This window comes from Prevotella herbatica (genome assembly GCF_017347605.1).
In the GTDB taxonomy this organism is placed as follows: domain Bacteria; phylum Bacteroidota; class Bacteroidia; order Bacteroidales; family Bacteroidaceae; genus Prevotella; species Prevotella herbatica.
Genome location: NZ_AP024484.1, coordinates 1,899,559 through 2,120,000 on the forward strand (window position 1 = coordinate 1,899,559; position 220,442 = coordinate 2,120,000).

At 38.7% G+C, this 220,442-nt stretch carries 160 protein-coding genes, 4 tRNA genes, 2 rRNA genes and 1 pseudogene (2 of these 167 only partly in view); 94 read left to right on the plus strand and 73 right to left on the minus strand.

The window, feature by feature from the left end:
- Positions 1-355, minus strand: the 5' portion of a protein-coding gene (locus prwr041_RS06980; protein WP_207153118.1) for a glycoside hydrolase family 3 C-terminal domain-containing protein. Its footprint begins 1,985 nt before the window's first position; the window shows 355 of its 2,340 coding nt (coding positions 1-355); its start codon is at positions 353-355; its stop codon lies off the left edge, out of view.
- A 359-nt stretch (positions 356-714) separates the two neighbouring features.
- On the opposite strand from prwr041_RS06980, the gene prwr041_RS06985 reads away from it, so the two are divergent.
- From prwr041_RS06985 to prwr041_RS07000, 4 genes are all read left to right on the plus strand, one after another.
- Entirely contained in the window at positions 715-1,038 is a 324-nt protein-coding gene (locus prwr041_RS06985; RefSeq protein WP_207153119.1) for a CD225/dispanin family protein, read from the plus strand.
- Positions 1,039-1,087: 49 nt separating this feature from the next.
- The gene (locus prwr041_RS06990; protein ID WP_237072170.1) at positions 1,088-1,429 is read left to right on the plus strand and encodes a DUF2752 domain-containing protein; all 342 of its coding nucleotides are present in this window, start codon (positions 1,088-1,090) and stop codon (positions 1,427-1,429) included.
- A gap of 19 nt (positions 1,430-1,448) precedes the next feature.
- Positions 1,449-1,778, plus strand: coding sequence for a TM2 domain-containing protein (locus prwr041_RS06995; RefSeq protein WP_207153120.1), 330 nt, complete (start codon positions 1,449-1,451; stop codon positions 1,776-1,778).
- Positions 1,779-2,648: 870 nt separating this feature from the next.
- The gene (locus prwr041_RS07000) at positions 2,649-2,837 is read left to right on the plus strand and encodes a hypothetical protein (protein ID WP_207153121.1); all 189 of its coding nucleotides are present in this window, start codon (positions 2,649-2,651) and stop codon (positions 2,835-2,837) included.
- A 163-nt stretch (positions 2,838-3,000) separates the two neighbouring features.
- On the opposite strand, the gene prwr041_RS07005 is transcribed toward prwr041_RS07000, so the two are convergent.
- Complete coding sequence (locus tag prwr041_RS07005) at positions 3,001-3,393, minus strand: hypothetical protein (RefSeq protein WP_207153122.1); 393 nt, start codon at positions 3,391-3,393, stop codon at positions 3,001-3,003.
- Between the two features lie 118 nt (positions 3,394-3,511).
- Here prwr041_RS07005 and gpmI point away from each other — a divergent pair, with 118 nt between their 5' ends.
- From gpmI to prwr041_RS07020, 3 genes are read left to right on the plus strand one after another with little or no spacing between them, the layout of a single operon-like run.
- Positions 3,512-5,035 (plus strand): 2,3-bisphosphoglycerate-independent phosphoglycerate mutase, encoded by a 1,524-nt coding sequence (gpmI, locus tag prwr041_RS07010; protein WP_207153123.1) that lies wholly within the window; start codon positions 3,512-3,514, stop codon positions 5,033-5,035.
- Positions 5,036-5,043: 8 nt separating this feature from the next.
- Positions 5,044-5,709: a uracil-DNA glycosylase gene (ung, locus tag prwr041_RS07015; RefSeq protein ID WP_207153124.1), complete on the plus strand. Its 666-nt coding sequence runs from the start codon at positions 5,044-5,046 to the stop codon at positions 5,707-5,709.
- 33 nt (positions 5,710-5,742) lie between these two features.
- The gene (locus prwr041_RS07020) at positions 5,743-6,330 is read left to right on the plus strand and encodes a DUF3109 family protein (protein WP_207153125.1); all 588 of its coding nucleotides are present in this window, start codon (positions 5,743-5,745) and stop codon (positions 6,328-6,330) included.
- Positions 6,331-6,342: 12 nt separating this feature from the next.
- Here prwr041_RS07020 and prwr041_RS07025 read toward each other — a convergent pair whose 3' ends face one another.
- The 5 genes from prwr041_RS07025 to rpsT all read right to left on the minus strand — a co-directional run bounded on the left by prwr041_RS07025 (position 6,343) and on the right by rpsT (position 13,065).
- The gene (locus tag prwr041_RS07025; protein WP_207153126.1) at positions 6,343-7,218 is read right to left on the minus strand and encodes a helix-turn-helix domain-containing protein; all 876 of its coding nucleotides are present in this window, start codon (positions 7,216-7,218) and stop codon (positions 6,343-6,345) included.
- A 59-nt stretch (positions 7,219-7,277) separates the two neighbouring features.
- Positions 7,278-8,201, minus strand: coding sequence for an alpha-L-rhamnosidase (locus prwr041_RS07030; protein WP_207153127.1), 924 nt, complete (start codon positions 8,199-8,201; stop codon positions 7,278-7,280).
- The gene (locus prwr041_RS07035; RefSeq protein ID WP_207153128.1) at positions 8,201-10,558 is read right to left on the minus strand and encodes a glycoside hydrolase family 95 protein; all 2,358 of its coding nucleotides are present in this window, start codon (positions 10,556-10,558) and stop codon (positions 8,201-8,203) included. Before prwr041_RS07035 ends, prwr041_RS07030 begins: the two co-directional genes overlap by 1 nt.
- Positions 10,559-10,627: 69 nt before the next feature.
- Entirely contained in the window at positions 10,628-12,598 is a 1,971-nt protein-coding gene (gene gyrB / locus prwr041_RS07040) for a DNA topoisomerase (ATP-hydrolyzing) subunit B (protein ID WP_207153129.1), read from the minus strand.
- A gap of 212 nt (positions 12,599-12,810) precedes the next feature.
- Complete coding sequence (gene rpsT / locus prwr041_RS07045; RefSeq protein ID WP_207153130.1) at positions 12,811-13,065, minus strand: 30S ribosomal protein S20; 255 nt, start codon at positions 13,063-13,065, stop codon at positions 12,811-12,813.
- A gap of 245 nt (positions 13,066-13,310) precedes the next feature.
- Between rpsT and recO the strand changes: the two genes are divergently transcribed.
- Positions 13,311-14,036, plus strand: a complete 726-nt coding sequence (gene recO, locus prwr041_RS07050; RefSeq protein WP_207153131.1) for a DNA repair protein RecO — start codon at positions 13,311-13,313, stop codon at positions 14,034-14,036.
- Positions 14,037-14,115: 79 nt separating this feature from the next.
- Here the strand turns inward: recO and ftsZ are convergent, their stop codons facing one another.
- From ftsZ to mraZ, 13 genes are all read right to left on the minus strand, one after another.
- Entirely contained in the window at positions 14,116-15,447 is a 1,332-nt protein-coding gene (gene ftsZ / locus prwr041_RS07055) for a cell division protein FtsZ (RefSeq protein ID WP_207153132.1), read from the minus strand.
- A 46-nt stretch (positions 15,448-15,493) separates the two neighbouring features.
- The gene (gene ftsA / locus prwr041_RS07060) at positions 15,494-16,939 is read right to left on the minus strand and encodes a cell division protein FtsA (RefSeq protein ID WP_207153133.1); all 1,446 of its coding nucleotides are present in this window, start codon (positions 16,937-16,939) and stop codon (positions 15,494-15,496) included.
- A gap of 19 nt (positions 16,940-16,958) precedes the next feature.
- Positions 16,959-17,894: a cell division protein FtsQ/DivIB gene (locus prwr041_RS07065; protein ID WP_237072171.1), complete on the minus strand. Its 936-nt coding sequence runs from the start codon at positions 17,892-17,894 to the stop codon at positions 16,959-16,961.
- Positions 17,895-17,972: 78 nt separating this feature from the next.
- Positions 17,973-19,349, minus strand: a complete 1,377-nt coding sequence (gene murC, locus prwr041_RS07070) for a UDP-N-acetylmuramate--L-alanine ligase (protein WP_207153135.1) — start codon at positions 19,347-19,349, stop codon at positions 17,973-17,975.
- Positions 19,349-20,455 (minus strand): undecaprenyldiphospho-muramoylpentapeptide beta-N-acetylglucosaminyltransferase, encoded by a 1,107-nt coding sequence (murG, locus tag prwr041_RS07075; protein WP_207153136.1) that lies wholly within the window; start codon positions 20,453-20,455, stop codon positions 19,349-19,351. The genes murC and murG overlap by 1 nt, the downstream gene beginning before the upstream one ends.
- A gap of 97 nt (positions 20,456-20,552) precedes the next feature.
- Positions 20,553-21,818 (minus strand): FtsW/RodA/SpoVE family cell cycle protein, encoded by a 1,266-nt coding sequence (locus tag prwr041_RS07080; protein ID WP_207153137.1) that lies wholly within the window; start codon positions 21,816-21,818, stop codon positions 20,553-20,555.
- A gap of 41 nt (positions 21,819-21,859) precedes the next feature.
- The gene (murD, locus tag prwr041_RS07085; RefSeq protein ID WP_207153138.1) at positions 21,860-23,191 is read right to left on the minus strand and encodes a UDP-N-acetylmuramoyl-L-alanine--D-glutamate ligase; all 1,332 of its coding nucleotides are present in this window, start codon (positions 23,189-23,191) and stop codon (positions 21,860-21,862) included.
- A gap of 5 nt (positions 23,192-23,196) precedes the next feature.
- Positions 23,197-24,465, minus strand: coding sequence for a phospho-N-acetylmuramoyl-pentapeptide-transferase (locus prwr041_RS07090; protein ID WP_207153139.1), 1,269 nt, complete (start codon positions 24,463-24,465; stop codon positions 23,197-23,199).
- A gap of 34 nt (positions 24,466-24,499) precedes the next feature.
- Positions 24,500-25,957: a UDP-N-acetylmuramoyl-L-alanyl-D-glutamate--2,6-diaminopimelate ligase gene (locus tag prwr041_RS07095; protein ID WP_207153140.1), complete on the minus strand. Its 1,458-nt coding sequence runs from the start codon at positions 25,955-25,957 to the stop codon at positions 24,500-24,502.
- A 23-nt stretch (positions 25,958-25,980) separates the two neighbouring features.
- Positions 25,981-28,137 carry a penicillin-binding protein gene (locus tag prwr041_RS07100; protein ID WP_207153141.1) on the minus strand — a complete coding sequence of 719 codons (2,157 nt, stop codon included), beginning with the start codon at positions 28,135-28,137 and terminating at the stop codon, positions 25,981-25,983.
- On the minus strand, positions 28,134-28,616 hold the full coding sequence (locus prwr041_RS07105; protein WP_207153142.1) for an FtsL-like putative cell division protein: 483 nt from the start codon (positions 28,614-28,616) through the stop codon (positions 28,134-28,136). Before prwr041_RS07105 ends, prwr041_RS07100 begins: the two co-directional genes overlap by 4 nt.
- The gene (rsmH, locus tag prwr041_RS07110) at positions 28,613-29,575 is read right to left on the minus strand and encodes a 16S rRNA (cytosine(1402)-N(4))-methyltransferase RsmH (RefSeq protein WP_207153143.1); all 963 of its coding nucleotides are present in this window, start codon (positions 29,573-29,575) and stop codon (positions 28,613-28,615) included. Before rsmH ends, prwr041_RS07105 begins: the two co-directional genes overlap by 4 nt.
- Before the next feature lie 27 nt (positions 29,576-29,602).
- The gene (gene mraZ / locus prwr041_RS07115; RefSeq protein ID WP_207153144.1) at positions 29,603-30,055 is read right to left on the minus strand and encodes a division/cell wall cluster transcriptional repressor MraZ; all 453 of its coding nucleotides are present in this window, start codon (positions 30,053-30,055) and stop codon (positions 29,603-29,605) included.
- Between the two features lie 261 nt (positions 30,056-30,316).
- Between mraZ and prwr041_RS07120 the strand changes: the two genes are divergently transcribed.
- Both prwr041_RS07120 and prwr041_RS07125 read left to right on the plus strand, forming a co-directional pair.
- The gene (locus tag prwr041_RS07120; RefSeq protein ID WP_207153145.1) at positions 30,317-31,144 is read left to right on the plus strand and encodes a glycerol acyltransferase; all 828 of its coding nucleotides are present in this window, start codon (positions 30,317-30,319) and stop codon (positions 31,142-31,144) included.
- Between the two features lie 20 nt (positions 31,145-31,164).
- Positions 31,165-32,160 (plus strand): GNAT family N-acetyltransferase, encoded by a 996-nt coding sequence (locus prwr041_RS07125; protein ID WP_207153146.1) that lies wholly within the window; start codon positions 31,165-31,167, stop codon positions 32,158-32,160.
- 356 nt (positions 32,161-32,516) lie between these two features.
- On the opposite strand, the gene prwr041_RS07130 is transcribed toward prwr041_RS07125, so the two are convergent.
- The 3 genes from prwr041_RS07130 to dgt all read right to left on the minus strand — a co-directional run bounded on the left by prwr041_RS07130 (position 32,517) and on the right by dgt (position 35,865).
- The gene (locus prwr041_RS07130) at positions 32,517-32,705 is read right to left on the minus strand and encodes a hypothetical protein (protein ID WP_207153147.1); all 189 of its coding nucleotides are present in this window, start codon (positions 32,703-32,705) and stop codon (positions 32,517-32,519) included.
- 731 nt (positions 32,706-33,436) lie between these two features.
- A complete protein-coding gene (locus tag prwr041_RS07135) occupies positions 33,437-34,516 on the minus strand; it encodes a C1 family peptidase (protein WP_394370786.1) in 1,080 nt (359 codons plus the stop codon).
- Positions 34,517-34,527: 11 nt separating this feature from the next.
- Complete coding sequence (gene dgt / locus prwr041_RS07140; RefSeq protein ID WP_207153148.1) at positions 34,528-35,865, minus strand: dGTP triphosphohydrolase; 1,338 nt, start codon at positions 35,863-35,865, stop codon at positions 34,528-34,530.
- A 156-nt stretch (positions 35,866-36,021) separates the two neighbouring features.
- Between dgt and dut the strand changes: the two genes are divergently transcribed.
- The 4 genes from dut to prwr041_RS07160 are packed head-to-tail and all read left to right on the plus strand — an operon-like array spanning position 36,022 to position 40,841.
- The gene (dut, locus tag prwr041_RS07145; protein WP_207153149.1) at positions 36,022-36,459 is read left to right on the plus strand and encodes a dUTP diphosphatase; all 438 of its coding nucleotides are present in this window, start codon (positions 36,022-36,024) and stop codon (positions 36,457-36,459) included.
- A 21-nt stretch (positions 36,460-36,480) separates the two neighbouring features.
- Positions 36,481-38,259 carry a tetratricopeptide repeat protein gene (locus prwr041_RS07150; protein WP_317194509.1) on the plus strand — a complete coding sequence of 593 codons (1,779 nt, stop codon included), beginning with the start codon at positions 36,481-36,483 and terminating at the stop codon, positions 38,257-38,259.
- Positions 38,260-38,282: 23 nt separating this feature from the next.
- Positions 38,283-39,182, plus strand: a complete 900-nt coding sequence (locus tag prwr041_RS07155; protein WP_207153150.1) for a DUF4292 domain-containing protein — start codon at positions 38,283-38,285, stop codon at positions 39,180-39,182.
- Positions 39,183-40,841, plus strand: coding sequence for a murein hydrolase activator EnvC family protein (locus tag prwr041_RS07160; RefSeq protein ID WP_207153151.1), 1,659 nt, complete (start codon positions 39,183-39,185; stop codon positions 40,839-40,841).
- 16 nt (positions 40,842-40,857) lie between these two features.
- On the opposite strand, the gene prwr041_RS07165 is transcribed toward prwr041_RS07160, so the two are convergent.
- On the minus strand, positions 40,858-41,919 hold the full coding sequence (locus prwr041_RS07165) for a M20 family metallo-hydrolase (protein WP_207153152.1): 1,062 nt from the start codon (positions 41,917-41,919) through the stop codon (positions 40,858-40,860).
- Positions 41,920-41,996: 77 nt separating this feature from the next.
- Between prwr041_RS07165 and prwr041_RS07170 the strand changes: the two genes are divergently transcribed.
- Genes prwr041_RS07170 through prwr041_RS07185 form a run of 4 tightly spaced genes read left to right on the plus strand, consistent with a single transcriptional unit; the run spans position 41,997 to position 45,619 of the window.
- The gene (locus tag prwr041_RS07170) at positions 41,997-43,805 is read left to right on the plus strand and encodes an AMP-dependent synthetase/ligase (protein ID WP_207153153.1); all 1,809 of its coding nucleotides are present in this window, start codon (positions 41,997-41,999) and stop codon (positions 43,803-43,805) included.
- Positions 43,806-43,808: 3 nt separating this feature from the next.
- Positions 43,809-44,936 carry a peptide chain release factor 2 gene (prfB, locus tag prwr041_RS07175; RefSeq protein WP_207153154.1) on the plus strand — a complete coding sequence of 376 codons (1,128 nt, stop codon included), beginning with the start codon at positions 43,809-43,811 and terminating at the stop codon, positions 44,934-44,936.
- Between the two features lie 33 nt (positions 44,937-44,969).
- Positions 44,970-45,119: a hypothetical protein gene (locus tag prwr041_RS07180; RefSeq protein WP_207153155.1), complete on the plus strand. Its 150-nt coding sequence runs from the start codon at positions 44,970-44,972 to the stop codon at positions 45,117-45,119.
- Entirely contained in the window at positions 45,119-45,619 is a 501-nt protein-coding gene (locus prwr041_RS07185; protein ID WP_207153156.1) for a CYTH domain-containing protein, read from the plus strand. The genes prwr041_RS07180 and prwr041_RS07185 overlap by 1 nt, the downstream gene beginning before the upstream one ends.
- Here the strand turns inward: prwr041_RS07185 and prwr041_RS07190 are convergent.
- Positions 45,579-45,971: a VanZ family protein gene (locus prwr041_RS07190; RefSeq protein ID WP_207153157.1), complete on the minus strand. Its 393-nt coding sequence runs from the start codon at positions 45,969-45,971 to the stop codon at positions 45,579-45,581. The two genes, prwr041_RS07185 and prwr041_RS07190, sit on opposite strands and share 41 nt — an antisense overlap.
- A gap of 75 nt (positions 45,972-46,046) precedes the next feature.
- Between prwr041_RS07190 and prwr041_RS07195 the strand changes: the two genes are divergently transcribed.
- From prwr041_RS07195 to prwr041_RS07205, 3 genes are read left to right on the plus strand one after another with little or no spacing between them, the layout of a single operon-like run.
- Positions 46,047-47,405 (plus strand): sodium-dependent transporter, encoded by a 1,359-nt coding sequence (locus prwr041_RS07195; protein WP_207153158.1) that lies wholly within the window; start codon positions 46,047-46,049, stop codon positions 47,403-47,405.
- A gap of 9 nt (positions 47,406-47,414) precedes the next feature.
- Complete coding sequence (locus prwr041_RS07200; RefSeq protein ID WP_207153159.1) at positions 47,415-48,764, plus strand: sodium-dependent transporter; 1,350 nt, start codon at positions 47,415-47,417, stop codon at positions 48,762-48,764.
- A gap of 1 nt (position 48,765) precedes the next feature.
- Positions 48,766-49,665, plus strand: a complete 900-nt coding sequence (locus prwr041_RS07205; protein ID WP_207153160.1) for a helix-hairpin-helix domain-containing protein — start codon at positions 48,766-48,768, stop codon at positions 49,663-49,665.
- A gap of 1,426 nt (positions 49,666-51,091) precedes the next feature.
- Here prwr041_RS07205 and prwr041_RS07210 read toward each other — a convergent pair.
- Positions 51,092-51,164, minus strand: a tRNA-Pro gene (locus tag prwr041_RS07210).
- Between the two features lie 122 nt (positions 51,165-51,286).
- Between prwr041_RS07210 and prwr041_RS07215 the strand changes: the two genes are divergently transcribed.
- Positions 51,287-51,359: transfer RNA gene (locus tag prwr041_RS07215), tRNA-Phe, on the plus strand.
- 380 nt (positions 51,360-51,739) lie between these two features.
- On the opposite strand, the gene prwr041_RS13645 is transcribed toward prwr041_RS07215, so the two are convergent.
- Positions 51,740-52,108: a porin family protein gene (locus prwr041_RS13645; protein WP_237072172.1), complete on the minus strand. Its 369-nt coding sequence runs from the start codon at positions 52,106-52,108 to the stop codon at positions 51,740-51,742.
- 11 nt (positions 52,109-52,119) lie between these two features.
- A complete protein-coding gene (locus prwr041_RS07225; RefSeq protein ID WP_207153161.1) occupies positions 52,120-53,436 on the minus strand; it encodes a UDP-N-acetylmuramoyl-tripeptide--D-alanyl-D-alanine ligase in 1,317 nt (438 codons plus the stop codon).
- 132 nt (positions 53,437-53,568) lie between these two features.
- Between prwr041_RS07225 and folP the strand changes: the two genes are divergently transcribed.
- The 5 genes from folP (at position 53,569) to prwr041_RS07250 (ending at position 58,657) form a co-directional block, all read left to right on the plus strand.
- On the plus strand, positions 53,569-54,420 hold the full coding sequence (gene folP / locus prwr041_RS07230) for a dihydropteroate synthase (RefSeq protein WP_207155615.1): 852 nt from the start codon (positions 53,569-53,571) through the stop codon (positions 54,418-54,420).
- Between the two features lie 12 nt (positions 54,421-54,432).
- Positions 54,433-55,209 carry a diadenylate cyclase CdaA gene (gene cdaA, locus prwr041_RS07235; RefSeq protein ID WP_207153162.1) on the plus strand — a complete coding sequence of 259 codons (777 nt, stop codon included), beginning with the start codon at positions 54,433-54,435 and terminating at the stop codon, positions 55,207-55,209.
- Between the two features lie 124 nt (positions 55,210-55,333).
- Positions 55,334-56,347, plus strand: a complete 1,014-nt coding sequence (gene pta / locus prwr041_RS07240) for a phosphate acetyltransferase (protein WP_207153163.1) — start codon at positions 55,334-55,336, stop codon at positions 56,345-56,347.
- Positions 56,348-56,367: 20 nt separating this feature from the next.
- Positions 56,368-57,576 (plus strand): acetate kinase, encoded by a 1,209-nt coding sequence (locus prwr041_RS07245; protein WP_207153164.1) that lies wholly within the window; start codon positions 56,368-56,370, stop codon positions 57,574-57,576.
- 61 nt (positions 57,577-57,637) lie between these two features.
- Positions 57,638-58,657, plus strand: a complete 1,020-nt coding sequence (locus prwr041_RS07250) for a sugar kinase (protein WP_207153165.1) — start codon at positions 57,638-57,640, stop codon at positions 58,655-58,657.
- A gap of 100 nt (positions 58,658-58,757) precedes the next feature.
- Here prwr041_RS07250 and prwr041_RS07255 read toward each other — a convergent pair whose 3' ends face one another.
- The 3 genes from prwr041_RS07255 to prwr041_RS07265 are packed head-to-tail and all read right to left on the minus strand — an operon-like array spanning position 58,758 to position 64,371.
- Complete coding sequence (locus tag prwr041_RS07255) at positions 58,758-60,308, minus strand: DUF6850 family outer membrane beta-barrel protein (protein ID WP_207153166.1); 1,551 nt, start codon at positions 60,306-60,308, stop codon at positions 58,758-58,760.
- Positions 60,298-61,572 carry a DUF4876 domain-containing protein gene (locus tag prwr041_RS07260; protein WP_207153167.1) on the minus strand — a complete coding sequence of 425 codons (1,275 nt, stop codon included), beginning with the start codon at positions 61,570-61,572 and terminating at the stop codon, positions 60,298-60,300. Before prwr041_RS07260 ends, prwr041_RS07255 begins: the two co-directional genes overlap by 11 nt.
- 18 nt (positions 61,573-61,590) lie before the next feature.
- The gene (locus tag prwr041_RS07265) at positions 61,591-64,371 is read right to left on the minus strand and encodes a TonB-dependent receptor (RefSeq protein ID WP_207153168.1); all 2,781 of its coding nucleotides are present in this window, start codon (positions 64,369-64,371) and stop codon (positions 61,591-61,593) included.
- Between the two features lie 251 nt (positions 64,372-64,622).
- On the opposite strand from prwr041_RS07265, the gene prwr041_RS07270 reads away from it, so the two are divergent.
- Positions 64,623-64,943: a metal-sulfur cluster assembly factor gene (locus tag prwr041_RS07270; RefSeq protein ID WP_207153169.1), complete on the plus strand. Its 321-nt coding sequence runs from the start codon at positions 64,623-64,625 to the stop codon at positions 64,941-64,943.
- 25 nt (positions 64,944-64,968) lie between these two features.
- Positions 64,969-65,736, plus strand: coding sequence for a UDP-2,3-diacylglucosamine diphosphatase (locus prwr041_RS07275; RefSeq protein WP_207153170.1), 768 nt, complete (start codon positions 64,969-64,971; stop codon positions 65,734-65,736).
- Positions 65,737-65,754: 18 nt separating this feature from the next.
- On the opposite strand, the gene radC is transcribed toward prwr041_RS07275, so the two are convergent.
- From radC to efp, 3 genes are all read right to left on the minus strand, one after another.
- Positions 65,755-66,483 carry a RadC family protein gene (gene radC / locus prwr041_RS07280; protein ID WP_207153171.1) on the minus strand — a complete coding sequence of 243 codons (729 nt, stop codon included), beginning with the start codon at positions 66,481-66,483 and terminating at the stop codon, positions 65,755-65,757.
- A complete protein-coding gene (locus prwr041_RS07285) occupies positions 66,446-67,495 on the minus strand; it encodes a glycosyltransferase (RefSeq protein WP_207153172.1) in 1,050 nt (349 codons plus the stop codon). The genes radC and prwr041_RS07285 overlap by 38 nt, the downstream gene beginning before the upstream one ends.
- Before the next feature lie 121 nt (positions 67,496-67,616).
- Positions 67,617-68,183: an elongation factor P gene (gene efp / locus prwr041_RS07290; protein ID WP_207153173.1), complete on the minus strand. Its 567-nt coding sequence runs from the start codon at positions 68,181-68,183 to the stop codon at positions 67,617-67,619.
- 311 nt (positions 68,184-68,494) lie between these two features.
- Here efp and rpmH point away from each other — a divergent pair, with 311 nt between their 5' ends.
- From rpmH to prwr041_RS07335, 9 genes are all read left to right on the plus strand, one after another.
- On the plus strand, positions 68,495-68,650 hold the full coding sequence (gene rpmH / locus prwr041_RS07295) for a 50S ribosomal protein L34 (RefSeq protein ID WP_207153174.1): 156 nt from the start codon (positions 68,495-68,497) through the stop codon (positions 68,648-68,650).
- A gap of 267 nt (positions 68,651-68,917) precedes the next feature.
- A complete protein-coding gene (locus tag prwr041_RS07300) occupies positions 68,918-69,616 on the plus strand; it encodes a PASTA domain-containing protein (protein WP_207153175.1) in 699 nt (232 codons plus the stop codon).
- A gap of 10 nt (positions 69,617-69,626) precedes the next feature.
- The gene (locus prwr041_RS07305; protein ID WP_207153176.1) at positions 69,627-70,691 is read left to right on the plus strand and encodes an RluA family pseudouridine synthase; all 1,065 of its coding nucleotides are present in this window, start codon (positions 69,627-69,629) and stop codon (positions 70,689-70,691) included.
- A gap of 15 nt (positions 70,692-70,706) precedes the next feature.
- Positions 70,707-71,702 carry a D-alanine--D-alanine ligase gene (locus tag prwr041_RS07310; RefSeq protein ID WP_207153177.1) on the plus strand — a complete coding sequence of 332 codons (996 nt, stop codon included), beginning with the start codon at positions 70,707-70,709 and terminating at the stop codon, positions 71,700-71,702.
- Positions 71,703-71,706: 4 nt separating this feature from the next.
- Positions 71,707-72,858 carry a 1-acyl-sn-glycerol-3-phosphate acyltransferase gene (locus prwr041_RS07315; protein ID WP_207153178.1) on the plus strand — a complete coding sequence of 384 codons (1,152 nt, stop codon included), beginning with the start codon at positions 71,707-71,709 and terminating at the stop codon, positions 72,856-72,858.
- Positions 72,855-73,523: a NigD1/NigD2 family lipoprotein gene (locus tag prwr041_RS07320; RefSeq protein WP_207153179.1), complete on the plus strand. Its 669-nt coding sequence runs from the start codon at positions 72,855-72,857 to the stop codon at positions 73,521-73,523. The genes prwr041_RS07315 and prwr041_RS07320 overlap by 4 nt, the downstream gene beginning before the upstream one ends.
- A 56-nt stretch (positions 73,524-73,579) precedes the next feature.
- Positions 73,580-75,307: a hypothetical protein gene (locus tag prwr041_RS07325; protein ID WP_207153180.1), complete on the plus strand. Its 1,728-nt coding sequence runs from the start codon at positions 73,580-73,582 to the stop codon at positions 75,305-75,307.
- Between the two features lie 143 nt (positions 75,308-75,450).
- The gene (locus prwr041_RS07330; RefSeq protein WP_207153181.1) at positions 75,451-75,819 is read left to right on the plus strand and encodes a DUF3244 domain-containing protein; all 369 of its coding nucleotides are present in this window, start codon (positions 75,451-75,453) and stop codon (positions 75,817-75,819) included.
- Between the two features lie 307 nt (positions 75,820-76,126).
- Complete coding sequence (locus prwr041_RS07335) at positions 76,127-77,032, plus strand: hypothetical protein (protein ID WP_207153182.1); 906 nt, start codon at positions 76,127-76,129, stop codon at positions 77,030-77,032.
- Between the two features lie 1,182 nt (positions 77,033-78,214).
- Here prwr041_RS07335 and prwr041_RS07340 read toward each other — a convergent pair.
- From prwr041_RS07340 to prwr041_RS07420, 17 genes are all read right to left on the minus strand, one after another.
- A complete protein-coding gene (locus tag prwr041_RS07340; protein WP_207153183.1) occupies positions 78,215-79,237 on the minus strand; it encodes a threonine aldolase family protein in 1,023 nt (340 codons plus the stop codon).
- Between the two features lie 16 nt (positions 79,238-79,253).
- Positions 79,254-80,216, minus strand: coding sequence for a Rossmann-fold NAD(P)-binding domain-containing protein (locus tag prwr041_RS07345; protein WP_207153184.1), 963 nt, complete (start codon positions 80,214-80,216; stop codon positions 79,254-79,256).
- Positions 80,217-80,228: 12 nt separating this feature from the next.
- The gene (locus prwr041_RS07350; protein ID WP_207153185.1) at positions 80,229-81,476 is read right to left on the minus strand and encodes a glutamate-5-semialdehyde dehydrogenase; all 1,248 of its coding nucleotides are present in this window, start codon (positions 81,474-81,476) and stop codon (positions 80,229-80,231) included.
- A 6-nt stretch (positions 81,477-81,482) separates the two neighbouring features.
- On the minus strand, positions 81,483-82,556 hold the full coding sequence (gene proB, locus prwr041_RS07355; protein ID WP_207153186.1) for a glutamate 5-kinase: 1,074 nt from the start codon (positions 82,554-82,556) through the stop codon (positions 81,483-81,485).
- 19 nt (positions 82,557-82,575) lie between these two features.
- Positions 82,576-84,252: an AMP-binding protein gene (locus tag prwr041_RS07360; RefSeq protein WP_207153187.1), complete on the minus strand. Its 1,677-nt coding sequence runs from the start codon at positions 84,250-84,252 to the stop codon at positions 82,576-82,578.
- A gap of 14 nt (positions 84,253-84,266) precedes the next feature.
- Complete coding sequence (locus prwr041_RS07365) at positions 84,267-84,821, minus strand: helix-turn-helix domain-containing protein (protein WP_207153188.1); 555 nt, start codon at positions 84,819-84,821, stop codon at positions 84,267-84,269.
- Positions 84,822-84,972: 151 nt separating this feature from the next.
- Positions 84,973-85,758 (minus strand): pyrroline-5-carboxylate reductase family protein, encoded by a 786-nt coding sequence (locus prwr041_RS07370; protein ID WP_207153189.1) that lies wholly within the window; start codon positions 85,756-85,758, stop codon positions 84,973-84,975.
- Positions 85,759-85,765: 7 nt separating this feature from the next.
- Positions 85,766-86,908 carry an aspartate aminotransferase family protein gene (locus prwr041_RS07375; protein ID WP_207153190.1) on the minus strand — a complete coding sequence of 381 codons (1,143 nt, stop codon included), beginning with the start codon at positions 86,906-86,908 and terminating at the stop codon, positions 85,766-85,768.
- A 17-nt stretch (positions 86,909-86,925) separates the two neighbouring features.
- Positions 86,926-87,927, minus strand: a complete 1,002-nt coding sequence (argC, locus tag prwr041_RS07380; RefSeq protein WP_207153191.1) for an N-acetyl-gamma-glutamyl-phosphate reductase — start codon at positions 87,925-87,927, stop codon at positions 86,926-86,928.
- A gap of 2 nt (positions 87,928-87,929) precedes the next feature.
- Positions 87,930-88,121: a PspC domain-containing protein gene (locus prwr041_RS07385; RefSeq protein ID WP_018464339.1), complete on the minus strand. Its 192-nt coding sequence runs from the start codon at positions 88,119-88,121 to the stop codon at positions 87,930-87,932.
- A gap of 104 nt (positions 88,122-88,225) precedes the next feature.
- Positions 88,226-89,425: an argininosuccinate synthase gene (locus prwr041_RS07390; RefSeq protein WP_207153192.1), complete on the minus strand. Its 1,200-nt coding sequence runs from the start codon at positions 89,423-89,425 to the stop codon at positions 88,226-88,228.
- 18 nt (positions 89,426-89,443) lie between these two features.
- A complete protein-coding gene (locus prwr041_RS07395; protein ID WP_207153193.1) occupies positions 89,444-90,034 on the minus strand; it encodes a GNAT family N-acetyltransferase in 591 nt (196 codons plus the stop codon).
- Positions 90,035-90,109: 75 nt separating this feature from the next.
- Positions 90,110-90,580, minus strand: coding sequence for an arginine repressor (locus prwr041_RS07400; RefSeq protein ID WP_207153194.1), 471 nt, complete (start codon positions 90,578-90,580; stop codon positions 90,110-90,112).
- Positions 90,581-91,040: 460 nt separating this feature from the next.
- A complete protein-coding gene (locus tag prwr041_RS07405; RefSeq protein ID WP_207153195.1) occupies positions 91,041-91,991 on the minus strand; it encodes a peptidoglycan DD-metalloendopeptidase family protein in 951 nt (316 codons plus the stop codon).
- 219 nt (positions 91,992-92,210) lie between these two features.
- The gene (gene recG / locus prwr041_RS07410) at positions 92,211-94,313 is read right to left on the minus strand and encodes an ATP-dependent DNA helicase RecG (protein ID WP_207153196.1); all 2,103 of its coding nucleotides are present in this window, start codon (positions 94,311-94,313) and stop codon (positions 92,211-92,213) included.
- Positions 94,314-94,325: 12 nt separating this feature from the next.
- Positions 94,326-95,006 (minus strand): 2-C-methyl-D-erythritol 4-phosphate cytidylyltransferase, encoded by a 681-nt coding sequence (locus prwr041_RS07415; RefSeq protein WP_207153197.1) that lies wholly within the window; start codon positions 95,004-95,006, stop codon positions 94,326-94,328.
- Positions 95,007-95,009: 3 nt separating this feature from the next.
- Positions 95,010-95,576, minus strand: a complete 567-nt coding sequence (locus tag prwr041_RS07420) for a DJ-1 family glyoxalase III (RefSeq protein ID WP_207153198.1) — start codon at positions 95,574-95,576, stop codon at positions 95,010-95,012.
- A 63-nt stretch (positions 95,577-95,639) separates the two neighbouring features.
- Here prwr041_RS07420 and prwr041_RS07425 point away from each other — a divergent pair, with 63 nt between their 5' ends.
- The 13 genes and pseudogenes from prwr041_RS07425 to prwr041_RS07485 all read left to right on the plus strand — a co-directional run bounded on the left by prwr041_RS07425 (position 95,640) and on the right by prwr041_RS07485 (position 117,982).
- Complete coding sequence (locus prwr041_RS07425; protein ID WP_207153199.1) at positions 95,640-96,467, plus strand: NAD kinase; 828 nt, start codon at positions 95,640-95,642, stop codon at positions 96,465-96,467.
- A gap of 25 nt (positions 96,468-96,492) precedes the next feature.
- Positions 96,493-98,163 carry an ABC transporter ATP-binding protein gene (locus prwr041_RS07430; protein WP_207153200.1) on the plus strand — a complete coding sequence of 557 codons (1,671 nt, stop codon included), beginning with the start codon at positions 96,493-96,495 and terminating at the stop codon, positions 98,161-98,163.
- A gap of 57 nt (positions 98,164-98,220) precedes the next feature.
- Positions 98,221-98,940 carry an ABC transporter ATP-binding protein gene (locus tag prwr041_RS07435; protein WP_207153201.1) on the plus strand — a complete coding sequence of 240 codons (720 nt, stop codon included), beginning with the start codon at positions 98,221-98,223 and terminating at the stop codon, positions 98,938-98,940.
- A gap of 13 nt (positions 98,941-98,953) precedes the next feature.
- Positions 98,954-99,484: pseudogene (locus tag prwr041_RS07440) on the plus strand (ABC transporter permease); the annotation flags it as partial.
- A gap of 86 nt (positions 99,485-99,570) precedes the next feature.
- Positions 99,571-100,815, plus strand: coding sequence for an ABC transporter permease (locus tag prwr041_RS07445; RefSeq protein ID WP_207153202.1), 1,245 nt, complete (start codon positions 99,571-99,573; stop codon positions 100,813-100,815).
- 30 nt (positions 100,816-100,845) lie between these two features.
- Positions 100,846-101,970, plus strand: coding sequence for an efflux RND transporter periplasmic adaptor subunit (locus prwr041_RS07450; protein WP_207153203.1), 1,125 nt, complete (start codon positions 100,846-100,848; stop codon positions 101,968-101,970).
- 1,634 nt (positions 101,971-103,604) lie between these two features.
- Positions 103,605-104,942 (plus strand): glycoside hydrolase family 28 protein, encoded by a 1,338-nt coding sequence (locus prwr041_RS07455; RefSeq protein ID WP_207153204.1) that lies wholly within the window; start codon positions 103,605-103,607, stop codon positions 104,940-104,942.
- A gap of 108 nt (positions 104,943-105,050) precedes the next feature.
- Entirely contained in the window at positions 105,051-108,050 is a 3,000-nt protein-coding gene (locus tag prwr041_RS07460) for a SusC/RagA family TonB-linked outer membrane protein (protein WP_207153205.1), read from the plus strand.
- A gap of 18 nt (positions 108,051-108,068) precedes the next feature.
- Positions 108,069-109,676 carry a RagB/SusD family nutrient uptake outer membrane protein gene (locus tag prwr041_RS07465; protein ID WP_207153206.1) on the plus strand — a complete coding sequence of 536 codons (1,608 nt, stop codon included), beginning with the start codon at positions 108,069-108,071 and terminating at the stop codon, positions 109,674-109,676.
- Positions 109,677-109,755: 79 nt separating this feature from the next.
- Positions 109,756-110,493, plus strand: coding sequence for a hypothetical protein (locus prwr041_RS07470; RefSeq protein WP_207153207.1), 738 nt, complete (start codon positions 109,756-109,758; stop codon positions 110,491-110,493).
- Complete coding sequence (locus tag prwr041_RS07475; protein WP_207153208.1) at positions 110,468-111,973, plus strand: glycoside hydrolase family 28 protein; 1,506 nt, start codon at positions 110,468-110,470, stop codon at positions 111,971-111,973. Before prwr041_RS07470 ends, prwr041_RS07475 begins: the two co-directional genes overlap by 26 nt.
- Before the next feature lie 8 nt (positions 111,974-111,981).
- On the plus strand, positions 111,982-114,549 hold the full coding sequence (locus prwr041_RS07480) for a GH92 family glycosyl hydrolase (protein WP_237072174.1): 2,568 nt from the start codon (positions 111,982-111,984) through the stop codon (positions 114,547-114,549).
- Between the two features lie 31 nt (positions 114,550-114,580).
- The gene (locus prwr041_RS07485; RefSeq protein ID WP_207153209.1) at positions 114,581-117,982 is read left to right on the plus strand and encodes a GH92 family glycosyl hydrolase; all 3,402 of its coding nucleotides are present in this window, start codon (positions 114,581-114,583) and stop codon (positions 117,980-117,982) included.
- Positions 117,983-118,081: 99 nt separating this feature from the next.
- Here the strand turns inward: prwr041_RS07485 and prwr041_RS07490 are convergent, their stop codons facing one another.
- From prwr041_RS07490 to prwr041_RS07515, 6 genes are all read right to left on the minus strand, one after another.
- Complete coding sequence (locus prwr041_RS07490; protein WP_237072175.1) at positions 118,082-119,998, minus strand: glycoside hydrolase family 97 protein; 1,917 nt, start codon at positions 119,996-119,998, stop codon at positions 118,082-118,084.
- Between the two features lie 245 nt (positions 119,999-120,243).
- Complete coding sequence (locus prwr041_RS07495; protein ID WP_207153210.1) at positions 120,244-120,978, minus strand: Bax inhibitor-1/YccA family protein; 735 nt, start codon at positions 120,976-120,978, stop codon at positions 120,244-120,246.
- 87 nt (positions 120,979-121,065) lie between these two features.
- The gene (ispF, locus tag prwr041_RS07500; RefSeq protein ID WP_207153211.1) at positions 121,066-121,539 is read right to left on the minus strand and encodes a 2-C-methyl-D-erythritol 2,4-cyclodiphosphate synthase; all 474 of its coding nucleotides are present in this window, start codon (positions 121,537-121,539) and stop codon (positions 121,066-121,068) included.
- Positions 121,539-122,705 carry a type IX secretion system outer membrane channel protein PorV gene (porV, locus tag prwr041_RS07505; protein WP_207153212.1) on the minus strand — a complete coding sequence of 389 codons (1,167 nt, stop codon included), beginning with the start codon at positions 122,703-122,705 and terminating at the stop codon, positions 121,539-121,541. The genes ispF and porV overlap by 1 nt, the downstream gene beginning before the upstream one ends.
- A 32-nt stretch (positions 122,706-122,737) precedes the next feature.
- Positions 122,738-126,283 carry a type IX secretion system sortase PorU gene (gene porU / locus prwr041_RS07510; RefSeq protein WP_394370787.1) on the minus strand — a complete coding sequence of 1,182 codons (3,546 nt, stop codon included), beginning with the start codon at positions 126,281-126,283 and terminating at the stop codon, positions 122,738-122,740.
- 36 nt (positions 126,284-126,319) lie between these two features.
- Positions 126,320-126,937 carry a fumarylacetoacetate hydrolase family protein gene (locus tag prwr041_RS07515; protein ID WP_207153213.1) on the minus strand — a complete coding sequence of 206 codons (618 nt, stop codon included), beginning with the start codon at positions 126,935-126,937 and terminating at the stop codon, positions 126,320-126,322.
- 265 nt (positions 126,938-127,202) lie between these two features.
- On the opposite strand from prwr041_RS07515, the gene prwr041_RS07520 reads away from it, so the two are divergent.
- From prwr041_RS07520 to prwr041_RS07565, 10 genes are all read left to right on the plus strand, one after another.
- Positions 127,203-128,288 carry a glycoside hydrolase family 43 protein gene (locus prwr041_RS07520; protein WP_237072342.1) on the plus strand — a complete coding sequence of 362 codons (1,086 nt, stop codon included), beginning with the start codon at positions 127,203-127,205 and terminating at the stop codon, positions 128,286-128,288.
- 134 nt (positions 128,289-128,422) lie between these two features.
- Positions 128,423-131,725, plus strand: coding sequence for a SusC/RagA family TonB-linked outer membrane protein (locus tag prwr041_RS07525; RefSeq protein WP_207153215.1), 3,303 nt, complete (start codon positions 128,423-128,425; stop codon positions 131,723-131,725).
- 12 nt (positions 131,726-131,737) lie between these two features.
- A complete protein-coding gene (locus prwr041_RS07530) occupies positions 131,738-133,744 on the plus strand; it encodes a RagB/SusD family nutrient uptake outer membrane protein (RefSeq protein ID WP_207153216.1) in 2,007 nt (668 codons plus the stop codon).
- A 404-nt stretch (positions 133,745-134,148) separates the two neighbouring features.
- Positions 134,149-137,289: a SusC/RagA family TonB-linked outer membrane protein gene (locus prwr041_RS07535; RefSeq protein WP_394370788.1), complete on the plus strand. Its 3,141-nt coding sequence runs from the start codon at positions 134,149-134,151 to the stop codon at positions 137,287-137,289.
- A gap of 20 nt (positions 137,290-137,309) precedes the next feature.
- Positions 137,310-139,256: a RagB/SusD family nutrient uptake outer membrane protein gene (locus prwr041_RS07540; RefSeq protein ID WP_207153217.1), complete on the plus strand. Its 1,947-nt coding sequence runs from the start codon at positions 137,310-137,312 to the stop codon at positions 139,254-139,256.
- 36 nt (positions 139,257-139,292) lie between these two features.
- Complete coding sequence (locus prwr041_RS07545) at positions 139,293-142,295, plus strand: SusC/RagA family TonB-linked outer membrane protein (RefSeq protein WP_207153218.1); 3,003 nt, start codon at positions 139,293-139,295, stop codon at positions 142,293-142,295.
- Between the two features lie 17 nt (positions 142,296-142,312).
- Positions 142,313-144,019, plus strand: a complete 1,707-nt coding sequence (locus prwr041_RS07550) for a RagB/SusD family nutrient uptake outer membrane protein (protein WP_207153219.1) — start codon at positions 142,313-142,315, stop codon at positions 144,017-144,019.
- A 16-nt stretch (positions 144,020-144,035) separates the two neighbouring features.
- The gene (locus tag prwr041_RS07555; protein WP_207153220.1) at positions 144,036-144,911 is read left to right on the plus strand and encodes a discoidin domain-containing protein; all 876 of its coding nucleotides are present in this window, start codon (positions 144,036-144,038) and stop codon (positions 144,909-144,911) included.
- A gap of 7 nt (positions 144,912-144,918) precedes the next feature.
- Complete coding sequence (locus tag prwr041_RS07560; protein WP_207153221.1) at positions 144,919-146,358, plus strand: family 16 glycosylhydrolase; 1,440 nt, start codon at positions 144,919-144,921, stop codon at positions 146,356-146,358.
- Positions 146,359-146,509: 151 nt separating this feature from the next.
- A complete protein-coding gene (locus prwr041_RS07565) occupies positions 146,510-150,433 on the plus strand; it encodes a hybrid sensor histidine kinase/response regulator transcription factor (protein ID WP_207153222.1) in 3,924 nt (1,307 codons plus the stop codon).
- Between the two features lie 1,279 nt (positions 150,434-151,712).
- Here the strand turns inward: prwr041_RS07565 and prwr041_RS07570 are convergent.
- Positions 151,713-151,811, minus strand: coding sequence for a DUF6486 family protein (locus tag prwr041_RS07570; protein WP_154650163.1), 99 nt, complete (start codon positions 151,809-151,811; stop codon positions 151,713-151,715).
- Positions 151,812-151,905: 94 nt separating this feature from the next.
- A complete protein-coding gene (locus prwr041_RS07575; RefSeq protein WP_237072176.1) occupies positions 151,906-152,358 on the minus strand; it encodes an HU family DNA-binding protein in 453 nt (150 codons plus the stop codon).
- 621 nt (positions 152,359-152,979) lie between these two features.
- Here prwr041_RS07575 and prwr041_RS07580 point away from each other — a divergent pair.
- The 9 genes from prwr041_RS07580 (at position 152,980) to prwr041_RS07620 (ending at position 163,894) form a co-directional block, all read left to right on the plus strand.
- A complete protein-coding gene (locus prwr041_RS07580; protein WP_207153224.1) occupies positions 152,980-155,892 on the plus strand; it encodes a DEAD/DEAH box helicase in 2,913 nt (970 codons plus the stop codon).
- A gap of 3 nt (positions 155,893-155,895) precedes the next feature.
- On the plus strand, positions 155,896-157,758 hold the full coding sequence (locus prwr041_RS07585) for a DNA methyltransferase (protein ID WP_207153225.1): 1,863 nt from the start codon (positions 155,896-155,898) through the stop codon (positions 157,756-157,758).
- A 94-nt stretch (positions 157,759-157,852) separates the two neighbouring features.
- Positions 157,853-158,746, plus strand: a complete 894-nt coding sequence (locus tag prwr041_RS07590; protein WP_207153226.1) for a hypothetical protein — start codon at positions 157,853-157,855, stop codon at positions 158,744-158,746.
- The gene (locus prwr041_RS07595; RefSeq protein ID WP_207153227.1) at positions 158,739-159,596 is read left to right on the plus strand and encodes a hypothetical protein; all 858 of its coding nucleotides are present in this window, start codon (positions 158,739-158,741) and stop codon (positions 159,594-159,596) included. The genes prwr041_RS07590 and prwr041_RS07595 overlap by 8 nt, the downstream gene beginning before the upstream one ends.
- Positions 159,568-160,110: a hypothetical protein gene (locus prwr041_RS07600; RefSeq protein WP_207153228.1), complete on the plus strand. Its 543-nt coding sequence runs from the start codon at positions 159,568-159,570 to the stop codon at positions 160,108-160,110. Before prwr041_RS07595 ends, prwr041_RS07600 begins: the two co-directional genes overlap by 29 nt.
- A gap of 198 nt (positions 160,111-160,308) precedes the next feature.
- Positions 160,309-160,596, plus strand: a complete 288-nt coding sequence (locus prwr041_RS07605) for a DUF3127 domain-containing protein (RefSeq protein WP_207153229.1) — start codon at positions 160,309-160,311, stop codon at positions 160,594-160,596.
- Between the two features lie 111 nt (positions 160,597-160,707).
- Positions 160,708-161,058 carry a hypothetical protein gene (locus prwr041_RS07610; RefSeq protein WP_207153230.1) on the plus strand — a complete coding sequence of 117 codons (351 nt, stop codon included), beginning with the start codon at positions 160,708-160,710 and terminating at the stop codon, positions 161,056-161,058.
- Positions 161,055-163,466: a DUF3987 domain-containing protein gene (locus prwr041_RS07615; protein ID WP_207153231.1), complete on the plus strand. Its 2,412-nt coding sequence runs from the start codon at positions 161,055-161,057 to the stop codon at positions 163,464-163,466. The genes prwr041_RS07610 and prwr041_RS07615 overlap by 4 nt, the downstream gene beginning before the upstream one ends.
- A gap of 50 nt (positions 163,467-163,516) precedes the next feature.
- Positions 163,517-163,894 (plus strand): DUF5675 family protein, encoded by a 378-nt coding sequence (locus tag prwr041_RS07620; RefSeq protein ID WP_207153232.1) that lies wholly within the window; start codon positions 163,517-163,519, stop codon positions 163,892-163,894.
- 98 nt (positions 163,895-163,992) lie between these two features.
- On the opposite strand, the gene nadD is transcribed toward prwr041_RS07620, so the two are convergent.
- Genes nadD through prwr041_RS07635 form a run of 3 tightly spaced genes read right to left on the minus strand, consistent with a single transcriptional unit; the run spans position 163,993 to position 166,053 of the window.
- The gene (nadD, locus tag prwr041_RS07625; protein WP_207153233.1) at positions 163,993-164,565 is read right to left on the minus strand and encodes a nicotinate (nicotinamide) nucleotide adenylyltransferase; all 573 of its coding nucleotides are present in this window, start codon (positions 164,563-164,565) and stop codon (positions 163,993-163,995) included.
- A 37-nt stretch (positions 164,566-164,602) separates the two neighbouring features.
- On the minus strand, positions 164,603-165,175 hold the full coding sequence (gene gmk / locus prwr041_RS07630; protein ID WP_207153234.1) for a guanylate kinase: 573 nt from the start codon (positions 165,173-165,175) through the stop codon (positions 164,603-164,605).
- Between the two features lie 2 nt (positions 165,176-165,177).
- Complete coding sequence (locus prwr041_RS07635; RefSeq protein ID WP_207153235.1) at positions 165,178-166,053, minus strand: YicC/YloC family endoribonuclease; 876 nt, start codon at positions 166,051-166,053, stop codon at positions 165,178-165,180.
- Between the two features lie 88 nt (positions 166,054-166,141).
- On the opposite strand from prwr041_RS07635, the gene tsaB reads away from it, so the two are divergent.
- The 9 genes from tsaB to prwr041_RS07680 all read left to right on the plus strand — a co-directional run bounded on the left by tsaB (position 166,142) and on the right by prwr041_RS07680 (position 180,337).
- The gene (gene tsaB / locus prwr041_RS07640; protein WP_207153236.1) at positions 166,142-166,834 is read left to right on the plus strand and encodes a tRNA (adenosine(37)-N6)-threonylcarbamoyltransferase complex dimerization subunit type 1 TsaB; all 693 of its coding nucleotides are present in this window, start codon (positions 166,142-166,144) and stop codon (positions 166,832-166,834) included.
- Positions 166,831-167,481 (plus strand): DUF4290 domain-containing protein, encoded by a 651-nt coding sequence (locus prwr041_RS07645; protein WP_207153237.1) that lies wholly within the window; start codon positions 166,831-166,833, stop codon positions 167,479-167,481. The genes tsaB and prwr041_RS07645 overlap by 4 nt, the downstream gene beginning before the upstream one ends.
- Before the next feature lie 6 nt (positions 167,482-167,487).
- Positions 167,488-168,798 carry a UDP-N-acetylglucosamine 1-carboxyvinyltransferase gene (gene murA / locus prwr041_RS07650; RefSeq protein WP_207153238.1) on the plus strand — a complete coding sequence of 437 codons (1,311 nt, stop codon included), beginning with the start codon at positions 167,488-167,490 and terminating at the stop codon, positions 168,796-168,798.
- Positions 168,791-169,312 (plus strand): ribosome maturation factor RimM, encoded by a 522-nt coding sequence (gene rimM, locus prwr041_RS07655; protein WP_207153239.1) that lies wholly within the window; start codon positions 168,791-168,793, stop codon positions 169,310-169,312. The genes murA and rimM overlap by 8 nt, the downstream gene beginning before the upstream one ends.
- 21 nt (positions 169,313-169,333) lie before the next feature.
- Complete coding sequence (locus tag prwr041_RS07660) at positions 169,334-170,503, plus strand: 1-deoxy-D-xylulose-5-phosphate reductoisomerase (RefSeq protein ID WP_207153240.1); 1,170 nt, start codon at positions 169,334-169,336, stop codon at positions 170,501-170,503.
- A gap of 15 nt (positions 170,504-170,518) precedes the next feature.
- Entirely contained in the window at positions 170,519-171,913 is a 1,395-nt protein-coding gene (gene rseP, locus prwr041_RS07665; RefSeq protein WP_207153241.1) for an RIP metalloprotease RseP, read from the plus strand.
- A 221-nt stretch (positions 171,914-172,134) separates the two neighbouring features.
- Entirely contained in the window at positions 172,135-176,640 is a 4,506-nt protein-coding gene (gene gltB, locus prwr041_RS07670; RefSeq protein WP_207153242.1) for a glutamate synthase large subunit, read from the plus strand.
- Positions 176,641-176,666: 26 nt separating this feature from the next.
- The gene (locus prwr041_RS07675) at positions 176,667-178,010 is read left to right on the plus strand and encodes a glutamate synthase subunit beta (RefSeq protein ID WP_207153243.1); all 1,344 of its coding nucleotides are present in this window, start codon (positions 176,667-176,669) and stop codon (positions 178,008-178,010) included.
- A gap of 74 nt (positions 178,011-178,084) precedes the next feature.
- A complete protein-coding gene (locus prwr041_RS07680) occupies positions 178,085-180,337 on the plus strand; it encodes an inorganic phosphate transporter (RefSeq protein ID WP_207153244.1) in 2,253 nt (750 codons plus the stop codon).
- 112 nt (positions 180,338-180,449) lie between these two features.
- Here the strand turns inward: prwr041_RS07680 and prwr041_RS07685 are convergent, their stop codons facing one another.
- From prwr041_RS07685 to prwr041_RS07695, 3 genes are all read right to left on the minus strand, one after another.
- Positions 180,450-180,734: a hypothetical protein gene (locus tag prwr041_RS07685; protein ID WP_207153245.1), complete on the minus strand. Its 285-nt coding sequence runs from the start codon at positions 180,732-180,734 to the stop codon at positions 180,450-180,452.
- 97 nt (positions 180,735-180,831) lie between these two features.
- Positions 180,832-181,611, minus strand: a complete 780-nt coding sequence (locus prwr041_RS07690) for a glycosyltransferase family 2 protein (RefSeq protein WP_207153246.1) — start codon at positions 181,609-181,611, stop codon at positions 180,832-180,834.
- Positions 181,608-182,882: a glycosyltransferase family 4 protein gene (locus tag prwr041_RS07695; RefSeq protein ID WP_207153247.1), complete on the minus strand. Its 1,275-nt coding sequence runs from the start codon at positions 182,880-182,882 to the stop codon at positions 181,608-181,610. The genes prwr041_RS07690 and prwr041_RS07695 overlap by 4 nt, the downstream gene beginning before the upstream one ends.
- Before the next feature lie 146 nt (positions 182,883-183,028).
- On the opposite strand from prwr041_RS07695, the gene prwr041_RS07700 reads away from it, so the two are divergent.
- Together prwr041_RS07700 and prwr041_RS07705 are read left to right on the plus strand one after the other, a co-directional pair.
- A complete protein-coding gene (locus tag prwr041_RS07700) occupies positions 183,029-185,500 on the plus strand; it encodes an outer membrane beta-barrel family protein (RefSeq protein WP_207153248.1) in 2,472 nt (823 codons plus the stop codon).
- Between the two features lie 587 nt (positions 185,501-186,087).
- A complete protein-coding gene (locus prwr041_RS07705; RefSeq protein ID WP_237072177.1) occupies positions 186,088-187,143 on the plus strand; it encodes a glycoside hydrolase family 43 protein in 1,056 nt (351 codons plus the stop codon).
- Between the two features lie 307 nt (positions 187,144-187,450).
- On the opposite strand, the gene prwr041_RS07710 is transcribed toward prwr041_RS07705, so the two are convergent.
- Positions 187,451-188,158: a hypothetical protein gene (locus prwr041_RS07710; protein ID WP_207153249.1), complete on the minus strand. Its 708-nt coding sequence runs from the start codon at positions 188,156-188,158 to the stop codon at positions 187,451-187,453.
- A 309-nt stretch (positions 188,159-188,467) separates the two neighbouring features.
- Positions 188,468-188,824, minus strand: coding sequence for a P-II family nitrogen regulator (locus prwr041_RS07715; RefSeq protein ID WP_207153250.1), 357 nt, complete (start codon positions 188,822-188,824; stop codon positions 188,468-188,470).
- A gap of 339 nt (positions 188,825-189,163) precedes the next feature.
- Between prwr041_RS07715 and dapF the strand changes: the two genes are divergently transcribed.
- The 3 genes from dapF to prwr041_RS07730 are packed head-to-tail and all read left to right on the plus strand — an operon-like array spanning position 189,164 to position 193,512.
- Positions 189,164-190,006 (plus strand): diaminopimelate epimerase, encoded by an 843-nt coding sequence (gene dapF / locus prwr041_RS07720; protein WP_207153251.1) that lies wholly within the window; start codon positions 189,164-189,166, stop codon positions 190,004-190,006.
- 37 nt (positions 190,007-190,043) lie between these two features.
- Positions 190,044-191,279, plus strand: coding sequence for an LL-diaminopimelate aminotransferase (locus prwr041_RS07725; protein WP_207153252.1), 1,236 nt, complete (start codon positions 190,044-190,046; stop codon positions 191,277-191,279).
- A 43-nt stretch (positions 191,280-191,322) separates the two neighbouring features.
- Positions 191,323-193,512 carry a glutamine synthetase III family protein gene (locus tag prwr041_RS07730; RefSeq protein ID WP_207153253.1) on the plus strand — a complete coding sequence of 730 codons (2,190 nt, stop codon included), beginning with the start codon at positions 191,323-191,325 and terminating at the stop codon, positions 193,510-193,512.
- 75 nt (positions 193,513-193,587) lie between these two features.
- Here prwr041_RS07730 and prwr041_RS07735 read toward each other — a convergent pair whose 3' ends face one another.
- The 6 genes from prwr041_RS07735 to prwr041_RS07760 all read right to left on the minus strand — a co-directional run bounded on the left by prwr041_RS07735 (position 193,588) and on the right by prwr041_RS07760 (position 204,282).
- Positions 193,588-195,114: a vWA domain-containing protein gene (locus prwr041_RS07735; RefSeq protein WP_207153254.1), complete on the minus strand. Its 1,527-nt coding sequence runs from the start codon at positions 195,112-195,114 to the stop codon at positions 193,588-193,590.
- 3 nt (positions 195,115-195,117) lie between these two features.
- A complete protein-coding gene (locus tag prwr041_RS07740) occupies positions 195,118-196,647 on the minus strand; it encodes an AAA family ATPase (RefSeq protein WP_207153255.1) in 1,530 nt (509 codons plus the stop codon).
- Between the two features lie 214 nt (positions 196,648-196,861).
- A complete protein-coding gene (locus prwr041_RS07745; protein WP_207153256.1) occupies positions 196,862-198,256 on the minus strand; it encodes an Outer membrane protein SusF domain-containing protein in 1,395 nt (464 codons plus the stop codon).
- A gap of 63 nt (positions 198,257-198,319) precedes the next feature.
- Complete coding sequence (locus prwr041_RS07750; RefSeq protein ID WP_207153257.1) at positions 198,320-199,489, minus strand: SusF/SusE family outer membrane protein; 1,170 nt, start codon at positions 199,487-199,489, stop codon at positions 198,320-198,322.
- 64 nt (positions 199,490-199,553) lie between these two features.
- The gene (locus prwr041_RS07755) at positions 199,554-201,179 is read right to left on the minus strand and encodes a RagB/SusD family nutrient uptake outer membrane protein (protein ID WP_207153258.1); all 1,626 of its coding nucleotides are present in this window, start codon (positions 201,177-201,179) and stop codon (positions 199,554-199,556) included.
- Between the two features lie 22 nt (positions 201,180-201,201).
- Positions 201,202-204,282, minus strand: coding sequence for a SusC/RagA family TonB-linked outer membrane protein (locus prwr041_RS07760; RefSeq protein WP_207155621.1), 3,081 nt, complete (start codon positions 204,280-204,282; stop codon positions 201,202-201,204).
- A 424-nt stretch (positions 204,283-204,706) separates the two neighbouring features.
- On the opposite strand from prwr041_RS07760, the gene prwr041_RS07765 reads away from it, so the two are divergent.
- The 10 genes from prwr041_RS07765 to prwr041_RS07810 all read left to right on the plus strand — a co-directional run.
- On the plus strand, positions 204,707-205,732 hold the full coding sequence (locus tag prwr041_RS07765) for a LacI family DNA-binding transcriptional regulator (protein ID WP_207153259.1): 1,026 nt from the start codon (positions 204,707-204,709) through the stop codon (positions 205,730-205,732).
- Between the two features lie 50 nt (positions 205,733-205,782).
- Positions 205,783-207,105 carry an MFS transporter gene (locus tag prwr041_RS07770; RefSeq protein WP_207153260.1) on the plus strand — a complete coding sequence of 441 codons (1,323 nt, stop codon included), beginning with the start codon at positions 205,783-205,785 and terminating at the stop codon, positions 207,103-207,105.
- A 160-nt stretch (positions 207,106-207,265) separates the two neighbouring features.
- Positions 207,266-209,965 (plus strand): 4-alpha-glucanotransferase, encoded by a 2,700-nt coding sequence (locus prwr041_RS07775; RefSeq protein ID WP_207153261.1) that lies wholly within the window; start codon positions 207,266-207,268, stop codon positions 209,963-209,965.
- Between the two features lie 63 nt (positions 209,966-210,028).
- The gene (locus prwr041_RS07780) at positions 210,029-212,158 is read left to right on the plus strand and encodes a glycoside hydrolase family 97 protein (protein WP_207153262.1); all 2,130 of its coding nucleotides are present in this window, start codon (positions 210,029-210,031) and stop codon (positions 212,156-212,158) included.
- A 10-nt stretch (positions 212,159-212,168) separates the two neighbouring features.
- On the plus strand, positions 212,169-214,076 hold the full coding sequence (gene pulA, locus prwr041_RS07785; protein WP_207153263.1) for a type I pullulanase: 1,908 nt from the start codon (positions 212,169-212,171) through the stop codon (positions 214,074-214,076).
- 6 nt (positions 214,077-214,082) lie between these two features.
- Entirely contained in the window at positions 214,083-215,999 is a 1,917-nt protein-coding gene (locus prwr041_RS07790) for a glycoside hydrolase family 13 protein (protein ID WP_207153264.1), read from the plus strand.
- A gap of 1,388 nt (positions 216,000-217,387) precedes the next feature.
- Positions 217,388-218,917 (plus strand): 16S ribosomal RNA (locus tag prwr041_RS07795).
- A gap of 159 nt (positions 218,918-219,076) precedes the next feature.
- Positions 219,077-219,150 (plus strand) — tRNA-Ile (locus tag prwr041_RS07800).
- Positions 219,151-219,166: 16 nt separating this feature from the next.
- Positions 219,167-219,240 (plus strand) — tRNA-Ala (locus prwr041_RS07805).
- Between the two features lie 182 nt (positions 219,241-219,422).
- Positions 219,423-220,442, plus strand: a 23S ribosomal RNA gene (locus prwr041_RS07810) (it continues 1,878 nt past the right edge of the window).
- Together the 16S and 23S rRNA genes with 2 tRNA genes alongside form the textbook arrangement of a ribosomal RNA operon.

A 220,442-nucleotide genomic window follows, 5' to 3' on the forward strand; every position in this document is an offset into this window, starting at 1 on the left:
GACAAGTACCAACCGGAAATCCTGTAGCATAGAAAGTTTGAGTAGTACCTCCGCGGTGTGAGTCGATGTGGACTCCAGCTGGTCCATCAGCAACAACTGTTGCAGGAATGCCAAGTCTTGGAATGGCAACAGTAATTCCTGCAGCTCCTGCTACAATTTTCTTTTGGTGTCCAAGCATGGAACCTGATCCAACGAAGCCATCGTTGCCTCCACCTACGAGAAGTTGAGCTTTTTCTTCAAGAGTCATAGCCTTAATCACGCTGTCAATGTTCTTAGCATTGAGTTGAGGTGCATTTTGTGCAATCATTGTCGTTGATAATAATAAGGCTGTGCAGCCTATAATGATTTTTTTCATTTTAAGGTATTTTGTTGTTTAGCAGTGCAAATATAGTATTATTTATTTCATATACCAAATTTGAATATGCTATTTGTTAGTATTTATAACCAATGATACATATATTATTAACAGATGTAGCATGTTTGATAGTATATGCGTTAACATACTGACAGACAAAGCAATGAATAGTATTTTTAGATAGTATATATATCTTGCAAAAACGAGCTGTTTCTGATTTATAATATGGTGTTGTTAAATGTTTACAATATTTTTATTGGTATTATTGAATATTTTGCTTATATTTGCAAACTAACAATGAGAAATACATATTAAAAATGATTTACTTATTGATTAACGACTAAACTAATTGTAATAATATGGAACAAAATTTTGATTCAAACGAGCATGTAGTTGAACAGACCACAGAACATGAAAATTCACAAGAGCATGTAATCGTAAAACCAGCTAATAATCTTGTGTTAGCTATTTTAACAACAATATGCTGTTGCCTTCCTTTTGGTATTGTAGCCATAATAAAGGCAAGTCAGGTAAATAATCTTTTTATACTGAAACAATATGCGGCTGCGCAGGCTTCTGCTGATGAGGCTAAAAAGTGGAGCTATATTGGTATAGCTACAGGATTGGTCGTATCTATAATATATTTATTGTTTAACCTTGCATGTCATTCTCTAACGAGATAATCATTACTTTGATAATATATTGAGAAATCTTGGCATCGTAATAATCATTTTGGCTGTAGTTTTATTGGGACTTTATTTTCTCAATCCTTGCAGCTATTGGTTTATGCCAAAATGCCCTTTTAAGTTGATTACGGGGCTTAGTTGTCCTGGTTGTGGAATACAGCGTTTTATCTATTCGATGCTTCATGGACATTGGCACGAGGCGATAGCTTATAATTACTATTTGGCATATTCATTGCCCTATGCGTCCCTATTTGCCATTGCATGGATAATGCCACAAGGAAAGGCGAAGGAAAGACTTTCTGATATTATTGAAAACAGATATGTCGTATGGTTTTATATCATAACATTCTTCCTATGGCTTATAATTAGGAATATTCTAAAAATATAATATTATAACAATATAACAAATGGAAGCAGACCAAAAAACTCAGTTGATGGCACTCTATAGCAATAGATTTCCAGTAACTGCCATTAATGAAGTTAACGATAAGTTAGATAACTTGGATTACAGCTTTGCCTGTGCATATCTAGCTCAGATGAAGGATCCAACTATAGCTTTGATTTTATCTATTCTTGTTGGTGCCTATGGGGTAGACAGAATATATGTAGGTGATGTAGGACTAGGAATATTAAAGCTCTTGACATGTGGAGGATTAGGTATCTGGTGGATTGTAGATTTGTTCTATATCAGTGACCTTACAAGGACAAAAAATTATGAAACTCTGATGATGATGTAATTTCTTTGACCAATCTGACAAAAAATCTGATAAGTTCAAACAACTTATTTAATAGCAACCTTTTCTGGCTAAGGGCACAACTCTTAACCAGAAAAAGTTTTTTAATGCCATAACTTTCTTATTTGCGGGGTGGGTGACATTAACGGGATAAAAATGTTTGAGTCTAGATTCCTTTGTGGTAATTTAATTTTTGTACATTTTGGCTGTCTTCTCTGCATTTTTTAGTGTTTTTAGCTACGTAGCTACGGCATCTCTTGCAATGCCTATAAACACTGGGAAAAACGATACGTAGCTAGGTCAATTTAGCTTCGATGAGCTACGTCTTAGCTACGTTACTATTTCTGTGCATATATAATGTACGTACACACACGCGCACACTTAGGGTTTTGAAAAACATAAGTGTCGAAGTGTCAACATAATGAATATCACTATTTTATCGACGAATTTGATTAAATAAAGTGACGGTGATTTGACGGTCAAATATCGGATTTTACATGCGTTTCTATATAGAAACACAACTAGTTCCATATAGAAATGCAAACGTTCCTACGATGTTTCGCCTCCTATTACTTCGTAAAACGCAATGCAATATAACGTAAAACGCAATGCAAAACATCGCAAAACGCCTCGTAATTCTTCGTAAAACGCAATGCGAAATGAAGAAAAACCTCCCTCATATTTTACCGACAAATAGCCGACACTTAATACCACTTGAAAAGTATTCTAACAAATTGAGGCTCAATGGATAGACACTTCGACACTTGTTTTTACGAAAAACCCAGAGTATGCGCATACGTGCGCACGTGTATTATGATGTATAGCACCCAGTAGTTTAAACTTTGGCTAACAGGCTAACCTAAATCTGATTGCATGGACAAAATTTTTGCTGTATCTTTGCCGAGAATTCAGCGGAATTCAGCAGAATATTTAAACAAGCTTGATAATTCTGCTTTCGTTTACAGCATCAATTTAAACATCCTCAGTTCTTCTGCTGCAGCTGACGTTTCTTTGACAAATTCACTCATAGAATACATTTCATCGTTAAAACAGCACAAGTAGACGTAGCTAGAACGTAGCTTGCCGTAGCTAAATTCTATAAGCTACGTTTCGTTACCCTTCTGTTTATAGGCTTTGCGAGAGATGCCGTAGCTTCGTAGCTAAATAAAACAAAAACGCAGGGAAGACACCCTTACTCTTGCATTAAGAGTCACTAAAATAGTAATTAAATGCTAACTTTTTGACTCATAATGAAGTTCATCTTGTTTCTGCGGTCAAAAGAGAAAGTTCCGCTGTTGTGCTCAAGATAATCAAAAAGTTTGTAGGCTTTGTCAAGAAGTAGATCTGATTCAGGCTTTGAATACATGCGTGCCTCACTGTAACATAGTTCAGCAAGCATCTCAATCTTGCCAATTCTGTGTTCTTCATCAACTCCAGCAAGAGCATCAAGTGCTTCGTCTACTGTTGCAGTATGATAAAAAGTATAAGGACCAACGTATTTATCGTAAAGAGTTTGTATCTCCTTGCGTCTAGCTTCAATTTCTGGTTTCTCCAACATTCTCTCAAGTGCTGCCATAAACTCTTGTATAAGGCGCATGATGTAATCTCTTTCTAACATAGATAATATTAATTTTAATTTTGTTTTCGGCTGCAAATATATGAAATATATTTTTGGTAATTCACTCCTTATTCGTATTTTTGCATTTGAAATTCGAATTTTAAGTTTATTATATTTTATGGCAAAGAAAGCTTTATTGATGATTCTCGATGGATGGGGAATCGGCAAACATGGTAAGGGTGACGTTATTTATAATACCCCAACTCCTTATCTTGATTATCTTACAGCAGTTTCTGCACACTCTCAGCTACAGACTTCAGGTGAAGATGTTGGTCTGCCAGAGGGACAGATGGGTAACTCTGAAGTAGGTCACCTTAATATTGGCGCAGGTCGTATTGTTTATCAGGATCTTGTTAAGATTAACAAGGCTTGTCAAAGTGGTGACATTCTAAAGAATAAAGAAATTATAAACGCATATAGCTACGCACAGAAGACAGGTAAGAAGCTTCATTTGATGGGTCTTACTAGTTCTGGTGGTGTACACTCTTCTCTTGATCATCTTTATAAGTTGATAGAGATTGGCAAGGAATACAATCTGAAAGATGTATATGTTCACTGTTTTATGGATGGTCGCGATACTGATCCAAAGAGCGGTAAAGGATTTATTGAGCAGGTTGATAATTGTTGTAAAAACAATGGCGCTCACATCGCAAGTGTTATTGGTCGTTTTTATGCTATGGACCGTGATAAGCGTTGGAACCGTGTTAAAGAGGCTTATGACTTGCTAGTAAAAGGTGAGGGTAAGCAGTCTGACGATATGGTTAAGGCTATGCAGGAAAGTTATGACGAGGGCGTAACTGACGAGTTTATCAAGGCTATCAATAACTCTAAGGTTGACGGAACTATCAGCGATGGTGATGTTGTTATCTTCATCAACTACCGTAACGACCGTGCAAAGGAATTAACACAGGTTCTTACTCAGCAGGATATGCCTGAAGAGGGTATGCAGACCGTAAAGAACTTGCAGTATTATTGCATGACTCCTTATGATTCAAGTTTCAAGGGTGTTCACATTTTATTCCCTAAGGAAAATGTTGAGGATACTCTTGGTGAATATCTTTCTAAAAGCGGTAAGAAGCAACTTCACACAGCAGAGACTGAAAAGTATGCTCATGTAACATTCTTCTTTAATGGTGGTCGCGAGACTCCATACGAGGGTGAGGACAGAATCTTGGTTCCTTCTCCAAAGGTTGCTACTTATGACTTGAAGCCAGAGATGAGTGCTTTTGAAGTTAAGGATAAATTGGTTGCTGCTATCAATGAGAGCAAGTATGACTTTATTGTTGTAAACTTCGCAAATGGTGATATGGTAGGCCACACTGGTATATACAATGCAATTGCTAAGGCTGTATGGGCGGTAGACAACTGTGTGAAAGAGGTTGTTGAGGCTGCAAAGGCTAATGACTATGAGGCTGTGATTATCGCAGACCATGGTAATGCTGATAATGCGATAAACGAGGATGGTACTCCAAACACAGCGCACTCTCTGAACCCAGTTCCTTTCATTTATGTTACAGATAATAATTCTGCAACTGTAAAGGACGGTCGTCTTGCGGATGTTGCTCCTTCTCTTCTTCATATAATGGGAATGGAACAGCCTTCAGATATGACTGGTGAAAATCTTATTTCTGACAATAAGTAATTGTTATTATGGATGTAAAGATTGAAGAAAGTTGGAGAAAGTATCTTGGTGAAGAGTTTGACAAGCAGTATTTTGTTAATCTCACATCAATGGTACGTGATGAATATCTGCATGGAGAATGTTATCCTCCTGGACATTTGATATTCAATGCCTTCAATCTTTGCCCATTCGATAAAGTGAAGGTGGTGATAATAGGTCAGGATCCATATCATGAACCTGGTCAGGCTATGGGATTGAGCTTTTCTGTTCCTGATGGCGTTGTTATGCCACCTTCACTTATTAATATTTTTAAGGAGATCCAGATGGACCTAGGAAAGCCTATGCCGAAAACTGGAGATCTGACAAGATGGGTGGACCAAGGAGTGTTGCTGCTTAATGCAACGCTGACTGTAAAAGCTCACATGGCGAATAGTCATCAGCGACTTGGCTGGACGGAATTTACTGATGCGGCTATAAAGGCTCTTAGCGACAATCGTGAAGGATTGGTGTTTATGCTTTGGGGTGGTTTTGCTCGTGGAAAGAAATATCTTATTGATAATAGCAAACATTTTGTATTGGAATGTGTGCATCCGTCTCCACTATCAGCCAATCGTGGTGGATGGTTTGGTAACCATCAGTTTTCAAAATGTAATGAATATCTAGTAAGTAGGGGAGAGACTCCTGTGGAATGGTGATATTCGCAAATATTCGGATAACGGTTTAAATCTATGGATGATTTACATATAGTTCAGGTGGGAAACGTATTGGTTTCTCCCGATATATTCACAGAAAATTTTTGTTGTGATCTTGATAAGTGTAAAGGTCAATGCTGTGTTGAAGGAGATGCTGGTGCCCCAGTTACTCTTGATGAGATAGGGGGGATTGAGGATTCGCTAGACACAGTGTGGAAAGACATGAGCGCATCTGCCCAAGCTATTGTGGACAAGCAAGGAGTTGCGTATGTTGACCAGGAAGGAGACTTGGTGACGAGTATCGTAAATGGAAAGGATTGTGTTTTTACTTGCTATGAGAACGGGTGCTGTTTATGTGCATTAGAAAGAGCTTATCGTGCTAAAAAAACAGATTTTGTGAAGCCTATATCGTGTGCACTTTATCCTATAAGGGTTAAGGAGTTTAAAAATGGCACTGTAGGAATAAATTATAACCGTTGGGATGTGTGCAAGGATGCTGTGGTAAAAGGTAGAGAACTTAATCTTCCTGTTTACAAGTTTCTTGAAGGACCTCTTACACGTCGTTTTGGTGCAGAATGGTATGCCGAATTATGTGAGGTGGCGGAACAATTGAAAAAGATGTAGCTGACAATTATATCAGCTACGCCTGTATTGTGTAGGTGACATGCCTACGTGTTCTTTGAAATATTTTCCAAGAAAACTTTGATTAGGAAAATTTAAAATCAAAGATATTTCTTTAATGCTTTTTGATGTATTCTTAAGAAGTACTCGAATTTCTAAAGTTACATAATAGTCTATCCACTCATTGGGAGTACGATGACTTATGGACTTAACTGTTTCTGAAAGATATTTGGCTGTGATATTTAGTTGTTTAGCATACCAACTTACACGTCGTTCATTTCTGAAATTATGCTCTACAAGGTTGATATAGTCAAAGAAAATATTCTCTCCTCTTGTACGTTTGCGACTATCATTATTTTGTATACGATAAATCGTATTACTGATATCATAAATAACAGTCTGTAGTAAAGACTTTACGGTCTCAACGCGGAAATGGTGATCCTGAAGATCTACTTTTTCTTTAAGTAGGCGATAGTATTTCTGTAGCATTTCTGACTCATCATTATGAAGTCCGCATACAGGATTATTTTTTGAAAACAAAAAGAGCGACGAAAGTTCATGGATATTAGAAATAATCTCTCTGAAGAATTTGTCAGACGCAAGTATTCCTATACCATCACAATCAGGACTTAGTAGATAGTTGTTTGCAACTTGTCCAGGGCTGACTATAAGCATATCATTTGGATGGACGAAGTATTCTACTGTATCTACTGTGTATCTAGCCTCGCCTTTTGTGCACAGTGCTATTAGCAGACAACCCATTCTTTTGGGCTCGTCTGGGAATGGCAAATCAGCTAAGGAATCAATCAGCAGTAAGTCTTCATCAATGTGACTGCTTTGGTGCAATTCCAATGTTGATGCTATCGTAATTTCTCTACTTAGTGAACTCATTTTACAAAGGTAATGCAAAAAATGGAATTCTTAGCTATCTTTTATTTAAAAATAATGCATCAATATAACCAATTAGCGTGAAAATAAGTATTTATTTCGATTCCTTCCACACTTTGTATTTGGCTTCTTCTGAATTTCTTATCGCCACAGATAATAATGTAATCGCAATATTTATCTGTGAATTTTCTGTATGCCTGTTCATCAAGATCTCCATTGCATGTGTATTTGAGTCCTCCGATATCTAATTTTTCGCCTTTCTTTGCTCCACGTAGCGTGATGCGTACGTAGCCTTGAAATGCAGGATTGAAACAATATACAATGGAGTCTCTGCCAATCCTTTGGCATTCGGGTCGTATTATTCTCGTGACACGTCGAGAGTTGTAGAATGATGCGTAATCAGAAATCGAACTTGTTTTATCTTTGTATTGCAGCTTTGCACTTATCCAGCATGCTGGTTCGTATTCAGAAGAATTCCAAACAGCATCATTTGATGGTGAAATAAATTCTTCTTCACCATCAGTTGTTAATGAAATATTCGCTTTTCTACAGAGCCAATCGTCATTAGCGTTGTAGGAAAACTGTTCGCCATCTGACATTGCTCCGTAATAGTTGAGAGAAATTTGTTGAGATTGAACGTGGGGATATGAAGGACTGTACCATACCGCTATTGTATTGCTGTCAGGACGAAGAAACCTTGTTACATTGAATGTCATGCGTATAGGTTCGTCGTTTTCGCTATATGTACGGAAAGGCAGTCGTGTGTCTGTTGACACATTATATCCGTTTACACAGAGCTCAATCTGCCCTGTTGTCGTTATACTGATGTTGGCTAATTCCGGGCGTTGATTATTTATATATGTCTGCCTGAACCAAATCTGTGATGTAGAGTCAACTTCTGGGTATGATATCCATTTTGGCATAAGAGTTTGTGCACTTATACCATAGGATATCATTAAAAGTAGACCTATCATTATTTCTCTCATTAGATTTTCTTTTTCTTCCCTTTGCTTAGTGTAATGGTCTTTACTTTATTATTGTATATTACTTTAACTGTACCGCCAACAGTACTGAATATCTCAGCATTTATAACCTTTCCGTTTTTCCATTCCATATTTACAATATATCCACCTCTGGCTTTAAGTCCTTTTATTGAACCTGTCTTCCATGAGGCAGGGCATGCAGGAAGAAGTTGTATGGTGTTGCCGTCACTTTGCATCAACATTTCACAAACTCCAGCTATTCCTCCGAAGTTGCCATCAATCTGGAAAGGTGGGTGTGCATCAAAAAGGTTTGGATATGTTCCTCCGCTGTGCTTGCGGTCAGGACCTTTATAGTTGTCAGGACTTACATAGGTGAGTAGTTTTTGGAAAATATGATAAGCCATATCAGCACGATGGAGACGTGCCCACAAATTTATTCTCCAGCCAGTACTCCAACCAGTAGTCTTGTCACCCTTTATTTCTAAAGTGCGTGTTGCCGCTTTTGCAAGTTCAGGAGTGGCTGTAACTGTTATCTGATGTCCTGGATATAAACCAATGAGGTGGCTTTGATGACGGTGCTGGAAATCGTAATCGTCCCAATCATAATACCATTCGTTGATATCACCCATGTGTCCTACAGTGTATGGATGCAGGCGTTTGATAGTCGATGCAAGAGTATCTTGATATGATTTGTCGGTATTAAGTGCTTGTGCAGCCTTCAGGGTGTTTGTGAGAAGTTCACGTATGATAGCTAGGTCGGCTGTTCCTCCATAGCATGTAGTACCATGATATCCTTTGTCGTTTACGTATTCATTTTCAGGACTTGTGCTTGGTGCTGTAATCAGTTCACCTTTCTTTTTGGGGTTTTCTATTAGCCATTTCAGCATAAAGTCACTTGCTCCCTTCATTAATGGATAGGCTGTATCATGTAGGTATTTCTTATCTCTGTTGAAGTCATAGTGTTCCCAAAGGGTATTTACGAGCCATGCTCCTCCCATATTCCAATTGCTCCATTCTGGACTTTCCTGCTTTTCTCCAACAGGATTAGACATAGCCCATATATCTGAATTATGACTAGAACACCATCCTTGGTTTACCCCATAATAGTGTTTGGCAGTATATTTGCCAGTTTTTGCCAATGATGAAATGAAACCGTTTAACGGCATTACCATTTCAGATAGATTTGCTTCTTCTGCGGGCCAATAATTTTCCTCAAGATTTATGTTTACGGTGTAATTTCCACGCCATGGGGAAAATTTATGCGGTGTCCAAAGACCTTGTAAGTTGGCAGGCACGGAAGGTGTGCGTGAACTGCTGATAAGCAGATAGCGACCATATTGGAAGTAAAGTGTTTCCAGATATTTGTTGTTTCCACCATCAGTGGTATAGTCTTTCAACTGTTGCTCGGTAGTTCTTTTGTTATCGTATTTAGCTCCGTTAAGGTTGAGTGAAAGTCTAGTGTAAATCTTTCTATAGTCAGAAATATGACGTTCACGGAACTGCTGGTATGTGTAGTTTACTGTATGCCAGATATCATTAGTGGCATTTTCAATATAATTTGCTCCGTCGTTTACAGGATGCTTATCAAAGCCATTGAAACTAGTCTCGTTTACAAAATATAAGGTTGCTTCATCTGCATTGATAATCTGAAGGGTAGAATCGGTAACTTCAATCTTTCCACCTTTATTGTTTGCTTTAAGGATAGAGCAGAAATGGATACTCTCTTTTGGATCACCAATGGCATTTCCAAGCATGGTTATCTGTTTATCAGAAGCTTTTACCTTGTGTGGTGTTTGTCCGGTTAGAAGGATTTCGCAATTTATTGATGCTTTCTTGCTTGCGCTTAGATGAATGGCTATCAATTTATCAGGATTACTTGAGAAATATTCACGATAGAAATTTACGTCGCCGCGAGTATATCTTATCTTTGTGATTGCACTGTCAATGTCAAGTTCACGATAATAGTTTGATACACTGCCCTTTGCGTAGTCATTTATCTTTAGTGTTGAAAGTGGTTGGTAGTTCTCTGAATTATGTCCTTGAACAAGGTGTTGGAGTATGTCTGCTTCTTTGTAGTTCTCTTTAAACAATTCTTGGCGTATAAGCGGAATATATTTGTAAGCATCATCACCTTCATTAAGATTAACAGGCTTTCCTGTCCAAAAAGTTATGTCGTTGAGATATAAGATGTCTTGGTCAGGATTACCATATACAAGTGCCCCAAGCTTACCATTACCAATTGGTAACGACTCTTCGAAATACTGCGCCGGAGAGTTATACCATAATCTCATAGGCAGTTGGGTAGCAGACACAGTTAGTGATAGTGCTATTACCAGGAATGTGAGTATATACTTTTTCATAATCGTGAATATTAATGAAAATCCCCCTCCTGCAGGAGGAGAGGGATTGAAATATATTTTGTTTATCTTTTAAGCGTCAATATTTGCGTATGTGGCATTTTGCTCAATAAATTCGCGGCGTGGTTCAACGTCATCTCCCATTAACATGGAGAAGATTTCGTCTGCTTCAGCTGCATTCTGAATTGTAACCTGTTTTAGGAGGCGTGATGTAGGATTCATAGTTGTATCCCAAAGCTGATCAGGATTCATTTCACCTAAACCTTTGTAACGCTGTGTATGCAAAGCTTTGTCATCTTCTTTTCCTTCAACATATTTATCGATGAAAGCCTGTCGCTGTTGCTCTGTGTAGCAATATTCGCTGACTTTTCTGTAAGTACACTTATAGAGTGGAGGAGTAGCAATGTAAAGATGTCCGTCTTCAATGACTTTAGGCATGAATCGATAGAATAACGTCATGATAAGAGTGTCGATGTGAGAACCATCGACATCGGCATCGGTCATGATTATAATCTTGTCGTAACGTAGTTTGTCAATGTTAGCTTCACGATCGTCTTCGCCTTCAACACCAAAACGAACTCCAATACTCTGAATGATATTCATTACAGACTCAGCTTCGAATACTCTATGCCATTGAACTTTTTCTACATTAAGAATCTTACCGCGAAGAGGTAAAATGGCTTGTGTATAGCGGTCACGACCCTGCTTTGCAGAGCCACCAGCTGAATCACCCTCGACAAGGAATATTTCGCATTCGTGTGGATCTTTGTTTGAACAGTCTGCCAACTTACCAGGAAGTCCGCCTCCTCCCATAATGCTCTTGCGTTGTACGCTTTCACGAGCTTTACGGGCTGCGATACGTGCAGTAGCTGCAAGAACTACTTTCTCACATATTTTTTTAGCCTCTACTGGGTGTTCTTCCAGATAGTTGGATAGAGCTTCACCCACAGCTTGTTGAACGGCACCTGCAACTTCGCTGTTACCAAGTTTGGTCTTTGTCTGACCTTCAAACTGAGGCTCAGCAACCTTTATTGATATAACAGCTGTAAGACCTTCACGGAAGTCCTCACCAGCAATCTCTATCTTTGCCTTTTCAATCTGTTTTGATATTGTAGAGTCTGAGTCTGCATAATTTTTCAACGTACGTGTGAGCGCAGCACGGAAACCTGTAAGGTGAGTACCGCCTTCAATAGTATTAATGTTGTTTACGTAGCTATGGATGTTTTCAGAGTAATCTGTGTTATACATAATAGCTACTTCAATAGGAGTACCTTGCTTTTCAGTTTTAAGGAAGATTACATCATCAAAAAGATGCTGACGATGGCGGTCTACATAACGAACGAATTCCTTCAAACCGTCTTTGGCATGGAATACTTCCTGACGAGTCTTTCCTTCTTCGTCCTTACGAAGATCAGTAAGAATGATTTTGATACCTGCATTAAGGTATGCAAGCTCACGCATACGACTCGCAACAAGGTCCCATTTAAAAGTCGTTGTTGTGAATATTGTAGGATCTGGCCAAAACTGTTGGCGTGTACCACGCTTGTCAGTTTCACCAACAACTTTAACGGGATAAAGTGGCTTGCCTTTTTCGTATTCCTGTTGATATATCTTTCCGTTGCGGAATACCTGCGAAAGCATGTGGATAGAAAGTGCGTTGACGCAACTTACACCTACACCATGCAGACCACCGCTGACTTTATATGATCCTTTGTCAAACTTACCACCAGCATGCAGTACAGTCATTACGACTTCAAGAGCAGACTTGTGAAGTTTCTTATGCTCATCAACTGGTATACCGCGACCATTATCTTCAACGGAAACAGAACCGTCTTCGTTGATAGTAATCTCAACGTCTGTACAATATCCAGCCATTGCCTCGTCAATAGAGTTGTCGACAGTTTCGTTAATAAGGTGATGAAGACCTTTTTCACTAATGTCGCCAATATACATAGCTGGGCGCTTACGTACAGCTTCAAGACCCTCGAGAACCTGAATATTCGAGGCTGAATAACTTGCCTCGTTGTTTTGATTTTCTACCATTTCTTTGATTAGTAATATTTAGTTGCAAAGATACTAAAAAATAGACATATTACGAAACTTTTATACACTAAAATACTTAAAAAACGAGGTGTATTAATGCTAAAAATGAATGTTTGAAATGATTTGTTTCTAAAGTGGATGTGTCAAAACGAAATAAAGGTCGTAATTCCTTAAGAAATTACGACCTTTACTGAAAAACAAACAAGGTAATATTAACCTAGCTTGCTAATATACAGTGCTAAACCTGATTTGATGTTAGCAGCTTTGTTTGTGTGGATAATGTTAGCTTTAGCCAACTTATCCAACATCTTTTGTACAACTGGGTAGAGCTTAATTGCTTCATCCTTGTCAGAGAGTGTGCGAAGTTTGCGAACTGCGTTACGCATAGTCTTTGCATAATATTTATTGTGCAGAGTCTTTGTCTTTGTCTGACGGATTCTCTTTACTGATGATTTGTGATTTGCCATCTTAAATTATACTTTTTATTTTTACTTGTAGTCCCTAGCAGAGTCGAACTGCTCTTTAGAGAATGAAAATCTCTCGTCCTAACCGATAGACGAAGGGACCATGGCTTAAATTGCGGGTGCAAAGTTAGGACTTTTTCCCCAATCCTCCAAATATTTACAGAATTATTTTAATAGAAAGTGATTTTTTTTGTATTTCTCTCTTTAAATTTTGTTTTTTCGGTCTTTTACATTAACTTTGAATGACAATGATAATAAAGAGTAGAGCCATAGTATTGCATTCTTTTAAATTCGGTGAGGACAAGATTATAGTGGACTTGTTTACCGAAGAGCATGGTCGCGTGTCTTTTGTCGCACCAATTTCTTCATCAGCTAAGGCAAAGATAAAGAAGCAATACTTTCAACCATTTTCTATTCTTGATGTAGAATATGACTATAGACAAAAGCAAGGTTTGCAAAAATTTAAATATGTTGGTATTGCTTTCCCCTTTGTCTCTGTGCCATTTGATCAGTATAAAATGGTCATATCCCTATTTCTTGCAGAATTTACTTTTTATGCCATAAGAGGAGAACAAAAGAATATTCCTCTGTTTGGATATGTAATAAATAGTCTGAAGTGGTTGGATAGTTGTAGTGAAGGCTTTACTAATTTTCATTTGGTTTACATGATCCACTTATTAAAGTTTATAGGTTTTTACCCTAATCTTGATGACTACGAGAAAGGCTGTTATTTTGATTTGAGGAGTGGTTGCTATATAAGTATGCCGCCTTTTCATAGAGAATATTTATCGACTGATGACACTTCGTTATTGTCAACCTTTTGCAGGATGGATTATTCAAACATGCATTTTTTTAAGATGTCACATATTGAAAGAAATAGATTAGTTGATGTCGTACTTTCTTATTATAGGTTGCATGTGCCTAAGTTTCCCGAACTGAAATCGTATGATGTACTAAAAGAATTGTATCGGTAGACGTACAAATATGCTGAATAAAAAAAGCAGCCATAATACTTGAGTATTAAGACTGCTTTTCTTTTTCTATCTATTTGTTCTATGCGAAACTAATTATACCTTGTGTAGGTTCTTGATTGCTCTTCTCGTCGTTGTTATTTGAAGGAGCACCTGATGCTTGATTACGTATCTCATCAAGCATTTGCCTTGTGCGCTTGTAGGTCGGTGTATTCTCAACAGCAAGTATTACATCTTCGTTGTCAAGGTCTTCAGGACGGAAAAGGAATATATGTGGACGGCGTTTGTATTGATTGTTCTTTCCAATGCTGCCATAGTAATGACCGCGTCTTTCTTCTTTTTCAGCCCTTCTTTCTTCCTCTTGTGCTATTCTGTCGGCTTCCTCCTGTGTATGTTTTTTAAGATGGCCATTCATACCATCAACATCTTCTATACCAAATCCGGTAGCAAGGATTGTAACCTTGACATTCTTTCCAAGTTCAGGGTCAATAGCTAGTCCCCATTTGATTTCAAAATCACTTCCGAATTTTGCCATGAAGTCGTTGACATCATTCATCTCCTCCATCATCAAACCTGAATTATCATTCTTCTCATTACAGAAGTTGATACTAAGCAGAATTTTCTTTGAGTTGAAAATGTCATTATCATTAAGCAATGGTGAATTGAGTGCATCTTCAATAGCTTTCTTGACTCTGCCTTCTCCTTCTCCATAGCCTGTACTCATGATAGCAACTCCGCCTTCTTTCAATACAGTTTTTACATCATTGAAGTCAAGGTTTATTAAACCATGGTTTGTTATGATTTCAGCAATACTCTTTGCTGCAATACTTAATGTGTCGTCAGCTTTTCCGAATGCATCAAGGACAGTAAGGTCAGGATATATTTCCCGAAGTCTTTCATTATTGATCACAAGGAGTGCATCAACATGTTTTGACATTTCTTCAACTCCATCTAAAGCTTGATCAATCTTTCTGTCACCTTCAAAGCGGAAAGGTATTGTAACGATACCGACTGTAAGTATGCCTAGTTCTTTTGAAACTCTTGCTATTACAGGGGCAGCACCTGTACCTGTACCACCGCCCATTCCAGCAGTGATAAAAGCCATTTTAGTGCCATCACTTAACATGTATTTTAGCTCTTCAATAGTTTCTTCAGCTGCTTGTCGAGCTTTCGCAGGTTTGTTTCCTGCACCAAGTCCCTCTTTTCCTAACTGCAAATGAACAGGGACAGGAGAGTCATTGAGTGCTTGATTATCAGTATTGCATAGTACAAACGATACGTCGTGAATGCCTTCACGATACATATGGTTTACAGCGTTACCGCCACCACCACCAACACCAATAACTTTGATGATACTGTTTTCTTTCGGTTCACCGAAATCCAATATTGAAGGTTTGCTATTATTATCAGCCATGTTGTCTAATTTAAAATGTGAAACTTAAATTATTATCAGAAGAGAATTACTCGTCTTCAGATATCATCTTTTGGAAGAATCCTTTCAATCCCTTTATAGTCTTGTGGATAGTGCTGGCTTCTTTTTTCTTTTTACGCTCTTCTTCCAATTCTTTGGCTTTTATTTCAGCCTCAATTTCAGCTTCTCTCTTTTTCTTTTCTTCCTCTTCGGCCTTTATCTTTTCAGCTTCAGTTCTAACAACTCCACTTCCTGTTGTTTCTGTGAGAGTTCGAGGTTTGTTATGTATGTCGGCTGTAGTCATTGCAGGTTTGTTTTCAGCAGTGCTACTGAAAAGGTCTGCCTTGATTTCTGTTCCTGCACAGTTCATATCGCCTTTAGCAAGAATACCCAGAATTGTATTCATTTTACCATCGTGAGCATTTATATCCTCATTTGTTGAATTGATAGTTAGTGATACAAATTTGGCGATTCTAATTTTGTCAATTCGGGTATGGTTGCGGAATGCCGTTTCGATATTTTTCATATTCGAACCACCGCCCGTAAGGATTAATCCTCCTAAAAGGTTGTTTGCATATTCAGCTGGAACCTGAAACCATACATTTTCAATAATTTCTTCAAGACGTGCTTCTATAATCTCTATGAACTTACGATTCTCAATCTGTCTATCTAAGTCAATCGGTAACATCAGATTGTTGTCTATGTCACTGTTGTCTGTGTATGCGCTAGCATATTTTATTTTCATCTTCTCTGCATCTGATTCTTCGATCTGCAAAGAAGCGATATCTTTTGTTATATTGTTTCCGCCTAGAGGGATGATTGCCAAGTGGCGAAGTATGTTCTTATAGTAAACTGAAACAGTAGTGCTTTCTGCTCCAAGGTCTACAAGAACACTGCCGGATCTTTTCTCCGCCTCGCTAAGAACACTATCTGCTAGTACCATTGGAGCGAGATACATTTCAGCGATTGCTATGCCTGCCAAATCAAAACACTTGTTTAGATTGCGGTAGAATGTTTTGTGCCAAAGAATATTAAGATAGTTACCTTCTAGTCTGTTGCACTGTATGCCAATAGGATCAAGTTGATATTGCTGGTCTACTTTGTATTCTTGAGTAGCAGCCTCAAGTATTTCCATGTCAGGATAACTCATGGCACGATTGGCATCCATGAGTTCGTTAACCATTTCTTGGGTAACGATTGTGTCTACTGGCAGGTCTTTTACTATAACGTTTTTGACACTACGTATAGATTGTCCTCCCACACCAACATAAACATGTGCTATATCACTCTTAAGAATAGTCTTAAGCCTAGTTATGATATTAGTGAGACACTGTACGGTCTTATCTATGTTATATACCACACCTTTGCGAATGCATTGTGTGGAATCTTCCTTGACAACAGCCAACACCGTAATGCTGCCGTCAAGGTTTTTCTTTCCAGCGATACCGGTAATCTTAGTTGATCCCAGTTCAATAGCAACAATAAATTCTGCCATGCTTTATATCTTTATCAATTCAAATTCTTGTTTTGTTATTTACCTTCTTGTTTGCTGTATTTCCACTTAATTCCTTCTTTGACGAAGTTGTCTTGTTGGCTTCAGGCTTATTACCTTTTTCTGGTGATAGATTTCCTGTTTTACTTACCTCCTGTGACTTTACTGGTATTCCCCCAATATTGTCGCTTACAGCAAGTGCGCTTTCTATGCTCTTGTCATCTTTCTTTTCTTTGAAGACCTTTTTGCATATTATCTGATTGTCAAATTCTAGATTTATGTAACTGTATTTATTCCAACCAGCTTGTGAAAGGCCATACTTGTAGAATTTCTCCAAACGGTTCATCTTTTTGTTTACAAAATCAGATACGATTTTATTCTTCAGCTTTTTATATTTGCAGTAAGGTAGTTGACCGATATATACAATATGATTGCCCACTCTGGGTACAAGTTCTATACCTAAATCAGGCATTACATTGATCTGCTCAATCTGGTTTTTCCATAAGTCGTTTTCCATAAGTGTTTTGCTTAGAGGGGAAATGTAATTAGTGGCAAACCATTTTGTAATATGTCCTGTCGCGATTATGAGGTCAGATGTGTAATGCGAATTAGGCATTATGCAATCGTTATCATCTAGATAATAATCGTCACCTCTATCAGACTTTATTCTCACCACAGGCATTCTTTGAGTCAGAGTAATACACACTTGACCATCCTGTGTCTTGTAACATTCGGCAGTTTTTACAAAAGGACTAGATTTTAACGTCTCCTCTATTTTGCGTGAATTTACATCATCCAAAGGCATTTTGAGCGGATATATATTACCTTTTCTCAAACGGTTCTTAATCTCATGTGTATCAATAAAACCGTTTGTAGCTTCGTCTTGAATATTTATATTCACTTTTGTGCATAACTTAGTCTTTTCATCCGGCTTGTTGAAGGCGGTGAAAGCAAACATCAGATAAATTGCTAGAGCAGAGTCTAATGTTATAATTAATATTTTTTTCCAGTTTATGCGCATTCGTGACTATTGAAACTATTTGCTCTCGATAATCTTTGCTATTTGTGGAACATAATTGTCAAGGTTTCCAGCACCCAAAACTACTAACACGTCGAAATCACGACTGTTCACATAGTTTAGTACGTCATCTTTCTTTATCATGTCCTTTTCAACACCATCTTTTAAATTATCATATATAATCTCACTAGTGATACCAGGAATAGGCTGTTCACGAGCAGGATATATTTCGGTTAGAATCACCTCATCGAAGTTGCTCAGTGCGTCAGCGAAATCTTTATAAAAATCGCGTGTACGAGTATATAAATGAGGTTGGAATATAGCTGATATTTTTCTTCCCTTGAAAAGTTCTTTTAAGCTCTTTGCACTTTGTAAAATTTCCTTTGGGTGATGCCCATAGTCTGACAGTAATACATGCTTTGAGTTCTTAATTTTGAAATCAAAGCGACGATCTACACCTTCATAAGTCTGCATACCGTACTTTATTTCTTCAGCATTACATCCATTCAGCTGTGCCATAGCCATAGCGGCAATACCGTTCTCTATGTTAATAGGAATAGGTTGTCCTAATTTTACATCCTTTATGTTTTCGATAGGAGAAATAAAATCGAAAGAGATTTCTCCATTATCTATTTTTATGTTCTCTGCATGGAAGTTACCTTCCTCGCGGCTGTACTCATAGACTTTTACTCCATCGCTGACATTTGGGATCATCTCAAGATTCTTATGTATGATGAGAGCGCCACCTTCGCGTATTAATTCTGTGTAATGACGAAAGCTATCAAGATATGCCTCTTTTGTTCCATAGATATCTAAATGGTCAGGATCTGTAGCTGTGATAACACTCATCCAAGGACTAAGCCAATGGAAACTGCGATCAAATTCATCAGCTTCAATAACTACGTAATCGCTATTGTCTGATAGAATATAATTTGTTCCATAGTTCTTTGATATTCCACCAAGAAAAGCATTGCAATCAAGATGACTTTGATGCATGATATGTGCACACATTGTTGATGTAGTTGTCTTACCATGAGTGCCAGCAAAGCAAAGTCCTTTATGGCTTCGTGTCAAAGTTCCAAGAACCTGTGCACGTTTCTGAATTTCAAATCCACCATTTCTGAAGAATACTAGTTCTTTGTGTTCTGCAGGTATAGCTGGCGTATAGATAATCAGAGTCGATTTTGCGTCCTTGCATGCATGTGGGATATCCTCAACACTTTCATCATAGTGAACGAGCATACCTTCTTTTTCCAACTGATGTGTTAGTTCAGATGGAGTCTTGTCATAACCTGCTACTACCAGACCTTTGTTTATAAAATATCTTGCGATGGCACTCATTCCAATGCCACCGGCACCAATAAAATATACAGCTTTAATATCTTTTAATTCCATTATCTTGTTGCTAATTTTATAATCTCGTCGGCAATTACGTCGGCAGAGTTTGTCAATCCAAGTTTTTTAATATTCTCACTAAGAGAATTAATTTTATCTTCATCTTTTACTGTGTCTACAGCTATCTGAAGAAGTTTGTCTGCTGCTTCGGAGTCTTTTATAAACATTGCTGCATCCTTGTTGACCAATGCCATGGCATTTTTGGTCTGGTGATCTTCTGCCACGTTTGGTGATGGAACAAGAATAACTGGTTTGCCAATCAGACAGAACTCGCTAATACTACTAGCTCCAGCACGGCTTATTACCAAGTCGGCAGCTTTATATGCTGCTCCCATATCGCTAATAAAGTCTGTAACTTTCAGCATAGGTAAGTTCTTGCCTTCCAACTGCTGCATTATTGAAGTATTATAATATTTACCTGTTTGCCAAATGAACTGTACTCCGCTATTCTCTACTACATCTAGATGCTGCAGAATGCTTTCGTTTACAGTACGTGCGCCTAGGCTTCCACCGACAAGAAGTATAGTCTTCTTTTCAGGATCCAATCCGAACTGTTTGCGAGCTTCTTCTTTTGAAATCGTAGTTTCCAATACATTCTGTCTAACAGGATTTCCTGTCATAATGATCTTTTCAACTGGGAAAAAACGTTCCATACCATCATAGGCAACGCATATCTTATCTGCTTTTTTGGAGAGAAGTTTGTTTGTCACTCCAGCATAAGAATTCTGTTCTTGAATTAGGCAAGGGATACCTTTACTTGCGCATACGTTTAGTGTTGGACCACTTGCATATCCACCAACGCCAACAGCAGCCATAGGTTTGAAATCTTTAATGATTTTCTTTGCCTTGCGCTGGCTCTCCCAAATTTTTAGGAGCACAACGAAGTTCTTTAATAAGTGCTTGCGATCAAAACCACATATTGGTAATCCTTTAATTTCATATCCAGCCGCAGGGACGCGCTGCATTTCCATTCTACCAAGAGCTCCTACGAAGAGTATCTTAGCATCTGGACGTTTAGCTTTGATAGCATTTGCTATTGATATTGCAGGAAAGATGTGCCCTCCTGTTCCTCCGCCACTGATTATGATTCTTAAATCCTTGTCCATTTCTTATAAATTTCTATTATATTGCAAAATTAATCAAATTTTTTATTTTTTTGCCATTTTGCAGTCTATTTATTGTTAAACAGTTCTTTTTACGTTTTTATACAGTTGTATTATCTGTTGTTTCTGCAGTTTCAGGTTTTGTCTTAGCTGATCGGCTTACACTTAGAATAACACCTACATAGATACAGTTTATCATTGTTGATGTACCTCCTTTACTGATAAGTGGTAGCGGTTGACCTGTTACTGGTGCAAGGCCTACAGCTACGCACATGTTGAATAGTGCTTGTGTGACAAGAAGAAGTGCCAATCCCATTGCCAATAACGCAGGGAAATTATTCTCACACCTATTTGCTATTCGTCCAGTTCTGAATAATAGCATTATATATAGGAATGCTACGAATGTAGCACCCTCTATTCCCAATTCTTCTATTATTATGGCATAAATGAAGTCTGAAAAAGCCTGAGAAAGAAAATCTCTTTCGACACTGTTTCCTGGGCCTTTGCCAATTACATTTGAAGATGCAATAGCAATATTTGCATGTGCTACTTGGGCATCTTTGTCTAAGTCAACTTCATCCGGCGAAAGTTCTTTGTTAGACATAAATTTATCAATACGCGATTTCCAAGTATCGGCTCGGTGGAATACTCTTGAGATAAGTCCTTCTTCTTCTTTTGGCTTTTTCTCTAGCTGTTCAGTAAGATTTTCTTTGGTATTCCCCTCTGGCTTGTCCTCTCCCATAATCATCACTAATGCAAAAATTATGACAATAATCAAGGTCGTAATTCCCATTAGTTTACCAATCTGTTTTCCTGGAACGCGTCCTATAATCATCATCAATAGAATTACAAGGCTCAATAATGCTGCTGTAGACAGGTTTTCTAATCCAATTAATGGTATGATAATAGCACAGACACATAATATATATTTAAATGCATTTTTATCTGCTCCATGATCAGTTTGTAGCGCACTGAGTATCTGAGCCGTGGCAAGAACCATTGTGCCTTTCGCTATTTCTGAAGGTTGAAATTGAATGCCAATAAAACTAATCCATCGTTGCGCACCGTTTGTGGATTGTCCCGCAACGAATACCCATATCAGTGTGAAAAATGAAATAATAAGCATGAAAGGTGTCAATATCTTAAAATACTTACATTTCACGTTTAATGTGACAACCATACAGAAAACACCCATAATGAGAATTCCTATGTGCTTGATAAGTGGGGATAGATAGCTTCCGCCCTTGTAAGTTAATTCTGATGAGGCCGAAAAAACTTCAACGACACTGATAATACAAAGGAAGAAAAAAATCATCCATATCACCTTATCACCTTTAAATATGTTGCCAAGAGTCTTATTATTCATTTTTCTTTATTGATAGAATATTATTCTATAGAATCTTATAATTATAAATTTCTTACCAAATTTTTGAATTGTTCTCCGCGATCTTCCATGTTCTTAAACAAATCAAAGCTTGCACAGCATGGACTTAGAAGAACTGTGTCTCCCGTCTTAGCCATCTCATAACACGCAGCAACGCAATCTTTCATATTGTGAGTATCCTTGACTGGTATTCCTAATGAATCGAAGTTATCATGTAGTTTTTTGTTGTCAGCACCAAGGTATACTAATCCAACACATTTCTCTTTAACCAAGTTCTTAATTTGGTTGTAGTCGTTACCTTTGTCTTTACCACCAAGGATAAGAATGGTTGGCGTTTTCATACTTTCAAGAGCATACCAGCACGCATCTACGTTTGTTGCTTTAGAGTCGTTAATATACATAACTCCCCTAACTTTACAAACCTTTTCAAGACGATGCTCTACACCTTGGAAATTGCCTAGACTCTTACGGATAACATCTTTCTTTACACCCACAATATTGGTTGCCAATCCAGCTGCAAGACTATTGTATATATTATGTTTGCCCGTGAGAGATAGCTCTTCTTGCTCCATATTAAATGGTATTGGATATTCCAATTTATATTCTCCATCTTCTATGTAACCGATAGAGCCTTTTTCTTTAATCTCAGAGAAAGGACATGCCACAGACTTGATTTGAAACTTTTCAAGCTCTTTTTTAATAGTAGGATCGTCATTCCAATATATGAAACTATCTTCAGCTGTCTGGTTCTGTATAATGCGCATCTTGGCATCTGCATAGTTTTCAAACTTATTGTCGTATCGATCCAGATGGTCTGGAGTTATGTTAAGTAGAATAGCAATATTTGCACGGAAGTTATACATGTTGTCAAGTTGGAAACTGCTCAACTCAATGATATAATATTTGTGCGGATCTTCTGCAACTTGTAGTGCTAAGCTCTTGCCAATGTTACCAGCCAATCCCACATCATATCCAGCCTCTTTAAATATATGGTATATTAGTGAAGTTGTTGTCGTTTTCCCATTACTCCCAGTAATACATACCATTTTTGAATTTGTATATCTGCCAGCAAACTCAATTTCACTTATTATATGAATACCTTTGGCAATGATTTTCTTAATCATTGGAGCTTCATTCGGTATGCCGGGACTCTTTATAATCTCGTCAGCATTCAGAATTTTTTCCTCAGTGTGTTGACCTTCTTCCCAAGAAATATCGTGAGCATCAAGTAAATTTTTGTATTTATCCTTGATAGCAGACATATCTGAAACGAATACGTCAAAACCTTCTTTCTTTGCCAAAACGGCAGCTCCGGCACCGCTCTCGCCGGCTCCAAGTATTACTATTCTACTCATTTTCCTTATCTTATCTTAAGGGTTATTATTGTCAGCGCTGCGAGGATGATAGTAATTATCCAGAAGCGTATCGTTATTTTTGATTCATGTTTGGCACCATGAGGCACTTTTATAAGATATTTACAATCAGTATCCAGCTGATCGTCGGTGACTCTGAAATTATCATGTATAGGGGTTCGCTTAAATACACGTTGCTTTATGCCCTTGCGCTTACCCAACTTATAATAATATACCTGAATAATTACGCTAAGACTCTCCACGAAGAATATGCCGCAAAGTATTGGCAAAAGTAGTTCCTTATGAATTATTATAGCACTTACTGCGATAATACCTCCTATAGTAAGTGAACCTGTGTCTCCCATGAATACTTGTGCAGGATATGAATTGTACCATAAAAATCCAATTAAAGCTCCTACGAATGCACACATGAACACAACAAGTTCTTCGGAACCAGGAATATACATTATATTTAGGTATGCCGCAAATTGTATATGGCTGCTCACGTATGCTAATATACCGATAGCCACACCTATTATTGCCGAATTACCGGCACACATGCCATCCATGCCATCATTAAGATTTGCACCATTGCTGACAGCTGTAACTACTACAATTGTCATAATGACAAAAAGTATCCAACCTGCTGCCACTTTGTGCTTGCCACAGAAACTCATAATGTCACTATAGCTGAGATTGTGTTCCTTTACAAACGGAATAGTTGTCTTTAGAGATTTGTGAGCTTCTGTAAGATGCTTTACAACTGTTTCTTGTCCTTGGCGTTCAATAGCAATATTTTCATTCATTTTTACGTCAGGTGACATCCACAGCACAAGACCTACAATGAGTCCTATACCTACTTGCCCAACAATCTTATATTTGCCCTTAAGTCCCTCTTTGTCACGGCGAAATATCTTAATATAATCATCCATGCCTCCAAGAAATCCTAACCATAAGGTTGTGATAATCATTAGAATAAGATAGATATTGCGAAGGCGTCCTAAAAGTAATACAGGAACTAGAATAGAAAGAATAATGATTATTCCTCCCATTGAGGGTACACCTATCTTCTTGACTCCAAACGGATCGATAGTCGAATCACGCTGAGTTTCGGTAATCTGTTTGCTTTTTAGATATTTGATAAATTTTTCTCCAAACCATGCTGATATGGCGAGTGAGAGAATCAGAGCCAATAATGCGCGGAATGATATGTATCCCCACATATGTGAACCGCTAATTCCGTATTGTTCTAAAAATCTGAAAAGATAGTATAACATGTTATTATGTTAATTATTTGTAGTATATATATATTTATTTCTCAACATTGAAGATATCATGTAGCACTTCTTTGTCATCAAAGTGATGTTTTATGCCTTTAATCTCCTGATAGTCTTCGTGTCCCTTGCCAGCAACAAGTATTACGTCCCCTTTATTAGCAAGCATACATGCTGTTCGTATTGCTTCTTTGCGGTCAACAATAGCCAATACTTTTTTCATCTGCGTAGCATTGAGTCCGGCAAGCATATCATTGATAATGTCCTGTGGTTCTTCGAAACGTGGGTTATCACTAGTAATAATAACTTTGTCACTTTGTTTTACGGCTTCTTGTGCCATTAAAGGACGTTTGCCTTTATCACGATTTCCTCCTGCACCGCAAACTGTAATAACATTGCCCTTTCCGTTAAGAACTTCATGTATAGCATTGAGTACATTTTCAAGTGCATCTGGTGTGTGGGCATAATCAACGACAGCAGTGTAACCTTCTGGTGAGTGAATTGGCTCCAAACGACCGCTCACACTATTTAATGTACTAAGTATCACTAATATATCTTCAGGCTTTTTACCTAACATTACTGCTGCACCATATACGGCAAGCAGATTGCTTACGTTGAATTTACCTATGAATTGTACTCCAACTTCATGATTGTCAATGTCAAGATACATACCCTCGAAATGGCATTCGATGATTCTTGCGCGGAAGTCAGCCATTGCACGTATAGAATACGTCTTAACGGTAGCCTTGGTGTTCTGCACCATAATCATTCCATTCTTATCGTCTGCATTAGTTATAGCGAAAGCATCTTTTGGTAGTCCATCAAAGAAAGCTTTTTTTGCATCACGATAGTTTTCGAATGTTTTGTGATAATCAAGATGGTCGCGAGTAAGATTTGTGAAAAGTCCACCAGCAAATTTTAAACCACCAATACGTTTTTGATGTATGGCGTGGCTAGAGCACTCCATGAATGTGTATTCACATCCAGCAGCAACCATCTTTGACAGTAGTTCGTTTAACTCAATAGGATCAGGAGTTGTATGGTCTGCGGCTATTGCTTCGCCATCAATATAATTACATACAGTAGACAAAAGTCCTACCTTGTGTCCAAATTTCCTGAACATATTATATAATAAGGTAGCGATTGTTGTTTTTCCGTTAGTACCTGTTACACCTACAAGCTTTAGCTTTTTTGTAGGATCACCATAGAAAATAGTAACAGCTTTACCTACAGCATCCTCTGTAGATTCAACTTGTACGTAAGTAACGCCTTCTACCATTTCTTTAGGTAAGTCTTCGCAGAGTATAGATTTTGCTCCGAGTTCTATTGCCTTAGAAATAAATTTGTGTCCGTCAACTTGTGTACCCTTTATGGCGATAAACAAGTGACCGTTTTGGATTCTGCGTGAATCGATGTTCACACCTGTAACCTCTACTTCGGCATCCCCGATGACTTTCAACGGTTGGATGTTTTTGAGAACTTCGTTTAGTTTCATATTTGTTTTGTATCTATTTTTTCTTATTTTAAGGAGATTTGGCATCTTACACCTTTCTTTATAAAGTGCCCTGGCTCCAAACTCTGCTTTATTACTTTTCCTCTTCCGAGAACCGTTACTCTAACGCCACGGCTTTCTAAAAGATATACTGCATCTCTTGCACCCATACCAGTAACATCTGGTACATATCTGGAACTTCGCATTTGCTTGCGCTCTAGAGAAATGCTTCTACCTCCCTTTTTCTCGGCACATCCCCAAATCGGATTCCCTTCGGTATAACTTCCTCCCCATGCTTTGTTCGTACTTATTCCTAGATGGGAAAGCACATAATCTGCTGCGAGAATATTACCGTTCTTTACATCAGGAACTAAAACCGATGTTGAGTCGCGTGCATCTGTGACATCAAGTTTAAGACTTTGTGCCATTATTCCTTCAGCAATGTCATGGAATACAACTCCACTCATACCTCCACCGCTTGCAGGAAGTCCCGATTTCTGAATACAGACGATACAACTGTATCGTGGTGCGTCTGCTGGGAAATATCCTGCGAAACTAAGCAAATAGTTCGTTCCTCCGTTCTTGTATCCAGCAGTACCCTTTGACATCTGGGCTGTACCAGTCTTACCGGCTACTTTGAATGACTTAGATCCAGCTTTTTTACCAAGTCCCTGACTGACGACGTGTTCAAGAATCGTCTGTAATTCGTGCAGTGTTCTCTCTTTACAGATGCTCTCTCTCATAACTTCAGGTGGAAAGTCCATTATAACTTCTCCATTCTTTATAACCTGTTTAACAAAGCGAGGTCGCATCATCTTTCCGTTATTTGCTATGGCATTATAGAATGTGAGAGTTGAAATCGGTGGAACCTGACTCTCGTATCCAATACTCATCCAAGGAAGTGCTGTTCTACTCCAGTTCACCCATTCTCCGTGACGGTTTTTCCTTGGCATACGTATACGTGCAGGGCATGATCCGACAAGTGGTATTTGAAGATTGTCGGCAATTCCTGTGCGGTATAAGCCACGAACGAATTTTTCTGGATTGTTGCGATAATGGTCGTCAATGATGCGGCTTACACCTATATTGGAACTCATCATAAGAGTTTTTGGTAATGTCAGCAGACCGTAACCACCTCCTCGCCAGTTGTGGTCTTTCATCTCTTTGCCATACATTGGCCAAACACCGCATCCTGTTTCTACTTGATATGAAGTGTCAACTACACCATCGTCAAGTGCAACCATAATTGATGCTGTTTTGAAGACAGAACCTGGTTCCAAAAGATCGCTTACAGCATGGTTGTGTATTTCACGATACTGGTCGTCAACACATTTCTCCATGTTTACTATAGCTTTAACATCTCCTGTAGTAACATCCATTACTATGGCTACACCAACATTTCCGTTTATTAGTTTAAGTTCGTTTATCAGTGAACGCTCTGCAAGGTCTTGCATGCCCACATCTATTGTTGTCACAATATCTGCTCCATCAATAGGAGGTGTGTCCATGATGTCAAGAAATTTGTTTAGCACCTTTCTGCGGTGTATAATACCGTTTGTTCCTCTTAAAATAGAATCATATGATAATTCTAATCCAAAGCGAGCTGTATCTTTAGCTCCAAACATAGCTCCGATTGTACGACCGGCAAGTGAACCATAACTGCGTTTTCTTGCATTGTATTCTTCTACATGAAATCCACTTTTGTATGATGGCAATTTGAAGATAGGTAAAGTCTTTACCTCGGTATATGTATTATAGTCTACACGGCTATTCCAAATAGGCCAATTTCTACTTTGCTTTTTGCGCCCTTCATTTAAATCCCTTTTGAACGCAGCTGCAGTCTTTTCTGGAAATATTTTATTCAATCCACGACAAACAGAATCAACTTTTACATCCCAAAGAGAATCTTTTTTTGCGTCACGCATTGCCTTAAAGTCAACGAAAAGTTTGAACTCAGGAAGTGAACTGGCCATTAGTTGGCCATCGCAACTGAGAATATTGCCACGTATTGGTTTTACGCTGACACTATCTTTCTTTACACGATCTGCCACTTTTGACCAGTAATCATGTTTGGCGGTCATCGTATATAGTGTCTTGCCGAGTACAAAGACAGCAACCAACGTCATTATTATGGCGATGGCACTATATCTTGGCATAACTTTATTACAATCAAATTTGCTCATTCCTCTGGTACATTGATAATGTATGGTGGCTGGTTTGCAATTTTCAGCACACTATCTTTGTTATTGTTTAGCATTTCTAGCACATGACTTTCTCTGCTTTTCTCTGTTAGTTGACTACTGCTAGATAGAGCTTTGTATTTTGCGTCTTGCAATTCATCTTGCAGTTTGTCAATTTCAATAAGGTCTTTTTGAACACTGTATCTGTTAGCAACATATACAATTAGAAACCCTGTTATAAGGAAGAAAACACCGATTTGTCGGCGAATAGTCTGGGTTGTTAAAATATCACCACCAAGAATTTTTCTAAGAGTAAAATTTGAAGATAGAGGCTCTTCGCCTTCAATAGCTTGGTTCTTGATAACTTCTTTTAGTGAAGGCGCCTCTTCTGTATTTTCTGTGGTAACTTCGCTTTTAACGTCAAACTTTGTCTCTTTGACATCCTTGCTCGGTTCCTGTTCCGTATTTTCTTTATCTTTCATCTCTTTTCAGCTATTCTAAGTTTTGCACTTCTACTTCTGGGATTTTTAAGTTGTTCTTCCTCGTCCGGTATTATAACCTTGTTGTTTATCAACTTAAAAGGAGTTTCAATACGTCCGAAGAAGTCTTGCTTCATCTTACCCTCTGCATTACCCGTTTTCATGATGTTCTTCACTATACGGTCTTCAAGAGAATGATATGTTATAACGCTGAGTCTTCCGCCTTTTTCTAGAAGTTCTGTTGCTGATAGTAGCATCTCTTTAAGAGCATCCATTTCATGGTTTACTTCTATTCTTAATGCCTGGAACAGCTTTGCCATATCTTTTTTTTCACGTTCTCTTTTAAATAGAGGCTCAACTGCTTTTATAAAGTCTTGCGTAGTTTCTATCTTCTTTACGTCTCTGGCTTTTATGATGGCTGCTGCTATGCGTCGTGAATTTTTCAGTTCGCCATATAGATAGAAAATGTCAGCTAAAGCTTCTTCTTCGTATTCGTTTACTATATCTGCAGCTGTCATTCCTGCTCGTTTATTCATCCTCATGTCAAGCGGTGCGTCAAAGCGAAATGAAAATCCACGTGTCTCGTCGTCAAAATGATGACTTGAAACGCCCAGGTCGGCTAGTAATCCGTTTATGTGATCAATATTATAATAACGCATCCAATTTTTTAAATAACGGAAGTTGCTCCTTACAAAAGTAAGTCCGCAATTACTGTCTGCGCCTACTGTGCAGCTGTCATTGCTTGCTTCAGCAATAATGTTATTTACATTTTTTTCTGCATCCTCGTCTTGGTCGAAACTGTAGAGGTGTCCATTGCCGTTAATTCTTTTAAGTATCTCGCGAGAGTGCCCTCCGCCGCCAAAAGTTACGTCAATATATATCCCTCCAGGTTTGATGTCCAAGCCGTCAATACTTTGTTTAAGAAGTACGGGTACATGATATGTTTCTGCTATTTTTACCATATTTGGTGAGATGTCTTTACTGTAATATTAAACTTCCTTGTTGCTCATAATCCCTTGCAAGGTTTTGCTGAATTCCTCAGGTTGAAAATCTGGATTGTCGCAGTTGCTTTTACTCCAGATTTCTATAGTGTCATCTACGCCCTTGAACATAATATCTTGTTCTATGTTTACCATTTTCAAATATCTTTTTGGAATAAGAAAACGCCCGTTGCTGTCTAATGCAATAAATTCTGCATCTGATACAAACTGGCGAAACACTTGCCATTCCTGTCTATCCCATCTGTTAAGGCGATTACGTAAAGAATTAAGTTGTTCATTCCAAACGGATTCAGGATATAGTACGAGGCATTTTTCGAATACGTCTTTTCTTAGTATCAGCTTCTCTTCGCCAGATGCCTGCAGCACCTTGCGAAATATAACTGGTAAAAAGGCTCGACCTTTTGCATCAGTTTTAGCTTCTATGTTACCTAAAAAACGCATACGTACATATTATATAGAAAATTCTGCCGTCAAAGTTACATAAAATTCCCCACACTTCGCCACTTTTCGCCACAAAATTTATGTTTTATCTAAAAATAGCAAAATAATTAGATTTGGTGTGATTAAATAAATGATGCATTTTATTTCGTACGTGCCAAGCTAAATGTTTCAAAAACGTGAAAAAATGAATATTTTTAAGTCAAAAAGTAACGTTTTAAAAAAACTTATGTTATTTTTGCAATGTGTAAGCATTTTAACAACATGGATAAAGCGATAGAGAAAACAATAGATATTGATGGAATTCTAAAAAGTAAGATTGGTAGCAAGGTTAAATATGTACCTCGTTTTGCCATATCTTGGCTTAAAAGCATTATTCATGAGGATGAGGTAAATCGCTTTTTGTGGGAGAGCCGTAATCTACGTGGAACAGAATGGCTGACAGAGTGTGTTCATTATCTTGATATGACATTGGAAATTGTTGGCTTAGAGAATCTTCCTGATAAATCTGACGGTAAGTTATACACATTTGTGTCTAATCATCCTCTAGGTGGTGCAGATGGAGTCGCTCTAGGCTCTATTATTGGACAACATTATGATGGTAAATTCAGGTATCTCATTAATGATTTATTGATGAATCTTCCCGGAATACGTCCTGTTAGTATTGGTATTAATAAAACGGGCAGTCAAAGTCGTAATTTTCCGCAGATGGTTGAGGCTGGATTCCAAAGTGAAAATCATATGTTGATGTTTCCTGCTGGAATATGTAGTCGTAAAATAAAAGGAAATATACATGATTTGGCATGGACGAAAACGTTTGTGTCAAAAAGTGTTCAGTATAAAAGGGATGTTGTGCCAATTCATTTTGGTGGACAGAATTCTGACAAGTTTTATCGCATAGCTAATCTTTGTAAAGCTCTTCATTTAAAATTCAATGTTGCAATGCTTTTCCTTGTGGATGAAATGTATAAGAATGTTCACAAAACGTTTCGCGTATCTATAGGGAAGCCTATTCCATGGCAAACATTCGATAAGAGTAAAACTCATAAAGAGTGGGCACGTGTCGTAGAGGATGAAGTCTATAAATTATAAGAAATATACATAACGGATATATGGAAGAAGAGATAATCCAACCTGTTGATAAAAGTTTACTAAAAAGTGAACTCACTCCTGAGCGTCAGCTCAGAATGACCAATAAAAGTAATAATGAAATTTATGTTATTACAGCCCATCAAGCACCTAATGTAATGAAGGAAATTGGTCGTCTGCGTGAAATCGCTTTTCGTACAGCAGGAGGTGGCACGGGGAAATCAATGGATATAGATGAGTTTGATACTATGGATAACTGTTGTAAACAACTTGTTGTATGGAATCCTGAAGCAGAGGAAATAATTGGTGGTTATAGATATCTCTTTGGATCTGATTGGGATATTGATGATAATGGACAACCGGTTCTTGCCACAAGTCATATGTTTCATTTCTCAGATAAGTTTATGAAAGACTATGCACCTTATACGGTAGAATTAGGGCGTAGTTTTGTTTCTTTAGAATATCAAAATATCAGGAAAAATTCAAAGAGTATTTTTGCTCTTGACAATCTTTGGGATGGTCTTGGAGCACTTACAGTAATTAATCCAAATTGCAGATATTTCTTTGGCAAAATGACAATGTATCCTTCTTATATTCGTAAGGGACGTGATATGATTCTTTATTTTCTTAAAAAGCATTTTGACGATAAGGATAGACTTATAATGCCTATTAAACCGTTGAAAATTGAAACTGAAGAGTATGAATTAGCAAATATTTTCAATAAAGATACATTCAAAGAAGATTATCGTATATTGAACAAGGAAATAAGAGAATTGGGATATAATATTCCTCCTCTTGTAAATGCATATATGAGTTTGAGCCCAACAATGAAACTCTTTGGTACGGCAATCAACTATGGATTCGGCGATGTTGAGGAGACTGGTATTCTTATAGCCGTTGATGAAATATTGGAAGAAAAGCGTGTTCGCCATATCGACAGTTTCATAAAAGAGCATCCTGAGGCACTTCAGATAACAAGTGGTGCGAATAATCTTATCTACAAAGAAGAAAAAATATAGACTTATTGATGCCGTCATACAGTGATTGTTGATTCACGAATTGTTTCCATTGATAATACCAATTTGTTAGATATTGTTGATATTTAACTCTTCGTATTAATATTTTTTGAAAACTGGGAGTGATTACACGAGTGTCTACTTAAGATTATTAGCTTTCTGTGTGACGTATTATGAAGTAACTGTTTGAACTTTGATTTCTCTGCAATAATTTTATTTTGTATATTTAGGGTGGCTTCCCTGTGTTCTTGTTTTATTTATCTACGGAGCTACGTAATCTCTCGTAAAGCCTATAAACAGAAGGGTAACGAAACGTAGCTTACGGAATTTAGCTACGGCAAGCTACGTTCTAGCTACGTTTACTTGTGCCGTTTTAACGATGGAATGTATTCTATGAGTGAATTTGTCAAAGAAACGTTAGCTGCAGCAGAAGAACTGAGGATGTTTAAATTGATGCTGTAAACGAAAGCAGAATTATCAAGCTTGTTTAAATGTTCTGCTGAATTCCGCTGAATTCTCGGCAAAGATACTGCAAAATTTTTGTCCATACAATCAGATTTAGATTAGACTGTTAGCCAAAGTTTTAAATACTTGCAACTCCACATCATAATACACGTGCGCACGTATGCGCACACTCTGGGCTTTTCGTAAAAATAAGTGTCGAAGTGTCTATCCATTGAGCCTCAATTTGTTAGAATACTTTTCAAGTGGTATTAAGCGTCGGTTATTTGTCGGTAAAATATGAGGTTTTTTTTTCTTATATAGCATTGTATTTTACGAAATAATTCGATGCCTTTTGCGATGTTTTGCAGTACGTTTTACGTTATATTGCATTGCGTTTTACGAAGTAATAGGAGGCGAAATATCGTAGAAACGTTTGCATTTCTATATGGAACTAGTTGTGTTTCTATATAGAAACGCATATAAAATCCGATATTTGACCGTCAAATCACCGTCACTTTATTTAGTCAAATTCGTCGATAAAATATTGATATTCATTATGTTGACACTTCGACACTTATGTTTTTCAAAACCCTAAGTATGCGCGTGTGTGTAGGTACATTATATATGCACAGAAATAGTAACGTAGCTAAGACGTAGCTCATCGAAGCTAAATGGACCTAGCTACGTGTCGTTTTGCCCAGTGTTTATAGGCATTGCAAGAGACGACGTAGCTCCGTAGCTAAATAAAACAAAAACGCAGGGAAGCCACCCTAAATATACAAAATAAAATTGTCACAGAGAGGTTTAGGCTCAAAACATTTATTTTAAATGTAAATCAATTATGTGGTATCTTGGCTGCGTTCTTGTTCAGAAATATGTATGTGGTGTTGTCGGCAATATAGTCTTTTGCCATATACCAGATTCCTTTATAATCACCTGCTGTGCCCCATGAATTTTTTACTAAATAGTATTCTACACCATTTTCGTCTTTCGCGGTTCCATATATAAGCATCACGTGATCGTAGGTGGCGTCCCAATTGTCAAATCGCATCTGACGACTCTCCTGAGTTGGTTTATTCTTTGGAGCTTCAGCTATACCTGTACGTTCGAAACCATTACCAGAAACATCACCTCCCCATGCAACATTGTAACCGTTCTTTAAAGCGGTGTCGATAATGTGCATCATTTCATTGAGTGGTACATTGTAGCTCATTCGCGGACGCCATTTGTATGGAGCTTCAATGATGAAATTCTCATAGAAAGGATGATGTGTAAAGCTTGTTATACTGATGTAATCATCTAAATTTAGTTTAAGACTTGTCGCGAATGATTGTGGGGTATATTCCTTTCCTTCATACATAAACATTTCAGGACACTTTCCAAGATATGCATCAAGAATATTATGTAAACCTTGAAGCCATGCTGGCGACAGCTTTTTGGAATCGCTACGTGCTATAGCTTTGACATAAGGTTCTAAAACCATGAAAAATTCATTGAAGTTTGCCAATGTGTCACCAATCATGCTGCCGGGTTTTGCCATTGCAGACTCTGGACAGATGCCGTGATTGCGTATCACGTCAAGTACGTCATCACACGATCCACCTTGTGAAAACTTACTGTCGCCATGTTCGCGCACATTGTATATAGCACAGTCAACATAATCATTGTTAGCGACAAACATTTCGCTCAAATCTACGGTTTTACCCGTAGCTCGTAAGATTTCTCCCTCAAAGAAACCACATGTTGCATAATCCCAGCATGTCCCACTGCGGCTTTGGTTTTTAATGCTAGTAATCTTGTTTTCTAAAATAGTGGTAAAAACATGCTTTTTTACATCATCTTTCTTTTCTTGGGCAGATGCTAAAATGCCGATGAAAAGTAGCAAAATAGTAAATGATCTCTTGATAGTTCCCATACTGAAATGCTTTATATTATAGGCAATGACATGCCGTTTATCTTTTGATATATATCCAAAGCGTATATGTCTGTCATTCCGCTTATATAGTCGATTACAGCCATAATTCTTGTTTCAAGATTATCACTGTGTATATCATACTGGCTGCTAACTCTTCGTATTAATTGTTGAGAATAAAATCTGTCAGGATTTCTTGCAGCACCTATAAATACATCCATAAGAGTTTCCATAATTTTGTAACCAGATAACTCTATATCAAGAACAGGTTTGCTATGATAGATCTTCTTGTAAGAAATTTCCTCACAACGTTCGTATGCATTCTTTTGAATAAGGGAGATGTTGTTAATAAGACTCCCGTGGAAAGTACCATTTAAGATTTCTTCTTCATGATCAACGAATGTCTTAACACATTCATTCTCAAGTTTGCCGATAACGCAAGCCCGTAAATACACAACTTTTTCGTTATCATCTGTGACACCATCTTCTTTCATTCTTTTTAATATGTTATCTTTTGTAACATCATCGAAAAAGCCCATTAGAAGTTCGAAAGTCTTTTCGAATGAAAGAATTTTAAGCTTATGAGAATCCTCTATATCCATAATTTCGTAGCAGATATCATCGGCAGCTTCGACAAGATACACCAAAGGATGACGAGCGTATTTTAAAGGTTCGCCTTTATCTGATTTGCAAATAATGCCCAACTCATCGGCTATTTTTTTATAATCTATAGCTTCTGTTTTGAAAAATCCAAATTTTCCATGGTCTCCTGCTAAGCTACTAGCAAAAGGATATTTTACAATACTTGCAAGCATAGAATAAGTCATAACAAACCCGCCTAGTCTTCTTCCCAAGAATCTATGTGTGAGCAAGCGGAAAGCATTGGCATTACCTTCGAAGTGTGTTATATCATCCCAAAATTCCGATGAAACCGATTCTTTTATGGTCTTTCCTTTGCCCTCAGTAAAGAACGTCTGGATAGCCTTTTCGCCAGAATGTCCAAATGGAGGATTACCCATGTCGTGTGCCAAACATGCTGCACTGACAATAGTGCCAATTTCTTCAAAAAGAGTATTAGCTAATTCAGGATGCAAATCTTTTAATTGTCTGCATACGTCATTACCCAAAGATTGTCCCAGACTTGAAACCTCAAGACTGTGGGTTAATCTGTTATGCACGAAGATGCTACCAGGAAGAGGAAAAACCTGGGTTTTGTTTTGTAGTCTGCGAAACGGAGCAGAGTATATCAGCCTGTCATAATCTCGCTTGAACTCCGATCTGTCATCGTGTCTTTCGGCATGTCTATGTTCCTGCCCCAGACGTTTGTTTGATATTAGTTGTTGCCAATTCATGTGGCAAATATAGTGTAATTTAATCTAAATAGTTTCTTTTTATGTTGAAAAATTAAGATATATGCATATAATTCATTATTTTTGCAGATGATAGGCAGACTATATAATATTTTTATTTTCTGTCAGTACATGTTTTGAACATTATAAAATACATTTATGCTAAAGATTAAAGTCGTAAATACCGGACATCAGCAGCTGCCTGCTTATGCTACACCACAGAGCGCAGGCATGGATTTGCGTGCAAATATTGATGAATCAATAGTATTGAAACCATTTGAACGTCGTCTGATTTCTACGGGTTTACATATAGCATTGCCTGTTGGTTTTGAGGCTCAAATACGCCCACGTAGCGGCTTGGCATTGAAACATGGTATAACTGTACTAAATTCTCCAGGTACTGTTGATGCTGATTATCGTGGTGAGGTAATGGTTCTTTTGATTAATTTGTCACAAGAAGAATTTATCATTAATGATGGTGAGCGTATTGCACAAATGGTTATTGCAAGACATGAGCAGGGACTCATGGAACTTGTTGACGAACTGGACGAGACCGAACGTGGTATTGGTGGATATGGTCATACAGGAGTGAAGTAAAAACGAATAATACATTTGGAATTGAAATATACATATAGACATATTGCCTTAATACTAGTTGTCGGTCTTGTAACCGTTTCAACAGTGTTACCTTCATTCGCTAAGAGCAATAAGCGTAAGAAGATGGAACCTTCGACGGCAGTTGCGCCTCTTTCTTATGAAGATAGTGTACGCTATAATTCTTTCTTCATGGAGTCTGTTGTCGCTGCGGGAGCTGGAAGATACGCTTCTGCTTATGACTTATTGAAGCATAGTTTGGAGATTAATCCGAATGCATCCGAAGCATATTATTTGCTTTCTACATACCAGATGGAATTAAAGCAGGATACTTTGGCGATAAAATCGATGGAAAAAGCCGCAGAGCTTTCTCCGACTAATGATACCTATCAAGAGCGTTTGGCACAATATTACATTAATTTTAAGCAGTATGATAAAGCGATAAAGGTCTATGAAAACCTTGCGACTAATCGCCCTGATCGTACAGATGTGCTTGAAGTGCTGATGCAGTTGTATAATCAGCAAAAGGACTATACAAACATGCTCAAAACGATAGATCGTATTGAAAAAGCTGAGGGGACTGGAGAAGAAATAACTTTAGCTAAGGTTAGAGCTTATGAACTTCTTGGTAACAAAAAAGATGCATACAAAGCTTTGAAAAATCTTTCAGATACATATCCTAATGACAATAGTTATAAAGTTATGTTGGCTAACTGGCTAATGCAGAATGATAAGCAAAAGAATGCCTATGATATTTATACTTCAGTGTTAAAGGATGAACCGTCAAATTCTTATGCGCTATCTTCGCTTTATGACTATTATAAGGCCACTGGTGAAAATGATAAGGCAAAAGAAGTAATGACTCGAGTGCTTACAAACAGTAAGACTGACTCAAATAGCAAGCAGGCTATGATTCGACAGTTTATTGAAGAAAATGAACAAGCCGGCGGTGACAGTACCGTTGTTCTTGATATGTTAGATAAAGTCACTAAGCAAAATGCACAAGATGCAGATATAGCAGAACTTAAGGTTGCCTATATGTCATTGAAGAAAATGCCTAAAGATGTTATTGATAGTGCAATCGTTTCTTTGTTGAATGTAGCTCCTGATAATGCTGGCGCACGTCTTCAGCTTATCCAAAATATTTGGGATCAGAAGAATTGGGATCAGATCATATCAGTATGTAAACCAGCATTGGAATATAATCCCGATGAAATGGCTTTTTATTATTTCCTCGGTTTGGCTTATTTCCAGAAGGATAATGAAGATCTCACTTTGGAGACTATTAAAAAGGGTATCTCACAAGTATCAGATAAGAGCAATAAGGATATGGTGTCTGAGTTGTATGCCATTATGGGTGATATACTTCAGAAAAAAGGACAAACGCAACAGGCTTTTGCAGCCTATGATAGTAGTTTGCAATGGAAAGATGACAACATAGGTTGTTTAAACAACTATGCATATTATCTAAGTGAAGATGGGCATAATCTTCAAAAAGCTGAGCAGATGAGTTATAAAACGATAAAGGCAGAGCCCAAAAACTCTACATATCTTGATACCTATGCATGGATACTATTTATGCAGGATAGATTTGCCGAGGCTAAGATTTATGCAGATCAAGCTGTAGCTAATGATACGGATTCCGTTCAAAGCCCAGTCATACTTGAACATACTGGAGATATTTATGCTTGTCTGGGAAAAGCCAATGATGCCGTTGACTTTTGGAAGAAAGCTATCAAAGCTGGTGGAAACAGTGCTTTGTTGAAACGTAAGATTGAACTTAAAAAATATATAAAGAAATAACCAAATCTTTATAAGTATAGAATATGAATAGAATATATATCAAGCTAATGACTTTAGGATTACCATTGATTTTGGTATCTTGTGGAGCAAAGAAAAATTTAGTAAAGGATACTCCAGTAGTCCAAAAAACGGTGGCTAAATCGGACAAAAAGGCTGATGAGGTAGAATTAAAGAAACTATCTTTTGTACAAAAGGTTTCAGATAATTCAGTATATGCAACAAATATAGTAGGTGATTTACGATTCAATATAAAAGCTGGTGGAAAGGATATTACCGTTCCAGGATCTTTGCACATGCGCAAAAACCAAGTTATACGTATTCAATTGTTTATTCCGTTGTTAGGCTCTGAGGTCGGAAGATTGGAATTTACACCTGAGTATGTTCTTGTTATAGATCGTATTCATAAGGAATATATTAAAGCTGATTACAACCAGCTTGACTTCTTAAAAGATAATGGCTTAAACTTTTATAGCCTACAGTCCTTATTTTGGAACCAGTTGTTCCTTCCAGGAACAGATAAAGTCTCAGAAATAGCCTTACGTCAGTTTAACGTAAAGCTTGATGAAATAGGTGAAAATAATCCTGTTTCATGGAAAAATAATAATATGAGTTTTGTCTGGAATGCTAATAAGCAATCTGGTTTGATTGGAGAAACTGACGTGGCATATAGAAGTTTACAGCATGGAACGTCTACGCTAAATTGGAAGTATTCTAATTTCACAAATGTTGGTGTGAAGATGTTTCCTGCAAAACAGAACTTTAAGTTTACTACGACTGCGACAAAACAAAAGCAGACAGCTGAGGTTACTCTTGATATGGAAGAAGTAACAACTAAGGACAACTGGGATGTTAATACTACGATTTCAAATAAATATAAAAAGATAGAAGCCGCGGATATCCTCGGCAAAATCATGAGTTTGTAAATGAAAAGATTATTAGTTATACTCCTTGCCACTGTTATGGCGTTGAATGTTTCTGCACAGAAGAATAAACCTGTGCAGAAAAGCAGGCGAAGTACTGTGGTAACAAAGAAAAGAAAAGCGGTTTCTTCTAATAAAAAGGCTACAATTTATACGAATGCTTCAATAAGAGGCTTGCAGGGACAGCGTTCTAAAATTCAAAAGAAGATAAAAGAACAGGAAAAAGCTTTGCGTCAGAATCAGGCTGATGTTAAACAAAGGTTACAACATCTTATCACTCTGAATACACAGATTGATGAGCGTCAGAAGAATATAGATGGAATTCAGCAGGACATTCACCACATTGAAGGTAATATAGACATTTTAAAGGCTCAGTTGCAGACGCTTGAGAGACAACTAGCCGATCGCAAGGCGAAATATATAAAGTCGATGCGATATATGGCGAGACATAATACTGTTCAAGACAAGCTGATGTTTATCTTTTCAGCTAAAAACCTTGCGCAGATGTATCGTCGTTTGAGATTCGTGAGAGAGTATGCGGATTATCAAAAAGCCCAAGGAGAAATGGTAAAGACCAAACAAGCTCAGGTGACTGGTAAGCATGTCCAATTAGAACATGTAAAAGGTCAGAAGAGTAACCTGTTATATATGGGTAAGAAAGAAAAGACCGCGCTTGTTGGTCAGCAAGATGAGCAAAAGAAAGTTGTTGCCTCTTTGCAGAATCAGCAGCAGACAATACAGAAAGTAATTGCGGAACAGCGTCAGAAAGACGCCGTTATGAATGCTCAGATAGACAGACTTGTTGCTCAGGAAGTAGCTAAGGCTCGTGCAAGAGCTGCTGCTGAAGCTCAAAAACGTGCTGCTGCCGTTGCGGCGTCTAAGCGCCGTGCCGCAGACCTTGCACGTAAGAAAGCTGCTGCAGAGGCTGCTGCTCGTGAAAATGCGCGTAGGGTAGCAGAAGCTAAAGAAAAGGAAGAAAGATTGAAAGCCGAAGCAGAATCTGCTGCAAGGGCTGCTGATGCAGCTCGTCAGGCACAAGCTAATGCAGATGAGTCACGTAAGAAAGCTGCTGCTGAAACGGCTTCTAGGGCAGCAGCCGCAGAACGTAATCGTGCTGAACAGGCTGCACGCGAAGCTCAGGCTCAACGTGTCGCTGCTGAAAGAAAAGCTGCAGTTGATGATGCGCGTCAGAAGAAAATTATAGCAGCTGCAACTAAAGAGGCTGATGATGTTCAGAAGTTTTCTACCGTGGATCGTATGATGAACGGAGGATTTGAAGCTAATCGAGGCCGTTTGCCTATGCCTATAACTGGAGGATATAGGGTAGTAAGCCATTTCGGACAATATAATGTTGAAGGATTGAATGGAGTCACTCTTGATAATAAGGGTATTAATATCAAAGGTAGCCCTGGCTGTATGGCAAGATCAATATATGATGGAGAGGTTAGTGCTGTATTTGGATATTCTGGTAGTATGGTTGTTATGGTTCGCCATGGTGCATACATATCAGTATATTGCAATCTAAGATCAGTATGCGTAAGTCGTGGACAGAAAGTAAGCACGCGCCAGGCTCTTGGTACTGTTGGAACTGATAACATACTTCAGTTCCAACTAAGAAAGGAAACTTCTAAACTTAATCCAGAAGCATGGTTAGGTAGGTGATTAGAAAAATAAAATTTTAAATAATGGCGCCGTCAAGTAGTTGAATATATTGCTTGATGGCGTTTCCTATTTCTCCAATTTCAATGAATTCATCGGCAGAGTGAGAACGAGAAGACTCTCCCGGACCAAGTTTGAAAGACTGAAAACTCATTAAAGCCTGATCGCTAAGGGTTGGACTTCCAAAAGGCTTCATTCCCATTTCAATGCATCTTTTTATTAGAGGATGCTCTGGTGAAATGTGTGAAGAGTTTAATCGGTATGAATGAGCTTTAATTTCGCTTTTGCAGTGTTGTTGTATGAAATTACATATATCTTCGTTCTTGTAAAACTCATTTGATCTTACGTCAATAAGTGCTGTTAGTTTGTCTGGAATTACGTTGTGTTGTGTTCCTGCATTTACTACTGTGACCGTCATTTTTGTCGGTCCAAGTAAATCACTTACTTTTTTAAACTTGTAGTCTCTTATCCACATTAAATCATCAAGGGCCTCGTATATTGCGTTTATGCCTTCGTTTCGTGCGGCATGGCCGCTTTTACCATGAGCAATAAGGTCAATTACCATCAGCCCCTTTTCTGCGATGGCAGGTTGCATACCTGTTGGCTCACCTACAATGGCTATGTCTATTTTTGGCAACAAAGGAAGTACCATACTTATTCCATTTTTTCCTGAAATCTCTTCTTCGGCAGAGGCTAGATAGATGAGGTTATATTTTTGTGGCTTCGCCGATAGATACCTGAATACCTGCAATAGAGAAACTAGTCCTCCACCACAGTCATTGCTTCCCAAACCATATAGAACATTGTTTTCAATGGTTGGCATAAAAGGGTTACGTGTCCACGAGTCAACAGGCTTAACCGTGTCAATATGCGCATTAAGCAACAGTGTCGGTTTGCTAGTGTCAAAATTCTTGTCGGTTATCCATACATCGTTGGCTTCACGCTCATATTCTAAACCATAATTTACGATGGTCTCGGCTATAATATCAGCTGCTTCTTTTTCGTTGCGGCTGACTGAAGGTGTGGCGATAAGATGCTTGAGTAAGTCTATCGCATCGTTGGTGTATTCTTTTTGCGTCATATCGATGACAAAGATAGCAAAATATTTTGTATTTTTCTTAATTTGCACTATCTTTGCATAAATTAAAATAAGCAATTATGCAAACAAGATGTCATCTATCGGTATTGATTCACGAACAGGCAAAGAAGTATGGAAATCGTGAGGCTATTACATTCCGTAACTTTGGAAGTCTAAAATGGGAGAATGTTTCATGGAATCAGTTCTCTTTGAAAGTAAAGCAGGTCAGTAATGCTCTACTTAATCTTGGAGCAAAGCCGCAGGAAAACATAGCTGTGTTCTCACAAAATTGCATTCAGTATTTATATACTAATTTTGGCGTTTATGGAGTGCGTGGGGTGACAATACCATTCTATGCCACTACAAGTGAACAGCAAATCCAGTATATGGTTAACGATGCTCAGGTTCGCTTTATTTTTGTTGGTGAACAGGATCAGTATGATAAGGCACATAGAATATTTGCACTTTGTCCTTCACTTGAGCGAATTATTATATTTGATTCAAGCGTAAGAATTAGTACTCATGACCCTAATGCTCTTTATTTTGACGATTTCCTAGCTTTGGGTGAGAAGCTTCCACGCCAGACAGAAGTAGAAAATTTATGGAAAGAGGCTAGCAATGATGATATCTGTGATATTCTTTATACTAGTGGTACAACTGGAGAAAGTAAGGGTGTCGTTTTAACCTACGGACAGTATCTTGCTGCTATGATTGCGAATGACGAGTGTGTTCCAATTAGTGAAAAGGACAGAGTCATAGATTTTCTTCCATTTACACATATTTTTGAACGTGGATGGGCTTATCTTTCTCTTACAGAAGGTGCACATTTAATAATCAATACATATCCGAACGAAATTCAACAGAGCATGAGAGAGACTCATCCAACAAGTATGAGCTCTGTTCCTCGTTTCTGGGAAAAAGTATATATTGCGGTAAAATCCAAAATTGAAGATGCAAGTCCTTTCCAGCGTAAGTTGTTCAAGCAGGCTCTTACGATAGGTAGAAAGCGTAATATTGAGTATCTTAGTCATGGACGTCATGTGCCATTGACATTGGAATTGCAATATAAGCTTGTAAATAAAACCATATTGAGTCTTGTTCGCAAGCAGATTGGCTTGGATAATTCAAATATATTTCCTACAGCTGGAGCTTATGTTTCGCCAGAAGTTGAGGAATTTGTCCATTCTATAGGAATTCACATGTTGGTTGGATATGGACTTACAGAGAGTCTTGCAACTGTTTCATGTAATCATAAAGGTAAACCTTTCACAGTAGGTTCTGTCGGCTATCCAATTAAAGGTATAGAAATAAAGATAGGTGCTAATGACGAAGTGTTATTAAAAGGTCCTACAATAACTCGTGGTTATTATCATCGTGACTCTGCAAATGCTGAAGCTTTTGATAAAGATGGCTTCTTCCATACAGGTGATGCTGGTTATCTAAAGAACGGAGAACTATTTTTGAAAGAGCGTATTAAAGACCTTTTCAAAACATCAAATGGAAAGTATATTGCTCCACAGATGACAGAGTCTCTTCTTTTGGTAGACAAGTATATTGATCAGGTAGCAATAATTGCAGATCAGCGTAAATTCGTATCAGCACTTATCGTTCCAGAATTCAGAATGATTGAAGAATGGGCTCGTGAGCATCATATAAAATTTGAAAGTCGTGAAGACTTGTGTGCAAGTAAAGATGTATACGATATGATGAAGGAACGTATAGATACTTTGCAACAGCAGCTTGCTCATTACGAGCAGATAAAGCGTTTCACATTATTGCCTCACCATTTTTCAATGGAGAGTGGTGAACTTACAAATACGTTGAAGTTAAGACGACCTGTTATTTGTAAAAACTACAAGGACGTTATAGACAAAATGTTCGAGGAATAATATATGATTACAGCAGAACAGTTGAAAGATGTGTTGGAGCGCACTGATGCACTCCGCAAATATCTTAATATAGACCAAAAAAAAATAGAATTTGAAGAAGAGCAACTGCGTACTCAGGCACCTGATTTTTGGGAAGATCCAAAGCGTGCCGAGGAACAGATGAAACTTGTCAAGAGCATTGAAAAATGGATTAAAGGCTATAGCGAATGTAGACATTTCGCAGATGAATTGCAATTGGCTTTCGATTTCTATAAGGATGATATGATCACGGAGGAAGAGGTTGATGAAGACTATGCAAAAGCAATTAATTCAATAGAAGACCTTGAACTAAAGAACATGCTTCGACAGGAAGAGGATTCGCTTGATGCTGTGTTGAAAATAAACTCTGGTGCCGGTGGTACAGAGAGTCAGGATTGGGCTGCGATGCTTATGCGTATGTATCAGCGTTGGTCAGAGGCTCATGGATATACAGTAAAGATCACTGATATTCAAGACGGGGATGAAGCTGGAATAAAAAGCGTAACCATGACCATAGAGGGTAAAGAATTTGCCTATGGATATTTGAAATGCGAGAATGGTGTGCATCGTCTAGTGAGAGTTTCACCATATAATGCTCAAGGAAAGCGTATGACAAGTTTCGCTAGTGTTTTCGTTACTCCGCTTGTTGATGATACGATAGAAGTTTATGTAGATCCAGCAAAAGTTAGTTGGGATACATTCCGCTCAAGCGGTGCTGGTGGACAGAATGTGAATAAGGTAGAGTCTGGTGTTCGTATACGTTATCTGTATGAAGATCCTGAAACCGGCGAACACGAAGAAATACTTATTGAAAATACAGAAACTCGTGACCAGCCAAAGAACCGTGCTAAGGCTATGCTCCTGTTGAAGTCTCAACTGTATGATCGTGCATTAAAGAAGAAACAAGCTGAACAGGCCAAGGTTGAGGCTGGAAAGAAGAAGATCGAGTGGGGAAGTCAGATACGAAGTTATGTATTTGATGATCGTCGTGTAAAAGATCACCGTACAGGCTTCCAAACCTCTGATGTTGACGCTGTCATGGATGGCAAACTAGATGGCTTCATTAAAGCATATCTCATGGAGTTTGCTGCAAGTGAAGCTGAAGGTGAATAAGCATAATGTTCAATAATCTAAAATAATATAACTATGAGCAGCAATAAAGCATTAAGAAAGGCTAAACATGATGCCTTTCAGAAAAAACAGGAAGAAAAAGGTAAAGAAATTATCGTTTGGATTTTTGGCGGACTTATTTTGCTTGCTATAATCTATATGGTATATGCAGCTATTATGGCATAATGAGTGGACTGGAAATAGAACGTAAGTTTTTGGTAAAGAAAGGCGACGCGTATAAGAACGCCGCCTTTTCAAGTAGCCATATCAAACAGGGATATATTCCTGCAGATGGTGCGACGGTACGAATTCGTATTCGTGATGATAAAAGCTATCTCACGATTAAGGCTAGATCCGTGAATGGGGGAATGACGCGCTATGAATTTGAAAAAGAAATATCAACCGACGAAGCTGAACATCTTATGGCGCTTTGCCAAGGTGGAGTAATTGATAAACGCAGATATCTTGTTAAAAGTGGTAATCATACGTTTGAGGTTGATGAGTTTTATGGTGACAACGAGGGACTTGTTATGGCAGAAGTAGAATTGTCAGATGAGTCAGAATCCTACGAAAAACCAGATTTCATCGGGCTGGAAGTTACAGGTGATAAGCGCTTTTATAACTCTCACATGTTGAGGCTCCCTTTTAAACTTTGGAAAAACACATTGCCAGAAGACTACCGATAATGAATGCCAAACCGACACCAATTGTGTCGGCGGCGAAATCAAGCCATTCTCCGCTTCTCATACCTCCAGTACAATATTTCTGAAGAATTTCTATCAAACCACCCATTAATATAGGCGCAAGCAGTGCCCATATTATAATCTTATTCCATTTAACCCTTTTGTACTTCGCAAGATGCTCTAGCCATATAACTCCGCATGTTCCACCATACATTACAATATGAGTCCATTTGTCAATCATGGAGATTTTGTCAAGTGGAGTTTCTGGTATAGGAATAAAACACAAGATCCAAATAATTAGTACGCAAAGACTAGAAAATGGATGTTTTGTTACTGAATGGAATAAAATATTCATATTTACTTTCTATTTTTCTGCAAAATTAGATATTTTTTTATAATTTTGCAATCGTTTTAGATAAATATATTAATAATGTCTGAAGAAAGAGCAAGTTTTGGAAGTAAGTTAGGCATAATTATGGCTACAGCTGGGTCTGCAGTTGGACTGGGTAATATATGGCGTTTCCCTTATATGACTGGTAAAAACGGTGGAGCTGCATTTATACTAATCTATATTGTATGCGTTATCGTATTGGGTATACCATGTATGATCAGTGAATTTATAATCGGCAGGCACGGAGCTGCAAATACAGCGCGTGCATATACTCGCCTTTCAAATGGTACAATCTGGAAGTTAGTTGGGTATCTTGAGGTGTTGACTGGATTTTTAATAACTGGTTATTATGCTGTTATTTCGGGTTGGTGTCTTAATTATGTATATGCGTCAGTTATGGGCGAACTGAATGGTGATCCTGCTTTTGTAAAAAATTACTTTGTAGAATTTTCACAAGATCCAATACGACCAGTTTTTTGGACAATAGCAATATTTGCAATTACACATTTTATCATCATTCATGGTGTAAGAAATGGTATAGAGAAGGCTTCAAAACTAATGATGCCTACTTTATTTGTGCTCCTGTTGGTTATTGTAGTAGCAGCATGGATGCTTCCAGGAGCATCAAAAGGTATTGATTTCTTATTAAAACCTGATTTTTCAAAAGTTAACAGCGATGTTTTTCTTGGGGCTTTGGGGCAGTGCTTTTATTCTTTGAGTATTGGCATGGGATGTCTTTGCACATACGCAAGTTATTTTAGCCGTCATACCAATATTACTACTTCGGCTATACAGATTGGTTTTGTGGATCTTATGGTTGCATTGTTGGCAGGATTGATGATATTTCCTGCAGCATTTTCTGTAGGTATAAATCCTGACAGTGGACCATCGCTCATATTCATTACTTTGCCTAATGTCTTTAATCAGGCTTTTTCAGGAGCTCCTCTATTGGGATGGGCTGTCTCATTGATGTTCTATGCTTTGCTTTTCCTTGCTGCTCTTACATCATTGATATCTCTACATGAAGTAAACACAGCGTTCTTTTATGAAGAACTTCATATATCACGAAAGGCAGGAGCATGGATTGTTACTGTTTTCTGTTGTATTATAGGTGCGTTATGTTCTATTTCTATAGGTCATAAGAGTGGTCTTTCGTTGTTTGGGTTGGATCTTCTTGATTTGTTTGATTTTGTGACAGGTCAGTTGATGCTTCCTGTTGTTGGATTTTTCATGTGCCTTTTTGTTGGTTGGTATATTCCTAAGCAGATTGTTATTGATGAGTTGACAAATTGGGGAACGCTGAAGTTTAGTTTCTATAAACTATTTATTTTTGTCATGCGTTTTGTTTGTCCTTTGTGTATTTTAGCTATAATGCTCCATCAGTTTGGAGTGATTTAATTTATTTATATGTCTGAAAGAGGTAATTTTGGAACAAAGATTGGAGTGATATTGGCGACTGCTGGATCTTCTGTAGGTTTAGGAAATATATGGCGCTTTCCATATATGACAGGTCAGGATGGTGGTGCTGCTTTCATTATAGTATATTTTGTATGTGTATTAATTTTGGGAATTCCCGGAATGGTAGCTGAGTTTGTCGTAGGCCGTCATTCAGCAGCAAACGCAGCACGTGCATATTACAATCTAGGTGGACGTAAATGGTCGTTGCTTGGATATGGTGGTGCTATCACGTCAATGATCATCTTTGGTTTCTATTCTGTTGTAGCTGGTTGGTGCTTGCAATATTTATTTGCTTCTACAATGGGGCAGCTCAATGGTGATGCTGCTTATGTTCAACATTATTTTAAGGAATTTTCTGCTGATCCTGTAAAACCCTTGTTTTGGACAGTGGCGTTTATCATCATGACTCATCTTGTTGTGGTCAAGGGGGTTAGAAAGGGCATTGAACGTGCTTCGAATATTCTCATGCCAACACTTTTTATATTGTTGCTTATTATTGTCGTTGCGTCTTGTATGTTACCGGGTACAAGAAATGGAGTGGAATTTCTTTTCAAGCCAGATTTCTCTAAGGTCACCAGAAGTGTTTTTCTTGATGCTCTAGGACAGGCTTTCTTCTCGTTGTCATTGGGTACAGCATGTCTTTGTACCTATGCAAGTTATTTCAACCGACAGACAAATCTAGTAAAATCTGCTGTGCAGATTGCAGGAATAGACACTCTTGTCGCCATTCTTGCAGGTTTAATGATATTTCCTGCTGCATTTTCAGTTGGAGTTAGTCCTGATAGCGGACCGTCTTTGATATTTATCACTCTTCCTGCGGTTTTCCAGCAAGCGTTTGCCGGAATGCCTTTGCTGGGGTATATCATAGGAGTCTTATTTTATGGACTTCTTGTATTGGCAGCTCTCACGTCTACAATATCAATGCATGAAATAGGTACTGCTTTATTCTATGAGGAATTGCATATCAGTCGTTCTAAAGGTGCTTGGATAGAGACGATCGTTTGCATAGTTATAGGTGTTTTCTGTTCACTGTCTTGTGGAGCTGTAGACATAACTGTATTTGGTAAGTCGTTTCTTGATTTCTGTGATTTTATTACATCTGATATACTATTACCTTTGGGGGCATTCTTCACCTGTGTGTTTGTAGGTTGGTATGTTCCAAAGAATGTAGTTAAGGATCAAATAACTAACTGGGGCACTATACCATCACGCATCTATGGAATCTGGCTTTTTGTCATACGTTTTATATGTCCTATATGCATAGGCTCTGTATTTTTGCATCAACTAGGAATAATCTAATATGTTTTTAAAAGAACTTCTTTATTTTAATAAATCTGATCGTCGTGTAATACTCTTTTTGCTTACTATTGCAGTATCGGCGTTGGTGGCATTCTTCTTTTTAGGTGGTGATGATATGTCAAGCGCAGGGTATGGTTATAAATCCAATGGTCATAAATATGACAAGAATTACTCTTATAGGCATTATCCACATAAGTATTATTATGTGGCGGGTCAAAAGGCAGAGCTGTTCCCGTTTGATCCTAATACTGCTGATAGTACCGAACTGCTGCGTCTTGGCTTGCGTCCTTGGCAGGTTCGCAACATATATAAATACAGGTCACATGGTGGTATATATCGTACCTCTACTGATTTTGGAAGATTGTATGGACTCACTCAAAAGCAATTCCATGAAATGCAGCCTTACATACGTATAAGTTCTGATTATAAGCCAGCTTCGCTTTTGCCTGAAGTGGCAGCTAGGCAAGCTCGTCATGACAGTATTATTTCTAAATGTTCAATAAAAATAAAGGCTGGTGAACATGTGCAGCTTAATTCTGCTGATACGGCAATGCTGCAACGTATTCCAGGGATCGGTTCGTATTATGCTCACGAAATAGAGATATATCGTCGCCGTTTAGGAGGTTTCTCCAGCGTAGAACAGTTGAAGGAAATAGATGGCTTCCCAGAATCAGCACTTAAATATTTTACGGCAAGTTCCACTGGTGTTGCCAAACTGAATGTAAACAAGTTGTCGCTGAATCAGCTCAAGCGACATCCTTATATATCTTTCTATCAGGCTCGTGATATTGTTGATTATCGTCGTTTGCGTGGACCACTAAAAAGCCTTGATGAGCTTAGGCTACTTAAAGACTTTCCACCAGAAGAAATCGAGAGATTGCGTCCTTATGTGGAGTTCTGATTGCTTCGTGACGATCTTAATTTAGTACATTTGAGCAGGTCTTACTGTTTTTTTTTGTTTTTTAGCTACGAAGCTACGGTATTTCTAGCAAAGCCTATAAACAGAGGGATTGAAGATACGTAGTTTGCTGGATTTAGCTACGTCAAGCTACGTTCTAGCTACGTAAACTTATGTTGTTTTAGGATGATATGTTATTCTATAAGTAAATTTGTCAAAGAACTGTTTGCTGCATCTGAGGGACAGAGGATATTTAAATAGATACAGTAAACAGAATCAGAATTTTCAAGCTTGTTTAACTATTCTGTCGAATTCCGCTGAATTCTCGGCAAAGATACTGCAAAATTTTTGGCCATGCAATCAGATTTAGGTTAGCCTGTTAGCCAAAGTTTTAATTACTAGAGGATACAACACATCGTAATACACGTGCATGCGCATGCCCGCACTCTGGGTTTTTCGTAAAAATAAGTGTCTAAGTGTCTATTCGTTGAGTATCAAATAGTTATAACACTTTTCAAGTGGCATTAAGTGTCGGTTATTCGTCGGTAAAATATGGGAGATATTTTTCTTCATTTCGCATTGCGTTTTATGAAGAATTACGATGCGTTTTACGATGTTTTGCCGTGCGTTTTACGAAGAAATGCATTGCATTTTACGATGCTTTAGGAGGCAAAACATCGTAGAAACGTTTCCGTTTCTATATGAAAACAGTTGCATTTCTACATAGAAACGCATGCGAAACTCGATATTTGACCGTCAGTTCACCGTCACTTTATGACGTCTTTTTTGTCGATAAAATACTGATATTCATTAAGTTGACACTTCGACACTTATATTTTAAAAACCCTAAGTGCGCGCGTGCTTGCACGTACATTATATAAGCAAAGATAGATAACGTAGCTAGAACGTAGCTTAACGTAGCTAAATCCAGCAAATTACGTATCTTCAATCCCTCTGTTTATAGGCTTTGCGAGAAATACCGTAGCTTCGTAGCTAAAAATATAAAAAACGTAGGGATAGCATCCTGAATGTTCGATAAATCAAATCTTCACGAAGTAATCTAGGATATAAATATTTGATTAGCAGTGTGTTATACTTAATGCTCGCTATTTTAAGTAGACACTAGTGTTAATATTAATATGTTGTGTTTTATAGCCATAAAGTATCAATATCCCCCATAATAGAAGAAGAATCTTTCTGATAGAGAGTGAAAGAATTAGTTAATTACATACATGGCTGCAGTTTTATTGCATTAAATAATTTAAAATATGTATGTATAATTATAGTTTAAATTATATTTATAACAAAAATACAAATCAAAATATAGGATGAAACTTAAAATAATAAAGTGGTCGCCGAAAATTCGCCGACCACTTTACTCACGACAACGGCTAAATCATTGATGATTAAATTCTTAGCCTTAAAATTGTCGGGATGAGGCGATTCGAACGCCCGACCCCTACGTCCCGAACGTAGTACGCTACCAACTGCGCTACATCCCGATTATTTAAATCGTTGCGAATGCAAAGGTAATCAAATTTCCTGAAAGCAAATATTTTTTTGAATAAAAATTTGTGAGTGTGGGATAAAAAGCCTATCTTTGCACTCGCAAAACAAAAAGCATGGTGCCATAGCTCAGTTGGTAGAGCAAAGGACTGAAAATCCTTGTGTCCCCGGTTCGATTCCTGGTGGTACCACTTCCTCCTTTCATTAAGCCGTTTAGTCTCATTCGTGAGACTGGCGGCTTTCTTCGTTATCCGAGGTTTGTATAATAAAAATCGCACGTATATAATTTGAAATTTATATACGTGCGATTAAGTTATTGAAGCTCTATCTTATTGAAACAGGAACTTCTTAGAAGTGAAAATAAACAGATGCAACAATATCATGTAGATGCTTACTGACAGAAAAGTAATTATTTGCTTTTGCCACATTAAGCAACCCTGCATTTGCTTCAATTCCTATACGGAATTTACCTGTTTGATACATTATACTAGGTTGTAAGCAGAGATTTAAATTTTTAATTTTATCAGATGTGTCGGCATTTGGCATTGCATCATAATAGTATTGGTCGTTTTTAACACAGAAGGAAAATACAGGTCCTAGTCCTAACACCCCAAGCATTACTTCCTTCCTGAATGTGATATTGCATGATGATAGGAACATCAAGAAATGTGAAATCGTCATCATCCCCTCCTTCGCTTGAGGTGAAAGGCTTAACGACGACTTGACGTAAAGCGACACCTGGCATGATGGACAACTTGTCTGAAAAATAGCAGTTCAGTCCATAGCCAACTTTTATAGACATACCTGTCTCCGTATCTCCAGAGGTTTTGTCTATAAGAATTCCTCCTGATACATAAATGTTATGCTCAAACTTCTTTTCCTGAGCATTTAGTGCTATGCTTGATAGCATTAATAAAGTAGTTAAAATAGCAATTTTCATCTTTTTTTATATTAAAGCAGTTCAGGTAACTGGAATAGTTTTATTCCGTTTGATCCCTTGATGAGTATGTAATATCCTTCTGGGCGTTTAATTGCGATTTCTTCTTTCACTTCTTCAACATTATTGAACTTGCGGTAGTCTGTATTTGTTTTTCCGAATTCTTCACCAACAAGCCAAATCTCTTTGAATCCGTATTCCTTAAGTTGGTCTACTACTTTCTGATGCTCTGCATCCGAAACCTCGCCAAGTTCACGCATATCGCCAAGGATAGCCATCTTCTTGTCAACATCCATCACTTTGAAATTCTCTATTGCGGCAGACATACTAGATGGATTGGCATTATAAGCGTCAACAATCAGCTTGTTGAACTTCGTAACATCAAGTTGACTTCTGTTATTGTCTGGAGTATAACCTTCCAATGCGCTGTTTATCTTCTCGGCTTCCACCCCAAAATGAAGACCTATTGTTATCGCAGCTAGCATGTTATCCATGTTGTAAGCACCAATAAGATGAGTTTGTACCTCGTAGGTCTTTGCTTTAGAATCAGTAGATGAAAGGTCAGTCCAGCTGAATTTCAAAAATGGCGCACAACTAATGACCTCACCCATAACATTGGCATCGTCAGTCTGCCCATAAGTTACAATACGGCTTAGTTCTCTTTTCTGTGCCATATCTACCAAGTCGTCATTGCTCTCGTTGAGAAACAATAAACAATCATGCGCTTTAAGAAAATCGTACAGCTCTCCCTTTGTTGACTTTACACCTTCAAAACTTCCAAACCCAAGCAAATGGGCACGACCTACATTGGTAATCATTCCACATGTAGGTTCTACATATTCAACAAGTTTCTTTATATCTCCAGGATGGCTTGCGCCCATTTCTACAACTGCAATATCGTTATTTTTGTCAAGGCGCAGCAAAGTCTTTGGTACGCCTACATCGTTATTGAAGTTGCCTTCTGTGTGCATGACATTATATTTTGTAGACAAAACAGCAGATACTAGCTCTTTAGTCGTTGTCTTACCGTTTGTACCAGTAATTCCAATAACGGGAATATCAAAATGTCTTCTGTGTTCTCTTGCTATTTCTTTGAAAGTTGTGAGACAGTCGTCTACGAGAATTATATTGTCGTTTCCATCCACAGCATATTCTTTTTCGTCTATGATGGCATAAGAACATCCCTTCTCAAGAGCAGCCTTGGCAAACTTGTTTCCGTTGAAAGACTCACCCTTCAATGCGATGAAAATACTGTCTTTAGGACAATCCCTACTATCAGTAGTAATACAAGGATGCTGCTGGTAGATTTTGTACAATTCTTTTATATCCATGTCGTATAAATTTCTTTAATGATTGCAAAGTTACATTTTTTTCTTTTAAGATGAATAATCTGTTAATTATTTATTGCTAATATTGGAATTTTAATTTGGATAATAGTCAAAAATATGATAACTTTGCATGGTATGAAACATATAGACTATACAATTAATGTTCGTGGAAGGTTGATAGACCTTTCGGCTCCCAAAGTAATGGGAATACTGAACTGCACACCTGACAGTTTTTATGTAGGAAGCAGGAAGCAGACTGAGCGTGAAATTCTGGAAAGATCCACTCAGATTGTGGAGCAGGGCGGTGACATTATTGATATAGGAGCATTCTCTACACGCCCTGGCGCAAAGGAGGTGAGTGAGGAAGATGAGACTGAAAGACTGAGATATGCACTTGGTATCGTAAGGCATGAATATCCTGATATCCCAATTTCTGTTGATACTTACCGCCCACTTGTTGCAAGAAAGTGTATATCTGAATGGGGTGCTGATATAATAAACGATGTAAGTGAGGGCGGAATAACCGGTATCGTTAATACTCCGATAAGCGAAACTGGCAGTATGTTTGATGTTGTTGGCGAATTGAAAGTTCCATATATCTTGATGTCGGTAAAATCTAATATTCACGATATGATGATAGCCTTTGCCGAAGAGGTACAACAGTTGCGTGACCGAGGTGCAAAAGATATAATTCTTGACCCAGGTTTTGGCTTCGGAAAAACATTAGAGCAGAACTATGCTATTTATGCCGAAATGGAGAAACTGCAAGTGTTTGAACTCCCTATACTTGTTGGTATATCAAGAAAAAGTATGATTTTCAAATTGCTTGGTGGAGATCCTACTACGGCTCTAAACGGAACAACGATTCTCAACACGATCGCTTTACAGAAAGGCACTGGAATATTGCGAGTGCACGACGTAAAAGAAGCAATTGAAACTGTAAAGATTGTGTCTGAAATGCGGAGTCAACTCAAAGCTAACATATAATAATATCTACAAATGCCTTTTGAATTTGGAATAAAAGATATCATAGACATTTTTCTTGTCGCACTGATACTATACTACCTTTATCGATTGATGAAGGAAAGTCGCTCGTTGAATATATTTATCGGTGTTATGGTTTTTGTTATCGTGTGGCTTTTTGTAAGTCAAGTGCTTGAAATGCGCTTGTTGGGGGCTATACTTGACAAACTCGTGAGTGTTGGCGTTATAGCCATGATCGTACTTTTTCAAGAGGAAATACGAAAATTTCTTTATACACTTGGCGCACATCAGCGAATAAGACGATTCGCTCGTTTGTTCACGTCTAGTAAAAGGGATAAAGATATGGAAGCTACCCGAGTAACTATCATGCCAATCGTTATGGCTTGTATGAGTATGTCTAAAGGAAAGATAGGTGCTTTGATAGTTATAGAGCGAGGTGCGCCACTTGATGATATTGTTGATACTGGTGATGTGATAGATGCTAATATTAATCAGCGACTTATTGAAAACATATTTTTTAAGAATTCTCCGCTTCATGATGGTGCGATGATTATATCTAATAAAAGAATCACTGCTGCTGGATGTATATTGCCAGTAAGTCATAATAGAGATATACCAAAAGAGCTGGGGCTGCGTCACCGTGCTGCTATGGGAATATGTCAGGAAAGTGACGCGATAGCTGTTGTTGTGAGTGAAGAAACCGGAAGAATTAGCGTAGCTGTAAAGGGACAGTTCCATTTAAGATTGTCAGCAGAGGAGCTTGAAAGTATTTTAACCCGCGAAATAGACTGATTTTATATTTTTTTATCCTTAGCCAACTCCTTGTTTCAATTAATTTTGCTAATTTTGCAAACTGTAAATAGCAATTTAAATATTTTATTTCGAAATTTATATATTATATACATATTAACAAACTATGGACTTATTACAGCAAATAGTTGCGCGCGCTAAAGCTGACAAGCAGCGCATCGTGCTCCCAGAAGCTGAGGAGGAGCGCACTTTAAGGGCAGCCGATAAAGTTTTGGCTGACGACATGGCAGAAATCATTTTGATTGGTAACCCAGACAACATCAAGAAACTCGCTAAAGAGTGGGGACTTGGAAGCATAGGCAAGGCTACTATTATTGATCCAATGAACAACCCTAAGAGTGAAGAATATGCTGAAAAACTTGCAGAACTTCGCAAGAAAAAAGGTATGACAATTGAACAGGCTCGCGAGCTAGTTACAAAAAATAATTTGTATCTTGGTTGTATGATTATAAAAACTGAAGGCGCTGATGGTCAGATAAGTGGTGCATTGAGCACTACAGGCGATACTCTTCGTCCTGCACTTCAGATAATCAAATGTGCACCAGGTGTTACATGTGTAAGTGGTGGATTACTTTTGTTCTCTCAGCAGAAAGAATTTGGAGAGAATGGTGTTCTTGTTATGGGTGACGTTGCAGTTACCCCTGTTCCAGACGCTAGGCAGCTTGCAGAGATAGCTGTTTGTACAGCTCAAACAGCAAAGACTATTGCTGGATTTGCAGAACCTCGTGTAGCAATGTTGAGTTTCTCAACAAAGGGAAGTGCTAAGCATGAGGTTGTTGACAAGGTCGTTGAGGCAACAAAAATAGCTCATGAAATGGCTCCTGATTTGAAACTTGATGGTGAATTGCAGGCAGATGCAGCTCTTGTACCATCTGTTGCTGAGAAGAAAGCTCCTAACAGTGACATTGCAGGCAAGGCAAATGTTCTTATCGTTCCAAACCTTGAGGTTGGAAATATTGGTTACAAACTTGCACAGCGTTTAGGTAATGCCGTTGCAATTGGTCCTGTACTTCAGGGTATAGCCCGTCCTGTAAACGATCTTAGTCGTGGATGTACTGTTGATGATATCTATTACATGGTAGCTATTACAGCTTGTCAGGCTCAGGATGCAAAGAAATAAGAATCATTAAATCAAAATATATGAAAGTTTTAGTTCTTAACTGCGGAAGTTCTTCAATAAAATATAAGTTTTACAATATGGACGATGAGTCTGTATTGGCACAAGGTGGTGTTGAGCGTATTGGTCTTGACAATGCATTTATTAAGGTAAAGCTTCCTAATGGGGAAAAAAAGCAGATAATGGCAGATCTTCCTACACACAAGGAAGGCGTAAGCTTGGTGTTCAAGTGCCTGCTTGATTCTGAAATAGGTGCAATAAAGAGTCTTGACGAGATTGATGCAGTAGGCCATCGTATCGTACAAGGTGGTGACAAATACAAACAGAGTATCATCGTAGATAAGAGCGTAGAAGACGGCATAGAGGAACTTTGCGATCTTGCACCTGTTCATAATGCAGGTCACTTGAAAGGTATTCGTGCTGTAGATTCATTAATGCCTACAACACCTCAGGTTTGTGTATTTGATAATGCTTTCCATAGCACAATGCCAGATTATGCATATCTTTATGCAGTACCTTATGAACTTTATCAAAAATATCACATACGTCGTTATGGTTTCCACGGAACGAGTCATCGTTATGTATCAAAGCGCGTTTGTGAGATGCTTGGTCTTGATATAAATAATTCTAAAATAATAACATGCCATATCGGTAATGGAGCAAGTGTTGCCGCCATACTTAATGGTAAGGTTATAGATACATCAATGGGACTTACTCCTCTTGCTGGTCTTATGATGGGTAGCCGTTGCGGTGATATAGACGCATCAGCTGTTACTTATATCATGGATAAGTTGAATATGAAGCCACAGGAAATGGCAAACTATTTGAACAAGGAGAGTGGTGTGCTTGGTATTACCGGTATATCTAGTGATATGCGTGATATTGAAAACGCAGCTCGTGAAGGTAACGAACGTGCACAGCTTGCACTCAACATGTACAATTACCGCATAAAGAAATATATTGGTGCTTACGCTGCCGCTCTCGGTGGAGTTGACGCTATTGTATGGACTGCCGGCGTAGGTGAAAACCAGACTGGTACACGCGAAGAGGCTTGTGCTAATCTAGAATATCTAGGCATAAAGATTGACGTCGAGAAGAATGCTAAGATTCATGGTGATGAGGCTATAATCTCAACACCAGACAGTAAAGTAAAAGTTGTTGTTGTGCCAACAGATGAGGAAATTGTTATCGCTCGCGATACAAAGGAACTCGTTGAGAAAGCAGGCAAGTAATTTAAGGATATACTACTATAAGCCCTCTCCTTTAAGGAGTGGGCTTTTTTATAATTATATGATGGATAAGAAGATAGTTACTTTCGGAGAAATTCTTTTGCGCTTGTCAAAGGAAAATAATTCCCGCCTTTCTCAAGGGAGGCAGTTTAATGGTGATTTTGGAGGCTCTGAAGCTAATGTTGCTGTCTCTCTATCTGTGTTGGGAGATAATGTGGAGTATGTAACTCGTGTTCCTGATGGTCCTATTGGCAATGCGGCATTGATGCATCTTCGTGAGTTTGGTCTTGACACAAGTCATATAGTAAAAGGTGGTGACCGCCTTGGTACATATTATTTTGAGTCGGCAGCATCTATGCGTAATTCCGTTGTTGTGTATGATCGCAACAATAGTTCCTTTTATAGTTTAAAGCATGGAGATATAGACTGGGCACCGATATTTGATGACGCAAAGATATTTCATTGCTCAGGTATTACATGTGCAATGAGCAAAGACGCTTTGGATACTACGTTTGATGCATTGGAACTCGCAGAGAGGATGGGAGTTGAAATTACATGTGATATCAACTACCGCAAGAATCTTTGGCATTATCCTGGAGCAAACGCAAAGGCGACCCTCCATAAACTGATGGAATATAGTTCATTTATATTTGGTGATCAGAATGAATGGGAAGTAGGCAGTTCGTTGAAGCATATACCTTTTGAGGCAATTGATTCTTCGTATAAGATTGATGAGGATGCTTATATTGCTTATTTCAAGGAATTACAGAAGCAGTTTCCACGATGCAAGCGTATGTTGATAGCTTTGCGTAACCAAATCGCATCAAGTCATCATACTCTTACAGGAGTGCTTTATTCAGATGGTAAACTGTATAAGACAAAAATATATGATATTAATCCTGTCGTAGATCCTATGGGATGTGGCGATGCTTTTGTCGCTGCATTTATTCATGCCCGTATGAAATGGGATGATGATCAACGTTGTCTTGATTTCGCCATAGCTGCCTCTGCTATAAAAAATACCATTATTGGTGACCAGAATTTAGCAATAGAAGATGAAATAATAGAAGTGATGAATCACTAACGATTTACTTCATTATATAATTTAAAAAGTCATACGATGAAAGGTTTAACCTTATCATGTATGACTTTTTTGTTTTTAGCTAAATACTTATTGAAGTAGTCTAGTAGATAATTCCTACGCTGACTCCAAGTGTGTATTTGTTGTATGTTGTATTATCATATTTCTTAGTCTTCAGATAATCACCATATATTTTGACAAACCAATTTGATGTAGTTCCCTTAATTGTTATAGGGTGCTCATAACTCAATTCTCCATGTACGAAACCATAGTCTACGGCATAATATTTCATATCAGGTAACAGAACACCTTGTGCGTATTCATTTGTATTGTCAGCCAGTTTGATACTGTTACGTGTGGAGAAACTATATCCTGCACTGAGGGCATATCCAAATCCTGTGTTGCATAAGTTCATACCTTCCTCAAATGCGATGTTTAAGCGTCCGTATTTTAATTCTGAAGTATTAAGAAGATACTTATTGCTTACATCATTATAGTTGGCTATGAATCCCATGTAAGCAAATATTCTGTCTTTATAAGGAATGTTCATTCTGTAATGTGCATCAAGATTTAGAACTCTTATCTGATACCGCTTATTAAATTTAATCTGGGTATCATATCTATATGAATTGAAACCTGTTAGGGAGTCTGTATTGATAATAAGTTTCTGTCTGTATTCATCAGCAAATCCCTCTTCGTAAGTTGCTTTAAAGTCTATCTGATGAATTAATTTTCCAATTGTCAGTCTATTTTGTGACTGTAATCCATATATGTAATTGTAATAGTGACCAGGGCTATACTTGTATACGCCCAGCACACTTTCACTTCCACGCTGGATGCTTATACTGTTTAGTGAATTTAAAACATAACCTTTATATCCATAAGATAATTCTGTACCAAAGTTATGGTTTACCCATTCACGGCTGAAACCTCCGTAACCACCGATTGTTCCATTCGCATTCTCAAGTCCGCTCATCAAATAATACTTCAATGTAGCGTCAGTCTGCACGGTTGTTACATTCTGTATTTTCTCTTTGCGTCGGTTATACCATGCAGCAAGTCCTATACTGCTGTTGCCGAAGTTATATATTGCAGACGGAGTGAGTTTATATTCAAGAAGTTCTGATCTTGATCTTGGATCACGCAGACGACTTAAATCACCTAGGTTGTAATCAAGGCGTGCACCAAAGTTCCATTTCCCTAATCTGGTTGTACCAATAGCCGCAGTAAGATTTATATTCTGGAAATCGTAGTTTCCATATACTGACGAACCGCTGAAATAAGGGTCGCTATTGTATGGGCGAACAACGTCAGCCCAAGCACGATCTTTCGTTTTACCGTTGTTGAAATCAAACTTACCATATCCATAAAGGATTTTGGAAATCTTTTGATATCTTTCAGTAAAGAACTTTAGATTATGACTTGACGTACCTTCCTGAACACGGCGATAGTCACCACCGTTATATGAATAATCAAAGTTGGCTATTCCGTGGTTGGCAGTCATGTCTATACCTAGTCCTGCAGCATTGTCTGTATTGTGCCAAAGAGCTTTGGTATCAAGATACATGTATTTGCCACGGCTCATAAGGCTGTCTTGTGCAAAGACTGGATTTACAGCCAATGATATTATTAATAAAATATACTTATTCATCATATTCGCGAATCTTGATAGTTGTAGAAGTTTGGAAATCATTAATAGAGTTGTTGCCGTCCTGAAGAATCTTATGCCCGTCAGTTCCGCGACGTGTAGACGTCTTTCTATAAATCACCTCTCCATTATATCCATTTATAGAATTAATATTTATATATCCGCCGTCAGTATCTCCTGACATGTGCTTTGTAGCAATGTCTATACCTGTAGCACTATATTTAAGGATATCAACTCCATCAATGACATATTTCTTTGGGACAATACTATATAGCGTTCCACTTGTCTTTCCGTAGGCGTATGTTGTTTTGAAAGAAGCTACATTTTCTTTTGTGCGGAAGATTATAATACCGTTAGGACCACCATTTAATATATTCATTTTTGAAATACCGCTGAAAGAGGAGAATATAAGGTCCAAAGCGGGTGTGGCAGAATTGTTCACGGTTTTACCTGTAACATCTTTAGCTTCATAATCAGCCGTAAGAAGATTAAATTCATGTACTCCGTTAACAGTGTGATCAATAGCACTGTTAGTTAATATTATAGTTCCACCAGGGGCAATCATATGAGAAGATTTTGTAGGAATGCGGAATATCTGTTTGCATAACACTACGGAATCTTTGTAAACATCTTTGAGATTGGCAAGAGAATAGGCTGGCGTAGAATTAGTTTCTATAAGACCAAGATATAATCCTGATACGTCAATTTCACTGTTTGTCTGATTATATATTTCTAAAAATTGACCAGCTGAATAATTCTTGTTGTTATTATCTTTTGAACCGGCATAGTACATCTTACTTATCAGAAGTGATGCACCTGCAACAAGATTAGTATTCAAGTTTATCTTGTCGGCAGACGTTATTAGTTGATTGTTGACATTCCCTGATATTGTTGCGAAATAGCCTTCACTTGCAACTTTACCTGTAGCTGCAGAGTATTCTGCTTGGTCAATATCCCATGATGCAGATATTGTGTAAACGTCTGGAATTATTTGATTAAACTCTGCCACTCCCTTATCGTCAGTTTTCGCAGTTAAAGTGTTGCCTGTGTTTGAGGTTAGCGTTACTGTGTGATCTGATAAGTTTCCACCCACGGTAAATTCTACAGGTGGATTTATTTGAATGTTAGTTGAAATAGCTTTAGCCTCGTCGTTATAGTCAACGCATCCCATCAGGAGTTGTGTGGGAATGAGCATCAATATATATAGCCATATGCTGCCGTTTGACAGAATATTTAAATGGCTCTTGTTATTCTTGTATATTTTGTTCATATCTGTATGACTTTATAATTATAAATTGAAATAAAGCTCCACGCCATAGCTGAAAGTATTGGTGTTGCGCTGTGATAAAGTTGTTGTAGTGCTTGATTTCAGATACGGTTCATAATACATCATGTTGTTTACATATAATGATAAACCGCCAATATTTCCTAATTCTTTAGTTAATCTTCCAGAAAGGTTCCATGTGATAGGACTCTTTGTTGGAACGGCGTCACTAGGGTTTATGTTCAAGTCACTTATTTTTACGATGCTGGTATTACTAGGCATTGAAGAAAAGTATTTGCCAGTCATGTCAAGATAACCGCTTTGCATATCATTTGTGATATCGTGATAGGCAAGGTCTGGTGTGATATATCCTATAGGACTTGTTTTCGCAACAAAGCTCCTGCTGTAATCATACCATATTGCTTGTGCTGTGAAAGACGCTACCATTCGTAGACTTGGAATGTTAGTTACCAGACGCAACGTGTTAATAAATCTGCGATACATGTTGTAGTCAAGACCAGACGGATATACTACTTTAAACGGAGTTGTGTTATAAGAGGAATAACTTGTTGGAAGGTTAACCACAGCCACACTTCTTGAATTCATATCGGTTGACCATGATTTTGTCTCCGAATATGCACCACTGAAGAATATTGATGTATTTATAGGTTTTATTTCACCTAACTCAAAATCAAATTCTATTCCTTTGTTTACAGTAGTGTTCGTATTGCCTACACGTCCGGTAGTCATGAATATCAAATCTTGTCGTGCAGGCGAATCATAATTGATTGTAGTTGCAGCACCTGGAGTGATAACAAGTCCGCTTTGAGCTGTATAAACATTACTTGCGTAAGTGAAATATTCTGTTGCAGAACCAAATCCGTTAGGAGTTTTATCTCTATAGGCAAGTAAACTGAGCTTTCTGTTACCAGGTAACTTTAAGTCAAGTCCAAGTTCTATCTTTGTTGTAGTGGCATTTTTCAAACCTTTGCTGTATTCCACATTATACACTTGTGTATGATAAGCCAATAGTTGAGCAGCAGCATCATTCTGAGGCATATAGTTGGCTGCAACGCGGTCATCATATTTTCTGTCAGGATACAGATAGTCTAGTCCTGGCGTCTTACTATTCAAACCGATACCTCCACGAATATCCAACCATTTTGTAGCTGAGAAAGATAAGTTGATACGAGGAGAGAGAGAGGTTGTTGATACATTAGAAAACGGTTGCTGCGATGTGAAACGTAGTCCGATATTTGCACGAAGGTAATTAATCTTGTTTATATTCCAAGTAAAATTGTCTTCGGCATAAGCTGCTATTTGGTGTAGAGCGGGAATAGAAGAGAATGCTCGTGGACGTCCATTACTGTTTGGTCTGTATGGCAATGAATCGTTCTCATTATAATATCCCCTGCCGCTGTTCCAGTTTAAACTGTAGTCTGCGCCAATTTTAAAACTCTGTCTTGTTTTTCCTGCTTTGAAATAAAACGAATCGTTTATCTTTGCGAAAATGTTTCCAGGTCTGCTTTCAGTGATGCCTGTAGCCAGATAACTCTTTGTCATCCAAGGTACATTGTAGTATCCTGTTTGCATTGCTGTTATTATAGGTAATAACCCAGAACCACTAGAGATGTAACTAGTATTACTATTGTCAATCTTCGTCATGCTTACTCCTAATGTATAAGATAGCGTACGCATGAAAAGTTTGTCTAATGACAGACGACCGTTGTGAGTAAGTCCGAAAGTATAGTTCTTGTTGCTGCTTGATGTGCCGTCGGCAATTGCATCTGGATCTTTACCGTTCCAATCTTTTGTGTACATGAAGCGTAGCTTCGTATCTGTGTGCCATTTTTTGCTAATGTCATAAGCATAACCTATGTTTAGAGAATAACGTCCATAGCTACGTGTCTTCTGGCGTGGGTCGCTCCATGCCTTTGCATAATCAAAATTAAAGTTAAGTATTCCTGCCTTGTTAAGGTTGAATCCTTTGCCTAATGAATAGTTCTGCAGTTCTGGATTAACCTTACCCTTAAACTGCCAAGGCGTTACACCCATCTTGGAATGAACTATAACAAGTCCACTGGTTAGGTCGCCATATTCGGCTGAAGGAATTCCTCTTACAACCTCTACATTATCAATGTTGTCAGCACTTACCTGACGAAGGTCTGTACCCGTGAATGCTGTACTGGAAAAACCACCTTGTGTCATTGCTGCATTGTTTGACATTGGTACACCATCAATAATGATACTTGAACCAAAAGCACTTGTATTATTGTTTGATAATGTACGAAGTTGAAGATTGCTTTGCTGAGTCAAGTCAGTGTTTCCCATTTCCTTTCCAGGAATTAGCTGCATGATATCTGCAAGAGATGTAGCCTGCAAGTGGTCTATCGCCTGTCGCCCGATAACACTTGTCGTTGATGCTATGGATGATTTCTGGCGAGCCGTTACAACAACTTCTTTTAAAGCGAGAGAAGTTGGAGTCATTTGAATGGCTAGACTTAAATTTGACTTTACGTCAATAGTAGTTTGATATTTCTCATAACCAACATATGATATTTCAAGAACATATCTCCCTTGAGGAACATTCTTGAAAGAAGTCTTTCCGTCAACGTCTGTTATTGCGAATGATGAAAGTGGGTTAAGGTTACAGCTTGCCATCATAATAGCCTCATGGCTACCTTTTTCTGCCACTTTCAGGTTGACTGTGAATTTTGTATTGTTATTATTTGACTGCGCCGAAACATTTGTTGCGTACAGTATTAAAGTTAATAACAAGACAATAATTGTTGTAGCTTTTTTCATCTTTACTTAATACTATTAGAAAATGTTATATTACTGAATACTAATCTTTTTGTTATATTTTGCAAATATATTAAAATTTATTAATATCGACAATACCTTATTGTAGGTATTTTTGTACTTAATGCTGTTTTTAACGTTTTGTTTTTGGAAAATTCTCTTTTTATGCTTGATAATGTTACCAAAAAATAGCTAATGTTTTTGTAGGTTTCAAATATTATATTAACTTTGCAAGAAACCATAAGGGAATATTTATGACACAGACAGAAAAGACCAAGATAGAAGAGCATATCGTAGATGTACTAAAAACTGTTTACGATCCGGAGATACCTGTAAATATATGGGACTTGGGTATGATATACAAAATAGAAGTTCAAGACGATGCTAGTGTGGAACTGGATATGACATTTACTGCACCAAATTGTCCTGCTGCTGATTTTATCCTTGAGGATGTTCGTACGAAGGTTGAAAGTGTAGACAGTGTTACTTCTGCTAATGTTAATCTCGTTTTTGAACCTGCTTGGGATCAAAGTATGATGACGGAAGAAGCTCGTGTAGAACTGGGCTTTGAATGATAATAGAAATTTAGATAAAGTGATTATGAGAAAGAATGTTTATTTTCTCTCAGATGCCCATCTTGGATCATTGGCAATAGAGCATCCTCGTATGCAGGAAAGACGCCTTGTTCGGTTTCTTGATAGCATAAAAGATAAAGCTTCTGCTATATATCTATTGGGAGATATGTTTGACTTTTGGGATGAATATCGTTATGTTGTGCCAAAAGGATATACACGTTTCTTGGGTAAATTGAGCGAACTATCAGACAGTGGAGTGGAAATTCATTTCTTTACGGGTAATCATGATCTTTGGACTTATGGATATCTTGAGGAAGAGTGTGGACTGATTGTTCACAAGAAACCCGTTACAACAGAAATATATGGAAAAGTGTTTTTCCTAGCTCATGGCGATGGACTCGGAGATCCTGATAATAAATTCAAGATATTAAGGAAAATTTTTCATAACCGTACGTGCCAGAAGTTGCTTAATTCTTTTCATCCTCGTTGGGGGATGTCTTTGGGATTAAACTGGGCAAAGCATAGTCGCATAAAGCGTATTGATGGCAAAGAGGTTCCTTTTATGGGTGAGGATAAGGAGTATCTTGTACAATTCACTAATGAATATATGACTACTCATAATGATATAGATTATTTTATCTATGGTCATCGACATATAGAATTGGATTTGAATTTGAGCAAGAAAGTTAGAATGCTTATTCTCGGTGACTGGATATGGCAGTTCACTTATGCCGTATTTGACGGTGAGCACATGTTTCTGGAACAATATGTAGAAGGTGAGACCGAGTTTTAAAGCGCGGTTTTATCTTTTTTACAATTTGCCGCTTTCACGATATGAATAATATTTCCCGTCTGTTATTATAACGTGATCAAGGAAATATATACGCATTAATTCGCATGCATTTTTAACTCGTTTAGTCAGTTGGTCATCTGGTCCGCTTGGGAATGGATTGTTACTTGGATGATTGTGACATATAGCAATAACAGTGGCATTGCAGAGTAAAGCCTCTTTCAATATTATTCTAATGTCTACAGCAGTTTCGCTTATTCCTCCATGACTGATACGCATAACCTTTATCAGTTTGTAGTTTTGATTAAGCATGATTGCCCATGCTTCCTCAATATCAAGGTCTTGCATTCTAGGATGCATATAGTCATATATTGCGGATGCTGAACTTATGTTATGGCGTTCTTCTGCTTTTTCTAAAGATCGCCTTTTTCCAAGTTCACATGCTGCTAGAATCGTTATCGCCTTAGCAGGCCCCAATCCATTATATTTCTCTAGCTGCTGAATGCTGAGTTTCCCTAATGTGTTCAGATTGTTGTTGCAATCGTTTAAAACTCGTTTCATTAAGTCGACAGCACTCTCGTTGGTGTTTCCGCTTCCAATCAGAATACCTAATAATTCAGCATTACTGAGTGAGTTGGCGCCAAGTCTTTCTAGTTTTTCTCGTGGGCGATCTTCAAGTGCCCAATTGGTTATAGTTAGTTTTTCCACTTCTTTATTTGTAGAATGTTTTTTTGTATGCGCTGAATTCATCTTTTCCTCTTACGCAACGTTTCCACCATGAATTAATGAAACCGCAACCATAGCCCGTTAGTTGTACGTAAGCGGCGACTATACTCAGCAGTCCCACTTTTATGCTATTATTAACCTTTGTGGAGTCAGCGAAAATTAGTAAGCAATACAGCATTATAGGCAGGGCTGCACATAAAGTCATGATGCAACCTGTTGTTTGCCATTTCCCTTCAACTGAGGTCAGCATCGTAATGATTCCTGTAATACATAATGTAAAAAGGAAAATCATCCCAACAGTGAACACCATTGGTAATAGATGTACAAGTTTCAGTGATTCAGGATATTTCTTATATAGGTTTATACGAGCTATACCGCTGTTGAAAACCTGTCTCCAGAATTTATTGAAGTCTGTGCGTCGTTTGTGCCAAACCCATGCCTCAGGAAATAGTCTACATTTATATCCAGACTTGAAAATGCGTATGCTGAAATCTATATCTTCGCCGAAACGCATATCGCTAAAGCCGTTTAACTTACTGTAAACATCTCGCTTTATTCCCATGTTGAATGAGCGTGGATAAAATTTATCTAGTTTCTTCTTTCCACCGCGTATTCCTCCTGTTGTGAAAAAGCTTGTCATGGAATATGATATAGCTTTTTGCGTGTTGGTAAATGAATCGTGTGCGCGATCGGGACCTCCGAAAGCATCAGTATCATTGCTGTTGATTTCATCGTCAATGGCTTTGATATAGTTTGATGGTAGCACTACGTCACTGTCAAGAATTATTAGATATTCACCATTAGCTCTCTCCGCTCCGTAGTTCCTACTTTGCCCAGGACCACTGTTCTCTTTCATGAAATACTTTAAGTCAAGTTTTTCAGAATACTTGTCGCAAACATCTTTGCATGTAATCTTTGAACCGTCTTCGACAATAACGACTTCAAAGTTTGTCAAAGTCTGTATTGTTAGGCTTTCAAGTTGTTCGTCAACTTCGTTAGGGCGATTGAAAACAGGTATTATTATGGAGTATTTCATAATTTATATATATAGAGTAACCAAGGTGCATAAAAGCAAAAAGGTAAAAAAGTAAACATTTTATGGTAGTATTTTTACTCCCACGTATTTACTTTTTCACCTCTAAGTATTTGATTTTTAATTATTCCTTTACGCGGCTTAAATAACTTCCGTCACGTGTGTCAACCTGAATAAGGTCACCTTCGTTGATGAACAGAGGTACACGAACTTCAACACCAGTTTCAAGAGTTGCAGGCTTTGTTGCGTTTGTTGCAGTATCACCCTTGATTCCTGGCTCGCTGTGAGCAACATGAAGATTAGTCTTTACAGGCATTTCAGCAAGTAGAATCGTGCCATCAGAAGTATCAGTAACAACTTCAACGATGTCGCTTTCTTTCATGAAGTCAACACCAGTAATCTGCTGCTTTCCTACAGGAATTTGCTCAAAAGTCTCTTGGTTCATAAGAATCATTCCGGTAGTGTCTTCATAAAGATATTGATAAGGACGGCGCTCAACGCGAACATCCTCAAGTTTGAAACCAACCTGGAAAGTACGCTCCAGTACGCGACCATCAGCAACATTCTTTAGTTTGGTTATCATAACAGTGTTACCTTTTCCTGGCTTCCTGTGCTGAAAGTCAATACAAGTCCAAATCTTACCGTCCATGCGAATACATGTACCGATCTTAATTTCTTGTGAATTAATCATTATTGTATTTTTAATGTTTATAATTTCTAAAAACGTTTGATGCAGTGTTTATAACTGAATTTCGGCTGCAAAGTTACTATATTTTTATAAAAAAACATCAATTTGCAACTTAAAAATCTCTTAATTCTTTGGTATTTCGAAAATTATGAGTAATTTTGCAACCCAAAAGGTTTAAACTTGACTTTACTAAAGTGTAGATATTATACTTTGAAGTGTTTTTGACTTTTAATTCAGAAGTGGAGGAATTGCATGCGCGGATAGCTCCGACATCATTTACAAGCAATAAAATAACAAAATAAATACGTAAAAAAATGAAAAGAACATTTCAGCCTCACAACCGCCGTCGTGTAAACAAGCACGGTTTCCGCGAGAGAATGGCAACAAAGAATGGTCGTCGTGTATTGGCATCTCGCCGTGCTCGTGGTCGCAAGAAATTAACTGTATCTAGCGAGAACCACGGTAAATAATCCGTTGTTGGTCGCAGATCACGATAAAAAGCAGCAAAGAAAGTAATTTCCTTGCTGCTTTTTGTGTTATAAAGTCTTATATATTTAACTAGCGTTGGAACAGAGTTGCACTTGTAATAATAAATAAAAACTTTGTTATTTATTTTGTTCTTCTCTCAACTTGCATTATCTTTGCATAAGATAAGGCTGTACTCGGCGAAGCATTCAAGTTAATTTGATGTATTTAACTCGCTTGCAATATCTTAGCAATTAAATTAATGTATATAAATGGAGTCATCAGAATTCGTCAAGAAGTTTAAAAGCTGGTATCTGTGGAAGAATCTTCTAGCCATGGCTACTGTTGTTGTTGCGCTTTGCTTGGGTGTAAAGTTCGGACTTGATGTATATACACATCATGGACAGTCTATTCCTATTCCTAATGTTAAGCATAAATTGTTTAGCGATGCAGAACGTATTCTTGATGATGCAGGACTGAAAATTGTAGTCAGTGACACTGGATACGTAAAGAACCTTCCTCCTGATTGTATCCTAGGACAGACTCCTGGACCTGGTGAAAGAGTTAAGGAAGGGCATGTCATATATGTAACTGTTAACTCTCCTCATACTCCAACGATAACTCTTCCTGATGTTATTGATAACAGTTCTCTTAGAGAGGCGATGGCTAAGTTGACTTCTATGGGATTTAAACTTGGTATGCCGCAGTACATATCTGGTGAGAAAGACTGGGTATATGGTATTCTTGTTCGTGGTCATCATGTGATGGCTGGTGATAGAATTTCTGTTGATGATAAACTTATCATCCAGGTTGGTAATGGTAAGAGAGATGCTGCTGATTCTGTTGATTATGTAGACCCGACTAGTTCTGATGTTGATGAGAGTAATGGAGATGTAGATGGATTTGAAGTTGTGCCAGGCTCGGAAACTACGGAACCGGAACATTCCGAATCAAATAAGACAACACCTTAAAGAATAATAAATGATTGAAGATATAAACGAAATTGAAGAATTTGAAACAGATGATCAACAACTCTATGAACATTGGAAGATAGAAGTTGATCCAGGGCAGACTCAGGTACGTATTGATAAGTTTCTTTCAGAAAAGAATCCGTATCAGAGTCGTAATCGAATTCAGCAGGCTGCCGAAGCCGGGTTTATCCGTGTGAACGGAATGCCGGTTAAAAGTAACTATAAAGTACGTCCTAATGACGTGATAACTCTTGTACTTGATCGTCCTAAGCATGATACAAGTATCGTTGCAGAGGATATTCCGCTAGATATCGCTTATGAAGATGACGATGTCATGGTTGTTAATAAAAAGGCTGGCATGGTAGTTCATCCTGGAGCAGGGAATTTCACGGGGACTCTCATAAACGCTATAGCATGGTATTTGAAGGATTTAGAGGGCTTTGATGCAAATGATCCTGAAGTTGGACTTGTTCACCGAATAGATAAGGACACAAGTGGACTTATTTTGGTTGCTAAAACTGCTGCTGCTAAGACCGCTTTGGGCAAACAATTTTTCAACAAGACCACACACCGTAGCTATAATGCACTGGTATGGGGAAATGTTGTCGAAGACGAAGGAAGAATAGAAGGAAATGTTGCTCGTGATCCTAAAAACAGATTGAGAATGAAGGTATTTCCTACCGATAGTGGAATTGGCAAAACTGCTGTAACTCATTATAAAGTTCTCGAACGCTTTGGATATACTACTCTTGTTGAATGTATACTAGAAACAGGACGCACACATCAGATACGTGCTCACATGAAAAATATCGGTCATCCTCTGTTTGCAGATGAGACTTATGGGGGCAATGAAATTCTTCGTGGCCAACGCAGCGGTACATATAAAGCTTTTATTCAGAATTGCTTTAAACTTTGTCCTCGTCAGGCTCTGCATGCCAAGACATTGGGCTTTGTTCACCCCACAACAGGAAAGCAGATGGACTTTGATTCTGAATGGCCTGCTGATTTCAGTAGTCTCATAGAAAAGTGGAGAGGTTACATAAAAGGGACTACACAAGATACTTTTGCAGAATAAAAAATATATAATAAAATGGAAAATTTAAAGAGAAACATAGCCATTGTATGTGGTGGCGATTCATCAGAGCACGACGTATCTCTGCGCTCTGCTCAGGGATTGTACTCTTTCTTCGACAAAGAACGTTACAATATTTATATTGTTGATGTAAAGGGTACGGATTGGCATATAAACTTTGATAACGGCGATACTGCTGAAATAGACAAGAATGATTTCTCGTTTGTTATGGCTGGTAAATCTGTTTATTTTGATTATGCTTATATCACTATTCATGGACAACCTGGAGAAAATGGAGTAATGCAAGGTTATTTTGACCTTATACATCTGCCTTATTCTACAAGTGGAGTTCTTGTTGAAGCGATGACATTTGATAAGTTTGTGCTAAACAACTATCTTCGTGGCTTTGGGGTAAAGGTTGCAAATAGTCTTTTGTTGCGTCGTGGTGAACAGTATGATGAAGCTGAAATTAGCGAGAAAATAGGTATGCCTTGCTTTGTAAAGCCAGCTGCTGATGGTAGTAGCTTTGGAGTCTCAAAGGTAAAGAATGCTGATCAGCTTGCTCCTGCACTTCGAGTTGCTTTTATGCAGAGCGACGAGGTGATGATCGAAGGCTTCTTGGAAGGAATCGAAATTTCTCAGGGCGTATACAAGACTAAGAATAAGTCTGTAGTTCTACCTGCAACAGAAGTCGTTACAAACAATGAATTTTTTGACTACGATGCCAAATATAATGGTCAAGTTCAAGAAATCACTCCTGCACGTCTTAATCCAGAGACAGCAGCTAAAGTTGCTGAAGAGACAAATCGCATCTATGACATTCTTCATGCAAACGGTATCATTCGCATAGATTATATTATATCTAAGGATAAAGAAGGAAACGATGTTGTGAATATGCTTGAAATCAATACTACTCCAGGTATGACAGCAACAAGCTTTATTCCTCAGCAGGTTCGTGCAGCAGGTCTTGAGATAAAGAGCGTGCTTAGCGATATAGTTGAAAATCAATTCTGAAAATATGATTATACCAAAAGAGTTCGATGATATACGCCCTTGGGAGGAAGAAGATCTCCCGATGGCGTATGACAGATTGCTTTCAAATGAACAGTTTAAAAGCGTTTTAGCTTATTTGTATCCAGGTGTTCCATTTGATGTCGTTGCCAAGAAAATGCGCAGTTGCAAAAATGGTCATGAGTTTCAATTGGCTTTTAGTTATGATTTTGTGAAAAACGTTCTCAAGAAGGGTAGTACTGGATGTGAGATGGATTCTCAAAATATTGATAACACAAAGCGCTACACATTTGTAAGCAATCACCGTGACATCGTACTCGACTCTGCTATATTGGATAAGTTGCTTATTGATGCTAAATTCACTACCACATGTGAGATCGCTATTGGTGACAACCTTCTTTCGCTTCCGTGGATAAAAGATGTGGTTAGAGTTAACAAGAGCTTTATTGTTGAACGTGGATTACCTATGCGTCAGATGCTAATGTCAAGTAAACTATTATCTGATTATATGCATTTTGCCATCAATGAGAAGCATGAAAATATATGGATTGCACAGCGTGAAGGTAGGGCTAAGGATAGCAATGATCGTACTCAGGAAGCTCTTCTAAAGATGATGGCTATGGGCGGAAATGGCAGCATTGTAGAACGTCTTAAAAATTTGCATATCGTTCCTCTTGCTATATCTTATGAATATGATCCTTGTGATTTTCTTAAGGCGCGTGAGTTTCAACTGAAACGTGATGTTGAAGGTTGGAAGAAAGAGCCTCAGGATGATATCGTGAGTATGCAGACTGGTATCATAGGATATAAGGGACACGTACATTACCAATGTGCTAAGTGCATAGATGATTTTCTTGATACAATAATGCCTGATGTTCCAAAAACTGATATTTATAGAATTGTTGCTGAACATATTGATAAAGCTATATATAATGGTTATATGCTTTATCCGGGTAACTATGTAGCTCTGGATATTCTTAATGGTTCTGCAGACTTCGCTGGTAAGTTCTATACTCCTGAACAGAAGGCCCAGTTTGAAACTTATATAGCTGATCAGCTCGCAAAGATAGAACTTCCGTCTAAGGACGAAGACTTCCTTCGTGAACGTATGCTTACAATGTATGCTAACCCATTGAGAAATTATTTATCCGCAAGATGAAAAGAAACTTTATTATAATAAGTGTATTAGTAGCGTTTACTCTTTTTGGATGTAAGGAAGATAACTACGATAGCGGAGATGGAAAGTATTCATATCTCAAGGCTGATTTCGTTGAGGCACATACTATTTCTGCAAAAGAGATAAACTATGTGAAAACTGATGACGGTGATTCTTTGGTGCTAAGTCCGCATGTTTCTGCAGACTGGGCTGCGAAGTCTGACTCAGATTATCGTGCGCTGCTATATTATTATAATAATGTAGGCAATAATACAACAAAAGCATACAGTATTTCGCGTGTGCCTGTTGTTGCATATCACTCTCAAAGTGATTTTAAGGAAATACATACCGATCCTGTTAACTTTGAAAGTGCATGGGTCAGTACAAATCGCAAATACCTTAATATAGGCTTTTATGTCAAGACAGGTCAACAGGATGCATCTACTAATTCTCAAACCATCTCAATTATTAATGATGGGGTGGTATCAAAGTCTGATGGCACACATGAACTGTGTCTTCGTATGTATCATGACCAAAACGGTGTTCCTGAATATTATTCTACTAAAGGCTATATAAGTATTCCTATAGCTAATTTGCCAAAAGGCTATATTATACATCTTTCCATAAACACGTATAATGGAATAATTACGAAGGATTTTGAGATTTAATTTTTTTATATCATAATAATCCTACCATTGTTATAGCCTATATAGAACAATAAGCAATGAAACATCTTGTAATATTAATAATAATATGTATTTGCCTTATAGGTTGTACCAATAATGCACATAATGAAGAGTGGAGTAAAATAGATACTTGCATTCATAACTCTGATACAACAGCATTGACGTTATTACGTAAGATAGGTCGTAATAAAGCTGATTTCACAAAAGCTGATAAAATGAGATATGAATTGTTGCTTGCCAGTGCACACAATAAGTTCTTTATCTCGCTGAAATCAGACAGTACCATGACTGATGTCGTTGATTACTATTTGGAGAATGGCAATGCCAATGAGCGTATGAAAGCGACATTTCTTCTAGGATGTGTATATCGTGACATGGGAGATACTCCTCTTGCAATTAAGTATTATGAAGATGCAATAAAGTATGCTGACATATCGAATAAAGACTGCGACTTTTATACCTTGTCAAGAATTTATGGACAGATGGGAGGTATATTTGAAGAACAAGACTCGTATAATATTATGCTTTCTTATTTTAAACTTGCTAGTAAATATGCATTCATAGCAAAAGATACATTAGGAGCTTTGTCATACTATAAAGATAAAGGCATGGCATATTATTTAATGGGGAAGTACGATTCTGTTTTTATAACAAATAAAAATGTACGTGATTTGTATCGTAGATATGGATATAAAGAATTAGCTGTTCTACCTTCTGATATAGAAATTTACATTTATCTTTTAAAAAAACAGTTTGTTAAGGCAAAATACTACATGGATATTTCTCATAAGTATTTTAGCAAAACAAATATAAATACTAATGAAAATGGTATTAATGAATATTATAAAGGGCTCTATTATTTAGGTATTAATAAAATTGACTCTGCAAAATATTTTTTTGAACACGAACTTTATACTTATAATGATTATAATAACAAGCAAGCGGCAGCTAAAGGATTATTCAATTTATATAAAAAAGAGAAGGAAGCTGATTCTATAGTAAAATATAGTGAACTATGGAACAGTGCTGTTGATTCATCTTATGCACATATGTCCACGCGACATTTGCAACAGATGCATGCCATTTTTAATTATAGCATGTATAAGGATCTGGCACAACAGAAAGAGTACCAACTGAAAATTCGAACAGCGCTTATTATTGTTATTATAATAGTGCTATTTTTACTTTTCCTAATCTTTTATATGCGAAATAGACTTCGTTTCAATAAAATAAAAGAACAAAATACAAGTTATGCATTTGATATCCTTACGCTGCGAAATAGAGAACAAGAATTATCACGCACTCTTAAAAAGAAAGATTCACTAAATAATGAGTTTATAGATCGGCTTCACAATGAGATAGAGAGTCTGCAAGAAAAGCTATCATTACAGCAAAGTGATAAGTTGCGTCCTGATCAATGGGGAATGCGTGATGCTTTTTTCAATGCTCCTATTGTGAATTATTTGCATGCACTATCTCAAAAGGGTCAACAAGCTTCATATTCGGATATTAAAAATTTGCGCTTACATTTTGAGAAATATGATAATGCGTTTTTGTCATTTCTTATAACTAAGGGAAGTGTATTAAAAGAGCGTGAGTTTAGCCTTTGCCTTTTGACAAGATTAAGATTCTTACCTTCAGAAATGGCATGTTTATTAGATGTTTCTCCACAAGTTATAACTAATATTCGTGCTAAATTACTGTTATCTCTTTACAACTTAAAAGGTGGAGCACAAAGTTTTGATGAGAAAATTAGAAAATCATAATCAAACTCTGTTTTTGTATATCGCTCATTATCAGTGATATACAAAAAACGTGTAAAATATGTAAAGGTTAAAATCAATAATATCTAAGTCCTTTCTTCTCATTTTTAATATATTTGCACTACAAAATAATAACGCAAATAATTATGAAAAGGCTTTTAACTTTCTTTTTTTTCATTTGTACTGCGACTATATCTGTAGTGGCAAATAATGGGGTGAATGGTTATGTAATTGATTTGACATGTACGGTTATAGATCCAAGACCTACACCTGTCACTCGTGCACCTCAAGCAATGCCGATTGTTAGTGTTGAAGGAAATACATTGTTTTTAAATAATAGCTTTTTTCAAGATATAGTTGTTCAAATACAAGATAATCAAGGAGATATTGTTTATTGTGTAAATGTACCATATGGAATAAATTCTATTGCAATTCCAACATCACTATCAGATGGAGAATATCAACTGTTTTTGAAAACGTCAACGCAAATATATGAAGGGACTCTAATACTATAATAAGTATTCTTCAGAATATGTAAATAGTACGCATCATTTGGTAGAAACCAGTAGTTGTATAATGAACAGTGAAATGATGATAAATAGTTATTCGCTCGGTTTATAAGCTTTCAAAACTGGTGATAACATAGACTTACTTAACCTATATATATATATACATTTAAAAAGTGAATATTCTGGCAGGAAGTGATGAAAATCCTTTCTGTCGGATATTTTTTTAAATGGAAACAGCTGTTTCTTTTTATAACTTTGTTTTGTATAAATACATGAGCAATAAATAGACTAAGATAAAAAAATGAAATTAAGAATGATTTTATGCACCTCCATTTTGATGGCGATGTTATCTTCTTGTAGTGAAGATGAAAAAATAGACAACAGACCACAGACAAAGCAGACTGTAAAAACGGACTCCGTTAAGGCTGACAGTACTAGTGGTTCTTTGGACTGGTCTCATCTAGAAAACGTGAAGCCATTAGACTATAATTTTTCTACAGCGCGCATACCTGTGTACGATGTAAGTTATAATAATATTTATGTAGGTAACATATTATACGTAGATGCATCGACATTACAATCCCCTAAATTTGTTAGTGGTATTAATTATTTGGAAAAGTTAGATATAATGTGTGAATATGATGCAAACTTTTTATCAGTAACAGACCTGCCGTCTTATGAAGTTACCCATAATATAATAAATAAACTTCCTAATGATTTTGAACAAAACCAAGTTTTTAGTACCTCATCTCCAGAAAAACTAAACTCTCTTAAAGCTCTTCATTTTTATAGTGAAGCCAAATTTGGAATGCCTTTGGATGAAGTCATCTTCTCAGATGGATATAAAAATCATTTAAACGATAATCGTAAATTCCAGCTTTATAGGCTTTATCAGAGTGTCTGTCAAGTGTTCATGGATTATCCTAAGGGTAAACTGTTAAGCAATAATTTTTCTGATGAAGAGAAGACTAATATGGGGATTATTAGTGATATTAATATTGGCAAAACGGCCTATATGATTATTGACAGTGATAATAATTGTGTGATTATCACGTTCGAATCTGATGGCAAAGCTATTATTACTAGAGGTGGGATAGATCTTAAATCATCTTTCTCAACATTATTCAACCAACAGAAATTAAGAATGATTGATTATAATATTCTGAGGCTTTCTGATTATGCAATAGCTGAATTAAAATACCATGTAGATATGCGTTGATTGCATTTCTCTACCAGAAAAAGTTTTTTTAATGTCATTAATGTCACTTTGTCACAACCCCTTTGTTTATAAGGGATGAACGAGTGACATTAAGTGACATTATCGGGATAAAAGTGGCATTAAACTGCAAATCATACCTACTTTTTGCGTTTTTTTTCGCAATTATGCTATTTACAAAAATGGTTCATCCGACAAATTGGTTGAACTAAGCATATAATACTTTTTCAAGTCACTTTGTATTGCCATATTTTTTTTGTCGAGTTTTTAATGCTGTTTCCTACATGTTTTTGCGAAACACATTGTTATACAATATGTTAGCTAATGTATATAAGTCCGTTCTTATACATTTTAGGGAGTGATTAGGCCCTAATCACTCTATTGTCCTACATGCTTTGCAGAGTGATTAGGGTCTAATCACTCAAAGACGCACCGAAAAAGGCGATTTTATTTTTGTTGTGCTTCATACATTTACTTATAATAGGATTTGACTATAAACAATCACAGTTATACTTACTGACTCACTATACATTTTGTTAAGCTGTTACTGATAATCATTATTGTTTCAGAAATCCTTTACTGAAAAGGTTGGCATATCAAAATGCCATATAAATTCGTTTGTTTTTAAAATTTATTTACAAATAGGAACGACATTTCTAGATATATAATTCTCAAGAAAGGCATTGCTGTGATTTGTGTTACTGCCAGAGACACGGCTTAATGGCGTGACTAAAAAAGCGATTTTGGTATTGTGGTTTGATCAAATTCCATCGTTTTAGGTACAAATACGTGCTTATAATGTAGGAACAATGTAGGAAAGATGTAGGAAAATGCACTCTTATACATTAGGTAAACAATTGATAGGTAGGTGCTTAAGTCAAAAATGTAGGTAATGTAGGTAACTTTTCTTTTTTTTCAGGAATCTTTTTCTAGTTAAAGGATAAAACTCTCCATAAATAACCCTTGTTTGTAAGTCGTTTCACACTTGCTCTATTAAAAACTAAACTTTTAATTACCTTGATTTTATTGGCGCTTTTTCATGATTTCCTTAACTCTTTGCGCAAAATAAAAAGCATTTAAGGAATATATAATATCATTATATCTATCAACCGATTTGTCGGATGAACCACTAAAATGTATATTTGTACTTATAAAGTTTTATTCATAAAATAAAAAAAAGCGAGATTAAGTAATCTCGCTTAGTATCTTTAGATCTTCATCTGTTGTAGCCCATGAAGTTACAAAACGGCAAACGAAATTCTTTGCGTCATAAGGCTCCCAATGAGTAAACATAACTTGTTGTTCAAGTTCTATCATCTTATCATTTGGAACTATGACAAACTGCTGATTAGTTGGTGAGTCAAGAAAGAACTTATAGCCCTTTTTCGCAAACAACTGCTTCATCTTTTCTGCCATTTCAATTGCATGTTTTGAAATATCAAGATAAAGGTTGTCGGTAAACAATGCATCAAACTGTATGCCGATAAGTCTGCCTTTAGCCATTAATGCCCCATGCTGCTTTATCGTAGTGAAGAAATGCTTTGGTGCTTTATTCGGGAATACTACAGCTTCTCCGCACAATGCTCCAACCTTTGTTCCGCCAATGTAGAATACATCACAATGTGAAGCAATGAATTTGAGGTCAATATCACTTTTAAGCGACATTATTCCATAGCCCATTCTGGCTCCGTCAATAAACAAGTGGAGTCCGTGCTCTTTACAAACTTTGTATATATTGCTTATTTCTTCTGCTGAATATATAGTACCGTATTCTGTAGGATAAGTAATATATACCATTCCTGGCTGCGCAAGATGTTCTGTGCTTTCATCATTCACAAACCAGTTCATGTAATCACTTAATTCCTTTGCGCTCATCTTGCCATCATGGGCAGGAAGGTCAATTACCTTATGACCTGTAAATTCAACGGCTCCAGCCTCATGAATGTTGATGTGTCCTGTCTTTGCCGAAATAACAGCTTCGTAGCTTTGTAGCATACCATCAATCACAGTCATGTTGGTCTGTGTTCCTCCGCTAAGGAAATAAATCTCAGCTTCTGGTGCATTGCATACATTGCGGATCTTTTCTTTAGCTGAATCGCTCCATTCGTCGAATCCGTAAGTAAGGCTTTGTTTAGAGTTTGTCTCTAGCAAGTGCTGCAAAACTTTTGGGTGAGCACCGTTATTATAGTCACATTCAAAAGATATCATATAATCATTCTTATTATTATAAACTTTCAAGCATACGCTTAATTACAACCTCTGCACTAATCTCACGATTGGCAGCTTCTGGTATAACTAAACTATGGTCGCTTTCTATTACATCATCAGTAACGATAAGTCCTCTTCTAACAGGCAGACAATGCATGAAATAACCATTATTGGTCCAGCTCATGTGTTCAGTGTCTACAGTCCAAGAAGGGTCACTGTTGATAATCTTTCCGTAATCAGCAGGATTGGTTACACCAGGACAACTCCAGTTCTTCGCATAGATAAAATCAGCATTATCAAAAGCCTTTTTCTGGTTGTATTCAATCTTTGCGTTACCAGCAAATTTCGGGTCAAGTTCGTATCCCTCTGGGTGAGTGATTACAAAATCCACATCTGCAGCATTCATCCATTGTGCAAAACTATTTGGAACAGCTTGTGGAAGACTCTTACAATGAGGAGCCCAAGAAAGAACAACTTTAGGACGAGTTGTTTGCTTATATTCCTCAATAGTGAAGAGGTCGGCAAAAGCTTGCAAAGGGTGAACTGTTGATGTCTCCATTGCAAAAACTGGGCGTCCGCTGTATTTCACGAATTGGTTTACAATTGTTTCAGCATAATCATAATCTCTGTCGCTAAGCCCTGCAAATGAACGGATGCCGATGATATCGCAATAGCTTCCCATTACAGGGATGGCCTCAAGAAGATGTTCACTCTTGTCTCCGTCCATAATCACTCCACGTTCCGTTTCTAGTTTCCATGCACCTGCATTGACATCAAGCACAATCACGTTGACGCCAAGATTCATCGCTGCTTTTTGAGTTGACAGACGTGTTCGCAATGAATTATTAAAGAATATCATCAGCAAGGTCTTATTCTTGCCGAGTTCTTGATAACCGAAACGGTTGTTTTTTATTTCTTTTGCCTCAGCCAAAGCATCGTTAAGATTCCCGAGGTCTTCTACATTAAAAAAAGTCTTCATATTCTATTGATTTTATGATCTTATCTGTCCGTGTCCCTCAATAATCCATTTGTAGGTTGTTATTTCCTCAAGTGCCATTGGCCCACGTGCCCCCAACTTCTGAGTACTGATGCCTATCTCTGCTCCAAGTCCGAACTGCGAACCGTCTGTGAAACTTGTTGGAACATTTATGTAAACGCAAGCAGCATCAACCAATGTCTGGAATTTGTGCTGTGCCTCAGTGTCTTCAGATATGATACACTCACTGTGTCCGCTGCCGTATTTGGAAATATGCTGAATTGCTTCATCAAGAGAATCGACGGTTTTGATACCCATTTGCATGCTTAACCATTCTGTATCCCAGATGTCTTCATTTATTTCTTTCAGAAGAGATTCTGGATAGTGTCCGATTAAAGCGTTGAATGCTTTTTCGTCAGCATGGATAAGCACTTTGTTCTCAGCAAGTTTACTACATATTTCAGGCAAGTAGTTCAACCTGTTACTGTTTATAATAAGAGTATCTAAAGAATTGCAGACACTGCATCTGCGACATTTGGCATTATTGATAATGTCTTTGGCAATGCCAACGTCTCCACTTTCATCAAAGTAGCAGTGAACAACTCCTGCACCAGTTTCTATAACAGGAATCTTAGCAGTGTCGCGTACAAAGTTAATCAGTCGCTTACTTCCTCGTGGAATGCATAAATCTATGTATCCTACCGCTGTAAGCATTTCGGCAGTAGCTTCATGAGTAGCTGGTAGTAATTCCACCACAGAAGTATTGATATTGAATTTCCTTAGTACTTCGTGTATAATTCTGATTGCAGCCTTGTTGGATTCATCTGCATCTTTGCTACCTTTCAAAATACAAGCATTGCCGCTTTTGAAACAAAGTGAAAATACATCGAAAGTCACGTTAGGGCGAGCTTCATAAATCATTCCAATCACACCAAACGGTACACTTATCCTACGCAAATGAAGTCCATTGTCAAGCGTTTTCTCTTTTAGAATCTTTTCTAAAGGAGAGGGGAGTGTGCTAACGTGTCTCATGTCGGCAGCAATATCGTGCAGACGTATTTCATTGAGTTGAAGGCGGTCGTACATAGAATCGTCTTTGTCCATGCGAGCCAAATCAAGTGCGTTGTCTGCTATCAGCTGCGGAATATTGTTTTCAATACCGTCGGCAACAGCCAATAGTATATCATTGCGCTTCTCGTCGCTGATGGTAGCGAGCGTCTTGCTTGCTTCCTTTACTCTCTTGAATGTATTTGTAAGTTCCATAGCTGTTTACTGTTCCATGTACAAATAATCATAGTGTATAAGAGGTTTTAAGTCGTGTACGCCGATATTTTCCTTTGCTTCAGAAGCCGAATATCCGCTTCTGCCTACGGCGATAATGTCGTTGTTGCTTCCCACTACATTTATAATATCGTTCTCCTCAAAGTCACCTTCAATAGAAGTTACTCCGACAAGCAAAAGACTCACCGCTTTGTCACCTTTCAGAGCATCTTCGGCATTCTTGTTTATATGAATAATGCCCTTTGCGAAACTCTCGCTATGAGCAATCCACTTCTTAACCTGCGATGCAGGGTTTGGATTAGGACGGAATTCCGTGTGCATAGTCTCTTGAGGCTTTGTGGCTATGTCTATAAGAATATTGTTTGTCTTTCCGTTTGCGATAATAACCCTTATACCTTCTTCGGCTACTTTCTTAGCTATATTCGTCTTTGTAATCATACCACCGCGTCCGAATCCGCTTTTGCTATCTTGAATGTATTCGCCAAGATCACGGTCATAGTTAACCAACGGTATAACTCGCGTGTTAGAGCTCTTAGGATCACCGTTGAAAATGCCGTCTACATTGCTCAGAATAATTAATGTGTCAGCATCCATCATAGAGGCGATAAGTCCAGACAGTTCGTCATTATCAGTAAACATCAACTCGGTAACACTCACTGTGTCGTTCTCGTTTACAATAGGAATAACATTGTTTTCAAGCATTACCGTCATGCAAGCACGTTGATTCAGATACTCACCACGAGTGGAAAAACTATCTTTCATGGTGAGCACCTGACCTACATGCATGTTGTATTCACGAAACAAATCGTAGTAAAGTCCAACGAGTTTCACCTGACCTATTGCCGAATAAAGCTGTCTTTGCCCCACAGAATCCAGTTTGCGATTGACTTTAAGTTCATCACGACCGCAAGCCATTGCTCCCGAAGAAACAAGGATTACCTCAAAGCCGTTGCGCTTCATCCATACAATCTGGTCTACTATGGCAGACATCCTCGTGACATCAAGTTTTCCATCGTCGCGGGTAAGCACGTTGCTACCCACCTTTACTACAATTCTTTTCATGTTGTCTCTATCTCTATATCTATTGTTTATTGTCCTTTTGCCGAATTTCAACTCGACGAATCTTGCCAGAAATTGTCTTTGGCAATTCATCAACAAACTCAATGATACGAGGGTATTTGTAAGGAGCAGTCTCATGCTTCACATGATCCTGTAATTCCTTTATCAAGTCGTCGCCGGCTTTATCCTTGTATTCATCTGAAAGTACGACTGTTGCTTTGACCACCATACCACGTATTGGGTCTGGTACACCTGTTATTGCACATTCTACAACGGCAGGATGAAGCATCAGTGCATTCTCTACCTCGAACGGGCCTATACGATAACCAGAACTCTTTATTACGTCGTCTGTGCGACCAACAAACCAAAAGTAACTGTCCTGATCTCTCCAAGCCATGTCTCCTGTGTGATAAACACCGTCGTGCCATGCTTCTTTGGTTCTTTCCTCGTCACGGTAATAACCCTTAAACAATCCTAAAGGTTTCTCATCACCTATGAGTATGCATATTTCGCCCTTCTCACCGTCTTCACATTCCGTGCCGTCAGGTCTTAATAGTCTTACGTCGTATTGAGGATTAGGTTTACCCATAGAACCTGGTCTTGGTTCTACCCAAGGGAATGTGCCTAATGTCATCGTTGTCTCGGTCTGTCCGAATCCCTCGTATATAGTAACTCCAGTCAGTTCCTTGAACTTGTCTGCAACAGAAGGATTCATTGCTTCTCCAGCTGTTGTGCACCATTCCAAACTGCTCAAGTCATATTTTGAGAAGTCCTCACGTATGATGAAACGATAAATGGTAGGTGGTGCACAGAAAGAAGTGATGTGATATTTTTCAATCTGTCTCATTATCTTCTCTGCTGTAAATTTCTCATGATCATATACGAATACAGCAGCACCCGCAAACCATTGTCCGTAGAGTTTACCCCATACAGCTTTACCCCAACCTGTATCAGCAACAGTAAGATGAAGGCTATTTTCGTTTAGATTATGCCAAAAAACTCCTGTTGTTAGGTGTCCGAGTGCATATAGATAATCATGAGCAACCATCTTTGGTTCGCCACTTGTTCCGCTGGTGAAATACATCAGCATAGTGTCCTCGTTGGTGTTCACGTTTTCTGGGCGTTTGAATTCAGGAGCATTTATCCATTCCTTATGCCAGTCGTGGAATCCTTCTGGTATAGGTTTATCATATTCTGACATTGAATTTACTGCTACAAGCAGTTTCACGGATGGACTTTCAGACATTGCGCTTTGAATCTGTGTCGTTACATATTCGTCGTTAGCACATATAATTGCCTTTATGCTCGCACTCTCGTTGCGATAGATAATATCTTGCTTTGTCAGCATGTGAGTAGCAGGAATAGCAATAGCGCCTATTTTGCACAAAGCCATCATTGATAGCCACCACTGATAATGTCGTTTCAGAATAAGCATCACTTTATCACCTCTGCCTATTCCTAGGCTCATGAGATAAGCTGCAGTGCGATCTGTTTGTTCCTTAAATTCCTTAAAGGTTGTTCTTACTTCTTCGCCACGCTCGCTTGTCCATAGTAGAGCAAGTTTATCTGGCCTTTCCTCAGCCAAAGCGTCCATTACATTATATGCGAAGTTAAAATTCTCGGGTATTTTGAAATGCAGATTCTTTTCGAAGTCTTCTTCAGACACGAACGAAGTCTGTGTTAAAAATCTTTCTAACATTTTCTAATTCTTATTTAGTTTACAACACAAAGAAATTTAGCCGGTTCATTTTCCAGCGCTCTCATGCAGTGAGGTACTTTAGCATCAAAGTAGATGCTATCACCTTTTTTAAGAACTAGAACTTTCTCGTCGATAGTGAGTTCCAACACGCCTTCAAGTACAAAGTCAAATTCCTGACCGTCGTGCGTGTTCTTATTATTTTTCTTGTTTCCTGGCATTGGATCTACCTGCACGAGGAATGGATCCATTTTCCTTCCTTTGAATCCGCTTGCAAGAGTCTGATACATGTATTTGTCTCCACGATCAATTTCGGGAGCCTGTTTGTCTCTTGTAAGATAGTAACTGTTCATGCGTGGTTCTTCTCCGAAAAGGAGAACATCCAAGTCAATTCCGTAACGTTTTGAAATTTTTGATAGTCGATAGACTGAAGGGTCAGCTTCGCCAGCCTCAATCTTTAAGTAGTGCTCAACGGTTATTCCGCAGAGTTTTGCAACTTCTTCTTTAGGAATGTTTAGCACATCGCGAAGACCTCTCAGTCTCTCTCCAATTTGTTTTATTGATTCTTCCATAATTAATGGGTTGATAATTTCGTTACGCCAAAATTACGAAAACTTTTGCTATTAATGTATTTCAAGAGCGTTTAATTTCCAAGCAATGCCAATTAAAGTTTTAATTATGCTCAAATGCTCATGAATGTGCAATCTTTTATTGCCTTATATTCTATTTAAGACCAGCCTTCAGTCCACGAATCACAGCACTTGTAAATCCAGCGTGTTCCATTTCGTTTAGTCCCTTAATGGTTAGTCCACCAGGTGTTGTAACTTTGTCGATTTCTGCTTCTGGGTGATTACCATTAGCTTGAAGTAGTTCTACTGCTCCTTTTACCGTCTGCAACACTATGTCTTTGGCAATGTCAGCCTTAAATCCAAGTTCAACTCCACCCTCAGAAGCAGCCCTAAAATATCTCATTGCATATGCAATACCGCAACTTGCTAGTGTTGTTCCTGCACCAAGATGCTGTTCATCGGTAAGATAAGTCTGTCCAACATTATCAAATATACCTTTCACCATGTTTGTCTGCTCATCACTGGCATTACATGGTACAATGAAAGTCATACTAGCTTTTACTGCTATTGCTATGTTTGGAATTATCTGGAATATAGCTGGTTTTTCTTCACCCTTTGCAGCCCATTCAAACAGTTGTGCGGAAGAAATTGCAGCAGCCATGTTAATAATAATCTGCTTTTTGTAATCAAGTATAGGTTTAATTTCTTCTATTACTTTTTCTACAAGCCAAGGTTTCACTACAATAGCCACGATGTCTGCGTCTATAGCGGCAACCGTGTTGTCTGTAGTTATGCTTGCGCCCATAGAGGCGAATTTCTCAAGTTTGTCTGTATGTGGGTTCGCAACGGTAATGTCGGCTGCATTTATGCTGTCGCTTTTCAGCAATCCTTCAGCAAATGCTCCACCCATTGCGCCAGCGCCAATTATTGATATTTTCATGATGTTCCTATAATTCGTTTAACACTGTTTCAAAACGTTGTATGAAGTCATCCACATTGTCTCTTGTGAGACATAATGGTGGCAGAATTCTTAAAATGTCGGTTGATGCGCAACCTGTGAAACAATGCTGCTCGTAGATTAGTTTGTTTCTTACTTCCTTATGCGGAATATCAAGAACAACACCAACCATAAGACCTTGTCCGCGTACACTCTTGATATGTGTTGTACGTTGCTGAAGCTGTTTAAGTTCATCCATGAGATATTCACCCACTAAGTGAGCATTTTCAACAAGTCCTTCGTTCTCAAACACGTCTAGTACAGCAAGAGCTGCTGTACATGCCAGGTGGTTACCTCCGAAAGTGGTTCCAAGTTGTCCGTAGACAGGTTCAAAGTCTGGTGATATAAGTATACCGCCCATTGGAAATCCGTTGCCGATACCTTTGGCTACAGATATTATGTCAGGACGAATACCCAGCCATTGATGAGCGAAGAATTTTCCACTTCGTCCGTAGCCGCATTGTATTTCGTCACAAATAAGTATAGAGCCGTATTTTTTGCAGGCTTTCTGCAATCCCTGTGCAAATTCAGGCGTAACCATGTTAACGCCACCTACACCCTGAATACATTCTAATATACATGCACATACATCACCTTTTGCTAGTTCTTTTTCCCACGCTTCAAGGTCGTTGAGTGGAAGAAACGTGACATGATTATTATCGTTTATTGGAGCTATGATTTTCGGATTGTTAGTCACCTCCACGGCTAGAGATGTTCGTCCGTGAAAAGCCTTCTCAAAAGAGAGCACACGCTTGCGACCGTTTTTAAAAGAAGCTAGTTTCAATGCGTTCTCGTTGGCTTCTGCACCGCTGTTGATAAGGAAAAACTGATAGTCTTCATATCCGCTTATCTTTCCAAGTCGTTCAGCCAGTTCCACTTGTAACTTGTTAATTACAGAGTTGCTGTAGAAACCAAGAGTATTAAGCTGCTTTGTCATCATCTCAACGTAGTGAGGATGGCAGTGCCCGATACTGATTACGGCATGTCCACCGTAAAGATCAAGATATTCCTGACCTTTGTCGTCCCAAACATTTACTCCTTTACCTTTGACTATATTTATGTCAAAAAGCGGATACACATCAAATAATTTCATATTTTTCTCTCCTTATATTAAAATGCAGAAGGCTTTAGTTTCAAGCCTGTCGTCTGGTCAATGCCAAACATAATATTCATATTCTGTACAGCCTGTCCAACAGCGCCTTTCAATAGATTATCTATGCAGGATGTAACTAGCAATTTATTATCAATCTTTTCGCAGTGCACTAGGGCCTTGTTGGTGTTTACGACCTGCTTTAGATCTAGTGGCTTGTCTACATAATGCGTAAATTTTGCATTCTTGTAGAATTCCTTATATCCATTTACAATCGTGTCGATATCAACATCAGTCTTTATGACTTCAGTTGCAAAAATTCCTCTAGCAAAATCGCCACGATAGGGGATGAAGTCAATGCTAGCATCAAGATAGCTTTGTACTTGCTTTAAGCTTTCCCTTATTTCGGGTATATGTTGATGTTTAAAGGCTTTGTATATGCTTATGTTGTTGTTACGCCAAGAAAAATGAGTAGTTGATCCTGGCTTTTGTCCAGCTCCAGTGCTGCCTGTTATGGCATTCACTGCTACATCATCGTTTATTAATTGCATATTTGCAGCTGGAAGTAGTCCCAACTGTATGCAAGTTGCGAAGCATCCTGGATTAGCTACATGATTTGCATGTGCAATCTTATTTTCATTTATTTCAGGAAGTCCGTAAACGAAGTCATGAGATTTGGAAGTTGGATGCTGTGTGTGAACATTATTCTCAGGGTGTAATCTAAAGTCCTGTGCTAAGTCAATCACCTTTACTCCTTCAGGAATATCATGCTCGCTCATGTAGGCTTCACTTTTTCCGTGTCCAAAACAGAAAAATACTACGTCAACTTTATCAAAATCTGTTTCTGCAGTAAACTCTAAGTCTGTTTCTCCATATAATCCTTCATGAACGTCGGCAACAAGGTTACCGGCATTACTTTCACTGTTGTCAAAAACAATTTTAGCCTCAGGGTGATTTAGCAGAAGGCGAATAAGTTCGCCTCCTGTATAGCCTGCAGCTCCAAGTATTCCAATTCTAATCATATCTAATATTTCCTAGGTACAATCAACCATGCAATTATGTACAGAATCACACCGCTGAAAATTGTTGTTACGGTGAAAAACGCATACACAAGTCTTACTAATGTGGGGTCAAGGTCAAAAAACTCTGCTATTCCACCACATACTCCAGCAATAACACGATCGCTTGAACGATAAATTTTTCTTTCGTTTGACATACTTCTTTTCTTTTTATGTTTATTTTTATTATAGACGTTTGATTAATTAGAAAAGTTGCAGTCATATACTTTATTTATATAAATAATCTCGCTTGAGGTAGATATTATCTCATTTCGTCTGGATGCATCCCGTAGTAAACTCTTAAAGGAGTGGAACTTACCTTTATAAATCCCTTTGCATCTTCGGCTGTCCATCCGTGCTGCATTTCTCCATACTCTCCCAGTTTAGACTTTGTTAGGTCATCTTTTGAGTCTATTCCCACGGTTTGGAAACCATAAGGACGTAGTTTTAGGATTGCTGTACCGTTAACGTTGCGTTGTGATGATATCATCATAGCCTCTATGTCTGGCATTACTGGTTCTAGATATTGGCTCTCGTGTAGGAACATTCCATACCAATTGCCTATCTGGTCTTTCCAATATTGCTGCCATTTACTCAAAGTGCTTTTTTCTAGCAATCTGTGAGCTTCAATTATAAGTTTAGGGGCTGCTGCTTCAAAACCAACACGTCCTTTAATTCCGATAATTGTATCGCCAACATTACAATCTCTGCCAATAGCATAAGCTGCACCAATTTCTTCAATTTTTTGGATTGCCTGTATCTTGTCAGAGAATATTTCTCCGTTTACGGCTGTAATCTCACCTTTCTCGAAAGTAATTTTTAGTTCGCTCTCATCTTCATTTGTAACATGTTTCAGATAAGCTTCTTCAGGAAGCCCCTGTGTTGGATCAAGAATTTCGCCACCACATATACTTGTTCCCCAAATTCCAACGTTGTAGCTGTATTTAAGTTTGGTAAAGTCGGCAAAGAAGCCATGCTCGTTCAGATAGTCCACTTCTTCCTTTCTGCTTAAAGCCTTGTCACGTGTCAGTGTGATAATCTCTACACCTGGTGCCATTACTAGGAACGTCATATCGAAACGTATCTGGTCGTTACCAGCACCGGTGCTGCCATGGGCTATTGCGTCAGCACCAATCTCGTTGGCATATCTTGCTGTAGCGATAGCTTGAAAAATACGCTCAGAACTTACTGATATGGGGTAGCAGTTGTTACGCATTACATTACCGAAAATCATGTATTTAAGACTTTTCTCGTAATATTCGTTCGTAACGTCAAGTGTGATATATTTCACGGCGCCCAACTTATATGCGTTTTCTTCATTGCTCTTCAGTTGTTTTTCGCTGAAACCGCCTGTGTTTGCGCATGCTGCATAAACGTCCCATCCGTCTTGGGTGAGTTTCATAACTGTATATGATGTGTCAAGGCCTCCTGAAAAGGCGACAACTACTTTCTTTTTTGCCATAATTCTTTACTTTAATAATCAGTCATTTATATTCTTGATTCTCTCCAATACGTCTGCTGGAAGCTTTGCGGGTAAATCCCGTTCTGGGTCGAAGAGCATAGCTGTACAAATACAGTAACGACGATTTGTGCGGTGTAGCACGTCGGAGTTTATACATCCCTCGCATCCTCTCCAGAAACTCTCGTCATCTGTAAGGTCATTGAATGTGACAGGAAGATATCCGAGTTGTGTATTCATCTTCATTACAGCTGAACCGCTTGTAAGAGAGAATATCTTTGCGTGTGGCCATCGCTTTCTAGCTAAAGTGAATGTTACATTCTTGATTTTTTTTGCAAGTCCAAGACCACGAAAGTCAGGATGGACTATCAATCCTGATGTTGTTACATATTGTTTGTTTCCCCAGGTCTCAATATAACTGAACCCTGCAAACTTATCACCTTGGAGGGCAATAACCGCTTTGGTTTCCCTCATCTTTGTTGCAACGTATTCTGGTGAACGCTTAGCGATACCAGTTCCGCGCACTTTAGCTGCTTCCGCAATAGTTTCTAGTATGATGTCGACGTACTTGATATGGCTTTCGTCGGCAACCATCACCTTGATTTCTTCCATTTCTTTACTCTTCTGTATTCATTTCCCATACTGATTTATGTTCAGTGGGATCATCATGTTTTGGTCTCTTTCTTCTTAGAGACTTATAATTCCGTTAAGACTCTCTTTAACATCTTCTGGAGTTGCGCCTTCTTTTATTACTATAAATATGGTATCGTCGCCAGCAATAGTTCCGATAATCTGTGGAATATCGCTACTATCTATATTATATGCGATACTACTGGCATAACCAGGGCGTGTCTTGATAATACCCATATTACCAGAAAAGTTAATAGAAACAAATCCTGGAGTTTGCATCATCTCTGTTGGTGACAATGGCTTGTGTATGCGTTTGTACATTGTTTCATTTGGCAGTACGTAGACATATTTGCCATTCATGCTTGCTGCTTTTGCAACTTTCAACTGCTTGAGGTCTCGGCTCAATGTAGCCTGGGTTAGAAGGAATCCCTCAACTTTGAGTGCCTGCAACACTTCTTCCTGATTACTTAGCTCCTTACTTGAAATGAGCATCTTCAGGGCTTCTAATCTGCTAGCTTTTACTTTCATAACGTGTATTTTTATTCAACTTTATGTTTGCAAATATACAACTTTATGTATTAACTTCCAAATAAATTTGCATAAAAATAATGTAAAGGGTGCTATTTTGTCATTTTTAGTCGCTTTTTAGACATAAATATACACGCATATTGTATATTTACACTTGTAATAGTTATGCATTATTCGTATAATGCCATCTAAATTATCTCTTTTCTCACAAGTTATCTTTTGTATTAATTATTAAGCTAATTCTTATCATTCCTTCTAATAAAAAATCAGTATCACTTGTTAAAAGCATTTTAATAAATGGTATAAATATAGTTTATAGCGTACTTTGTAGGGTAGATAGCATTGCATAAAAATAGGGAGAATGTTTAAACACTCTCCCTATTTTTATTTAATACCTAAGTTAATCTTAGGTTGGATAATTCTTAAATGTATCTTTATATAATAAAGTGAAAAATTTGTCTTATGAATATCTTAGGATTTGTCCTGGGCGTACGTGAGATTTTGAACTTAAGTGGTTCAGCTGGCAAATCTTATCAATACTAACACCACGTTTTTTAGAAATAGACTGTATTGTTTCACCAGCCTTAACCTTGTGATAGAGTATTTCAGCACTGTTTTCCTTAATATGCCCACTATATCTGCCTGGTTCGCCATCCTGTACTAGATCACGTGTGTAGCCACCGTTTCCAATCTTACCACGAATACGTGTAGCATCAGCAGATTCTCTGTCGTATGTATTTGAATTATAAACGAAATAGTCTCCTGTAACATCCTGATTGCGGAAATCAAACATTAATGCAGGATTAAGAGCAACTCCACATAGACGAGTTTCAAAGTGTAGGTGTGAACCGGTACTTCTACCCGTATTTCCACCTAATCCAATAACTTCTCCTGCTCTTACTGTCTGGTTTTCGGAAACTAGTTGCTCTGAAAGATGTCCGTAAATAGTTTCCAATCCGTTAGGGTGCCTAATAACAATGTATTTTCCATAGCCTGCGGCTTCGTATCTAACAATTCTTACTTTTCCGCTGAATGCAGCGCGAATAGAGTCACCGATATAAACCTTTATGTCAAGTCCCTTATGTGGGCGTCCCCAACGGCTTCCGAAGTTGCTTGTTACAACTCTACTTGGGGTAGGCATACAAAAATGTCTTAAATCAATTTTAAAAGAATCAGGCATTTCAGTTCTGTGATGTGCGTATCTGTTGTCCCAATCATTATATAAGTCTGCTGCTGGGGACTGAACTTTTTCTCGTTCAATAATACTCTTCAATGCCAATGTGTCCACTGCTTTCAACTTGCGGTCTATCGGAGCCTGACGTGCCAAGAGGTCTTGACCGTGGGATGGTATTGCCGTTAGCGCAAACAATGCGACTATATAAAATTTACTAATATTCTTTTTTAAATTCATAATCTGATTCTTAGGTTTAAAACCAATGATGGATCAATAAAAATTAATCCAAATGGAATTAACGATGTACGGAAAATGAGCACCGTTAAATATCAAAAGCGTTACAAAGATAACAAAAATATTGCAAAGTTGTTTCTCTATTAACGTATTTTATTGCACTTTTAACAATCTGTTTGCTACCGTTGGATAGCAATTCAGCCCCCTAAGAATCAATGTATGCTACGATATTGCAGCCCAATTCACATTAGTTTTTCTTAACTCTTTTAGTCTGTTCCAAAGCATTTTGTATTCTACTTTTTCACATGTGGGGTCATTATCTATTATTTTTTGAGCCTCATCACGTGCCATTTGCACTATCTGACCATCACGAGCGATGTCTGCTATTTTAAGATCGAAAGCTATTCCGCTTTGCTGTGTTCCTTCAAGATCTCCAGGACCACGTAGCTTTAAGTCAGCTTCTGCAATTCTGAATCCATCGTTTGTGTCGCACATAATGTCTATTCGCTTGCGCGTTTCCTCACTAAGTTTGTAACTTGTTACGAGAATGCAGAAAGACTGTTTTGCACCACGACCAACGCGTCCACGAAGCTGATGTAGTTGAGAAAGTCCGAATCTTTGTGCATCAAGAATTACCATTACCGATGCGTTGGGAACATTTACTCCCACTTCGATAACCGTTGTCGCAACAAGAATTTGAGTATTCCCGTTTACGAATTTGCGCATTTCTTCTTCCTTCTCTTTAGATTTCATCTTGCCATGCACCTTGCTTATATTGAACTCTGGAAATATTTCTTTAAGCGATTCATAACCGTTTTCCAGATTCTTGAGGTCGGTCTTCTCATTTTCTTTGATCAAAGGAAATACGATGTAAACCTGTCTTCCTTGGTTAATCTGTTGGCGTATTCCACTATACAGACTTGTCATCTGTGTGTCAAATTTGTGCGTTGTTATTATAGGCTTTCTTCCTGGTGGAAGCTCATCTATTACGCTCACGTCAAGATCACCATAGATGGTCATAGCCAAAGTCCTAGGAATTGGGGTTGCAGTCATGACTAGCATGTGTGGAGGATTCTCGCTTTTAGCCCATAGTCTAGCCCTTTGTGCCACTCCGAAACGATGTTGCTCATCGACGATAGCTAAGCCGAGATGTGCGAATTGCACAGTATCTTCTATCACAGCGTGTGTTCCAATAAGTATTTTCACATCGCCGTTTACTAATCCTTCTAAAACATTTTTTCGTTTTTTTCCTTTGACGATTCCTGTAAGAAGTTCCACGCGGATGTCCATTCCTGCAAGAAATTCCTTTATGGTATTGAAGTGTTGTTCAGCTAGTATTTCGGTAGGTGCCATAATGCACGTCTGAAAATTGTTGTCAATAGCGATAAGCATTGAGAGTAGGGCTACTAATGTTTTACCTGATCCAACGTCACCTTGCAACAGTCTGTTCATCTGTCTTCCACCAGCCATGTCAGCTCGAATCTCGTGCATCACCCTTTTTTGGGCTCCTGTGAGTTCAAACTTCAGATTATTCTTGTAAAAATAGTTGAAATTGCTGCCTACGTGTTGGAATATGTAACCACGATATTTGCGACGATGGTCACTTGCATATCTTAATATGTTGAGTTGAACATAAAACAGTTCCTCGAATTTCAGTCTTAATTGTGCATGTTGCAGTTCGCCAATGCTCTTTGGATAATGGATGTCCCTGAAAGCATTTTCACGTCCGAGAAGATGTAACGGTACGGTTATGAATGGTGGAAGTGTTTCAGGCAAAGAACCTTCAGGAATTTTAGCAATCAGTGTTTTTGTTATTTTTTCTATTGCACGGCTTGTCATTCCGCAGTTCTTCATCTTCTCTGTAGTAGAGTAATATGGTTGCATTCCCATTTCAGAAAGCTGCAGATCCTCTGTCTTTTCTATCTCTGGGTGAGCAAACTGATATCGTCCACCATATACTGTGGGCTTGCCGAACACAATGTATTCAATGCCAACCTTATATGTCTTATATATATATTGTGTGCCGCGAAACCATACTAAGTCAACAACTCCATGACCGTCGGAGAAATGAGCCACGATGCGCTTTCGTCTAGCACCCATTGCAAATTCCTCAAAACTAAGTATTCTTCCCTTTATCTGAACGAAAGGCATTGCACCGTTAAGTTCGTTAATATGATATATCTTGCTGCGATCCACATATTTATATGGATAGCATTCCAGAAGGTCACGCCACGTTGCAATATTAAGTTCTTTACTCAATATATCTTTTCGTTTCGGACCCACTCCGGGCAGATACATTATGTCTTGATCTAGAATACCAGTCAAAATATATATATATTATTTTTGTTGTGCTTTCAACAAAGCCTCTGCAACGATGATGTCAAAAGGCGTTGTGATCTTAATGTTTTCTCGGTTTCCTTCTACCATTGTGGCTTGGCAGCCAAGAGACTCCACGACTGATGCATCATCTGTAAATGACTCTTGATAATCAGCATTGTATGCTTGCTTCAGCAGTTGTATGTCAAACACCTGTGGCGTTTGAACTACCCTATAGTCGCTACGCATAACATTCTTCCCACCACCTTGCTTATCCACATATCTTATAGTGTCAGTAACAGGAAGTACAGGAATCGCAGCGAAGTCGTCTCTTGCCGTTTCAAAACAATTGTCAATGACCTCTTTTGATACGAAAGGTCTCACTCCATCGTGAATACCTGTAACTCCAATTTCTTCGTCAGGAATTGCAGCCAGTCCGTTTCGTGAAGAGTCAAAGCGAGTTTCACCACCGTTAACAATTGTGTGGTTTACTTCAAAGCTGTGTTCTATGCACAGTTGCTTCCAATATTCCTGCTGGCTTTGCGGAAGAACAAGAATGATTCCTAATTCAGAATTGTATTCGTGAAATTTCTCAATTGTGCGCATGAGGATAGGTTTACCACCTATAGGAATAAACTGTTTTGGAATATCAGTTCCCATCCTCATGCCTTTGCCTCCTGCAACGATAATAATGTAATCCATCGCTTACTTATTCATTAAGTGGGCGTATTGCATCTTCTCCTGTAGGTCTTCGGTTGCCTTTTCGCCAACGAAGAAGCTAAGAATCTTATAAGCGTATGGCAATGTTGCTGCAGGTCCTTCACCAGTGATTATATTACCATCTATCTGGAACAGTTCTGCTGTATAATGTGCATCAATCATATATTTCTGAAAGCCTGGTGAGCATGTTGCTTTTTTATTTTTTAGTAGTCCCAATCCTCCAAGTACCATTGGGGCGGCACATATAGCACCTATTCGTTTACCTTTTGCATTTTGTTCAAGCAAAGCCTTTTTCAACAGTTTATGATTGTTGAGGTTTGTTGCCCCAGGCATTCCTCCGGGCAAAAGCATCATGTCGGCATCGTCGAAGTTGCTAATGTCTTCAAATTTCAAGTCAGCCTTGATTGTGACTCCATGAGAAGTCTCAACAAGTTCACTACCCGTAATACTTACGGTTTTAATGTCCACACCGCCTCTTCTGAGGATGTCAACAGGAGCCAGTCCTTCGATTTCTTCGAAGCCGTCTGCCAAAAATTCATATACTTTTGCCATAGTTCTTAATTATTTTCTTTATATTTGCAAAAATAATAATAAAAATTGAAACAACAAAATATTATGTCTGAACGTAAATTGGTATTTGCTGTTTTTGGCAATGAATGCAAGTGTGCCGAGATTGCACAATATATTGAGAGAATAGAGAAGCATTTAGGCTGCCATAATGCTGACGTACTGATAGAGCCTGTTGATTTCGATAATGCCGACTACGTGATATCTCTTGGCGGAGATGGAACGTTTCTTCGTGCTGCCAGCAGAGTTGGTGACCGTCAAATTCCAATTATCGGTGTGAACATGGGAAGATTAGGATTCCTTGCCGATGTTTTGCCTAGTGAGATTGAAGAGACGCTTGATAAAATGTTAGCAGGAAATTATATGATAGAAGATCACACTGTGATAAAAATGGAGACTGACGGTGAACCTATTATGGGTAGTCCGTTTGCACTCAACGATATTGCGGTGCTGAAACTCGACTCTGCATCTATGATCAGCATCCGGTCTCATATTAATGGAGATTTCTTGGTTAATTATCAGGCAGATGGACTTGTAATTTCCACCCCTACAGGTAGTACAGCCTATAATCTTTCTAATGGTGGTCCAATAATTGTTCCTCAAAGCGGTAGTCTCTGTATTACTCCTGTTGCGCCACATAGTCTTAATATTCGCCCAATAGTAATTAATGATACCAGCGTGATTGAACTTGAAGTGGAATCACGTTCACATAACTTCCTCGTTGCTATTGACGGAAGAAGCGAAAAGCTTGATGAATGTACAAAACTCAAAATAATGAAGGCTCCGTATTGCGTAAAGATTGTGAAGTTAAAAAATAAACGATACTTCTCTACGCTACACGAGAAAATGATGTGGGGAGCAGATACCAGACAGTAGTCTGTCTCATAGAATATTTAATGCAATGAAATTAAAGAAACTACTCCGCATACCAGATTATAAATATGACACGAAAACTCTGCTGAAATGGCTTTGGCAGGCTTGGAAAGGCAATCAGTTGCAAGCTGTGCTTAATGCTTCTATTGGTCTGCTTTCTGTCGGTGTTAGCCTAGCTCAGGTGTGGGCAGTTAAGCATGCGATTGATGTTGCTAGTGGTACGTTGGGTGGTAATATCTATTGGTCTGTGGGTATAATAGCCATGTTCATGTTGTGTGATTTTGCATTAAATATTTCGGGAATATGGATAAAGAATATCCTTGGAATAAAAGCGCAGAATAAAATGCAGCAACGAGTTCTCGACCGCATCCTGCGCTCACAATGGCATGGAAGAGAAAGCCATCATTCCGGAGACGTGCTAAATAGACTAGAGTTTGATGTTAACAATGTTGTTACATTTCTCACCGAAACTATTCCAAATACTTTGTCGGTGATTGCCATGTTTCTAGGTGCATTCTTTTATCTGTTCTCAATGGATAAAATCCTGGCAGTAATTGTAATAGCCATATTTCCAATGTTTCTTGCTGTGAGCAAGATTTATGTTGGGCAGATGAGACGACTAACGCGTAAAGTGCGCGACAGCGATAGTAAGGTGCAAAGTGTATTGCAGGAAACTATTCAAAATCGCATGCTTATAAAAACTCTTGAGAGTGATGACGTGATGGTTGATAGATTGGAGAACACCCAAAGCGAACTAAGACAGAATGTAGTAAAGCGTACTAAGTTTAATCTTTTCAGCAATCTCATTGTAAACTTCGGTTTTGCTTTCGGTTATCTTTTTGCATTTCTTTGGGCTGCACTAAGAATGTCTCTGCATACATTGACATTTGGAGGAATGACGGCTTTTCTGCAATTAGTTAATAAAATACAGACTCCAGCAAGAAGTCTAACAAAGTTAGTTCCTGACTTTGTCAGTGTGTTTACAGCTGTTGAACGATTGATGGAATTGGAGGAAGATCCACTGGAGGAGCAAGGTGAACCTGTTGAAATAAAGTCGCCTTGTGGAATAAAATTGGAAAATGTTAGTTACGGATATTCAGATAAGGATGGAAACGTGATAGATAATCTCAGCTTTGATTTCATTCCTGGTAGTTGTACCGCTATACTCGGAGAGACTGGAGCCGGGAAAACGACTCTTGTACGTTTAATATTGGCGTTGCTGCAACCTCAATCTGGTTCTGTTTCTATTTACAATAAACTGCAATCTCAGTCACTTTCGCCATGCCATCGTTGTAATTTCGTGTATGTCCCGCAGGGTAATACGCTCATGAGTGGTACGATTCGAGACAATCTTCGTTTGGGGAAATTAAATGCTACAGATGAAGAAATGCAGGAGGCACTGCATAAAAGTTGTGCTGACTTTGTGGAGGATTTGCCTGACGGACTAAACACGCTCTGCTCAGAACAGGGTGCCGGATTAAGTGAAGGACAAGCCCAGCGCATTGCAATCGCAAGAAGTTTGCTACGTGACCGTTCTATAATGCTTTTTGATGAGGCTACTAGTGCTCTGGATCCTGATACAGAACGTCAGCTTCTTCGCAACATATTAGCATGTCATGATAAGACAGTGATCTTTATCACACATCGTCCGGCAGTTATGAATTATTGTGATCAAACGTTGAAAATAGAGAAAATATAAATATATTTATGTGTCTAAGGCAACTTTTTGCCAAAGTCTCACGTCTAATGAAAGAATATGATTCACTTAAAAGACATCAATAAGACCTACCGTGGAGCACAGCCGTTGCATGTGCTTAAAGGCATCAACCTTGATATTGAGGAGGGAGAGTTTGTCTCTATAATGGGAGCTTCTGGCTCTGGAAAGTCTACGTTACTCAATATTCTTGGTATTCTCGACAACTATGATGGGGGCGAGTATTTTCTCGGCGATACATTGATAAAAGATCTCTCAGAGACTCGTGCCGCAGAATATCGCAACCGCATGATTGGATTTATCTTTCAAAGTTTTAATCTTATTGGATTCAAAACTGCTGTTGAAAATGTAGAGCTACCTTTATTTTATCAGGGTGTTGGACGAAAGAAAAGACACCAGTTGGCAATGGAATACCTTGAACGATTGGGTCTGTTGCCCTGGGCAGAACATTATCCTAATGAAATGTCAGGTGGACAAAAGCAGCGTGTGGCAATAGCCCGTGCGCTAATAACCCAACCACGAATAATTCTAGCTGATGAACCAACAGGAGCTTTGGATAGCAAGACTTCTGTTGAGGTGATGCAATTGCTGAAGAAACTCAATGAAGAAGAACACAAAACGATTGTTGTGGTAACACATGAGAGTGGAGTTGCCAATGAAACAAATAAGATTGTGCACATTACTGATGGACTTATTGGTAAGATAGAGGAAAATCTTGATCATCACGCTTCGCCATTTGGAATAAATGGAGTGATGAAATAAATTGTGATTGCCTATGCGTGATATTATAACTGAAATATGGTCTACTGCCAAGCGCAACAAACTGCGTACCGCACTTACCGGCTTTGCTGTTGCGTGGGGAATCTTTATGCTTATATTCCTTCTTGGTGCTGGTAATGGACTTATCAATGCCACTGAACAAAACTCTGGTAAATTCCTTTCAAACTCTATGGTTGTTTATGGTGGAAGAACTTCCAAGGCTTACAAGGGATTGAAGGAAGGCCGTAGCATTGCTCTTAACAATAGGGATATGAAAACCACTGATGAAAGCTTTCGTGCAAATGTTGACAAGATGGGCGCAAGTATTCAGCAGAATGGTGTGAACATTTCTGTTGGCGATAATTATATCAGTACAACTTTGAGTGGAGTCTATCCAAATGAACAGCAAATTAATAAGATAGAAATGCTTCACGGCAGATATGTAAATGATATTGATAATTCCAATTCCAGAAAAGTTCTTGTTTTGAGTGAGGATCAAGCCAAAGAACTAATGCCAGGACATATTGAAGACCTTATAGGAAGATATGATTATAGCTGGTACGGTAGCTGGACTTATTCCAGCACGTAAGGCGGCTAAAATACGACCTATTGAGGCATTAAGGGCAGAGTAATATGAGATTAGACTTTGATACATACAAGGAAATCCTTGATACGCTGACGCGAAACAAGAGCCGTTCGTTTCTTACCGGATTCGGAGTGTTCTGGGGCGTGTTTATGCTTGTGGGACTTATTGGAGGCGGTAGTGGACTGAAAGAAATACTATCTAATAATTTCGAGGGTTTTGCCACAAATTCTGCAATCGTCTTTGCCCAACCTACCACAAAACCCTATGACGGTTATCGTAAAGGGCGTAAATGGAATATGGATTATAACGATGTTAAAAGGTTGAAGGCTCAGGTGCCTGAACTAGACATTGTAACACCTATGCTTAGTGGATGGGGCAGTAAAGTAACCTTTAAAGATAAAAAAACGTCTTGCTCTGTAAAGGGCTTACTTCCAGATTACGCAAAGGTTGAATCTCCAAAAATTTATTATGGCAGATACCTTAATTCAATGGATATGCAACAGCACCGTAAGGTGTGCGTACTTGGAAAGAAAATCTATAAGAATCTCTTTCCTGGAGGAGGTAATCCTTGTGGACAACTGGTGAGAATAGACTCTATTTACTATAGTGTTGTTGGAATTGACTACAGCTCCGGAAACATGAGCATCAATGGTAGGGCAGAGGAGAGCGTTGTTATTCCGCTAACTCTGATGCAGAAGGCTTATAATTATGGTAATCAGGTTCACCTCATTTGTGTAACAGCTAAACGTGGTGTAAAGATGAGTACAATTACTCAGAAGATGAGAGATGTGATAGCTCGTTCGCATTCTGTTTCTCCGTCTGATGAGAAGGCGATAACTGTATTTAATACAGAGGTCATGTTTGGAATGCTCGATAATCTGTTTTCGGGTGTCAACTTCCTTATATGGCTTGTCGGCATAGGTACTCTACTTGCGGGTGCTATTGGTGTTTCCAATATTATGATGGTTACTGTGCGCGAACGTACTATAGAAATTGGTATTCGACGTGCAATAGGTGCGACACCAAAGAGCATACTTGGACAGATTATCAGTGAGAGTATTATTCTGACTTCAGTAGCTGGTATGAGTGGCATCTTTTTCGCAGTAGTGATTTTGCAATTAGCAGAAATGGCCAATACAACAGATGGCATTGTGACTTCACATTTCCAAATAGGCTTCTGGACTGCTATTGGTGCGGTCGTGATTCTCAGTATCCTTGGCGTACTTGCTGGATTGGCTCCTGCTTTCAGGGCAATGTCAATCAAACCGGTTGACGCCATGCGTGACGAATAATTTATAATAAGAAATCAAGCATAAGAATATATGAAAAAGTATTTTAAGTTTATTGTCGCAGGCATTATTGCTTTGCTTTTTATAGGAACATTTGTTTTCCTTTGGGCTAAGTCACGTCCACAGGCTGTGGAATATGATGAGTTTACCCCTACCGTGAGAGATATCCGAAAGACAACTGTCGTTACTGGAAAGATTGAACCAAGAAACGAGGTGAATGTAAAACCACAGATTAGTGGTATCATTACCCAGTTGATGAAGGAAGCTGGTCAGACGGTACAGGCTGGTGAGATAATTGCTAAGATAAAAGTAATTCCGGATATGGGGCAACTCAGTAGTGCGCAAGCTCGCGTCCGTCTTGCTGGTGTAAATATAAAGCAAACGAAGATTGATTATCTGCGTGAGAAAGCACTCTTTGATAAGGGACTCGTAAGCGCAGACGAATATGATAAGATTCGCCAATCTTATCGTCAGTCACAAGAGGAAGTAAGAGCTTCATCTGATAATTTGGAAGTTGTGCGTGACGGTGTTTCTCGTAGTAACGCCAATACAAGTTCAACGCTCATACGCTCAACGATCAGTGGTCTAGTGCTTAATGTTCCTGTGAAAGTAGGAAATACAGTTATTTTGAGTAATACTTTTAATGACGGAACAACTATTGCAACTGTTGCCAACATGAACGATCTTATATTCCGTGGAAATATTGACGAAACTGAAGTAGGAAGTCTTGTCACGGGAATGCCAATGAAGATTACTATTGGTGCTTTGCAGGATGAAAAGCTTGAAGCCAATCTTGAATATATTTCTCCTAAGGCTGTTGAAAGTAATGGTGCTAACCAGTTTGAATTAAAGGCAGCTGTAAGAGGTGTCGATGGTAATAAAATTCGCTCAGGTTATAGTGCCAATGCAGAGATTGTACTTGCTCAGGCAAACCATGTGTTGTCTGTTCCTGAGAGTGCTATTGAGTTTCAGGGAAATGCTACCTATGTTTATGTCATTAAGATGGTTGGCAAAAACAAGACTTATGAGCGCCGCCGTGTTGTTACTGGTCTAAGTGATGGTATAAATATTGAAATAAAGAGTGGCATCACTTTGAAGGATAAAATACGTGGTCCAAAGAAAGTCGCTGATACTCCTGAGGATTCAGAAGACAAATAGTAGACTATAAGGCGTATTAATAACTAAATTCTTGTAAATTCTTAAAGAGTTTACAAGAATTTTTGTTTTTGGTCACATGGTAAGGTCGTCTAATAATATTTATGTGATACAGCCAAAGATGTAGCTTCGTGGCTAAAAATCAAGGGTTCTTCGTCAGTTAGTGTGTCTTCTCTGTGTTTTTTGTGTTTTTTAGCTACGAAGCTACGGTAACTCTCGCAAAGCCCATAAACAAAGGGGAAACGATACGCAGCTTGTAGAATCTAGCTACGATAAGCTACGTTCTAGCTACGTCTACTAGTGTTGTTTTAACGATGAAATGTATTCTATGAGTGAATTTGTCAAAGAAACGTTAGCTGCATCAGAAGAATAGAGGATGTTTAAATTGATGCTGTAAACGAAAGCAGAATTATCAAGCTTGTTTAAATGTTCTGCAGAATTCCGCTGAATTCTCGGCAAAGATACAGCAAAATTTTGTCCATGCAATCAGATTTAGGTTAGCCTGTTAGCCAAAGTTTAAACTACTGGGTGCTATACATCATAATACATGTGCGTGCGGATGCGCACACTCTGGGTTTTTCGTAAAAACAAGTGCCGAAGTGTCTATCCATTGAGCCTCAATTTGTTAGAATACTTTTCAAGTGGTATTAAGCGTCGGTTATTTGTCGGTAAAATATGAGGAAGATTTTCTTCATTTCGCATTGCGTTTTACGAAGAATTACGATGCGTTTTGCTATGTTTTGCAATCCGTTCTACGAAGAAATGCATTGCGTTTTACGAAGTAATAGGAGGCGAAATATCGTAGGAACGTTTGCATTTCTATATGGAATTAGTTGTGTTTCTATATAGAAACGCATGTAAAATCCGATATTTGACCGTCAAATCACCGTCACTTTATTTAGTCAAATTCGTCGATAAAATATTGATAATCATTATGTTGACACTTCGACACTTATATTTTTCAAAACCCTAAGTGCGCGTGTGTGTACGTACATTAATATATGCACAGAAATAGTAACGTAGCTAAGACGTAGCTCATCGTAGCTAATTTGACCTAGCTACGTATCGTTTTTCCCAGTGTTTATAGGCATTGCGAGAGTTACCGTAGCTTCGTAGCTAAAAAACACAAAAAACACAGAGAAGACAGCCTAAATGTATAAGATTTAAATTGTCACAGATAAATCTAAACTCTAAATAGTTAATTTATAATATGTTACACTAAAAGCTAATCTTTTTAAGTGAGCATTAGTGTTAACGAATATGTTGAATGTCAATATTTTGAGTTGTATTTAACGACAATAAAGTATCTATACTCCATTCCCAAAATTGACGAAGAACCAAATTATGGGATAGGCATAGCCATACGATGATGGCTCACCAAATAAATGCAATGATATTTCTTTTATGTAAGTTGACAAGCCTTGATTTTAAGTACTATTCATCTTTAAATCCATCTGTAGTTTTTTTATACTTTAGTTATATTTTTACTGTTCATGTTTGTTTTACTAACGTTATTAAATTATCACCTAATTTCTCTCAATAACCAATATTTTGTTGTAAATGAAGAAAAACGCAAAAAGTTTGTTGCATTTTTAAAAAAATTGTTATCTTTGTCACCAAACTATCAACATTTGTCCATGATTCGCATTACGAGGAAAACATTTTTACTAACAACAATATTCCTTGTCTTGGCACTTTTCGTCAAGGCAGAGAGTGTTTATAACGTAATGTCTTATGGTGCAAAAGGTAATGGTGTTGCCGATGATGCTTCTGCGATACAAAGAGCAATCGATAAATGTGAGCAAAGTGGTGGTGGAATAGTTTTGTTCCCATCCAATCATGTTTTTATTTCAGGTCCATTCCAGTTAAAGTCAAATGTAGAACTTCATCTTGAGGCAACAGCTACGCTGAAGGCCAATCCTGACGAGACGGTCTATCGTATAAGCGCATTTGGAAAGAATCAAGGTGAGGGCATGTTGTGGATATGGGCAAACAATGCCGATAATATTTCTATCACAGGGAAGGGATGTATTCATGGAAACGGAATAAGTTTCATGGGCAAGGAGCTTAATGATAGTTATGAATTAAAGCCTGTGACAACTTTTGATCCTCGTCCCCATGTTCTTAGCCTTACAGATGTTCGCAATCTCACTATAAAGGATGTTACAATACGTGAAGGCGCATATTGGACAGTGCATCTTATAGGATGTGACGGTGCTGTGATTGACGGAATAAACCTACTAAACAACTTGAAAATCCGTAATGGCGACGGAATAGATATTGACCATAGTAAGAACATTCGTATTGCCAATTGCCACATTACAAGCGGTGATGATGCTATTTGCCTGAAAAATAGACGTGAGTTTCAGCAATATGGTTCCTGTCATGATATCGTGGTTACCAACTGTGTAATGGCAAGTCGCAGCTGCACTGTGAAGATTGGGTCTGAAAATGTGGATTCCATTTACAATGTTACTGTTGATAACTGTATAATTAAAGGCAGCAATCGCGGACTTGGCATACAGAATCGTGACGAAGGGACCGTTACGAATGTGATGTTCTCTAATATCATCCTAGACTGCAAATTGTGGAGTGACGTGTGGTGGGGTAAGGCTGAACCTATCTATGTTACCAGTTATCCACGTGCCAACGGTAACAACAAGGACGCTAACTGGCGATTTCCAAAGGGACAGACAGAAGGTCGCTCTGGAGAAGTGAGCAATATTTACTTTAATAATATTGTAGCAACATCAGAAAATGGATGTTTTATTGGTGGAGACACAAAAGACAAGGTGAACAACATTCATTTTAATAATGTAGTACTGAAAAAAACAAGGCAAACCAAATATGACACGGGCATTTATGATAAACGACCATGTCGTGGAGATGGCTATATATATAATAATCTGGATGCTGTAGTGACGGAGAACGTTACAACATTGGATACAACAGGCGTGAAAGCCTATGGATTCTAATTTTTTTGACGTATCTTAATCTAATCGAAATATAAAATTATGATTGCTGTAATATTACAGTGATACTTTTGCACCTAAAATGATACAATAACTTTTTAACAGACAATTATGCGTAGAGTACAAAACCAAATTCGGAGAAACTGTAAGCGAGTCATCGTCTCAGCTTTACTTCTATTTTTAAGTACAATAGCATTTGCACAAAGTAAAATTACAGGTACCGTAAAGGATGCCAGTGGTGAACCGCTTATCGGTGTAAGTGTTGTTGAAGTCGGAACAACAAACGGAACTGTTACCGACATTGACGGTAACTATGTGTTGAATGTAAAGCCTGGAGCAAAGCTCAGGGTTTCTTATGTTGGATTTAATCCACAGGAAATAAAAGCTGGCAATAATAGTCAGATTATATTAAAAGAAGACAATAAGACTCTTAATGAGGTCGTTGTAGTTGGTTACGGTACAATGCGCCGTAAGGACGTAACAAGTTCTATCACTACAGTTAAGTCAGAAGATTTGAATGTCGGTGTTTTCTCTGATGCAGCAAGTATGTTGCAGGGAAAAGTAGCCGGTTTGGTTGTAACATCAAGTGCTGACCCTAATGGTTCTCCTAGTATAACTCTTCGTGGTGCATCATCATTGCGTACAGGAGATGCTATGCAGCCTTATTATGTAATTGATGGTATTCCTGGTGTAGACATCTCTATGGTTGCTCCTGATGATATTGAGAGTATTGATGTACTTCGTGATGCTACTGCTACAGCCATTTATGGTTCAAAAGCTGCTAACGGTGTTATTATCATTACGACCAAAAGTGGTAAGAATGGTAAAGATAGAACAAACGTAACATATTCTGGCTATGTAGCTTTTGACAATGCATTAAAGACCTTGGATATGGCTACTGCTGATGATATTCGTAATTATGTAACGGCCAACAAGTTGGATTATGCCTATGATGGTAAATCAAGTACAGACTGGCAAAAGCAAGTCCTTCGCACAGGTGTTAGCCATAATCATAATTTGTCTATTAACGGAGGTTCAAATAAGACCACTTATATGGCTAGTGTAAACTTTGCTAATCGTGAGGGTGTTGTTGAGGGATCAAGTATGAATCGTTTGAATTTGCGTTCTTTGATTACAACAAAAGTTCTCAAAGACCGTTTGGAACTGTCTGCAGGTGTAAATAGCCTATACGCAAAGCATAAGGGTGTAGCCAATGGATGGGATGGTGAGTCTGTCCTTGATGCGATGAACTATTATAATCCAACATTGCCTGTTACAAATACAGATGGAACATGGTCTGAAGGTTCTGGTTCGCAAAATTATAATCCACTTTCTTTGATTAATGAGGATACTTCTGAGACAATGTATAAACGTATGCAGTTTATTGGCAAGGCAAGTCTTAAGATTATGGATGGCTTTGTTTGGAATATGAACTATTCTTATGATAATATGCAGAGTACATATAGTTCGTATGATTCTCATAATTCTCAGCTTCCAGGATTGAAAGATTACAATGGTCGTGCAACTCGTAATACATATTTTAATAATTCACAGACTTTTGAAACTTTTGGAAACTATGATAAGACATTCAATAAGGTTCATAAGCTATCATTGATGGCTGGTTATTCTTGGGAAGAGAAAAATAATAATGACGGTTTCGGTCTAACTGTTCACAACTTCTTTGATGATAATTTGAAATGGAACAATCTGACTTACGCAGGTACTATTGATGGAATGCCTGCTGTTCAAAGTGGAACAAAAGAAACGATTCGTAATATTTCTTTCTATGGTCGTTTAAGTTATTCTTATAATAGCAAGTATATGCTACAGGCTACTGTCCGTCGTGATGGTTCTTCTGTATTTGGTAGTGGTCATCAATGGGGAACATTCCCTTCTGTAAGTGCAGCTTGGAATATTACAGAGGAGTCATTCATGAAAAACCAAAAGGTATTCTCTAACTTAAAACTTCGTGTCGGCTATGGTGTAAGTGGTAATGCACTTGGATTTGGCGCTTATTCTGCAGTAAGTACTTATGGTTCATCAGGTTCTTATTTTACATATAATGGAAATAGCTATGTGACACTAGGTGCAACAAAGTTGGCTAATCCAGATTTGAAATGGGAGACAACTGGTATGTTGAATATTGGTTTAGACTATGCTTTAGCTGGTGGTCGTATCAATGGATCTATTGAATTCTATAATAAGAAAACAAAAGATTTGATTTGGAATTATCCAGTATCTTCTTTCATTTATCCTTTTGGAACAATTCAGGCTAATGTCGGCGAAATAACAAATAAAGGTGTTGAATTCTCTTTGAACGCAACAGCAATAAAGACTAAGAATTTCACTTGGAATACAACTCTTAACTTGTCACATAATGTGAACAAGGTAAATAAGTTGTCAAATGATTATTATCAGACATCTACATTTGCACAGGGTGATCCTCGTGTAGCTGGCGTTTCAGCAAATGGTTATACTCAGCGTATTATGGAAGGGGAACCTCTTGGTACATTCTATACTTATGAGTTTGCTGGTTATGATGCTAATGGCAAGTCAACATACTATGTTCATGATGAAGCGACAGGCAAGCGTACTGGTGAAGTAACAAATTCTCCAGCATACAAGGACCGTACTATTACAGGTTGTGCACAGCCTAAGTTGAATCTCGGTTTAAACAATACTTTCAACTATAAGAATTGGAATGCTGATATGTTCTTTACCGGTGTATTTGGCAATAAAATATACAATGGTTCACGTGCTCATTACACAGCTCCAGATTTCTTCTCTGGTGGTAAGAATGTATTGAAGGAATATGTTACTTCTCGTCCTGTTACAGATAACCTTTCAAATATACCATCTGATCGCTATCTTGAGAATGGAAGTTATCTTCGCTTGCAAAGTCTTTCACTTGGTTACACATTCCATAAGTTTAATGATTGGATTCAGTCAGCGCAGGTTTATGTAACTTGCAATAACGTGTTTACCATTACAAGTTATAAGGGTCTTGACCCAGAAGTTAATTTGGGTGGAATTGATCCAGGTGTAGATTATCGTTGGAACAATTATCCTCACACACGTACATTCTTGATTGGTATGAAAGTCAATTTCTAATTATAAAGAGAAAATAATATGAATACAAATATAAAATTATTATTTGCAACTGGCATCCTGACTCTTGCTGTTGGTTGTACTGACTTGGATGTTCCTGTAGCGTCTCAATATACAACATATCCAAGTAGTGAAATCGCTGTCCAGGGCAAACTGGCCAATATATATTTCAAAATGAGGGATTGCTTTGGCCGTCGATATATGGAAGCACAGGCTCTTTCAAGTGATGAAGAAACTGCGGTCGCATATAATGGTGGTTGGGTAGATGGTTTTGCCTATGCTCATCCTAGTCTTCATGATTACACTTATGAGGATGCAACACTAGACTGGATGAGTGTTCTTGGAGAAGGGACTGTAACTGCAAATGAAGTTATCAATAGTGGTGCTGATGTCAAATATGTTGCCCCAGCCCGTGCTATGCGTGCTTTCTTTGAATTTATAATGATGGATTGTTGGGGTGATGCTCCTATCATTGATAAGACCGTAACAGGTATTGATATTCGTGACCGTCAGCCTCGTGCCGATGTTGCAAGATATATAGAAAAAGAGCTTCTAGCAATAATTCCAGACCTTCCTACAGAAGTGAATGGAGATAATTATGGAAAGCCTTCTAAATATATGGCTGAGGCTCTGCTTGCAAAGTTGTATATCAACTGGCCTGTTTATACTGCTGCGTCAGTAGATCAATATGATGCTGCAACCGCAAAGAATGAGAAATTGGATGACTGTATCAAAATTTGTGATGATATCATTAAATCAGGTAAGTTTAATCTTGGTTCAATGGCTTATCGCTTTAAATTTGCGCCAAATAACTCAGATTTGAAGGTTGAGGATTTTATTTATGCAATGCCTTATGACACATATACAGCAACAGGTATGCAATATGGTCGTTCACATTCATATAAGGATGTAAAGAGCATGAATCCTAGCTATTATGGCATGAACCTGTCTAATTCTGGTGGTGGTTACATGACTATGACTCCAGAATTCGCAAGTTTGTTTAATCTACCTGGTGATGAACGCAATAATTGTATCATCGGTGACACGGTTCATGTATACAATCCAACAACACTTTTGCCTACAAGTAAAGTGGCTCTTGATAAATCAGGTAATCCATTGGTTCTGACAAAGAGTATTACTTTGATAAAGCAAGATGAAACTCTTGATGTAGGTGATAATTTAACAGGATGGCGTCAAGGCTATCGTCCAATAAAGTTCTTTGTAACTAATGATGATTTTAAGAATGGACGTAACCAGTCTAATGACTTGCCAATATTCCGTTATGCAGACATCTTGTTGGAAAAGGCTGAAGCTATCACACGTGGTGGAACACCAACAAATGGTGAGACAGCGCAGAGTTTGTTCAATCAGATTCGTTCTTATGTAAAGGCTCCAACAATAGATCATAATCCAACCCTCCAGGAAATATATGAAGAGCGTGGACGTGAGTTCTTTGATGAGAATTGGCGCCGTAATGATATGATTCGTTTCGGTCATTTTGAAGATGAGTATTTCCCTCATTATAAGGGATTCCCAGGTGCAAACTTTGATAAGACTCACCGTATATTCCCAATTCAAAAGAAAGATTTTGATGTGAATCCACGATGGAAACAGAACGCAGGTTATTAAACCTTACATAAAAGATTGATAGGGGTAGAAAAAATCTGCCCCTATTATTTATTTAGAAAATACTATTAATGCTATATTTATGAAAAAAACTATTATTTATTTATGTGCTGTTTGCGGTTTGCTGTCACTAGCACAACCTATATCTGCTAATGAAATAAATGAAAACGCAGATACAACAAACATTATGCTGGTAAAGCAATATGGAAGTTTCATTAAGGATGGACGCCCTGTACAATATTGTGCAGATAAAGGTTTGTTGATTATCGTTTCTCCAGGAAATGATTATACTAAACCTGTGATTGTTTTGCGCAACAAAACGGGTAAGGCTTTTGATTTTAAACCAGAGGGTATAAGTGTTCATGCTCTTGCAATGAAAGGCGTGAAGAGTAAGGACACACGTTATCTTACTACTGCGAAATACATTAAGGATGGAGGAAAAAAAGAAAATGTAGAAAGAGATTCTTTGCCAATCTATTCATATTCAAAATACATAAGTAAAGTACGTAACCAGCAAGCTTGGGGAAATGTACTTGGTGGACTGGCTGATGGTGCTATTGATGCAATGACCTATACTCCTCAGTCAACTACTGATAGAATACTGTTGGATCAGAATAATGAACAGCGTTATAAAGAAAACGCTAAGGAAGATGAAGCCCAGATTAAGAAAATCGTAGACGGTTATTGGAAAGAAAATACGATATTCAATAATACTGAACATTCTGGCTTTATCGCTTTTAAAGGTGTAAAAACTGATAATATTATTTATTCAATATCAGTAAATGGTGAGAAGTATGAATTTACATTCTATTTCAACTAAGGGAATATTGCTATTTTTTATTTGCCTATTCATGGGTGATAATGTATCGTATGCAATAGTTCTTAATACGACAAAATTAAAGATAGCCAATGACGGCAATACATTATGCACGCTGCAATTGCAGCGTGCAATTGATAGAGTCTGTAATAATGGTGGTGGCAGACTAGATGTTACTCCTGGTAAATATCTTACTGGGAGTATAATGCTTAAAAGCGGAGTGGAACTGCATCTCATGAGTGGTGCTGTGATTCTAGGCAGTACAAATCCAAAAGACTATTATTCAATTAAAGCCCAACCTATAGCAGACAAGCGCAATGATAATTCAAACATTGCGCTTGTGTTGGCTTATAACGCTGAAAATATAAGCGTTACTGGTAATGGTACTATTGATGGTCAGGGATTGATGCTTGCACTGAATATAGACAGCCTTTATCATAAGGGAATGCTGAAAGATAATAATTATAATGTCAGGCGAATGCGCCCTAGCGAACAGGTACGCCCAAAGCTATTCTATTTCTATAAATCAAATAATGTCACAGTTTCTGATTTGTGTTTGAAAAATAGTGCGTGCTGGGGATTGTCGTTTGATCTTTGTGTTAATTTGAATCTTAAGAATCTCAATATTACTAATTGTGCATACTGGAATAATGACGGTATTGATATTGATGATTGCCAGCATGTTAAGATCGCTGATTGTGATATTAATTCAGCAGACGATGCAATCTGTCTGAAATCTTATCATGCAAATTCTTCTTGTGTAGATGTTGATGTTCAGCGTTGTAATTTGCGTAGCAGTGCTAGTGGTGTGAAGTTTGGCACAGCTTCTTGGGGAGGTTTTAGTAATATTCATGTGGCCGATATAAAGGTCTTTGATACTTTCCGTTCGGCAATAGCTATTGAAAGTGTTGACGGAGGCAGTATTGACAGTGTATGTGTTGAGCGGATTAATGCTGTTAATACAGGTAATGCGATCTTTCTCAGACTTGGTCAGCGTGCAGGAAGTAAAAACGGTAGTATGAAAAACATTATTCTTCGTGATATTACTTGCACTGTACCTTTTGAAAGACCCGATAAAAATTATGACCTTCGTGGTCCGGAAGTTGATTTTTTCCATAACCCTTTTCCAAGTAGCATTTGCGGAATACCAGGCAACAAGATACAAAACGTTATGCTTGAGAATATCAATATAGTTTATCCAGGTAGGGCCACAAAGGGAATGGCTTATGTTCCGTTGTGGCGTGCTGATAAGATAGACGAGCAGATAATGTCGTATCCAGAATTCTCAATGTTTGGAGAACTTCCTTCATGGGGCTTTTATGTGAGGCATGTTTCAGGGATTACTTTCAGTAATGTGAAATTGTCACTTGCTGATAATGATTTCCGTCCAGCATTTGTATTTGAAGATGCTGCCAACGTTACATTGAAAGACGTTACATTTCCAGGAGACAAAAGCCGCCAAATATATTTCGTTGACAAATAAATTATTTTATGCGCCGTATTCAGTTTATTATATCATTGTTTTTTGCGTTGTCTATTCATGCGCAATACACTAAGTTTGTAGATCCTAAAATAGGCAGTGAAGGACAAGGACGTGTCTTTATAGGTCCGTCAATGCCGTATGGGATGGTTAAGCCTGGTCCTGATTGTGTATCAATGCCAAATGCTGGTTGGGAGAAAATGCCTGAAGCCGTAAAGGGATTCAGTCAGACTCATGTTAGCGGAACAGGTGGTGGACAGAAATATGGCAATATTCTTATCCAACCATTCAAGGGATCAATTCAGAAAACAGAATATCCTCAGCATCGCAGTGCAGAGACAATGTCATTGGGATATTATTCGTGTGATTATATCGAAGGTCCTCACACCGAAATTACTACTAGCGAACGTTGTGCAATCTATCGTTTCAGTGGACTTGACGGTCTGTTTGTTGATGCGCATACCTTCCTAGGTATAGACACCATTCCCGATAAACGTGAGGCGCAGCAGTTTGTTGGCAGTGAGGTAAATATAAATGGCGAATATGAAATAACAGGATACTCCACAGTTAGAGGAGGTTGGAATAATGGTGGACCCTATACAGTGTATTTCTGTCTTAGAAGCGATGTGCCGTTTAAGAAGAGCATGACCCAAGATAACAAATATGCGTGGGTGATGTTTGATAAACCACGTGTGAATATAAAAATTGGAATATCTTTCGTTTCAACAGACAAGGCAAGGCAGAATATCGTTAGTTGTGGATTTGATGATCAATTGGCGCATCTTCGCAGTACGTGGAATGGTTTGCTCTCAAAAATTAAAATAAATGCATCTGAATTGCAGTCACGAATGTTCTATACTGCACTTTATCATACAATGCTGATGCCTGTAGACCGAAGCGGTGAAAATCCTAATTGGACGGCTGTTCCGTATTATGATGATTACTATGCAATATGGGATACCTATCGCACTTCGTCTCCGCTTATCACACTCCTGTCTCCACAAAGGCAGCGTGATATCGTGAACTCGCTTATAAACATATATGACAACGAAGGCTACATGCCAGATGCACGAAGTGGAAACTGTAACGGAAGAACACAGGGTGGAAGCAATGCAGATATTGTAATTGCCGACGCATTTGCTAAGGGACTCTCTGGTATAGACTATGAACATGCATTCAAGGCAATGATAAAAGATGCCGAAGTGGCTCCCATTGATGCTGAGAAGGAAGGACGTGGAGGAATTGCAGAATATAATTCATTGGGGTATATCCCTTATGGAATAGACCGTGCTGGAAACAGAACCGTTGAATACAGTTATGATGACTGGTGTATTGCGCAAGTAGCAAAAGGGTTAGGATACAAAGCTCTCTATGATAAATATATCAAGCGCTCAGGCAACTGGCGTAATCTATGGCGTAGTGATTATCAGTGGCATGGAATGCGTGGATTTATTATGCCTCGTGATGCCGATGGTAATTGGCTGGATTCTGTCGTATGGGGTAAATCCAAAGTCTATCATCCGCTCATTCCATATACTCCTGATACGAAGGTCGCACCGTGGTATATTCCTTGGTGGGGAACATTCTTTTATGAGGCGCTTTCTGCAGAATATAGTTTAAGCATTCCTCATTATGTAAAAGGGCTTATTGAAGCTTGTGGAGGTAAAGACAGGTTTGTAAAGCGACTCGATACATTTTTTGAAAACAATCATTATAATGTGGCTAATGAACCAAGTTTTATGACCCCTTATCTGTATCATTGGGCAGATAGACCAGAACTTAGTTGCGAGCGTATCAGACAGATTATACATGATAATTACAGTGATCGTCCTGATGGTCTTCCTGGTAATGACGATAGTGGGGCAATGTCTTCATGGTTAGTCTGGAATATGTTGGGACTTTATCCTGTTGCAGGTCAGAATCTTTATCTTGTAGGTTCACCGCTTATAAAGTCGTATTCAATAGATTTGCCAAATGGCAGAACATTGAACGTTGACGCAAAAGGCAATAGATGGAAAATGAAATTCATCAGGCATGAGGATATTCTTAAAGGAGGAACATTGCACTTGCCTGATCATAATGCGTTGGCAAAGTCACCGAAAACGAAAGAAGCAGAAAGAACACGTGCTTTTAACCTATCACCAAGTGCAACAACACATCTTTGTAAATTCGTTCTTAATAGGCAGTATCGAAACTGGATTGTCAAGTGTGATTTATCAAATAACGATACATTGCAACTTTTATGTAATAACTCGCTCTATTGCATTCCAAAGACAGTAATCGAGAATGCAGAAGGATTCTGTTGGTATAGTCCACAGAAAGGTAGTGATATTTATAAATGCAATGAAACATTTCTTTTTATTTCATTCAAAGCCTTGAGTGAATTAAAACGTGACGGCATGTTTGTATATAATGGGATTACATGGCGAAAGATTAATGCTGACGCAAATATCATTACAGTTAAGGCTGATGTAGACGGCACGGTAATGAAAATATCTACATCGGCAGAATTGCCATGGGTGGTTGAAATGCGCAATAACCCATTGGGAATAGATTGGAATCTGGAATTAAATGATTAATTTTGCAACCTAACTACATTATGTCCTCTTTATGAAAAAGGCCCTATCTTTATTGTTACTGCTTTTATGCTTCGTCAGTCTTTCTTATGCTCAGAAGTCACGAGAGCAGATGGGCGGTGTTTACTATGCATACCCAGTTCCGCAAAATATCACGTACTCAAAAGTTCCTGAAGGCTATCATGCATTCTATATTTCGCATTATGGTCGTCATGGTTCACGTTGGCTGCCATCAGACTCACGCTACGAATGGGTGAATAGTCAGTTTGCTGACGATTCTAATCTCACTAAGTTGGGAAAGAGCCTTAAAAAACGACTTGCAAAAGTTTGGAAGAATGCCATGGGTAATGGTGGAAAACTCACTGCTCTTGGTGCTTCGCAGCATTGCGGTATTGCCGATAGAATGTATGCAAACTTTCCCGAAGTCTTTAACGGAAATAAAGTAACAGCCCACGCTAGTATTGTTGGGCGATGCGTTAAAAGTATGCAGGTGTTCAGTGACGAATTGAATAAATTGATGATAGGAAAGGCAATTGTTGAACAAACTGCCGATTCTGCTGATATGGCTTGGATTGCTTACGACTCACCAGAAATGAAGGTTCTCTCGTCACGAACAAAAGTTAAGGCTTATATCAATGGACAGCGTTTTGCTGCTGCATTGTTTAAAGATCCTTCAAAGATATCAGATCCAGATAAATTGATGGGAGAGATTCATGCTATTGCTTCTGATATGCAGGATGTTGAATTGAAGATAAGGTTTGATGATGTTATAAACGATGAAGAATGTCGTGCCGTATACGAACAGAACAATGAGCGTATGTGGATTTGCAATGGTCAGTCTCCTGATAATTACAGTGCACCTTCACGTTCTGCATTTAGCCTTTGGAATGATATTGAGACTAAGGCTGATAATGCTGTTGCAAATGGTAATACGTCTGCTGACCTCAGATTCGGACACGATACAGCATTGTATCATCTAATGTCGCTTCTAGGTATTTCAACTCTTTCTGATGAACGTGTTGATAAGATGGACGAGGTCGTTCCTATGGCTGCAAACTTGCAAATGATATTTTATACCAATGGTAAAAATGTAATTGTGAAGCTGATGCTTAATGAGCATGAAGTGAAACTATTTGGACTGCGCCAGGAAAGTCCTTACTTTCAGTGGGATGCTTTAAAGAAGTATGTGCATAAGAGAATGCAGAATGCTTTGTTACATAAACAGATTGAGGCTATCAACACAATGGTTGGAACGGACTTCTCTGTTACCAGTAATTCCACTTATGGTAGGGGTAAAGAGGAACATGGACAGACTCTGCCTGCTGCATTTGAACCTAATGGAATGAACTTCTGGACTCCGCAGACACAAGATACAGAACAGAAATGTCTTGCTCCTTATTATTATCGAGATAAGAAGTTTCAAGGATTCCGTGCAAGTCATTGGATGGTAGGTGGATGCACTCAGGACTATGGTTCTTTCACTCTTATGCCAGAGATGGACGTACTTCGCCTTAAACCGGAAGAGCGTGCTTCACGTTTTAGCCATGCAGATGAAATTTCTCATCCTGATTATTATTCTGTCGTACTGCCTGATGAACACCTTCAAGCAGAAATGACAGGAATGAGCCACACAGCAATGTTCCGTTTTAAGTATAATAAAAGTGGTAAAGCCTATTTTGTCGTAAATGCAAATAGTGACGAGAAAGAAGGCTTTGTTGCTGTAGACACTGCAAGAAACTGCATTTATGGTTACAATCCAGTGCATCGCATTTATCAAGGTTGGGGTGAAAAGGCTGGTTTCAATGGCTGGTTTGCCGTACAGTTTGAGGATCCTATTGTGGAATATGGTGTTAAGGACTCGATAGCTTACGTTGCTTTCGATGTAAATGAAGGCGATGAGATACTAGCCAAGGCTTCAACAAGCTTTGTTGACATGAAGGGTGTATTCAATAATATCGCCCAAGAAGTTCCACATTGGGAATTTTATGACACTCGTTGTCGTGTTGTCTCATCTTGGCAAAGCAAGTTGGCAAAAGTAATTGTAGAGTCTCCCGATACTGCTGCCGTTAACAAGTTCTATGGCGCTTTGTATCGTGCTAGTTTCCTTCCTCGTGCATTCAGTGACAAGGATGGTCGCTATCCGTCTTTCTCTGGTGGGAAGAAGATTATGCAACATTCTCTAGGGACATTTGCTGGCAGACCAATCTATCGTCGCGTTTATCAGGATTTCTCAATGTGGGATACTTATCGTGCATTGTGTCCGCTGAATATTATAATTGATAATAAAACAGGTGGTTATCTGCAAAGTCTTGTTGATATGTATCAGCAAGGCGGTTGGTTGCCTATATTCCCAGCATGGAATAGTTACACTGCTGCCATGATTGGTGATCATTGTAGTGCAGCTCTTGCTGAAGGAATCGTGAAAAATGTAAGTGGATTTGATGAAAAGATTGCTTATGAAGCAATGCGCAAGAATGCCTTTGAGAGTCCAAAGACTTTTGAGGAATACAAGAATGGAATGGGACGCCGTGCCTTGAAGAGCTATTTGAAGTATGGATATATTCCTATGGAAGATAGTGTTATGGAGGCTTTCCACACGCACGAGCAGGTGAGCCGCACTCTTGAATATGCTTATGATGATTATGCCTTGGCTCAGGCTGCAAAGGTCTTGGGCAAGACAGATGATTACAAACTGCTTATGAAGCGTGCTGCTAATTGGAGAAATGTAATTAATCCTGTTACCGGTTGGGCTGACGGACGCTATAAGAATGGTAAATGGCTTAACAATAAGGATATATTGAGTAGGGTGCCATTCATCACTGAGGGAGCAGCAATTCATTATTCTTTCTATGTTCCACATGATGTTTATGGATTGATTAAGGTTATGGGTGGAAAAGATAAATATGTGTCTAAATTGGATTACCTCTTCGGAAAATCTAATACTTCAGACGATTCTACCTTCACAAAATCATATTATTGGCATGGAAATGAACCGTGTCATCAGATTCCTTATATGTATGCCTATGCTGGAGAACCATGGAAGACTCAGCGAATACTTCGCCACATCATGGATAATGAATATTTAGATGTCCCTGGTGGACTAAGCGGTAATGATGATGCCGGACAGATGAGCGCATGGTATATGTTCTCGGCAATTGGATTTTATCCTGTTTGTCCTGCTTCACAATATTACGTAATTGGAACGCCTACATTCAAAAAAGTAGCTATTGGTGAATTCGTAATAGAAGCAGAGAACGTTTCGGAAAAGAATTTCTATATACAGAGTGCAACTTATAACGGAAAACCTTATACTCATAACTACATTACTCACGAAATGGTGAAAGGAAATGGAGTGTTGAAATTTGTTATGGGACCAAATCCTAATAAGAATTGGGGTAGTGCAAGCAACGATTGTCCACCTGACTTAATGAAATAAAGAAATTAAAGGGAAAATAAGATTCAGAACAACACTATACAAAGAAGCCTTGAAAAGTAGAAAATGACTTTTCAAGGCTTCTTTTTTTATTCAGTAAACTTAACGACGAACGACTGCTACAAAACCTCCTCTAGGCAAACAATCGATTTTAATAGTTTGCTGGGCGTTTTTAGCTGCATCGATAGCAAAACTTCTTCCATCAGGACCATCAGTGAAGAGTGTAAATGTCTTGGCGTTTGGTGCAAGTTGCTTTGGATTAAATGTCAACGTCAGCTTTTGGTCAGTTCCATTAATACCTCCCACATACCAAGTATTGTCTTTCCTTCGTGCAATAACTACTGAAGTTCCTGGGTATCCGCTCAAGAGGCGAGTTTCATCCCATACGGTAGGTAAAGTAGTAAACAACTTTTTTACCTGTGCGGGCATTGCTTCATAAGCTGAAGGACGGTCTGGATTGTGTAGTAAAGCCGACTCAAACAAAATAGGAAGAGCCAGTTCATGTGCATGTGTGGTGATATGAGGATACTGAGAATCAGTAAAAGTTCCTGGAGTGTAGTCCATTGAGCCTACTATATTTCGAGTAAATGGCAGTGTAGCATTATGGCTAGCAGCGGCATGAGTCATCTTTCCATTGTTATTGTACCACTCCGCACCATAAACCGCTTCAGTTGTCATAAGGTTTGGATAGGTGCGTTGCCATCCACGAGGCAGGGTTGCTCCATGAAAAACCACCATCAAATGATGACGAGCTGCCGATTTAAGAATGTCGATGCATAGATTCATGTCTTGTGCGTCGTCACCCTTAAAAAAGTCTACCTTGATGCCTTTGACGCCTATCTTTTCCAACCACGAGAATTCTTTTTCTCTTTTGTCGGGGTCGTTGAGTCTATAAAAAGGACCTGGTGCTCCATTGCTCACCCAATTCATACTAGAATTGTACCATACCATTACTCCTATCTTCTTTGAGTTTGCGTAGGCAACAGCATCTTCAACATTACCACCATTGCCCATTTCGTCCCATTCTGCATCAATCAAACTATAAGGCCAATGCATATAGATAGCCAAATCAATGTATTCTTTTACTCTCTTAAAGTCGCGTGAACCATGATTATAAGCCCAATAAATCCAAGACACACTTCCTGGATGAATCCAATCAGTCTTCTTTAGAACATTTGGGTCTGCAACATCGGTCACTCTTGTAGACTGAACTAGTGTAGCCAAGTTGCCAGCAAGTACAACACGCCACGACGATTTCCACTTGTCACCTTCTGTAGATTGTGATGGATCAGCAAACTCCACCTGATAAGCGTCTGGTTTCGTTTGGTTGTTCAATCGAGATGCACAATGATTGTAGGTGATATTTGATTCGGTGAGGAATAGATATAGTCCGTTTGATATTTCCATCAATGCAGGATAAGCCCACAGACGATTGTTTGGTCGGTTGGTATCATATCCAGCTGTCGTAAGGGGATAAAAGGCTTCATAGCTATCTGGAATATATTTTTGAATCCAGCGTTTAGTGCCTTCAGTGATAGGATAGATGGTTAAGTCTTTGAGAATTTTCTCGTCTTGTGAAGTCTTGATTTGATAACGGAAAGCCAAACCATCGTTGGCAAGTTTGAAGACTACCGAAAGCACCTGCTGATTGGCATTGACAAAGTTTATTGTTTGCTCTGTTTCTATCTTTGTGCTATGCGTTTGTTTTCCTTCTAAAAGTGTATAATCAATCTTGTTCTTTTTGCTCTTTCCAACTTCTCCCCATTTCAAGGAGCTAAAGTCTTGTTGGCTAGTGGTTAGTCCCATCTGGGCATTCACTAAAACGTTTTGATAGTTTTCTTTTACTTGTTTGCGGAGCGTAAAAACTGGTGTGCCATATTCCTGGCTACCTTTTTTGTCAATACTTACGTTCACTTCCAACTGTCCGTTGGGCGACGTGATTTTCACATCGGCAAATGCCACTGAAAGGCATCCACTAAAAAGGAATAATAATCCTAATTTCTTTTTTGAAAAAAGCATATTCTTGAACTGTTATTAATGTTACTATTTTAAGGTGTCACAAAGTTAGCATTAAAAATTGATATATTTGTGTCTTTTTATTAGAATTGTAGAAAATTGCAACTCTATATTGAACTTGTGAGTTCAAAATGATATATATATAGAAAACGTAAATAAGATTTGAGAGTATCAGATTGGGCACAAAAAAAGAGGCTGCGAACTTATTGTTCGAAGCCTCTGTTAATGCGTATTTGTAAAAACACTGTTTAATTGTTTCTGCCTCCGAATATTCTCAACAGATAAATAAACAGGTTAATGAAGTCTAGATAAAGGCTTAAAGCACCTGACAGAGCAATCTTCTGTGAACCCTCGCTCATATCCTGAGCCATTGCAAGCTGATGCTTGATACGCTGGCTGTCCCAAGCTGTAAGACCAACAAATAGAACAACTCCAACGTAACTTATTATCAAGTCCATTGTACTGCTCATGATAAACATATTGACAACAGACGCAATGATTAGTCCAATGAGTCCCATAAAGAAAAGGCTACCCAGACTTGTAAGATCCTTTTTAGTGAAATATCCGAAACAAGCCGTAACGCCGAATGTGCCAGCTGTGACAAAGAATGTCTTTATGATAGCGGCAGGAGCGAACGCAACAAAGATATATGACAATGTGGCACCGTTGAGAGCTGCAAATAGCGTAAACATTAATGTCGTTGAAGCAAGAGAGCGATTAGGCTTCCACACGCTGTTGCTGATTTTCCAAACCAATACGAGTTCGGCAATCATAATGCCCCAGAACACTAGTTTGTTAGTGTAGATAACTCTTAATAGGTTAGGAGATGTTGCAACACCATAGGCCACCATCCCGCTAATAGCAAGCGCGAAGGTCATCCAAAGATATACTTTGCGCATCAATGCTGGAAATGCAGCTGAAAACGCAAATTCTCTTCCATATTCTTGTTCTTTAATCTTCCTTTCAAAATCTTGTACTTCCATAATCTTTATTTTTAATTAATGCAAAAATAGTACTTTATGTAAACTATTACAAAAACAATGCCACTTTTTATAGTTTATTTAGTTCCATTATTTTTCAATAAGACAAACTGCATAGGCTGACATCCCTTCCTCACGACCAGTGAATCCGAGTTTCTCGGTTGTTGTAGCTTTAATTGAAATCAGCTCTTCGTCAATACCCATAACCTCTGCCATACATTTTGTCATTTCAGAAACGTGTGGATTAATCTTTGGTCGCTCTGCACACACTGTTGCGTCAATATTACCGATGTGGTAACCCTTATTTGAAATGAGTTCAACAGTTTTTTTCAATATAATCTTGCTGTCCATATTCAGAGTGGCTTCGCTGGTGTCAGGAAAATGATAGCCAATATCACGCATGTTTGCAGCACCCAGAATGGCATCGCAAATAGCATGAATCAATACGTCGGCATCACTGTGCCCTAGCAAACCCAATGAGTGATTAATCTTTATTCCACCCAACCATAAATCTCGACCTTCAACAAGCTTGTGAACGTCGTATCCCATTCCTACTCTTATCATTATTTCTTTTTAAATAAATCTTTTATTCCGTCTAAATCGAATGCAAGTGTAAATCTTAATGTTTGATCAAGAGGATTACTCTTTGCTGTAGCTATCACGTAACCTGCATCTAGGGTGAAAGCGTTCATTTTGAAGCTGGCTCCCACGGTGAAATACTTTCTGTTACCTTTTGTTTCGCTTTCATGATGATAACCAGCGCGCAGAGAGAACTTGTCGTTGTAAGTGTATTCGCCTCCTAAACTCCAGTTTACTTCTTTCATCTCTTCTTTAAAACCACCTGGCGCATCGCTGAAGCTCTTGAATATTCCACTTATGCTCGATACATCGTAATAATCTTTCTGTAGTCGAGCTTCATAATCTATGCTTGACTCATCGTCTCTCTGTACCGGATGAGTTGGTACAAGCAGTTTGTTGGCGTCTGCTGCAATCGTGAATTTATTGAATTCGTCTAGTGGAATCATCAACGATGCTCCAAGACGCATATTTGTTGGTATGAATTCACTGTTTTGATCGCTGCCAAAGTTAATTTTGCTTCCTATATTCGAGATGTCCAGTCCAAGTCCTAACTGGCATTCACGTTGTCCGATGGTGATGTAGTCCTGATAATAGGCTGCCAAATCTGCCGCAAAAGCACTTCCTGGTGAAGTATCCTCACTGTAATCATAAGTAAGGTCAGAATAAATCCATCTCACACCTGCTGCAATAGAGAATTTTTCAGAAAGCATTAGTGAGTAAGCCACGTCGAAAGACATTTCATACGGATTGATAGTCATGTCTCCAGAACCAGTTTCTGAACTGCTCATCATAACTTCTCCCATGTTGAAATACCTCATTGAGGCAGACACCGCACTGTAGTTGCCAATGCGATAGTAACCAGCAATTGTAGCAAGATCCATATCATTGACAAGCTGGCGCAGCCAAGGCGTGTAGTTGAGTGCTATTCCTGCACGGCTTATTGTGAATGGATACTTCGCTGGATTCCAATATTGCGAGTTAACGTCTGGATCAGTAGCAGCACCTATGTCGCCCATACCCGCAGCACGAGCATCCGGCGCAATCGTCTGAGACGTTACGGCTGTACGCACAGGATTGAAAATATCAGTCTTCTGTGCTGATGCATTCATTGCCGTAAAAATCAGCGACAATATTATAATGTATTTCTTCATATAAAGTCTTTTAGTTTAAACGTCTTTGATGACTAATTATTGTCAATCACAATCAGTTTATGCGACTTGCTTACTTTTGAACTTCCTTCAGATGAAATCTTAACACGGTATAGATAAACACCAGTGTGGAGCCTGTTTCCTCCGTCTGTACATAAGTCCCAAGTCACAGTGTAGACGCTGGAAGTTGGTATGGCTGTTTCTGAATGTTTCCACAGTATTCTGCCACTCATGTCGAAAACTTCTATCTGGACGTCCATGTCAGAACCAGTACGATCGTGGTTGACAATAAACGTGGTAGTTGTAGTTGCTGGATTATTTGACAAAGAAACCCCGAAAAGATTTGGCTCAAGTCTGTTAACTACATTGAAGTCTAGTTGGGCAGTTGATGAATTATTGAGGATGTCCCAAGATCTGAACTGTAGTTTGTGTCTGCCCTCTGTGAGTTCTGGAATGTTATAGTATGTTGTTCCACTCTTGTATGTTCCGAAATCATAACTGAAATTATCGTTCAGATTATAGGTCATTGTGGCTTTACCATCTATGATAAGTTCCAAGTTGTGACCAATTCCACTTCCAGTGACGTTTATTCCGTTCTCGTCTTTAATTTGAGCCACGAAATATGGGGTGGTGTTCACGTTTCCACCGTTTTCAAACGAAGGAGAATTAAGATAGCAATATATTGCGGGACCTATTGAATCGTTTGCGTCTACATCAGATCCACCTACCTTGAAGTGATCAGAATGTCCGTTTGCAGTTATTGACCTATCGTTGTTTACGGCATATAGGTTTATAAGTCCAGTACCATCGCTATAATTTATGTCTTTGGGTACAGCGAAAGAAAAAGCAAACTTGCCTGCTCTTACACTGTCTGAACCATTATACAATAATTTTGTGCGGTCGTAATATTCAAATGCACTGTCTGCTTCGGTAGGATCATTTAGTCGGCATGTTATTAGTTCTTTTGAGTCTCTTACTGTAGCCGTGATAATTCCGGTTAGGGATGTTGTATTTTCTACGTGTCCCGATATTTTGGCAATGCTGCCACCTTTGAATATAGGTAATGTTGAAGACAATGTAGAAATCCCGTTGATCGAGTCGACTACAATATTTTGTCTTGGTTTGATGAGTGATATTGCTGGGTCTCCAAGCAATGAATATTGTAGTTTGTTGGTTGTAAGATCTTTGCCGGTAATTATCATTTCTGTCTTTGCCAACCTTTGTGCGTCACCTATTGTATTCGCTTTTCCGCCTGTGTAATCAAGCACATAATTCAGATACGCCATGTTTAGCACCTTATTGTATTGGGCATAAACAGTTCGTGTTGTTCCGAAGAAAGCCACTGCGCCACCGTTCTCGTTCAGTACGGCTGCCTCTCCAATTGTTGCTGTAGTTCCGTCAAAAGGCATGATATCGCATGAGGCTGTGATCCACAAGGGTAAAGCCTTATTCTTGAATGTGGCAAAGTCGTTAAGTCCAAGCACTGCCTCGTGTGAAATCATTATTTCAGAGCCATGTCCAGCGTAGTCCATTATAAGGGCTCCAGTGGCTTGTTGCTGTTTAATGATTTTCGTAACATCAGGGTAAGTGTTTCCTGTAGTAGAGGTCTCTCTCTTATAAGCGTCCCAAATCACTTTTTTTATTAGATAGTTTGGATACTTCTCTGCCATCATGTCGGCTGCAGTGTTGGCATCGTCCATGTGTAGGTTCTGGTTGCCGTCATCACCCATAAACATCATTGTGTTTTGCCAAGCTCCTGCATTTTCATTGGTTACGTAGTTAATGGTCTTGTCAACCATAATCTTTGCCTCGGCAGCCGATGTTACAGGAAATCTTCCAACCGAAATGTCTGGAGTGTCTTTTCTTTGTGGGTCGCCTCCTTCACCGTCATCAAGAAGTGCGTAGAAACCATCATCAACGTAGCATGTGATTGAATTGAAAGAATTTTCGCTTTCGTAGCATAATAGATAATCATCCTTGTCGTATGTCTTTGTGTCTGCAGTGAGCATTCTGTTGTCCCATACACCGTCGCCAAACAAGAGCAGATATTTTGGCGCTTCTGCTGTTGTAGTAGCTCGGTCGTAGAGCATCTTAAGATATTTTCGATAGGCGTTAGCATCAGGTGTTCCGCTTGAAAACTCATTATACAGTTCGTCAGCCTTCACGATGTTAACGCTTAATGAGTCATGAGTCTCATGAAACTTTTTTAGTCTTTCTGCTTGCTCAAGTAATTTTCCCGATGTGGAAATTATTATTACCATGTCAGCTTGTTTGTCAGCATGGTGGTTTTGATTTGAAATGTTGCTTACGTATTCAGGAATAGGAAATGTACCTTTCGAAATATCAGGAGCTGCAATAGGAGTATCCCATGCCATAGATACATAATCCATACGGATAGGACCGCCAGATAATGCCTTTATAGAAACGTTTTCCTCGTTCTTTAAATTATTTATATAATACGTATTGCCTGCCTCGTTACCGTTGTCATAACTTCCCAACGAAATATCCAGTGTGCCAAGTATCGAGTCGTTAAGCATTACCTGCACCATCGAGTTATTGCCTGCGCTAACGTTTACCGATAGCTTTCCGCTTTTGGCATTGGCTGTATTATTGAGAATTATATTCTTACTGTTTCCAATTGTAATCTCTTCCTTGTCAAATAGGTTTCGCCCTCCATGATACCATGAATATCCGTCTACCTCATAAAAAGAATGATAGTCATCTGCTGAAGGGTAGAATGAATTTATGAAGGTTGCTGAATCAACAGTCTGCGGTTCTATGTCGTTTTGTGTGATGAAATAATATCCGTAATCAGAATAAGGATTACGGGTACGTCTGCTTGCATCGTTGCTACTCCATGAAATAGAACCTCGACCATAAAATAATCTCTTTCCGTTAACATTGCATAATGCCACTTCTTTCAAATCATCATTGGTAATAAGTTCATCCTCATTGAGCACTTCGTTTTGAAGATTTCCACCATAACCATAAACGTGGACCTTTGAAATGTCAGAGAATCCTGCCTTTCTTATAAGCGCATCTGTAAGTTCAAACACACCTGATGATGCAATCTTTATCTTTGCCCAGCGCCCTGATGAAAGCACTGAAGATGGTGCGTATCTTGATGATAAAACAGTTGATCTTGAAATTGCTGCCGATGATTTGGCTCTAGTTTTGCTGATTGCTGATGACTCAACTTTTAGCATGTAGCTTGCCAATATGCGGTAATGCCCATCACGAAAAACGATGGGGCAGAATGATACCACAAGGCATGGCTGTTTGCTATTTACAGCAATAAACTGATTTATTACAGGCAATTCAGATAAAGTGGCACCGGATATCTTGTTGTATTGATCAATGTTAGCTTGTGGCAACTCAATAAAGTCGGGATAGAGAATGCTTACTTTATATATAGAGTCTTGATAATCAAGTCCAAGTGGAAGTGAATACGTGACATTAGGCAGTGCAGAATCGATCTTTACCTGATCGTAAGTCAGATTAAAGAATCTCTGTGAGGCTGATAGCGTGAAGCAAACAGCCAACATCACTGTTGCCAATATATATTTAGCGAAACATCTCAAAAGAAAAGCATTATTTGAAAATATTTAGTCAGCGACCTATTTGCAATTAAAATCCAAAAGTTTGTAGTCTTCTAGGTAACCCTCCAAGTGGTCGTCAATATGTACAGGACCGCAACCTGTAGGGCAACCGGTATAAAGTAGATCGCCTGTCTTTATTGTGAAATAGCGACTGATGTAAGAAATGATTTCATCAACTTTGTAAAGCATGTTACCAGCGAAACCTTCCTGCACAGTATTACCGTTGATGTCAAGATGAAATTGCAAAGACTGAATATCTTTAAGTTTTTCTTTCTCCATCCAGTCTCCAATCGCAGCCGAACCGTCAAATCCCTTGCTTATTTCCCAAGGCTTTCCTGCATCTTTCAACTTCTTTTGCAGTTCACGTGCAGTAAAGTCAATTCCAACAGTCACAGCATCGTAATATCGGTGGGCGAAACGCTCTGGAATAGTTTTTCCCAGTTTGCATATTCTCACCACTAATTCTGTTTCATATTCAATCCTTCCCATGTCATCGGGAATGAAAAAAGGTTTTCCGTCTTTCAGTAAAGCAGTGTCAGCCTTTGTGAAAATTACGGGTTCTTCTGGTTTATTTAACGTGCCGTGTAGTTCTTTATTGTGCTCGGCATAGTTCATTCCAATAGCAAAAATCTTCATATTGTTTGTAGCTTTATAAAGGAAATCGGTAAATAAGTCTTTTCCTGTATTATTGACAAAGGTAAATAAAGTTGCCGGAATCACAAAATAAAAAAATGTTTTTTGCAAATTAAGCTTATGTTTACATAATACGAAATCCACCTCTTATGATACGAAAAACACACCGTTCTGTTGTTTGATTTTGTTTAATTTTGCAGTCGTTATATTTTTAATTATGAAAACAAAACTAATAATCAGTCTATTTTTGTTATTAGCGTTATCGCCGATGCAGATTGTCGGAAGGGGCGCATCTAAAAAGTTTTATCCTGGTGAAATTTGGAAGGACAACAATGGTGTCCACATCAATGCTCATGGTGGAGGTGTGATAAATTACAATAGTACATACTATTGGTTTGGTGAATACAAGTCTGATACAACCAGCTCGGCGATGGTTGGAGTAACTTGTTATTCTTCAAAAAACCTTGTTGATTGGACAAATCGTGGAGTGGCGCTTGCTGTATCTGACGATGAAAGCAGTGACATTGCTAAAGGATGTATATTGGAACGCCCAAAGGTTGTTTACAACAAGAAGACAAAGAAGTTTGTTATGTGGTTTCATCTCGAGTTAAAGGGGAATGGGTATTCTGCTGCTCGCTATGGTGTGGCAGTAAGTAACAATGTTGCTGGACCTTATAAGTATATTCATTCGGGACGAGTAAATCCTAATATCTATCCTATTAATATGATAGGTAAAGATACAGTTGATGTAAATTCTCATTACACCGACATGATGGCATTGAAGTGGTGGACTCCTGAATGGTATGATGCTATAAAGAAGGGTTTGTTTGTAAAAAGAGACCTAGCAAGCGGACAAATGGCACGTGATCAGACTGTTTTTGTTGATGAAGATGGAAAGGCTTATCACATCTATTCATCTGAAGATAATTTGACTTTGCAGATAGCAGAACTCACAGACGACTATACTGCTCATACTGGTAAATATGCTAGAATGGCTATTTCAGAAATGAATGAGGCTCCAGCTGTATTCAAGAGAAACGGTGTGTATTGGATGATTACAAGCGGATGCACAGGATGGGCACCAAACAAAGCTAGATTGTTTACTGCAAATAACATTATGGGACCATGGAAGCAGTTGCCAAATCCATGTATCGGTAAGGGAGCGGACTTAACATTTGGCGGCCAGAGCACCTATGTATTGAATGTGAATGGGGAATTCATCTTTATGGCTGACGTCTGGAGACCTGAGCATCCAAGTGATGCGAGGTATATTTGGTTGCCAATAGAGTTCAAAAATGACAAACCCATAATTGAGTGGCGCGATAGTTGGAGTTTGTCTGATTTTAATAAATAATAACGAATTACGAAAAACACCCCTGCTTTTACGAAAAACACACCTTATGTATTAAAGTCTGTTTGGTATATTTGCAGAACGAAAACATTTTATAACAATAATCTATCTAATAATTAAAACTTAAATGTACGTTTATGAGTAATAGTCTAAAGCATTTCTCCGGAAAACATTTGTTGTTTTCTACGGTTTTAGTTTCAGCCTTTACTGTCGGCTTTCCACTCGTTTCAAGAGCTGGTGTAGACGCAGTCAATACTGTTCAACAGTCCGACGTCGTTAAAGGACATGTTCTTGACGCCAAGGGCGAGCCTGTTATCGGTGCCACAGTGAAAGTTAAAGGCGCCAAGTCTGGAGTCATTACTGATGTTGATGGTAATTTCGTCTTGACAGGAGTAAGTGGTGGCGAACTTGAAATCTCTTATATTGGTTATGTGACACAAATTGTCAGTTCCAAGAAAGGTACCCCTTTGAAAGTAGTCTTAAAAGAAGATTCTAAAGTTCTTGATGAAGTTGTTGTCGTTGGATTTGGTACACAGAAAAAGTTAAATCTGACAGGTGCTGTAAGTGTTGTCACTGGTGATGAAATTGCTGCACGCCCTGTACAAAATGCAACGCAGGCACTTCAGGGCCTTATCCCTGGTTTGCAAATCTCTTCTAGTAGTGGTACATTGGATGCTACTCCTAATATTAATATTCGTGGAACAGGAACTATAGGTGAAGGTTCTAGTGGTTCTCCATTAATATTGATTGATGGTATGGAAGGTGATTTAAATACTCTAAATCCTCAGGATATAGAAAGTATTTCTGTACTTAAAGATGCTGCTGCTTCATCTATATATGGTTCTCGTGCTCCTTTTGGTGTAATACTCGTTACTACCAAAAAAGGTGGTGCTGGAAAAGTAGTCGTAAACTATAATAATAGTTTTAGATGGAGCTCTTTGATTCATGGAAAACACATGATGAATTCTGTTGATTTCGCAGCATGGATGAACGATGCCGATTATAATAGTGGTAATGGTGTCTTTTTCGATAACGACAGAATGAAACAGATCGTTGCGTATCACAATGCAACACCAAATGGTCTTGGACAGCGTATAACAGCTGATGGCCAGAAATTATATGCAATCGGTACTAGTAATGGTACTTCATGGCAGGATGGATATGGTTATGGAATTGATGATGTTGATTGGTATGATGTTGTTTATAAAAATACAGCATTCTCACAGGAACATAATGCAAGCGTAAATGGTGGTAATCAGAGCTTTAATTATTATGCTTCTTTAAACTATTTGGATAATGGTGGTTTTATGAAGATGAGCGAAGATACTTACAAACGTTACAACGGAACAGCTAAAATTAATGCAGAATTGGCAAAATGGATTACAATGAGTTATTCAATGCGCTTTACTCGTACAGACTATCAACGTCCTTCTGCATTAACAAATGGTTTGTATAGTGACATGGCACGACAGGGATGGCCAGTATTACCATTATATGATCGTAATGGATATTATTATTCTTCACCATCTCCAGCTTTAGCCTTGGCAACTGGTGGACATGATAATACTCAAGAGGATACTCAATATCATCAGTTAGGCTTTAAGCTTGAGCCAATTAAAAACTGGGTTACACATATTGATTTTAATTACAGAATAATGAATGCCGATCGTCATTGGGATTCTCAGCAAACATATAATCACGATGTATCTGGTCAACCTGTAATCTATAATACAAGCTCAAATGTGCATGAAGATCTTAAAAAGGAAAACTATCTTAACTTTCAGGCTTATACTGAATATTCAATGAGCATAGCCGAAAAGCATAATCTACATATCTTGGGTGGTTTCCAGACAGAACAGCTTAAACAAACTGTTTTCGGATTGCAGCGTGATGGTATTTTGGATCCTAGCAAACCAGAAGTTGACTTGACATCAGGACTTAGCTATACTGGTACTCCTGTAACTCCAAGTGTTAATGGTGCTCGTAACCAATGGCAGACAGCTGGATTCTTCGGACGCTTTAACTACAACTATGATGAGCGTTATCTTTTAGAGGCAAACCTTAGATATGATGGAACATCCCGTTTCCGTACTGATAATATGTGGAAATTATTCCCTTCTGTATCTATGGGTTGGAATATTGCCAGAGAAAAATTCTTTGAGTCACTATCAAAGAATATTAATACTTTGAAATTAAGAGCTTCTTATGGTTCTTTGGGTAACCAGAATACTGATAATTGGTATCAAACATACCAGACGATAACATATTCTCCTTTTGCAGGAACTTACTTACAGAATGGTACAAACACAAATATAACAGGTGCACCTGGTCTTGTTTCTACTTCTTTAGGTTGGGAAACTGTTGAAAGTTATAATGTTGGTCTTGATTTTGGAGCTTTTAATAATAGATTAACGGGTAGCTTTGACTACTATGTTCGCAATACAAAGAATATGATTGGTAGTGCTCCTGAATTACCTTCTATTCTTGGTACAAGCGTGCCAAAAACTAATAATACCGACTTACGTACAAACGGTTGGGAATTGCAGGTTAGTTGGCGTGACGTTTTGCAAAATGGTTTAGCTTATGGTATTACGGTTAACTTGTCTGATGCAAGGACAAAGATTACTCGTTATCCTAATAACCCTACAAATTCTATTGATACTTATATTGCTGGTCGTTACAAGAACGAGATATGGGGTTATGAGACACAAGGTATTGCGAAGAGCCAGAGTGAGATGGATGCTCATTTAGCTGTAGCTGACCAAAGCTCACTTGGTAATAATTGGGGTGCAGGTGATATTATGTACCAGGATTTAAATGGTGATAAGAAGATCACATCTGGTGCACGTACACTTACCGATCATGGAGATTTAAAAGTTATCGGAAATAGTACACCTCGTTATTTGGTAGGCTTGAATTTGAATGCAAGTTGGAAAGGCTTCGATATAAGTGCATTCTTCCAGGGAGTGTTGAAACGTGATTCTTGGGTAGGTGATTCTTGGAACGGTCTTGAATATATGTTTGGAGCTACGGGCAGTGGACGCTGGTGGTGCTCTGGCATAACTGGAGTATCAGATTATTATCGTGATGCAAGTTCATGGTCTGTTGCAAATGGATATCAAAGCGCAAATACAGATGCATTCCTTCCTAGACCAACTTGGAGTGACAAGAATGTTCAGTGTCAAAGTCGTTATTTAGTGAATGCAGCATACATGCGTTTAAAGAATTTGCAAATTGGTTACTCTTTACCAAAGTCAATAGTTTCAAATTGGGGAATAACAAATTTGCGTGTATTCTTCTCTGCTGAGAATCTGTTTACTATAACTAGTGTCCCTGATCAATATGATCCTGAGACAATTGGTTATGACAATAAAGGTAATAAGAATAATGGATACCCATTATCAAAGACTGTAGCTTTTGGACTTAATGTAACATTCTAAAACGATAAAGATATGAAACTATATAAAATTCACATACTAGCACTGGCAATGTCGGTAGGACTTGTTTCTTGTAATGATTATCTAAAGCAAGATCCACCTTCTTATCTTACTCCTGAGAGTTTTTATACTACGGAGTCTCAGGTTCAAGCAGTTGCAAACCAATTCTATCAAGATGTTCTTCCTGGACATGGTGCTTGGGATTATGGAACTTATAATAATGATAATAACACTGATAATCAGACTTCTTGGTCTCCAGATAATAAATTTGGAACTGGGTTGTATAAGACAAGTAATACGAATGGTGACTGGTCTTGGTCTAATATCAGAAACATAAATTATCAATTAAATCAGATATTAACTAAATATAAAGCAGGAGGTATTAGTGGCTCTGATGTAAATATTCGTCAGTATATTGGTGAAATATATTTTATGAGAGCTTATTGCTATTTTGATTTATTGAAGAAATTTGGCGACCTTCCTATTATTACAGCACCTTTGGCTGATAATGAGGCTATTCTTGTTGCAGCTGACAAACGTCAACCATGTAATGAGGTTGCTCGTTTTATAGTCAGTGATCTTGATTCAGCTGTAACTTACATGAAAGAAGACTTTGAATCTAAGCATACAAGAGTTTCTACAGATGCAGCATTGCTGTTTAAATCTAGAGTTGCTTTGTTTGAAGGTTCATGGTTGACAAACTTTGCTGGAACTCCTTTTGTTCCTCAGGGAACAGGCTGGCCTGGAGCTACAAAAGATTATAATAAAAATTATGCATATCCTTCTGGCTCTATAGATAAAGAGGCGCAGTATTTCTTCCAGTTGGCTGTTGACGCATCAGAAAAGGTAGCTGAAAAGTATAAGAACCAATTGGTTACTAATACAGGAAAGATACCTCAATCATTATCCGATGCTAATAATCCATATTTCAATATATGGGGCACAACCGACTGTTCAAACACACCAGAGGTTTTATTGTGGAGACAATATAGTACTTCTCTGGGTGTGAATAATGATGTAGAGGTTGCTGTGCAGGCTGGAGATATCGGTACAGGTTTCACTCGTAGCTTGATAGAAGGTTACTTGATGAAAGATGGTAAACCTATTTATGCATCTGATTATCAATATTGTGACACATCGTTGACACAAGTTGCTACAAACCGCGATCCACGCCTTACAATCTTCCTTAAGGTGCCAGGACAGACCAACTGTTTTAAAAACATGAGTTCTTCTGAGGATCATTACGTTCAAGTTGAGCCAGTGCCTAATATTAAAAGTAAAACAAGTGAGACAGGTTACGTAACTGGATATACTATTCGTAAGGGTGGTACTTTTGATAGACAATTATGTGGTAATGGTAAAAGTTATAATGCATGTGAAATATTCCGTGCAACAGAAGCTTTACTTAATTACATGGAAGCAGAGTATATGCTTACTAATAATTTGAGTTCTGGTAGAATATTGGAGTATTGGAAAATCGTTCGTCAAAAAGCTGGATTCTCTGGCGCAGCTATTGATCCTACTGTAACGATTCAAGCTACCGATATGAGTAAAGAAACAAGGGATTGGGGTGCTTATACTGCCGGTCAATTGTTAACAGATAAGGTTTTATACAATATACGTCGTGAGCGTCGCAGTGAACTTCTTGCAGAAGGACTCCGCGGTATGGATTTGCAACGTTGGCGTTCTTATGATCAATTGATGACTACTCCTTGCCATGTTGAAGGCTTCCACTTGTGGAATACTCCTATGCAAGGTTGGTACACTGGTCTTAAGGGTGACGGTTCTTCAAGTTCTAATGTATCTTCTCCAAATTTGAGTGAATACTACAGACCTTTGGAGGTCGTTATGGCTAACAATAACTTTAAGGATGGATTAACATGGCACATGGCTCATTATCTTGAACCATTGCCTATACGTCAGTTCTTACTTACTGCATCAGACCATGCATCAATAGATCAGTCTCCGTTGTATCAGAATCCATATTGGCCTACAACAACTGATCAACCTGCCGAAAAATAGGCTTTATTATATAGGATTATAGTTAACATTGGAGTCAGTCAAAAAATATTTTGGCTGGCTCCTTATTTTATATTCTCCTTAAATTATTATTACCTTATCAGCAAGAACAATTATAATGGAGTTTATCTGATTTTAATAAATAATAACGAATTACGAAAAACACCCCTGCTTTTACGAAAATAAGCCTAAAAAGGGGGCTCTTTTTTGTAATTTTGCATAATAATAACTAATAATGTACTCAAAACTCTTAATGAAATGATCATGTATAATGTAAATCTATCACCTTGACGATCTTCCTGTTTTTGGGAAATCTAATTATGAAAACCAATACCGATGAAAATTTTAAATGTTTATACGAAGATTAATAACTATCAGTTAATCCAATGTAAATTATTAATAATTTAATGTCAATAATTAATATGAATTATGATTTTAAAAATCGCGCAACTTGTTCATTCATGTTTGTCGCGATTAGTCTGATTTCGCCTTTCTCAATAAAAGCTAAGGCTGTTGTTTCTCCTAATATCAATGCAGTGGAACAGCATCAGACATTACATGTAACAGGTACTGTTGTAGACAGTAATGGCGAAAGTGTTATTGGCGCCACAGTACGAATAATAGGGGAAAAACAAGCCACTATTACCGATATGGACGGAAAGTTCAGGATTGACGCGCCTGCTGGTGCCGTGCTTCAGATCTCTTCGATTGGCTATGAACCACAGAAAGCTAAAGTTTCTTCAAGCCCTTTACGTGTTACAATGGTGGACAATTCAACTATGTTGAAAGACGTACAGGTTGTTGCTTATGGAACACAGAAGAAAGTTACTGTCACTGGTGCTATTTCTGGCATAAAAGGGTCTGAATTGTTGAAGACACCAGTAGGCTCTATCACCAATATGCTTTCAGGTGCAGTTTCAGGTTTGTCTTCTATCCAATATTCAGGCGAACCAGGAGCTGATGCAGCCTCTGTCCTTGTACGTGGTAAAGCAACATGGGCAGATTCTTCTCCTTTGATACAAGTTGATGGAGTTGAAAGAGATTTCAATGAAATAGACCCGAATGAAGTTGAGAGCATAACGGTGTTGAAGGATGCTTCTGCTACGGCTGTTTTTGGTGTTAGAGGTGCTAATGGTGTAATCCTTGTTACTACTAAAAGAGGTAAGGAAGGAAAAGCGCATATTTCTGTATCAACATCTGCAAGTGTTATCATTCCTACGAATATGTTGAAGCTGGCTAATTCTTATGAATATGGTAGCTATTATAACCAAATGCTTAAGAACGATGCAGCTGATACAAAAACACCTTTCTCAAGTGAGATTATGCAGAAGTTTAAGGATCATTCTGATCCAATCAGATTTCCGGATACCGATTGGATAGACTATTGCTTTAAAAATGCGGCTTTGCAAACACAGCATAATGTTAATATTTCAGGAGGTACAGAGAAAGTGAAATATTTCGTGTCAATGGGTGCTTATACTCAGGACGGACTATTTAAACAGCAGTCTTTACCTTATGATTTTAACTTTAAGTATCGTCGATTTAACTATCGTGCAAACTTAGACTTTGAATTAACAAAGGCAACTACATTGTCTGTGAATATAGGTGGTAGAGTTGACAATAAAAATACTCCATATTCAGGCGAAGACAACAATCAGTTGTTCCGACATTTATATTGGGCAACACCATTCTCTAGTCCTGGTATCGTAGATGGAAAGTATGTCATGTCTGCTACTAACTATGATGATTATCAGTTGCCATTTGTTGGTGCAAGTGGTCTTGGTGCATACTATGGTTTGGGCTATATGGCATCAAGTACCAATACTCTTAATGCTGATATTATCTTAAATCAGAAATTAGACTTTATAACAGAAGGTCTTTCCATGAAAATAAAAGGTTCATATAATAGTGATTATACTGTTACTAAGCAACGCAGTAGTAGTGCTGCTACGTATAATCCGGTATTGCAGCCTGATGGTTCAATTGAATACAGAAAGAATGGTACGAATTCTCAGTTAGGTTATGGAGAAGCATTTGGTAAGGGGCGTAACTGGTATATGGAGGCTAGTCTTGATTATGGTCATTCTTTTGGACTTCACCATGTCGGAGGTTTATTGCTGTATAATCAGTCAAAGAGATATTACCCATCACAGTATTCTGATATTCCTACAGGCTATGTAGGCCTTGTTGGACGTGTAACATACGACTGGAATAATAGATATATGGCAGAATTTAATGCAGGTTACAACGGCTCAGAGAACTTTGACCCAGATAAGCGTTATGGTTTCTTTCCTGCAGGTTCTGTTGGTTGGATAGCAAGTGAAGAACCATTCTTTAAGAATTTGAAGGATGTTGTGTCTTATTTTAAGATAAGAGGTTCATGGGGACTCGTTGGTAATGATAAAGTAGGTGGTGACCGTTTTATGTATACCTCAGACCCTTATGGAATCGGAGGAGGATACAACTTCGGAACAAATGTATCAAGTAACAAACCTGGATCTTATGAAGGGCAGAAACATAACAAGAATGTAACTTGGGAAACATCATTCAAGCAGGACTATGGTGTAGATATGAATTTCTTAGGCAATCGCCTTAAAGCTACATTTGATTATTATTACGAAAAGAGAAAGGATATTCTTCTGCAGAATATGACTGCTCCTACAGTGTTGGGATTCACACTTCCATACGCTAACCTTGGAAAAGTTGATAGTTGGGGATATGAACTTACATTGAAATGGGGTGATAACATCACAGACAAATTTCGCTATTGGATAGAAGGCAATCTTTCTTATAATCAAAATGAGATAAAAGAAATGTATGAGGCGCCTCAGAACTATGATTACATGTACCGAAAAGGTCACCGTATAGGTTCTAGAGATATACGTCAATTCTGGGGACTTTATGATGAGACCGCAGATGCGCGTTATTATTCACAATATGGTAAACACATAGCCGAGCATTCTGGTGGTTTATTACCTGGCGATTGTGTGTATGTAGACTTAAACGGGGATGGTGTTATTGATGCCAATGATGCTTCATATAGTTTAGGACATACAGACGATCCTGAATATATATTAGGTCTAAACTTAGGCTTTTCATGGAAAAATATTGAGGTGTCAACTCAATGGACTGGAGCATGGAACGTTAGTCGTATGCTTGATGAAACATTCCGTCAGCCTTTAGGAGATACAGGAAATAAGGGTTTGCTTAAGTATCAATACGACAATACGTGGACACCAGAAAATCCAGATCCTGATTCAAAATACCCACGTGCAACAATGGTTCATGCGTCAAATAACTATGCAGGTTCTACTCTTTATGAAGTCAATGCAAGTTACTTGCGTCTTAAGAGTATGCAGATTGCTTATAATTTTGATTTTCCATTTATGCACCAAATTGGTATGAATCAGTGCAGTCTGGCCCTCAGTGGATATAATTTGCTAACATTTACTAGTTTCAAGTGGGGAGATCCAGAATCAAGAACAAGTGATCGTCCTTCATATCCATTGACAAGGTCGTTTGCTTTGACACTTAAATTAGGATTCTAAAAAATAAAAGAATAAACAATATGAAATTAAAACATATATTTTTAGGAGCTATTGCGCTCTTGGCGTTAAGTGTGACCTCAGGTTGTGTGGATGAAGTCAAATTTGGTAACAGCTTTTTGGAAAAAGCTCCTGGTGGTGATGTAACTAAAGATACTATCTTTAATAATGCTGAATATACAAGAGATTTTCTTTGGAATACATACAGTAAATTATATTATGGTCTTCCATATTATTGGGACGGTGGTGTAGGTGTTAAAATGAATACTGGAGTATTTGAGGCTCTTTCTGATAGTTGGCATAGTCACAATTCTTGGGACGAAGTAAATCGCCAATTTTATTCAGGTACTTACCTTCCAGGTAATGCTGGTAAATTTAATTATTGTGGCGAGAATGTCTGGTCTGCCGTTAGGGCTGCATATATATTCTTGGAGAATGTAGATAAAACTCCTGGTATAGATGACGCTGAAAAAACAAGGCTTAAAGCTGAGGCAAAATGTATTATAGCTTCACGCTATTTTGATATGTTCCGTCATTATGGCGGACTGCCTATTGCAAAACAGTCTTTTGACGGTACAGAAGGTGTTTACGATTTACCTCGTGCGACTGTAGAAGAAACTGTTAATTTTATGGTTAAGTTGTTGGATGAAGCTGCTCCTCAATTACCATGGGTTCTTGATGAAGCAGATAGATCTAACTGGGACGGACGTTTTACTAAGGCTGCCGCAATGGGATTGAAATGTAAGATATTGGTTTTCGCTGCATCTCCATTATTTAATTCTGCAACCCCTTATTGCACAACAGGAAACCAAGAGGCTAATGATAAACATCAGGCTTGGTATGGAGGATACAAACCGGAACTGTGGACAGCATGTTTGCAGGCTTGCAAGGATTTCTTTGATGCTGTTCAGACCAATGGATATTATCAGTTAGTTCAAGCTGCGGGAACTACTCCAGGACAATATCGTGCAGCGTTCCGCAATGCATATTCTAGTCGTGGAACAACTGAAATGCTTATCTCTACTCGCGTAAAGTATAAAGGTTATGCCGGTGATTGGAGTGACTGGGATTCTAAGTTTGTTACAGAATGGAATGCATTTGGAGGATATACTCCGACAGAAGACTATATGGAAATGTTCCCTTGGAAAGACGGTAGACCGTTTGATTTTAATAAGGAGAATAAAAACAACAGTCTTGACACGATGTTTGTTAATAAGGATAATAATTTTGATCTTACTCGTGATCCCCGTTTATATGAGACAATGATTGTGAATAATGTACAATGGAGTCTTAACGATAATGGTAATATGAGCGGTCGCCGTGGAGAGCTGTGGATTAATGGACGAGAAGCTAGCAGTGGTCCTTCATCTGAATCAGGACAATATGCAACAGGTCTAGCCAATAATAAATTCTATATGAATAAGGATGATGAAAAGGGTAGGGTTACATGTTGGCCTTATCTGCGACTCTCAGAAATGTATTTGATTTATGCCGAGGCATTAGCACAGAACAACAGTTTTGATGATGCGATAAAGCAAATTAATGTTGTGCGTTCACGTGTCGGTTTGAAAGGGTTAAAGGAAAGTCAGCCTGAAACAGATTTCAATGATAAGACTAACTTAATAAATGCTATTCTTAATGAACGTGCCTGTGAACTAGGATTTGAAGATACTAGATTTTTTGACATGATTCGTTACAGAAGAGCTGATCTTTTCGAGAGAACACTTCACGGACTTAGAATATTCAGACAGAAGGATGGCAAGGATTATAATTTCTCTTATTCTGATAAAAAACAAGGCAGTGAAGGTTGGGAAGCATCGCAGCCGACACATTTCAGATATGAAAAATTCCCATTAGGAAATGTTGCCCGAGTATGGTGGACAAATTTTGATACTAAATGGTATTTGTCAGCATTCCCACCAACAGAAATAAATAAGGGGTATGGATTGACACAAAATCCTGGTTGGTAATTTTTTTTAATGAAAGAATACAAATAATATTATTATATGAAACGACATATATTATTAGCCGCAACATTAATGCTTGGCATAAACTCTTTTGCACAGGGGCTTGCTGACAATATTGTAGGTGAAATTGTAGATAAATCTGGTAATCCAGTATCGGGTGCTATGATTGGTGTGCTTAGTGCTCCTGAAATAAAAGTATATTCCGACAGTCATGGACAGTTTGAAATTAGCGCATCGCAGAATGATAAATTGATTGTAGATGCTCCTGACCAGTCAAAGAAGCAGGTTGTTGTGAATGGCAATAAACGTATAAAGATCGTAATGGATCATGCTTCTCAACCCGTTAACATTGGCTTTGGTATAAAGCAAACTGTTGGTGAGTCGACAATGTCTGTTGCCTCTGCTGCAAATTCAGATTTCAATAATCGCTCTGCAAAGAATATTGGAAATTCTCTATTTGGTAATGTTCTTGGTTTAACAACATTGCAAGGTACAGGCGATTACTCTTCTTATGAGCCAACTTTCTATGTAAGAGGATTGCAGACTCTTGCTGGCAAGAATCCATTGGTGATGGTTGATGGTATTGAGAGAAATATTTCCTATATTACTCCAGAAGAGGTAGAAAATGTAATTGTATTAAAGGATGCTCCTGCTGTAGCTTTATATGGATACAAAGGCGCAAACGGTGCAATTAATATTATAACAAAGCGTGGTAAATACAAAAGTAATGAGATAAATTTTTCTTACGACCATGCATTTAATTGGGAAGAGCGCAGACCTGAATTTGCTGATGCATATACTTATGCCAATGCAATGAATGAGGCTTTCGTTAATGACGGTAAGTCTCCTAAATATTCAGCTTTAGAACTTAATGCTTTCCAGTCAGGCAAATATCCATATCTTTATCCTAATGTGGATTGGATAAAAGAATGTTTCAAAGATGTAGGTGCAAGTAATATCTTTAATCTTAGTTTCCGTGGAGGTGGCACACGAATGCGTTATTACACATTGATCAATCTTCAGGACAATCAAGGATTTGTTGCTAATCCTAATATGAATGATGGGTATTCAACACAGAATAAGTATTCTAAAGCCAATTTCAGAACAAACCTCGATATTGACTTGACAAATACAACTAAGGTTCTTGTTAATATTGATGGAACTTTATTGGAAACTCTTCGACCAGGACTGTCAAGCGATAACTTGTGGGATAAAATTTATACAGTGCCAGCGGCATCCTTCCCAATTAAGACAGAAAGTGGATTATGGGGTGGCAATGCAACTTGGGACGGATATTCTAATCCTGTTGCACTTACAGAAGGTCGTGCTTATAGCAAAGCACACACTAGAGCTTTGTTTGCTGATTTGACATTAAATCAGGATTTATCAGCAGTTACAAAGGGACTTAGTGCATGGACAAGATTAGCTTACGATAATATCTCTGCATATTGGGAAAACCATACAAGAGAGTATCAATTTGGCAGTGACGCTGTGTCTGAATGGACAAATGGAGAGCCTTCTGCATATTCTCATTACACAGGCGGTAAGGATGGAACCATGAGTTCTGACAGTAAACTCGACTGGCAAAACAAGAATTTTAATTTCGGCATTGGCGCCAATTATGATAGAACATTTGGTAATCATTCAATATCTTCTGTACTTATGTGGAATTATGAATACCGAAATAGCAATGGCCAGAATAATACTTGGTATCGTAACAGTGCTTCTTTGTATAATCATTATGGTTATAAGGGAAAGTATTATGCAGATTTGTCTTTAACAATGGCTGCCTCAAACAAATTGGCCCCTGGTCATCGTTGGGCATTCTCTCCTACAGTTTCTGCTGCTTGGGTGCTGTCAAAGGAAAACTTTATGAAGAATATCTCTTTTGTTGATTTCTTGAAATTACGTGCATCATGGGGTATAATCAATGTTGACAATATTCCTGCTGAAGGATATTGGGAACAAGCTTTCACTGGTGGTAATGGATACAATTTAGGTGGAAACTATGATTGGAGTAGTGGATGGCAGGAAGGTCGTTTGGCTTCAACAAGTTTCACTAATGAGAAGAGCTATAAGTATAATCTAGGTCTAGACGCTTCTTTGTTTAAAGGATTGAATGTAACATTAGAAGGATTCTATCAGCGCAGAAGTGATATCTGGGTATCTGCTGGTGGTACAAACTCTGCGGTACTTGGTGCCGATAGTCCATATATTAATGGTGGAATTGTAGATAACTGGGGATTGGAATTAGGAACAGACTATACAAAGAGCATTACTAGTGACTTGTTAGTTAATGGAGGTCTTAATTTTACATTGTCAAAGAATAAAATCGTTGATGAGCGTGAGGAACCACGTGCATACAATTATTTGAGACGTACCAACAATTCTGTTGAGCAGATTTATGGCTTACAGGCAATTGGTTTCTTTAAGGATCAAGCAGATATTGATAACAGTCCTGCACAACAATTTTCTCAGGTAAAGCCTGGAGACATCAAGTATAAGGATCAGAATGGCGATGGAGTCATTAATGAAAATGATGAAGTTAAGTTAGGTTACAATTACGTTTGCCCAGAAATCTATTATTCTTTCCACATAGGAATGGAATACAAGGGATTTGGTTTTAACGCAATGTTCCAAGGCGTAGGTAACTATACTGCCGTATTGAATACTAAGTCAATGTATTGGCCTTTGATAAACAATACCAATATTAGTAACTATTATTATGAGAATCGTTGGACTCCAGAAAACACGGATGCCAAATTCCCACGTCTTACATCAGAGAGTAATGAAAATAACTTCCGAACAAATTCCGTTTGGTTGGAAAACCGTTCGTTCTTGAAGTTGAGAAATGTAGAATTGTATTACAAGTTTGCTAATTCTTTACTAGCTAAGACAAAATACATAAAGACCGCAAAGGTTTATGTAAGAGGCGTTGATCTGCTGTGCTTTGATCATATCAAACAGTCAGACCCTGAACAATATGGGAATAATTATCCATTAACTCGCTCTGTTGTGGTAGGAGTGGCTCTTGGTTTCTAATTTTAATCTATACAACAATGAAAATAAAAACAATAATCGGCGGTTCAATCTGCTTATTGATGCTTGCAGCATGTAACGATGAACTTGATTACACTGAATTCAATAATTACGATAAGGATTATGTGTTCACTGAATTTTCCAACACAGTTGGCTTTGTTACAAATATATATGGTAAGCTAGATTATGATTTCGGCTCTTATGGTAATGGTATGTTGGCTTCTGCCTGCGATGAGTCGGAATATGCTTGGCGCTCAGGTAGTGTAAACGACTTTACCAACGGAGCTTGGAGCCCATCTAATTCAAAGTCTAACATTTGGTCTGACAGCTATTCTGCGATACGTGAAGCTAACTATTATCTTGCAACCTGTGATAAATGTGATTTCTCACAGTATAAATTCAATCAGGATTACATTGCTCAGATGAGTCGTTTCAAAAGATTGAAATTTGAAGTACGTTTCCTTCGTGCATATTATTATTTTAATCTTGCCAGACAGTATGGTGCCGTTCCTTTTACGACAGAGGTTCTTACGGATAAACAAGCAAATAGTCTAGGAAGAACTCCTGCCGATGATATCTTTAAGTTTATCGTTGGAGAGTGTGACGCAATTTGTGACAGTTTACCTGCTGACTATTCAAAGCTAGGTAATGATGCTGCTGCAAACGAAACAGGAAGGGCTAGCAAACTTGCAGTGTTGGCACTCAAAGCACGAACTTTGCTTTATCAGGCAAGTCCATTGTTCAATGAAAAAAATGACATTGAAAGGTGGCATCAGGCTGCTTTGGCAAGTAAGGCTGTTATTGATTCATGTGGAAAATATAATGTGAAACTCGGTAAATATAGTGACTTGTGGGGTGCTGATAACTGGAAAGCCTCAGAAATGATTTACGTTAGGAGAATCGGAGATCTTAACAGTCTTGAACGTAATAACTTCCCGATTGGTGTTGAAGGCGGAAATTCTGGTAATTGCCCTACTCAAACCCTTGTTGATGCCTATGAAATGAAGACCACGGGCATGCGCTGGAATGAGAATGGAAGTGGGTATAATCCAGATAAGCCTTACGATAATCGTGATCCTCGTTTGGGAATGACAGTTGCTTTGAATGGTGACAAGTCTTGGCCTACATATAATTCCACTCCATTACAGACTTATTATGGTGGTGTGAATGGTGAGCCTATTGCTGGAGCTACTCCAACAGGATATTATCTCAAAAAGTATCTTGATGCATCTGTAAACGTTTCTGCAACCAATTCTAACAGTAAGCGCCATTCTTGGATAACTTATAGGTTGGGCGAGTTCTATCTTGACTATGCTGAGGCTGTGTTTAAATACCTTGGCAGTGCTGATGCAAAAAATGTAGAACTTACAATGTCTGCAAGTGAAGCTGTAAATGTGATACGTAACAGAAGTGATGTAAAGATGCCAGCATTTCCTGCAGGACTTTCAAATGAGGCTTTTTGGAATAAATACGAGAATGAGCGTATGGTAGAGCTTGCTTTTGAAGGACACCGTTTTTGGGATTTGCGCCGTTGGAAAGAAGGCAGCAAGTTATCTTCAATAACAGAGATGCATATTGTGAAAAATCAAGATGGGTCTTTCTCTTATAATCGTGAAGTCGTGAAGCGTAATTGGGATGATAAAATGTATTTGTTCCCGATACCTCAGTCTGAAATATTAAAGCATAATAATTCTAATTTCACACAGAATCCAGGTTGGGATAAATAATATAAATTATACAACAATGAAAAAAATCAAATATATTATATTGGTCTTTGCGTTTTGCGGTGTTGTCTCTTCTTGTAGCGACAACTTCACAAACATTGAATTCTCTGGATATACAGAAAAACCTGTAACTCTGGATGCTTCGGCTATTTCGTATGATTCATTGCCAGGAAGTATAAAACTTAAGTGGGAACAAACATCTCCTGCTTATGAGTATATGAAGATTTCTTATGTAAATCCTTCTGACAATAAGTTGGTAACTACTGTCGTTTCAAAATATACCGATTCTCTTGTTATCAGCAATACGTTAAGGAAATACGGAGCCTATTCTTTTCACTTCCAAGCCTATAATGCTCAGAACGAGAAGGGCGGTGTCACTGATTTCAATGCAATGTCGGGTAGAGCTAAGGCTATTGTAACGGTAAACAAAACCAAAGTAGCTTTGACTGCAACTCAGTTGAGCACAGACGATCAGGAGCCAACAGAAGGGCCTATCAAGAATCTTATTGATGGTGATGCAAACACATTCTTCCATACAAGATGGAGTAGCCCTCAGAAGGCTTTGCCTCAATATATTCAGATTGATTTGAATGAGAGTCATAAGAATTTTGTCATTTGGTATAAAAACCGTAATGGATCACAAGTTGGACCTCAAGCTTTTGACCTTCAGGTAAGTAGCGATGGCACAACTTGGGAGACGATAGGAACCGTAAATACAAACCTTCCTTCAGGAAGTAAAGCAGAATACACCTCTGATGTTTATTCTGCAAAGAATGATTTTACTCATTTCAGATTTGTCGTAACCAAGACTTTTGGTGATGTCAAGTATTTTAATCTTTCTGAGTTTGCTTTCTATGATGCTCAAATAATAATTAATGACCCTGAATCAAAATAAAAACACAATGAACAAGATTAATATTAAAAGCATGATGGTGATGTTTGCTGCTTTTTGGGCAGCAAGCTCATTATCAGCATGTAAGGAATATGAAGACCGTGCCGATGTGAACAGTGGCTCTTATAAGTGGCTGGCACTGAATCAGGCTCGTCAAGTCTGGAACGGAAATGAATGTAATTCTTCTTTAGGATTGAAGGAAGGTGATAAAACAGACACCACAATAACAATCAATACTTCTTTGTATCTAAACCAGAAAGCTGACAATGATTGCAAAGCTGATATTGTTGTCAATAGTGATTCTCTGAATAAGGCAATAGCTTTGGCTCCAACAGGTGGTATCTATGCTAAATATGCAAATGCTGTGTTAATGCCTACAGATGCTTATAACTTATCATCAAAAGATATTACGTTGAAAGCTGGTCAGACAAAATCAGATGATGTGACGATAACTATTCATCGTGGCACATTGTTGGCTAATCCTGTAAGAAACGATAATACCGATGCATTTTTCGTATTGCCTATTTCGTTAAAAAACTCTTCTGATTATAAAATTAACGACAAGGTTAGTACAATGATGCTTTATGTCACATTGCCTACCCAGGACCCAACAATGCCTGACGAGACAACTCCAAAACAGCAATTTAACGGAAAGACTCTTGTTTGGAATGATGAGTTCAACGGAACCGGTAAACCAGATGCTAGTAAATGGTCCTTTGAGAACGGATTTCAACGCAATCACGAAGATCAATGGTATCAGGCTGACAATGCTTATCTTGATGGCAAGGGTGCTTGTCTGATTGAGGGAAGAAAGGAAAGAGTGAACAATCCAAATTATCAGTCAGGAAGTTCTGATTGGAAGCAAAACAGACAATATGCTGAATACACAAGTGCTTCTATGCAAAGCAAGTACATCTACAAATACGGAACGGTGCTTGTGCGTGCAAAGATTCCTACAGCGAGTGGTACTTGGCCTGCTATCTGGCAAGTTGGAAACACTTGGGAATGGCCTCTTGGTGGTGAGATAGACATTCTTGAGTCTTATCCTTCTGGTGGAGTTCCTGCTATTCATGCTAACTATTGCTGGGGATCAGACAAGCGATGGAGCGGAAACTGGCAGTCTAAGGTTGTACCTATGGATAATTTCATAAGCAAGGATAAGGACTGGGCTTCAAAATATCACGTCTGGCGTTTGGATTGGACTAGTGATAGTTTGAAGATTTATATTGACGATGAACTGATTAATGAAATAAGCACATCAAAAACTGTAAATGGCAATGGTGGTGGTGCTCCTAGTGGTGGCGGAATGAATCCGTTTAGCAATACGGTTGCAGACTTTGGCGATCTTATTTGGTTGAATCTTGCTTTAGGTGGAGATAATGGCGGAAGCATTGATAATAGTGCTTTCCCTATGAAATACTACATTGATTATGTGCGTGTTTATCAATAAAGATATAATTCTCAATAGGACTATATAGATTTAATGTTTGGTCGATTCTTGATTTTTATTGAGAATCGACCTTTTTTATTTTGTCTTATTTCTTGTGATGTAGCTTTTAATTTCGTATTTTTGCACAAATCATTAATGAATGTACATTTTCATGAAAAATAATTGTCGCCTATTGGGGTTAACGCTATTCTTTATTCTATCTTTGTTCCGATTGAGTGCCTCTGAGCAGTTTAAAGTTATAGACAATACATTCGGACTACCAGACAATACGGTGAATTGCGTGAATCAGGATTCTCATGGATTTATTTGGATGGGAACTCTCAATGGCCTTTGCCGCTACGATGGGATGCAGTTTACTACATTCAGACATGATGTTAACGATGCCTTTTCTTTGTCAGACAATAACGTGAAAAAGATATTGCCAGTAAACGACGGACTCGTTATTGCTATTAATAAGGGCGTGGACTTCTATTCTTTCAGTGATGGACTTTTTCATCAATTTTATGTTGCCAATAAGCGACGCCCTTATATGTTAAAGTCAAGAATGAACTCTTTACTTATAAACCATGGAAATATAATCGCAGCTGATGAATTTGGTGATTATTATATAAAAAGCGCTGCCTCTGCCGATTGTAAATTTCGTAAACTTACTCATGGTTGCAAAATATATGCGATAAACAAGTTCAAAAATGGTAAGTTGCTTGCTGTTGGTCCTGCGGGACTTTATGTGTTATCGGCTGATGCAAGTCGCATTCTTTATCGGATAAACAAGAAAATAAACATTACTTATAATATAAATATCTATTACAGTAAAAATTCTAATGCTGTATTTGTGGGGAATGGAATTGGACGTAAAAGCCTTGCGTTCAAAGTTGTGGGAGATAAATTTTACGAGGCTCCCATTGCTGTTCCCGATAATCTTATGGATGTTATTGATTATAAAAGCAGTACTGCTTTTGCCGTAGACGGATCTGGATTAGTGTTTGCTAAGAATGGAACGATGACGAAATGTACACCCCAGAACAGTAATATTAGCGGTGATGCTATTTATTCTTTGTTCAAAGATAAAAATGATGACTTATGGGCGGGCTCTTATCGTGCTGGAGTTAATCTCTATTCTGATAAGCAGTCTAAATTCATGATGCTAAGTAGAGCAAATCATGGCATTAGCTATGATATTGTGACAGCCGTCGTTGACGACCGCAACAAAATCTACATAGGACTTGACGGAGGCGGACTCAACATCTATGATAAGACTACGAAGCAGACACGTGTGCTTAACACTTCAAACAGCAATATTGCAGGTAATAATGTGGTTTCGTTGTTAAAGGATAATGAAAATGTGTGGATGGCTATCTACACAAAGGGATTAGTAAAATATTCCATTGCCACTTCACGTTTCCAGTTATTTCGCATGCCTTCAGTCAAGTTGGGTGATGAGAATAATGTGTGGACAATGTGCGATGATGGTTTGGGAAACATCTGGGTGGGAGGACCAAATATCAGTGTGTTTAATAAGAAGACCGGAAAGGCAAAACTCATCAAGTCTCTTATTGGCGTAAATTGTTCGTCTATTCAGCGTGACGGCGATTATGTTTGGATTGGTGCAAGCCATCTCGGAGTTTACAAGGTCGACAGACGCAGCTTTAAAATCATGAAGCATTATTCAGCAAGTTCGGCGATGATGAGGCTGCCAGCCAATGACATAAAATATATTTATGTAGATTCGCGTGCAAGACTGTGGATTGCAATTTCATATTATGGCTTATACTGCATAGATGAAAAGCAGAAGACAATACGTAAATATGATTATAATCAGGGACTTACTGATAATAATGTTGTAGCCATAGAGGAAGATCACAAGGGACAGTTGTGGATGGGAACAGAAAACGGTTTGTTTAGGTTTGATACCAGAACTCAGACTTTTGCAAGATTCGATGTCGACGAAAATATTTCATCTACTTTCACCTATAATTCAAGTCTTTTCAGCGGACACACGATGTTCTTTGGAAGTACAAAGGGGTTGGTCATGTTCAATCCTGCCTTAATTCATTACAGGCAGCTTTATGATAAGGTCAGTCTCACTTCTCTAAATCTGTTGAACAAAGATAATAAGGTCTTTAATCTTTATGGCGACAGTATAAAGAGCATAAATCTTTCTCATGATCAGAATTTCTTTACCATACATTTTTCTGTACCCGAACTTGACTCGCCAAATCGTGTTCATTTCTCATGTCGCCTTAAAGGATTGGAAACATCCTGGCGTGAACTGTCTGGTTCGCGAGAGGTATCATATACGAATGTTCCGCCTGGAACTTATGATTTCTTTGTGCGGTGTATCGACAGTAACGGACATTGGGTAAAGTCAGCTGTGCTCAACATCGTTGTCACACCGCCGTGGTATGAGACAACGTGGGCTATTGGACTTTGGATAATTCTCTTCGTTCTCCTGTTTGTCTCAGCTTTAAAGTTCTATCTTCATGAACTCGATATCAAGCATAATATGCGTATAAGCGAGATTGAGAAAGACACGATGAAAAAGCTCAATGATGCTAAAATGACATTCTATACCAACATCATTCATGAACTGCGTACGCCTGTATTCCTTATTGCAGCACAGATTGAGGAATTGATGGATGTTAAAACGTCAATTGTCAACGTGCCATATTCCTATCTCAAAGCAATGTATCGTAGTTCGATGAAACTGAATAAACTCATCAGCCGCATTATTGATTTCAGAAAGATGGATTCTGATAAACTCAAACTGGCTCTGCAGCGCATGAACGTAGTGGCATTCTGTCAAAACCTTACAGAGGACTATGTGAACCTGTGTGAACAGAAAGACATTTCGTTTACCTTTCAGTGTGATAAGACAGACATCCAGCTTACATTTGATGCTGAAAAACTAGAGATGATTGTTTCAAATTTAGTGTCTAATGCGTTTAAATACACCCAAAAGGGCGGCAATGTAGTCTTCTCAATAGAAGATAGAGATGATGATGTGCAGTTTTCTGTAAAGGATAATGGAATCGGTATCATCGAAAAAATGCGCGACAATATATTCGAAAGCTTCTTCCGTACGGAGCGTGGCGAGAAACAAAGTGAGGGAGACGGCATCGGTTTGTCGGTTGTGAAGAATCTCGTAGAACTTCATGGCGGCAGAATCACTTTGGAAAGCGAGGTGGGAAAAGGTTCTGAATTTATTTTCACAATGCCAAAACGTAAACATTCTGATGATGATTTAATTGATAACGGTCAGTGTGCTTTAGATGCAGACTACAGTCTTGAGCCTGAACCATTTGATACAGCTAAGTCGCCTGGCAATCCTACAGCCACTCATTCTGTGCTTATCATAGATGATGAACCCCAGACCATACAGCTGTTAGAGCGCAATCTTGTTTCCGACTTCAAGGTGTTCACGGCTTGTGATGGAGTAGAGGGTTTAGAGCAAGCTGTCAAAAACCTGCCTGATGTAATTATCTGCGACATAATGATGCCGAAGATGAATGGATTGGAATTTCTTGGAAAGCTGAAAGCCGACAAAAAGCTGTCAAGCATAAAAGTGTTGATATTCACAGCAAAGACTTCCGAAGAAGACATGCTCACCGCTTTTGATAATGGTGCTGATGCTTACGTAACAAAGCCTATTTCGCTCAAGGTCCTCAGAAAAAGAATTGATCGTCTTATTGAGCAGACAGACAATGCCGTGTTGACAAGTTCCATAACCAATAAGACTAACAACTACACCAAGGAGGAACAGATATTCTTGTTAAGGTGTAGGGAAGTCATAGACGACAATCTGAATAACGATGATTTCAGCATTGATTTCCTTGCCGACAAGCTAGCCATGAGTCATTCTTCTCTTTACAAGAAAGTAAAGCAGATGACAGGAATGTCGCTCATCGAGTTTATAAACGATTACAAGATTTATAAAGCTGTGCAGATGTTTAAGCATGGGGCAACCAATATAGAGACCGTCTGTGAGAGTTGTGGATTCAAAGACGTTAAGAATTTCCGAGAGATGTTTAAGCGTAAGATGAAGACCACTCCTAAACTGTTTGTGCAGAGCCTTTAGGGCATCTGTGCGAACACAAAAAAAAACGTTGAAACTCAAATCACGAGCTTCAACGCCTATTATTATTTTTAAAATATTTCTTTAATAAATGGTAACCTCACGGTCTCCATGTATTACCTGTACAATCTATTAACTTTACCTTAAAATCTAATAACTAAACCTAAATTTATTACTACTAACCTAAACAATCTATTAACCTTTTGATGATGCAAAGATAGTGTTATTTTCAGTTGCGTGCAATACTTTCAGGTACATTTAGTGCATAAATACACTTTTTCTTGATGTAAATCAATATATTGTGTTCGCACACAGCTTATTTTTCGTTATTCAGAACCACAATCTGACTTTTATTCTCATTTATGAGAGTTTATTAATAGTTACTCCTTTTAATCGTAAAACTTAAGTTAGCAAACTAATAACATGCCTGATTCCGATTATATCTGTTAAGCTCGCTCAAAATACGGAAGGTTGTAATAACTATGGTAAAGTTCTAGCATCTAGTTACCAATCTTTTTTAAGCTAACTATTTCACACCTCACGGTAAAGATTTTATTGTTATCCCCAAGTTATTATGTAAAAAAATAATAATTGTGTGTAATTTCCAATAAACGTTTTACGTATTCAAAATAAAAGTCTATATTTGTACATAGTCAAATTGACTTTGTATGTATACACTAAAAAAAAAATTATTCTAAATTAGATAAACATGGAAATACTATTTAATATATGTGAGATCGCATTACTCATATTTTTGGCTTATTGCGTGGTAAAGCTCTTTGTGAATATTCTTAGTTCAATAAAGAAGAAAGACAAGAAGTCAATAGCAATCAATTCTATCATATTTATATTAGGCCTATTGTTCTATTTGATAGTAATAAATCCCATTGGACGTGTTTGTATTATATATCAAGAAATAGCCAATGCTATTTAGAGCATCCTAATCTGCTTCTTTTTAAACGAAGAAGTGGGTTAATTTGCAAATATAAAAGATGGATTAAAAGAGACTGTAAACGCCGAAGCTCATTTACGAGTTCGGCGTTACCGTTTCTAAGCCAGTTACTAAAGTGATTGAAATATTAGTCTAATTCCATTCAGATTGGGTTTTCTCAAATCCATTAGTTTAGGCTCTGATTTTTATTCGTTTAAGCTTGCAGTTCCAATAATATTGACTTGTATTATTAATGAACTGCGCACCCGATAAGGGCACATATAGCCGCTGCCATCATAATCAGGTTGGTGATTGTCTTGATGATTTTGTTAAGGTCACCGTTAGTCAATGCTATTCCTCCGACTGATTAGATGTTCCAAGAATACCGAGCAGACTGGTAGCAATGGCAATGACTAGTTTGATGATTATAGATACTTCATTCTTTTTCATGGTTGTGTGTGTTTAAATGGTTAAGAAATTAATTGTTGTTTATGTGATCCTGTTATCAGTAGCGGGACTGTCCGGACAGTCCCTTTTAGCTGTGTTAAGGCTTCACAACTCCACCGTTAGGATCTCCGCCAGCAGGTGCTTTGTTCGTGATTTTGGTGTACTGTCCGTACTCCTTCATCTTTGCCCCTGCGGTAAAGTTCTTGATGCGTTTGTTGGTGGCCCTGTCTACCTTGGTGATAGGTGTGAAGCTTACGCGCACTTTCTTGATGTTTTTCGTTGGATTGAAATCTTTGATGCAATCAGCTCCGATGCATGATATTGCTAGCTTGAAAGTGCCAATTCCGTTGAGCTTTACGCATTTAGAATCTTGCAGTTGGTCGTTCATCACTTCCGACATTTCAGTAAGCACAGCCAGTACATCACTCTTTTTTACTGAGCAGTTGCGCTCAATGATTGCAGCCATTTCGTCTGTTTCTACAGTTGATGTGTGAATCACTCTTGCATAGAACTTATTGTAAGTTTTCAAGTTCTTCTTGTTTTTGTTCATGTAAATTTTGTAGTTCAAAGGCATGATATTGATATTTTTGGTTTACGTTTCGACTTCGGCGGGTAGCGCTAATTCTCTCTTCGGTCATCACCCTGTCTGGATGACGAGTGCAAAGGTAGGGCAAATTATAATTCCAGACAAGCGATTTCAAAGTTTCGTTGTTGAAGGGGCAAAATTCAAAACCTTAAAATATTGATATTGCTAACTTTACAGAGCTAACTATTTTCGTTTAGGGTCTAATTAGCAATGCTTATTCATGTAGCCATACTTGCATGTGGTCGTTTTGGTCAAAGTCATTTTGGTCATTTTGGATTTGCTATAGTGGGGGAAAGCCCCTTATATAAATTATATATTTTAAATATATAATTTATATAAGATATAAAATCCCCCGTATCATGATTTGAAAATGACCAAAATGACTTTGACCAAAACGACCAAAATATGCAAGCGTTAATTAAATATTTGTTGGTAAAAATATTTACATAATAAAGAATGATAGATGTGCGAAAAAAAATAAAATTAGTTTTAATTTGTTATTCTAAGACATTTGCATTACCTTTGTATGAGGTAAACAGTAATAATCATTGCCATGATGCTGTATAATTAAAAACAAGCAAATTAATGTATTTTCAACTGATACAAAATAAAGTAACTAAATGGTTTAAGTCACATGATTGCACCATGCGTCAGCTTATTGACTACATTGTTAGACAAGGCATGATGCGTGATGCTCAGATAGAAGCTGTAAAGACCTATCTGTACCTTAAAATCGAATGTGGTAACCGTCCGCTCTGGCAGTTGTTTACTGAAGGTAAGTTTAATGCCACTCCTGATGACTATGACTCAATGGCGCTTACTACCGAGGCTCGTGAAATCTTGAAAAATGATAAGGCTGCAGAGGCTTTGTTTCAGTATTCTAGACTTACTGATCGCAATGGAAGACAGTTGTCTCCAGTGCTTGAGGAATTCATAAAACAGCATCCTCAAGAGATAGATTACGAGCAGGCTTTCAAAGATGTTTTTTACGGGGTTGACTATCCTGATTTTATCTATAGTTTGCCAATGGGAGCTGGTAAGACTTTTTTGATGGCAACTTTTATATATTTAGACCTTTATCTTGCAATGCAGGAGCCTAACAATAAAGCTTTTGCTCATAACTTTATGATATTTGCTCCTTCAGGACTAAAAAATAGTATTGTGCCTAGCCTTAAACACATTCAGGATTTCGACCCCACGTGGATATTGCCAGACCCAACGGCAAGCCAGATAAGAAAAATTATAAGTTTTGAGGTGCTTGATGAGCAGAAGACTGCTAAGAATAGTAATCTCGTGAAAAATCCTAATGCACAGAAAATTAACAATCATCAGCCGCTTAATGATCTCTTTGGACTGGTAGCTGTGACCAATGCCGAAAAGGTGGTGCTGGACAAAGTGGATAAAGATAGAGGACTGGAACGCAACCTGTACACTGAAAAAGAATGGGACGCGATGAAAAATAGTAATGAGCTACGTGAAATTATCCGACAAATTCCTCATCTCGCAATATTCATTGATGAAGTGCATCATGCCAGTGATGGTGAAATAAAGCTTAGAAAAGTTGTCAGCGATTGGATGAAAAATCCGTCTTTCAACTCGGTTTATGGATTTTCTGGGACTCCATACTTAAAAAGTGCTGAGAAAGTTACCTTGGCAGAAGTATTCGACATCAAAAATACCGATATTTCCAATGTGGTCTATAACTATCCACTTATAAGCGGAATAGGTAACTTTCTAAAAAGGCCTAAAATAAAGACTACAGATAATTCTCAAGAGGCGATAATCACTGACGGTGTTAATGAGTTTTTTGACCTCTATGCAAATACATTATATTGTGATGGAACTTGCGCTAAACTTGCAATCTATTGCAGTAGAATCGAAAATCTAGAGGAAATCGTTTATCCATTAGTTGCTGCTATTGTGAGTAGCCGTGGCATGAATCCACAAGAAACTATATTGAAATATCACGGTGGAAACAAAGACTATTCTGTGCCAGCAGGTTCGGCTACAGATTTTGCCGCCCTTGATACCGATTTCTCGAAATACCGCATCGTATTGTTAGCGCAGATTGGAAAGGAAGGATGGGACTGCAAAAGTCTAACCTCTGTAATTTTGCCACAGAAAGGCGCATGCCCCCAGAATATGGTGCTACAGACTTCGTGCCGCTGCCTAAGACAGGTGGAGCGTGGTAATGAAAGTGAGACGGCTCTTATCTGGCTTAATAAAGATAATGCTGATACTCTCAATAAAGAACTAATTAAACAGCAGAATACGACCATTGATGCTGTGAACAGGGCTGCAGACAATCACAAAAAGAGAGTAGATAGATACATAAGAAAAGACGTGCCACCAATAGACTTCTTTCAACTTAAAATACAATACAATACGCTTGTGGTGGAAGACACTGCAGACACACATTCAAGACTCTCCGATATTGATATTTACAGAGATGCTGCAACACGTGAGATTATTACTCACGAGCAGGATTTGGAAGGAAATATGTTGAATGATGAATTACATGTGTTGACTGAAGAAGACGAATTGCTGCCTATTACCTATCATCAATGGTTGCTGCGTATAACGAAGGAGAGCATGGGAATGCTTAAAATGAGCGAAATAAAAAAATATGACGCCGAATTGAAGCGCATCTTTGATGAGGATTCCACAAAGCAGGAAGACGGAACTTGCACGTTGTTTGAGAATGTAGATCAGAAACGCCTACGCTCAATAATCCGTCAGGCTTTTGTGCCAAAGAGAAGCATTGAAGTCAAGAAAGAAGTGATTCCCGAAAACGCAAGTCTCCTTAAAGTGGACCGTCTGCAAACTCCTCTTTTTATGGATGATGACACTAAATATTATCCTGATCAACCCACTGTGAAGAAAATTGTTGATGCTGATAATGGAACTGGCGACAATGAAGAACTGAAAAAGGTAGAAGTTTTAATTGAGCAGATGAAGCAGATGAATCTACCAGAATGGGAAGAAATGGCAAAGAAGATGAGAAATGATGCTATGAATCGTGACCGTGACCTAGCGGTGAAAGATCAGACTTATCATTATCTGCCTTATCATTTCGATAGTGGATTTGAGATAAAATATTTTTCACAGAAGCTATTAGTGGCAGTGAGAGACAAAGGGCTGGAAGTGTATTTCAACGGTGATGACCAACTTACTGATTTCCGAATAGCATGCTACAGTAAACGTGGCGACGATTGGAGATACATTGGACGATACGTGCCAGACTTTTTGATGATTCAGCGAGACAACGGTGGAAAAATATTCAAGGTACTTATAATTGAGACCAAAGGTGAAGGCTTTGCCGCAAAGTTTAAGGAAAGGCGTAGCTTTATGTCTGAAGAATTCGTGAGGTTGAATAATGACAAGTTTGGTTATCAACGTTTCGATTTTTTGTATGTAGAAGATACATTAAGTAGTGAGCAGCAAACGCAAAGTACGCTATCTAAGATAAATGATTTTTTTAATTTGAAACAACAATAAGCAATGGCAGTTAAATATATTCCATATTTTCCTACGACCCTTGACGGTCAGGCTTTACTAGACAACTTTGTGCGCACTCGCAGAATGTTGCGTTATCGTGAATGCAACAAGGTTGTAGAAAATATTCAGCGTGGGATGCCGCTCTATGAGGTTGAGAAAACTGAGACAGTGGGTAGCAATCCTAGTGACAATATGGTTGTGCGTGGAACGTGCCTTTCTACATGTGCCTATCTTAAAGACAAAGGTACTAAGGTGGATTTGGTTTACATAGATCCTCCTTTTGCCAGTGGTGTCGATTATGCAAAAAAAGTATATTTGAGACGTAATCCTAAGATTGCAGAGGCAATAAAAACTGTCGAAACAGAACTTGATGATGTTGAGCTGAAAAGTTTTAAGGAAAAGTTGTATGGCGATATCTGGGATAAGGAACGATATCTTAATTGGATGTATGAAAACCTTGTGGCAATAAAGAGTGTGATGAGCAACTCCGCAAGTATTTATGTGCATTTGGATAATCATATAGGACATTATGTAAAAATTCTTTTGGATGAAATATTTGGAGAACAGAATTTTAAAAATGAAATTATATGGTATTATGATGATAAATTTGCAACAGGAGGTAGCTCTTTAGATAAAAATCATGATGTGATATATCTTTACACACTTTCAAATTCCTGTGTGGAGAATCCATACATGATACCTAAAGATGAGGTTAGTAAGCGCGCTTTAAGAAAAAAAGTAAATGGGAAAACAATTGATGTAAGAGATGAAAATGGTTCTAAAATTATAGTTGAATATGCTGAGAAGAAGATAGATGATGTCTGGCGGATTCCAAGAACGATTTCAAAAAACAACTATTATGACTATAATACTCAAAAGCCCGAAGAATTATTAAAGAGATGTATAGTGCATTCTAGCGATGAAAACATGCTTGTAGCCGACTTCTTTGGTGGTAGTGGAGTTACGGCAGCTGTAGCCAATAGGCTAGGACGAAGATTTATACACTCTGATGTTGGGGTAAATAGTGTTCAGACTACCCGTGATAGACTTAAAAAGCAGAATGCCGAGTTCAGAATTATGGAGGTGAAAGACGGAATTCAGCTCTATCGCAACCCAGTACAGACTATGGATAAGTTGAAAACTCTGATAAAGGGGCTTCGTAACGAAGATGCACTCGACAAATTCTGGGAAGGAAGCATTGTGAGTCCTAATGATGGGATGATGCCTGTGTATCTACCTAATCTTATGGATTCGTCTACACGATTACTAGACAAGCCGTTGATGAACCGCATACTTCGCGAGGCAATGCCCGATCTGCCTGACGACACTAAAAGAGTGATAGTGTATTATATTGATATTACAGATGAAAAAGAAATAAAAGACTTCATACACGAACAGAACAACACCCTTATTGAGGTAGAACTGAGAGATCTTAAACAGATTCTTGACAATGTGGTCGTTAATGATGAAGCAGAATGGCACGTTGCAGAAGCCAAAGACGGATTTATTGATGTGTGGCGAGTTACAATAGACAGTTTCCAAAGTGACAGAGTGCTAACAAGCATTGCTGAATACAATGCCAAGGGACGAGCTCAGGCTACAAACAAGGGACACGAATACAAGCCGCTCACGATAAGCGATGAAGGACTTGAAACAATAGAGTGGATAAGTGTAGATGAAGAAACTAGCGATATTAATGCACAGTGGCACAGTTCTCACGAGATATTTATTGATAAACTGGGATACGTTACTCGTGACGGAAAAGCGACTAACCAGTTTTGGAAAGGATTTATAGACAGCGATAATAAACCACTGAGAATGAAAATCCGCAATATCTGCGGCGACGAAACCATGTATAGACTGTAAAAATAAAAACAAAATAATTTTACTAGAGTGTTTTTAAAGGCAATGAAGCGCATTGTCTTTAAATTGCCCTTAACTAATAAAAAAACAAAAAGTAATGGCAAAACTACAAATTTTTACGTACGAATTTAACTACATTAATCAGCTAGAAGAAGGAAGTATGTTTAAAGAAATTGAAAACGTTGACGTAAGGAATTCAAGAGCTAGAAAACAAGAAATTCTGAATGATTATCTTCAGTACATGTCAGACAAGAACTTACCCTTTGTGAAGGGGAAAAAACAGTATCAGCAAATTGTGGTGTGGCAGGAAGACGGAATATGGGATTTAAGAATCGCCAACAACAAGAAACAGAAGATTGAACACGAATTCATACAAAAGAGAATACCGGATAACCCAAGTTGTGCCGTACTTATCGATAACCGTAAAGGGGTTCAGACTATTGCTATTCAGAAACTCTCAACGTCGTTCAGTACTCCTAATTCGTTAGCCAAAATTATGATGGAAACTCTTAATCAATACCTTGTGAAAAAACGATTAAGGATAAATATTGCTCCACGCTATGATCCACATGATTTTTGGGATGTAGTGAATAATCATCCATACAAGATAAAAATGGTGCATTTTCAGTTTCCATTTCCTAATCTTCCTGTAATTTCCGACATGATAGGCAACATTATCAACACTGCCGACGACATGAATGGTGCACCGCAATTGAGCTGGCTTGCTAATGAAGATGAAGTGCTTACTCCGCGTCAAGACTCGGATTTACTAAACCGCTGTGTCGAGGCGTGTGCTGCCATCGGCTCTGTGATAAAAGTCAAACTGACTGACGGAACAAATGTTAAATGTGGTGACGGAGGCAGTCAGGAACGTGAAATCAACGATTTTGCACTGAGCCAGGAAGCAGATGAACTGTTTGTTAAAAGATATGAAATGATAATTGCATTTCTCGACAAGATCAACTTAAATAACACGATAGGTAATGTATAAGAGATTTTCTGAGAAGGAGAGCATGGATAGAATGAACAAATATCTTGAAGCGGATAGTATGTTTATGGTAGCTTATTATTTGTTAGCTAAATATACCTCAATGGATGACGAATTGAATCCAGAGGAAATATGGACAGAAGCTCTGAGGGTCGTAAAAAGGTTGATTAACAGTGAACATCCTGATTTTTTGGTCTATAACATAGGATTAAATCTTAATTCACGTTATGCCTCTTTAAAATCATCAGATGGCACTTCATTAATAAAGCGTAGTAAGGAAAAGGCACAATACACTACGCTTCTTGTTCTTTGGTGTGCCTTGATAAAATTGAGCGAAGCTGGGGAGACGGAAGAATGCACCACAATAATGTTAGCAATTATTAGAAACATAAGTACGCATCCCAAATACAAACAATTATCTGATGATTTACACCATCACGAAATGATTAAAGAGCATCAAGGCTTTTTTGCTGATACAAGCAAGAAACTAAGTGATTTGTGTGATTGTAGTCAAGATGAGCAAACTGTTGGAGGTACGTTAATTAATTTGGTTGATTCTGCCGAAAAATTAGGACTTGAAACTATTTTGTCTCTTATCATGGTATATTCTGAATTTCAAAGAGAATGCCAAAGTACTTCAATTGAAGAAGCAATTCATGAAGCGATAGAATATGCATACGGTAGATGTAGTGATTTTTATAAAAATCATCTACCGGCAACTAATCAGACTATAAGCGGCAGCAACGTGTTTAATGGCGATGTAAAAGATCCTAGGTTTATAATACCGAAAGATTGGGATAAAAAAGGTAAACTATTGAATGATTATGGACAAATACCACCAGAAGAACAATAATTGCAATGTTTTCAATGGTCCGGTTTATGGCGGAGTATTCCTTGCTCCTCAGCAAACTGATCATGTGGCAGAAGCGGAAGTTGCTGATGCTGTTGAAATAAAAGAAACGACAGCAAATGTTGAAACTCCACGTCGTGGTAGAAAGGCTGAATTTCTTTTTGAGAAAGATGGTGAGAAAGATGATGCGTTTACAGAAAAATGTGCAAAAGCATTTATTGATTTTCTATCACGTCATCATGTTAAGGATAATAAAACTCTATGCTCAAGCAAGGATAATTATCCCTCAAAGGTGTTTGTTGCATTATACAAATTATTGACAGAGAAAGAAATTTTATCAAGTAATTGCAATGGTAATTCATGTTATGATTTTCTTTATTCTGACTGTAACATGAATAGTAGTGTGACCAAGAAAAGTTATTCTGGATTTATAAAGAAACTCATCGATAACAGCAAACCTGATGTTCTGCTAGTTGATGAAGTGAAAAAATTGATAGAAGAATTAGGCATTAAATAATTTTATTTAGTGCATTTGATTCTAGGCATATAGGGCAATCCGCAGAGGGTTGCCCTATTTCTGTTTTAAGCCGAATGGAATTTAGCTTAAAAGGCTTAAATGGCTTAACAAAAAACTTGCTCTACATTTGCATCCGTCATCCGATACAACGGCAACTTTGCGGGTTGTACTTTTGAAACGCGGGTGCAAATGTAAATTATGGAAAAGAGATTTTTTAAGGTTAAGGCTCTCATGGAAGTGAAAAGCGGAAAGAGCCAGAACGGGAACGATTGGAAAACAAGAGAAGTGGTGCTTGAAGCCGACGAGAAAGTGATGTATCCCGACGTGATTGTGGCAAGCCTATTTGGTGATGCTGTGGATAAATTCGAGTTCAAGGAGAATGCTACTCTATGGGCTGACTTCGCCTTTCGTGCTCATGAATATCAGGGCAGATGGTTTAACGATGTGCGCATAAGTAACTTCGGCGAAGATAACAGAAGCTTTTAATCATTTATTTTTTTTTAAAAAATCTGAGTTGAACGAGCGGGTGTAGAGTGCCCAGGGATAATTGTCGACAGCTTTAACGAGGCTCTGCTCTTCTCGTAAAAATTCAGAAAAATGGAAAATAATCAAAACAATTTCAATGGTAATGTTGAACATGTACAGCTTGGCGGACAGGCTTTTTATGACGAAAGTAAATTCTTTATGTTTTCACCGGACAGCCCAGAAGTGGGAGCGGTGAAGAAATTCAGAAGTAATGGAGTGGGACAGCAGATGGCTGACGGTACATTTGACTTTGTGGCAAAGCCAGCACTTAGACCAAAGAGTACCCTTATTAAAAAGTTGGCTCACGGCAGAATTTCTGCAACTGCCGACGGTGCAATACAGCTCACGCTAAAGGTTTTTAAGAATGAGGGGCTTGACTGCATGGAAACGATAATGAAAGAGGCAAGAGAGGCAACAGTATGAGCGTGTATTTAATATCAATGCGGGGTGGTCACAAGGTGGCTAGCCCCGTTCAATCAAGAGAGGAATACATAAAGTTAAGAGACAGTAGTCAACAGAAAGCAAACTTGCAGTTGGCTCGTGAGGGCAACGACAGTGCAAAACGTAGGCTGATACAGATGAACTATTCGGGGCATTATCCAAATGGCGTTGTTAAGGGTTGTAAACTACCGAGCATGGCTTTTGGTTTTGACCTTGACGATAAGGCTGAATTTGAGAAAGCTGCAAAGATCTTGTTAGAAGATCCTGAAAAATATGGTTTGTTGATGCTTGAACGTAGTGCTAGACAGGGTGGGCATGCGGTGATGAAGCGCGAACGAGGAAAGACAATACTTGAAAACCAAGTGCGCATTGCTCGTATGCTTGACTGCGAAATGGACACGGGTGCGCACGACATTAATCGAGTGTATTTCACTACTACCGCCGACAAGGATAATCTGCTTTATCTGAACGATGAACTGTTTTGTGATAATTATGTAGAAGCCGATGTGAAGACGGAAGCCGTTGCTCTGGAGCAAAGAATAGAAGAACTGCCACCTGAGGCGCATAAGGCAAATAAGCATTGGCATCCAGCCATCCACGTGGAAAAAGAAGTACAGGCGAAAGAATCTATCTTGGAAACAACTTGTGACAGCAAAGTTCAGAATACAGAAATGTCTTATCTTGGCATTCCATATTCTGAGATAATAAACAAATGGTGGGAACTTTACAACGACGGTCACACTCCTGTGAAAAGTAACCGTGATGTGCTTACGTATGAACTGGCAGTGAACTTGCGCCACATCTGTGGTTTTGAGAGAAACACGCTAAACGCAGTGATTCCATGTTACGACGGGTTTGGCGAGGAGCAGAAACTTAAATGCATTGACTCGGCATTGCTTTCAAAACGCACTCAAATGCCAAAGAGAATGCGTGATGTGTTAACGGCTCTTCGTAAAGACAATATGGGCAACGAAGATGTGGTGAATGCCATTGATGAAATGCAGACACGTGACGAAGAATTCTATTACAGACAGTTGCCTAAAGCAATAATGGTGCAAGGGGTGAAGGACTCTGTTGAGGCTGCTGGACATGGACTTACAATGCCCGTGCTCACCGCTATCTGTCCCGCTATTGGTGCTTTGGCTACGGGAGTGAAGCTCGACGTGCACGGTAAAACCAACTCGCTGAACCTTATTTCATATATTGCTGGAGAGTTTGGCTCAGGAAAGGGAAACATTGATCCTATCGTGGAAACATGGATGAAAGAGGAGCGAGAACTCACGAAAATCTACAACAAACAGCACGAAGAATGGAGAGCAAAATACAAGGCTTCTAAAAATAAGAAGGAACAGCCTGTTGAACCCAAATTGCCTAAACGTTGGTTGCCGCTCAACAACACTGTGGCAAATCTAGCCGAGGAATTGCAGAATGTACAGGGGAAACATGCATTCTCGTTTACTCCTGAAGCGGACAACGTGGCTCAGAAGTGGAAATCGGCAATGAGCGACTTCTCTGTGATGATAAGACAGAGCTACGATGGGAGTGCATTCGACCGTGAGGCTCGGTCGGTTGACGCAGTAAACGTACATATTGACAGATTGTTGTGGAACGTTGTGATGTGCGGCACTCCCGATGCATTATACAGAGTGGTGAGCAACTACACCGATGGATTTCAATCAAGAATTGCAATAGCACGCACTCCTGATAATACGTTCTCAAAGCTTGATGACAATCCGCCTAAACTCTCGGAGAAGCAGACTGAACGCATTATTCAGGTGGCACATCTTCTGCCCTTGATGCAGGGCGAAATAGAATTGCCAAAGCTAGAGGAAAAAGGACGACAATGGGTGGAATTGATGAGGCTGGAAACGATGAAGAACGACGACCGAATAATGGCACGACAACGATTCAGAGTATGCGTGACAGCCCAACGTATGATGTGCTGCTTGATGCTCTGTGCAGTGTGCGGACAACTTATAAGGAAGTTTGGATTTGCGAAAGCTGAAATAATGCTTACACAGAAGAAAGATTTGTGGAAACTTATGATAGAGAAAACGCAAACTCCCAAATTGCTTGATGCCTACGATGTGATTGCCGATTCGCTGATTGAGAACAATATGTTTTTCTTCCGTGAAAAGATAGATAATGCAATGAGTTCACGTGATTATCAATGTTCTGTTGGGGGTGTGAGAGTTCACCGTGGAAAGAATGACAGTATATTTGCGCGACTGGCGGATGAGTTTAATTTTGAACAGGCTTTACAACAGTCAATAGCTGTCAAGGGTGGAAACTGTAGTAAAAATTCAGTCATCATGATGTTGAAGAACTGGAAGAGACAAGGAATCGTTTCGCAACAGGAAAATAATAATTATAAGAAGGTTACAAATTAGTCGTTTTGGTCAAAGTCATTTTGGTCATTTTAAATATAAGATATTGAATTATGGATTTGGAATTGAAAAGAATTCGTGTACGACACGATACAACCGACGGTCTGCTACAACTTAGCAATCGTCTGATATGCAACACGGCAGAGTATACTCCTCGTTGCCTTGAAAACGGAAAGTATGAGGTGAAAATACAGTTAGACAATGCTCAAAAGAGAGTGCATCTATTGATCATTAGGTCTAACGGAAGAAAAACTGTTGGAGAGTTTGTTGCCGGTAATGGTGTGTTTAAGCTTAAATCGGGAAGTATTATTGTGGGGGATTACGTTACGTGGGGACTTTGCATCCGTAGCGAACGGCGATTTAATGAACTTACCGAAATGTTTGTTGAGTGCCTAAAGAAAGATGAAAAGATTTTCTTAGAGATTGTCTGATGATAGTTGCGGATGCCGATACTTGTCGTGCATCCGCAATTTTGTATCATTATATAAAAAATGTGTTTTATTTTTCGGAAAATTTTACTACAATTTCCTTATTTGTAGTATTTTTCTACAAGTGGAATAATGTTGTCGGGAACAAGGTCGTGGAGTGACTTGCATTCTGAAACTCGGCGCCTTATATCTGTGCTGCTGACATTATAAAGAGGTGTATCGGCAAGCGTTACGTTTGCAGGGAGAGTGGTTTTGTCTATCGGCGAATTCTTCCTTGGATAAACCACTATGCGGTAGTTGGCGATGATGTCACGATAGTTTTTCCAGCGGTCAAAAACCAACCAGTTGTCGGCTCCTATTATGAGCGTGAACTCTCGATCAGGAAACTCTTGGGTTAGTCTTTGCAGTGTGTTCCACATGTATGAAGGTTTGGAGAGATTGAACTCAAAGTCGCTGGCTTTAAGTGATTTTTCTCCTGACAATGCGGCTTGGGCAAGTTCCAACCTATGGGCATCATCTAAAAGTGATGTTGATGATTTCTTAAACGGATTAAGTGGAGAAACGACAAACCATATCTCGTCTAGTGAAGCCATTTGCAATAACTGGCTAGCAATGGCAATGTGCCCTGTGTGAATGGGATTGAACGACCCTCCGTATATTCCCGTTCGTATCATTTTTTTGCGAATGTTTAAGAAATCAACAACAGCGTTTTTATTCCTCTAGGAAATTCCTTACAAGAGCCAATGTCGCTTTTTCGGCTTCCTCAAGATTATCGTTTACGACAACATTGTCGAATTTTGAAGCGAATGTTAATTCGTATTCGGCTTTGTCAAGACGTTGCTGAATAACCTCTGGTGTATCTGTGCCACGACCGTTGAGTCTTTTGCGCAGTTCCTCAATTGATGGAGGTTGGATGAAAATGCTCATGGCGCGTTTACCATAAAAATCCTTTATATTGCATCCACCCTTTACGTCAACGTCGAAGACAACACTCTGACCATCATTAAGTTGGGTTTCAACCTGTGATTTCAATGTGCCGTAGAATCTGTCTTGATAAACTTCCTCGTATTCAAGAAACTCATTTTTATCAATTTTAGCGCGGAATTCATCTGGCGTGAGGAAGAAATATTCTACACCGTTCTTTTCCGTTCCACGTGGTGGGCGACTTGTGCATGAAATAGAGAAATGCAGTTTGAATTCAGGATGTTCCTTCATCAGCCACTGCACGATCGTACTCTTTCCGCTTCCAGAAGGAGCTGAGAAAATAAGCAGTCCGTTCTTCATATTTAGAAAGCGTTTAAGACTTGCTCCTTAATCTGTTCTAGTTCGTCTTTCATCTTCACTACAACATTCTGCATTTCAGCCTGATTGCTCTTGCTTCCAGTAGTGTTGATTTCACGTCCCATTTCCTGAGCGATGAATCCGAGTTTCTTTCCAACAGCTCCGTCCTCGTTCATAGTCTCACGGAAGTATTTAAGATGGTTGGTCAGTCTTTGCTTCTCCTCGCTGATGTCTAGTTTCTCGATGTAATAAATAAGTTCCTGCTCAAGTCGGTTCTTGTCGTAGTCAACGCTAGGAATCTGCTCAAGTCCCTTGACAATGCTCTGACGAATTTTCTCAACACGGCTTTTCTCGAAAGGCTCAATGCTGAGCAACAGATTTTCAATATTATCAACTTTCTCTGTAAACTTCTTCTGGAGAGCTGCACCTTCCTGCTTTCTGAAAGTAAGTAAGTTGGCAATAGCCTCGTGTATAGCACTGCTTGCGGCAGCCCATTCCTCAATGGAAAGTTTTTCAACGTCATTCTTTGTTGTGACATCAGGCATGCGTAGAAGAGTGTTAAACCAATCCTGTGGGGCTGGAATTCCAGTCTTTTCGGAAATAGCTTTTATCTGCTTGTAATAATTTTCAACAAGTGCGGCATTAATTGGTGCGGCGTCAACAGCATCATCCTTCTCAATCCAAATAGAGAAGTCTATTTTGCCACGTTCCAATTGTTTTGCGACAATCTGACGTATTTCCATCTCCTTTTCTCTGTAGAGCGGAGCGATTCTTGTAGAAAGATCAAGTGTCTTGCTATTTAATGACTTAATTTCAACATTAATCTTTTTTTGATTGTAGGTTACGATAGATTTTCCGTAACCGGTCATTGATTGTATCATACTTGTTTCACGTTAAATTTCTGCAAAAGTAATAATTTTGCGGGAAAAAAGCGTAAATTTGCACTTTATTTAGAATATATTTATTATTATGTCGTGTATATTGAACATTGAAACGAGCACAAACGTGTGCTCTGTAGCAGTTAGTAATGACGCCGAATGCATCTTTAACAAAGAAGATTACAGCGGACCACATCACAATGAACAACTTGGACGCTATGTTGATGAGGCTCTTTCATTTATAGACAGTCACTCATTAAAATTAGACGCTGTGGCTGTAAGTTGTGGTCCAGGTTCTTATACCGGACTGCGAATAGGTACTTCTATGGCAAAAGGAATTTGCTATGGTCGTGATGTGAAGCTGATTGCCATACCGACTTTGGAACTTCTTGCCGTGCCAGTATTATTGAAAGAGCAGGCTGAGGAAGAAAATGCATTACTAGTGCCAATGCTTGACGCACGCCGCATGGAAGTATATGCAGAGGTATTCAATCGCTCACTTGATGAGGTGAGACCAATAAAGGCTGACGTTGTGACAGTTGATACCTATAAAGAATATCTTGAAAAGGGCCCGGTGTATTTCTTCGGAAACGGAGCAGCAAAGTGTATGGAAGAGATTAATAATCCTAACGCACACTTGATCAAAGACGTCGTGCCACTAGCTAAATATATGTTTCCACTGGCAGAAAAGCGCATAGCACAAGGGAAGTTTGAAGACGTTGCATATTTCGTGCCGTTCTATCTGAAAGACTTCGTTGCAAAATTGCCTAAAAAATTATTATGAACATCCAAGGATTAGACTACAACACACAGCGTGAACAGCTTGTCATGCCTGAATACGGGCGTGAGGTGCAGAATATGGTTGACATTTGTGGCAAACTTGATACGAAAGCCATGCGTCAATCGTGTGCGGAAGCCATAGTAACCATCATGGAAAGAATGTTTCCCCAAAATCACGAGGACGTGAACTATAAACAAAAGTTGTGGGACCATCTTGCAATCATGAGTGACTTTAAGTTGGATATTGATTGGCCTTACGACATCAGTCAAGCCAACAAGATTTTAGCAAAGCCGCAGCCTATGGAGTATCCCATGACAAAAATTTCGGTAAGACACTACGGTCACATAATGGCTGAGGTGTTTGAACGATTGAAGACCATGGACCCTGGTGAGGAGCGTGACGCACTTACCAAACTTGCTGCTAACCAGATGAAGTTGAGCCTGATTATGTGGAGTCACGGTTCGTGTGACGACGAGAAGGTGGCTTCTGACTTGGCAAAATATACTGACGGAAAAATTCAGCTTGACCTGAATACATTCGTTTTCAACAAAATTATGGAGAATGAGCCTGTTGGCAATAACCGTAATAACAATAACCGTAATGGTAATGTTAGTAACAACGGTAACAACAATAAGCGCAGAAGAAGATAAAAGCCAATGGAATCATTCATCATAGAAGGTGGACACCGACTGAAAGGAACCATCACTCCACAGGGAGCTAAAAACGAGGCATTGGAAGTTATTTGCGCAATATTGCTAACTTCTGATCCAGTGAGAATAAAGAATATCCCAGAAATACTGGATGTTAAAAATCTCATTCAACTGTTGAAGGATATTGGCGTAAAGGTAACGCACAACGCTGAAAATGATTACACTTTTCAGGCAGCCGAGCTGAATCTTGACTATCTAGAAAGTCAGGAGTTTGTTGATAAATGTTCTTCTTTGCGAGGCAGTGTGCTCATGATAGGTCCAATGCTCGGTAGATTCGGAAAGGCTACCATCGCCAAACCAGGCGGTGACAAGATAGGACGTAGACGACTTGATACTCACTTCCAAGGATTCAAGCATCTTGGTGCAAAGTTTGTGAAAGACACAGAACGTGATGTATTCAAGATTGAAAGCAAAAAACTGAAAGGTTGCTACATGCTGCTTGATGAGGCTTCGGTTACTGGAACGGCAAACATTATCATGGCTGCCGTGATGGCAAAGGGCACAACGACAATATATAATGCGGCATGTGAACCTTATATTCAGCAACTGTGCCACTTGCTTAACGCAATGGGTGCAAATATCAGTGGAATAGCAAGTAATCTGATTACAATTGTCGGTGTAGACAAATTACACGGTGCCGACCATACTATATTACCAGACATGATAGAGGTAGGATCTTTTATCGGAATGGCTGCAATGGTGGGCGACGGAGTAAGAATAAAAAATGTATCGCTGAAAGATCTCGGTATTATCCCTGATGCGTTCAGACGAATTGGAGTGAAGATCGAAACTGAAGGAGACGACCTGATTATTCCACATCAACCACATTATGTTGTTGATTCTTTTATTGACGGAACGATAATGACTCTTGCTGATGCTCCTTGGCCAGGCTTGACGCCAGACCTCATCTCTGTTCTTCTTGTTGTAGCTACACAGGCTCGTGGTTCAGTGCTTATTCATCAGAAAATGTTTGAAAGCCGTCTGTTCTTCGTAGACAAGTTGATTGACATGGGAGCACAGATCATACTTTGCGACCCACACCGTGCTGTTGTGGTAGGTCACGACCATAAATTGGTGTTGCGTGCAGGACGAATGACAAGTCCTGATATCCGTGCGGGTATTGCACTTCTTATTGCAGCAATGAGTGCTGAAGGAACAAGTTGCATTGCCAACATTGCACAGATAGATCGTGGTTACGAGAATATTGAAAATAGACTTAATAAACTTGGTGCCTGCATCAAACGAGTAGATGATTAGACGTGAAGAAGTATATAAAATAGGTAAGCTGGGAAAACCTCACGGAGTGAAAGGCGAAATATCGTTCATGTTTGACGATGATGTCTTTGACCGTGTAGACGCAGATTATCTTATCTTGGACGTAGACGGAATATTGGTTCCTTTCTTTATAGAAGAATACCGTTTCCGCAGCGACGAGATCGCACTTGTGAAATTTGAAGATATTGATACTCAGGATAAAGCTCGTGACCTTACTGGTGACGAAATCTATTTTCCACGAAGTCTTTCTGACGGCGGTGATGAAAATGTTTCCTGGGCAGAAATATTCGGTTTTGAAGTTGTTGATAAAAACACCAATAAGACAATAGGTATAATAAAGTCAGTAGACGACTCAACCATTAACACGCTTTTTGAAATAGAGACGAATGATGGCAAGGATGTTCTTATTCCAGCCAATGAGGATCTAATTCATGAAGCTGACATGGAAAATCGCCGAATAAAGATGTTTATTCCGGAAGGTCTGCTCGACCTGTAACATTCACATTATTATATATTAATGAAGAAACAACAAATATGTATCCTCGGTTCTACGGGAAGTATAGGAACACAGGCGCTTGATGTAATCTCGCAGCATGGAGACTTGTACGAAGTGTACTGTCTCACTGCCAACAACAGTGTTGAGAAACTTTCCGAACAGGCTCATCAATTCAAGCCTGCTGCAGTGGTTATTGCTAACGAGGAGAAATATAAGGAATTGCAAGACCTGCTTGCTGATGAACCTGACATTAAAATTTATGCGGGAAAATCGGCGCTTGAACAGATTGTTGAAGCTGAACCGATAGACATGGTTCTTGCTGCAATGGTAGGGTTTTCGGGATTTCTTCCAACAATAAATGCAATCAAAGCACATAAGAAGATTTGTCTTGCCAACAAGGAAACTCTTGTTGTAGCAGGCGAACTTATATGCAATCTTGCAAAGGAAAACCATGTTCCAATATTGCCGGTAGACAGTGAACACAGTGCAATATTTCAGAGTATTGTTGGTGACGCTGACAATGAAATTGACAAGATATTGCTTACTTGCTCAGGAGGTCCGTTCAGATTATTTTCTGATGAACAGTTGAATACTGTGACCGCAGCTGATGCATTGAAGCATCCTACTTGGAATATGGGAGCAAAAATCACCATAGACTCAGCTTCGCTTATGAACAAAGGCTTTGAGGTGATGGAGGCTAAATGGCTGTTTGGTGTTCCTGCAGAAAGAATCCAAGTGCTGATTCATCCGCAGAGCGTTGTTCACAGTGCTGTGCAGTTTGTTGATGGTGCGGTGAAGGCTCAGTTGGGAGTTCCAGACATGAGACTACCAATACAATACGCATTCTCATTCCCCAAGAGGTTACCATTAAATGGTGAACGTCTTGACCTGTTCAAACAGCAGAAGCTGGAATTCTTTGAACCGGATATAAAGAAGTTTAAATGTCTTGCTCTGGCTTATGATGCAATTAACAAGGGAGGAAACATGCCTTGTATTCTCAATGCAGCCAACGAAATAGCAAATTCTGCATTCAGAAAGGAGCAATGCTCTTTCAAGGGAATGGCAACGATAATAGAGCAGACTATGGCTAAAGCCACATTCGACAAGAATCCTAATCTTGATGTCTATTTGCAGACAGACAAGGAGGCGCGAGCAATAGCAAGCGAAATCATCAAAAATATTAATGAATAACGAATATAATCAGTAATGGAAGTATTTTTAGTAAGATTATTACAGTTTCTGTTGTCAATATCACTTTTGGTTCTGCTTCATGAGGGAGGACACCTGTTCTTCGCAAAACTGTTTGGAATAAGAGTCGAGAAGTTCTATATATTTATGGATCTTGGAATTGGTAAGTGGGGTGGAAGTCTATTCCGTTTCAAACCAAAGAAGAGTGACACTGAATATGGTATGGGTTGGTTACCACTGGGTGGCTACTGCAAAATATCAGGAATGATTGACGAAAGTTTTGACACAGAACAGATGTCTAAGCCTGCCGAGGCTTGGGAATTTCGCTCAAAACCAGCTTGGCAGAGATTGCTTGTTATGATTGGTGGAGTTTCTGTAAACTTCATCCTAGCTCTTTTCATTTATGCAATGTTGATGTTCTCATGGGGTGAGACATACGTTCAGACAAAAGATATGAAGCAAGGCTTCGTGTTTAATGAGGAGGCAAAAAGCTACGGATTCAAGGATCATGATATTCTCCTAGGAACAGAGAACGGAACATTCAAGGATTTCGGTGCTAAAATGTATCGTGAAATATCTAAAGCCAAGCGTGTAGATGTTATGCGTGACGGTAAGAAGGTAAGTATAAACCTCACAGGTGACCTGAATCTGCTGGATATGATAAAGACAACGCCTGCGTTCTGTCTTCCTTATGTTCCTGCAAATGTGGACTCGGTAATGGCTGGAGGTCCTGCGGCTAAGGCTGGAATAAAGAAGGGCGACAAGATTGTTGCACTAAATGGCAAGAAGATAACTTCTTCTAATCAGTTTACCAACGAATTATCAATACTTGACGATGTGCTTGCTGCTGCAAAGACTCATGCTGACAGTGTTAAGGTGCGCACGGTAACTGTAGGTGTTATTGCAAGTGGTGCAGATTCTGCTGTCGCAAAAAAGATGTTGCTTACACCAGACTTGAAACTAGCTGTAGGTTTCCCTGGAATTAATACCCTTTACACTCCTTTCCATAAGAGCTATGGTTTCTTTGAGAGTATTCCTGCTGGAATCAAATATGGTTGGGACATTCTTCATGGTTACGTGAGTGACATGAAATATGTTTTCTCTGCAGACGGAGCTAAGAGCCTTGGAGGTTTTGGAGCAATAGGCAGTATGTTCCCATCTACATGGGATTGGTACGTATTCTGGAAGATGACCGCTTTCTTAAGCATTATTCTTGCTTTCATGAATATTCTCCCAATTCCTGCACTCGACGGTGGACACGTTCTGTTCCTTATATATGAAATTATCACCGGACGAAAGTTAGGTGAAAAGTTTATGATTAGGGCAGAATACATCGGAATATCCATCTTGATATTATTGATGGTGGTCGCCAATCTCAACGACATTTTGCGTTGGCTGGGCTATATGCATTAGAAAAAATCTTATTTTTCAAATAAAGTATTAAACTGTAAGCTTTCAGAATCTGAATGCTTACAGTTTGTTTTGTTTTTAATCCAATGTAGTAACATTCTGTTATTACGTTTGATAATTAAATAAATTATAGTGAACGTTTAGATACACTTAAATGTCATTTTGAAACTTATTTAGTAATTTTGCAATCAGATTGAAAGGCAAACAAGAAAATTACTAAATAAATGCAGCAAGAAACAACCAACGGATTGTATAATGCCAGCAACGAGCACGATGCGTGTGGTGTTGGTATGATAGTTAATATTCATGGCAATAAAAGTCATGATATAGTTGACAGTGCTCTTAAAGTTCTTGAAAACCTACGTCACCGTGGAGCGGAAGGCGCAGATGGGAAGACTGGAGATGGTGCAGGAATATTGCTACAAATTCCTCACGAGTTTATATTGTTACAAGGTATTCCAGTTCCTGAGAAGGGAAAATATGGAACAGGTCTGGTGTTTTTTCCTAAAGAAAAGAAACGTCAGCAGGAGATTCTCTCAATAATGATTGAGGAAATTGAGCGCGAGGGTTTGTCTCTGATGCATTTGAGAAATGTTCCTACTAACCCAGAATGCTTGGGTGAGGCTGCAATTTCTACGGAGCCTGATATCAAGCAGATTTTCGTAACTGGTGTTACTGATGATAAAGTAGAAAGTTTTGAACGTACCTTATATATTATAAGAAAGAAGATTGAAAAACGTGTAGCTGATGAAGACTTCTATATATGCTCATTATCTAATAAGAGTATCGTATATAAGGGTATGTTGTCTAGTTTGCAGCTTCGTCAATACTATCCTGACCTTACAAACAATTACTTCACTAGTGGAATAGCACTTGTACACAGCCGTTTCAGTACCAATACATTCCCAACATGGAGTCTTGCACAGCCATTCAGAATGCTTGCGCACAATGGTGAAATAAATACTATCCGCGGAAACCGTGGATGGATGCAGGCACGTGAATCTGTGTTGTCTTCAAAACTACTTGGAAGTGTAAGCGATATTTCGCCTATAATCCAGCCAGACATGAGCGACTCTGCTAGTCTTGACAATGTATTTGAATTCTTCGTAATGAGTGGCTTGTCATTGCCTCACGCAATGGCTGTAATGGTGCCTGAGAGTTTCAACGATAAGAATCCTATTAGTGAAGACCTGAAGGCATTCTATGAATACCATTCTATATTGATGGAACCTTGGGACGGTCCTGCTGCATTGCTCTTTAGTGATGGTAGATATGCTGGTGGAATGCTAGACCGTAACGGTTTGCGTCCAGCGCGCTACACGATTACGAAGAACGACACAATGGTTGTTGCCAGTGAGGTAGGAGTTATGGACTTTGATCCAAGTGAGATTGCTGAAAAGGGACGTCTGCAACCTGGTAAAATATTGCTTATTGATACCCTTGAGGGTAAAATATATTATGACGGTGAGATAAAGGAACGACTTGCAGTGCAGCATCCTTATCGTCAATGGTTAAACACAAACCGTATTGAACTTGAAAAGATACATAGCGGAAGAAAGATTTCTAATAAAATAGATGATCTTAAAATAAAGGAAATTGAATTCGGATTTGGTGAGGAAGACATCAACGATACAATTATCCCAATGGCAACAAATGGTCAGGAGCCTACTGCATCAATGGGTAATGATACTCCATTGGCTGTATTGTCAGACAAGCCACAGTTGTTCTTTAATTATTTCCGTCAGCAGTTCGCTCAGGTAACCAACCCTGCAATAGATTCTATTCGTGAGAATCTTGTGATGAGTCTTACTGAATACATTGGCAGGGTAGGTTCAGGAATACTTAATCCTGACGAGACAAACTGCAAGATGGTGAGACTATCTCATCCTATTTTGACAAATACACAGTTGGATATTCTTTGTAACATTAGATACAAAGGATTCAACACCATAAAACTTTCAATAACTTTTGATGGTTCAAAGGGGGAAGACGGTTTGCACGAAGCACTTGATGATTTGTGCAGTCGCGCCGAAAAGAGTGTTGATGATGGTTACAACTACATCATACTCACCGACCGTGAATCAGATGATAATAATGTAGCAATGCCTTCATTGCTTGCTGTCAGTGCAGTACACCATTATCTTATAAGTGTTGGAAAGCGTGTGCAGACAGCCCTTATTGTTGAGAGTGGTGATATACGCGAGGTAATGCATGCAGCATTGCTTCTTGGTTATGGAGCTTCTGCGCTGTGCCCTTATATGACTTATGCAATACTTGACGATTTAGTAAAGAACGGAAAGATTCAGGAGAATTATGGTACCGCCGAATCTAACTATATAAAGGCTGTGAAGAAAGGCCTTTTCAAGATAATGGCGAAGATGGGAATAAGTACAATTCGCAGTTATCGTGGCGCAAAGATTTTCGAGAGCATTGGACTTTCTGAGAGCTTGCTTAATACATATTTCGGAACAGAGATAAGTACAATTGGAGGTGTCGGACTTGAAACCATCGCAAAGGATGCAATCGCAATGCACAATGATAGTATTGAGGCTCGCGAGAAAAATACAGAGACTCCTCTTCCAACTCTTGGTCAGTTCCATTGGCGCAAGGACGGAATACAGCATGCATGGAATCCTGAGACAATAGCCACTTTGCAGTTGGCTACAAGAACAGGAAACTATGATACGTTCAAGAAATATACCGCCATTGCTGACAAGAAAGAAAAGCCTATTTTTATACGCGATTTCTTTGATTTCAAGCGTCGCCCTATTCCAATAGAGAAAGTTGAACCTGTTGAAAAGATAGTAAAGCATTTCGTAACAGGAGCAATGAGTTTTGGAGCTTTGTCTAAAGAGGCTCATGAGGCACTTGCGTTGGCAATGAATAAGCTTGGTGCACGAAGCAACACTGGAGAAGGTGGTGAAGACGAAGATCGTTTCCACTCTAAGTTCGACGGAATAAGTCTTAACAGTAAGACAAAGCAGGTTGCCAGTGGACGTTTCGGTGTAACAACAGAATATCTTACGAACGCTGAGGAAATACAGATAAAGGTTGCACAGGGTGCTAAACCAGGTGAAGGTGGTCAGCTTCCAGGCTTTAAGGTTGATGAAATTATAGCAAAGACTCGCCATTCTATTCCTGGTATCAGTCTCATCTCTCCTCCTCCTCATCACGATATTTATAGTATTGAGGACTTGAAACAACTTATCTTCGACTTGAAGAATGTTAATCCTCACGCAGCAATAAGTGTTAAGCTCGTTGCAGAGAGTGGAGTTGGAACTATTGCAGCTGGAGTTGTTAAGGCAAAAGCTGATTTGGTTGTGATCTCTGGTGCAGAAGGTGGAACAGGAGCAAGTCCAGCATCAAGTATGCGTTTTGCCGGAATATCTCCTGAAATTGGACTTTCGGAAACTCAGCAGACTCTTGTGAAAAATGGTTTGCGCTCACTTGTTCGCTTACAGGTGGACGGTCAGTTAAAGACAGGTAGAGATGTTGTCATGATGGCGCTTCTCGGTGCAGAGGAATTCAGCTTTGGAACATCAGTCCTTATCACCCTTGGTTGTGTGATGATGCGTAAGTGTAATAAGAATACTTGTCCTATGGGTGTTGCAACTCAGGATCCAAAACTTCGTGCACACTTCCGTGGAAGTTATAAGTATGTAGTAAACTACTTCACATTCTTAGCTCAAGAAATAAGAGAATATCTTGCAGAAATGGGCTACACAAGTCTTAATGATATTGTTGGTCATACAGAACTTCTCGTGCCTCTTGCCACAGACAATGCAAAATTGGCTACTTTAGATTTCACACGTTTATTGCATAAGGAAACTGGAGATAGCAGCATGTATTGCACAAAGAGTCAGGAGCATGACCTTGAAGGAATTCTAGACAAGCAAATTATAAAAGGTTCTAAGAAAGCTATCGAAACTAATGGTGAGGTAGACCTAGACTTCGCAATAAAGAATACAGACCGTGCTGTTGGTACAATGCTCAGCGGATATATAGAAAAATATAAGTCAGACCTACGTGAGAAAGGTAACAACAAGGTTGTAGAACCAACTATCAACGTAAAGTTTAAAGGTGCAGCTGGTCAGAGCTTTGGAGCATTCCTTGTTAATGGAGTTGATTTCAAACTAGAAGGTGAAACCAATGACTACTTCGCAAAGGGTTTGAGTGGAGGTCGTATTTCTATCCTTCCTCCTATTCGTTCAAACTTCAATGCAGAGGATAATATCATTGCTGGTAATACAGGACTTTATGGAGCTACAAGCGGAGAACTTTACATCAATGGTAAGGTAGGTGAACGTTTCGGAGTAAGAAACTCTGGTGCGATATCTGTAATCGAAGGTGCCGGCGACCACTGCTGTGAATATATGACAGGTGGACGTATTGTAGTGCTTGGTGAGACAGGTCGCAACTTCGCAGCCGGAATGAGTGGTGGTGTCGCTTATGTTTGGGATAAAAATCACAACTTCGATTACTTCTGTAACATGGATATGGTTGAGATTAACCTAGTTGAGGAAAGCAGTTACCGCAAGGAACTTCATGAACTCATACGTCAGCATTACCTCTATACAGGATCTAAGTTGGCAAGAACAATGCTTGATGACTGGAGCAAATACGTAGAAGACTTTATTCAGGTTGTTCCTATTGAATATAAGCGAGTCTTGCAGGAAGAGCAAGTTAAGAAACTTCAACAGAAAATTGCAGATATGCAAAGAGACTATTAACGGTAAGAAAGTAAGAATATTAAGATATGGGAAATCCAAAAGCATTTCTATCCGTGCCACGTAAAGAGGCAGGATATAGACCAATCCACGATAGAATCCATGACTATGGTGAAGTGGAACAAACACTTAACAGTAACGACCGCCGAACACAAGCTTCACGCTGTATGGACTGCGGTGTCCCATTCTGTCATTGGGCTTGTCCATTAGGTAACAAACCACCAGAGTGGAATGATGCCTTGTTCAAAGGCGATTGGCAGCTTGCATATGAATTGCTGACCACAGATAATGACTTTCCTGAGTTTACAGGACGTATTTGTCCTGCATTGTGCGAGAAGGCCTGCGTGTTGAATCTTATGGACCACAATCCTACGACAAACCGCGAAGATGAGTGTGCAATTATTGAGCATGCATTCTCTGAAGACTACGTGCAGCCACGCATCCCAAGTCGCAACGGAAAGACGGTGGCTGTGATTGGTGGAGGTCCTGCTGGACTTGCTGCTTCAACACGACTGAATCAGCTTGGTTACAAGGTCACAGTTTTTGAAGCTTGTGAGAGTGCTGGTGGATTGCTTAGATATGGTATTCCTAACTTTAAGCTGAACAAAGCTATCATAGATCGTAGAATTGCTCTTCTTGAAGCTGAAGGTATAGAATTTAAGTACAATCAGAATATAGACTCAACAAAATTGCCTAAGGGTTATGATGCTTATGTTGTTGCCACAGGTACACCAACGGCTCGTGATTTAAGTATTCCTGGGCGCGAACTCAATGGTGTTTACTTAGCCCTTGAAATGCTTTCACAACAAAATAGAGTCCTTGCAGGAATGCAGTTCAAAAATAATGAACTAGTAAATGCTAAGGGTAAAGATGTTCTTGTGATTGGTGGTGGTGATACTGGTAGTGACTGTATTGGAACAGCTAACAGACAAGGTGCTAAAAGTGTAACACAGATAGAGATTATGCCTAAGCCTCCTGTTGGACCTGAAGATCCAAATAGTCCATGGCCTAATTGGCCTCGCACAATGAAGACAACATCAAGTCATGAGGAAGGATGCACACGTCGTTGGAATATTAACTCATTGGAATTCCTCGGTAAAGATGGAAAACTTACAGGAGTAAAAGTACAGGAAATAACATGGGAACCCAACCCTGAAGGAGGGCGTCCAATAATGAAGCCTGTTGGAAAACCTGAGATAATAAAGGCTGACATGGTATTGCTGGCAATGGGATTCTTAAAGCCACAGCATCCGCAGTTCCAAGACAATGTTTTCGTTGTTGGAGATGCTGCCAATGGTGCAAGTCTTGTTGTAAGAGCTCTTGCCAGTGGCAGAGATATTGCAGAAGAAATAGACCGCAAGTTGTCACACTAATGTAACATTTGTTTAAAGCGGTTGTAATATATTGTTTCTACCTTTGCGGCAAATAAAATTAATTCGTTGCAAAGGTGGTAACAATATATTTTTGTATTGTCGTATTTCTGCTAAGTTTAGCAGTATTCGACCTCTTCGTTGGAGTGAGCAATGATGCTGTAAACTTTTTACAGTCAGCAATAGGTGCTAAAGTTGCTAAGTTCAGGACAGTACTTATCATAGCGTCATTTGGCGTTGTGGTAGGAGCAATAATGTCTTCGGGTATGATGGATGTTGCTCGCCATGGAATTATTATGCCTAGTCAATATTCATTTGAAGAGGTAATGACAATATTTCTTGCAGTAATGGTCACTGACGTAATCATTCTTGATGTTTTTAATACACTCGGAATGCCTACGTCTACTACGGTTTCGCTAGTGTTTGAACTTCTTGGCGGAGCATTTGTAATAGCTACGATAAAGATGATTTCAGACGGAAATCTAGGCTATGGAATGCTTCTCAATAGCGATAAAGCTCTGAGTGTGATAATAGCTATTTTTGTCTCTGTGGTAATAGCTTTTATATTTGGTGTAATTGTAATGTGGCTTTCGCGACTGATGTTTACATTCAACTACAAACACCAGTCGCAAATATTGACTGTGGTATTTGGAGGAATAGCTTTCACTGCTCTTTCATATTTTATTTTTCTGAAAGGAGTCGGAAAAAGCCCGTATCTAAGTGCCTCAGTAAGCAATTATATCAGTGCCAACACGGGAATGCTGATCGTATATACATTCGTAGTTTCAACTATTATTATGCAGATAATGCATTGGTTGGGATGTAATATATTCAAGTTCGTTGTATTAATGGGAACGTTTGCTCTTGCAATGGCTTTTGCTGGTAACGACCTTGTGAATTTCATCGGAGTACCGCTTGCTGGACTTGATTCATTCAATGATTTCGTGGCAAATGCCAATGGAGCCTCGGCAAGTTCTTTTCACATGGGCTCACTAATGGCTAGTGCAAAAACTCCTCCACTATACCTACTTGCTGCTGGAGTCATAATGATTATAGCAATGGCTAAATCAAAGAAGGCACACAATGTGATAAAGACTTCTGTAGATTTGAGTCGACAAGACGAGGGTGACGAGATGTTTGGAAGTTCCAAAGCAGCAAGGTCAATAGTTCGATTTACGCAAAATTCAAATAATTTTATATTAAAGGCTTTACCAGTATGCGTTACTAAATGGGTAGATAGTAGATTCAATAAGCGAGACGTGATTCTTGAAAACGAAAATGCAGCCTTTGACATTGTGAGGGCGGCAGTTAATCTTGTGCTTGCATCAATGCTAATAACTATAGGTACAAATTATAAGTTGCCGCTTTCAACGACTTATGTGACATTTATGGTTGCAATGGGATCAAGCCTTGCTGACAGAGCGTGGAGTAGGGAAAGTGCTGTGTTTAGAGTAACTGGTGTTATAAGTGTTATCGGTGGATGGTTTATCACTGCAGGATTGGCTTTTATTGCATGTGCTTTTGTCTGTGTGGCAATGTATTATGGTGGAATAATAGCCAAGGTTGTATTTATGGTTGCCGTGATAATAACTCTTATTCGCTCAAATCGCAATTTCTCACGCAAGTCAAAAGAGACCGAGGATGAGGATAACGCCTTCCGTTTGATGATGCGTTCAAATGATCCTGAAATAGTGTGGGATTTACTTCGCAACCATGTTAGCCGCACACAGAGCTATGTAAATAGATTTGCATTAAGCCAATACAATAAAATAGTTGAGGGACTAGCAGAAGAGAATGTACGTGAATTGGGTAAATGTACTAAACAATTAAAAACAGAGCAGCAAACATTAAAGAAATATAGGCGACAGGAAATGCTTGCATTAAAGAAATTACCTTTTGATATTGCTATTGAGCGCAACACGTGGTTTCATCTTGGAGCTAATTCTGATCAACAGTTTATTTACAGCCTTCGTCGTATGCTTGAACCTATAAAGGAACATGTAGACAATAACTTCAATCCACTTCCTGCAGGATACATTACTGAATATATCAATATAAGTCATAAGGTAAACGATTTGATGAAACAATCAGAAGCTCAGATATCTACAGGTAGATATGATAACTATCGTGTTATTCTGTCAGAGGCTGATACACTTAAAAATCAGTTGTCGGCACTTCGTAAAATCCATATTGACAGAATACAATGTAGCGACGACGACAGTGAAATGCAAATTAATATGGTTTATCTTAATTTGCTTCAGGAAACTCAGGAATTCATGAGTGCAATGAGGCATCAACTTAGAGCCGCGAAAAAGTTTATTGACAATTAGAACGGCATTCGTATTAATAAAATATTGTATTCCGTAAAATAAAACACCCGTTTATCAATGTGATGATAATCACGTAGATAAACGGGTGATAATATTTATTAGGGAATTATTATTACTTAACCATCTTCTTTGCAGTAGACTTTTTACAAGCTGTGCCTTTGCAAGCCTTTGTGGTTTTTTTACAAGCCTTTGAATTCTTATTGCAACACTGTTTTGCGTCAGCAGCATTTTTGCAACAAGCTTTTCCACCTTTGCAGGCTTTGTCAGCATCAGCCTTGTTAGCCTTTGCACACTGTTCAACTTTATTGCATTTCTTTTCTGCCTGCTTTACATTCTGAGCATTGGCGAAACTGATGGCAGCTACCATAAGAACTGCACTTAAAACGATTTTCTTCATAGTTTAATAATTTTAGTTATATAAAATTTATAATTGCAAATATAGTGTTATCCTGTCATAAAAAGAAATATTTTATCTGATTATAACATTTTTCACTTTATTTTTGTATTATTCCACGCATGACAAACCACAAGTGCATGAGCGTAGTAGTGATAAATCCATAATGTCTACACATTATATGATAACGTTCCTTAAGTGATGCCTTATGATTCTGAATGCTCATACCTCCATCAAGATAGTTCACCACGACGGTATTTACATACCTTAAAGGTAGGTTGTGACGTTTGGCATCCTTCATAACTCTAATGCACCAGTCTATATCAGCCGATAACTTGTAATGCAGGTCGTAATTATTGCGCTTTGCAATATCTGTACGTGCATAAAATGCCTGGTGGCATACTAACATGCCATGCAAGAATGACCGCCAGTTGAGGTGGGATGGGGGAGATAAACGGCGATGGCGCAAAAATGTTCCGTTGTCATCCACTATATCTGTATTACCATAAAGTACTCCTGGTAACTCCTCACCTTCACCAACCACACTAGCAATAGTCTCCAATGTGGATGAAGACGGAAATACGTCACCGGCATTTAAAAAGACTAAATAATTCCCAGTTGCCTTATTTATACCCTTGTTCATGGCATCATATAAACCTTTATCGGACTCAGAAGTAAATATAATGCGGTGTCTTGTATTTTGTATATTATCAGACTTGGCGATATATTCTTTAATCATTGTCACAGTATTATCACGTGACGCTCCATCAAGGATTAGGTGTTCCACATTCTGGTATGATTGCATCAAAACACTGTCAAGAGTTCTTTGAAGGACAGAAGAAGCATTATAGGTACATGTTATAACCGAAAATGTTATCATATATTATATTTTTTAAATGCCATTGCATGATTATATACTTCAATGTATCTCATTGCTACAGAATGCTGTGAATAGTTCATCCCAACTTTATTAACAGCATTAGCACTCAGTTCGTCATAATTAGCTTCATTAAGAATCCAATTAATACCATTTGCTAAATCTTGTGTATCTTTGAATTTTGCAACATATCCATTTTTTTGATGATCAATCATTTCTGGTATTCCACCTACCTTAAAACCAATACATGGCACTCCGCATGCCATCGCTTCCATAATTGTGTTCGGTAGGTTATCCTCTAAAGATGGAAGAACGAAAATATCTGAAGAATTATAAATGTCGATAATTCTTTTCACATCATTTATATATCCTAATGGGTATGTTGCAAGAGGTAAACGCTCTACTATTTCTTCAGAATGTCCGCCCAATATAGCCACACATGTATTCTCTTTATATTCAGGATTGGCATTAACTAATTTATTAAGAGCTTCAACAAAATATTCCATACCCTTGCGCTCGTCAGTAACCTTTTGTGATACAAAAAGTATGATACGTTTATTTGCCGGGAGACCTGCATTTAAACGAGAATTGCTTTTATCTTTTTTATAAAATAATCTTGTATCTATTGGATTTGGAATGCTAGTCACATGCTGTCCAACTAATAGTTCACTTCGTTTTGCTTGTCCTTCCAGCCACATACTGCATGTCACGAAATGAATATTGCTGTTTGTATATATTTTCTTTTTCCTATTCCAAATCTTATAAGCTAAATCCTTGTTTGACCCATTTCCAGGTAGCAGTCTGCAATTTTTGCATCCAGAGTTGAAAGCTTTGCATCCACGTGCATAATGGCATATAGCTGTAGCAGGCCATAAATCGTGCATTGTCCATACAATAGGTTTACCGGATTTTATGATTTTGCGTATGTTCTTAAGTGAAAGCATACCTTGATTAATCCAAGAAAGATGTATAACGTCGGCTTCCTTAAATTCACGGAGTGAAGTAATATCTATTCCTGAATTTGCAATATCTATATCAAAAAGATGCTTACGTGAAAAATGAAGATGCCAGAATATGCACCAACGCTCCCAAAGAAAATGTCTTTGATTGAGGCATTTATGAGGCAGACCGGCAATCGTTATTTCTTCACTCAGCTTATCTCTTACAAGCATTTTTGCCTTGACACCATTATTATTTAGAGCGTTCATAAGACGGTTGGCCGCAACAGCTGCTCCGCCTGTACTTTCGCTTGTATTTACAATAAGTACTCTCATCGCATGTGATTATTATTCATAAATAATTATACATGCAAAGATAAGATAAGTAGAGGTAAGAACAAAATAAAAATAAGAATATTCTAATTTCCTTGCAACTTTTTTTTAGTTATTGCGTCTAAACAAAAGAAACTAATAAAATAGAGATGAAAAAGTTATTTTTACTAGCCATGATCACTCTGCTCTTTAGCGGAAATATGATGGCACAAAAGACTACTATCAGTGGTACATTGAAAGATTCTATTCAGAATGCTACTGAACCTTATGCTACAATACGAGTTTATAAGGCCGGAAGCTTACAGAAGCCAATAGCAATGTCGTTGACTGATGGTGACGGAAAAATTAAGCAGGTTGTTGATGGTAAGGGAGCATTTGTTATTACATTTAATTCAGTAGGTAAAAAACTTGTAAGACGTGAATTCACAATAAATGGTGAGCCAACTGTAGATTTGGGTAATGTATACACATCTGACGATTCAAAAGCATTGAAAGGGGTCGAGATTGTAGCCCAGAAACCTGTCGTTAAAATGGAAACCGACAAGATGACTTATAATGTTCAGGAAGATGTCGACTCGAAAAGTATGACTCTTCTAGATTTGATGCGCAAAGTTCCGATGGTTACTGTAGACGGTCAGGATAATATAACTGTGAATGGCTCAAAGTCATTCAAGATCCTTGTAGACGGTAAGGAAAATCCAATGTTCCAAGCAAATGCATCACAAATATTTAAGTCTATACCAGCTTCAATGGTAAAAAATGTTGAGGTTGTTACAAATCCAGGTGCAAAATATGATGCTGAGGGTACTGCTGGTATATTGAACATCAAGTTTAATCATGATTCAGGCCAAAAACAAAATATGGATGGATATAGTGGTAATTTGAGTGCAACTGTTGGCAACAAGAGTGATCGCACGTCTGCATATATTGGTGGGCAGCAAGGAAAACTCACATATAGTGCAAATGCAACTGTGGGCTATCAGGATATGAAAGATATAAATGTCAACTTAGAACAAACAAAGATTGTCAACGGTCAGAATTCAGTTATGAAATACAATCAGAAATCCGACCAGAGAGTGCCGTTTGAAATGGGAAATCTTAACTTAGGATATGAACTAGATTCCCTAAGTAGCATTAATGCCGGAATAGGACTTACATCTTTTGAATCCAAAATTAATGGAACTCCTTTCACTTCTATGGAAGGTGGAATCTATGGAAGCGGACATTCATATAGCAACAAAATGAGCACAAAAGAATCTAGCGTAGGATTTAATGGGAACATTGACTATCAGCGATTCTTCGATAGGGAGCATAAATCTTCTATAACTTTGAGTTATCTGTTTAGTAACACTCCTTCAACGGAGAAAAGCTCACGTAACCAATACGAACCAAAACAAGAAACTGGCGACATGTATTCAGACATGGAAACCAACGGACGCACACATACTTTGCAGGTAGACCTAGTGAATGCCTTATCAAAGAATACAACTCTCAATACCGGAGTAAAATATATCTATAGGCATAATAAGTCTGATTCAAAATATTATGACTATAAGGGTGATGAGCAGGTGTTGAATGCTGATAACAGTGTGAAATACAATAACGATCAGTCTATTCTTGCTGGATATGCAGAATATGTGGCTACAATGAATAAATTCAGTACAAAGGCTGGACTGAGATACGAACATACTTGGGAAAATATTAAATATCCAGAACAAACAGGAAAGAACTTCAAGAAAGACTATGGATGTCTTGTACCTTCATTTACATTAAGTTATGCGATGACTCCGATGAGTAATCTTGGCTTAAACTATTCAATGCACATACTCCGTCCTGGAATTTCTTATCTTAACCCATATGTTGATCGTTCAGACCCTACATATATATCATATGGTAATCCAAATCTTGACGTTGAAAAATCACATTATTTAAGTTTGGTTTACAATATGTATAGTGCTAAATTAATGATGAACATGACTCTTGGACAGAACTTCTGCAACAACCAAATTGCTGAATATTCTTTTGTTGACAAAGACAACGTGCTCAATACTACAAGAAGAAACAACACGAAGAACAGGTGGACAAACTTTAATATGTTTGCCCGTTGGACAATAAGTAAGACTTCAAGTCTTATGATGAACGGTTCGGTAGATTATGGAGATATGCGCTCGAAGGAACTGAATTGCAGCAACAACGGATGGCAGGGCAGTATTTATGCTAGTCTTGAGCAGGTTTTGCCACTTAAGATCAAATGGAGTCTAGGTTTATATGCTAAGACACGTGACTACAATATTCAGGGTTACAGTGGTGGAATGCAGTTCCTAAACACTTCGTTTACAAAACAGTTGTTCAAAGACAGACTTTCACTAAGCGTACAATATGTTAATCCTATGAGAAGTAAACTTAAGATGACTTCATATAGTGCAGGTGCTGACTTCATTAATAGAACTCAATATTCAATTCCTCTTCACATGATATCTTTCACTGCATCTTGGAAGTTTGGTAACAGCAATAAGCAATATGGGCAACACAAGAGCAACATAACTAATGATTTTGATGAAAAGGACAAGAAAGGTGCTGGCTCAGGAATGGGTGGAGTTGGTCAAGGTGTAGGAATGTAAAATGTAGTATGCCATAACTATAACCGACAAAAGGTGCGACGTCATTTTGATATCGCACCTTTGTCTTTGTTTGTCATTATGGCAAGTAATAGTGTTTGTTATTTACATATTTAGTATTTAATAACAAAAAAGGCAGTACAACAGTTTGTAAGTATCAGGAAATAAAGTACCTTTGCATTATAACGGTATTTGGCATAATAAATTTGTTATGCTTTTTGAGAAAATAAATCATTATGTCTGTAATTAGATTTTTAAAGAATTGGACTCTGCCGATAGCTATTGTTATAGGAATAATAGTGTACTTTACGTTTCATTTCATTCCTTATTTGTCTCTAATAGCAGAATGGCATGCTCCATACAATAAAAATGCATTACCCGTTTTTATGTTCCTAATATTATTTGTAACCTTCTACAAGGTTGAATTTAGAAAACTTCTTCTGTTACGTGGCACTTGTTATCAGTTGGTCCCATCTGTTATGTTTCGTGGCAGAATATCATCAACAGTGTAGAGATATGGATGTTGCGAAGATATGGAATAGAAAAAGTTTCAAGATAAAATCTATCAATCAATAAAAACAATAAAATCTATGAATTTTAAGAATCTACTGCTGTCATTCCTGCTTCTAGGCAGTGCTACGATGGTAACAGCGCAAAACAAAGTGAAAGGTGATTACGGTTATCTTTATTGTCACATGAGTGACTTGGGAGAATGGACTGCATTTGCTGTAAGTCGCGATGGTGTAAACTATCAGGACATAATTGGTGGTAAACCTATTTTCGACTCGAAGAAACTTGCACGTATTGAGGGAGGTACTCGTGATGCATATATTACACGTACGTCTGACGGAAAATCATATATTATGGTAACTACGGATATGTGCGTGGCAAAAAGTCACAAATGGGATAACTATGGTATTGACCTCTTAAAGAGCAATGATCTTATTCACTGGACCAGTGTTACATTTGACTACAGAAAGGGACAGCAAATATTTTGTGATTCAGCAACAGCAAAAAGCACTTATAAAGATTGGTCTACTATAAATCGTGTATGGGCTCCTCAGATATTCTGGGATCCTAATTATACATGGGACAATGGCGAAAAAGGTGGATACATGATTTATTACTCAATGTTGAATAGACCTGAAGAGGGATATGACAGAATGTATTACAGCTACGCTGATAAAACTTTCACAAAGCTTACTACTCCTAAGCTACTTTTTGATTGGGGCTATGCAACTATTGATGCTGATATCAATTATTTGCCTTCAGATGGTAAGTACCATATGCTCATTAAAAAAGAAGGTGGAAAGCCTGGTATATATACCGCAACTTCTAGTAAGTTGACTTCAGGATGGGGTGAACCTGTTGAAGATGATTATGTCAGCTTTGAAGGTAACAAAAAGACAGAAGGTAGCAGTGCATTCCAACCAATAGGTAGTGATGAGTGGCGTGTAGCTTATGTAGAATACAGTAGTCGTCCACATCGTTATCGTATTTGCAAGGCTGATAAGAATATGCGCAATTTCCATGATCCTGTTGATATAAATGGTGTAACTGGACCGCAGCACGGAAGTTTTATGCGTATAACCAAGCAAGAATACAATAGGCTTCTGAATTTAAATAAGCTTGATGAAAAGAAATAATATCTAATTTGTAATATTGATATACGTAAAAAAGTGGTTCATCCGTCAACTCGGTTGAACCATTTTTGCGTTTGGTCTATTTTTGTTTATAATATTTTTATATGGAGAGGGAACACTTCTCATGGCACTGCATGTTTGTTGCGGTATTACATTATAAACAAAGGCTTGTGACATTATGACATTAAAAACTTTTTCTGGTAGAGTTCAAGCTCATTGTGTAGGATGTTCTTTCTTAATTGACAATGAACTATAAATAATCCCTCGCCCCAAACAAAGAGGGCGAGGGACTTGCATATATGTTGATAATCTAAGGTTTTAGAGTGAATCCAAAAAGTAAATAAGCTTTCTGCGTACTTGGATTAGCTGTTATTCCAGCGAAAATTGGAATTGTGAAACTGTCGCTCACGCGAATGTCTTTTGTTGCTTTTAAAGATACATTGGTAACTGCAAAGCCATTAGCTTTAGCATAGAAACTAGTTGCATAAGGTACTGCTCCTATTGTGGCATTCCAGTTAAGACCACCCAGCGCAAATGGAATATTAGCTTCAGCATAAGATGAGTATGCTCGTTTTCCATCCTTGTTTATTCCGTCGTTACCTGCAAAATTAGTATACCAGTTTAGTGAGAACTTTCCGAAATCATAACCTACATTTCCCTCAAAAACATGTGATGTGTTGTGAGCAGAATAACTGAAATATTTGTCAATAGGAGTATTAAACCAATAGTCGGTTATTCCAACGTGGAATTTTCCAATTGTATAGGCTGCCGTTATATCAAACTCTTTAGTGTCGTCTTTGTCACTTAATCCAACGTTTCCCCATCCTGAAAGTGACAAACTTTTGTAGTTTAAGCCTAATGTAGGTTGCAAAGAAACATCTCCCAGATCCTGTCCACGCCAGATATACTGGTTAACAACATCTGCACTTACAGTTCCGCTAACGTTATCCTGAGCGTTTGCTGGTGTAGCGAAGGCAATCATTCCGATAACCATTGCTGATAATACTTTATTTACCATAAATAATCTTTTTTAGTTGTAACTAATTTATTAATACTAATAGATATTAAGTCATTTCTTTTTTGTTATGTGAAGAATATGAAGACCATGAGTGTTGTTTCTAATATAGGACAAAATGCCCCACACTATTATGGTCAATGATTCGATGCTGATGATACCAAATGCCAGAGCATTTAAAAATCCAAATTCACGATTGTAAAATTCGTGATTAATGGACAGAAGTAACATCTATATAGTTGTTTGCCGATATACTTAAATATTGTGTTGTCATAACTTAAAATTTTGTGTTTGTGTGTTGTGTCGTCTCTATTACTTTTCTTTTTCTGCATTATATATGGCTAGGTCTCCACGTTCTCCTGTTCGTATTCTCACGGTATCGTCAACAGGTATAATGAATATTCGTCCGTCTCCAATCTTTCCAGTCCATGCTGCTTTTCTTACAGCTTCAATAGTGCGCTCAACTTTTTTCTCCCTGACTACTATATTCAGCAATATGCGTTCAATACTGCTAGTGTCATGCATCACGCCTTGGCTAATATGCTCTTGCCTCCTTTTTCCCTCGCCCCTTACATCATAGTAAGAAAACCATTCAATGTCGGCTGCAAACAAAGCTTCCTTGACGTCTTCAAATTTTGTCTTGCGGATAACCGCTTCAATCTTCTTCATAACCCTCATATTAAATTAATGTATATATATTATTAGTATCAACGCCTTGATTTGTCATCCTGTAAACTTTATCTGCAAATTTAAGACAAAGTGTAACTAAAAAGTTCAAATACCGATACAAAGTGAAATTAAAAATTACTAATAATCGCATTATTAACAAAACTGCATACGTATGATTACAATCCGAAAGAAAAATGAATATAAATGCTTTCGAATTATAACTTATATTAAAAAACAACATTATTTTGATACCAAACTATTGTTTATTTTGTCAAAACGTATTAAATTTGCAAACGTAACAAGACAAAACGTAAGTTTTATAAATAAGAAAGTAACAAAATGGCAAATACTATCCATTTCACCAAAATGCATGGAGCAGGAAACGATTATATATATGTCAATACTCTTATTGATATGATACCTGATCCTGCTAAGGCTTCAATAGAGTGGAGTAAGCCTCATTTTGGAATAGGCAGCGATGGCTTGGTTCTTATAGGAAGACCATCAGAAGATAGTGTTGCTGACTTTTCAATGCACATTTATAATGCAGATGGCTCTGAAGCCATGATGTGCGGCAACGCTAGCAGATGTATAGGGAAGTATCTATATGAAAAAGGTTTTACCAAAAATACGAGAATTAAATTAGAAACACTTTCTGGCGTGAAAGTTCTTAACCTGCATCTAAATGATGAAAATAAGGTTGGGAGTGTAACTGTAGACATGCTTGAGCCTATGATGACTATGACAGAGCAGTTTACAGGTAAGCACCCTTCTCTTTCGTCAATACCAGGCGCAAAAGAAGGTGTTTTCGTTTCTATGGGAAATCCACATTATGTGATATTTGTTGATGATATCAAAGATATTGATATAGCTGAATATGGTAAGATTCTAGAGAGAGATGATGCCTTCCCCCAGCGGTGCAATATTGAATTTGCACAACTGGTGGGCAAGGATAAACTAAGAACCAGGGTTTGGGAACGTGGAAGCGGTATCACATGGGCTTGTGGAACAGGTGCTTGTGCAACAGCTACGGCGGCTGTGATTTCAGGATTGACAGACCGTAAGGTTGAAATTATAATGGATGGAGGAACTTTGAATATAGAATGGAACGAGGATGACGGACATATATATATGACAGGTCCGGCAGAATTTGTTTTCGAAGGTGAAATTCAAATCCCATAACAGAAGGTAACAAACTTATACAACACAATAAAAAATTATGGCATTAATAAACGAACATTTTTTAAAATTGCCAGGCAATTATCTGTTTGCAGACATTGCCAAGAAGGTAAATGCTTACAAGGTATCACATCCCAAACAAAAGGTTATTAGCCTAGGTATTGGTGATGTCACTCAGCCTCTTTGTCCGGCTGTTATTGAAGCTATGCACAAAGCCACTGACGAAATGGCTAAGAAGGCTAGTTTCAGAGGATACGGTCCTGAAAGAGGATACGATTTCTTGCGTGAGGCAATTATCAAGAATGATTTTCTCCCTCGTGGAATACATCTTGATATGAATGAGATCTTTGTAAACGATGGCGCCAAGAGCGATACTGGAAATTTCCAGGAAATCTTACGCTGGGACAACAATATCGGAGTTACAGATCCTGTTTATCCAGTCTACATAGATTCGAATGTGATGATTGGACGTGCTGGAGTTTTCGAGAATGGTGCATGGAGTAATGTAACATACATACCTTGTACTGCTGACAATAACTTCATACCACAAATTCCTGATCACCGTGTAGATATGATCTACCTGTGCTATCCTAACAATCCTACGGGAACAGTTCTAACAAAAGAGGAACTTCGAAAATGGGTTAACTATGCAATCCACAATGATTCAATAATTCTTTACGATGCTGCTTATCAGGCTTATATTCGTGATGAGTCTATTCCTCACTCTATTTATGAGATACGGGGTGCTAGAAAGGTTGCAGTGGAATTCCATAGTTATTCAAAGACAGCAGGATTTACAGGAATAAGATGTGGATATACCATCGTACCTAAAGAACTTACCGCTTCTGCTCTTGATGGAACAGCGCGTGCTAGTCTTAACCAGATTTGGGATCGTCGCCAATGCACTAAGTTCAATGGCACAAGTTATATCAGTCAGCGAGCTGCTGAGGCTATTTACACTCCTGAAGGTCGTAAGCAAGTTAAAGAAGTTATAGACTATTATATGGAGAATGCCGATATAATGCGCGACAGTCTCACACGACTAGGATACAAAGTCTTTGGCGGAATAAATGCTCCTTATCTTTGGGTAAAGACTCCAGATGGAATAGATAGTTGGAAATTCTTTGAACAGTTACTTTATGGAGCAAGTGTAGTCTGCACTCCAGGTGTTGGTTTTGGACCAAGTGGAGAAGGTTATATCCGTTTCACGGCATTCGGTGATCGTGAAGACTGCAGGGAAGCTATGAAGCGTATAGCTGAATGGACTTTAAAATAAAGAAATATATAATCACACAAACACTGAATTTATATATACACGTATGACAAATCTAAGATTCGAAGCCGTAGCTGAAGCTTCACGTAAGAAGCCACTAGAAGTGGCAACACCTGCCGAACGACCATCTGAGTTTTTCGGAAAGAAGGTTTTCAATCGTCAGAAAATGTATAAATATCTACCTGCTGACATTTATGCCAAGCTTGTAGATGTTATCGACAACGGCGCACGCCTTGATCGCTCTATTGCCAATGAGGTTGCAAAGGGCATGAAGCAGTGGGCTGACGATAATGAAGTCACTCATTACACTCACTGGTTCCAGCCTCTTACAGAAGGTACTGCCGAGAAGCATGATGCCTTTATAGAGCATGATGGAAAAGGTGGAATGATAGAAGAGTTCTCTGGAAAACTTCTTGCCCAGCAGGAACCTGATGCTTCTTCTTTCCCTTCTGGCGGTATCAGAAATACTTTTGAAGCTCGTGGTTATAGTGCATGGGATCCTACATCACCAGTGTTTATTATGGACGACACACTTTGTATACCTACTATATTTATATCATACACAGGTGAGGCTCTTGACTATAAGGCTCCTTTGCTCCGTGCTTTACGTGCTGTAAGTACTGCAGCATCTGAGGTTTGTCACTATTTCGACCCAGAAGTAAAGAAGGTTACAAGTAACCTTGGATGGGAACAGGAATATTTCCTTGTAGACGAGAACTTATACGCTGCTCGTCCTGATCTTATGTTGACTGGCAGAACCCTAATGGGACATGATTCTGCGAAGAATCAGCAGATGGACGACCATTATTTCGGAACTATTCCTGAGCGTGTACAGAATTTTATGAAAGACCTTGAAATACAGGCTTTGGAACTTGGTATTCCTTGCAAAACACGCCATAATGAAGTTGCTCCAAATCAGTTTGAACTCGCTCCAATCTTCGAAGAAACTAACCTAGCAGTAGACCATAACATGTTGTTGATGAGCTTAATGAAGAAAATAGCTCATAAGCACGGATTCCGTGTATTGCTCCACGAAAAACCTTTTGATGGTATCAACGGTAGTGGTAAGCACAACAACTGGAGTCTAAGTACAGACACAGGTGTGCTTCTTCATGGTCCTGGCAAAACTCCTATCGACAACTTAAGATTTGTTGTATTCATTGTTGAGACTTTGGTAGGTGTTTATCGTCACAACGGACTTCTTAAGGCAAGTATCATGAGTGCTACAAATGCTCATCGTCTTGGTGCTAACGAAGCTCCTCCTGCTATTATTTCTAGTTTCTTGGGCAAGCAGCTTAGTGATTTGCTTGAGCATATTGAGAAGTCTGACAAGAAAGATTTGTTTGATGTTGCAGGTAAGAAGGGTGTTAAGCTAGATATCCCTGAGATTCCAGAGATTATTATTGATAATACCGACCGTAACCGTACATCACCATTCGCATTCACTGGTAACCGTTTTGAGTTCCGTGCTGTTGGTAGTGAGGCAAACTGTGCAAGTGCAATGATTGTACTTAACACTGCTGTTGCCGAAGCTTTGACAGATTTCAAGAAGCGTGTAGATGCACTTATCGCTAAGGGCGAAGACAAGATTGCTGCTATCATCGACATCGTTCGTGAAGACATCGTTGCTTCAAAGCCTATCCATTTTGATGGAAACGGATATAGTGACGAGTGGGTAGTAGAAGCTGCAAAGCGTGGATTGGATTGCGAAAAGTCTTGTCCTGTAATCTTCGAGCGCTATCTTGACAAGGACAGCATCAAGATGTTTGAGGACATGAATGTGATGCAGGAGAACGAACTCGAAGCCCGCAATGAGGTTAAATGGGAAACCTATACAAAGAAAATTCAGATTGAGGCTCGCGTAATGGGCGACCTTAGCATGAACCATATCATTCCTGTAGCTACTCACTATCAGAGTCAGCTTGCAAAGAATGTAGAAAACATGATTACCATCTTTGGTAAAGAGAAAGGTACAACTCTTTCTTCACGTAATATGAAGATTATTGAGGAGATTGCTACCCGTACTAAAAAGATCGAGGCTGGTGTCGAGGATTTGGTAAATGCAAGAAAGGTTGCCAATAAAATTGAGAGCGAATACGATAAAGCCATCGCTTACCACGACACAGTGGAACCAAAGATGGAAGAAATTCGTTACGAAATAGATAAGTTGGAACTAGTAGTTGCCGATGAACTTTGGACTCTTCCAAAATATAGGGAACTACTCTTCATCAGATAAAACACCAATCTATTTCTTTATTGGTTGTTTAAGTTTGCTGCGGGATGTGATCGTGAGATTACATCCCGTTTTTTATTAATATTTCCTTAATTGACGATATCTTATTTCATATATCTTATCAAACATCTGCTCCCATAGGTTAAGTTCCTTGTCATCAGCAGATTTTATACTCAGTCCGTATAGCTTAGTACCGGTGTTGCGGTAATTCTTTAGTTTTGCTATGTAATCCTTTCCAACCATAGGAATAAGAAAATCGCTGACAAGCAGAATGTCTGCGTTGACATAATGATTTTGTTCATCATCAAGTAGATTGAATGTTGCATCAAGCAATTTCCTGGCACTTGTTCCTCCACCAATAAAAGGTACGTGCCCTTTGGCAAATTTTTCTTCGTCTGCATCCTTAAATCCAAGGTTCATCATTCGTTTCCGTTGTCTTCGTGCCATAAGATCAATTGGTCTTATAGAAACACTGAAATCAATAAGAAAACAATCTCTCCTTAATTCTTCGGCAGTATCTTCAAGTAAAGCCAACAGTGATGCCGTGATGCGTTGCGGAGTTCCATACATACTAGCTGAAGTATCAAGGCATACAATCATTGGACCGCGTCTGCTTGCGTGAGTAAAACCAAGTTTACGCGATGGCTTACTCATCTCGCTCTTATATCTAAATGTCTGTAATCGTTTGGTCAGAAATTTGTAGATGAACATGTCACCCATTGCGTCGTCACAATATTGTGCAAGTTCAAGAGGCAGTAACGAGTTTAAATCATTGCCCACGGTTATTCCTTCAATATCGCTTCCGCTTGAATGCTCCATTTTCATAGCCGTTCCAGATGATATTGTTAGTCTGTCACGACCGTTTGAGTCTGCTGTACGTCCCATGTAAGCAGCGATTTCCTTTATTTCTGGGTATTTGTCCTGAATCTTCACAACGTTAAGTCGTCTTTCAAATTCTGTTTCAGTCCATTGTCCATCCATCATGTCCCAAGCCTGTATAGCTTGCTGTTCAATTATATTGTGAGATTGCATGTAGTTTCCAACCTGTCTCATAACAATGTCCAATCCTTTTTTGAAATCGTCTTTCCGTTTTACGATATGTTCTTTACTTTCGTTTTCAATATGTCTGTCAAGTGTAAGCTGCCATTCGTTAACCAACTTTTCCCAGTTCGCTTTTTCTTTGCATCCATCGCCTGAAAGTATACGAAGCATGAAATCCTTGTCGAATCCAAATCCAGGATGCCTTGCCGAAATATCATCAATAAGGTTTTGCAGTGCCTTACTGTCGTTTCTTTTAGCTTCAGACCATTTCAGCACTTTAATCATGTTATTTCGCTCAGTCCACGCTCGCTGGTTTTGAAAATCCTCGTAATGAGTGCATTCGGCAATGAATTTCCCTACGGCAGAATAAAATATCTTTGCACTCAGTCTGCTCGTCTGAATCATGGTTCTATATTTAGCTTCGCCCATCAGTTTGAGTAGAAAGTCCATTAACGGATCTTTCTTTATAACCCATGGCTTACCCTCAATTGCATCAGACGGAATAGAAGGTACATTTCCAGAATGACAATAATCATTTAGAAGTTTTAAATATAGGGAGTTCATCTTTTAATACGTTATTTTCTCTATATCCTGTCGGGTAAAAGCTATTTCTTTGTAGAAATCGGCAAGATACAATTTTATTTCGCGTCTGTCTTCATCATTAATAAACATGTTATTTTCAAGTTCCTTTTGCATGTCGTTAAGATTGTCAGCAAGCGAATCTATTTCTTTCGAGTAGTCCCTGTATTCTTTAGTATCTTCAGCAATTGGAGCTGTTTTCTCATCGTTCATATCGGTCTTTTCAATTTCAAACTTCAAACCGTCAATATAAACGTTGTCATTATCACGTGCTAAGCTTATAGGTCGACTACCTAATGGAACTTTACTACCATCATAGACCTTTATAACTGTAATCTTTTCGTTTCTTGGATCTTGGAACATTAATCCTTCCTCTCCGTCCTCACCAACTTCGGGTAATTGCCTGAAGTCAGCCATTACGATAAACGAATGTCCTGTTTCATGTTTGGCAAGTCGATAGTAATAGTCGCTGTAAGTTTTCTTGTCTGCGTCTCTTTGTCTCTGTCTCGCAGTACTTCTTCCAGCTCTTTGCTGCAAACTGCTGTTTCTTATCTCATCCTCCAAATTTTGTTTTAGTTTGGCAAATCTTAATGCGCATGGTGCGAATATAGCCCTGATGACGATTCTTCTCACAGCATCACGCTCGTCAGGTTCTTGCCAGAGACAATGATACATAGGTAGTAGATCGCAAGTCACAACAGACTTTCTGTCGTGCATGAATGCAGATGTGCGCACAAGTCGTGCAATCTTCTTCCATCTTCTGTCGCTGATATATATGTCGCGACGTTCTTCAGCTCCGTCTACTTCAACGGTTCTTAGTGCTTTTCTAATGTCTTTTATGCAATCCATAGCCTGAATGCTTATATCCACTTGTTCAATATCCTTTGACCATTGGGCATATTCGTCATTAGAAATTTTTATTTCATTGTCAGTAAAGTCTTCATCGTCATCACCTCCCATCATCATTAAAGTGAAGTTTGCTTCTTCTCTTATAGCACAACTTTCAATTCTAATGATAAATCTATCCCACAGAGCCTCCAGCCCCTCGCCACGTGCAGGCAATTCGTTGCTAGCAGCTACAAGAAGTTTAAGTGGTAATTTGATCTCGTTTCTTCCATTACGGAAAAGTTTCTCGTTGATAACTGTAAGCAATGAGTTTTGAATAGCTGGTCCAGCTTTCCATATTTCATCAAGAAACACGACGTCGCAACTTGGCAGATATCCATCTGTAGAACGTTCATATATATCATTGTTCTTTAGTTGCGAAATCGATACAGGACCGAATAGTTCGTCAGGAGTTGAAAATCTGGACATAAGATATTCAAATGAGCGTGCATTTCTGAAGGCACTTTTTAATCTACGTGCCACCATACTCTTTGCCACTCCCGGAGGACCGAGAAGGATGATACTCTCACCGGCTATTGCAGCGAGTAGAGATAGACTAATTTCAGAGTCTTTCTCATATATATTCTTGTTCATCTCATTAATGAGACTCAGCATTCTTTGTTTCATTTCCATACTTGAGTATAAAGTTAATCAGTTTTTCCGTCATTTAATAAAACGTATTGAATCTTATAAACTTTTTTAACGGCGTAACTTCTACAAATATTTAACTCAATGAATATATAATTCTTTTATATGTCAATTATCTTTTACTTGTGGTATTAAATAGAAAAAGACGTTGCTCCATTTGAAACAACGTCTTTTAAATTATAGATAGATGTGATATTAATTACTTCTTTGTAATCTCATATTTAGCAAATCCGTCAGCCCATGCATAAAGTTTGATGTCATAAGTACCATCTTCGGTAATCTTAATGTTAGCACCGCTTTGTGTAAGGTTATCTGTTGTTCCACCCCAGTTTATATCCCATGCGTAATTAGCACGGAACTTCAATTCACCAGACTTTAATGTTACACCACTAATTTCCCAAGCACGATCAGCTACGTTGTAGGTCATAACTGCATCTCCTTTAGGATTAGCGTCTGAAGGCCAACCATTAGGTGTCGCATCACCAACAAGGCCGATTACTGTGATTGGCGTGAAGGTCATCTTCTTTGTAGATAAAGTAAGGTCTACTTTATAATAACCATCAGCATCACCGGTAGGTAGACTAATATTGGCAGCTTGTGTATCTGTAGAGAAGTCAGCACCATAGTTCGTTCCATCCCAGTTGGCTTCAGAACTGAATTTGAATCCTTTGTTGTTTAGATACATGAAACCACTGAAATTGTCACCATCAGTACTTCCTAAATAATCAATCTGTTTCCAACCGTTGGCGTCACCGGCCATATACATGATAGGCTTAGATACAGTGTAAGTCCATGTATTTGCATTAAAAGTAACAATCCATGTACCGGCACCTTGGATTGTTGGTGTCTGTACGTTTTTCCAGCTAAGGTAGTTGAATGTAGAAGCATCGCCATTAGTAGCACAACCAAATGCGACAGGATTTACGTTATCCCAAGTTGTTCCATCACCAACATATCCTGAACCACCGAAGAACTTGAACCAGTTCGTATCGCTTGTTGTTTTTACTGCAGCAGTATAGATATGTGAACCATCTTTTGTTTCTTTCAGCCAAACGGGCTTATTCGGAGTCCAACCATTATCATTGACATTTCCTAGCATGAAATAACCCTTTGCGTCAACGTCTGGAGTCTTTATAGGTGTTTCATTCTGAGTTACTGAGCCACTAATAGCAACAGCCTCTCCAGATGTAAGCACTGCTGATGTTGTAGCTGTAACGTTCAAAGCTCTCTTTTCATATTTCTGACTTTTCAAAGATTCTTTTGCTATTTCATCAAGTTGAGCTGTAGCAACGCGAACAGTTGTACCATGTAATGCATAAGGAATAACAAGCCCGTTGACAGTAACACCCTTAACTATAACATTAGCTACGTTAGTATTAGAACTTGTAACGGCGATAATGTCCAATGAGTCTTGAACTTTGTCTGCATTCATGTCAATATCTACTCCTGATCCAGTGAAGTTTAGACCATAAGCGGCAGCGGTAGCTTCCTGATCATTTTTCTGGAGACTAGCCCAGTCACCGAAATCTTGGTTACAAGAACTCAAGGCAACGGCTGACAAAAGCAATCCGCCATATATAAATAAATTCTTCATATTGAATTATCTTTTATTTGGTTATCAATTTCTCCCCACCTCAACGGTAGGGAGAGTTTTGTCCTATTTTAAGCTAGCTTTACCAGTGTCAAAGCTGAAGTATAACTTCTGACCAACTTTAGCTTGAATAGAGTAGTCTGCACCCAATGTTTCCAACCAGTTATTTGGAATATCCTCTACACGGTAGTGGATATTACCAGTTGAAATTTGCATAGTAAACTCTGTGCACCACCAATCTGCACCAGGAACGCTTACGCAAGCGCGAACTTCTCCAGCAGCAGTAAATGGCTGTGAAACCCATTGCCCTGTTTGATCAGCTGGAGCTGTACAAGGTATAGATTGGTCGAAACCACCAACCGTAGTACCAGTGATATTAACAACAGCTTTATCAATGATCAGGTCATACTGAATCTTTGCACCCTTGATCTTGTCTACAAACTTCAATACATACCAGCCTGCGTTAGCAAACGTAATATTGTCACCAGAGCCAGCTGATACACCAGCAGCATTGTTAGTATCTGTAATGGTGTTTATTGCAGATGCACCATTCCAATCATTTTCTTTAGTACCGAATTTGAATACTCCATTAGCAGGCATGTAGATAACTGTATAGAATTGACCAGCTGAATTAAATACTGGACTCATCTTTTGCCAAGTCTTCCAAGATTCTCCGATGCTTCCACCTACAACATACATATCTGTAGGAAGAGAAATATCCGGAGCCTTATAATTAGCTAATACATTAGGCAGTTTTACAACGTTTGAGTACACAACGCTGTTGCTGATAGTTGATACAGAAGCCTTTGCTCTAATATACATAGGACGAACCTGATTATCATAGCTGTCTGTGTTCTTCACACTTTCATAAAGAGCTATTATTTGTTCATTCAACTCAGAAGCTTTTATACTCATTGTTGTTGAAGCGAATGGTGTAGGCAATTCTATATAATTTGCAACTTTTCCATCTTTAGCATCAGTGAAAGTAGAATCCATTGAAACTTGCATCGCATAGCTTGTTGGCAATGGGAAACCACCATAATCAGGTTGGTTAGCTGTAAATGTTATTGAGCTTGAATTAATCAAGTCATAAACATTGTTGTTTGCATTAGCCGGTACATTTAGCGTGAATGATGCCGGCAAAGTAAATGTTGGGTTGTCGTCACGATCACTATTACAGGATGTGAAAAGCAGTCCACCCATTAACAATGTAACCAATATATTTAATTTTTTCATAATATATACTTTTTATATTAATTTCCTTTTAGAACAATCAACGTTGTCGATATGTTCAAATCGATTAATAACCAGGGTTCTGCTTTAAGTTCTCACTATTGGCATTCATGTCAGATGCAGGTATTGCGAAGATGTTGTAGTGAGCATCGAATGACTTTCCATTCTCTTCTCCACCTTCCCATTGCCATTTATATGCACTTTGACCACCGTATTTGTTGAATCTGATAAGAGTTGTACGGCGCATGGCTTCGAAACCGAATTCACGACTCCATTCACTGCATAGTACGTCTAAGTCAGCAGAAGTTAAGGTCTTTGCATGTGCACGTGTACGAAGAGCGTTTAACTTTGCAACACCGTCTGGTGTACAGCTACCTCCATTAATTCTTGCGTCTGCTTCTGCATATATTAAATAAGCTTCTGCCATACGTAACATAGGGAAGTCTGTATCAACAAACTGAGTATGATGAACTTGAGAACCATCTGAGTGAACATTCAGAAACTTTACGTATGCATAACCGCTTCCGAAAGAAGATTCATCTTCGATAGATGGTTTGCGCTTCCATGTATAGAATAAAGCGCGATCATCTCCAGCCTTTTTAGCTACTCTTGGAGGTAAAGAATCCTGTGCGGCATCATTATTAGGGAAGAACTGTTGGGTGAATTGCAAACGGCAACGGTTACCACCCCAGTTTTCTGTTGTTCCTGTAGAGAACTGTTTCAGCATATCACCATTTGTAGTTGAAGCAATGATGAACAAGCAACCGCCCCAAGTCTGTGTTGTGATACCATCATGGATTGCAGGAAGGATAATTTCATTCTGTGCTCCGTTTGTATCATTATCACCCATGAAGAGTTTCTGGTATGCAGTGTATCCATTACTATCGCTAGTAAGTAAGCTGAAGCTTTTGTCACCGAGAACCTTTTGAGCATAAGTCTTGGCATCATTCCAGCGCTCTGTACCAGTATAAACCTTTGCATTTATGTAGATACGGGCTAACAGAAGATTTGCTGCAGCCTTTGACGCACGACCATAAGAAACAGGGGCATCTGAAAGTACATCGGCATTATCATTCGCATTTTCACCAAGTACAGCTTTCAATTCACTTTCTACGAATGTGAATGCTTCAAGGCGTGTAGCCTGTTTTGGTTTTGGATTGTCCATCGTTGTTGCCATAGGAGGATTTCCATATAAGTCCATCATATAATAGTAATATAATGCTCTCATAAAGCGAACCTCAGCACGTTCAACATGTGTTGTTGCATCTGTACTAGACGAAGTTTGTGTTAGGAAGAAGTTAGAAACAGTAACACCGAACATTAAGCGATAATACAGGGCCTGCAACATAGGATGAGAGTCACCCCAAGTGTTGTGGTTGTATTCAGGAAGTCCTTGGTCACCCCATGTACACTCTGCCTCGTCTGTTGTAAGTTCATTTGCATTCCAGATTTGACGAATCATGTTTGATGCACCTTCATCAACATCCTGAATATCTCTATTTCCGTCAGGGCCTGTCTGACCAGTAAGTACCATATTGGCATAAACCTTATTGAATATGGCATTTTGGTCGAATTTTGATACCTGCTGTGGATTTATATTTTCAACATCTAAGTCACCTGTACAAGAAGATAATCCTGTAAGAGAGAGAGCAATAGCTGCTGCAGGTAATATATTTTTAAATCTTAGTTTCATAATATATATGTCTTTAAATTACTTAGAAGTTAAGAGTAACACCAGCGATAGCCTGGAATGGACGTGGGTATATATTGTTGTCTACACCGTTAGCAACTTCAGGATCAATTCCTTTGTACTTAGTTATTGTAAAGACGTTTTGAACGGTTGCATATGCACGACCAGAGATCTTTGCACCAAATAAAGTCTGGAAACTATAACCTAATGTTATATTGTCCATTTTCAGGAAACTAGCGTTTTGAACGAAGTAATCAGAGTAAACCTGATTTGTTTCAGGAGTTGTGATACCAATAGCAACAGCGTCTGTAAGGCGGTTTCCTAAATAAGCCAACTGATAAACAGAACCTTTACCAACATTCATTGAAGCTGCAAGATTATGATTGTATACATAATTTCCAAGACTAGCACGCATTGTGAAACCTAAATCCCAGTTCTTATATAGGAACTTGTTTCCGAATCCCATTGTAACGTCTGGAGTTGGCTTATAGTAATAATATTTATCTGCATCATTTATTACGCCATCATTATTGCGATCTACGAAAGTATTGGTAATAGGTTTGCCATTAGCGTCATAAACCTGTTGATAAACGTGGAATGCGTTTACAGAATGACCAACAGCGTTTGCTTCTACATTACCGCCTGTACCGATAGATATGCCACCATCTCTTGAATCTACATAGTAGTTACTTCCGCTACCAGTAAGCAATTCATCAACCTTATTTTTGTTATATGTAACGTTGTAGTTCATCTCCCAAGAGAAATCTTTTGTGACAATAGGACGAACTGTTGTTGCGAATTCAATACCACTATTGTGTAATGAACCAACATTTGATGTCATCTTGTTACCAAAGTTACCACCAGCAGAAACGAATACAGTGTTAATCAAGTCTTTGGTCTTGCGATAGTAATAATCAACGCTGAATCCCAAACGATTATTGAGTAAACTCAAGTCAAGACCTGCATTCCATGTCGTTGTCTTTTCCCAAGTAAGGTTTGGATTGTAAACGTCTGGACGATATGTTGTGCCGTCACCCAAAAGAGGGTAGTATGCGTGAGCTATGTTAGGTGTGTATGTTGCGATATAAGTGTAATCGCCAATTCCTTCTTGCTGACCTGTAATACCCCAACCTAAACGGAGCTTCAAGTCATTAATAGCCTTAACATCGCGCAACCAAGCCTCGTCATTTATACGCCAAGCCACTGCTACTGATGGGAACAAACCCCAGCGATTGTTCTTGTTGAAACGAGAAGAACCATCATCACGGAGAGTGAAAGTCATCATATAGCGGTTTAACAACGTATAATTCATACGTCCGAAGAAAGAGACAAGATAGTTCTCTGTTTTCATTAGGGTTATATCACCATGCTCTGCTGATTTCTCATTGAATTTCTGACCTGACAATGTATTAGTACTAGGATATGTTCCCCAATTTGCATAGTCTGTCTGGTTGTGAAAGTGCTGCCACTCATATCCCCCCATAATGTCAAAATGATGGTCTGGTGTGTCTTTTGTTCCATTGCCAAGCCAGTCATGACTATATTGTGCATACATGGAAAGTTGCAGATTATATGATTTCTGCTTAGTCCAGCCATAATAACCGTAATAGTTATTATCCTTAGAGTAAGGACTCCATGTTGTCGTCTGCTTACCGTTAGAAACATCCATACCTGCATTTACGTGTAGTTGCAAGTCCTCAAAACCTTGGACTTTATAGTTACCTTCTATGTTACCAATCAAAGTTCTAGAAATTGAATGGTCGTCTTTCTGATTTAGAGTAGCTACTGGATTACCTGTAGCATTACGGTTACTAGTTTGAGTCCAAGATGCATCACCAAATTCAGCTTTTGTATACCACTGTGTATAACCACCGAAGTAATTATTGTAGATACTGTTATCAGCTCTTACAGGTTTAGTTGGATCCATATAAAGTGCAGCTCCGATAGCACCACCGTCAGCATACTTATTTTTTGCTATCATTCCTTTAGCATTGATATTGAAAGTCAAATGATCATTTAGGAAAGATGGTGCTAAATTGAAACTTGCAGTGTAACGCTCGAAGTTAGATGTCTTTACAATACCTTGACTGTTTGTGTAACCCATAGATACACGGTATGGCATATTTCCAGCGCCACCGCTCACGGTTACATTATGATCAGTAGACAATGCTGTACGATAAATTTGGTCTTGCCAATTTGTGTTAGCAAAGTGTTGGTTTCCATCGTTATCATACCATCCAAGAGCCTTGTAAGCATCACTGTTCTCACCATATAGATTCTTAATAAAATCTGTATATGTAGGACCGTCCATAACTTTAAGAGTCTTCTTCTTTGTTGAAACCGAAACGTTTCCAGAATAGCTTACTTGTGGTTTTTGTCCTTTGCGTCCCTTCTTGGTTGTAATAATGATGACACCATTAGATGCACGAGAACCATAGATTGCAGTTGCCGAAGCGTCTTTCAATACGGTGAAACTCTCAATATCATTTGGGTTAACCATAGACAAAGGGTTAGAAAGTCCCTTTACACCATAAGAATCCATTGCGAGACCATCAATAACAATCAATGGGTCGTTAGAAGCATTAAGAGATGAACCTCCGCGAACACGGATTGTTGCGCCACTACCAGGAACACCTCCATTAGAAGTGACATTTACGCCGGCAATTTTGCCTTGCATCATATCTGTGGCATTAGTCTGTAGACCATGGTTCATTGCGTCTGGTTTAATAGCTGTTACTGAACCAGTAAGGTCGTTCTTCTTTGCCGTACCGTAACCGATAACAACTACTTCATTTAAAGTTTTGTTATCGTCTTTAAGAGTTATTACTAGATTGTCGGATGCTGTCACTTTTTTAGATGACATTCCTACATAAGAAATAGTAATCTCTGTACCTTTAGGAACATTGATAGAGTAGTTACCATCGAAATCTGTTACACCTACGGCTTTACCGTTTGCTGTAATAGTTGCACCGATGATAGGTTCTCCGGTAGCATCTTTTACCTGCCCCTTAACAGCTCCAGACTGTGCAAAGGCGGTTGCTGAAAGGAATAAACTAGCAGCGATAGCTAGATTCCTTAAAGGCAATTTGAATTTTACCTGCTTCATCATTTACTTTGATTTTTAAGTTAACGTTAATATATTATTTATTGTTTTTTTGTTTTTAGGCAATACCGTAAAAATAACAAGTACATCAAGTTATTAGGTTGTCGTTTCATGGTGATATGGCATAGTTATGTCATGGCTCACGATGCAAAAGTAATTTTCTTAACGATACTTTGTACTTTTTTTGAGTTAAAAACGTTATTTATATTGTGCAAACGTTTGCGCAAACTTTTGCTAATTAAAGATAGTGTAAAAAAACAGCTTTTGAATGATTTGCATATCTTTGCATGAGATACAGCTGCATTCGACAAAACCTTCAAACAAATTTGATGATTCTGCTCTCTTTTTGCAGTGTCTTTGCATAATGTTCGATAATAAATTGTTGGATCCCCCTAAAGGAGTGCATCATAAAATTTAAGTTAGAACCATGAAAGAATCTACACCTATAACAATGAAAGATATCGCCAGAGAACTTGGTGTTTCCGTGGCTACAGTTTCCCGTGCTCTTAAAGATAGTCCGAGAATAAGTGAAAAGAGACGAGAATTGATAAAGAATTATGCTCGTGAGCATAATTTCTATCCTAACTTTATTGCCGAGACTTTGCGCAACAGTCGTGTAAAGCCTGTGAAAATTATAGGAGTAATAGTACCACAGTTTACGCATTTTTATTTTTCTTCTATTCTAAGTGGTATTGAGGAAGAGGCTTCTGCACGTGGATATCGCATCATGGTTGCGCAAAGCAATGAAAAATATGAGCGTGAGGTAGATATATGTAAGTCATTCTTTGAGAACAAAGTGTGTGGTGTGATAGTTTCGCAAGCTAAAGATACAGCTAAGTATGATCATTTTCAGAGTCTGATAGATCATGGCGTCCCTTTGGTATTTTATGATAGAATATGTACGGGCGTAGATTGCAGTCGCGTTGTTGTTGATGATTATATGGGGGCTTACACAGCTGTGAATCATCTTATTGATACAGGTTGCAAGAGAATTGCATTCTACGGATTTTCAATGAGACTCGAAATTACCAAGAATAGATATAATGGTTATCGTGACGCATTGCTCAACAACGGATTGCAGCTTGATTCACGTTTTGTGAAGTATTGTGATAATAGGGCTGATGCCGAAGCTATTACTCCCGAGATATTGAGTATGGAAGACCATCCTGATGCTTTCTTTGCAGTAAATGACGATACAGCTATTGGAGTACTATACACAGCCAAGCGTATGGGCTTTCATATTCCTGATGATATTAGTATATGTGGATTTACAAATGGACAGCGTGCAATAGCCTGTGACCCGATGCTAACCACTGTAGAACAGCGTGGTGTTGTTGTTGGTGAGGAGGCTGCCAATATATTAATAGGACAGGTAGAGGGCTTGATACCTTCCGACAAAGTTGAGAAGAGAATCGTGAGGACTAGTCTTATTATACGCGGAACAACAAGATAATGTAACTAATTAATAAAAACATCTCAGTTAGAGAATATAAGATTTAAACTATGAAACAAAAACCTAATATGGGAATCATGGGGCTTTGGAATTTAAGCTTTGGATTCTTTGGCGTACAGATTGCCTATGCTCTTCAGAGTGCTAATATTTCTAGAATCTTTGCCACTCTTGGTGCTGATCCTCATAACCTTAGTTATTTCTGGATACTCCCTCCGTTGATGGGCATCTTAGTTCAGCCTATTGTGGGAACTTTGAGTGATAAGACATGGTGTAGATTTGGTCGTCGTATACCTTACTTATTTATTGGTGCAACAGTTGCCGTATTGGTGATGTGTCTGTTACCTAATGCTGGTTCGCTAGGTTTGTCAGTAGGTGCGGGAATGATTTTCGGACTTATCTCGCTGATGTTTCTTGATACTAATATCAATATGGCAATGCAGCCGTTTAAGATGCTTGTTGGTGATATGGTTAACGAGAAGCAGAAGGCTTTGGCTTATAGTTTACAAAGTTTCTTGTGCAATGCTGGTAGTGTTGTCGGTTTTGTGTTTCCGTTCTTCTTTACTGCTTTGGGTATAGCCAATACTGCTAGTCCTGGCGTTGTCCCAGATTCCGTTATCTGGTCTTTCTATTTAGGTGCTGCCGTACTTATACTTTGTGTAATATACACTACGGTAAAAGTTAAGGAGTGGAATCCTAAGGAATATGCTGAATATAATGAAGCTACAGAGGAAACCTCTTCGCATGCCAGTGGTAACTGGATAACTCTTTTGACGAATGCACCTGCTACATTCTGGAGAGTTGGATTAGTTCAGTTCTTCTGTTGGGCTGCTTTCATGTATATGTGGACTTATACTAATGGCGCTATTGCGGATACCTGTTGGCATGTGAATATGCTTGATCCTCATGCCACGTCTACTGAAGCTTATCAGATAGCAGGTAACTGGGTTGGCGTGTTATATGCTGTTCAGGCTTTAGGCAGTGTTGTCTGGGCGATGTTGCTACCTCAGTTTAAGAATCGTAAATTGGGCTATTCCATAAGTCTTGTTCTTGGCGGTATCGGTTTTGCGCTTATTCCTTTCATCCCTAATCCGTATGTGCAGTTTATTGCATTTATTCTTATAGGTTGTGCATGGGCAGCAATGCTTGCCATGCCATTTACTTTTGTTACAAATGCCTTGCAGGGCTATGGTCACATGGGAGCATACCTTGGACTTTTCAACGGTACAATATGTGTACCTCAGATAATAGCTGCTCTTTTGGGCGGAACAATTCTTTCACTCCTAGGCTCTAATCAGAGTAATATGATGATTTTTGCAGGAGCTTGTCTTGTTGTCGGAGCACTCTGTGTGTTTGCAATTAAGGATAAAGATTAATAATATAATAATTAAAATCTCCCAATCTTAATATAGATTGGGAGATTTTCTTTTTCCATGCGTGCAAACGATTGCACTATTAAATGGCGAATTTGTGCAAATCCATTAAACCGAGTTAGCTTTTAATTGTTATCTTTACAAAAAAATTACTACACGCCGTATGAAAATAAGTTTTAATATAGACTATGAGACTGTCTTTGGCGAAGAAATTTTGCTGAATGTTGTTGAAAGAGTCAAAAATGTGAAAGATAAACTTTCTCAATTCAGAATGAACAATGTTCATGGTAAGCATTGGTGGTACGACCTAAACAAGTCTGCTTCCTCACAGAATTCTGTCATCGACTATTTCTATAGTATTGATTGTGATGGAAATGAAAAGCGTCATGAATGGCTCACGCAACCTCATCGTCTTGAGATAAGTGCTGATAAAGGAAAGTCATATAAGGTTTTCGATCATTGGATTGATATCCCAGAGGATTCTTATTTATACAGTTCTGCTTTTACTGAGTGTGTAAACAAGCGTAAACTTTCAACTCCCTTACCTTCTAATTTTTCAAGAACTCTTCGTCTTATCGTGAGAGCTCCGCAGTTACGTGACAATAAAAGTCTTGCGGTTGTCGGAAAGGATACTTCCCTCGGTGCATGGGATGTCTTCAAGGCAATACCAATGTGCGAGCATAATTATAATGAATGGGTTGTAGATATAGATGCTTCGACATTAAAGTATAATAAACTTGAATTTAAATTCGCTGCCATTGATAACGATGATAATCAGAATACACTTTGGGAAACAGGATTAAATCGTGAAATAAACTTGGTTGATATTGCTGATGGTGATGTTGCAGTGTATTATCTTGATCAAGCTTTCTTTGAGATTCCTGATCTTAAGTTAGCTGGAACCCTTGTTCCTGTATTCTCGTTGCGTTCTGATGCTAGTTTCGGTATAGGTGATTTCGGTGATTTAAAAAAAGCAATCGACTGGATCGCAGCTACAAATCAACGTGTGCTTCAGGTCCTACCAATTAACGATACAACGATCACTCATACTTGGACTGACTCATATCCATATAGTTGTATAAGTATTTTTGCTCTTCATCCGCAATATGCCGATCTCACTTTGCTCCCTAAAATTAAGGATGCGCAAAAGTCTTCTGAATTTGAATCTTTACGTATTCAGCTTAATTCACTTGCACAGATAGACTATGAGAAGGTAAACGATGCTAAGCTAAAATATCTTCAGGAAATATATCTTCAAGAAGGCAAACATATATTCAATAGTGCTGAATTCAAGAAATTCTTTGCTGAAGCCGAATCATGGCTTGTCCCTTATGCACAGTATTGCTGTTTGAGAGATAAATATGCAACAGCAGACTTCTCTAAATGGAACGGTCATTCTGCGTGGAATGAGAATGATCGCAAGGCTCTGTCTACACCTGGAAGTAAGGAATATAAAGAGGTTGAATTTTTCTATTTTGTTCAATACATCCTCAACTCACAGATGGAGTCTGTTCACAAATATGCACGTTCTAAGGGGGTAGTCCTCAAGGGTGATATTCCTATCGGTGTAAACCGCAATGGATGTGATGTTTGGATGGAACCAAAATACTTCAATCTTAATGGACAGGCTGGTGCTCCTCCTGATGATTTTTCAGTAAACGGTCAGAATTGGGGATTCCCAACATATAACTGGGATGAGATGATCAAGGACGATTGTGCATGGTGGGTACATAGATTCCAAAACATGAATAAGTTTTTTGATGCCTATCGCATCGACCATGTGCTTGGTTTTTTCCGTATATGGGAAATACCCGTCGATGCTGTTCATGGACTGCTCGGACAGTTCTCTCCAGCTTTGGGTTTGACTCGCGAGGAAATTGAGGCTTATGGACTGCATTTTAATGAGGAACATTTTACGAAACCATTTATCAGTGATTGGATTCTTGATCGTGTATTCAAGGAACATGCTGGTGAGGTAAAGGATAAATACCTTAACCATTCTCATGATGATATTTGGGTAATGAAACCAGAATATGATACTCAGCGTAAAGTTGAGGCTGCTTTTGAAGGTAAAACTTCTGATATAGATACATGGGTTAGAGATGGACTTTATTCATTGATAAGTAATGTCTTGTTTGTCCGTGACCACAAAGATTATAATAAATTCCATCCTAGAATCAGTGCTCAGTTTGATTTCACTTATGAGGCACTATATGATGGCGATAAGGAGATTTTCAACCGTATATATAATGATTACTTTTATCGCCGTAACAATCAGTTTTGGTATCGTGAGGCAATAAAGAAACTTCCTAAACTTGTTCAGGCAACACGTATGCTTGTGTGTGCTGAGGATTTAGGTATGGTTCCAGACTGTGTGCCTTGGGTGATGAACGAATTGAAAATATTAAGTCTCGAACTACAAAGTATGCCTAAGGATCCTCATGTGAGATTCGGACATCTCAGCCGTAACCCTTACCGCTCAGTATGTACAATCTCAAGTCACGACATGCCGACGCTTCGTCAGTGGTGGGATGAGGATATTGAACGCACTCAGGCTTATTATAATTCGATGCTCTATCGTGGTGGTGCAGCTCCGCATCCACTTCCTGGTTGGTTGGCTCGCGATATTATAAGCCGTCACCTCACTTCACCTAGTATGCTTTGTATTTTATCTATTCAGGACTGGTTGTCAATAGACGAGAAACTTCGTCTTGCAGACCAGAATGCTGAGCGCATAAACATCCCAGCTAACCCAAAACATTACTGGCGTTATCGCATGCATGTGAAAATAGAAGACTTGATAAATAACATAGATTTCAAGGAAAATATTACAGAACTAATAAATCAATCAGGAAGAAAATAAACAATTACTGCATCTCCATACCATTTGCTTGGAAAGGAGATGCTTAATAAATTTACGTTTAAAATGAAAAAAATACAACTATTCTTTATCGCTTTGATGTTGCCGATGTTAGCTGCCGCACAGACAATAAAGTCTCCTGACGGCAAAGTGAGCTTAACGTTTTCACTTACCGGCAATGGTGTGCCTACATATTCGATGACATACAAGAACAAAGCTGTAATCAAACCAAGTCACTTAGGACTTGAACTAGCTAAAAACAAGCATGCCTCTAAAGGCTTTAAGGAGACTGACCTAATGGATGGCTTTACAGTTGCCGACACAAAAACTTCAACATTCGACGAGACTTGGAAACCTGTATGGGGGGAAACTTCAACCATTCGCAATAATTATAATGAAATGGCTGTAACTCTTAATCAGGAATCAAGCAACCGTAATATCATAATCCGCTTCCGCGTTTATGATTATGGTATGGGACTTCGTTATGAGTTCCCACAACAAAAAGACTTGAACTATTTTATAATCAAGGACGAACATACCCAGTTTGCTATGACTGGGGATCATAAGGCTTGGTGGTTACCGGGTGACTATGATACACAGGAATATGAGACAGTTACTTCTAAGCTTTCTCAAATTCGAGGACTAATGAAGTCTGCTGTTACAGAGAACTCTTCTCAGACTACATTCTCACCAACTGGAGTGCAGACCGCTTTACAGATGAAGACCGATGACGGACTCTATATCAATATACATGAGGCTGCATGTGTTGACTATTCTACAATGAGCCTGAACCTTGACGACAAGAATATGGTGTTTGAGTCTTGGCTCACTCCTGATGCCGAAGGTATGAAGGGCTATATGCAGACACCTTGTAAATCGCCTTGGAGAACAGTTATGGTGAGCGATGATGCCCGTGACATGCTTTCTTGCAAACTCACACTTAATCTTAACGAACCATGTGCTCTTTCTGATGTTTCTTGGATTCATCCAGTAAAGTATTGCGGTGTATGGTGGGAGATGATTGTTGGTCGAAACTCATGGAGTTATACTAATGATTTGCCTTCTGTACGTCTTGGAGTAACTGATTACTCTAAATGTAAGCCAAATGGAACTCACGGAGCTAATAATGCTGAAGTTAAGAAATATATTGATTTCGCAGCAAAGAATGGACTTAACGAGGTCCTAGTTGAAGGTTGGAACGAAGGTTGGGAAGACTGGGCTGGAAACTCTAAGTTTGATGTTTTCGACTTTGTCACTCCTTATCCTGATTTCGATATCAAAATGCTTAATGACTACGCTCATTCAAAGGGCGTGAAACTACTTATGCACCACGAAACTTCTTCATCGGCTATCAACTATGAGCGCCACATGGAAGATGCTTTCAATTTGATGAATAAATATGGATACGACGCAGTGAAGACGGGTTATGTAGGAGATATTATCCCACGTGGTGAACACCATTACGGACAGTTTATGAACAATCATTATCTTTATAATGTAAAGATGGCTGCAAAGCATCATATCATGGTTAATGCCCACGAGGCTACACGTCCTACCGGACTTTGCCGCACATATCCTAACCTTGTTGGTAACGAGAGTGCAAGAGGTACAGAGTATGAGGCTTTTGGTGGAAGCAATCCTGATCATACTGTAGTATTGCCGTTTACTCGTTTGCAGGGTGGTCCAATGGACTATACACCTGGCATCTTCGAAACTCAGTTGAAGACTTGGTCAAAGAATACTTCTTATGTGCATACCACATTGTGCGGTCAGCTAGCTCTATACCTTGTAATGTATAGTCCGTTGCAGATGGCTGCCGACCTTCCTGAACATTATGAGAAGTATGATGATGCTTTCCAGTTTATACGTGATGTAGCGGTAGATTGGTCTGATAGTAAATATCTAGAGGCTGAACCTGGTGATTACATTACTGTAGCGCGTAAAGCTAAGGGAACAGATAATTGGTTTATCGGTGGCAAGTGTGACGAGAATGGTCATAAGAGTACCATCAAACTTGATTTCCTTGAAAAGGGAAAGAAGTATGCTTGCACCGTATATGCAGATGCAAAGAATGCCGACTATGAGAAGAATCCAAAGGCTTATGTTATCACAAAGAAAGCTGTAAAGAAAGGTGACGTGCTGAAAATTGATGAGGCACGTGGTGGCGGATTTGCAGTTAGCGTTATTAAGCTTTAATGTTTATATTATGAATATAAAATCCTTATATATGACAGCATTGTCAGCTTTGCTATTTCAGTTTGCTCAAGCACAGGATGTCTTTAATGAGATGTCTTACAGTCCTGAGCAGACTGTTTTTAGTCTGAACTCACCTAGTAAGGGTGTTGTTCGCATATACGACAATGGTATTTCAGGCAAGTTGCTCAAGACCATAAGGATGAAGAGCGATGGCGCTGATAAGTGGAAAGTAATTATAAAAGGCAATCTCAAGGGAAAGTTCTATACGTTTGATATAGGCAAAGGGGAGACTCCTGGCGTTTTTGCAAAGGCTGTTGGGGTTAATGGCAGACGTGGAGCAATCCTTAACATGCTTGATACTAATCCTGATAACTGGGATGCCGATGTGCGACCGTTGATAAAATCACCTGCCGACTTGGTTATTTATGAAATGCATTGGCGTGATTATTCTGTTGATGCGTCTTCTGGGATAATCAATAAGGGTAAGTTTCTTTCTTTAACCGAACCGAAGGCGATAGAACATCTTAAGCAATTGGGTATTAATGCCGTTCATATTTTGCCTTCTTTCGATTATGCATCTGTTGACGAGACACACCTTGACAGTGCACAATATAACTGGGGGTATGATCCTGTAAACTATAATGTGCCCGATGGTGGATATTCCACAGATCCTTATTCTCCGGTAAAGCGTATCTATGAGTTTAAACGCATGGTGCAGGCTTTGCATAATGCTGGGATAAGAGTTATCCTTGATGTTGTGTATAATCACACATTCGATCTCAAAAACAGCAACTTTGAAAAGACGTATCCAGGATATTACTATCGCTATAATGCTGATGGAACACCGTCTAACGGTTCTGGATGTGGAAATGAGACGGCTTCAGAAAAGCCTCTCATGCGTAGTTTCATGCTTGAGAGTGTAAAATATTGGATTAATGAATATCATATTGATGGTTTCCGTTTCGATCTCATGGGGGTACATGACATTGAGACGATGAATGAGATACGCGCAGAGGTAAATAGCATTGATCCTACAATATTTATATATGGAGAAGGTTGGAGTGCCGGTAATTGTGCATATCCTGTAGAGAAACTAGCAGTAAAGGCAAACATATTAGAAATGCCTGGAATAGCTGCTTTCAGTGATGATATGCGCGATGCTCTTCGTGGTCCTTTTAACGACGATCATAAAGGTGCATTTCTTGCTGGCATTTCAGGAGAGGAAGAAAGCTTGAAATTTGGTATCGTTGGTGGTATCATGCATCCACAGGTTGATATGCAAAAGGTAAACTATGACAAGAAACCTTGGGCCTTGCAGCCAACACAACAGATTAGCTATGTGAGTTGCCACGATGATATGTGTCTTGTTGACCGTCTAAAGAGTTCTGTGCCGAATGCTGATGCAGATCAGATTATACGTCTTGACGAGTTAGCTCAGACTGCAGTATTCCTTTCTCAGGGTGTCCCGTTCATGCTCAGTGGTGAAGAGATGTTGCGCGATAAAAAAGGTGTGCATAATTCTTTTAGTTCGCCAGACACTATAAATAGTCTAGACTGGAACAATATGGATAAGTATCCACAGGTGTTTGAATATTATAAGAACTTGATACAGCTTAGGAAGAATCATCCTGCTTTTCGTCTCGGAGATGCCGATTTGGTCAGAGAAAAACTTCAGTTCCTTCCTATTCAACCATGTATGGTAGGTTTTATATTAAAAGACAATGCCGGTGGTGATAAATGGAAAAATATCATTGTACTGCTCAATGGTAATAACTCGCCATGTGACGTTGATGTTCCGCAGGATGAGTATACCGTTGTCGGTTGTGACGGAGTGATTAATGAAAATGGATTAGGACAGCTTGCTGGCGGTAAAGTTACTGTAGATGCACAGTCTGCCTTGATAATGTATAATAAATAAATACCAATGAAGCAATTTATATTCAGTATCAGTTTATTATTGTCTGCAATGACAATGAATGGTGCAGTTAAGGTTAGCAAGGTCGAACCAGCAAACTGGTTTGTTGGGATGAAAAATCCTTCCCTTCAGTTAATGGTTTATGGTAAGGACATTAAGAATGCCGATGTAAAGGTTAACTACAATGGAGTAAAGGTTGACAGCGTGGTGCGTCTTGATTCACCAAACTATCTCTTAGTTTATCTTAATGTTGGCGGGGCAAAGGCTGGTGAAATGCCTTTGAAGTTTTTTACAGGCAAGTCTTCTGTCACAATTAAGTATCAGTTGAAGAATAGGGCAATGGAAGGTGACAAGCGTTATGGCTTCTCTAATTCCGATGTACTTTATATGCTCATGCCAGACCGTTTTGCTTCTGGTAAGAATATCAGTAAGCCTTTGAAGGGCATGAATAAATATGTTGTAGATCGAACTATGCCTAGTCTTCGTCATGGAGGCGATATAGCTGGAATACGTCAGCATCTTGATTATTTCAATCAACTTGGTGTTACGGCGTTGTGGTTTACTCCTGTATTGGAAAATAATTCTCCAGATAATAATGGTTTCAGTACTTATCACGGTTATGCCACAACTGATTATTATCGTGTAGATCCAAGATTTGGAACAAACGACGAGTACAAAGCTCTTATTGATGATGCCCATAAGCATGGGCTGAAAGTCGTAATGGATATGATTTTCAATCATTGTGGATTTGAACATCCTTGGGTTGCCGATATTCCTTCTGCCGACTGGTTTAATACCCCGGATTGGTTAAAAGAAAAGAAACTTGATGGTCGAAATCCTATGACAGGTTTCGGGGCAAAGGATGGTAAGTCAAAATATCTTCAGACAAGTTATAAGCTAACTCCTGTATTAGATCCTTATGCAAGCAAAATTGATTTGCATGAGACTGTAGATGGTTGGTTTGTGCCAAGCATGCCTGATCTTAATCAGCACAATCCGCATGTAATCAAATACCTAATTCAAAATAGTGAATGGTGGATAGAAACTGTTGGTATAGACGGAATCCGCATGGATACGTACCCTTATGCTGATAGAAATGCGATGTCGTTATGGATGAAGACAATTGATAACGAATATCCCAACTTTAATACTGTTGGTGAAACTTGGGTAACTGAACCTGCTTATACTGCTGCGTGGCAGAAAGATTCAAAGTTATCTACTGTCAATAGTTATTTGAAGACGGTAATGGACTTTAGTTTCTATGATAAGATTAATCAGGCAAAGAACGAAGAGACTGATGATTGGTGGAAGGGACTTAATCGTATCTATGGTAGTTTCTGTTACGATTATCTTTATCAGAATCCATCAAATGTTATGGCTTTTATTGAAAATCACGATACTGATAGATTCCTTGGTAATGGTAAAGACACGCTTGCTCTAAAACAGGCATTATCTATATTGCTCACAGTTAACCGTATTCCTCAACTCTATTATGGAACAGAAGTGCTGATGAACGGTACTAAGGAAAAAACGGATGGTAATGTGAGAAAGGATTTCCCTGGAGGTTTTGCTGGTGATTCTCATAATGCCTTTACAGCAGAGGGTAGGAGTATGGATGAAAATGCCATGTTTAATTGGGTAAGCAAACTGCTGCATTGGCGTCAGAATAATGAAGTTGTTACCAAAGGAAAGCAGATTCAGTTTGTTCCTTTCAAGGGCGTTTATGTCATAGCACGTCAGTATGGAGGTAAGACAGTTCTTACAATTCTTAATGGTACAACAAATGATGTTTTAATGCCTGTATCTCGTTATGCTGAGGTTATTGGTAGCAACAGTTCTGCAAAGGATGTCGTGACTGGAAATAGCGTTGATATATCAAAAGATATAAAATTACAGCCTCGCCAGTCTATGATTATTGAATTTTAGTTCAGTCTAGTCTATTATAAAGAAGCCTTAACTCCTTGATATTGTTATATTGGAGTTAAGGCTTTTTGTTAATGTCTTTTTGCTGTGCAGCTTTTTATTGTTGTCAGTCATATTATCACCTTATGCTTTTCATTTTTTAGCTACGTAGCTACGTCATCTCCTGAACCGGCTTTATACAAAGGGAAGGAGAACGTTTGTACTAGGAAAGTTAGCTACGTCAGGCTACGTTCAAGCTACGTCAATATCAGGTGTTTTGATATAGAATTGAAGTCTTAGCCCAAAAACATAGGTGAATTTCAATATGACATTCTTTCTGAGATATATATTTAAACGCTTATATATATTATGTACGTACGTGCGTACTAGGACTTTTTAAAATATAAGTGTCTAAGTGTCGAATGTCTGACTATCAATATGTTAGCTGTGATTTAAGTGTCGGTGAAGTGTCGGTAAGGTGTCGGCGCATTTCTGATTTTTACCGACACTTCACCGACACCTTGCCGACACTTGTTCTTAACATAACTTCCTGATGATCAAGGACTCGACACTTCGACGCTTTTTTTTAGAAAACTGTATGTAGGAAGAATGAAACCTAGAAGACTGACGGCAGACCATTAATACCCATCCATCAAACCGTTTCTACGATCAAACGTTTCTATTGTATCGTTATAACGTTTTCATTCCTACGACATAACGTTTGCATTCCATCGATCAAACGTTTCCGTTATATCGTTAAAACGTTTCCATTCCATCGTTAAAACGTTTTCTTTTTCCGGTTCAAAAGTAATCCCGAATAATTCCATCTTTTCCGTTTCATCGTTGAAACGCCATCCCATGCCGTAGCTCGAACGTAGCCTGCCGTAGCTGTATTTCTGTAAAATATTACGTAACTTGCTAAACAACAGTAAGTTAATCCGTTTACGTAGCTTCGTAGCTAGAAAAAACGAATTTTCACAGGTAGGAATCCCCTTTGTTTAGCTATTTGTCTGGCATAACTATAAGCATTAAGAGTTCCTTTTATATATAATAATGTGTATATATTTTGAAATACATGATTCTGTCAACAAAACGGAAATAATGAAATATAATTGAAACTTTTTCATAAAAAGATTTGGAGGTTCGGATAAAAACCTATACTTTTGCATTCGCTTTTGAGAACAACGCTTCTCTTACAGCAAAAGAAAGAGTTCTTTGAAAAGATTTACATAGACAGAAAAGTAGTACAAGAAGCGAGTGCTGGGATTTATTTCGGTACTCGGGTAAAAAGAAACAAACCGTCACCGGACTTAGGTTCGGTTTCGAAAAAATCAGGTTTTAGACTACAATAATTTAGGAGATTCGTTCTGAACAGATTACAGACATTCTAGAAATAGAATATATAATATTTTACAATGGAGAGTTTGATCCTGGCTCAGGATGAACGCTAGCTACAGGCTTAACACATGCAAGTCGAGGGGTAACGAGAGGAAAGCTTGCTTTCCTTGTCGACGACCGGCGCACGGGTGAGTAACGCGTATCCAACCTGCCCACAACTAGGGAATAACCTTGCGAAAGTAAGACTAATGCTCTATAATTTCCTTTGACGGCATCTGATTAGGAATAAAGATTTATCGGTTATGGATGGGGATGCGTCTGATTAGCTTGTTGGCGGGGTAACGGCCCACCAAGGCAACGATCAGTAGGGGTTCTGAGAGGAAGGTCCCCCACATTGGAACTGAGACACGGTCCAAACTCCTACGGGAGGCAGCAGTGAGGAATATTGGTCAATGGGCGAAAGCCTGAACCAGCCAAGTAGCGTGCAGGATGACGGCCCTATGGGTTGTAAACTGCTTTTATACAGGGATAAAGTTAGCCACGTGTGGTTATTTGCAGGTACTGTATGAATAAGGACCGGCTAATTCCGTGCCAGCAGCCGCGGTAATACGGAAGGTCCAGGCGTTATCCGGATTTATTGGGTTTAAAGGGAGCGTAGGCCGTCTGTTAAGCGTGTTGTGAAATGTAGATGCTCAACATCTGAATTGCAGCGCGAACTGGCAGACTTGAGTGTGCGCAACGTAGGCGGAATTCGTGGTGTAGCGGTGAAATGCTTAGATATCACGAAGAACTCCGATTGCGAAGGCAGCTTACGGGAGCACAACTGACGCTGAAGCTCGAAAGTGCGGGTATCGAACAGGATTAGATACCCTGGTAGTCCGCACGGTAAACGATGGATGCCCGCTGTTGACCCACCTGGGCCAGCGGCCAAGCGAAAGCATTAAGCATCCCACCTGGGGAGTACGCCGGCAACGGTGAAACTCAAAGGAATTGACGGGGGCCCGCACAAGCGGAGGAACATGTGGTTTAATTCGATGATACGCGAGGAACCTTACCCGGGCTTGAATTGCAGAGGAAAGATCCAGAGATGGTGATGCCCTTCGGGGCCTCTGTGAAGGTGCTGCATGGTTGTCGTCAGCTCGTGCCGTGAGGTGTCGGCTTAAGTGCCATAACGAGCGCAACCCCTTTCTTTAGTTGCCATCAGGTGATGCTGGGCACTCTGGAGATACTGCCACCGTAAGGTGTGAGGAAGGTGGGGATGACGTCAAATCAGCACGGCCCTTACGTCCGGGGCTACACACGTGTTACAATGGCCGGTACAGAGAGACGGTTGCTTGCAAAAGTAATCCAATCCTTAAAGCCGGTCCCAGTTCGGACTGGGGTCTGCAACCCGACCCCACGAAGCTGGATTCGCTAGTAATCGCGCATCAGCCATGGCGCGGTGAATACGTTCCCGGGCCTTGTACACACCGCCCGTCAAGCCATGAAAGCCGGGGGTGCCTGAAGTCCGTGACCGCAAGGAACGGCCTAGGGCAAAACTGGTAATTGGGGCTAAGTCGTAACAAGGTAGCCGTACCGGAAGGTGCGGCTGGAACACCTCCTTTCTGGAGACGATTTTCCAACAATGGATTATATATAAGGATAGAACAAGAGTTTGGTTCTTTTCCTTCTTGTACTCACTGAACTGTTTATAGATATAAGAGAAATAAGGAAGCTGGGCAGCAAAAAGCCCACGTAGCTTGAATGAACCAGCTGGAAGATATAGTCCTATAGCTCAGTTGGTTAGAGCGCCACACTGATAATGTGGAGGTCGGCAGTTCAAGTCTGCCTGGGACTACTCCTTACAATCCCTCGGGGGATTAGCTCAGCTGGCTAGAGCACCTGCTTTGCAAGCAGGGGGTCAACGGTTCGAATCCGTTATTCTCCACACATGGAACATACTTTTGATTAAGTATATGCATTCCAGATAGATCTTTGACATATTGACACAAGCAAAACTGTAAAGTAATAAAGTTCAAACTTTGAAATCAAGAAAATCGCAAGATTTAAGGATTTCACTTAACAGCTGAAAGTATGAGCAACCTCATGACATTAATGTCATGTTGGCGAAAGAAAGTAAGAAAGGGCGTATGGTGGATGCCTAGGCTCACAGAGACGATGAAGGACGTGATAAGCTGCGATAAGCTTCGGGTAGGTGCAAATAGCCGCTGATCCGAGGATTTCCGAATGGGACAACCCGTCTGTCTGAAGGACAGTCACTCACGCCAGTCGTGAGGGTTAACCCGGGGAACTGAAACATCTTAGTACCCGGAGGAAGAGAAAATAAATAATGATTCCCCTAGTAGTGGCGAGCGAACGGGGACCAGCCCAAACCGGTGATGTGGCAACGCACCGCCGGGGTTGTAGGACCACGTGATTGTATGGAGACAATGAACAGAATGAACTGGAAAGTTCAGCCATAGCGGGTGATAGCCCCTTATGTGAAGTTGAATCCGGCATAGTGGTATCCTGAGTAACGCGGAGCACGAGGAATTCTGCGCGAATCTGCCGGGACCATCCGGTAAGGCTAAATACTCCTGTGAGACCGATAGTGAACCAGTACCGTGAGGGAAAGGTGAAAAGAACTTCGATAAGAAGAGTGAAATAGTTCCTGAAACCATACGCCTACAAGCGGTCGGAGCTGAGCAATCAGTGACGGCGTGCCTTTTGCATAATGAACCTACGAGTTACCATCTCTGGCAAGGTTAAGGGGTTAAGCCCCGCAACCGCAGTGAAAGCGAGCCTGAACAGGGCGTTCAGTCAGAGGGGGTAGACGCGAAACCAAGTGATCTACACTTGACCAGGATGAAGTTCCGGTAACACGGAATGGAGGTCCGCACCAATAAGCGTTGAAAAGCTTCTGGATGAGTTGAGTGTAGGAGTGAAAGGCCAATCAAACTTGGAGATAGCTCGTACTCCCCGAAAGGCATTTAGGTGCCGCGTGTATTGATCCTCATGAGAGGTAGAGCGACCGATAGGTCAAGAGGGCTTCACCGCCTATCGAGACCTGACGAACTCCGAATGCTCATGAGCGGCAGATATGCAGTAAGGGGACGGGTGCTAAGGTCCGTTCCCGAGAGGAGAAGAATC

Excerpts from the sequence above, each read along its gene's own strand:
- prwr041_RS06985 (WP_207153119.1), top strand. The coding sequence starts at position 715 with ATGGAACAAAATTTTGATTCAAACGAGCATGTAGTTGAACAGACCACA.
- prwr041_RS06995 (WP_207153120.1), top strand. The coding sequence starts at position 1,449 with ATGGAAGCAGACCAAAAAACTCAGTTGATGGCACTCTATAGCAATAGA.
- prwr041_RS07000 (WP_207153121.1), top strand. The coding sequence starts at position 2,649 with ATGGACAAAATTTTTGCTGTATCTTTGCCGAGAATTCAGCGGAATTCA.
- prwr041_RS07005 (WP_207153122.1), bottom strand. The coding sequence starts at position 3,393 with ATGTTAGAAAGAGATTACATCATGCGCCTTATACAAGAGTTTATGGCA.
- gpmI (WP_207153123.1), top strand. The coding sequence starts at position 3,512 with ATGGCAAAGAAAGCTTTATTGATGATTCTCGATGGATGGGGAATCGGC.
- ung (WP_207153124.1), top strand. The coding sequence starts at position 5,044 with ATGGATGTAAAGATTGAAGAAAGTTGGAGAAAGTATCTTGGTGAAGAG.
- prwr041_RS07020 (WP_207153125.1), top strand. The coding sequence starts at position 5,743 with ATGGATGATTTACATATAGTTCAGGTGGGAAACGTATTGGTTTCTCCC.
- prwr041_RS07025 (WP_207153126.1), bottom strand. The coding sequence starts at position 7,218 with ATGAGTTCACTAAGTAGAGAAATTACGATAGCATCAACATTGGAATTG.
- prwr041_RS07030 (WP_207153127.1), bottom strand. The coding sequence starts at position 8,201 with ATGAGAGAAATAATGATAGGTCTACTTTTAATGATATCCTATGGTATA.
- prwr041_RS07035 (WP_207153128.1), bottom strand. The coding sequence starts at position 10,558 with ATGAAAAAGTATATACTCACATTCCTGGTAATAGCACTATCACTAACT.
- gyrB (WP_207153129.1), bottom strand. The coding sequence starts at position 12,598 with ATGGTAGAAAATCAAAACAACGAGGCAAGTTATTCAGCCTCGAATATT.
- rpsT (WP_207153130.1), bottom strand. The coding sequence starts at position 13,065 with ATGGCAAATCACAAATCATCAGTAAAGAGAATCCGTCAGACAAAGACA.
- recO (WP_207153131.1), top strand. The coding sequence starts at position 13,311 with ATGATAATAAAGAGTAGAGCCATAGTATTGCATTCTTTTAAATTCGGT.
- ftsZ (WP_207153132.1), bottom strand. The coding sequence starts at position 15,447 with ATGGCTGATAATAATAGCAAACCTTCAATATTGGATTTCGGTGAACCG.
- ftsA (WP_207153133.1), bottom strand. The coding sequence starts at position 16,939 with ATGGCAGAATTTATTGTTGCTATTGAACTGGGATCAACTAAGATTACC.
- prwr041_RS07065 (WP_237072171.1), bottom strand. The coding sequence starts at position 17,894 with ATGTTTGCTTTCACCGCCTTCAACAAGCCGGATGAAAAGACTAAGTTA.
- murC (WP_207153135.1), bottom strand. The coding sequence starts at position 19,349 with ATGGAATTAAAAGATATTAAAGCTGTATATTTTATTGGTGCCGGTGGC.
- murG (WP_207153136.1), bottom strand. The coding sequence starts at position 20,455 with ATGGACAAGGATTTAAGAATCATAATCAGTGGCGGAGGAACAGGAGGG.
- prwr041_RS07080 (WP_207153137.1), bottom strand. The coding sequence starts at position 21,818 with ATGAATAATAAGACTCTTGGCAACATATTTAAAGGTGATAAGGTGATA.
- murD (WP_207153138.1), bottom strand. The coding sequence starts at position 23,191 with ATGAGTAGAATAGTAATACTTGGAGCCGGCGAGAGCGGTGCCGGAGCT.
- prwr041_RS07090 (WP_207153139.1), bottom strand. The coding sequence starts at position 24,465 with ATGTTATACTATCTTTTCAGATTTTTAGAACAATACGGAATTAGCGGT.
- prwr041_RS07095 (WP_207153140.1), bottom strand. The coding sequence starts at position 25,957 with ATGAAACTAAACGAAGTTCTCAAAAACATCCAACCGTTGAAAGTCATC.
- prwr041_RS07100 (WP_207153141.1), bottom strand. The coding sequence starts at position 28,137 with ATGAGCAAATTTGATTGTAATAAAGTTATGCCAAGATATAGTGCCATC.
- prwr041_RS07105 (WP_207153142.1), bottom strand. The coding sequence starts at position 28,616 with ATGAAAGATAAAGAAAATACGGAACAGGAACCGAGCAAGGATGTCAAA.
- rsmH (WP_207153143.1), bottom strand. The coding sequence starts at position 29,575 with ATGGTAAAAATAGCAGAAACATATCATGTACCCGTACTTCTTAAACAA.
- mraZ (WP_207153144.1), bottom strand. The coding sequence starts at position 30,055 with ATGCGTTTTTTAGGTAACATAGAAGCTAAAACTGATGCAAAAGGTCGA.
- prwr041_RS07120 (WP_207153145.1), top strand. The coding sequence starts at position 30,317 with ATGGATAAAGCGATAGAGAAAACAATAGATATTGATGGAATTCTAAAA.
- prwr041_RS07125 (WP_207153146.1), top strand. The coding sequence starts at position 31,165 with ATGGAAGAAGAGATAATCCAACCTGTTGATAAAAGTTTACTAAAAAGT.
- prwr041_RS07130 (WP_207153147.1), bottom strand. The coding sequence starts at position 32,705 with ATGGACAAAAATTTTGCAGTATCTTTGCCGAGAATTCAGCGGAATTCA.
- prwr041_RS07135 (WP_394370786.1), bottom strand. The coding sequence starts at position 34,516 with ATGGGAACTATCAAGAGATCATTTACTATTTTGCTACTTTTCATCGGC.
- dgt (WP_207153148.1), bottom strand. The coding sequence starts at position 35,865 with ATGAATTGGCAACAACTAATATCAAACAAACGTCTGGGGCAGGAACAT.
- dut (WP_207153149.1), top strand. The coding sequence starts at position 36,022 with ATGCTAAAGATTAAAGTCGTAAATACCGGACATCAGCAGCTGCCTGCT.
- prwr041_RS07155 (WP_207153150.1), top strand. The coding sequence starts at position 38,283 with ATGAATAGAATATATATCAAGCTAATGACTTTAGGATTACCATTGATT.
- prwr041_RS07160 (WP_207153151.1), top strand. The coding sequence starts at position 39,183 with ATGAAAAGATTATTAGTTATACTCCTTGCCACTGTTATGGCGTTGAAT.
- prwr041_RS07165 (WP_207153152.1), bottom strand. The coding sequence starts at position 41,919 with ATGACGCAAAAAGAATACACCAACGATGCGATAGACTTACTCAAGCAT.
- prwr041_RS07170 (WP_207153153.1), top strand. The coding sequence starts at position 41,997 with ATGCAAACAAGATGTCATCTATCGGTATTGATTCACGAACAGGCAAAG.
- prfB (WP_207153154.1), top strand. The coding sequence starts at position 43,809 with ATGATTACAGCAGAACAGTTGAAAGATGTGTTGGAGCGCACTGATGCA.
- prwr041_RS07180 (WP_207153155.1), top strand. The coding sequence starts at position 44,970 with ATGAGCAGCAATAAAGCATTAAGAAAGGCTAAACATGATGCCTTTCAG.
- prwr041_RS07185 (WP_207153156.1), top strand. The coding sequence starts at position 45,119 with ATGAGTGGACTGGAAATAGAACGTAAGTTTTTGGTAAAGAAAGGCGAC.
- prwr041_RS07190 (WP_207153157.1), bottom strand. The coding sequence starts at position 45,971 with ATGAATATTTTATTCCATTCAGTAACAAAACATCCATTTTCTAGTCTT.
- prwr041_RS07195 (WP_207153158.1), top strand. The coding sequence starts at position 46,047 with ATGTCTGAAGAAAGAGCAAGTTTTGGAAGTAAGTTAGGCATAATTATG.
- prwr041_RS07200 (WP_207153159.1), top strand. The coding sequence starts at position 47,415 with ATGTCTGAAAGAGGTAATTTTGGAACAAAGATTGGAGTGATATTGGCG.
- prwr041_RS07205 (WP_207153160.1), top strand. The coding sequence starts at position 48,766 with ATGTTTTTAAAAGAACTTCTTTATTTTAATAAATCTGATCGTCGTGTA.
- prwr041_RS13645 (WP_237072172.1), bottom strand. The coding sequence starts at position 52,108 with ATGAAAATTGCTATTTTAACTACTTTATTAATGCTATCAAGCATAGCA.
- prwr041_RS07225 (WP_207153161.1), bottom strand. The coding sequence starts at position 53,436 with ATGGATATAAAAGAATTGTACAAAATCTACCAGCAGCATCCTTGTATT.
- folP (WP_207155615.1), top strand. The coding sequence starts at position 53,569 with ATGAAACATATAGACTATACAATTAATGTTCGTGGAAGGTTGATAGAC.
- cdaA (WP_207153162.1), top strand. The coding sequence starts at position 54,433 with ATGCCTTTTGAATTTGGAATAAAAGATATCATAGACATTTTTCTTGTC.
- pta (WP_207153163.1), top strand. The coding sequence starts at position 55,334 with ATGGACTTATTACAGCAAATAGTTGCGCGCGCTAAAGCTGACAAGCAG.
- prwr041_RS07245 (WP_207153164.1), top strand. The coding sequence starts at position 56,368 with ATGAAAGTTTTAGTTCTTAACTGCGGAAGTTCTTCAATAAAATATAAG.
- prwr041_RS07250 (WP_207153165.1), top strand. The coding sequence starts at position 57,638 with ATGGATAAGAAGATAGTTACTTTCGGAGAAATTCTTTTGCGCTTGTCA.
- prwr041_RS07255 (WP_207153166.1), bottom strand. The coding sequence starts at position 60,308 with ATGATGAATAAGTATATTTTATTAATAATATCATTGGCTGTAAATCCA.
- prwr041_RS07260 (WP_207153167.1), bottom strand. The coding sequence starts at position 61,572 with ATGAACAAAATATACAAGAATAACAAGAGCCATTTAAATATTCTGTCA.
- prwr041_RS07265 (WP_207153168.1), bottom strand. The coding sequence starts at position 64,371 with ATGAAAAAAGCTACAACAATTATTGTCTTGTTATTAACTTTAATACTG.
- prwr041_RS07270 (WP_207153169.1), top strand. The coding sequence starts at position 64,623 with ATGACACAGACAGAAAAGACCAAGATAGAAGAGCATATCGTAGATGTA.
- prwr041_RS07275 (WP_207153170.1), top strand. The coding sequence starts at position 64,969 with ATGAGAAAGAATGTTTATTTTCTCTCAGATGCCCATCTTGGATCATTG.
- radC (WP_207153171.1), bottom strand. The coding sequence starts at position 66,483 with ATGAATTCAGCGCATACAAAAAAACATTCTACAAATAAAGAAGTGGAA.
- prwr041_RS07285 (WP_207153172.1), bottom strand. The coding sequence starts at position 67,495 with ATGAAATACTCCATAATAATACCTGTTTTCAATCGCCCTAACGAAGTT.
- efp (WP_207153173.1), bottom strand. The coding sequence starts at position 68,183 with ATGATTAATTCACAAGAAATTAAGATCGGTACATGTATTCGCATGGAC.
- rpmH (WP_207153174.1), top strand. The coding sequence starts at position 68,495 with ATGAAAAGAACATTTCAGCCTCACAACCGCCGTCGTGTAAACAAGCAC.
- prwr041_RS07300 (WP_207153175.1), top strand. The coding sequence starts at position 68,918 with ATGGAGTCATCAGAATTCGTCAAGAAGTTTAAAAGCTGGTATCTGTGG.
- prwr041_RS07305 (WP_207153176.1), top strand. The coding sequence starts at position 69,627 with ATGATTGAAGATATAAACGAAATTGAAGAATTTGAAACAGATGATCAA.
- prwr041_RS07310 (WP_207153177.1), top strand. The coding sequence starts at position 70,707 with ATGGAAAATTTAAAGAGAAACATAGCCATTGTATGTGGTGGCGATTCA.
- prwr041_RS07315 (WP_207153178.1), top strand. The coding sequence starts at position 71,707 with ATGATTATACCAAAAGAGTTCGATGATATACGCCCTTGGGAGGAAGAA.
- prwr041_RS07320 (WP_207153179.1), top strand. The coding sequence starts at position 72,855 with ATGAAAAGAAACTTTATTATAATAAGTGTATTAGTAGCGTTTACTCTT.
- prwr041_RS07325 (WP_207153180.1), top strand. The coding sequence starts at position 73,580 with ATGAAACATCTTGTAATATTAATAATAATATGTATTTGCCTTATAGGT.
- prwr041_RS07330 (WP_207153181.1), top strand. The coding sequence starts at position 75,451 with ATGAAAAGGCTTTTAACTTTCTTTTTTTTCATTTGTACTGCGACTATA.
- prwr041_RS07335 (WP_207153182.1), top strand. The coding sequence starts at position 76,127 with ATGATTTTATGCACCTCCATTTTGATGGCGATGTTATCTTCTTGTAGT.
- prwr041_RS07340 (WP_207153183.1), bottom strand. The coding sequence starts at position 79,237 with ATGATATCTTTTGAATGTGACTATAATAACGGTGCTCACCCAAAAGTT.
- prwr041_RS07345 (WP_207153184.1), bottom strand. The coding sequence starts at position 80,216 with ATGAAGACTTTTTTTAATGTAGAAGACCTCGGGAATCTTAACGATGCT.
- prwr041_RS07350 (WP_207153185.1), bottom strand. The coding sequence starts at position 81,476 with ATGGAACTTACAAATACATTCAAGAGAGTAAAGGAAGCAAGCAAGACG.
- proB (WP_207153186.1), bottom strand. The coding sequence starts at position 82,556 with ATGAAAAGAATTGTAGTAAAGGTGGGTAGCAACGTGCTTACCCGCGAC.
- prwr041_RS07360 (WP_207153187.1), bottom strand. The coding sequence starts at position 84,252 with ATGTTAGAAAGATTTTTAACACAGACTTCGTTCGTGTCTGAAGAAGAC.
- prwr041_RS07365 (WP_207153188.1), bottom strand. The coding sequence starts at position 84,821 with ATGGAAGAATCAATAAAACAAATTGGAGAGAGACTGAGAGGTCTTCGC.
- prwr041_RS07370 (WP_207153189.1), bottom strand. The coding sequence starts at position 85,758 with ATGAAAATATCAATAATTGGCGCTGGCGCAATGGGTGGAGCATTTGCT.
- prwr041_RS07375 (WP_207153190.1), bottom strand. The coding sequence starts at position 86,908 with ATGAAATTATTTGATGTGTATCCGCTTTTTGACATAAATATAGTCAAA.
- argC (WP_207153191.1), bottom strand. The coding sequence starts at position 87,927 with ATGATTAGAATTGGAATACTTGGAGCTGCAGGCTATACAGGAGGCGAA.
- prwr041_RS07385 (WP_018464339.1), bottom strand. The coding sequence starts at position 88,121 with ATGTCAAACGAAAGAAAAATTTATCGTTCAAGCGATCGTGTTATTGCT.
- prwr041_RS07390 (WP_207153192.1), bottom strand. The coding sequence starts at position 89,425 with ATGGCAAAAAAGAAAGTAGTTGTCGCCTTTTCAGGAGGCCTTGACACA.
- prwr041_RS07395 (WP_207153193.1), bottom strand. The coding sequence starts at position 90,034 with ATGGAAGAAATCAAGGTGATGGTTGCCGACGAAAGCCATATCAAGTAC.
- prwr041_RS07400 (WP_207153194.1), bottom strand. The coding sequence starts at position 90,580 with ATGAAAGTAAAAGCTAGCAGATTAGAAGCCCTGAAGATGCTCATTTCA.
- prwr041_RS07405 (WP_207153195.1), bottom strand. The coding sequence starts at position 91,991 with ATGAATTTAAAAAAGAATATTAGTAAATTTTATATAGTCGCATTGTTT.
- prwr041_RS07415 (WP_207153197.1), bottom strand. The coding sequence starts at position 95,006 with ATGGATTACATTATTATCGTTGCAGGAGGCAAAGGCATGAGGATGGGA.
- prwr041_RS07420 (WP_207153198.1), bottom strand. The coding sequence starts at position 95,576 with ATGGCAAAAGTATATGAATTTTTGGCAGACGGCTTCGAAGAAATCGAA.
- prwr041_RS07425 (WP_207153199.1), top strand. The coding sequence starts at position 95,640 with ATGTCTGAACGTAAATTGGTATTTGCTGTTTTTGGCAATGAATGCAAG.
- prwr041_RS07430 (WP_207153200.1), top strand. The coding sequence starts at position 96,493 with ATGAAATTAAAGAAACTACTCCGCATACCAGATTATAAATATGACACG.
- prwr041_RS07435 (WP_207153201.1), top strand. The coding sequence starts at position 98,221 with ATGATTCACTTAAAAGACATCAATAAGACCTACCGTGGAGCACAGCCG.
- prwr041_RS07445 (WP_207153202.1), top strand. The coding sequence starts at position 99,571 with ATGAGATTAGACTTTGATACATACAAGGAAATCCTTGATACGCTGACG.
- prwr041_RS07450 (WP_207153203.1), top strand. The coding sequence starts at position 100,846 with ATGAAAAAGTATTTTAAGTTTATTGTCGCAGGCATTATTGCTTTGCTT.
- prwr041_RS07455 (WP_207153204.1), top strand. The coding sequence starts at position 103,605 with ATGATTCGCATTACGAGGAAAACATTTTTACTAACAACAATATTCCTT.
- prwr041_RS07460 (WP_207153205.1), top strand. The coding sequence starts at position 105,051 with ATGCGTAGAGTACAAAACCAAATTCGGAGAAACTGTAAGCGAGTCATC.
- prwr041_RS07465 (WP_207153206.1), top strand. The coding sequence starts at position 108,069 with ATGAATACAAATATAAAATTATTATTTGCAACTGGCATCCTGACTCTT.
- prwr041_RS07470 (WP_207153207.1), top strand. The coding sequence starts at position 109,756 with ATGAAAAAAACTATTATTTATTTATGTGCTGTTTGCGGTTTGCTGTCA.
- prwr041_RS07475 (WP_207153208.1), top strand. The coding sequence starts at position 110,468 with ATGAATTTACATTCTATTTCAACTAAGGGAATATTGCTATTTTTTATT.
- prwr041_RS07480 (WP_237072174.1), top strand. The coding sequence starts at position 111,982 with ATGCGCCGTATTCAGTTTATTATATCATTGTTTTTTGCGTTGTCTATT.
- prwr041_RS07485 (WP_207153209.1), top strand. The coding sequence starts at position 114,581 with ATGAAAAAGGCCCTATCTTTATTGTTACTGCTTTTATGCTTCGTCAGT.
- prwr041_RS07490 (WP_237072175.1), bottom strand. The coding sequence starts at position 119,998 with ATGCTTTTTTCAAAAAAGAAATTAGGATTATTATTCCTTTTTAGTGGA.
- prwr041_RS07495 (WP_207153210.1), bottom strand. The coding sequence starts at position 120,978 with ATGGAAGTACAAGATTTTGAAAGGAAGATTAAAGAACAAGAATATGGA.
- ispF (WP_207153211.1), bottom strand. The coding sequence starts at position 121,539 with ATGATAAGAGTAGGAATGGGATACGACGTTCACAAGCTTGTTGAAGGT.
- porV (WP_207153212.1), bottom strand. The coding sequence starts at position 122,705 with ATGAAGAAATACATTATAATATTGTCGCTGATTTTTACGGCAATGAAT.
- prwr041_RS07515 (WP_207153213.1), bottom strand. The coding sequence starts at position 126,937 with ATGAAGATTTTTGCTATTGGAATGAACTATGCCGAGCACAATAAAGAA.
- prwr041_RS07520 (WP_237072342.1), top strand. The coding sequence starts at position 127,203 with ATGCAGATTGTCGGAAGGGGCGCATCTAAAAAGTTTTATCCTGGTGAA.
- prwr041_RS07525 (WP_207153215.1), top strand. The coding sequence starts at position 128,423 with ATGAGTAATAGTCTAAAGCATTTCTCCGGAAAACATTTGTTGTTTTCT.
- prwr041_RS07530 (WP_207153216.1), top strand. The coding sequence starts at position 131,738 with ATGAAACTATATAAAATTCACATACTAGCACTGGCAATGTCGGTAGGA.
- prwr041_RS07535 (WP_394370788.1), top strand. The coding sequence starts at position 134,149 with ATGTCAATAATTAATATGAATTATGATTTTAAAAATCGCGCAACTTGT.
- prwr041_RS07540 (WP_207153217.1), top strand. The coding sequence starts at position 137,310 with ATGAAATTAAAACATATATTTTTAGGAGCTATTGCGCTCTTGGCGTTA.
- prwr041_RS07545 (WP_207153218.1), top strand. The coding sequence starts at position 139,293 with ATGAAACGACATATATTATTAGCCGCAACATTAATGCTTGGCATAAAC.
- prwr041_RS07550 (WP_207153219.1), top strand. The coding sequence starts at position 142,313 with ATGAAAATAAAAACAATAATCGGCGGTTCAATCTGCTTATTGATGCTT.
- prwr041_RS07555 (WP_207153220.1), top strand. The coding sequence starts at position 144,036 with ATGAAAAAAATCAAATATATTATATTGGTCTTTGCGTTTTGCGGTGTT.
- prwr041_RS07560 (WP_207153221.1), top strand. The coding sequence starts at position 144,919 with ATGAACAAGATTAATATTAAAAGCATGATGGTGATGTTTGCTGCTTTT.
- prwr041_RS07565 (WP_207153222.1), top strand. The coding sequence starts at position 146,510 with ATGAAAAATAATTGTCGCCTATTGGGGTTAACGCTATTCTTTATTCTA.
- prwr041_RS07570 (WP_154650163.1), bottom strand. The coding sequence starts at position 151,811 with ATGAAAAAGAATGAAGTATCTATAATCATCAAACTAGTCATTGCCATT.
- prwr041_RS07575 (WP_237072176.1), bottom strand. The coding sequence starts at position 152,358 with ATGAACAAAAACAAGAAGAACTTGAAAACTTACAATAAGTTCTATGCA.
- prwr041_RS07580 (WP_207153224.1), top strand. The coding sequence starts at position 152,980 with ATGTATTTTCAACTGATACAAAATAAAGTAACTAAATGGTTTAAGTCA.
- prwr041_RS07585 (WP_207153225.1), top strand. The coding sequence starts at position 155,896 with ATGGCAGTTAAATATATTCCATATTTTCCTACGACCCTTGACGGTCAG.
- prwr041_RS07590 (WP_207153226.1), top strand. The coding sequence starts at position 157,853 with ATGGCAAAACTACAAATTTTTACGTACGAATTTAACTACATTAATCAG.
- prwr041_RS07595 (WP_207153227.1), top strand. The coding sequence starts at position 158,739 with ATGTATAAGAGATTTTCTGAGAAGGAGAGCATGGATAGAATGAACAAA.
- prwr041_RS07600 (WP_207153228.1), top strand. The coding sequence starts at position 159,568 with ATGGACAAATACCACCAGAAGAACAATAATTGCAATGTTTTCAATGGT.
- prwr041_RS07605 (WP_207153229.1), top strand. The coding sequence starts at position 160,309 with ATGGAAAAGAGATTTTTTAAGGTTAAGGCTCTCATGGAAGTGAAAAGC.
- prwr041_RS07610 (WP_207153230.1), top strand. The coding sequence starts at position 160,708 with ATGGAAAATAATCAAAACAATTTCAATGGTAATGTTGAACATGTACAG.
- prwr041_RS07615 (WP_207153231.1), top strand. The coding sequence starts at position 161,055 with ATGAGCGTGTATTTAATATCAATGCGGGGTGGTCACAAGGTGGCTAGC.
- prwr041_RS07620 (WP_207153232.1), top strand. The coding sequence starts at position 163,517 with ATGGATTTGGAATTGAAAAGAATTCGTGTACGACACGATACAACCGAC.
- nadD (WP_207153233.1), bottom strand. The coding sequence starts at position 164,565 with ATGATACGAACGGGAATATACGGAGGGTCGTTCAATCCCATTCACACA.
- gmk (WP_207153234.1), bottom strand. The coding sequence starts at position 165,175 with ATGAAGAACGGACTGCTTATTTTCTCAGCTCCTTCTGGAAGCGGAAAG.
- prwr041_RS07635 (WP_207153235.1), bottom strand. The coding sequence starts at position 166,053 with ATGATACAATCAATGACCGGTTACGGAAAATCTATCGTAACCTACAAT.
- tsaB (WP_207153236.1), top strand. The coding sequence starts at position 166,142 with ATGTCGTGTATATTGAACATTGAAACGAGCACAAACGTGTGCTCTGTA.
- prwr041_RS07645 (WP_207153237.1), top strand. The coding sequence starts at position 166,831 with ATGAACATCCAAGGATTAGACTACAACACACAGCGTGAACAGCTTGTC.
- murA (WP_207153238.1), top strand. The coding sequence starts at position 167,488 with ATGGAATCATTCATCATAGAAGGTGGACACCGACTGAAAGGAACCATC.
- rimM (WP_207153239.1), top strand. The coding sequence starts at position 168,791 with ATGATTAGACGTGAAGAAGTATATAAAATAGGTAAGCTGGGAAAACCT.
- prwr041_RS07660 (WP_207153240.1), top strand. The coding sequence starts at position 169,334 with ATGAAGAAACAACAAATATGTATCCTCGGTTCTACGGGAAGTATAGGA.
- rseP (WP_207153241.1), top strand. The coding sequence starts at position 170,519 with ATGGAAGTATTTTTAGTAAGATTATTACAGTTTCTGTTGTCAATATCA.
- gltB (WP_207153242.1), top strand. The coding sequence starts at position 172,135 with ATGCAGCAAGAAACAACCAACGGATTGTATAATGCCAGCAACGAGCAC.
- prwr041_RS07675 (WP_207153243.1), top strand. The coding sequence starts at position 176,667 with ATGGGAAATCCAAAAGCATTTCTATCCGTGCCACGTAAAGAGGCAGGA.
- prwr041_RS07685 (WP_207153245.1), bottom strand. The coding sequence starts at position 180,734 with ATGAAGAAAATCGTTTTAAGTGCAGTTCTTATGGTAGCTGCCATCAGT.
- prwr041_RS07690 (WP_207153246.1), bottom strand. The coding sequence starts at position 181,611 with ATGATAACATTTTCGGTTATAACATGTACCTATAATGCTTCTTCTGTC.
- prwr041_RS07695 (WP_207153247.1), bottom strand. The coding sequence starts at position 182,882 with ATGAGAGTACTTATTGTAAATACAAGCGAAAGTACAGGCGGAGCAGCT.
- prwr041_RS07700 (WP_207153248.1), top strand. The coding sequence starts at position 183,029 with ATGAAAAAGTTATTTTTACTAGCCATGATCACTCTGCTCTTTAGCGGA.
- prwr041_RS07705 (WP_237072177.1), top strand. The coding sequence starts at position 186,088 with ATGAATTTTAAGAATCTACTGCTGTCATTCCTGCTTCTAGGCAGTGCT.
- prwr041_RS07710 (WP_207153249.1), bottom strand. The coding sequence starts at position 188,158 with ATGGTAAATAAAGTATTATCAGCAATGGTTATCGGAATGATTGCCTTC.
- prwr041_RS07715 (WP_207153250.1), bottom strand. The coding sequence starts at position 188,824 with ATGAAGAAGATTGAAGCGGTTATCCGCAAGACAAAATTTGAAGACGTC.
- dapF (WP_207153251.1), top strand. The coding sequence starts at position 189,164 with ATGGCAAATACTATCCATTTCACCAAAATGCATGGAGCAGGAAACGAT.
- prwr041_RS07725 (WP_207153252.1), top strand. The coding sequence starts at position 190,044 with ATGGCATTAATAAACGAACATTTTTTAAAATTGCCAGGCAATTATCTG.
- prwr041_RS07730 (WP_207153253.1), top strand. The coding sequence starts at position 191,323 with ATGACAAATCTAAGATTCGAAGCCGTAGCTGAAGCTTCACGTAAGAAG.
- prwr041_RS07735 (WP_207153254.1), bottom strand. The coding sequence starts at position 195,114 with ATGAACTCCCTATATTTAAAACTTCTAAATGATTATTGTCATTCTGGA.
- prwr041_RS07740 (WP_207153255.1), bottom strand. The coding sequence starts at position 196,647 with ATGGAAATGAAACAAAGAATGCTGAGTCTCATTAATGAGATGAACAAG.
- prwr041_RS07745 (WP_207153256.1), bottom strand. The coding sequence starts at position 198,256 with ATGAAGAATTTATTTATATATGGCGGATTGCTTTTGTCAGCCGTTGCC.
- prwr041_RS07750 (WP_207153257.1), bottom strand. The coding sequence starts at position 199,489 with ATGAAAAAATTAAATATATTGGTTACATTGTTAATGGGTGGACTGCTT.
- prwr041_RS07755 (WP_207153258.1), bottom strand. The coding sequence starts at position 201,179 with ATGAAACTAAGATTTAAAAATATATTACCTGCAGCAGCTATTGCTCTC.
- prwr041_RS07760 (WP_207155621.1), bottom strand. The coding sequence starts at position 204,282 with ATGAAGCAGGTAAAATTCAAATTGCCTTTAAGGAATCTAGCTATCGCT.
- prwr041_RS07765 (WP_207153259.1), top strand. The coding sequence starts at position 204,707 with ATGAAAGAATCTACACCTATAACAATGAAAGATATCGCCAGAGAACTT.
- prwr041_RS07770 (WP_207153260.1), top strand. The coding sequence starts at position 205,783 with ATGAAACAAAAACCTAATATGGGAATCATGGGGCTTTGGAATTTAAGC.
- prwr041_RS07775 (WP_207153261.1), top strand. The coding sequence starts at position 207,266 with ATGAAAATAAGTTTTAATATAGACTATGAGACTGTCTTTGGCGAAGAA.
- prwr041_RS07780 (WP_207153262.1), top strand. The coding sequence starts at position 210,029 with ATGAAAAAAATACAACTATTCTTTATCGCTTTGATGTTGCCGATGTTA.
- pulA (WP_207153263.1), top strand. The coding sequence starts at position 212,169 with ATGAATATAAAATCCTTATATATGACAGCATTGTCAGCTTTGCTATTT.
- prwr041_RS07790 (WP_207153264.1), top strand. The coding sequence starts at position 214,083 with ATGAAGCAATTTATATTCAGTATCAGTTTATTATTGTCTGCAATGACA.